Genomic DNA, 230,686 nt, shown 5'->3' with positions numbered 1-230,686 from the left:
CCTTTAGCGTGATACTCCGTCAATACCGGTACAAATGCTTGAGAAAAAGCACCTTCTGCAAATAATCGACGCAAAAAATTGGGGATTTTGTTTGCAAAGAAAAAAACATCAGCGCTGGCTCCTGCGCCCATCAAATTAGCGACAACAACATCTCGAACTAACCCTAATACTCGTGAAATCAACGTCATTGCGCTGACAATCATGCCTGATTTTAGAAGACGTTTACTCAAATTAACCTCAATCACCACGGCTAATGCGTCACTATATTCAAGAACAAACATAGAATGCCTGTGTAAGAGAAGATAAGTATTAGCAATGGTATAAAAATACTGTTAGAATCCCCGCCATCTTAACCGCGATAACCTTTTCATACCAAACTTGTTTGGCTTAGATTGGTTTTTGCACAAATCATTTGACAATTAAGCGCAAATAGAGGATATTCCTCGCCCTTAAATTGTCACCGAACTATGTTTTTGGGAGTTAGACCTTGGCAAACAGTAAATCTGCTAAGAAGCGCGCTATCCAAGCTGAGAAACGTCGTCAGCATAACGCTAGCCGTCGCTCTATGATGCGCACTTACATGAAAAAAACGATTGCAGCTATTGAAGCTGGCAATAAAGAAGCTGCAACTGCTGCTCTAGTAGAAGTTACACCACTTCTAGACCGTATGGCGACTAAAGGCCTTATTCATAAGAATAAAGCTGCTCGTCATAAGGCTCGTTTCACAGCTGCAATCAAAGCTCTTTAATTAGAACTTTGATAACTGTGAGAAAAAAACCGGCTTCTGCCGGTTTTTTTATGTCTAAATTATCTCAATTTCAACTTAACTGGTTTCTGGTTCACAATACAAACTATAAAGCAGCTTGATCATCGCCTTCACTTCATCACTACTCAATGAGTAGAAAACCGTTTGTGCCTCTTTACGTGTATTGACTAAACCATCACGGCGCAGCCAAGCTAGATGCTGAGATAGCGCAGATTGACTTAACTCCAACTGAGAACCTAACTCCCCTACCGATAGCTCATTGGTATGTAATAGGCACAAAATCTGTAGACGCTTTGCATTAGCCATGGCCTTGAGCAAAACAACCGCTTTCGCCGAATTTCGGTCCATATCTTCTAAGTTCATTAGGATTTCTCACTCTATAAACAGCTGTGATAGTCAATTCATCACTGGGTATCGAATAGTATAACGATATGACGCAATCAACAACTGACAAACTTATGTTTAAACGGTGCATAACCACAAGTTAATACCATAAATAACAAAGGGTTACTTAATTAGCTCACCAAAATCCTCATCACAAATACTTTTAACCGCTGGGTGTTGAATCATTCTTTCTGCAAAAATAATGTAATACTCTTCTTTTAGATCCTCAATAGAACCAATTTTTTTAAGGTGCGTTTTCTCATCCACTTCGTTCCGGTATGTGGTTGGGGCAAGCATGACCGCATCTTGATGCTGGCGAAAGAAGGCTTTCATTAACGCCAAATCATCAAACTCACCTAAAATATTGGGATTGACCCCCTGTCTGTCAAACCATTGCAAAACTTTACGTCCCATTGCGGTTCGACTACCTGGGATCAATAGCTTTATCTCTTCGAGATCCCTTGAAAGCACAATGTTCTGGTCGCCATGGCTATAAAAACTCATGCCTGATTCCCCAAGCTTTTTACTGTATAAGCCAGGGCTTTTACCTGAATCGACCGGACAGTCAGAGAGAATCATGTCCAGTTTATGTTGAGAGAGTTGCTCAAGCAGTAATTCATGTGTTGATTCAAAACAACGCAGGTGGATACTGTTATCATTCGGGACAGCACTCAATAAGATCCGACTGACGATGTCCTTTGACAAAGCATCAGCAACCCCCACATCAAATAAGATATTAGATCGTTGACTGTAATTAACAATATCAAGCAACTCATAACTCAAACCAAACATACGATCGGCATATTTAAAGACGAGTTGTCCTAGCTCGGTTGGCTCTACACTCCGACCATTTCTCTTAGTCAGTTTGCCATCCATCCGCTCTTCAAGGGCTTTTATTTGTCCGGTCACCGTTTGCGGGGTCAAAAAAAGCGCGTCTGCCGCTTTCGTCACTGATCCTTGTTTGCACACCATCCAAAAGTAATAAAGGTGGTTATAGTTTAAATGGTACATTGCATCACCTAGCATAAGAGTTATATCCCTCTATTCTAATCATAATCGCATCGATGATGCATCTACATTTCGGAAAAACCATTGATGAATGGACTTTTTCAACAATATTACCGAATGTGTATTTTGTTATATTGCAAAATTGAGCGATTTTTTCCACCTATTAATAAAAAAGTCAAAAAAAAACCATCCAGTCACAGAGTTTTAACATTAACTAAACCACTTTAAAATCAACACGTTAAAATCACTTTGGCGCCACAAAAAAAATCAAACCTCGGCTTCATCTCAAAAAGTCTCGCACGCCCTCAAACTGTCATATTAGTGAAATATTTGCCGTCTAGTATCACTCTCAGATTCAACTACAGACCAAAAACACTAAAACGGTCAACGGAGAAAACTATGATGAACCAAGCTACTTCTACAGCGATGCCAAAAGCGGGAACAACCCATTGGCTACGCTGGGCTAACTTGGCATTCATGCTATACCTACTTCTTTTAGCGGTATCAATGGTAGGAAGCGGATTCAAATTGTCGACAGGAGACCATGCAAAGGTATTATTTGAATTTGCATCTCACCCTATCGCTGGTTTAATGATTGGTCTTATCGCCACAGCGCTCATTCAATCATCCAGTACCGTTACTTCAATTATTGTCGGTTTAGTTGCGGGTGGATTACCTGTAGAAACCGCTATCCCTATGGTTATGGGGGCGAATATCGGTACAACAGTCACCAATACTATCGTTAGCCTAGGCCATGTACGTTGTAAGGTTGAGTTTAAACGAGCCTTTGCAAGTGCCACGATTCATGATTTCTTTAACTTGCTTGCTGTTGCCATCTTCCTGCCGTTAGAAATGATGTTCGGTATTCTCGACAAAATTTCACATTGGTTAGTGTCACCTTTCCTAGCGACGGGTGATCTAAGCATTAAAAGTCTGAACTTTATTAGCCCTATCACTAAGCCGGTGGTCGGTGCGATCAAAGAGCCATTGTCTGCATTTGGTGATGTCACTGCTGGTGTTACATTAATTTTGCTCGGTATTGCAACAATTGTGGTTGCGATTACCGTGATGGGTAAATTAATGAAAAGCCTGATGGTTGGCCGTGCTCGTGAAATTCTTAAGAATGCGATTGGTCGTGGTCCACTGCATGGTATCGCGTCGGGTTCTATCGTGACTATCTTGGTTCAATCTTCATCAACAACCACAAGTCTTATGGTTCCTCTTGTGGGCTCTGGGGTACTGAAAGTTCGTGACATATACCCATTTACACTAGGTTCAAACATTGGTACGTGTATTACCGCTCTATTAGCTGCTACGGCGGTGTCTGGTGAGTTCGCCGTGTTTGCCCTACAGATTGCATTGGTTCACCTAGTGTTCAATGTACTCGCTACCGCTCTTATCTATGGTATTCCATTCTTACGAGAGCTTCCTGTTAAAGGTTCTGAGTACATCGCTGAAATGGCAGTGAAGAACAAATGGGTTGTAGCGGGTTACTTGGCAAGCATCTTTGTTGTCATGCCAGGTGCCGTTCTTGCTTTAACAGCTTAAGATTTAACGGCTTAAGATAGAAGACAGTTCTCTCCTTAAGAACTCACCGCGAAATCAAGAAAAGAAAATACAGTCCAACAAAAAGGCCCCTAAACTCATACCGTTTAGGGGCCTTTTAGTCTCTATCTTTCTAAAGCGAGTAAAGTAAGTAAGCTAATAAAGTAAATAGCCAATAAAGTAAGTCAACTACACCGAGAACGGGTATTTAATCGCTTCATGGCATTCATAGCCTTCTACCCAGAAGTCATCCAAGGTCACCCAAGTTTCTAAATCTTCTAATGAAGTGATTTTAGGATTAATGTGGAACGTCGCTGGTTTTAAAGGCTCACGCTTTAATTGAATATCACGCATGGGGGCCAATTGATCTTCATAGATATGTGCGTTGACTATTTTATGATACGCCACGCCCGGCTTCTTACCCGTTATTTGAGCCATCAAAGCAAGAAATACATACACTTGAACCATATTAAAATTCAAGCCAAGTGGAACATCACAAGAGCGCTGAGTACTGTTTAGATACAGCGTGTCACCCAATAAAGAGAAGTGATGGCTGTACATGCATGGACGCAAGCACCCCATATGAAACTCTCCCGGATTATAGAAATTTAAAATCTCTCCGCGATCATCAACACCACGCGTTAGGTCATCGATAATCTTACGCAGCTGATCGACACTGCCACCATCTGGCTTTGCCCAAGATCGTCCTTGTACACCATATACACGCCCCATATCGTCTTCACCTTTACGATATGAATTATTGAGCCATGCTTGATTCAAATTAGCATTAGCGTCCCAGGTTTTCGTACCTAGTTTCCTGAAGTCTTCAGCATTATCATAACCACGAATATACCCAAGTAATTCCGCTACCGCAGACTTCCAAAAGCTCTTTCGTGTTGTCACCAGAGGGAATTGATTATTTTGAACGTCATACTCTAGGTCAGCATTAATCACCGTCAAACAACGCTTGCCTGTCCTTTCGTTTTCAATCCAAGTTCCTTCATTGACGATGCGATGACAAAGTTCTAAATATTGTTTCACGTTCAATCCTTACTTTACTGCAGCGTTATCATTGAACTGACCACGCTTGTAAGCCCATACCATCATTAAACCACCAACAATGATCATTGGTAGTGATAAAATCTGCCCCATTGAAATGAAATCGCCAAACAAGCCAATATGCGCATCGGGTTCACGAACGTATTCAACGAGGAATCGGAAACTACCATAACCGATCAAAAAGAGGCCAGATACTGATCCAAGCGGTCTTGGTCTCTTAATAAACCAGTTCAAGATAAAGAACAGCACAATGCCTTCTAGTGCCATTTCATACAGCTGTGAAGGGTGACGTGGCAAAGGGCCACCATTCGGGAAAACAATGCCCCAAGGCGCATCGGTAACGCGACCCCACAATTCGCTGTTCATAAAGTTACCCAGACGCCCCATCCCTAGACCAAACGGAACCAGCGGTGCAATAAAATCGGCGACACCAAAAAAGGTACGGCCATTCTTTTTCGCATACCAGAACATCGCGCCGATAACACCGAGCAATCCGCCATGGAATGACATTCCACCAGTCCACACCTTAAATAGGTATAAGGGATCTTGAAGAAATATATCAAAGTTATAAAACAGGACGTAACCAACACGGCCACCAACCACAACCCCTAAAAAACCTGCAAATAATAAGTCGGAAACTTGCTCACGTGTCCAACCGCTATTCGGTTTATCTGCACGGCGGTTCGCGAGCCACATAGCAAAAGCAAAACCCACTAAATACATGAGCCCATACCAGCGGATAGAAATGGGACCTAATGAAAAAAGGACAGGATCGATATTAGGAAACTGGATTAACCCCTGAGACATAAAAGAGTACTCTTATTTTTATTGATTGATTATAAACTGAGACGAGATTACAGCAGCATAGTTCCCGCGACAAATATTAAAAAGACCGCGAAGACCTTTTTTAGCATCACAGTGGGTAAGGTACTCGCCAGTTTAGCCCCTATCTTTGTTGTAAACATAGAGGTAGAGGCAATCGCAACAAGAGCCGGTAAATAGACATACCCAATACTATAATCAGGCAAACCTTCTAAATTGTATCCATGCAAAATAAAGCCGATCATGCCAGAAATCGCAATCATACAACCACAGACGGATGAAGAACCGACCGCTTTACGCATCTCAATACCATGACGACTCAAAAATGGGACGGATAATGAACCACCGCCGATCCCTGCCAGGCTTGAAATCACCCCGATACCAGAACCGCACAGTAATGTTACCCCGCTGTTAGGCATTTTTTTTGTCTTAGTGGACTTTACCGAAATCAGCATTTGAATGGCTAATAGAGTCACAATGCCAGCAAAAATCTTAGGGAGGTACTCTGTGGGTACCCACTCGGCAATATAGGTACCGAAAAAGCCACCAAAGATCACCCCTGGCATCAGCCATTTAATGATGAACATATCAACATTGCCGAGCTTTAAATGGTTTAAAGCCGAAGAGCCTGACGTTAAAATAATCGTCGCCAGAGACGTTGCTAACGCAACCAACATAACGCTTTCCGCGCCAATACCAATGGAAGGCAAAATATAAAGAAGAGCAGGAACGACGATCAACCCTCCGCCGATCCCTAATAAACCCGCCATTACACCAACAAAAGCACCCAGTAAAACCAGTAAAAACAACAATTCTATATGCACAACAACCTCTATTTTTTGCCTGCTCGGATGAACCCAGCAAAACCTTTATCTTCAAAATGCGATGACATCATAGTATAGATATCTTTCCCATACGCTTTCATTAAGGCTTTATTAGCAAATTGTTTTAATTCCGTGGTCTCAGAATGGCGCAATAAATACTTAACCTTTGCCACGTTAGAGGTATTCATACTCAGTGAGGTATACCCTAAGCCAACAAGCAAAAGACAACCAATAGGATCCCCTGCTAACTCACCACAAACACAAACCGGCAGCTTTAAGCGGTCACAAGTATCATAAATATGTTTAAGCGCCATGATCACAGATGGATGGAATGACTCATACACATCAGCAACTCTTGAATTATTACGATCCACGGCAAGAAGGTATTGCGTTAAGTCATTGGTACCAACCGATACAAAATCAATTTTCTTCGCTATAAGAGGAAGTAAATAAAGCATCGAAGGCACTTCGATCATGATCCCGACTTTAGGCATCCGGATACTTTCATCGACCTTGGACACTTCTTTATACGCTTGTCTTATTAATAACAACGCATCATCCAACTCCTGAGCACTCGCTATCATCGGCAATAAAATACTGAGGTTATGATGTTCTGTGCTTGCTCGTAACATCGCTCGAATCTGAATCAGGAAAATATCCGGATGATCTAAGGTAAACCGAATGCCTCGCCAACCTAAGAAAGGATTGTCCTCTTCTATAGGCAAGTAAGGTAACGCTTTGTCCCCTCCTACATCCAAGGTTCTCATCACGACACGCTTATTAGGGTACGTACTTAAAACACTACGATACTGCTGAATCTGCTCATCTTCTGATGGAAAGCGATGCTGAAGTAAAAAAGAAATCTCGGTTCGGTATAGGCCAACGCCATCAACGCCCTGATTGATCGCAATATTAGTATCGGCACTGAGCCCCGCATTTAAGAGCATTTCAATGCGATGCCCATCGGCTGTCATCGCGGGTTTATCCGAGCCTTTGCTGACCATGGATGTCAGTTCACGCTCTTCGTTAGCTAATGCGCGGTATTCTTTTAGCAGCTGTTTGCTCGGTGAAACTAAAACCTTTCCGCTGTATCCATCAACGATACCGCGTTTACCATTTATCTCTGTAAGATTCAGGCTTAATCCCATCACCGCAGGAATGCCAAGGGCGCGTGACAAAATCGCCGCATGAGAATTCGCAGCACCATCTAACGCGACAACCGCCAATAACTTATCTTTGGGGATAGATGCTAAGATGGAAGCCGTCAGTTCCCTAACAACCAAAATGACGGGTTTTTCAAGATGCTGCTGCTCTTTCTGAGTGTTGTACAAAAAAAACAGTAAGCGCTGACCTAACTCACGAATATCCTGGGCTCGTTCTTTTAAATAAACATCAGACATTCGCGCAAAACGGTTGGAATAAGACTCGACGACCTGCCTAAGGGCCCAATCGGCTTTATCCCCTTTTTGAATATGACTTTTTAAGTCTTTCCGCAGCATTGGATCGTTGAGCAAGTGAGTAAACAGATCAAAAATCGCCAACGTTTCTTTGTTTATTTCACCATGCAGTTTTTTTCTCATCCGGCTAAAATCGTTAAGAGCATCTTCAATGGCTACCATCAACCATTCTTGCTCTTGACTCACGTTAATGTTGGAGGCCGGATGAACATCAGACAACTGAGGTTGAGCGTCATCCCACCAAAACTCACCAATAGCGACACCGGAAGAGGCTGGGTTACCAATATTAACGTGCTGTTTTTTTTCAAGACTCCAATGCCCTTGCGTTTGTGCATGAGCAATAATCACAGCAAGCTGGGCAGCCAGTGTGACTAAAAAGGATTCTTCAATTTCGTTAAATAAACGGGAGGACTTTTGTTGAACAACGAGAACACCAAGGACTTGCTTGCGATAAATAATCGGTGTTCCAAGAAAACTGTGGTAAATCTGCTCTCCTAACTCAGGAAAGAGTTTGAAATTAGCATGCTGGGAAGCATTCGCAATATTGATAGGTTCGGCGCTACGCTTAACTAATCCAACAAGGCCTTCATCATATTTAATATGGATTTTGTCGCCTGAAAACTCAAGTCCTTGAGTCGCCATCAGCTCTAAGCGAGCTCGCTCTTCATTGGCAAGATAGATAGTGCAGCACTCTGTTTCCATAGCGCTGCATGTTTGCTTAACTAAAATATCAAACGCTTGATAGACATCATCAACTTTTGATACCTGTTCAACTATTTCCCTTAGTTGAGAAAGCATAACGGTTCTACCCTCTTTTAAACTTCCGCTTACCTTTTAGTTTTCGCTCTTTGAATGGCATCGCCATTGACGCGAATTCTTTCATCGCTCGACGATACACATCCCGCTTAAACGAAACGACTTGTCTTACTGGGTACCAATAACTTACCCAACGCCAACCATCAAATTCAGGGGTACTACCACGCTGCATATCTATCTGCGATTCATCACAGTCTAAGCGCAATAAAAACCATTTCTGTTTTTGTCCGATACAGACAGGCTTTGAATCCCAACGAACTAAGCGCTTTGGCAATTTATATCTGAGCCAATGACGACTTGTTGCTACGATTTTCACGTCTTTTTTTGTTAGACCAACCTCTTCATAGAGTTCTCTGAACATCGCCTGTTCAGCCGTTTCTCCGTCATCAATCCCCCCTTGAGGAAATTGCCATGAATGTTGTCCGTATCGTTTAGCCCAGAAGACCTGACCATGGTTGTTACAGATTACAATTCCCACATTTAAGCGGTAACCATCGCCATCTATCACTGGCCAACCTCGAATAATATCTTTAATTACAGTGATTTTTCCACATATCCCCAACAGGAGCAAACTTACTAGTGTGATTAGCACGTGATTTATTGGCAACAACCCCTAATATGGATAACTTCTAAGCCCAGAAGCACTTATCAACACCATAATGAGACCCAAGCCACATTTATTCACCTTTTCTGTGAATAACCGTGTGAAGAAACCAGTTAATACAGATCATTTCGTATTGAAAAATTTTATTTCAACATATACCCAACCATAAAAATAAATAAATAATCGCATTTAAATCAACACTTTAAATAATAAATATTATATAAAAATAAACTATCAACGTTTATTACCTTACCCTAAAAACAACATGGTCAAAGATCATCCAACTAGAGTCTTATCCACAAAAAAATCATTTGAGAATGGTAAGATGGCGAATAACAAGTCTCAATCGATCTTAGAATCACTGATCATTTGTACATAACCATGAATTAACACTTAAAAAAAACCAACCCTGTGGATAAGTTAATAAGTGATGATCTTTTCTACTGAGTGAATACTTATTCCCCATTACGAATCAAAAACACATTTGTTATGATAACGATCTTTACATACCCATTAGCGACCTTATGAAGCCTGAACCTATCTCTGAAAACGAACTACTCACTCGAGCCAATGCGATTGCGGGTCTTTGTTTAAAAGATCTCGCTGATGAAGCTAATATCCTTGTACCTGAAGACCTGAAGAGAGACAAAGGCTGGGTAGGGCAATTGTTAGAGTGGCACTTAGGGGCAACAGCAGGAAGCAAACCTCAGCAAGATTTTGAAACTCTAGGTATAGAGCTGAAAAGTATCCCTATTGGCTATAACGGTAAACCACTTGAAACAACGTTTGTCTGTGTGGCTCCTCTTATTGGTGTTCATGGTTTACGTTGGGAGCATAGCCACGTCAGAAATAAGCTATCAAGAGTTCTTTGGATCCCCGTGGAAGGAGAAAGAGAGATCCCATTAGGTGAACGACGAGTAGGATCGCCTCTAATCTGGTCTCCATCTGAAAAGGAAGAGCAGCAACTTAAAGCCGATTGGGAAGAATTAATGGAACTGATCGTTCTAGGCCAAGTAGAACAAATCACCGCGAAACACGGCGAAGCGTTGCAACTCAGACCAAAAGCCGCCCATGGCCGTGTGTTAACCGATGCGTTCGGCTCTAGTGGTAAACGAATAAAAACTCGCCCGCGAGGGTTTTATCTTCGGACTCAATTTACATCGGCTATTCTCGATAAATACTTTATTTAACAGCGTGTTTATTAAACCGAGTCTTTATCTAAAGAAGTAACAGCACAATCAATGCATCGCCAACGATAGCTCAATATCACAGTATGAAATGCCCCCTTCACGACCAAACTCGTCATAGGCATTATGTAATCTTAAGTACGCTTTATCGATACCCAATCGGACCAACTCTTCTTTGACTAGCTCTAGAGAGTCAAAGTGCATCGGATCGTCATCTTGTTTTAGTGGCTCCAATTTGTGCTTATATTCGACCGCTATCTGATACTGAGATAAATCAGAGCATCCTATTACAAACACCTTAGGGGCCTGGTATGAATCCTTGTGATATCCATGAATCCATTTATCTAATTGTCTTTTCTGCATACGCACCTCCAATTATCATTCTAGACAAAGCTGGCATTTTTGCGAATTCTTGCTCTAATCCATTTGATCCATAGAGGCATTCACATATATTGGTAACACAACGATACGATGAACAAGGAAGTACGATGCAGTACACAAAGTTGCCACACTCAAGTTTAGAGATCAGTAAAATCTGTCTCGGTACGATGACATTTGGAGAGCAAAATACTCAAGAGGATGCGTGTAATCAACTGGATTATGCATTGGAAAGAGGGGTCAACTTTATTGATACGGCTGAGATGTATCCCGTTCCACCAAAAGCATCAACGCAAGGTCTTACCGAAAGTTATATTGGTCACTGGCTTAAGCGATCTTCTAAACGAGAGAAAGTGGTTCTGGCCACCAAAGTTGCAGGCCCACGGAACGTTCCATACATCCGCGATAATATGAAACTCGATCGTCGCAATATTCATCTAGCGATAGACGATAGTTTAAAACGGCTGCAAACAGATTACATCGATCTCTATCAGTTGCACTGGCCTCAACGCAACACCAATTGTTTTGGACAACTCAACTACCCTGACAGCCCTGAGCAAGAAGAAGTCACACTGATCGAAACTCTAGAAGCGATGTCTGAATTAGTAAAAGCCGGAAAGATTCGTTATATCGGAGTCTCAAATGAAACACCGTGGGGTGTCATGAGCTTGCTAAAATTAGCCGAAAAACATGACCTACCCAGAATTGTATCGATACAAAACCCTTATAACTTACTCAATCGCAGCTTTGAAATCGGTCTGTCAGAAATCAGTCACTATGAGGGTGTAAAGCTATTGGCGTATTCCCCTCTCGCTTTTGGTTGCCTTAGTGGGAAGTATCTTAACAACCAAAAACCGACAGATGCTCGATGCACTTTGTTTGAACGCTTTGTCCGTTACTTTACTCCACAAGGAATCGCGGCAACCCAAGCGTATGTAGACCTTGCTCATCAACATTCGCTTGATCCAGCTCAAATGGCTCTTGCTTATGTAAACCAACGTCCATTTGTTGCTTCTAATATCATTGGTGCGACAAATATCAATCAGTTGAAAATGAATATAGACAGTTTAGATGTCGTACTTACTGATGAATTACTTCAAAAGATACAAGAGGTTGGTACGACTTACTCCAACCCTTGTCCTTAATGTTACATGGGGGTAGGTGAAGTGCCTACCCCATTGTCTACGTTGGTATTCGCGTACTTAATACACGACGAAGGTGACGAACTCGACGCTCAGCTTTGACGGCTTCAGGCTCTGAAAATCCAATCGGTCTTCCATCGGTTTCTAATCCTATATCTCGTAATAGGTGGGTATTTTCCCAAGGAATATCGTAGCTGCTACGACGAATTTTTCTCTTCCACTCACGTTCTTCACGCTTAAGATCCGCTTTAACGAGTAATGTGGCGAGTTTTAAATAAACAGAATGGCGCATAATAGTTCTCCAGTTAAGAATAGTAGCTGGGGAAAGGGCGCAAAGAGAATTGGTTGGTGACTCTTATTAAGCTGCCATTTCCGCAGCCTAACAAGGTTACGGATTAATTATTAGTAGATGTCGTACGATCGGCTGCCATGGCCATGATGTTATGGCAGGCGTACAAAGCCTTGAGCTCAATACGATCGATATCGGTACAAACACATTGAATGATGGATAAATGTTTCATCTGTACCTCCTAACTAAATAATAAATCCGAAGAAAATTGTGTAGCAGAGTCTCTGCTCACGATTAAATTCTATGCAATTGAGATAATAATTCAACCGCTATAAATTGATTAATAAAAAAACAATGCATTCCTCCATTTAGGCAGCTATACCACTAAAAAACCAACACATTCACACAGTGAATAACAAATAATCAACATAATGAAGTATAAAAAAAGCCACAATGGCTACGTTGTGGCTTTAATACATTCTAATTCAGCTTGTTATGCTTAAGACATCGCATCTTCTGTTATCAAATTATGTTTGTTCAATAACCGGTACATCGTTGCACGCGATACTCCCAGCTCTTTTGCAGCAATCGATACTTGCCCCGAGTGAGACTCTAACACCAATAAGAGTGCGTCTCTTTCACTGCGCTCTCGAATGCTCTTTAAGCTACGTCGACCATCATGTCGTTTTGGCAGATCTAATTGAGATTCGTCGATCATAACGTTGTCAGACATCAAAACAATGCGTTTGATTTGATTCATTAGCTCTCGTACATTTCCAGGCCAGTGATAACGTGTTAAGTCTCTAATCGCATCTTCAGAAAAACTTCGAGCTTGAGCATTGAACTCTTTTGAATACTCTTGCAGGAAATGACGAGCAAGCAGAGCGACATCGCCCGCTCTTTCTTTTATGCTAGGGACATTAATCCGCAGCACATTAATGTAGTGATAGAGTTCTTCATTAAAATCACCATCAATCAGTGCTTTTTCAATATCAGAAGAATTAGCCGCTAAAATTCTCACATCCACTTCTTTACGGCCATCAGGTGTATCCACGACCCCTTCTTGTAAAAAGCGCAGTAAATTCAATTGCTGAGACTTAGGTAAAGTTAAAATATCGTTCAGCAGAATCGTGCCACCGTCCGCCTTTTCGAGCATGGATACTTGAGTACCATCTTCTTGGTTGATGCCAAAAAAATCACACTCAATACGTCTTTCTGACATGGCACGACAATTCACAGAAATAAACTCTTTTTGAGATCGTGCTGATGTCTTGTGGACCGCCTTTGCAACGGTCTCCTTACCCGTACCACTTTCCCCGTAGATCAAAATGGATACATCCGTTGGGCCAACACGTTTGATCTGATCCCGTAGGCGTTTCATTGGAATCGAATCACCAATAAGACCCATATCACTCATTGAGCCATAATTGGGCCATACTTTTTTCTCAAGTTTTAACATACCAAGTTGGTGTCCTATGGTATTTAAAAGCTGAGCGTCAGGGATAGGAGATGTGAAAAAATCAATACAGAAGTTAACAATAAACTGGCAAATGGTATCAGAACTCAGTTGTGATTCACGTATAAATGCAAGCCAACGAACTTGCTTGTGCTTGCTGACTAAGTTAGCGATGCCATTGAGACTAAACTCGTCATGACTCAAGTCCACAATGCCGATGCATGGGCCAGTCTCACTAAAAAGCGAATCAGCTTTACGTAAATCTGCACATGAAGTACAACGCCAACCAACTTGCTCCAGTACCGAAAGCCAGGGTTCATGTGTCCCACCAACAACGACAAGTGAACCTGGGACAGAATCCATACGGAATTGACTACCCATTATTATGTTCCTTATATTGATTTTTTAATTTATATCTAAGCCGTGAATACCTAACGGTAGTAGCCGTTACATTATCGAGACTCGCCGAGATAATCTGTCTCAATACTTAGACTAGGCCCCGAATAATCATTCATACAACTATTTTGGTCACATACATTCAAGTTAACTATAAAATCACGCGCATAAAACCATAATCTTCGCTAATTTCGACGCTTGTCAGTAAAAAAAAAGCCACCCGAAGGTGGCTTTTTTTAGTTATTGATAAATAAGGAGTTAATAACGGGCAATCTCTGGATGAGATCGCGACTTACAAACGCCTTAAGACTGTGGACGCATTGCCGGGAACAAGATCACATCACGGATTGTGTGTGTGTTTGTAAATAGCATTGCTAGACGGTCGATACCGATACCTTGGCCCGCTGTTGGCGGTAGGCCATGCTCTAGTGCAGTAATGTAGTCTGCATCGTAGTACATCGCTTCATCATCACCCGCGTCTTTCGCATTAACTTGCGCTTTGAAACGTTCGTCTTGATCTTGTGCATCGTTAAGCTCAGAGAAACCATTCGCTACTTCACGGCCACCAATGAAGAACTCAAAGCGGTCTGTGAAGAACGGGTTGTCATCGCTACGACGTGCTAGAGGAGAGATGTCCGCTGGGTAACCCGTAATGAACGTTGGTTGAATGAGCTGAGGCTCAGCCGTTTCACCAAAGATCTCTTCAAGAAGCTGACCACATGTCCAGAATTTCTCAACGTACAGACCCACTTCTTCTGCAATTTTAACCATCAATTCTCTGTTCTGAAGATCATCTTCAGTCAGAGCTTGAATGTTTGCATTTTCAGGCGTGTAGTGTTTGATTGCATCGAACATGCTCATGCGAGCGTAAGTGCCACCGAACTCAACCGTTTCGTCACCGTAAGGCATAGAAGTAGAACCAAGAACATCCATCGCTGCTATGCTTAGCATCTCTTCAGTTAGATCCATTAGATCTTTGTAGTCAGAGTACGCTTGGTAGAATTCCATCATTGTGAATTCTGGGTTGTGACGTGGAGAGAGACCTTCGTTACGGAAGTTACGGTTGATCTCGAATACACGGTCAAAACCACCCACCACTAGACGCTTAAGGTAAAGCTCAGGTGCAACACGTAGGTACATGTCGATGTCTAATGCGTTGTGATGAGTGATGAATGGACGTGCTGTAGCACCGCCCGGGATCACGTGCATCATTGGCGTTTCAACTTCTAGGTAGCCTTTTGAGCTCATGAAGTTACGGATTGAAGACACAAGCTTAGAACGCACGATGAATGTGTTACGAGAGTCTTCGTTCACGATTAGATCAACGTAACGCTGACGGTAACGCATCTCTTGGTCAGTTAGACCGTGGAACTTCTCTGGTAGAGGACGAAGTGCTTTAGTTAGCAGTTCAAACTCTTCCATGTTCACGTAAAGGTCACCTTTACCAGATTTGTGAAGCGCACCTTTAACACCGATGATGTCACCGATATCTAGGCCTTGGTACTTCTCTTTCAGTACTTTTTGTACGTCTTTCGCTGCGTATGCTTGGATACGACCAGAAGTTTCTTGAATCGCAAGGAATGGACCACGCTTCGCCATAACACGACCAGCGATCGCAACGATATGGTTAAGCTCTTCTAGCTCTTCCTTAGTCTTCTCACCGAATTCCGCTTGAAGATCGCCAGCTAGGTGCTCACGACGGAAATCATTTGGGTGACCGTTCGCTTTGCAGTTTAAGCGGATGTGATCCAGCTTGCTACGGCGCTCAGCGATCAGTTTGTTCTCTTCAGGTGAAGAAGCTTCTTGTGCGTTTTCGTTTTGAACAGCATCAGTCATTAGAGATGTACCTTGCTTTTATAATTTGAACAGCTATATTTTTGAAAATATAGGCATTTTTACCAATATTATTGGTAAAGCTTAATAGTTGATAAAGCTTACAGACCTGATTTCAGGCTAGCTTCAATAAACTTGTCTAAGTCACCGTCAAGAACCGCTTGAGTATTACGGTTTTCGATGCCGGTGCGTAAATCTTTGATACGTGAATCATCCAGCACGTAAGAGCGGATCTGACTGCCCCAACCGATGTCTGATTTCGTTTCTTCGCTCGCCTGTTTTTCAGCATTTTGTTTTTGAATCTCAAGTTCAAAAAGCTTAGCACGTAGCTGCTTCATCGCTTGATCTTTGTTCTTATGCTGCGAACGGTCATTCTGACACTGAACCACGGTGTTAGTCGGAACGTGCGTAATACGTACCGCTGATTCCGTGGTGTTTACGTGCTGGCCACCAGCGCCAGAGGCACGGTATACATCAATACGTAGGTCAGAAGGATTAATGTCGATCGTAATGTTGTCATCAATCTCTGGGTAGATAAACGCAGAAGCAAATGAAGTATGGCGACGACCACTAGAATCAAACGGAGACTTACGAACCAAACGGTGAACGCCCGTTTCTGTGCGCAGCCAACCATAAGCGTACTCACCAGAGATTTTAATTGTCGCGCCTTTAAGACCAGCGACATCACCATCAGAGACTTCAATCACTTCCGTCTTAAAGCCTTTCGCTTCAGCCCAACGCAAATACATGCGTAGCATCATTGACGTCCAGTCTTGTGCTTCTGTACCACCCGAGCCTGACTGTAAATCGATGTAGCAATCTGAAGCGTCGTGATCACCTGAAAACATACGACGGAATTCCAGTTTACCTAACTTAGCTTCTAGCTCAGCCAGTTCTGGTTCAATTTCGTCAAACGTTTCTTGATCTTCTTCTTCAACCGCAAGCTCTAATAGGCCATCAACATCCTCAACACCTTGGTCAAGTTGGTCGATCGTTTCTACTACCGCTTCCAATGCAGAACGTTCTTTACCTAGCGCTTGAGCACGCTCAGGTTCGTTCCATACATCCGGTTGTTCTAATTCGGCGTTTACTTCTTCTAGACGCTCTTGCTTAGCGTCATAGTCAAAGATACCCCCTCAGGATATTTGTGCGCTCAGACACATCCTGCAGACGGTTTTTTATAGGATTGATTTCAAACATTTTAGCTCATCATTTGTGAGTAGAATTTAACCGAGAAAGTTTACTGAAAAATGTGATGAAGATACAGAAAAAACCGAGGTGAAATGGAAATAAAAAAGGCCGATGTTTCCATCGGCCTTTTCCAATTCAATATGTACAGAAAGCCTATCAAGCAGTCTCTTCGACCAGTTCTTGATCAACGGCTTTACCAATAAAGAACATGCATATAATCGAAGCGAAAGTAGGAAGCACCCATCCCATTCCGACGTCAAACAGCGGTAGCATACTTAATGCTGAAACATCGATACCGGCCACTTTTGCCGCATCAATAAGGGCAAAGATTAATGCGACAAGAACCACAACACGATAAGCCACAACCGGATTTGGTAGCTTTTCACGCACAAACGCTAGCGCAACCAGTGCAATAGCGACGGGGTAAAGAGCAAAAAGAACAGGCACTGAGAGGGAAATCAACTGAGATAGACCCACATTCGCGACCAGCGCGCAAATTCCACCAATAATCAGAACCCACTTCTTATATGACAATGACGTTAACGAGCTGAAGTAATCAGAACAAGCAGAAATCAAACCAATTGCCGTGGTTAGACACGCCAATAATACAATCACTGACAAGACCAGTTGCCCATAAGGACCAAACAGCGCTTGAACGTACAAGCTTAATACCACGCCACCGTTATCCGCCCCTGAAGCTACAACTGCACTGGTTGCTCCCAAGTAGAACAGAGAAATATAGACAAAAGCTAACCCCGCAGCTGCAATGCACGCGGCACTGATCAAGTATTTTGCCGTCGCGCTGCGTTCAGTAATCCCTTTGCTACGCAGAGCATCAACAATCAACATCCCAAACATCAGCGAGCCAAACGTGTCCATCGTGTTATACCCTTCCAGGAAACCTTTGGTTAACGGTTGTGTCGCATACTCTCCTTGAGCGGCAATCATTCCACCTTGTGGGTCAACGAACACCGCCACCGCTAGAATGATCAAGCCAATGAATAGAACAGGCGTAAGTACCTTACCGATCACATCGATAAGACGGCCTTGTGACCAAGCAAAAAACATTGCGATAGAGAAAAAGACAATGGAAAATAGGGCTAAGTCGAATTGACCAGCATCGGTTAAAAAGGGGCGAATAGCCATCTCGTAGGCAACTAATCCAGTACGAGGCGCAGCAAAAGCAGGACCGATGATGATAAAAATAAGCACCGCGATGAGCGTTGCAACGCGTACTGGTAGATCTTTCGTCAGATGCTCCCAAGTTCCTCCGACTTTCGCCACAGCAATGATGGTGATAAGTGGTAACCCGACCGCAGTCACAAGAAAACCAAACATAGCTGGCATTAGGTTTTCACCGGCTAGTTGCCCCGCCAGTGGTGGAAATATAATGTTGCCTGCTCCTAAGAAAAAAGCAAACAGCATAAAGCCTACGGCTATAATGTCTGTCAATTTTAAAGTCTGCTTCACAGCTAACCCTTACTATAATGTTGAACGGTGTTATGTTTGCGTATTGTTGCTTTATCAGCACAATACCCTTTTATTTGGTCGCGAATAATGACGAAACCCTTATCAATTGGCAACCTCTGAGAGGTAAACACCATATTAATCTGCATTTTTATCTACAATGCAGTCAATAACACCATGCTTAGACAAATTAGCAGAACATAACAAAGAACAATCCGGCTACTTGCATGAAATCAAATAGCATAAAGAACCAAACATTAAATTAACAACAGACACTTTTACCAACAAAGAGTGATTTAACGGAATTATCATGAAATGTAGCACGTTAAAAACTAAGGACTTCAAATTTAAACAGTTTTCTATTCAAGGTGGCCGTTCCGGCATGCCAGTGAGTACCGATGGGATTTTATTAGGCGCTTGGTCAAACCTCGATCTTATGAACACATGCCTGGATATCGGAACCGGGACCGGACTGTTATCTTTAATGGCCGCGCAAAGGCATAACACATTAGCCATCACTGCCATTGACATTGATCGTCACGCCATTGAAAGTGCACTGCATAATTTTAAACAATCACCATGGAATGACCGTTTACAACTGATTGAGGGGGACATTCTCAAGGCTCCCATGACCTCGCTTTTTGATGGCATCATTTGCAATCCGCCATACTTCAATTCAGGAGAGCAATCACACCATCCTCAACGAGCCATTGCGAGACATACCGATACTCTTGATCATCATTCATTACTTGAGCGTTCTTATACACTAACCACCCCCTTAGGAACCGCCAACTTCATTTTGCCCATTGGTGAAGGTCATCAACTTATTGCCAAAGCGAAGCCACTCAATTGGCACGTTACTCGCCTCTGTCATGTAAAGACGACAGAGCAGAAAATAGCATCTAGGCTATTGATAGAATTAAGTAAAATAAAAACAGAGTTAGAAGAAACACATCTGATCATTCACCAAGATGGGCAATACAGTAAAGAATTTCACTCATTGACTGAGAACTTTTATCTCAAGATGTAAAAATATCATGTGATCATAATCACTAATACATCTATAATATCCGACCTAATTTTTGCCATAACACGCCAACTGGCTTGTGGAGATACTACAGTGATCAGAACTTTTGCTGACCTTGATCTAGATGAAACCCTTATTACAGCTATTGAAGAGCTGGGGTTTGAGCGCCCAACGCAAATTCAAGAAGATGCGATCCCACAAGCTCTAGATGGCAAAGATATTCTTGCCTCTGCACCGACAGGAACAGGTAAAACCGCTGCTTTTTCACTTCCAGCGTTACAATACTTGCTTGATTTCCCTAGAAAAAGACCAGGACCTGCCCGTGTCTTGATCTTAACACCAACACGAGAGCTTGCGATGCAGGTGGCCGATGAAGCTCGTGCATTGGCTAAAAACACACGCTTGAATGTCTTCACCATCACAGGCGGTGTTCAGTATCAGGAACATGCCGATATTCTTGCTCAAACGCAAGATATCGTAGTGGCCACACCGGGTCGCTTGATGGAATACATTGAGTCAGAGCGCTTTGACTGCCGGGCGATTGAATGGCTTATTCTTGATGAAGCTGACCGCATGCTAGACATGGGATTTGCGCCTGTTGTCGATAGACTGGCGGCTGAATGTCGCTGGCGTAAACAGACGCTACTCTTCTCTGCAACACTTGAAGGCCGAGGTGTGGAAGGCTTTACTGCTGATCTTTTAAAGAACCCAGCAGAAGTGACAGCCGACCCTTCTCGTCGTGAACGCAAGAAGATCACGCAATGGTATCACCGCGCTGATAGCATGGAGCACAAGCTCGCATTACTTAAAAAAATACTGACCGATCAAGCGGATCGCTCTATCGTATTTTTGAAAACTCGTGAACGTTTAGCAGAGCTACGTATTGAGCTTGAAAAAGCACAAATCCCATGCGCATGGATCCAGGGTGAAATGCCACAGGATCGTCGTAACAATGCCATCACTCGTTTCCGAGAAGGGACGGTTAACGTTCTTCTTGCTACGGATGTTGCTGCTCGTGGTATCGATCTTCCCGATGTAAGCCACGTAATCAACTACGACATGCCACGCTCAGCGGATACTTACTTACACCGCATTGGTCGTACTGCCCGCGCCGGTAAAAAAGGCAACGCTTTGTCTCTGGTAGAAGCACATGATCAGGCTATGCTTGAGCGCGTCGCGCGTTATATCGATGAAGAAATTAAAGAACGCTTCATTAAAGATATGCGCCCACAACATAAAAAAGCATCGACCAAGAAAAAGAAAAAAGACGTAACAAAAAAAGACGCAAAGAAAAAGACCACCAAGAAAAAAGCGGTTAAGAAAAAGAACACAAAGAAGAAGTAAGTCACGTCTACGTTGAGTAACAAAATAAAAAAAGAGTAAAGAAATAAAAAAGCCGATACTCATTGCTATGATTATCGGCTTTTTTGTATCGGCGTATCGCTAAAAATATCGATTTATCACTGAAAAGAGAGCAGCGCATTAACCCTGCTCAAATTCAAATAGGGACCCGATTAATGCTCACGAGTCGCGCGGAAATCAACGTCAGGGAATCGCTCTTTCGCTAAATTCAAATTCACCATCGTTGGCGCAATGTACGACAGGTTATCGCCACCATCTAACGCGATATTCGATTGGTTTTTACGTTTAAACTCTTCAAGTTTCTTGTCGTCACTGCACTCAACCCAACGAGCCGTTGCCACGTTGACACTTTCATAAATCGCTTCAACATTGTATTCAGACTTCAATCGAGCCACAACCACATCAAACTGAAGCACACCCACTGCGCCAACGATTAGATCATTGTTTTGCACCGGACGAAAAACCTGTACCGCACCTTCTTCAGAAAGCTGAACGAGACCTTTCAATAGCTGCTTCTGTTTCAGCGGATCACGCAAACGAATACGACGGAATAACTCCGGCGCAAAGTTTGGAATACCGGAGAACTTCAAACTTTCCCCTTGAGTAAAGGTATCGCCTATTTGAATCGTACCGTGGTTATGCAAACCAATAATATCACCCGCGTACGCTTTTTCAGCACGAGAACGATCACCGGCCATAAACGTAACCGCATCTGAAATGCTAACACTTTTACCGGTACGGACATGATTCATCTTCATGCCTTGATTATACGTACCCGATACAATACGCATAAAAGCGATACGATCTCGGTGTTTAGGGTCCATATTGGCTTGAATCTTAAAGACAAAGCCAGAGAATTTTTCCTCGGTAGCAACAACGTCACGCTCATTCGCTTGACGTGCTTGAGGAGCTGGAGCCCATTTTGTTAAGCCATCAAGCATATGGTCAACACCAAAGTTGCCCAGTGCCGTACCAAAGTAAACCGGTGTCAACTCACCCGCTAAGAACAGCTCCAAATCAAAGTCAGGGCAAGCACCGACAACAAGCTCTATCTCTTCTCGCACGCTTTCCGCAAGGTCTGCGCCAACAGCCTCATCAAGTTCAGGGTTATCCAAACCTTTAACAATGCGAACGTCTTGAATCTCATGGCCATGGCCTGATTCGTATAAGATCGTTTCATCGCGATGAATGTGGTACACACCTTTAAACTCTTTACCACAACCAATTGGCCATGAGATAGGAGCACAAGCCATACCTAACTCACTTTCCACTTCGTCCAAGACTTCCATTGGATCACGCACATCACGATCCAATTTGTTCATAAAGGTAACGATAGGCGTATCACGTAAACGCGTTACCTCCATCAGCTTGCGAGTTCGATCCTCGACACCTTTTGCCGCATCGATAACCATCAAACACGAATCCACCGCAGTGAGCGTTCGGTAGGTATCTTCCGAAAAATCTTCGTGTCCTGGAGTATCAAGAAGGTTCACTAAACAGTCATTGTATGGAAACTGCATCACGGACGTTGTTACCGAGATACCACGCTCTTTTTCCATCTCCATCCAGTCTGATTTGGCATGCTGGTTAGAGCCACGACCTTTAACGGTTCCCGCTTTTTGAATAGCGTTTCCGAATAACAGTACTTTTTCTGTAATGGTTGTTTTACCCGCATCCGGGTGAGAAATGATAGCAAAGGTCCTTCGCTTATTGATTTCATTGAGAAAATCTTGGTTTGCCATGTATAAATTCTTTTAGTTTGTACACGGATTTGTACACACTTTTGGAAGTACTCTCTTTTCAGTTCTTCGCTTGTCAAATCCGTCGTGTTAATCGTAATTGGCCGCTATTTTCGCTGATCTTGACTTTATAAACAATCAATGGTTATCTAATCGGTTACCATTTACTCTCAGCGTGCGCCAATGCTCAGTTGTAGCTGTTTGCAATCGTTGCTTCTTCAGCTCATGAACAACTGTGGCTAAACCACAAAATCCTTCGCTACCAGAAATCGATGATAGCTTGTCGTACTACACCGATGATGGTGCAGTTGCCGTTGATCGGTATTGCAGGGTATTGCGGGTTCAAAGGTTTTAGATACTTCTGTTCACCATCAATAACCAACTGCTTAAAGGTTGCTTCTTTCGAATCATCCAAACGCGCAACAACCAATGAACCTGAAGAGTAAGGTAACTCAGGATCAACAACGATCACTGCCCCCTCAGGTATGGATTTTTTTCCGCTTGGATTTTCCATACTGTCGCCTTTTACGCGAAGTGCGAAACAACCCTCATGTGCTTTCCCAGTGACGTCACGCCACTCCTCAGCATCTTCATGGGCAAATCCCTCCGCTATTTCAGTCCAATCACCGGCCTGAACCCAGTTAATGAGAGGAATTCTTCCCTTAATATCAGGCCCGACTTCTACATTACCGACCCCCAAGCCAATCTCGCCATCACCTGTGGCGAGCCAATGAGCATTCACGCGAAGCGCCTCCGCGATCTGCATGGTGTAACGAGACCTAGCCGATTTACCAGAGCAAATCTGGCTGATCGACTGCTGTTTGATACCAATGCGACGAGCCAACTCAGACTGAGTTACCCCAGTAAGCTGCAAGGCATGGTTTAGTCGTTCGGATAAAGTTTTCATAAGCCCGCATTCTACAAATAAAACTGTAGTCTTTCAACAATTTTAACTGTTGACTTATCTACAGTTTAAACTGTAACATTCAATCTTGTAACAGTTATTATTGTAACAGGAGACGGTATGGAAGTGTTCAAAACGACACAAAAACATCTCCGCCGTGCCATTGACTTGGTCGGCGGGCAATCAGCATTAGCAAGAGCCATCAACTCAAAACAGCAAAACGTCTGGTTTTGGTTGAATAAATCAGGGCGTGTTCCCGCTGAATTCGTTTTACCCATCGAACAAGCTACGCAAGGACAGGTAACCCGATCTCAGTTAAGACCGGACATCTATCCCGAATGCCCAAGCGAGCTGAAAGCCAGTAACCAGTAGGATTAAGGGCAAATAATGGTCAGCATTTTACGTAAACACAAAAGCGAGTTCCTCCATGCGTGATTATGGCAAGGTCTATACCCGCTTTTGGCTAAAGCAAAATGTTTTGTCCTGGAGTGACTCAGCGAAGTTGCTAGGACTGTATTTGCTTACATGCCCACATTGTAATTTGCTTGGCTGCTTTCGACTGCCGATTGGTTACGTTGCTTCTGACTTGAACTGGGATGAGCAACAGGTTGCCAAGACGTTAAGTGAGTTAGAACAAGATCAGTTCCTGATTCGTTGCGAGGCATCTGGTTGGACTTTGATTCGAAGCTTTCTGAAGCACAACCCAATCGAAAACCCAAACCAAGGTAAGGCAGCCTTTCGGTTGCTTAAAGATGTACCTGCCGACTTCATTGGTATGGCATCGCTTTTGAAATCTCTTGCCGCTTTTCAAGCTCGGCTACCAGAAGAATTTTCATCATTGTTTATGCCTGATGGCAACCCGGTAAGGGACTCTCAACGGTCGGATGACTCTGAGAGAAGCAATAAACCAACAGTTAAAACTGTTGACCACATACAGTTTGAAGACTTCTGGGATGTACAAATACGCAAAGAAAAAAAAGCGAAAGCCAAAGAAGAATGGCTACGCATGGGCCTCAATGAAGACCATGAACTCGCCTTGGAAGTGCTAACACGCTGGAAAGAGCAACGAGACAACCGATTACAGTATCAAGATCGGACTAAGACCCCTATGCCACATAACTGGCTTTTAAACCGGCAATGGGAAGACGAGTACGTTCGCATTGATGAAGTACAGCAATCATCGACGAGCCTAAAGGGCAGCAATCACCAATTGAATATTGAAGAAAGCAATCGTCGCATCGCTGAAAGCTGGGCCGGACCAGGTATTCGGGAGGTTCGTTCAAGTGCAGGAGGTTGATAAACGCGAGTTTGCTGAAGTTTGGGGAGCAGCTTGGGCCATGTATGGCAAAAGCGTATCACCGCAATTGCTATCCATCGCATTTGAAGCCCTTCGTGCTTATAGCATTGAAGAAGTGCGAATCGGTCTGACTCGGCATATTCAATCACCGGATACTGGGCAATTTTTTCCAAAGCCCGCTGACGTCATCAAGCATATCGATGGCAACTCGGGTTCAAGAGCCATGGTTGCTTGGAACAAAGTTGACAAGGCTGTTCGTCAGGTTGGTGCTTGGACATCCGTGATGTTTGACGATGCACTTATCCACCGCGTGATTTCAGACATGGGGGGATGGGTTGAACTCTGCAAAGTTGATGACAGGGAATACCCCTTTAAGCAAAAAGAGTTTTTAACACGCTACCAGGCTTACTTGCTGCGGGACGAAGTGGGTGAATACCCAAGGCTATTACAGGGTATTGCAGACCATCAGAACCAGCAAAAAGGATTTGATATGCAAGCGCCTGTTGCCGTGGGTGACTGGTCAAAAGCGGCACAAGTTTACACGAGAGGCATCGCCAATTTTAGCGCAGTGCCTTTGAAAAGAATAAGCCCGAAAGCCATTCAGGCGCTTCTCGAAAATCAATTAGAGGACAAAAATGAAAACGATTAAAGCAAAAACCGTTGCCCTAGTGATAGCCATGTCCGCAAGCACTTCAGTCTATGCGTTTCCGGGCTATCAGTGGGAAAAAGCAGCACAAAGTGTTGGTATTGATCCAGTCATGCTCTACGCCGTTGCCTTGGCTGAGTCAGCCTCACATCGAGGTCTTAACATGACCAGTCCATGGCCATACGCAATTCGCAATGGTTCAAACGCAACCTACGCCAAATCTAAGACAGAAGCGGAGCAACTGTTAAACCAGGCACTGCAAGAGAGTGAAAAATACCAGCTCGATATTGGCCTTATGCAAATCAATTTGCATTGGCATGGGCATCGAGTGAGCTCAGCAGCTGAACTGCTAGACCCCATCACCAACCTTACTGTCGGCTCCAGTATTTTGGCCGAAGCAATCAAGTCTTCACCAAACGATTTAGAGCTTGGCATAGGCCGCTATCACAGTTGGAACGAAGAGCGTGCACGCTGGTATGGGCAAAGAGTGCTTTCTATCTATCGCAATATTTTACATGAACTGGAGGTCCGTCAATGACAACCAATCAACAAGACTTCTATCAATTAAATTTGGCGTACCTACACGCAGCACGAGAATTATCGCGAATTGATCCGCAAGAGGCGGTCTTGCGCTTTGGACTTACACGCGACGTGGTGGATGCACTGATTAATGCCGGTGTTGACGACCTGCAACGAGTGGCGACCTCATCATTCATGCTGTTTCAACCAAGGGGTAACCAAAGCCAACTGATTGAGATGGTGAAGAGCAAAGGCACAGGTATCCCAAGAATCGCTTATTTATTATCAACCCTAAACAACAAGGGGGATGCATGATTGATAACCTGTCCAAAAGTGAGCTGTTTACCCGAGCCTCGCTGCTTATTAAGTACGGATTTCGAACGACCATTATCGCGCTCGATACAGGTTTGCCAATCCACATTATCAGAAGGCTGCACAAAGAAGTGACTGGCAAGTCACCTTGTCCTGGTCAATTGCCAGAATCTGATGCCATCGTTAAAAGCAGAAGAGCCCTAGTTGAAGGCTCCCTGCTGATGGCGCTTTATGTCAATATTGGTGGTGATAATGTCTACAAGCAATTAAATATCGATGCTTTGATGAAGGCTTACGATGCGTACTTGGTTGCAAGAGAAGAGGCAGACCTTCCAGCTGAGATCCCCTGGAAAAAACTGACCATCAATGAAGGTTGGGTTCTAGCTCGTGATTTAAGATCACAGCTTGCATCCTTACACCGGTGTCGATGCGGTAGTCTGTATTTGACGGTATCTCAACAGCGCATTCAGCTTAAATGTCCTGTGTGCGAGATTATGGCTGAGCAAACCACTAGAGCACTTTTTGAGAACTAACATGCTGATACATGATTTGATTGTGCACCTCCCGTGCACTTTGAGAGTACTAAGAAGATGACAAACTTACTTAAATCTTTACCAGCACGCTGCTGGTTTATATCACTGGGGCTTTTTCTGGCGACTTTGGCTGCGGCTCATTTTTTTCCATCAGAAATATTAACGGCATTTGCCAAGTTAGCGGCTTTGCCATTTCTGATTTGCACCATCGTTTTTTTCAGCTACTTGGGATTCAAAGCAACGGCTAGTCCTATCGGACTTATAACCATCACCACTATGTTTTTAGCAATCGCATATTGGCAAGCGAGTTGGGAAATTTTATGTGTCGGTTTAGCTTTCTTAGGCTTAAGCGGACTAATCCATTTATTTCAAAGACAACTGAAAGATACCGGTCGAGAACTAAGCCTGAGCGAAAAAAAATATTGGTACTGGGTAAACGAATTTGCAGACGGTCGCTCATCTATCCTCCCCAAAAGGCCAAAAAAATAGCCAGCCCATCACAAGCTGGCTACCTTCTATTTTCAGTTCCTTCCTGATGCCTGGTTATAGGCCCTAATATCGATCAAGTTGTTCTGAGCATAATCTCCCGCAAGCGATGCATTTGAGATCACAGCTATCTGCTTATCCACAAATGCTTTATCTTCTTCGGACACACTGTCGGGGATGTAAGCGCCACTCTCATCCTTTTGACGATACTCATTTAGCATTTGTTCCCTTAGGCCAAGCATTTCAGGCGACCAACTCGATGAGTCTTCAGAGTTGAAAACGCGCCCCGCCAAACCTTCATTGAAAGCTTGAGCGAACACTTGACTTTGAATCGGGGTCAATCCCATTCTCTGCCCTTCGCTGTATGCCTCCTGTTTAAAATCATCGGCGTACTGTTCTAAGAACTCACCATATCGATTGTTAACTGCCGCACCGAATGCCCCAGCCAACATGGCTTCAGACTTAGTGCCCCAGTTAACTTCGGAGGCATACTGCGAACTCGATCCACTGTATGCATCATTAAACGCCGTCAAAGGATTTTCTAAAGAGGTTCCTGCATCAACGGCTGCTTTTAACCCATCCCATGTTGATTTGCTGGCCACCGTTGCATTGTGCAAGAAACCTCGTGAGCCAGGATCTTCAAGCGCTTGTTCTTTGTAACTCTCATAGTCTTCGCCAAAGTGATTCAAGGTATGCAGTGCTGCATCAGTATGCTTGCCACTGAAATCACCAATAGCACTGGCGCTGTTGAAGAACATTTCAGCACCAGAAACTCCACTATCATCAGCCATAATGCGAGATCGCCACTGAGAGCCAGCTTCACTGTTTAGTCCAGATTGATAGGTGCTTGTGTCAGAAGCTACGGCCTGCTTGGCTTGTTGCTGATGCGCATTCAGCTGTCCATCTACACCAGACAGATTGGTTTGGTAAGCAGATTGAGCCGAATTGAACTGCGTTTGAACAGTAGCAGCATCCTCGTAGCCGCCCAATACCCCCGATTCCACTTGGCTTTGAGTGCCACCAAAAGTAGGTGCAGCTGATGACAAGCCTTCATTTGAGCGCGGTTGAATTGATCGTAAATCGGCTCCAGTAGCCATGGCCATAACAGTCATTGCTGCTTGATAATCATTGTCTCGTTCAGCGGGCGTTGAGGAGTTGCTATAGGTTAAAGACTCCATAGCTGCGGCCACATACGCCTGATTATCATCAGGTAGCAAGCGCTGATAAATTGGAAGGTTTTCACGTAATCGGTTACCGGCTTCAACATGCTGGTTCATATAGCGACCTAAATAATCCATGACTTCAGGATTATCCGCCGCTAATCGGGTTAACGTCGCACCATCAGTATTTCTTTGTCCTGATAGACTGTAGCTGGCCTGATCAAGCTCACTAAAGCGGTTTGATGCCGTGACAACGTCTTGTGCTGAACTCTGAAGTGACTGATAGTCTTGGTTAGACAACGACATCTCAACGCCAGAACGTCTTGAATCTGAAAGGTCCTTAACCATTGCATCGCGATACTCAGCACGTCGTGAATCACTTGATGCCAAGCTTTGCATCTCCCCAGTGAGCGTATTTGCGGTCGTTGACCGAGAACTGCCCTCTGACGACTCAACTTGGCCACTAAAGTTACCACCTAAATCCAAGCCTGCTCGTAACCGTGATATTTTTGGCACTCTTGATGATTCAGGCTTATCCACTCCTGGTAGGTTACCTTGTGGAGAGTCATTCCCCCCTGTACCAAGTAATCTTCCCAAGAACCCTTTATCTGCTACTTCTTTATCACCGGTATTTGTAATGGTTCCATCTCCACCGACCCTAAGGCCTCCCGATAACACGCCCGATACCAAGCCACGTACAGCGTCTTTTTTATCGTCTCCGAAACCATACCGTGTTTGCAGGTCATCAGTGACCTGATTAACAACGGCGCTAGATGCGGAATTAGAAGAACCAATCTGACGTCCAACCGAAGAAAGGTTGTCGTAACTTAGCTTTTCACCAAAAGTTCGGCTCATGGTATTGCCAACTTGACGGCTAAAGGCTTGAGTTGCCTGAGTCATGGATTCTTTTGCAGAGCCGACCATTGAACCCACCGCATTTCCGACAGAGAAACTGCTAAGTAGGTTTGACGCGCCGGTCATAGCAGAACCAGTGAGGGCTGAATTTTGGAACATTGACTGTGATTGCATCACCGGGGCATTTTTCGCGACATCTGGACTTGCCATCTTTTCATCAATGGCATCACCGTTTTGAAGACGTCCAGCCAAGTGGGTAGCGGTTATTGCTGAGCCATACACGAGCATGAGCGAAATCGCCGGAACACTCGACGCCAACATGCCGCCAGTAGCTATCCAGGTTTGCAGCACTGAATCCATCTGCATCATCCCAGCAAAAGATGGCACTTCTGTACCTGCAAAGGCATCAAGAGCCGACATTTTCCCAGCAACAGTTAAATGGATATATAGGTTAATGATGGCCATGACAGGCATCCAAAGTTGAATCCAAAGCAGGATTAACAAGTACTTCCCGGCCATTCGCATCCCGATTTGGCCAAGGGCAATCACAAAGGCCATCAATGGGGTGATGGCGTAAATGAACCCCTCAAAAAACGTCATCATCGGACGAACGATACTTTGGAACAGGGTCTGCTCCGCCGCCCATTGCGTATTGCGCTGCTCAATCGCTTGGTTAACCATGACGGCTGCGGTGAAAGCTTGATCATCCATATACTTGCCTGTCACGCTTTGCTCATAAATAGGCAAAAGCACCGACGCGGTCATGTACTCTTGAGTGTTAACTGAAGCCAAACCAAGGTTATTCAGTGCATTTCGGATCACGTCATCAGTATCCGTTGCTGACGAAGTCCCCAATGAGGCTGACAAAACCTGTTTAAGCCTTGGAATGAAGGTTGATTCTGTCATGAGTTTCAGTTGGCTATAGGCATCGGTGCAGTCCAGATCGCTACTGCTACCACTGAGCATGATGCGTGTGCCATATATGCGCGAATCAAACCTAATCGCAGTCATCGGGTTAGGATCACTCAGCACCTGATCTAGGTTCTTTTGGCCGATGTCGATGCCAATCAAGGTGCATTCTTTGATATAGTTAAACCACGATTGCTCGATATCTGAGCCACCGACACGATTTGCATCACCCAACCCAGAGCGATCCATCACCTGTTTTCTCACTTTAATCAGTGACTGTAAACTGGATGCAAAGCCGTATTCCGTCATGGCGGGAGTTGAGAACGCAGTTTCAAACAATCGCGTGATTTGAAAGCCAACAGTCGAAATCGTACTGCCTGCGGCAGCAACACCGATGGGCACATTATCAACCACTCGAACTTGTCCCGTGTACGCATCCTCAATGCTCACTCGGGTACTGGGTCCAAACATGGTTGCAAAGACTAGCCATGAGACTAAAACGTGTTGAAAGTTAATCCCACGACCGCCTTGCATTAAGGCCTGAACAGAGACCATCAATACCCCAATGAGCAAGCCAATCCGAACCATTGAAGTAAAATCGCCTGTACCAGTGATCATCGCGACAGCGTTCAGGACCTGCTCTAAAAAAGCCGAATCCCCGATGGAATAGATTTCCCACATGACCTATTCCCCCAGCGCCGTAGATTTAACGGTGTAATAACGCTGTTTGCGAATGGTCTGAATCACCTGGTTAAAATGCGCCAGCAATTCTTGCTCTGAGCCGTATCTTCGCTGCAACGCAGCGTACTCCTCATTGATTTGGCGACGTGCACGTTCAAGGTCTTCGGTTAACAACTTCGCATAGGCATGATCTTCCACACCAGATGTGCTTCTAGCTGCGTTGAGCATGTCTTCAACCAATGCCCGGGCCATCTCAACAGCAATAAATGGTGCTGCTCGTGAAGCAAAAGACCTAGCGGCCCCTTCATTTAATGCAGAAAGTGTTCGAATCATGCCGCCAATGCTCGCGGGAGCCGAGGTCATAAAAGCCTTTTCGGTGGTGCTAGCAGCCCCTGTATTTCGAGCAAATTTAAAAATAATGCCGTTACTAGAACCTGTACCAAGAAGTAAATTTTCTACCTGAGTTGATAACCCGGTAAGGGTCACGTTAGTGATTGTCGGGTTCAAACAACCGTCTTGCGTCACTGTGTCACATCGGTACATAGCGACGTTACCGCCATGAATTAAATGCTCAATAGTCACTTTATTGCCATTCAGTCTGGTCAGTTTTGGGGCTTTACCTTGGCCATCAGCGGCATTCGCTAAATCACCAACGATAATCGAACCAGTCACCGACATAACCGCTTCAAGAAAACGGTCATCCCCCGATGCAAACCAGCTTGATGCCGAATGACGTTTCAGTGCTCGCCAAACCAAATTACCTTTAATCGTTCTGTTTACATCTGATGCCGCGACACTCGAAGCGTTCTCATATGGGTTCTTACCATTGGACTCACTCCAACTGGTAAAAACGTCTCCAGCCCCTTTAAGTGAGCTCAACATGCTGGCTTCTGTTTGCCCCTTTTTACCAAAAGCAGCCAGGGTATCGTTCACGACTCCCTGAGCCATTTGACAGGAATTGCCGAAATACTCGTTCAACTGCTGGATTTTCTTTTGCAGTGTCTCCATGTGCTGAGAGCATTTCTCACACATAGCACTGAGCGCCAATTGGAATGCGTACCCTTTGGCATTTGCCGCTACAGAGCGAAGCAATTGAACGAACTGATCAGCATTAACAAATGACAAACTTCCTGCGAACATATCAATGCCGCCACAACCAGCTTGGAATGACGGAGGCACCATAGAGACGAGGTTTTCGTTCATGATTCTGTTACGGACAACAACACTTCCGCCAGATATAACGCCACGCCGCTGACTCTCGAATACACCAGGCGCAGTGCTGTTGGTCATTGAACCAAATAACTGGTTCATCTCCTGTTGCAAGCTTGCTTGGCTCATAGACGAAAAACCAATCGCACAGGCGATTAGCGATACTCGGAATACTTTTTTCATTGTTATAACCCTCCTTGTGCACGCAGATAGCGAACAAGGAACTCAGGGTCCTGTAATATCTTTTCGTTAAGCTCTTGGGCTGACATCGCGAGTGACACGCCGGGTTGAACAGGTCTGGTGGCATAGTAAGTTTGATCGTCAATCCAACCGGCTTGATGGGCTGCAAGAATGATTCGATTATTGAGCTCATCAAGGCTCATTGCGCCTTGGCCAATCGGAGTGATGACATTAGGCGGATCAACTAAGAACACGGCAGGGACAGTCGTAACGGACAAGGATTGAGCTTGTCCTGAATCGACTTTGTAATTATGAAACTCTCCACCCGGTAAAGGCAAGCCATCGACTGCAATAGCAAACACCTCGAAACCATAGTTCAAAGCCATTGATTCGATGATAGGCGCTTGAGCATGGCAGTAAGGGCAATCAGAACGATAGAAGAAGAATAAGCCAGCCCGTTTTGCTACTTCACCTAAAGCAATATCTCGTTGAGCGCCAGCTTCTCGATCCATCCGATTGGCAGCATAGGTAGCCAAGGGTCTGCGACTGATTTCATCCAAAACTGGATCGCCCATGACTACCTGCTGACTAACATCAGCAAACTGTGAGCCCTTATCCATCATGACGCGCTGGAGATATAGATAGGCTCTGACGTTCTCATTCGTCGGCTCATCAATTGCCTTGTCCATGAACGACTGCATGTGCTCACGAAACCAGGCAGCACTGAAAGGCTTTAGCCCGCTCTGACTCGACTCTGCCGCACCAGATTCCGGCTTAATAAGCTCTTCAGCCTCCGCTGGCTCAGGAATGACCTGATACCAAAACCAGCCTTCCTGACCACGCTGATAGAATGGCTCGTCACTGGCATAGGCGGGTAAGATGAATAGAAAGAAAATAATGATTGGGATGGTCACCCATAGGATAAACCAAGGTAACAAAGGCGTTCTCATTGTCAGCTCCAGAAAATTTCATAGAGCTAACATGCTAATGATCCCGGTAAGAGCGATTGGCCAGATAGATGAAGGAATTGTGTGTGTTTCTGACTAGCTGTTGTGACTAGTAACAACAGCTAACGTTAATGAACAAAAGATATGATTTTACGCTTTGAGCGAAAGGCTAAGCCTCAGCATAGCCATCACTTTTATCTCAAAGATTAAGAGATAAGCTTTTGAGCAACAGTTTTTAGTTTAAGTTTTAAGTCGTCAGAAATAATTGGAAGCGCTACACCGTCATCGCCAACAGCTACTGCTGGCCCATAATCATCATAATCTTCACCAGTGTCAGCATTGATTGCCCTGTAACAATCTTTGGTTACGTCGATATCATCCTGTAGACCAACGTAATACCAAAACCACTTTTCAGTTTCACTAATCGTAGCTTCGATTATTTCAATCAACCCTTCGCGTGACGGAGCAACAATCATTTCAGCTTTTAGCCAATCAAGATAAAAACTAATTGGGATTACTGGCTCATCTTCGTCATGACAATGCAAAGCATATCCAATAGCCTCAATCACAACATAAGGATCATCATAAAAATAGCCACTCCAGCAGTGGCTATGGCCGTCACCACATTGATCATAGATTGGTTTCAACGATGAAGGAATTGGAAATACCGCATCATTACTGTTTTCAAATTTCTTTAATACCAGCGTTAAAAGCTCTCGATAAGGGACGATTTTCTGGTATTGCTCAGCAACGTCAGACTGAATTACATTAAGCGAATGACCAGCTAGTTTTTTGTTATACCAGAACTCGCCACTTCTGTTATCCGGATTGCCTTCATATTCAGCCAATAATGTCGCAGCTACAACAAGACCAACCAATATCGCTTCTGAGTCATTTGCATCTATGAATGAGGTTAAAACACCTAGCATTCGTGTTTCACCTAATGCTTCTTCAAAAGAAGCCTCAGCATAAAATGCATAAACATCATCTAAAGAGATAATGTTAAATTGCTCCCAAGCTTGCTGGATTCGCTGGCATACTTGAAGCGTAACACCTGCATCAAAATCCAAAGCTTGCAAGCGCTCAAAGCACTGTCTATTTGCGATCTCAAGGTTTTCAACTCTATATTCAGAGGCAACTTGAAATGCCGCGTAGCTTTTAAAGCCGCAAAATGCTGCGAACGCTTCGTATAAATGGCTTTTCTTTATTGATGGAATTGCTGTTTTTAACTCAGAATGAGCCGTAAAAATGATGGGTTTTAAACTTTTCATATACATATCCATATGCTTGAGACAGTTATTAACCGTTATCAATCATTGCTACACACGATTACAACATGATCTCTCAAGCCATGTATGTATAATTAAAATTTAAGTAAATATTGGGTTCTCTATACGCCTTTTCAGGTCAATTTGCTGTTTTTCACTCGTGTGCAAGTGTGGCTAGCGCCACTAAAAAATATATAGGATTTTTGAAATTCAGGCAACCATCACAAAGAAAAACTGAAAACGTATGGATCGTGCAGTTCAAAAAAGGAAAAGATGAATCGACCAGATCAGTGCTCAAGGTAGACCTCTAACGTCTACTTCTGGCACATAAAGCAATATTCAGAAACTTCGAATACTACGTTAGCTCACTTTACTGCAATAACCGTAACCAAAATTTTAATTGAGCAACTTGGAACCATGACAAAGTACATTTTGCTCCCCACATGCTGCCAGAACTCGGCCTCTTGGGCATATTTTTTTGCTTTTTGGATAGCGACGTTTTCTGGCAACTGAGTTTTAGTTAGCCCCGAACATAGCAGCTTTGAGCACAAAGCCTTCCAAGGATGCTTAGGTACGCCGTCTGAAAGCCGTTCCACAAACCGATCCAGTGCATGATGAGTCACCACGACAGGTCCAATGTTCGGAACATTTATTACCTCATCGATGTCTCTCACCGTAACATTATCCACACTGTATTCCTCGAAGAGATATGAGAGCCAATCGTCACTCTTTTCTACCGAGATCTGTGCTTCCTGGTAACGGGTGAGCAAAAACCTAGTCAGGCTGTAAAGTGAATGCTGAGTTGAGCGTTGTTTCTGTAACTTTTTGATGGCACCTTTACTGACTCGGATTTGAAGCCCATTGCCGCTTCGGTTACTCCCCATCACCTCTTTCACTGACAGTAGGTGATGAATCGCATAGAGCTCAGCTGCAATTGGCTTTTGCTGCTCAGGTAGCTTGTCGTATTGCTCACCTAAATTGACCTTTAGCTCACCACCTCTTCGAAGGCCGGTCTTCCAGTACACCGTATACTTGCCATCAGTCTGCTTTGTTAAAAGGGTTAATACCATCATGTTTTTTTCTCCTATTGGTTATCTATTTTTCATTCTCCATGTTTTTTCAAATATGCAAGGCGCAAAAAAAGGGGCCGAAGCCCCTTGGATCAGGTATGAACTTTAGGAAAGCCCATGGCACCGTAAACATTCAGCACATCATTCCAATCCCAACTTTTCACGCCAAGTGACGTTGGTATCGGAGGGATCAGGACTTGTGTCAGAATGCCTTTCTGCCAGGCTTTTTTCTTGAGTTCATTCGCTGCATTCAGGCCGGTCTCAGAGAGATCGTGATCTGCCCAGATGTACAGCATTTTCACATTACTTGGTGGTTCAAACCTAGCCAGTAGCGTTGCATTCACAACCGACCAACATGTTTGTCCCGTAGCTCTGGTAACCGCTAGAGCTGTTTCGATGCCTTCAGAAACACCTAATACCTCACCAGGCTCACCTATCGGAATAGCACCACCAGTGATTGTTCTGTCACTTGGTATGGGCATCATCTTTTTAGGCTTTTCAACCCCCGCTTTGAATCCATCTTCACTTAGGTAGATCCGATGAAACGTGGCCGAACGCCCTTGCTGAGTAACGATTTTACCTAGCAGCGCTGGGTAGCTATCGATAAACAGACCATCTTCATCATGGTAAGGCAAGTTAGGATGAAACCTCAGCACCGAATCCCATTCAGGACGAAGCCGCGTCACAATGCCACGACGATGCAAGTAGTTCCAAACCGGTTGCGCACGAGTATCTGCAAGAGATAACGTTTCTCCCCAGGTTTGATTCAAGCGATGGATAATCGCTTTGTCCTCGTCCTGCTTTCTAGCCTTCCAATCAACAGCGTTACTCGGTATTGGCCGAGTAGACGCTTGTATTTGTCCGGGTTGAATACATAGAACTTGGCCGATTGCTTCAATAGACTGAGCAAAGTTCCATCCATTAATCCAAGACAACAGTTCAAAACCATCATGAAAGATCCCGCAGGTGTTACAAACGCCACCTCCGGTATATTCAGCATCTTTGAACAGCCTAAAGCCATCACGACCGCCATGAACAGGACAAGCCACATGACGGCCTTTTCGAGCAATAGCGGCATCAAGTTCTGGCACCAACGCCGCCAGTATTTGAAGCCATTGGCCATTAAGATATGGCCTCACTGTTTCAATCTGTAAAGGTAACGCCATATAACCTCCTTAAGTAAAAAGCCGACTCCTACCACAGGTGGTAAAAGTCAGCTTGGGTCCTGCATTGAGCCGTTTGGTTAATGCAGGAACGTTAGTCAAGCTGGATACCATGTCGTCTTAATAGCCACATGATGGAATCACGAAGCACATCAGGATCGACAACCGCAGCCATCGCGCAAACACGAAAGCAAAATGGCGTTAATTCGTCATTTTGAATCCACGACAACACATCCTTTCGCAATCGAGTACTGACACGACCGTCCAGCAATACACGGATCGCATCCAATAGAATGCCTTCGCGTAACTGCCAGATTTCCGTGTCAGACCAAGTGACTAGGGCATCATCAAACTCAAATAGAAATTCGAGCTGTGATGACGTGTGTTGATAGGACTGCTTTTGTGATGAAGGAGAATGGGCAATGCGCCCATTCATTAAAGATAACCGCGTTCGGCAAGCGAAACGCAGCCCTCGGATGCGACCACGACATGGTCAAGCGTTCGAATATCAACAAGTGACAAGGCGTCACGGAGTCGATGAGTGATGCGTTTATCAGCTTCACTGGGTTCAGGATCACCCGATGGATGGTTGTGAACCAGTATCACTGCTGCCGCATTAAGTTCTAGCGCTCGTTTTGTTACTTCCCTTGGATACACGCTCGCCGCATCTAAAGTGCCTTTGAACAGCTCTTCAAATCGAATAACGCGATGCTTTGTATCAAGAAACAGTACGCCAAAGACTTCGTGCTCATACTCGTGCATCAGTGTTTGCAGGTATGAGAACGCCGATGATGGCTGTTCAATTTTGCGACCTTTACTCAATCGACCACGGGCAAGCTTAAGCGCCATATCTAAAATATCTGCTTCAGTCACTTGCTCAGGAACGATGTAAGTACCGGCTTCTTCGCCAGCTAAGAACTTTTTGTTTTTCATAGGAGTCTCCAAAAAAAAAGCGGAGACGAACCCATGCCCTGACGGGGACGGAATCGTCCCCGCAGGGTGGTAAAGTTGAAGTGGTTACTGAACTAACAGTTGTTGTGTTACTTCGAATAACTCACGCTTCAGATCTTTGACGTCGTTAATCACGATGCTTTGAGGAAAGAATTTCTCAACACTGCGTGTTTGAATCCCTATTCCCAGCAGCTCAAAGCCACTTCGTCTGCACCGGTCAACAATGTCATGCGTAGCAGCCCAATCATCTGGGTCACCATCGGTTAGCACTATCATTAGCTTTCGCTTCTGTTTTTGTGCCAACAAACTGTTTGCCGCAAACCACATCGCTTGTGCCATAGGTGTACAACCTCGTGGTTTTTGGTCAAAACAGGCGGCCCGATGTCGAACCGATTGCTTGGGTAATAACGCGATAGAAACTTCCTGATGAATACCAGGAAAATAACTGACCGCAGGTACAACACCCGGTATGCCTTCCAGTGCCATGGCCAAAGCCAAAGCGGCTTCATTGGCAACATGAAAGTACTTGCGATTACCTTCGCCAATGGGCTTACCCATTGAACCCGATATATCAACAAGCAAGTGCACAGCAGCATTGGGCGCGATGCGAGGCTGCCTTTGAATAAACAATCTCGACTCTCCTGCTTGTGAAGCGGCAAGACGATGGGTTGCAACTCGAAGACCGTGCCGTTTGGCATGATTCCGATTGTCCTGACTGGACTGAACCATGCCCCTAAGTCGGGCTCGAATTTGAGCAGACTCCGACGCCGATAAGGTCAAGATAGCCTCATCACCCAACATGGCCTGCTCTGCTTGGGGCAAACTGAGTGGAGTGACGCCCTGATGTCCTTCAGCTTGTTCCGACAACACTTCTGCCACTTGTGTAAAGGTATCGGGTTCAAACTGAGCGGCACTGGCCTCTAGGGCTTGTCGCAAATTGTCAGCTTGATCAGAGTTATCTGAATCCCCCGTTTCAGCAGCATCCCCCATTGCAGACGAGTCTGTTTCAGGGATTTGACTGTCACTACTGTTATTGCTGTCATTACTCGCAGCTTGTCCAATGTCATTACCGCTATCAGCATCCGACTCATCCTGTGGTGGACAAGATTCTTCTTCCAACATGGCAACGATGGCATCGACAAGTTTCAGCACTTCACCTGTAGACCCTAAGCTAGGCACTGCTGTCAGCATGGCGCTTAACCGGCTCATCGCTGCGGCAGGAAAGAGTTGTCTCACTCTTTCATCAACAGCTTGATACAAAGGCGTCAGCGCTTTCTGGCCCAGAAAATGGCATCTCAAGCGGAACAACAACCATGCTTGCAAGTTAGATGCAGGCTCAAGCTGTTCAGGTACACACATTTGTTGTGTGTCCACCATGTACTCAATCACTTGCGAAATACTGCGCCGGGTTCCGGGGTAATCCTTTGCCAATTCGTTTTCAATACGAACATCCTCAATGATATTGAGAAGTGCCTTACGGATCGGCTTGGACGACGCCTTCTGCACCATATCAAAATTAGTATGCCGAATATGCGCCGCTTCATGAGCCAGATAACCCCAAGCTATCTGTTGATAGTGTGGGTCGTCTGGGTTTGCTGTTGGGATCACAATCCGCTCACCATCGGTAAACGCATCTTGTCCTTGAATAAGCACCTTCACACCAAACTTTTCGCCATAAGCGGCGGCAACGATTGGCAGTGCGTTTTTTAATGGATGATTCATGGGAGTCTCCTAATCATTAGGGGGAATACTCCCTCAGCGGGAGCGTTTCCCCGCTGGGAATGTAAGTGTTAAACCTGTGCTTTTAGCTTATCCAGGTCGTATTTTTGACCTAACCAAGCCACCAATTGAGCTGGACTCTCGTGCTGCTCAAATGACGTTTTAAGCTGGTCGAAACTCAGGATGTCATCCAATGTCAGACCGTACTGGTCTTGTAACTGAGTTGACACCTCGTGTTGATATTGCAGCCAGGCCCGCTCAAAAGCGGTTTGCTGCAATGCCATGTTTGGAACAAATACCATGGCCGTTACCCAAGCTCCTTGTGCGTCCGCATCTGCGATCAAAACAGGGTTCTTGGGGATCACGACACTATGTGTTGAGTACGACCGTTGTACTAACGTTCGACAACACGCCACTTCTGGTATCGATTCACTTTCAACCGCATCAGTCACACCACGAAAATGTGCTTCAAACTGGTTCAGTTGGCTGGGGTTATGGATGGTTGATTGCATAATTTCCTCTTACATAGTTCAGAGGACATGCGCCCTTAAGGGCAACATGCCCTCAAGGACGTTAGAAATAAAATGAGTTTGGTACAGTCGAACCATGGTTTGGTCTGACGGTTGGTTGTGGTATTGCACGTAAGTTATCTGCCTGAGCAGATACTGGCTGTGCGGGTTTAGGTTCAGGTTTGGGCATCAGTTGTCTGATATCCAATTGACCTTCACCGTGCATTCTCATCTTGTCTGGATCAGACAAAATTAAAATGGTCGCCATCAGTTCGTGATAGAGATTGTCTGTCACAGGGCCGGTCTTCGGCAGACGAACAAATAAATTGTCCATCGCTTCGACCATCGGCTGAACTCGATGATCCAGGAATGACAAACCATCCAACTTGTCTCTTAACCGTTTGAGAGGGTTAAGGGCTCGCTGACTGATTTGATTCTTACCTGCAACAGAACGCTCAAACAGTTCATTGGCATCACGAGCCACCTCCCTAAAGAGGGTGTGTCCCATACCATTGACCTTGTCATCTAAGCCACCAGCTTGGTCAGCCGGTTGCATTCGATAGATGGCGTAATCGAACTGAAGCCGTTGTTCCACGTCTTCGATGGGTGATAATGCACGTCGGATTGCATCTGCAAATTCCGGGTGTTTTGCAACCCAGTCAAACGTCACCTGATCATAGTTGTCCAGGAACAACTGCTTGCACTGCGCAAACTCCTGACCGATTCGGTCAAGCTCTGGAACAATCTGATCAATTCGCTCTTCAGGGACAGCATAGCCACCTAAGAACCGCACACCGACTTGCTCACACAAGCGCTGCGCTTCTTTCTTAAGCCTTTCAAAGTTCGCCAATGCCTCTGGGTCGCAAATTTTTTTACTCCCTAAGCTGGCAACATCCTTCGGTGGAAGTTGGCTGCCATTGGCTAATCTGAAATCTTCAGGCCTTAGTTTTTTTCTACCGCTCCAGATGGAACAGTCGATGTGACAAATCAAAAGTTTGTCGAGGGTTTGAATACTCATAGTGCATCCTCATGCGAGATGGGGACGCACCACTCCCAACAGGAGCAATGGCCCCATTTGGGTGGTAGTAGTTGACGCGCTAATGGCAAAATCACTATCAGAAATAGTAATTTTGCGAATCAGGCGACGATTGGTTGAGATCGATTTTCGCAGGCATTAAGTCCAGTGCTTCAGCAATCGGGCGAACCCGCTCTAAATCACTGCCTAGCAACCGCAATACATCTTTTTCCAACTTCAGTTGGTCGGATACTTCTATCCCCTCAGGACTCGCTACTGTGAGCGAACACAGAGGTGGTAATTGACGCTTAAAGGCCAGTAACAGCAACAATGGCCACGGGCCATCATCAGTGTTAACAATGCCAGCGCCTTCACCTGACACAATGCTGATTTGATTGGTACTAGGTAATCCGCTTTTGCAAAACCCTAATGACCATTCTCCAATCCTGACCTGGTTATCATCAATAACAGCCAAGCCATAGGCTTCAAGCAGCTTTGCCATATCGAACAACGCTTTTTGAGCCAGCGAGATTTGGCCATTGACGTCCTTGCGAGTACGAAACTCCCAACTGACGTTATTGGCGCACGCGACGCTATCTAGCGCATTTGAGAGTTCAAATGGCCGCCCTTGATGATCAATGCCGACTTGTCCAACAAATCGATAACCCTTGTTGATTTTCTCATTGATTCTTCGGTCTGCTTCAGCGTTAGGATCAGTCGAGTCAATCAATCGCTGCTGCGACAATTGACCAGCTTTTCCAAACCGAACTTCAATCTCCTGGGTGTCTGATCCAACGTAAATGGCCCATTCTTTGGCTGTCCCATCAGAATGACTGTAACGGTAAAGAGCAAAGCACTTTTCCATCATCAATCCTCCCAGTGGTCACCGAAGACATCAGCGGCAATACGGTGAATGGCTTCACGTTGCTCCAACTCAGCACGAGCCGTCAAAGACCGAACCAGTGCATACTCCACTGCGTTAGGAGCGCCTTTAAAAGCAAGTGTTAGCTTTGCCCAGCGCACCAAGGTCCGAGTGGACATGGTGATACTAAGCTCAGCACCGCCATCCGCGCCCCCAATAAAAAGACGGCGAATGTCACCAGCCACTTTCACCATTTTTTGGCGAAAGACTTCTGGCAAGCCCGGCGCAACGCTCTCCAGAATGGCTTCCTCTACAGAAGGCTCTGCATAGGTCGCTTCGATGATTCTAAAGCGATCAAGAAAAGCCAAATTCTGTTGAAGCACACCTTGATACAAGCCCGTCTGGTCACCGCTGCCCGCACTGTTGCCGGTTGCGATAAAACGAAACTTGTTATGTGGCATGATGATCTCACCGCCATTTTGTGCGATGACCAACGGGGCACCTTCCAAAATGTCATTGAGCCCAGCCAGTTCAGCAGGCTCAGCAAGATCCATTTCATTAATGATCAGCAAATGGCCATGCTTTACAGCCAGTGCCAGCGGTCCATACACAAAGGTCATGTTGCCATTAACCAGCGTGTGGTGACCGATAAGATCGGACAACTCCAATCGACCGTGCGCAGTAATTTGCTGAACAGGCCAATTCAATCGAGAAGCAACTTGGCAAATTAGCGAGGTCTTACCGCATCCAGTGGGGCCAGTAATATACAAACCGTCACCGTCTGGGTTAGACAAGAACGCCAATACGTCACGTAAGTCTTCTTTTCTAAAAACATACTCGTCCTTGCGAACGGGAATGTTTGGATGGGTAGTGTCGGCACCAAATCCTTCCAGAACGAAAGCATCAGGAGCCGGGACATTAAACGCTTGATTCACTTGAACCAAAAATGGGGATTGTTCAGTCATGGTAAACCTCATCTGTTTTGACGAGGCCCCATGCCCCAACAGGGAATGAAGTCCCCGTCGGGTGGTGTGTTGATTGTGGTATGGCTGTGTATATAAGAGTTCAGCTCGCTCTATCATTCGTACCCAGCATTGGCTACGAGTGAAACTGCTTTCTGATGCACTCGATGTAAGTGCATGAGAAAGGAGCCGAAATCGGCTCCAAGTGAACGTTAAAAATAAAATGAGCTCGGCGAGTCACCTGGCAGAACCAAGTTCTCTTGCTCAAGGCTGATTTTGATTGGTGTTTCAACGGGCTGATCTGGCTTATTGGTGCTGATGCGCAACCGCTCTTGTGGCGCTTTTCGGTAAGCAGCTAAAACCTTTTCGTCCAGTTCGCCTAATTTATCGGTGGCCAATTGCTTATAGTCCACCGTGCCCGCCATCATGTAGCGGCTGAGTTTGACCCCAGCATAGTCGGCATGAGCGTAGTTACCCATCATAGCGACCAATTTTGACTGAGCTTCTCGCATTTCCTCTTTCAAAGATTTAATGTGATTTTCCAGTCGAACCACTTCGGCATGTGCTGAGCAATACTGGCGGGACAGCGATGTCCAGCGGTATTGGGCTTCACCCTTGGGAACAAAACAATCTTGCTCTGGGCATTTTGACGGTTCTTTTTTGGTCTGTACTAACTCCCAAAACTGAAGCTCTGTTTCTTGCAATTCAGTTAAGAACAATGCGTCTCGTTGTATTTCAAACTCAATCAGTTGATCCTCAAAATAGAAAACCAACCAACCTCGCGTGCTATTAGCGACCAGTATTTGATGCTGTACTTGCACCCAATACAACTGGTACGCCTCGCTTTGTTCTCGGTTAGCTTGCACATCCTCAAAAACTGACTGGCAAGGACATTTCAGTTCAACGGGCTCGCCCGCATCGTTGATGCCATCAAAGCTGGCTCGAAAGATTGCGTTATGATCGGCTTCTGCACATAACGGCAGAAGAAAGTCATTATGCGCATTCTCAAATGCTCGCCTTGCTTGAGGCTCCAACCGAATACCGCGAAGCACATTAGGATTATTCGACAGGTCTTCCGGTAATACGAATCCAGTTTTTTCTGCCCATAATCGCCAAGGTGTTTTGTAGGGTGAACGCCCCATAATAATTGGGGCTTCAGATGCCGTAACCCCTGCAATGCGCCACTGGTGCCATGCAGGAGTACGTTGTGATAGGTCGATAACCTTCATATTGTCTCCTTTGAGGGGAGACTCCCCCGAAGGAGAGAACTCCCCTTCAGGGTTAAGTGGTTACTTTGCAGCTTGTGCTAACGCTGTTTGGTGCTGAACAACACTTGCTTGAACCGAATCAATTGCCGCTATACCGGCTTGAATCGAACCTACGACAAGGGCAACAACCAATACCAAGCGAAAAAGTGAGGCTGATTTAGTCATGGAAGATCTCCAAATAAAAGACGAGACCTTCCCCCCTGACGGGAGAATAATCCCGCCAGGGTTAGTAAAATGAATGCGTGGCGCTAAGAAGCTAAAGGCTGTGTGAGCGCTTTGGCTGCTTGTTGTTGTGCATTAAATATTTCTTGTTTCGCAAACGTCAGTTCAACACCCTGAAAATGTTCATTGGCATATTCCAATGCACTATTCCAAGCGTTTGAAGCTTCTGCCCGCTCGATAAGCTTGTAAACAAGCCCTCGGGTTCGATCATCAACTTGCTCGGGTGGAATCACTGATGGCTCAACAACGTGTGTTGCTTGGCCTTCGATAATTCGCTCCGCTTCGTCTTGATCGAAAATTCCCACAAAGCCAAACGCAATGCGGGAACACTGGATCATGGATTTATGTCTTAGCATTCGCTTAGTGTGCGTCTGCCATGGACCATCTACACGGTAAGGGCCATTTTTGCCGTTACCTTCAAAAGGCGGTCGATAGACTTCATCCAGATACTCAGTGATTTTGACTGGGTGCGAACGGTCGCGCCGATAGATGATGCATTCCATCCATTCAGGGCATTCTTTCGCGCCATCCAGTGAGACTTTGTTTTCTGAAGTCTTAAACTCCATGCCATCAAACTGGTCGTGTTGATTGATGATGCGAGACCATCCATCGACACCTACCACTGGGATAATCCCAGCTTGTTTATCAGGGAACGCAAAAATCTCTTTGGTGAAAGGGTTCAAGCCGTACTGATCTGCAACCACCAAGAGCGCCATCATCTGCTCATTGGTCGGTGCACTACCGTCACGTTGCTTGAATGCTGTTGCTTTTAGGGTATCGAACAACTTGTTTGGATCGACACTAAAGCGCTCAGCAAAGCGTTGGATTAGCTTTGGTTTTTCCATTGTGGACTCCGACAATCAAAGTGGGAGTCTGCCCCTGACGGGAAAGTACTCCCGACTGGGTTAAAGCGTTTTTGCTCGGTTAAAAATCTGGTTCAGGATATGTTTGTGCCCAATTAGCTTGGGAGCCCGCATCATCCGCCGGTGATGGCTCAGATGCTTTGTTCACATTATCAAGAAGCAGAAACTCGTCCGCGTCCACTTCGGTCAATCGATGCTTAATGCCATCTTTCTCCCATGAGCGCGTGCGCTGAGGCCCTTGAACAAAAAGCTTCGCTCCTTTTTGGATCAAATCTTTTGCTCTTAGCCCTAACTTAAATCCACCACGATCTCGAAAAACGACCCGATGCCATTCCGTATGCTCTTTGAGCTCATTGGATTGACGGTCGCGCCATTTCTCAGAAGTGGCCAGCGAAATGCTGGTCACTAAATCACCTGATGGATAGGCTCGCGTCTCTGGCTCAGAGCCAACGTAGCCTATGAGTGTTACTTGGTTTTTCATGATGTTCTCCTTGTCTTAGTTGAACTCTGTGCAAACAGTCGTTTCTGCCCGGCTGGGCAAAGAAGACTGACGACGCAGATAGGTTGGTATTTCGAGTAAAGCCATGTCGTACTGATGTGGCTCTTTGTAAAACGCAGATGTCAAACGGGGCATACCAGGAGCTTTAGGCACTGCCATTGGACGACGTTTTGGTTTTGGTGTGAGCAATCGCTTGATTTGAGTAAGTACAAATCGAAACGGGCGCACACTTTGACGAGCAAGCAATCGCAAAAGCGACCAGCTCAGTTTTGCAAGCAACATAATGCCTGCGATTTGGATAATAAATCCGAAGATATATTCCATTGGTGACTCCTTATATTGGTTTTGAAGGAGTCACCCCCAACTGGGGAAAACTCCCCCAGTTGGGTGGTGAAAAGGCGAACCGTAAGGAACGCATGGTTGAGCATGTAAAAACATGCAGGCTATTTGTTTAAGGAGGCTAGCTACCTCTTAGTACCACTGAGAATACTCAGCGGCGGGCTTCCTTTGAGCTCATGCTCTCAGGCGCAGATATCACTGAAACAGATCAGCAATATTTGATAGTCAGTGTAACCGTCTTATCCAGACAGGATAGTTAGAAAGATGCTCAATTCTTCCACCTAGCTGAAAGGCCATTACCTCACAGAGGATTAGTCTAGGGACTGATTATTGTCATATCAGGAGCAAACTTATGGCCCAAGCAAAACCCAATTACTCAAAACCCATCTTTGAACAATCATTCACAATTAACAGCTTACAGGCGCAACGTGTCGTTGACCGTGTTTTTAGGCGCACGGTCAGTGCGCTTTACGGAATCGATGTCATCCTACGCATCATTGGCGATGAGAACGAAATCGATGAAGTGGAACAGATCATTAGCCAGTTGATCGAGGATTGCGCTAAGGCGGTAGACAAAGAACAAGCTCGTTTGGACAAACTGATGGAGTCCAACGGCATCGATGAAGTACCTGACTACACCGACCCGATTACCTTCAACGCCAAAATCAGCTCGCCTCAGGTTGGCCAGTTTGCCGGCTTAGTTCGCAAACTCGATGCGTTGATGATCTCAATGGACACACTCTGGTTGTCTAGCGTGCTTAGCAACAAGCAACGTGTTGATGGCAACTACGCATGGCAACAGCGCATCATCAAACTGGCTCGACGCATAATTGATATCGAAATTCGAGCACGAAAATCAGCCCAAGCCAAGGGTAAAGAAGCAGAAGTTGAGCAAGCGGTGCCTTCAACCGATGACGATATCACTGAAGAGGAAACAGATAACCCCGCCAACTAGGCTCCCATCAACCAGCCCCTCTCGAAGGGGCTCTTCATCTTGCTGTATTTTCTATCAAAATCATTAAAATGAATTTAACTGTCATTTTTGGCCAATTTACATGAATAGAACTAATTTTCTCGTTACCTTCTTAATAGCGTTGTTCGCAATCCCTGCATTTGCAGAACACCCAACATCGTTCAGCCAGGCAAAACGATTTGCCCGAGAAATTTACCAAGACAACCAGAGTACGTTTTACTGTGGATGTAGCTATAACAATGATGGTGCGATTGATGCTGCATCTTGCGGATATGAACCAAGGAAGCAACCGAAACGAGGAGAACGCTTAGAGTGGGAGCACGTTGTCTCAGCATGGGAAATTGGCCATCAACGCCAATGCTGGCAAAACGGTGGACGTCGGAACTGCGAAAAGAATGATCCTGGGTTTTCTAAAATGGTGTCGGATCTCCATAACCTCGTACCATCAGTAGGAGAGCTCAACGGGGATAGATCAAATTTTCGATTTGGCATGATTCCGTATGAACCAAGATCCTATGGTCTATGTGATTTCGAAGTTGATTTCAAAGACCGCCGAGCAGAACCACCAGCTAATCGTCAGGGTGATATTGCTAGAATTTATTTCTACATGCGAGATCAATACGGCCTAAGACTAAGCAGGCAACAAACTCAGCTATTTGAAGCTTGGTCAAAAATGGACCCTTTGGACGAATGGGAAAAAGTACGTGATTTGAAGATTAAAGGCATTCAAGGTAATTCTAATTGCCATGTATCAGATAGCTGTTAATTGAAAACTAGCTAAAACAAATTAGTTGAATAAGGTTCGATTAACAGTTCTCAATCTAATCTGACCGTTGGCAACATCCCAAAGCGGGCGTTCGATTCTAACTCGCTTTTAGCCCAAAACTGCTTAACGTAAATACTATAAGGGTAGTTATGAGCGAATAGCGGCGGTTTAAATAATAGTCTCCTGAATAACTGCTTCAAGCTCAACAGCGACTTTAAAAGTTCGCTGTAAGTTTATTATACCCTCTGGTCAGCCAAGAATAACGAAACCGATACGTGCAGAGTAAGCTTCTTAAGCCCGTCATACAGGTATTAATTATACTGGTATTTGTAAGCATTCAATAAGCTTGACGTTTCATAAGGGTTACCGTTTTGAGTTCTTCGTCCGTCTTCTGCAAACAAATATAAATTTTCTTTAGCTCTAGACGCGATTACATACAGCAGCTTTGATTCTGAATCTCTTCCGACAGATACTGGTCGATTAATTATGTCGTTCCAATGGGGGATGAATCCTCTTAAAAGTCCAAATGCTATAACAGTCTTGTATTCTTCACCTTTTACACCGTGACAGGTATTAATTACTACCCCTGTTGATTCCTTAAAAAAGCTTTTTAATGCTGTAACGGTGTCTTCATATTGACCTTCACTACGCTCAATGTTCGCTAATGCTTTTTCAAAGAATAATTCAAAATTTTCTAGAAGAACTTTGTCTGTCACTAGTTCTATTTTTAGTTCCCTAACCATAAACTCAAAACACGCTTTGAGGTATTCAGTCCCAACTTGGGTGTCACTTTGAAAAGAATTAATTAACTTTAAAAGTTTTTTAGGCGTTAGTTCGCTAATATGGTGATATGTTTCGGTAAGCTGACGTATTACCTCTCCAGCCCATTTTATTCGTGTAGTTAATAACCTTCCGGATGGGTCTGTTAAAGCCAGTTTCGCGACAGTTAACCAAAAACTATCTTGTTGACCATGAAATGGTGATAAAGCGGGAGCATCAAATTTTACATCGGGAAGTAATGTAATTAACTTTTTGGTCATAACCCTTATAGGATCCCACTTTGGAGCAATTACACAAATGTCGTTTTCGCTACATCCATTATCCAATTCTTGTTGAATTAAGTGAGCAATATTGTCAGCTAGATAGTCCTTATCAACACTCTGATTGAAGAAGCGAATAGTACCTGAGGCATTTTTATTTTTAGCCTTTGATATACCGCCATTAACATTGCGAAATGGAGAAAAGTAGTCCACAAGCCTTTGTGTAGAACGATAGTTATCACTAAATGTAAAGGGTGTAATATTGCCACCCAAGAATTCTTCATTTATTTCATCTAGTGATAGAGATTTTCCGCCAATACTTCCGTAAATCGCCTGATTTTCATCGCCAACAATAAACAACTGTGGCTTATCTGATGCATGAATAAATATCTTGGATAGAATTGCGTATTGAAGATCTTGTGTGTCTTGAGCCTCATCTATACATATTAAGCTAAATATGCCTCCTAAAGTGTTAGCAATTTCGGGTTTTGCTTCCAATAGTTGATAAGCAAAATATAGGGATTGGTCAAAATCTATTTTCTTTCTTTCGGCAAGCTCTTTTCGATACTCTTGTTCAACTCTAGTAGCTCGATGGTCCGAATTTATCACTTCGCCTTGCCTATTAAACGAAGTATTAATGTCTTCGAATATACCTACGCCATTTTCTTTTTTTAGTCTATTAATAATACTTCTTGTTTCATATTCATCAGCTATTGAATAACCATCATTTAGATAAGAAAGGTAAGGTGCGTAAGGTTTTATTATCCAATCCAAGGCAAAGGAGTGAATGGTTCCAGCCCACACCTTGCCACTCTCTATTGTATAATTTTCGTCGAGTCTATCGGTAATTTCAGCTGCGGCACGATTTGTAAAAGTAACAGCGAGAACTTTATTGTTTCGGTGCTTCAAAGCATCTACACCTTTGGCGATTCTTGCTGTGAGTGCTCTTGTCTTGCCACTGCCAGGGCACGCGGTTACATAAGCATTTCCGTTACAATTTACGGCGGCTTGTTGCTCGGTACTTAATTCCATAATCTACCTAGCCAGCAAGTTGATTAGGTACGTTAAATCGTCATCAGCACATTCTTTAACAAACTCACTAATGCAGGCATTTATGTCATTGCTATTGTCTTTGAAGAATTCAACAGGTTTATCTTCATCTTTAAAAACAGGCATTGGATTGTTCATCCTGTAGCAGCACATTTTATGTAGAACTTGAGGTGCTAGTTTGTAACCACATGAAAAAGCTATCGCATTCAGAATATATTTAGGGATATATGTTTCCGATGTAATCGTTTCTGATACAAGCAAAGCAAACCAACCTTTTCCTTCTTTATTAGCTAACCTAAGCACTTCTTTTCCGTATATGCTTACATCGGAATGTTCGAGCAACGCTGTTGACTTATCAATATGCGCTTGAGATGTGTATATTGATTTTAGCGACTCAACTAACTCTATTGAGTTTTCTGCGCTTAAAAAGTCAACTTCAAAAGTGTGGTTGGCGTAGAATGCTTCTACGTAATCGTTTCCATTAATGTGCTCATCAAGCTTTTGTTTTCGTATTTTTCCTGATTCTTGAGAGTTAAAACAAGATCGTAGGTAATCATCGAAATCAGCTTCGTTAGCTGGTAGCTTTGCTATGGATTTATCCAAATCAGTAATTATCGCACAGTTTTTTCTAATTCTATCCAGGTGAAACAAGTTTGATATATGTTCAAAAAAAGCACTATCCATACTAATTAAACTTATACCAAGTTCATCTAATGAAATGCCTAATACTTTTTTCACAAGCGTTGGTATAAGTATTAATTCAGCCTCACCTTCAACTAAAATAACACCTTTCGCGAAAAGGAGTGTAGAACGTGTTGCATTTAAGTATCTTTCGATTCGACTACACTCTTTGGTGTTCAAGTTTGTTGCAGGTTGAAAAACATCAACCCTATTCTCATCTAGCCCCAAAATGTTCATTTCGGCAATTTTGGCAACTGATGATATATGTGTTGAGTGGGTAGATAGGAATACCTGAGTTTTATCTACAACGTGATTTTCAAACAGAGTCTTTTGGATGTGAGTATGGATATGCGCTTCCGGCTCCTCTATCACCAAAAATTGAGCTGCTTTGTCTATATTCTGCTTGCGCTCGTATTCTAATAACTTAAGGGCAACATAAATCAAATTTGCCCCACCAAGGCTAAGTTCATTTAAATCACCACTGTAGCCATCAACATAGTTATCACCCACGGTTAGAGACAGCTTTTGTAATAACTTATCAAGCTCGCTCGGTAGCGAAGATTCAATATCAATAATCGGTGAAAATGCGTAACCAACCGTTTGATGTAATGTACTTTGAATCCCATTTGAAACTTGCTTTATTTCGTCTAATTCTGAGATGGCGGCATTAATGTCGGATACTAGTTCAGTAATATTTTTTGAGTCTTCATCGGAGATATCAGACTCCAGCCCCTTCAATAGAGCTAGCAAAGGACTGTTTCTGTAATTCTTTAAATCAGAAACTACGTCTCTTAATGCTTTCACGAAAGTAAACGATACTTCTTCATGAAGAGGAGACAGCTTTACACCATAAGATTTAAAATCTATATTATTAGGGTCTGGGAAAATATAATTAGCAAAATCACCGACTAACTCTCTGTAGGTTTCATCACATAAAAAATCAGCATTGGCTCTTCCTGAAAATACTGGTTCATAGTCATCAATTGTAATTTCATTTAAGATTTGTTTAGATAGGGTTTGATCACCGTTTGCCTCAAAAAGTGCCTGCCTGACCTTTAGGCAGGGGCGATAATAATATGTAAGTGTGCCTCTTGAGCTGTCATCCATATGCCCAGCATCATGCTTTAACATCTGGCAGCCCTCATGCGGTGAAAGTTCATCGAAATCTATGGAAATGACTATCCAATGGCCTTTCCAATCAAGCAAATTTCTACAGAAGTCGCTGTCTTTTAATCGGGTAACGTTTCTAGGTAATGATTCATCGAGCAACAATCTAAGAGTAAAAAGCGCATTAGTCTTACCTGAGCCGTTTTCCCCTAATATAGTATTCACCCCTTTTTTAAAGGTGAAGCGTGAACTTAAGAAATTTCTGAAATTCCTTATCTTTAGAGAACTTATGTACATTCCATTACCTTATTTTTGTTTTGCTTAAATATATGGGGTATGTAGACCACAGATACAAGACAGACTACAAATGTGTTTTAGCTGCTGACCGTCGTCATACGGCTTTACCGTAAGTTCAAAGTTTGAACTTACGGTAGTTGTTAATGAAACTAGACGAAAATCTATCAAAATTCCGATCAAAAAAAGGGAGTTTTTACAACAGCTAAAAGCTTCACCCAACAGCAAAACCTAATCTCAATTGCATTCTGCCCGATGAAGTTCAACCCAATTCATCGAAACTGCAAGATCAGATATGAGCTACTACAAACACTACTACAAACACCAGGGCGGGATCTAACTAAATTGTGATTTAGAATTGACCTTTGCTTGCTGCAATTTTACGAGTGGCAAATGAACTTTTTTCAGGGGCTGGGATCACATCAATAACTTAAACTTGAATAAACTTATTGTATGGACTTATTCACCTATCTAGAAGATATACCTGATCATCGTCAAGCAACAAACATGAAGCATAACCTTATTGATGTTGTTTTCCTTGTTTTTTCAGCTGTTTTAAGTGGTGCTAACGGGTGGAAAGAGATACAAAATTTTGGTGACGCCCAAATTGAATGGTTAAAAAAATATCGTTCTTTCGAGAATGGGATCCCCCGCCGTCACTGCATCGCGATGATAGTGAAAGCACTTGATACAGAAGCTCTGATGCAGGCTTTATTGAGCTGGATAAATGTACGTCGAGAAAGCTCCGGAAAGGCTCGTATTGCAATTGATGGCAAAACATTACGTGGAGCATGGAAAGGCGATATTTACAACGCGATCCATGTGGTCAGTGCTTATGATGTTGAAAATGGGATCACGCTGGCCCAATCTTCTAGTGATGGCAAGGGTGATGAAGCCGAACTAGCTCGCCAGCTTATTGATATGTTGGGAACTAAGGGCACGATATTCACCTTAGATGGCCTTCATGCTCAAGTTAAGTCAATGGAAGTGCTAAAAAAGAAGGAATCTGATTTTGTTATTCAAATCAAGAGAAACCAACCCTCGCTTTATGAAGCTGTCACCGCCAGCTTTGCCGCAGCGTACGATAACCCTGAATTGTTTGAAGAATTCTCGCAAGAAAACAAAGGGCACGGACGATTAGAGCGACGTGAAGTCTTGCAAATGCAGGCCTGTTTGCCTGAAGAGCTTGCGAAAAAATGGACCACAATAAAAAGCGTGATAGAAGTAGTGAGTGAAAGATGCGAGGGAGGCGTTAGAACAAGGGAGTCTAGATGGTATATCAGCTCTTTACCAGTTAATGCAGAACAAGCAGCACAGTATATAAGAGATCACTGGCTAGTTGAAAATGAACTGCATTGGGTGCTTGATGTTGCGTTCAGAGAAGATGCTATGAAGGTAGCAGATCCAACAGGGGCGGCACATCTAGCGCTGTTTAACCGCGTATCCTTGAGTGTGATCAAGCAGCACCAAGGGAAAAAAGACAGCATCAAAGGCAAAAGGCAGCAAGCAGGATGGAGCCCAGATTTTAGGGCGGAGCTAATATTTGGGTGATATCAACTAAAAGTTAACTCCCGCCCTGCTACAAACACTACTACAAACACATCTGTTACAAAATAGTCGCAGTTAATTCAATGCATATTTATTATTTTTTATATGCTCCATTAGCCCTGCAAAACTGGGCTAATGGAGCAATTTCTTTTAATTGTTTCCCGAAATTTCTTCCGTCGCCTCCTGGCGTAATTTCTGAGCATCCATTCCGTTTAGCCTTTCAATGGCTCTATCTGCGGCACTTTGACGGTTTCCATCAACGTTTAGCGTACTTCCTGAGCCTGTGAGTCGTTCCAGATCCAGTGACGGTACTTCGGGTAGGTTGCCTGTTATCGATAAGATACCTATCCATTCATCCAGATTGACTTGGCTCCAATCTACCTGGTTTAACTGACTCGCGGTCAAACCTTCACAGTTTGGTGACTTGGCACTGCCCCAACCAAGGCCCAATTGAGGACGTACTTGTTCTTGAATGATCCGTGAAAGTGGCGAAGTAAAGCAGCAATATGACTGCCGTTTTTCAACACAGGCACCTAAGAACTTAGACTTGCAGTAAGAACCTACATAGTGGCAACTCTTCAATACCCGCTTGGCGTTCATCTCAAATTCACTCTGCTCACATTTCCAGATAAGCTGAATGAGGATCATGGTGACTGAATAAATCATGTAGGCCGTCATAACCGTACTCAGAACCGCGCCAGCAGCGCCCCCCAGGGCAAAGTTACCGCCCGAAACGACACCATCGGCTCCAACCGCGCCACCAACGTTGCTAAACAGTGCCGATTGCGCCCCCGAACCAAAGGTCGTACCTACCCATTCAGCCGTTTTGTTGGTCAACACCTGCATGAAGCCAGTCGCAGCTTGCTCCGCTCCCGCGCCAGCAGCCGTTGATGGCCCTGCCCCCATGAGAGAGTCCCATGCAGACACAAAAGGCTCTTTAACCGCACTCCAAGTGCTCGTTATTGGCTCCCTGAGCGTATTCCAGGAACCATAGATTGCCGAAGACGGATTCATGGCCATGACTGCCGTATCAAGCTTGTTGACCGCCACTATCATCGTGATGTAATCCGATAACGACACGCCACTTGGCTTTTCACAGCAATCCACTATGCCGCCAACGGCTTTTTTGCACTGGCCAGCATTACCTTTAAAGACCGTACACTCGACGTTATCTTGGCCATCAGCGCCCGTGCATGACATATCATTGGTCATAAACTGAGCCGCATTAAGCATCGCAGCGGCTTCTGCAAAGTTAGCCTGCTTGATTGACTCTGGCTCCAAACAATCTGTGCCCATACAGCGAACTGGCCCCTCACAGTTGTATTGAGCTTCCATTCGAGCGTTTTGCACTTCAACGCTTTGTCCGCAGTCATACACCAAACTTTGGATATAACAGAAGCCTTCATGACCAGCCCCGCCTTCAGTGCATTCGGTTCTGACATACTGGCAGGCCGGGTTTTTCTCTAGCGCGGCACACGTATTGGTGGTCGTGTTTTGTCCGTTATTGACGATGGTTTGTGTATTACCATTGGCATCTACCCAGCTATCTGAGCTGCCCATGTTGAACTCTGGATGAGCAGTAGAAGCATTGTAGGTCGCTCTTGCCCTCCAACATGAGAGCCCCAGTCCATCAGAACTGCCGCGACTGGTTAAATGAGCAGGAGACGAAACAACCGCCGGATAAAGGCTTCCAAGATTGGTCAACTCGCCACTACCAACCGTTAACCCGTCGATTCGTTTTGTGCCCGTATCCAAACACTGCCACTGCACCGCAGTGAACTGATCCGTTTGCATCAAGCATTGGTCTATGCCCGGATCACTTGATTGATGAACAACGTCCTGCTCTAAGTACTTGCCGGAGAAGGTCAAGGAAGCACTTAGTTTCGCAGGAGCCAAGCACTTCTGAACTTCTCGGCTGCAAGTATCGAAATCGACTTTGTTCCAGCCGGACTCACATTTGGAACGAGTGACTTCCTGAGGTTCATGCCACGAAATAATCGACCCATTGACGACTTTACACAATGAACCAACCAAGGTTCCTTTTGGACAGGTCATTTCAGGGTATTTAATGGATGACTTCGTCTCAGTCACCGTCTCCTTATTGCCCGTCAGTGAGAGTGTCGTTTTCCAACCATTTGCCTTAGATGGCGACTCGGTGATTTTTATCTCAGTATTTTGATTATCAAAAACTCTCAGCGTCGCGTTTCCAGTTTGCATTGTACTGCTGTGCTGTGGAACAAAGCTGAGCGTTTCAGAGCTGAAGCAACCACGCTCAATGGACCAGTTTTGTTGATGGGTTTCAGCAGATACACGTCGCTCTAACTGACACTGAGTAAGTGTGCTGATCTTCTCGCACACCTGGTAGTCCGGTACATGCTTGGTTTCAGTAAATGGCGTAATCGTCTGAGTAGGCTCACAAGCTTCAAAACTACTTGGCATAAGGTTGGATACCACACACTTTGGATCGCTGGTTTGCAATCCACAGTCATAGGTATCGGTAAAACGAATGCATTCACCTTTATCATTGGTCTCGGCACATTCTGACGACATGAATCCACAGGAAGGATTCGCTTCAAGCACTTGGCAGGCCTGATTTTCAATCCCCTTATAGCTTTCATCATCCACACTCACTTGAACACGCCGACACAAAGGCGATATGCCAGCCACTGGGCTTGGGGCAAAGTAGGATTCACAAACTGAAACACCATTGACCACCGTACATCCGTTGGTTGAAGACGGCTGATCCGTGCATTGAATACTGTAGTCTGAAAACTTCGCCGGGATATCCGCTGCTTGTTCGATACAGGATTGTGGCGACCAACTATCATTCATCACCACCTTGGTTGGATCAAAGCGCACCTTGATGCGTGCATAACCCTCACCACTACCCGTTACCGATACGCGAATTTTTACTGGCACTTCTAAACCGGGCTCTACCGCTTTTAGCTTGGCGGTGAGGTCAGTATTAGGATTGCGTTCCCAACTGGTACTAAGCTCGCAGCGACCTGCCGTTTCTGGTGGAAAGTTATTGTTCGGCCCAGACCAGACTTTCTGATCGCCAAGCCACACTTGCATGTAGTCATCCCATTTGGCGTACTCAAGAACGGCTGAGGTAATCGCATCGGGATTCACGACTTTGAGTGTGATGGCCTGTTCAAACACCTTACAACGGCCACTCCAGTAGTTGTCGCCAATTCGTCCTATCCAAACTTCAAGACACCCCTCACCACAAGAGCGAAGGTTCATCGGCCCTGAAACATGCTCAATGATGCCTGCCGTGTAATCGTGAGTAATAGTGCAGCTGTTCACCGCTGTATTGAGCCTGTCACATTGCTGGTTATTTGGGCTTCCTTCACCTTGAGACTCACAGCCGGGGAAGCTTTGGGTTAATAGATTGGGGTCAGTTTGAACCGCATCAGTTAATGTCCAAAGCGGATCATTGACCATATCTGGCCGAGACCTGTCTTTGATTTGCTGGAGCGAGCGAAACGCCTCACCCGAAGCGCCACTTTCGGATGCCATGCTGTCTTGGCGCTGTGTCCCCAATTGATTCATGCTGGCATCAGAGCCATAAACGCCCGTTAAGACATCCAATGAGCCCTGATCCATACCAGGGAAAAGCTCTTGCAAGTTAATCGTCTCATTACCACTGCCAGTCGGCACCGACAATGTATTGCCATTGAGTGCGGGCATCGTCCAGTTTTGCAGCAATTGCTTACCTTCTTGTTGTCCGCTTAAGCCGGATTGGCGCTGCACATCAGCGGCGACACCATGTAGGGGCAAGCACGCCATAGTGATAGATAAAATACCCGCTAAAACTCGGGTAAAAAGTGTTGGTTTCATAGTTAACCTCCCGAGTTACAGCAGTCTTGCCAGCGCCACAAAATATAGAGCGCATCTTCACCGGCACCTGGGATTGTTCGCCACTCTCCCCATTTCATTGTGCTTTCACCGATGACATGCGCATTTTCAGTTTCTGGTACAGGGAAGAACATACTCATCTTGTATTGGGATTTCGGCAGCATGGGGTCGATAACAGGTCGGCATAGCGCACTGTTCCCCATTGTTCGCCTAGCAAGACCACGCCTGTGTTGAGCCGCGATTGCACGCGCTGCTAAATGGCTGGTGTTTTCTGCTAATGAGCCAAAGGCTAAGGTGTGGCCAGATAACGGGTAGAGATGGCCCCAACTGCCAGCACACCAAAACAACTGGTCGATGGGTTTACCAAGCGTTGATGAAGCAGCGTCAGCGGTACAAGCCGAAATAGCCAATGGATTGGCAACGGCAGCAGCTTCAGGCTGAGTAAAAAAGGCCAGTTCATCGTTCAGCCATGTTGGGTCCAATTCCGACAAATACATCAAGTCAAAGTCCATGTAACCATCGGCATTGCAATTGCCATCCATGAACAAATCGAGCATGACCAAAAGCGGAAAGGCATAATAATGGTAATGGTAGAAAGCGAGATCACCGGTATCGTATTCACCCTCGCCATGACCACCTTGCAATCGCCTATCACCTAACGGTAAACGAATCCCTCCCAGGGAAGGCGAGCAACCCGGCGTTCTGACCAGTTCAATCAGACGCGCTGGCTCCCACATGCTGGTAACAATACCTGGCCTTGGCACGCCTAAGTTGTCTTCACATAAGCAAAATGACTTGTTTGATGCGCCGCTTGGGACATTGCCAGAGCCAAGAGGAAGACCGGCAACCCTGATAGGAAAAATGCATGACCAGCAAACATCCGTCAGCAACTTGCCGGACAATAACCCCGCGTCTGGGCAGGTCAATTCGGCTTTTGCAGGAATAGATGCGCCCAGGACAAACATGACAACGAGAGTCCGCAACAGACGATACGTATTATTGAGCTTTTTCATTAACAAGCTCCTTTGCTGGAATTTCTTCTATTTCAAACGCGAGCCCCTTTGCTTGAACAAACGATGGGGTGACTTGCAAATCAAAGCGCTGCTTTAGAGAGGCATTGAGAAGGTAAACCGGACTATCCAATGTCTTTTCGAGCGCATTGAGGCTATTCCAACCTTGAGTACGGTCGAGCTGCGTGGTGATAAGCGTAATGCGGCGCAGTGTCCTATCTTGGCCCTCAAGCCAATGCGCAACTGCGTCCACTTCTTCAGCGTTCGACGCATTAAACACCACAAGCTGCTGAGTAAACGGCAAGGCTTTGAGCGGGTTAATACGCGTTCCTGCTGGGATCAATGTTCGGCCATTGGCATCCAATAGTGGCCGCTGCATGACGATGGTTGGATCAACCATTCTTATCCGATACTGCGTGGCTTTGGGTAACTCAGTAAATGTTTGGCGAGACCAGAAACGCTCAATGGCTTTTTTCTTTAATGCGCCCAGGTCAATCGACTGTAAACGCTGCATCGCCACTTGCATCAAATCCGGTTCTAAAATCGAATGAATAGGACCGCGTTGACCCAATGAACCGGTATTGCCTGTTTCAATTTGACGCTGCAACCAGTCCTTGCTGTAAACCCCTAGTGCACTTGCAGTCACCTTGTCATCTTCTATGCGGAAAATGGCAGGCACGCTAGTCACCCGCCAGTGCACAAAGGCTTTCGGATCGATTCGAACCTGAGGAACAGGATCAAGCCCCGTCATCAGCGTATGCCAATCACGGATAGCCGCCCCCAAGGTCTTTCCTTCAGGAATTCCCCGAAACAACACAATAGCGCCGGTAGCACTGGCCTCTTTAAATAGCTGCTTCAGTGAGGAATCCCCCAGTGAAGACGACGCAAATATCAACCATTCATCGTTGTGTTTGAGCGACGCAGGTTGTTCAATCGGTGAAAAAGGCTCGATAAATTCAGATGAACCATCCACAGCACTGTGTAAAATGCTGCGGCTCATTTCAACGATCTTTTTGTCCTCGGCAGACAACGGATAAGGCTCTTGTGCCCAGGACACTTGAACCCAAGCCAATGGAGCAACCAACAAAAATAAGAGGCATAGTTTTCTCATCATCCACCTCCTACCAAAGCGGCCAAGCGCGACCAACAATCTGCTCGCGCTTAACGGCATTCCAATAGCGGGAGTCAAAACTCGTTGCAGCCTCACCGGAAAACCAATATTCGTTTTCTTGCAGCGTCAATGAGCGGCTAAATTCTATTTCAGCCACACCAAGACGCTGGGCTAATGCCATGCCGGTAGAGACTTCAGCACCGTTCACCAGCACATGCTCAGGCGTCACCTTGACTTCATCCCCTGGCATCCCTGTTAGGCGTTTCAGCATCCGAGTACCGTCGTTATATAACGGAGAGAGTCCTTTTGAGTGGAAGGCATACAGACCATCCTTAACGGGCTCTTTATTCCATAGGTCAATCAGATATATCGTGGTATCAGGCAGGCAGCGCTCTTGCTGGGTATCAATACCTATTCGGTAGCGCATCATGGCGTAGGTGCCTACCAAGGCCATGATTAACGCAAGAACAGTCAACCGGATGAGATATGGCCGCCAAGGCATTCTTTTACGGAGTATCTGCATGAGACACCTCCTTTGAGCCTACTGGCACGAATACAGAATCATCTGCACCCACCACCGCTTGGGCATCCAGCACGATAAAACCGGCTGCTTTTAACTTTTCAATTTGCTGATTGGTCTGAAGCAACCTGGATTCGATGTCTTGTTCGCTGGCATTGGGGCCCAGTGACAACACCGCCTCCCCAAAATCCACGACTGCAATGGGCGTACTTAACGCCAACTGGCTGTGGATGGGTTCGAGTGTTTTCATTAAGAGCCAACTGGTCATTAAACCGCTACCAGCAATAGACAAAGTAATAGAGGCCATAAATGGCCAAAGCGTGGACTTATTCATAGCCTCGCTCCTTTAACAACTGGGAGATGGCATCAGCAACAGAAAGGCCTTTGCGCGTTAACTGCTTAATCGCGTTTACATCTTCTGCACGGGACGAGTACAACAGCTTGTGAAACGGATCGACGATGAGGCGGCCAATCCCGGTGCCCATTTCGGTAATAAAGAAAATTTCGGAATAGACACCCGTGACGGTATGAACCGTTTTCAAGTACTCATAACCGCCTTCACCTAGTGGCAAGCGACCTTCTTTTTTGAGCGCGTTGATGGTTTCAGCTTTTTGGCCAAGCAGGTACATATTGGCCGAGTTTTCAGCGATGGCTTTACCTGTAGGGCTGTCGTATAAATCGTTGACCGACTGCGTTACCGTTACAGCACTGCCTCCATATTTTCGAAATCGACGGTAACCCGTCTCGATGAACTTACCGACATCACCTTGAGTCAGCAGATCCCAAGCTTCGTCAATGAACACAATCTTGCGACGATCCCGCTCACCTAAGTACATCTCTTGTTGGATTTGGTAGATAAGCTGAAGCAACACCACTTGTTGTAGGTGCTTGCGCCCCTTGAGCTCTTCTAACTCCAAAACAGTGAAACGGTTTTTGAAGCGAATATTGTTGTGGCCATTAAAGAAGCGGCCATATTCGCCCTGTGTCGTAAACGGATAGAGCTGCTCACCCACGTCTTGCACACGTCGGTCTTCGTGATTTTTCAAGGCCTCTGCCACATCATCAACTAACATGGCACGACCTTTTTTCTCCCACAGTTCACGGGTCTGACGCTTTAGGTTGGCCATCTGAAAATCGGTTAATGACTGCGTGGGTGCGGCCATTGCGGCCAATAACCCAACCAACACATCCGCTTCTTCGTCATAGTCCTCAACGATTTCAAACGGATTTAAGCAAATGCCACTGTCCCGCCCGAACTGTAAGAACTCACCGTCATAGACTTCACACAGCTTTTCATAAGAGCGGCCAACATCAATCACCCAGCATTGGCCGCCTTCTGATAAGTAGGAGGAGATGATTTCGTTCACCAGGAATGACTTGCCCGACCCCGATTGCGCCGCGATGCAACAGTTGTAATTACTGCCCGAGTCATAAAGGGACACACTCATGATCTGGCCATTACGGGAAACAAAGTTAATCACTGGCGTGCCTGTACCTTTCCAATCCGCAAACAAAGGCAACAGAGGGATCACATGTCGTGTCGCCATGGTCTTGAATCGAAACAAGTCGTTCATCGCCTGGCGATCAGCACCAAATGGCAAAGCATTCAGGAAAATGGGCAAACAGAAGTACTTGTCTTCCATCAGCTCAAATCCAAGTTCTTTGAAATAGGTTCGAGCATTTGAAACAGAGCTGATGGACGCCTCTTCCGTTGGGGAAAACAGCGTTAGGGTCATATTTGCCCGAATAGGACGATCACCTTCTTGCAAGGCTTCAAAAAGAACATCAAATCCCTTTTTCTTGGCTGCAAGCACCGGCACAAACTTGAGCATTGGGCCATAGGCCTGATTGACCGCCCATTGACGCTTCGTCTCTAAACGAGATCGCATGGCCTCGGCTGAAGGAAAGTGAATGGTGACATTCAGCAAAAAGCTGCCGCGTAAACCGCGACTACCCGTCATCATATCGCCCGCAAAACTTGCGGCATGACCAAACCAGATCCGCTCAGGCAAGCGCTTAAACGATAAGGTTTTAACTCGGTAATCACCCAACATCAGACCTTGGCTATCCACCTTGATAGCTCGGTCATAATCCAACACTTGCTCTCGAAGTGGTTTATCTGCCTCACTGCGGATTGGTGATGGATTGCGCCAGGAAGCATCTTTTCCCCAGTTAAGCTGCGCACTTAATGCCGCGAGCCAATTTCGGTCAGTCATCTCAGTGACGCGAAAACCAACCGTTGCCAGCGCTTGCGAGAAAGAAGCCCGAAGCGCGGATGCTCGACTCAACTCACGCTCCGTCGGAATAGGACTTTCCAAAGGCAATTTGCAGGTGACGATCAGTTGAAAGTTGCGCACCTGAGTTTGGGTCGATTCTTCTATCGGTTGAACCGTGCCCCCATCGAGGAAATCCGCACGTTTGCGTATCGACGCCCTAAGCAATGGATCGGATTGACGATGCCGCAAGCCCATCATGCGCTGAAGGTCGGTTTGAATATCAGGGGATGCGTACAGGCCAAATTGCAGCAAAGTGTCTTTTGGCCAGTCGTTGTTGAGTAGAACGTTAACCCTGTCTGCAACAGACTCATCACCACCCGGCAATGGGTCACATAGAAAACCAAAGCCAACACTCTGGTCTTCCATGAAAAACAGTTGCTCATCGTCGGAATAGGCCAATACTGGCAAGAGCTCTGAAGCGCGTTGCCCTGAATACAGAGAGGCTTTCATTAACGCCCCTCCAACCAAGCAGAAAGATCATAAGGACGGCCTCGGCTGATGCGACCATCATTGGCAACGATGAAAGGCACACCTTGAATGCCCAGGATTTGAGCCGTCACCAAGGTACGCTGCATTGGTTCTAAGTTGCAGGCATCATCCTGTTCTAGGTTACCAATCCGGCCATTGAGCAATGCATCGGTGGCCGCTTTCTTGTCACGCGCACAGCCAAGCTGGCGAACCTGACGTTCTGAATCAGGACCGAGCACTGGCACAGGGAGAATTTGGAAGGTGTATTCTTTGGTTAACGGTAGGGCTTGTTTCAAAAGCTCATGGCAATGCGGGCACCGGGGGTCAACAAAGACCACCACTTTCTTTTTGCCTTCGCCTAAAGTCAGTGGGTTCAAATCATCCATTTTTAAGCCAAGACGACTTAAGTCCAGCGTGTTACCAGCTTCACGAATTTCTTCGAGGCTAGTAAGCGGCTTTTTCGACCAGGCATCATAGAGCGTGCCATCAATGACGAACCGGCCACTGTCTGACATGAAAACAATACGGCCATTGCTTTCGACCGCTTTCATACCAGTGACAGGTAAAGAAACCATGCCGTCAATTTTGCCAACGGGCGACACTTCAGACACAGGTTCAGCTTGAACCAATGGAGACAGCGCAAGCGCCAGAATAATTGGAGATAGTTTTCGCATGAGGAGTCCTCGTTAATGTAAATCGAGGCTCCAGTCTATGCAGTTGTCCTATGTGGACTCGGTTAGATAGATTGAAGAATTGGATGCCTTGCTAGGGTGCCACTTGTTGTTACGCACTATTTGTAAGGGTATAGCTTTCATTCTGCCAGCCTTACAGACTTCCCCTCAAGTCATCTGGTTTAGCTGATTCCTTTTTTTCATACCTTAGGTGTTAATTTTTGCAATGTTTTAAACCAGAAAGAGTGACATCCCCTCGAAATCAAACTGACCTACTCTCAAAGTTTCATGCCCAACAATTCGTATATCCATTGACTACACGGAAAAGTCATTTAAACTGTGTATTAAATAGATATACAGAGGATGGTGTCATGGCTACAAAGACAGCCCCAATCAACATGCGAGTACTGCCATCGGTAAGAGACATCATCGATGCCGCAGCAAGTTTAAAAAAAGTTGATAGAACCGTGTTCATTCAGCAAGCAGCGCTCAATGAAGCGCATAGTATACTGGCAGAACAGCGGGATTTTGTTCTAGAAGCAAAGGCTTTTGAAGCGTTTGATAACGAACTTCGTGCAGAGCCACAGACTCTTGAAGGTATGAAAGATCTGTTTAAGAGGAAAGCGCCTTGGGAATAAGTGCACCAACCCTCCTCACTGATGAGCACCAGCTTAATGCCTTTCAATGTGGCATTGAAGAGCTCGATACTTGGTTAAGAAAACAGGCGTTAAAGAGTCAAAAGCGGGGAACCGCGAGGGTGTATGTGGTCAATGACACTGACGCCCATCAAGTGGTCGGGTACTATGCCATTGCCATGGGATCAGTTTCCAGAGAGCAAGCTTTCAGTTCATTAAGAAGAAATAGTCCAGATCCCATTCCCATGGTGATTCTAGCCAGGCTTGGAGTAGATAACGCCTATCAAGGTCAAGGCATTGCGGCAGGTCTTTTAAAAGATTGTATCATTCGCTCAGTACAAGCAATGAACGCTGTCGGTGGAGCAGGAATCTTAGTCCATGCTATTGATGGTAGTGCGCAAACGTTCTACAAGAAATTTGGCTTCAAAGAATCGACGTTTGATCCTTTAGTACTCATGGCAAGGATCTGCGATATCGAAAAATCATTGTCGATAGACTGAGATGACGGCTCCCCTTTCACAAGAGAAGCCGTCAATATTATCAGGTGCCCAGTAAAACGGCGCTGATCGCTGGAACTGCTGTGCCAATGACTTCTTGAGTGCTGGCAACAACAGGTAAAGTTGCAGACATGACACTTTCAACGACTGTTGGCGTATTGTAGAGACCCATACCGCCACCAATGCCCAAGGCAAAAGCCATCAAGCTTTGGCGAGCGATACCGCCCACAATACCCACCAGTACCATGGCTCCCGCTACGATCCGTCCCAAAGTACCTTGGGTCCAATCTTTTAGGGTATCCCACACATCAGTGAAAGCATCACCACCGGTGCCCGCAAATGAGGGCTCCGAAATCATTAACGCCATTAAACCAAGCGCACCAATAGTCATTAGGCGCTGAGTTTGAATGGTGCGAACTGCATTTGTCATTCGTTAGTTTCTCCGTAGATACTCAAGTTATCGCGCTTACCATCAGCTCCCGCTGAGGCAGAATCGCTTTGAGTCTGAAGTGGACGTAGCACTGGCGAAACCGTTCGAGGTGCTGACACCCCAATATCCCACCGGCGCGGTTCAATTTCGGTAAACACGTAGCTGGATAAATTCAGATCTCCACGGTCATCCTCCCAAGGCGCAATCCAAATCCGCATTACCCTTGAAGGAATGCGAATAGGTGCAGATTGCTGCGTCTCGGGTAATGCTGGATGGCTCAGCAGTCCTGTCTCTAAATCAGATTGTGAATACCCAGAGGGAGAACCAATTCGAGTCGCCACAGCATCAATCGTCTTGGGTGCAGCGCCATTGCTGGTAAGCTCATAGACTTCACGAGCGGATAAACAGCGCACACCGTCAGGCATACCTGGACATCCATATTCACTACTCCCAAGACCCAATGAACTACAGCCAGACAATAAGGTTGAGCCGACAGCCAATAAAAGTAATCCAGCTTTAGACCACTGTTTTGACTGGTGCTTTGGGTTGTTCTGCATTGATGTCGTCATGGTTAACTCTCCTCTGGATACACATCTTATTGTCTGAAACGGACTTCGATCGGTTAGCAACATGCAGGATTTTTTCATCTTCTTGCACCTCCCCCTTGCGAAGTGGCCAACGACAACGAGGCACCACGAGTGACTATGACTTCAATTTTCCTTGCAGCGTCTACCTCTATAACTGGGAACATATTTTCAGCCATGTCCAAATAGAACTTGGCCACTCGATCCAATGCTTTACCTGTGCCTTTAATCGCAGCGCCTTGTAATGCTTCTTGGCTCATGACTTGCTGGTACAGCTGAGTATCACCGGCATTACCCGTCTGAATCGTTGGTACAGGATTCACATCAAATGCGCCTGCCAAGCCCTGTAGGAATCCGGCCATCATCGATTTAGCCACCAGTTGGCCTTGTTTCGACACTAATCGGCCACGAATACCGGCTTTGCCGTCTTCACCCACGGCATAAGAATCCAGTCGTGTTTCAATGACGCCACCATCTTCTCTCACACATGAAATGGTCTCGCCTCGCAAATAGGCACGCTCTGAGCTCAAATCACCGTAACCTGCGGCGATCAAGAAACACTCTTTGATATCCGCTCTAAATCGGTTGGGTAAAATGGCTTCCTTTTGAATCCTCAGCAATGCAGGAAAAGGCTCGCGTCTTGCGGACTCGTGAGTAGGGGCATCCAAACCCGTGATCAAAGTACCTGAGATGATGCTGCCCGCCGGTAGATACAAAGGCGGCGCTTCTTGCACAACAACGTCTGGTTCGGCAACCACTTCAGGCTCAATCATACGAATCGTGATTGGCGGCAATGGAACATCCCGAGCTCGTGTGCCTTGGCCATTGGCTGGCTGCTGATAGAGCGGATCAGGCAGCGGCGCATTGGCAAAATAGTCGTCTGGGTTAGACGGCAATGGCTTTTCTTCTTTAGGCAATTCCATGGCAGATAAAGGCACTTCAAAGCGGCTATTTGTGCCTTCAACTGCTGCATCACCTCCAGCGCGAACATCATCAAGTTCCGCTCTAAGGCGGGCCAGCTCCGCATTGACTTCACTTGGTATAGAAGGCGAACCAGGGCTTAGCCGTCCTGAATCGACGTCACGACGCAAGCGCTCAACTTCACGACGTAACTGTTCATTGCGCTCACTGAGTAGTTTTACGTTCGCAGCCAAACTATCGACCCCAACATCACGAGTATTGGTATCCGTAAGAATGTGCCGGATCGTTTCCTGCCGGTTCCGACTGCTTGAGCCATCGTCAGGATTAGGTGAAAACACCATCACCATAAGGATGAGACCACCAGCAATACCAGCAACCGATAGACCCCGCTTCATGTTCGGGCTCATTTGTTCCCATTGTGCTTTCATCGTTATTCACCTCCCACAAGAAGCGAAGGTCGCAGACTTTCCACCGCTTCTTCACGATGATTGCGAACAACCACATACAACTCAGTCTTTTCACCCGGCAACAAGATATTGCGAGGCCAGTAGGCGCTTGCCACTATATCCGGTGCATGACAGGCTATTTCTCTGGCTTCTATCGGCTCATCGGCAAAGCTTTCAACCAGTCCTACATAGACGGTGAAGTAATGTCCCGTCACAATTTGCCCCTGCTTAAAACCAAACTTTAAGCCCGGCTGAAAACATTTCGGGCTTGTGTCAGTTTGGCCAGCGAAACGGATGTCATAGCCTTGTGGTAACTCATTTAGTGCAAGGCGTCTGAGTAAATCACGTAAGCTATCGACGTATGGCTGAGCCGTTTCCCAAGTGGCGGCTTTTCGGTTCACGACGCCCTTAATAGGCCACTGCTGACCATCAATCGCTAAGGTGATTTCACGCGGTGGAATACGACGAGGTACTAAGGTGACAGATAATGCGGTAGCTTCCTGACCAGGCGGAGTGATGTAAAGTGAAACCGGTGATTCTTTGTCCGTGGCCACATATACAACATTCCCCTTGATTTGCGTCTGAGCATCACTGGTTGTTCTCACCTGAGGCGATTCAAACGGCGTCACAATCCGGTTCAGATGGCCAAGTGCTACAGGGATCAGTTCATTAATCCCCGGTGTCATCAGTAGCGTTGTTGGCACATCCGTTGAAACCGTATTGGTTTGAACCGGTGGATTTGCAGTAGCAGACTGCTTCATCACACTGGCTGGCACAATCGGCAATTCCACGTCTGCATACGACGCTTGAGATAGCAGGACGCCACTCAAGCTCATTGCGATTAAGCTTGGTGTCATCCATCGACTAATTTTGGTTCGCATCATTCACCCTCCGGTTTTGCTCTTGGGTCAACTTTTCACGAACGCGCTTCGTTCTAGCTTGCCCCTCATACGTATCCATCCAGCTAAGTTTTGGACGGTATTGCTCAATATCGATGTCAAACTCATAGGTGCGAGTTTGGCGCTGTTCATCTCCAGATGGCCCAGAGACCAAGGAATAGCCGGTCACAAAGACATGCCCGGTTTCATACTCATACTCCACTTGTCTGGGTTGGAATTTGAGCGTGACCCGGTCTTCGCGGATTTGTCTTGCCTGAATCTCCAGTGCATCGACCACTTGCTGGTACACCGCTGGAGAAAGTAGCGGCTCAATGGCAACCCGGATGAAAGACACATTACCCGGCGTCACGTTGCCCATAAGCTCAGCCAGGTAGAGTCCCCAGGATTCAAGGTAAGGTTGAGTGGCTTGGTTTCGTGACACTTCAGCCGTTTCAGACAAGGTTGGTGGTTGAATAGCTACCACGGTATTGCGAGAAAATGCCGCTACCGCAAGCAGCAAATTAGATAGCACCAGCACTGCAATCAGAAACCGTTGCCATCGGTTCTCTAATTGCGTGCCTTGCCATGATTTTAAAAACACGTCGAACTTCACGGCAGATAGCTCCTGATAAATGGGTTAGGGATCGTCTTGGCTTTGGTTGGCAACAGTCCGGCCCAGTAGATGGCGTGAAGAATAAAACCATCTGGGCGACCATCACGAAAACGCCGATAGAGCTTGGTTGTCACCAACCCCAACAGGCATAAAACCAAGGCATTACCGGTAAAAATGCCGATCACTAGCCCCAACAGAATGGGAGCCATCTCATCGGCACTCCAAAGCAGGAAGTGCGGCGGATCATCGATATAGGACGGAATACTCACAGGTTCCATAGTCACTCCTCGTTGTTTGAATTGAGAAGTGAAGAATGCCTTGGGATTGGCAGGTTCGGTGGTCAGCTAGATGCCGAATTTTTGAAGGTTTTGAGGGTTCTACTCAGACAATACTAACAATTGATCTTTTTGATGCGGTTGATATGATGAGGATATTGGTCGTGTCGAGACCAGCTGCCCACTTTAGCAAACCCGGACGGGACGACATGCATATCAAATTTATTTTTTGCTTAGGTTTTTTCTGCGACCTCGGCAGTGGGCACCGTATTCGCTAATAGGAGAAACTCAATGCAAATTACTAAAATCATTTCCTCTGCCACGGTTGAACGTTTAAAGCAAAAAGCACGAAAGCTTAAACGTGAAAAATCTATTCCACACACTCAAGCACTCGATGAAATTGCAATCTCTGTTGGTTTTAATCATTGGCATCAAGTTGTACAAGCTAATGACTTACTGAAGCCATCAGAAGTGGCGTTATCTTCAGGATGTGTCATGGCTTTTGATGTCAAAGATGGTATGGATGTCGATACCAGTGATGGAATTTTAATTGAAGACCACTTCTTGGAGATGCTCACTGAAAAGCAGCTATTCGAAATTTATGCCAATTCCCCTGATGAGGAAGACGAACAAAACAGGCCGCTAAAAGAAACGCTATCGGATTCAGAGCTTCATGAGTATTTTCGAGATTATTGCTCATTCATGTACTTTCGTCTTGCCGAGCCTCATACAAACAAATCGCTGAAAGAAGTATTGGCTCTTATACGACAGTACTCGTTTTGGATGCCGCAATATATTTGGCTTCAAGGTCACCTTATTGATACTTATCATTTGCCAGCTGAAGACGAGAATGGCAATGCCGTAGGCGTAAGGTTTTAGCTCTACAAGATGAGGCCCAACTGGCCTCATATCTTCTTCTGCAAGTGACTTAACGCCAACCCTGCCATCAATGCCAAACCGATGATCAGCGACGGTAACATCACAGGTGGAATGGCCAGCGGGGCGAACAATCCCATAAACAGCAAGATGACGCCTGAGCCCAAGATGATCATGCTGTAGCGGTGAATGATAGGGCTCGAAAAATCAAAGGTTGTCTTCTTAATCTTCCAGGTCATTAAGCCATCCCACAACGCCGGTAACATGAGAATAAGCGCAAAGGGCAACCAGACCATCAGCAAAGCAAATCGAGTGAACACTTGGCACAGCACATCAAAAAATGCCTGAATACGGTCTTCTACCCACACAAACCAAAAGCCACCCATGTTCTCCATCCCTTTAGAGCGCAGTCGCTGCTCTTCAGTGGGGATTAGAAAATCTCGCACAGATTGCTCCATCTGCGTATCCACAACCCATGACTGATACCAGCGATGGCTAGTTTGACCAATCCAATAGCTTGTTTGTGCGCCCAATTGGTTCTGGATCATCTGCTTCTCTTTACTGATGACCCGGCCAGTCCAATCACCGGGCACTAAAACGCCAATGGCAATAATCTCCAGCATCAGTGCCAGACACAGCAGCCAAACCGACTTATGCTTGCTCATGCCAAACATCCTCTTCTACTCGGGCCAGCATGGCTGCAACGGTTGGCGTCATAATCCGGGCTTTAATCACTTGTTGAAGCCGCTTTGTCGTCGTATGACCGCTGACATATCGCACTTCGATGCGTCCTTCAGCCAGATACGCCATCCGATTTGGACGATTACGAATCCAGGTGTGGAAATACACACCATCCACGGCGGCCCACTCGAAATGGTCAGGATCACGCAGCCGAATCCCCGTTAAAGCACTGGCGGCAGTCCAGGTCAGTGCCTCAATGAAATGCCACAGGCGTACACTGTCATCATCACAACTGACTTCTTCATAACTGCCCAAGCCATTACACAGACACAAATCAAAGATGGAATGGCCATCTAACGTGAACGCATCCGTTAAGTAATCCGCCAAGCAATACACCGAGGCCAAAGCATGAGGCCAGTCGGTTTCAAGTAGTCTTAAGGTTTCCTTGAACTGGGGATTATATTGCTGCCACTGAGCGAGCATTTCTTTACTGGTAAGTGTTGTCATTTTCAGACAGACAGAATGATGCATACAGACTCCTTATGCTGCCTGTGTAGAGCTGGTTAAAATAGGAATGCGGCCTTTGATCACGCGGCCACCTGAAAGCTTGGCGATGTATTCCAGGTTGGGGAGCTGGCCCAATAACTGCGGTGGAAACATATCGCCTTCTTCCTCCATCAAGCGTTCGCCATGATTGCCGGTAAACAACGCGGGGCTGTCCGAGTTGGACGACATACCCTGAGTTTGCATGATGTACTGCAACCGAGTCTTTGGCAGATTGTCAGTAATGTACTGCTGCGTTTCGGCATCCATCACCCGAAGGGCTATCAAGTTGTTAATGTTACCTAACACCTGGCGTGCCTTAGCTTCGCTGCCTGTACGAGCTGCAAAGTCAGCAAAGGTCTGAGTAGCAATCACACAACGCATTTTTGCGCCACGGCCTTTGTTGAGCAGTTGAATGAAGGGATCGTTGACGACTTCAGCCGCCTCATCGATGAAGATATTTACGGGACGATTTTCAACACCATAGTTATAGCGGTCACCGGCCACGGCGGTGAGATCGGATAAAAGCAACGAACCAATGGCGCTGCCAACCATGGCGTCGGTCAATGAATCCAACCCGATATAGGCCACTTGGGCATTGTTGATAATACGGCCAGAATCCGTAATTAACCGGCTGTCATCCACGTCGTTTGCAATCGGTGATAGCAATGGGCCTAGTTCACTTGAGGTGAGCATATTGAGCACCGGCATCAGTGAAGCCACCATCTTGGAATAGTGGGTTCTGTCATGTTCAAACATGCTCAAAAGGCCCTCTAAATCAGTATTGGCGGCAACGGGCTGAATGCGTTCGTAGTAAAATAGCAGCATCGCCATAGCTTGTTTAGCCAAGGTATTGGCCTTTTCGGTAAAGCGCTTAATCTCCACATTAAAGTTCGGATACACCTGCTCCCCCCAGGCCGTAACGGCTTTTACTACCAAGCCTTCTGGGCCACCTTCCAAGAATCGTCTCAGTGTTTTCAGATCAGGACGTTGTGACGTAAGCAACAGACCTTGCACTATGTTATTCAGTGCCATTTGACCAAAGGCTTTAAATGGATCAGCACCGGTTTCGGATGGGATTAAGGCCGCAATTCGGCTAGCAATTTCAGTACCCCGGTTAAAGTTCCTCAGAGGATTAAGTCGTACTGAATGCTCTGGAAACCCCGGATGAAAATACACAAAGCGCTCAGGACTACCGGCGGCAATACAGGCTCGCTGTGCATTATCCTTAAGTTCTTTGTCTCCCTTGGGGTCAATAATAATCACGGCTTCATTGCGCAAAATAGCCTGGGTGATCATCGCATCAAAGCATCTGGTTTTTCCCGCACCGGTCGTACCGACAATTAAGGTATGCCCCTCAGTGTGACCAACTGGCTGGTACACATCTTCTTCTTTGGGCTCGACACCATGAATCCAGGTCGAACCCATTTGTTTGCCGTGACCTTGGTTAAGCAAGGTTTGCTTATCCCTTTTTAGAATTTCATAAGCGCGTTGGGCATGACGTTGATCCCACTCAAAGCCATACCCTAACCACAATTCATCAGGATGTTTTGCCATCACCTTTTGCAAATGCGACAGCGCCATAAATGCCAATGGTTTGCCTTTTAGCCCCTTCTGCAACTTATAAAGACGGTAAGCCTCAGGCAGGCGATACAACGCCATACCCGAGGAAATCCCTGTCATCCACCAAAATGGTTCAGCTGGTAACTCAGTCAGCATTTCTGCGGCAATTGCCCCAGTTGCCCCAACCAGCCAACCTGCTGCTGCCATGGCTTCATAGTTCGTGCGCCAGGGCATCTCATATGCGTTTTCTTTCATTCATGCTCCGCAAAATAACCGTTTGCAATCGCTTAATTTCAAAAGGATTAACGTTTAGCGTGAGCGGTAAACAAAACCGTTTCCCCCTCATCAAACTGGCATTGGTCACTGGCCGAGATCCCCCGAAGCAACTGCCCGGCTGGAATGCCATGCTCCTTGGCGACTTGGCGTAAGATTTGTATCGTGACGCGAATACCATCGGCACTATGATCCACGTCTGGGTAATCGCCATCGGTCAGTAAGATGGGCAAATCTTTCACAAAATTAACCATCTTTTGCCGCTGTTCGTGTTTGGGGTCTGTAATTGAGTTCGCATTGGGCGCAATCGGCTTTTGCTTACGCTCCGCTCTTTTGGCGGGCTCTTTTGCTTGGGCATTGGTTGTCTCAGTTCGACTCGGTCGCGGTGAAGCCTCTTCGTTCTGAATTGCTGACGCTGATTCTGCGTCTTGTTTGGGAAGGTCAATCAGTGAAGTAAGCCCTTTAGAAATCGATACTTTCAGCAGCAACCCTTGCTCCTGAACGCCACCTTTCGTAGTCACAGTTCTGGCCTTTCGTGTCGGGTTTGCGGGATCTAATTCAAGCCAATCTAATCGACTGAGTTCAGCAAGCAGTTTTCGGGGAGCACACCAATGTCTTACGGCATCGGGATAGCGGATCAGGACTTGCTCACCAACCATAACCAACGCACTGCTGGCCTCTGGGAGCCACGCCAAAGATTCAGGGAGATTCAATGCTTCTGCATCGTGCTGGTTTACGTTATTTGAGATAGCGCCATCATATGAATTGTTAGGCTTTTCGCATTCATCACCTGGAGCATTTTCAGTTGCCTGAAGGTGATTAACATCACTGGCAAGACGAAGTTCATCATCTTGTTCGGACGAGTTTGTCGATGGCGACTCAGACGAATTGCCGTGTTCGATTGATGATGACGCTTCAGGCAAGTCTGAATGCTCACCGGAGCGACTCTGTGACTCTGCTTGTGTTTGCTGTGTTGCTTCCCACTCAGATTTGCTAAACAGTCTCACGCTACTTGGTACATTCGAGCTGAACAATAAATCGGCCTCAGATATATGCAGCATGGGTAGCCAGATTGGCTTGTCGTCTTTGATCAGCACTTCAGGGGCAAGGCTTTCGTATCGCTCATTTGAGGCGAATTTAGTGGCCAATCCTCGCTCAATGAGGATGTCCGCAAGGGTATCGGGATCTCTTGGAATGCCAGGTATCTTGTCTTTGGCCAACAGCTCAATGATGTCCTTAGCTGCACTTTTCCAGACCAGGTAAAGATTGGTTGATTGATTCAATTTTCGTACCCAAACTCTGGCGTCTCGCTGATTGACTAACCATTGGGAACTGGCAAGTAATCGCCTCATGGCATCAAGTAGATAGCGTTCGACTGGGACACCAAGGGCATTGTCGTCAACGGAAATTCGTTGAGCTTTAAGGTCTCGCTGGACGCTGGTTTGGTCGGCTTCAATGACCAGTTTAGACAGGACATGCTCTGGATCGGTATTGCCAATTGCTTCCAGCATGGCTTGCAAAATTTCAGGGCCCGGTTGGGTTAACCAGACGAGCAACTCAGGTGTCATCACCCGGTTTAAAACCAGAATTGAAAATTGCTCGTGCCGCTTGCACCGTCCGTCGCGCCAGCGAATGAAATAGCGTTCAATGCTGTTATTTGTGGTCCACTGGGATAAGGTTTCTAAAAAAGGGTTCCACTGATAGCGTCCATCTTCGTCTGTGATGGACAGATCTGAAACTGGCTTACCAATATCATGAAACAAACCGCCTAATGCCGCCGCAACACGCCACCTTGGTTCCAGCTCTTTTTTCTCAACCGGGGTGCCACTGGCAACAAAGATGATCCCCTCAGCAGCTTGTGCCGCCCAGAAAGCAACTTCCAAGGAGTGACGTAATAAACCACCAGCACCACTGTGATGATGATGCTCAGAAGCTGGCAACAAATGAACATAAGCAGCAAGATGGTCAATGCAGGGCTGAATCAGGCGTTGAAAATCACGCTGGTTAAAGCCAAGTACCTGGCGCAGTTTGGCAATTAGCTCGTCTTGTGTGGACTGCAAATCTTCAGGTGACGCAGCTGGCAACCCCTTCAGAAATGGCGGATAGCGTGGAATGTCCGCATCCAGTTGCGATGAAAGCTCTGGTAGTGCTTTGGCTTGAAAAAATAGGTTTTTGAACATAGTGAACCTCCGACACGATAGTGTGAAGGTTCAACCCTGTACTAGATGACTAGATAGATTGATAAATCATGAAGAAGATCAATAAGTCTAATTGTCCTGTATCCAGCTTTACAGCATCTTCATCATCAAATTCTTATTAGCTTTTAAAGCTTACACTTAGTCTCAATAGGCAACCTTGGGCGCAAATCAAGAAGGTGTACATGTATGAACGCTTCACCCCCTAAAGCCATTTGCACTCTTTCAGCCTCTACGGTCAAAAGAGACAACAACTCATCCGCTTTGATCATACGTTTTTCATCTGGATGTTGCCATTGACGGTCTTTTGCGAGAGTCACTAGCAAAGCTCCTGCTTTACTAAATTCTGCTGCCATATATTTCCTAACAAGCTGATTTTCTATTGTATCTCGCAAGTCTGTCGCTGTCCGGCTGTCACCAAGTTTTAGTTCAATCACCGCTTCATGCTTCGAAAGAACAGATCGCAACCGTATATCAGTTTCCTTTTCGTCAGCTGTAACAGCCTCCTGGTCCACAGTATAAATCGAGTTTGCCGCATGTTTCAGCTCGCGAGAAATCTCTCGACGCATAACCCTCTCGTCTGATATCCCTGCCCAAGCTTCTCTTGGTGAGGTGTCACGGAGAAGAAGATCGTTTAGGTCAGACAACCTATCCTTCAAAATGGCGAACATGGCTTCATTCGTTGAGGCAGGTGCTTCTCCACTTCGATCTAGCTTTTCTACTTGAGCCTGATCAAATACCTCAGCATCAACCTCTTGCGCCCAACTCTCTTCTGCCACAGCCAAAATTCGGTCCTTAAAATGGGCGCACAAAGGATCTGCGGCCATCTCAAGCTTGGCAGCCAAGCCCTCCTCGCCTTTCGCGTTGAATAATGCCGTTACAATGCTATTGCGTGCCTGTTCCGCATGATCCCGAGTGTCCGGTGAATAGGACCCTTCGTGGTAAGCATCGTCTTGTATTCGAACGTGGCGATAGGCCAAACGAAGAAGTTTCAACAGTAGTTGCGGCGTGAATCGTTCGTCGTTCAAATCGACTCCGTCTTGGCGATCACCAAAGAGGCAGGCCAGCCATGTCACAGCTTCTGATAGCTTTGATGGTTCAACTACATCAATCTGATCCGCCAGCTTTTCGACACCCGTCTGAGGATCAATTCGCATTAAGGCCGACAACCAAACAAGGCGAAGCGAAAACGGTAATTGTTGTTCCAATCTTTGTAGAGCTCGTTCTTGAAGTCTCTTAATTTCAGTCGCATCGCCGCTCTTCAAAATAACCCGAGTCACTTGTCCAACCCTTTCTGTTATTCCGGTCGTGCTATCAGCGCCATTAATCCGGTCCCCACTTTCATCTAACCAGGATTCGAGTCGTGGTAAAAATAAACGGGTAACCCTCTCAGGTGCATACTCAATTCCTTGAAGTAAGCTAGAATGTCCACGTTCACCTGAAGGCAAGTTTAGCTCCCACGACAATTCATTTCCGAGCGTCTGATCTACGGCGTTTGGATGAGTGTCTACGAGTGCTTCTATCCACTTAGGCAAACCATTCAGTTCAATCAGAGCGTATCGCGCAGCTAGTTCGGCTTCGACATCGTCGAGTTTAGCTGACCAGTCGGGAGACTCCGCTTCGGCGTAGATCGCGGCCAGACCAAACTGCCAACGTACAAGATATGTATTTCGTTCGCCTTCTGACCTTTCGCTGGGAAACGTTGGGCGATCATCACGCCAGATCTTCATCATCACTCTGCGAAGCTTGTCGGCCGTGTCTTGATTGAATTGCTCTTCAATAAACCGCCGGTTCCAACCTGACGATCGACTGTCTTCACCATCATGACTCATGGCGCGCCACAAGTTCCAAGCAGTGTTCCAGCTTTGCTCCTTCGAAAATGCGTTTTCAGGCTGATTAGCAACCTCTCGCCAGAACAGAACCCAGCTCGCTCGGTTCTTAGCCTTTCGTCTCTCTTCCTGCAACTTTCGTTCAGCTTCTTGTTTTTCCCAACGACGAAGCTCTTTGTCGTGTTTCGATGGCTTAAGACAGTCGTCAAGTCTTTGCACAAATAAGGGTTCATCAACTATGAGAGACCTAAGTCCTTCAATGTGTTTTTTCCATGACTCATTTTCTGGTGAAAGACGGATAGCTGCCTCCAAGAGCATTGCGCGTTCCTTCATATCCCGAGTCGCGTCACCAAGAGCTTCTTTCACCCAAGACAGATCCCTGTCCGGTGTTAGTTGAATCGTTCTATCATGAATAGTAATCTCTGCGAGCCGTGGCCAGGGATCGTTGATTTCATGGAGAGACTGCAACAAAGCGTCCTGAATCCAGAAAAGACGCTCATTGTCTGCTGCTTTCAGATTAATCAGCCGTTGGCGAAGTGATTTGATCGGTTCATCGTCACAATGGTCTCGGTGGTGTAATCGCAATGCAATTACACCTCCATACAGCCACTGTTCGTCCAGGCCTACACCGAGGCCACGCTCACATGTTGCTGCAAGTGCTCCACTAAGGTGAGGACGTTCACTGACAATATGTGGCCACTCTTTTCGCCATTTTAGCCCCTCTGATACTAGCGTGATGAGACCATCACGAAGCTCCTCAAGGACAGGGGATTCAAGGGAGGCTCCAGCTATCAGGCGTGGTAATTGCCAACTAAGATCGCCTACATTTCGCTTCTCTCGCTTTATCCAGCGAAGGGTTCGACAAAGTTGCTCAACCGACATGAATTTTGGGAAAAGGGTTAGTATGGCACTGCGTGCTACTCTGTCAGACCAGAGATCATTAGCATCAGCTATCGTGGCAGAAATTATTCCTAATCTCTCGTCAGCAAGGGCTACTAAAGCGTCGATAGCCATTACGCGCTCGACTTCAGGTGCAGCAATGTCCTGTGTAATATGAAATACGATATCTGCACAAGCTTTTATGCGACCCGCCTCTATAAGACTGATGAGGACTTGTCGTACATCTGGATTTTCTACTCCACTGCGCCAAATCCTGTCGATTTCTTCTGCCAACTCGTTCGACGCAAATCGGTGGACTTGAATGTGAGGCACCTGGAGGCCTCTCCAACCACCAGGTCCATAACGCGTAGCATAGGCGCGAAGAGCTTGATTTCGCTGTTTCTGCGTTAGCGACTCTGGATCGCCTTCATCCAGAAGAACAGCAGGCTCATTGTCCCGCAAAAGTTCAAATATCCCGTCTTCTTGCAAGGCTAGCCAACCTGCCACTGGTCGCTTGGACGGGCGAACGATTGTGTTACCTTTTGTCTCCGCGAATAGAAGACGTTTGAGGGCTCGAAACGGCATGCCTTGCCTTCTAAGAGCTAATAGCCGTTCCGCAGCAAGATACTCGGTAACAGAGCGATGATGGAACCTCACACGTCCGTAAGAAGCGAAGCCAAATAACGGACGCTCAAGCAGTGCTTTTCGTTCATTAGGCTGCCAATCTGATAGGATAATCACAGGATCGAGAGCAGCCTCTTTGTCGATGACGTCGGACGCTGCACTATGACGAATCGTTATACGGCGTGTCATCTGAACAGCAAGTGCGAGTCGACTAGCACCTTCAATCGCCTTGTCAACAGATAACTCTGCCGGCTCAGCTCTGTCTTCGCGAGGAAGCAACTTTACACGAACATTAGTAGCAACCTGCTCACGATGTGTTCGGATGCGTTTATGCTCACGCCAGTCAGCACATAACTCAATAAGGTCCTGAGGTCTACGAGCAAACTCTAGGGCATTGCGACGACGTAAGTCTTCAAAAAGAAGAGCAGGATCGCTCACTCCCTGATGTCGACAAAATTGGACGATCTGTTCGTCTGAAAAGGGCATTAAAGCTACAGTCTTCCAATCGGGCGATTGATTTTTATTTCTGTTGTCATTTTTATCACGATGCTCACGCATTGCGATTTTAGCAAATACTTCTTCATCGGATTCTGAAGAGGACGCTGTTGGAACAGGTAGTAAATTTCGAACCAACTGTTCGTCGAAGGGGACTGGCCTTGTCGTGATCACAAAACGCGCCCGATGAAGCTGATCTCCGATACATTTTTTCAGTCGTTTGAGCGCCCGCTCAAATGAACCCATAGTCAATTTTAGTTCGTCAATCGAGTCCAGAAAAAATGTAGCCTCTTCAGACTGTGAAACAAGCCACCTATCCAAACGGTCTTCTTCATCTGCATCTAGGAGACTACGAAGGTCTTCTGTTGCCAATGCGGCCAATTCTATAAAGAATGCTGGCTCTCCCTTAGCCCACAGACGCTCGGATTGTTTACGGCATTCGTAAGTTTTTCCTGCACCTGCCTCGGAAATTATTAGAACACGTTTTGAACTTAGTAAATCATTCCATCTATCTCCGCGTGACCAGCCTAGACTTACCAAGAAAGATTGTTGGTCGGCATCATTAACTTTCCCATCTGGAATATCGTTGAAGGTCCTGTCTATCATGATATCAATGCCACCTATCAAACTGGCAATACACTTTTGAATATTGCATGTAGATCAGTTATGACAAAAAAATGCTGAAAAACATTAAATGATGTAAGGGTAAACATACCTGTAATTACTCCATAAAATGGCGCGTCAAACGACACCTAATCAATTAACCCCAAGCGCCTTAAACACAGCATCGACGGGATCTGCATAAAAGCTGATCTGGAATTTTGAAAACAACTCAGCAGGAACCGTTGGAATATCTGAGGCTGAGGCCATTGGGAGCAAAATACGCTTTGCGCCACTGTCCATAGCTAACTGAAGACTGCCTGCAAGATCTTGAACAGGATTTACAACACCACCTAAAGTCATCTCACCCAAAACAACCATCTGCTCTTGAATCGGTCGGTTCATCAGAATTGAACAGAACGCAATTAATGCAGCGAGCGATGACTTTGTACTTGGCCCCGTATTGTGGAGCTCAACAACATGGAGGTGATACTCATGATCAGAAAACTTCGCCGACGCACTGATTCTATTCAGGTTACCTTTGAAATAATCAAAGCCAACACGCACAGCTTCTTTCGCTGCGGTATTCGAACCAAGGCCAGACACTGAGTGTTTACCAGAACCAGCCATCATCTGGGTTTCATAGCGATATAACCCAAGCTGCCCAGTACTTCCCTGAGTAACCAAGTGCACAACACCAGCGCGAGGTAAGCCCTCAGGAATTAGCTTGCTGCCACCTTGTTCCGGAACATTAACGAAGAATTCTTCTAATGAATCGTTATCGATGTAGCTAAAGTGCACATCAAAAAATTCCATTCCGCCAAGCTTTTTCAATTGCTCTTTGACCCTACGTCTAGTTTCCAGCGCATAGGTCAGACAGGCTCTTACATCATCTTTTGTGTACTGTGCGTCGGGGTGTAGTAGCTTTAACAAGCCCGAAACAGTTCTGCGTACAGCAATTACATCACGCTGATTAAGGTTATTACCGAGTTTGAAGAACTTATCGATCGCATCCGCAAAACTTCTTTTGCGCATTTCACGCATGTATTCAGCAAGATAGTCTGTGATTAATCCGTAACTATTGGTGAAAAACTCAGGACGCATCTTCGGTATTTCCCATCCAGGAATATAGGAATGGAAACGGTCAAAAAAAGCAGTGTCAATCATGGCATCAGGAAAAGGTGCCAACAGATGACTGGTCTTCACCAGTGTCTCAACGCTTTGATTGATGTTACCGACGAATACCATGGAAGCCTTCGCTTCGATTGAATCACGGCCACGGGCAAAAGACCCCGACGCCATATAATCTTTCATTATTTGAACGCCGTCTTTGTCTTTGAAGTTAATACCGGCCACTTCATCAAATGCGACAACATCCCACATACCAACCAACCCAACTTGGCGCGAGCTCATGTTATAGAACAAGTTCGCCACAGTTGTTTGTCCGCCCGAGACAAGCAATGAGTTTGGTGAGCACTCTTTGTAGACATGGCTTTTACCTGTCCCTCTTGGTCCGAGCTCACAAACGTTGTAGTTGTTTTCAACGAATGGGATCATGCGAGTAATAAGATGCCACTTCACCCGATGCTCTAAGTTGGTTGGCTCCATACCCACGGAACGAAGCAACACATCCATCCACTGATCGGAACTAAAATGTCTTCTGGTTGAAAACACCTCATCCATGTTCATGGACGGCATTTGTATCGGTTTTAAACTCATAATGGAGAAAGGTGATGTCTTCTGACCTTCCTCAAAGAAATACTGCACGGTAATAATGCACCAGATGCCGCCAGTTAATAATTTTTCGTTGTCTTGTACTATTTTGGTCGGTACAAGGGCATCCTTGATCCCCAAGTTAGACAACGCAGCTTCATAGACGTCTTTTTTCTGATTGAGCTTAACGCTTACTTTGTCGATGATTTTAAACGTGCCGCGTTCACGGATCAGTGACTTCACTTTCTCCGCTTCATCAGGTCGGACATAGTTCTCAGCCAAGATTTTTTTCACATTATCAAGGCCTTGCATTACGACTTCGTCGTCATCGGACGCACAATACATGCCTAGTAAATACTCAAGCACATAGACAGGGACGTTAGCGCCTTCTTTCAATTGCTTTGTCAGATCTTTTCGAACGACACGGCCTTTAAAATATTGATTGAGCAATGCGTCTAAGTCGGCGCTTTGCATCTGATTTTTTTCGTCTTTATGATCTTGTGAAAAATCAGTTGTCATGTTTCACCCCAGCGCCTTAGAAAAAATCATCTTGGAATGCCAAATCAATGGTTACCGCGTATTGGCTATAACGGGTTCTCATTTCCGCATTCTCAAGAACTAATGTGTATTGAGCGTTCCTGTCGAACTGAGAGCCAATAAGCTTTAACCTAGCTTCGCGAGTACGCTCATCCATCACTTTACTCACGCTATCAAAGTTAATCGTTTCACGACTGGATACTTCATTACCTTGTGCATCGACGATATAGACATCCAACAACCGTGCGACAAAACGCTCGCCTACAGGGTCTGTCTGAATAAATCTGACCTTGTCGATATTGTTTACTAATTTGATGGGCTGAGTGGCTGCTACAACACCTACCGGTTGTTTCTCATGTTTTGCTGCTTGTTCTTTTTGCAGCTCGCGCACATGCAGTACCGGTACGCAGACTTCCTGTAGCATCGCTCCGCCGTGCACAAACTTGGCACCACCAACGAAGTGGAAGCGTTGAGCCGCTTTTGGAAGCAGAAACTCGGTATCACTAGAGCCATGAGCGGTATCGTTAATTGAGCCTTTCCAACAGGCTTCATCTGAAGGCAAGTTATTACCAACGATATAACGTTTCTTGGCTTCTATCGCGCCAGCAGGTTTGGTTTTCAACGAGGTTTTGTCAGCCGCTACAAGTGCTTTTTGTTGGAAGAGGAAGCCATGGTCAGCGGTGATCACAACTCGGCTGCCGTTTAGACGGTTGATGACCCGCCCAACGAGGTCTTTTAGCTCTTCAATGGCACTACGACAGGCTTCAAACGTTTTCTCTTCAGTTGCAGCCTTATCACCAATCGCATCAATGGTATCGTGATAGATATAAACTACTTCTACGTCTCGAACCTTGTCACGCCCCTCCTGGTTACTCCAGCTCATCAGTTCCTTAGAACTCACTGCCATACCACCTACTTTTTGTAGGATGGCGTTGCGGTTGTCTAGACCCTGTGAAGAAATACCATCCACATAAACAGCCGTTCCTTGCTCTGGCTGGTAACTGAGCGCCTTATGAGGCAATAATGCCGCCATCCCAAGTTGGGTATAACTCGGCAAAACGCCCAACTGCGTAGACACCTCAGCCTTAAATCGCTTCTCGTTGTTAATGATAGCGCCAAGCTCATTCGCAATTTCAAAACGCAGGGCATCAGAGATGATCACAAACACTCGTTTTGTCTGTTTCAGACTCAGTCGCGTGCGAACTTCTTTTTCATAGAAGTCATACTGGTGCGGTACGCCAGAAATCTGCCACTTTTCAAGTAATTTCTCATTGGCCAAGTGACGATCCCAGGCAAGGCCAAGCTCATATAAGTACCAGTTGGTATAGATGCTTTCGACTTCGTCGTCGAGCTGACGCAGTATGTCTGCACCTTTACTCAATACAGAGTGCACATGTTCATTGAACAAACGGTAAGCCTGGTCAAAACGATAAATGTCTGTGGTATAGGCGTCGTACATTGCTTTCGCGTTATCAAAGTGGAACCCGTCCACATAGCGATTTCGCAAGTGCATTAACTCTTCAGCGTTGCGGATAGCTTCATAAATTGCGAAGTATTCTTTGCGTGATAATGTCCAGTGGCTAGCAAGACGTCTTGATAAGACCGTATCAAACTGAACCCGATCTAGCGCTTTACTGCTATCGAGCAAATCACGAACTAAACCACGGATTATGGCCTGTTCCACAGCTTCGAACGTTTCGCATTCGATAAGCTCAACCGGATGGTACTGGCCTGCACGAGTCGAAATTTCCAACTGTTGGCTAAGCACCTTAGAGATGCTTTCGTAGTATGCGGCGAAAGAGCGGCTGTCGCGCCAGCTCACCATAAACGCCAAGGCTGTCGCCCGGCCTGATGCGCTTTTTAGAACATTGTTAAGCAACCAATCGCGTTCAACACCTTCAATTTGGCTCCAGAATTCAGTACAGAACAATTTCAACACGAAGTCTGAGAAGGTTGGCTCTTCGACTGTATAGCCAAAACCCTCACTCAGATATGCCCAGAGTGAGGTCTCAAGATCAAACTTTCCTAGCTGGCTCCATAAAGGTTGACCAAGGCTTTCATCTTCGATATAAGCCGCATATTCGCGTAGTAACCCAAGCAAAATGTCCGACAAAGACGCAGAATCAGCTTTTACAACCACTGCCATCATCTTCCTGTCTAACGACAGTTCGTCTTCGTTCTCAGTCACCCACTTCTTTAAACCGGCTATGCGCTGTTTATTAGCAAAAAAGCTTTGGCGCTTACGAATGTGCGTGCGAAGCGCCATTTTCGGGATACCTAATTCATTAAGCAGCATTGAGCTGTGATCAGCAAAAAACTGCTCGCTATACAAACGCACGTCTAGCAACCAATCACGATCAGGCTCTGGCTCAGCGCTTGGAAAATAGATAAGGAATTTAGCTTCACGCTCATCTACTTCAATGCGTTTTTTCACTGCCAGTACAGACTCATTGCCCATATTGAGGATGGTCAAATCATTTGGCAGTACCCTAGCAGTTATATCTGCCGCTTTATCACCTGATTCTTTTGTAAGCGATAAAGAATTAGCTAAATGCTCAAGCTCTTCAGTAAAGCTTTGCTCTGGGTCGTACCAAAACACAATGCGGCTTTGTTCGAGCTTGACAGCGACACCTTGTGCCAGTTCGCTAATCTGCATTAGTTAACCTCCGGGGCCGAACCGGTAATGGCCTTAACATCAGCCAACAGATCACCAAACTTGCCGTAATTCACTTTCACGCCATCATCCAGATCCAGTGAAATACGCATATCGGCGTAGTGTTTTAGCTTGTCATCAAACTCGCGTAGTTCGACCTGTTTCTTGATTAAGGCATCCAACTCTTTCTTGAAGCGGTTCGCTTCACTGGTCGAGTCTGCCGTTTCAATCTGCTTCTCAAGTTGCTCTGCATAAGCATCGTATTTGCCGAGTAACGGGGTGACATACTCGGTACGCATACGCGAAAGCGTGCCCTCGTTGTACCTATGTAAGTAAACCAAACACTCGAAAGCCTTCTGCTTACCAGAACTAAACAGCCAATAAATAGGGCGTTTTTTGTAAGTCTTCAGGTGATCTTTATAGAACTGAGTCGATAAATAACGGCGAATCGTCTCCAGCGCTGATTCAGATTTCTTCGGTTTAATGGCATTTAGGCATAGTGATTCGGCAACGAAATCCAAGTTTTCTTGCAGATGATCATCACCCCAAACGACTTGAACAAACTCACGGAAACGATTGGTTGCGTCGTCCTTGAACCAGTCTTGGTCTGTAATTGGGACAATTCCATCTTCATCAACAGCTATTGCACCGTAGTCCTCAGGTGATATTTTGACATATGGAACAGAAGAGGCTGATATTATTCCTTTTTTGACCAATGAATAGCGCCCCATAACGCATCCAATGTAATAACTAACCAAGTCTGCAAATGTATTTGAACGAAATTTCTCAGCATTCAAAATCGAATCTGAACTAAATAGCGTAATATCTTGAAAATCTCGGGTTCTATTTGTGACTTTTCCTTCAACAATATTTTCATAGAGTCGGTCGTTTTCCTTCTCTAACGAAAGCATACTTTCCGTTGTTTGTTTACTCTTCTCGAACCACTTGCGATAGTTAGCTTCCAATAGCTCATCCCGATAGGTTATCAATGGACTTGCTTCAAAATCCCATGAAACCTCTAAACTGTCCCAATCAGCTTTGGCTATATTTATTGCTTGTTGAGTAATTGAAGCAGCCTCCGGCATAAGAATTGCCGGAAGCGATTTAATTACACCAGTAGTAAGGTTTATAGTGTCCCCTTGCAACTCTAAAAGATACTCAAACAAACTACTTTGGAGCATAGATTGTGCACTTAGTAAATCTTGGGTATTGCCAAATAAAGATGGAGCAGCATCATTAAATGCATACTCTTCATCACGAAATCGGAATGAGGGTGTAGCTGTTCCTACTTTATTCCACGATACAGCTTCTTTAAAAAAGAACTGTGTATTTTGTGGTCGAGACTTTAAACTACCATCAGCGTTTCTGTAGTTTTTAATTTCGTATCCGTCATTCTCCCAGTTCATAACGAAGTCAGCATTCCCATACCATCTACGAGATGTCCCCGCCTTATCTGTTTTAACCCACTTACCCTTATTTTCTCGTCTGCTGATCTTATCGTAATCGACTTCCCAAAAGCGTCTTAAGAATCTATCATCGTTTCGAGTCCCCAAGCCTTCTCTTACTTCAAAGACATCAGAAATTGATTTATCTTTAAATAGATTCAATATGTTCTTTGGAACCCAATATGTAACAGGACTGCCTTTAATTATGCTAAAATCCGACTGACTCAAGTGTGAATAATGGCACTCCCTATTAATAAGTTTTTCTTTTTTGACTTCTTCAGAACCAAAATTCAATCTAAAATAATCGCCCTTATATACTGGAATCGAGTAGTTACCGATAACCCATGCACACGTTTGTACTACTTCACCTGAGATCTGTGAAAAAGCTCTAGCACCAAGATGACAAAGATCAAATATAGTTTTCGAGTCAAACATTGTCTCCCGCATCGTCTCGAAGCTTGATAGAAACATCCAAGATTGCATGTTTATTTGTGCGTTTAGTCCGTACTTTGATAGAAGGTTAAAAGCACGCTCCATAAATATCGCAAACAAATCAGATTTACTATTTGGATAGTATTTCCTTGCAAAATCTTTAAGATCTGCATTCATGCCTTTACCGCCCATATAGGGAGGATTCGCAATAACAGCATCGTAACGAATTGATAAAACCAAAGCCTGATGAACAATTTCAATCAATTGCTTCGCCGCAGGCTTTTGCATTGAGTCACCTGACTCTTGAAGCTCTACAAGAGTGTTCAGTAGCTCTTTTAATTGCTCATGCTCATCGCTTGGAACATCAATCAAAGAACCAAAGGTTTTGGCCTGAGTGAATCTTGCCAACGTTCGCTTCAGCAGTTGGTAGCGGTTGTCTGCATTGAACGAGCTTAAATCTTGATCATCATCTGAGAACAAGCCTTGTGATGTGCCGCTTTGCCAACTTCCCGATAGATTGAGTGCTTTCCATAAGGTCGGCAGGTCAAGATGGTTACTTTCCTGCAATGACAGTACATTAAGTCGCACGTTACGGGTAAAAATACGCTTATCGTCATCTCTAGCCATCATCATCAGCGCAAAGCCAGATAGCTGCGCTGCACGATCATCTATGTCCAAGCCGTAGAGGTTGTTCTCCAGAATCATCTTTGGAATGTCACGAGAGCGGAAACCACGCTCTTCGTAGATGGCTTTTAACACGTTATAGGCTTCAATCAATATGTGGCCCGAACCACAAGCAGGGTCAAGTACTTTGATGGTTTCAGGTTCAATAGATTCTGGCGTAATAGCCTTTAGCTGTTGGTTAACTTCGTCAGATTGTTCAGCAGGCTCAATGTAGTATTCCATCTGCGTTTTAATGGCAGAGTCTGGGTAGGTTTGCAGCCATTGACGACCGACTGAGTTTTGTACCAGGTACTTCACAATCCAGTTGGGTGTAAATAGCTGGGTGGCGGCAGGGATGTCTTCACTCTTGACCACCTTACCCATTACCTGATCTTTCTTTTCAGAGATGTAGAATTGGTAAAGCCAACCAATAACTTCTACCTGTTGCCAGTCCTCTTCAGGGATGCCGTCTACCAATCCACGCAGAATTGAGTCGGTACGCGTTAGGTTGTCTGGTAGAAGAAGCTCAGTTTCATCGTCCAATGCGTCAAATAAGAAAGGCATCGCCTCATGAAGCTTATGGCACTGGCCTAACAGCAGTTCACGATACAGCTCTTCGTCTTTGTTGCCCGCAAGCTTGAGTTCAACAATGCGAGCTCTATCTAATCCGAGTTCATCCGCAGCGTCTTGGGCATGGTCGATAATTTCAAAGCCTTTAGGGTTGTCTGGGTGCGACAAAACACGAAAACCGTGGCCTAGATAGTCATGGATTTCCATATAGCGAATAGCACACAGACGGTTGAACCAGGTATAAGCTACTTGTTCAATAAGTTGTGCATACCCAAGTTTCTGGCTTCTGGCTACTATGCGTTTTCTGGGCTCGGCCAGTTTACCGTCAAAACTGTTACCGGCGATTTGAAGCACAGAACCTTGTAGATTCGCTTCTGCAATTTGTAGCTCGCCCTTTTTATTCGCGGTGATACCAAAGGTATTTAATCGTTTAGCTACCGCATCCATAAATTCGCGGCGCGCTTTTGGTGCGTATTTTTTAATGTTGTTCGTATTCATATGATCTTGCGCCTCTTATTCTGTCTCTACGCTGCTTGCGGGTTGTAATGCAGTTCTAATGCGGGCAAGCAGTGTTTCCTGACGCTCGCGGTAAAAGTCCATAAACTGGTTTAGTTGTTCAGGTAATGATGTTATGGCTTGCGATTGCAGATGTGCTTGTCTTGCATTCACATCAGGCCACTGCTGCGCATACCATTCATGGGGCATTTTTTGCCGCTTCTGGTTGTTGATTGTCCCTTCCAACAGTTGAAGGTTTGGCAGCTTGTTAGATGCCTCGATGAGTTCATCTAGCTGTTCAGCTGGGACACCAACTTTTGCAAGCTTGTTACGCGTAAACAAACCTTTGGGGTAAATGTGGTCCACATGAAAGTGTCGTGAAAAATCGAATCCTGGGAACAACAAAGTCAACAAGGCAAAGGTACGCGGATTACCATAATCCAACTGCGCTAGTTCACTAATTTCCTCTGGGTCAAAGCGCAACGATTTACCACGCTGTTGCATGGTCGCTTCAATTTTCGCTAGCGGGAAACCCGTATCACCCGATTGTTTAATGTCTGAGCGAAGCATAGTAAGCAGGGTATCCAAACCACTTCCCCAGATGCCTGACGCTTTCAACAACGACCTAATGAGCCAGTTTCTGATGCATTCTCTATCGACCGCATATTCAACCCTAGAAAGGTAGCTTGCCGTTAACTTTCGGTGGTGCAGGTAATAGGCCAACGGGAGGATGGCACTTGTTGCTCTGAGGTTTTGTGCATTAAAACCAAAACTTGCCAGCAACTGCATTGAGAGCAATAACGCATCACGAATTGGCGTCCAGTTCTTTTCGAGAATCGCCATGTTTTCCTTGTTAAAGTTCTCAACCTTAAAGCCCACGCTACCGATGTCAGAGAGCATTAAGCCTGCTTTTAAAACGAGATCTTTTGATACGTTGAATCCATCACCAACACGGTTCATCTCATCCACTAATGCATGAATTTCTTCACGGGCATCTAACGAGCTCCACTGCGCTACTGCTATTGAAAGTAGTAAGTCTGAGTAGGACAAAGTAGTGCCGCCGCTATTCATGCGGATAAAGATATTCAGAACACGTTCAAGGCTCTGATCACTTTCTTCATAAAACGAAATCTTGTCTTTGTCATGGATGGTTCGATACAAGTGACGAAGAGTTGAGCGAGCCTCTTTGCGTTGCTCCGAGCTCAACCTAGCATCATCAGCAACTTCATCGATAAGTGCATCTTCTTCCTCTTCCATGATCCGGCCTACACGGAACCAGTATTGTTCAGATGCATCCAAAGAGGCTTTATCGTCGGTTAGGAACTCAAAGTCATACATCGACCCAGTTTCTAAGTCGGGCTGGCTTAACAGATTTAAATGAAGCCTGCGCACAGGGAAGGCGTCATCATTGCTCCACCATTTACCTGTCAGCTTCCACGCAAATGAGCCGCGTAGGCCGATATTCAAAGCAGTAATCCGCTGCTGTCCATCTAGGACGGCAATGAACTCACGTTCCGGTAACTGAGTGACATTTTCACAATGGTAGTTATCTCGCTCATGGTAATGCTGCATGAACTGATAAAACTGATAGCTATCCCGGTTCTCTGGTTTTATCTTCCAGAATAGAAAGGTCCCAAACGGGTAACCTTGCAACAGGCTATCAAATAGACGACAGATCTGTTCTGGTCGCCATACAAACTCTCGCTGGATGGCCGGTAACAGGTATTCCTGCTCAGCAACCTTGTCGAGTAATGATCTTATTGTTCCACCCGCTTGATACATAGCTATCCGTTGCCTCTTACTTAATTCTTACTCGGTCGCCAGCTTTGACAGCAGCAATCAGCTGTTCTCTTAAAGCGGCAAGATAGGCATCAACTTCGGCTTCACTTTCAATGAATCCAGTTGTTACTGACTTTGCCATGGCATCGGTTGGGTTAATCGTTACGGTACGTTTTGCAACCGGCTGTGGCTGCACTGGTTCGGGAGCTGGCTCAGGTGCTGGAGCTGCCTTACCGGCTTTCGCTGCTTCTTCTTCGCGTTTCTTCTGTTCGAGTTCACGACGTCTTTGCTCAGCTTCAGCTTTTTTTCGTTGATCTTCGATAAAGCCATTCAGCAACTCATAGGCTTCGTCCTCGTAACCTTCCGCTTCAGTTTGCTCACTGATAATTTGTGGTATTGAAGAGGTTGCTTCAATGCGCTGTCTGCACATTTGTAACGGGCGCAGTGCTTGGTTCTGTAGTTCAGACGGTGCATGTGCTTCAGCTAGCGCATCCTTTACACGTCCGATGCGCAGATCAACACGCTCTAAGGCATGAGTGCGTTTTTCTTCAACCAATGTTGAGTTAACTTTTGCCACCTGCTCGATAAGCGGATTAATGTGGCGCAGCTGCTCATACGGTGAGGACATATTGTAAATGCGTTCTAATTCAGTGAGCGCTTTTAATGCTTCACTGTCTTTTTCTAACGCAGGTCTATTGGCCTTAAACTTCTCGTTCAATGCGCCAGCAAGGGCTTGCCAAGTTTGAAATTGACTATTGTAGAAGTCATCAAGATCCTCAAAGTCCTCAGCAAACTCTTCAAGGGCATCAGCGTCTTCTAAGAATCGGGCGATAAGGGCGAAGCTTGAAGTTTGCTCAAGAATACCCGCGACCAATGCAAGACCATCGTCAATTTGAGATTTACCTGGGAAATGGCCTGTCTGTGACTTGGTTCTGAATGATTTAAGCTCTTCATTCCAAGCCAGTAATTCATCGCGCACTAATTCGTAGAGCTCCTTTTCACCAGAGCCGGTAAAGGTTTTTGAAAAGATCTCTTTAACAAGACCAGCAGCCTTTTTAATTTGGCGCTCGTCATGTTGCCTGATCTTATGTACACGGATCTCGCCGCGTTTACGCACACTGGTAAACGGCTCGTAAGCTTTTTTCAACGCCAGATCTGTGCCTTGGGTACTAAAAGATACCTTTCCAGCCAAGCCCAGCCTTGCAGTGAGCAATAAGATTTCATTGTCTGGCCAGCCATATGGGCGCTTGCCGAAGCGGGCAACGATGTCACGTAAGTAAACAGGCTCATTACGCTCGACTTTTAGCGTTACGTACTGCTCAACCTCACGCGTAGCTTCTGGGTTACATTCATCCGCTTGAAGATCCAGTCCAATCTGAGCAATATCATCAGCAACAAGAACGGCCTGTAGCTCACGCAAAACTTCACCAGGCGTTGCCTTGAGCATATTCAATTTAGCGAAGGTGTTTTCGATAACGTATTTGTATGCTTCTTCGACGATGGCACTTGGCGTTGCTGATTTCTTCGGTAGTTTTGTGCCGATAGCGTAAACGTCAGCCTCTGCAAACAAAGCTTCAAAATCCGTTCTTAAGCGTTTTTCACGCTCAATATTTTCCATCTGCTTTTCGCGGAGAAGGTGTTCTTGCTCTGGTCGCTGTCCTGAATTTTGTTTTAAGAATCGGTCAGTTTTTATAAAGGTTGTCAGGTCATCCCAAAGACGCTTATGTTCGCCCAGCTTGACGAGCACGCACCCATCAGCCTCAAGCGTATGATTGATGCACGCTTGATCGTGGGAGTAATTTTCAAAGTGCGAATCCAAAGGTGAAATGACTTTAATGACTAGGTCTTCCAGCGTGGTGCCATCTTTTGGATGACCATTGCAAAAACGGCTCACCGCAAAGTCTTGCTTATTAATCGGGTATCGATAGGCACGATTACCTTTCAAAATACCGTCAAATACGATTGCTGAAAGCTTGTTAGAGACCTCTGACATTTCAACGTCAGTATGGCGGATCTCGTTTTCGATCTCTTTTTCTTCGTTGGTCAGGAAGATAAACTCATCACCATTACGCGCAATCAGCAATTGGCGTTCAAGACGATTCAAGCTCTCTTCAATTTGTTTACGCAGCGCAATTTTATCTGCATCGATTCGATCAATTGACAGCGTCACAAGGTTGTCTAGTGTGCTTTTGACAACGTCCACATAACGGATCAAGAAAAGAGTTTTTAGAATCTTGCCATCGAATTCTGTTAAGGAATCCAACTCACAGGCTTGGTCAATCGTTCGCTTAACCGCTGGCTCCAAAAAGCTTTCAATCGGTGCGTAGAAACTGTAAAACGGGATTAACACATCAAGGCCAGAGTCCTTCATCTGTTTTGCAGCTGATTGGAAAGCATCAAGTAATGAACGCTCACCCATGGCTAAGTGCTTACCCGTCGCGCCTTTTGTTCGAATTGACTCAAACACTTTTTGAACCAGCGTGTAGTGGTAAGGCACAAACGGATAGTTGTCCACGAAAGACGGAGCGTCGGTGTAGCCCTTTAGAGACGCGGTTGTCGTTTTATCAAATGTCAGCTGGTTACGAAGAATATCGCCCTTTTCTGCAAAGACATCGATGAGGTGTGTACGAGCTTCTTCCGTTTTGGACAACAAACGCTTTTGAATAACTTCCGAGGTATTCGAGCTCGACAGCTGTAAGCGGGTACTAAAACGCCCTTGAATTTTAGAGAAGTCCTCGCCATCGCGCTTATCCATACCACCAATGGCAGCATCAATGTCTGCCTGAGAGGTAACAACGACCCAAGCTCTGCCACCACAATATGTGCCAAGATCTTCAGTAATGGTCTGAAGCTTCAACATCATTTGCGTGTTCTTACCGATAAACTGACCGACTTCATCGACTAAGAAAAGAAGGTTACGATCCCCAGTTCGATCTAAGTATTCATTAACCCACTTACAGAAGTTTCGGATATCTAGCGGGAAATTGTTTTCAACCTGCTCGACCCACGCTTTGGCAGACTCTAATGATTGCTCACTGGCATGAGCGAGAGCTTCTGAAAGTTCGTCTCGATAGAAGTCATAGGCGTCACGCTCCTTTTCCCAAGTTGATTGGGTCAACTCAGCAAATTTATCCTTGAAAGACATGTATTGATTACGTTTATCAAGTTCGCGTTCTAGGTGGGCAATATGAGGAAAGTCAGCGCAGTATCCTACACGTTCATTAAATACTTTGAGGAAAACCTTAAGAATGGCATTTTCTCGGTCGTCCGTATTGGCTCGCGAATCGATGTTAAAAAGAATAACGTCTGTATCTTTGGTAACAGCGTTTTGGATATCGGCCAACAGCATGGCATCGTTGATTTTGTCTTTAAAAAACTCAAATGCTTGACGGCCTTGGCCATCCTTTTCGACAGACTTATTTTCGAGGAGGTAAGACAAAATTTTCAGGAAGTGAGACTTACCCGAACCAAAGAAGCCAGAGATCCACACACCAATTTTACCTGACATTGATGCGCCGCTTTGCGTCACAGATGGAACGTAAGCCTCAAAAAATGCACGAAAATGTCGATCTAACTCTCGGGTAACAACATACTCATCAAGTTCGACATACACACTGTCATTGTCTTTCTGTTCCGCTTTAACAACGCCATTAATGTCACGCGTCAACTTCTTGGAAAAAATCTGTTCAATTTTCATTCGGGAGGCTCCCTGCTCTTAATTTTTTTTACCGTCTTCAGGCACAAGCTTGAAGGCGCGATAGTAGTTTTTAGATTCGATCATGCCGAAAGGATGCAAATCCCTTCCGCTATATTCACCCGGATAGAAAAGCACTAATGGCGTGCTACCCATAACGTCTTGCAGAGCACTAAGTAACTCATGTCCTCGGACAAGAGGCCACGCACTGCCTAAGCCTGACAGCAACACAAACTCAAGTTCTGATGGCTTATATTTGTCCGCGATATACCTTGCCACTTTCTCTTGGCTCAGAGGCCCGGCTAGTGTTTTTCGAAGGCCATCAACACCGACTTGCAATTCACGCTGGCAAGCTCGGTCGAAAAGGCCTCGCTCCTCAAGCATATCTATCAAGACTTCAAAAATATTGAGATGGACAAAGCGGTAACCACGCTTGTTGAGTTTTTCGTCAACGTGCTTAAGGTGCTCTCGTACAATCAGTTCATACTTGGCTGGATAGTCAAATACCCAAAATCCAATTTCATTGCCCAAGCCATCGTTTTTCAAAAACTTAGGGCTTTCAATTCGTTCCAGTATCAGATCAAGCCTGGTCTGAAGAGCCTTCATATTGTGCACTCCATTACCTCAATCAAATCTTCCCGGCCCAGACGAACTAACCAGTCTTTAACTTCTGGCATTAAGTAAACAGGTTGTATTTTCTTTGTCCTGCTATCACTCAGGTAGCCACTATCAACCAGTGCCTTAATTGCGTTGTTACCCATTTTTTTGACAGTTGAGTCAGAAAAACCGCCAAGCTCGGCATATGCCCGCACTCTCGTGTCATAAAACTCAGACCATGCATCAGCGGTTAAAGAGGGTTTATAGGTGCGACGAGCTTCGGCTAAGGTAAGTCGCATAAAATCAGCGACAACCGGAGAATGAATGAGTAATGACATCATCAGCATTTGGACATAGGCACGTTCACTCGCGGCTAAAAGATCAGTCATAAACTCATCACCCAGGCCTTCAACACGCCAACGGATTGTTCTGGCATAACGAATAGCCGTCTGACCGGATTTTTTCTGAAGAACATTTTGCTCAACGATCAGCGACTTCCACTCATCTTCTGGGAGTTTTTTCAGTAGCGATTCTGCGATTATTCTAGATTCAGTTATCAATAAACTGCCTCCGATAAGATCGCCTAAATATTCTTTTATATTCATAAATTCATCTCACGATTCGCTATATCCAGGAGCGAGTGCAGCATTGTCAACGCCGTATAGTGCTTCTGGATTTTTAAGTGCTAAATGGAACTCTCGCCCATTGCTCTTACAATTCTTTGAACAATCGATATTCCATAAACGCAGTAAATATCCAGCGAACGCAGCTCTTATCTCTACACGCAACCTATTGTTTTCCATTGCGTAGTCCATCGATACAGCTTCTGGATGTGCTAGTTTTGGATGAGGTATCAGCTCTAGCTCAACGATTCGGTTCCATTGCTTATCCCACTGAAGAGTCTCAACTTCGTCGTTAACCTCATCCTCTAACAACTCAACTTCACTTATTCTGGTTAAAACAAAATCCCTAAATTCTCTATGCTTTCTATCGAATGCTCGGACATGCCATCTCAAGCCATTGTCAATCAAGGTATGAGGAACTATTTGCCTGCTCCCATGACCACTCGACAATGAGGTGTACTCAATATTAATCACAGCGCGCTTATGCATGGCTTCACTAATAGCCGCTACAACTTCCAATTTCGGCTTATTGAGATGGAATGGTGCTTCACAAGCCATAGGTGGCCTGACCTTGCCAAGAAAGCCATCACCGAACCCTTGGCTTATCGTCGCAAGAGTTCGAACAACGTCATAATCAAACAACGGCTGGAATGCGCTCGTCTTCAAGTGCACTCTGCGCTTTTCGTCATACATAACGTTGTTAGGAGCCAACTCTTTGTACCGCGCAAAATCTTGTGTTGCCACAGACGGCGCTACGCTAAATCGCTCGGTTAAATAACTACGCCCAGCTTCACCTTTAAATAACAAAGTGAAATCAATATGAGCGAGTCGCTCTCTCTGTGCTTGGCTAAGCTCTTCAAGTCCAGTGTTGTCTTGCACTGTCAGCCTCTCAATCCATCTGGGACAAGCCCTAATCATTTAAAACTAGGAAGCCATCGATTGAATGCCATCAAGCAACCTACTTTTTTTCATTAGGTCTCATAGTATCAACAAGTCGTCTTGTTGGCTATAAAAATTGGCTTGACATTGTTCGAATGTTTCTTTTCTGGCCTTGATAGAAGCTCACGCTGGAATGCCAACTGACGCAATTCATTCTCTCGAACACGCCTAGCAACTTCTGCCTGGGCTGGTAGCAATGGCAGCATCCCTTCAGCAATCGCGTCTGGGGCAGACTCTTGGCCACAGGACATCAAATGCTTCCATGGATCTTTAAGAAAGCGCTCGAACGTGATGCCAAATTCAATGATGCGGGCAGAGACGAAGATTTCGCCCCAGTATTCAATGTAGGTGTCTTGGTACATGGAAAGATTCCTCTTGTTGGTTAAACCATGAGTTCACTTTCCATTTTCCAGAGGTTTTCAAATATGCAAGGGGCTATGACAAAGCTTTAAATCGATTGCGGGCATCTTTGTAGTCATAGTGGGCATGTTCTGAGCCACGATGATACAAATCATCCAGGTAAGTTTGTTCCTGCGGCAACTCGTCTTCGCTGATTTCGCGCCACCAATGTTTGTTGGCACCTTTAACACCGTCATGCCAGCGGTAACCACGCTCTTTTAAATAGTCCTTTACGTCAAACGGCGCACCAAACGCACGAACTAACACAGTTCGCCTGTCTGCTTCAGACAACAAGTTTGCAACGGACTCGGGCAACAAATGAAACAGCCAGGCCATCGCCAAACAATCGGTTGCAGCTCGGTGTCCTTCATAAAACCAACCTAAGCGAAGCAGCAGGTACTCAAGTTTTCGACTTTCAAAACCCAGCGCCTTCCAATCTATGCCACTGGCTGAACAGGCCCAAGATAGATGGCCTAATGCGGCAAACCGCTTTTCAAAGAAAGGACGATCAAACTGTGCATTGTGCGCAACCACCAGCGGATCATCGGATAACCAACTCGCAACCATTGCATCATCAATGCGCTGGCCTTGCACCATCTCATCGGTGATACCGGTTAACTCGGTAATCAGTTCGGGGATTGGCTTGCCGGGATCATCATACAGGCTGATCACATCAACAATAGACACAATCCGCTTAGCCGACGGGCTGTAAAGCACCTTAACCAAACCAAGCTCAATAATGGACTCGTCATCGGCAGACAGTCCGGTTGTCTCAGTATCGAGCAGCACCATTGGCTGTTCATCACCGACCATGGGAGATAGTTCAAGTGGCCAGGACTGCGGCTCACGCGTTAATGGAATACGCTCCAGCAATCTAAAATCTTCTGGCCTTTCTGGGATATCCGCCAGGCGCTCTAGCGGAAATGGCGCAGGGGCTCTTGTCATTGATGGTTCCTCTTCAATTCTATTATTCGCTTTGGGTTATTTCACTGTGCCACAGGTTTTTCTAAATGCACCTTGGATACCTCAGCGTTTTTTTAATCTTTCTACTGGGTGAACCTATGTATGAAGGCTTTAGCTAAGCCTTTCAGAAAGCCTTAGCTAAACCGTTTAGGTAACCCTTACCGATACCCTTTACATATGGCTTAGCCAACCCCTTTTCAAACGGTTGAAAAAGGCTTGAACTGAGTTCGACTGAGCATTTTAAAGATGCTCCTGACTTCCCTTTAAGCCAGTAAATTCAATACGAAGCAGAATTTTACTAACTGTTTTTAAACCCTTTGCAAAGGGTTCAACAAGCCTTGTCTGACGGTTACCTAACCCATGCGTTAACCAGTAGCAGTAACAGGATCAGTAACAGAAACAAGAGCAGTAGGCAGAAGCAGTATTGTCCAAGCCTTGCAGGCTTTGACGAGGGCGAGCGATCCCCCACATCAAGCTTTTCAACACAAAAAAGAAATCACCCACGACACAACGTCTTACTCGAACAACTACAGTTTTACCTACAATTTTACTTGTAGAAATCAGCATAGCATTAGATACTGTATAAACAAACAGTATTAAGTATGATTTTTCGAGGTTCGTCATGAGTGTCTCGCTGATAGGCCTTAGCGGCGCACTTGCCTTCATCAAAGCAAAGCGCCTTCGTATTCCATTGTTCATGGAACGTGTTTCTGCTGGTTTTCCCTCACCAGCGCAGGATTATGTTGAGCAAACGCTCGACCTCAACGAGCTGTGCATCAAGCGACCGGCTGCAACGTTCTTTGTGCGTGTTGAAGGTGATTCAATGATTGATGCCGGGATTCACCCGGATGATATTTTGGTGGTTGATCGCTCTGTCCAAGCAGAACACGGTGACATTGTCATCGCTGGCATCCATGGTGAACTCACGGTAAAGGAGCTTCAACTAAGGCCGTGCGTCAAGCTGATCCCAAGAAACCAGGCGTATGAACCCATTCATATTCCTGAAGGGACAGAGTTAGAGATATTTGGTGTGGTCACCAATGTGGTGCGAAACATGCGCCGTAAGTCGTGACGATCCCATGCCTGTATTTGCCTTGGTGGACTGCAACAACTTTTACGCCAGTTGTGAGAAGCTGTTTCGTCCTGATTTAAAGGATACGCCGGTTGTGGTGCTGTCCAACAATGACGGCTGCGTGGTTGCACGGTCGCGTGAAGCTAAGTTACTCGGTATAAAAATGGGCGTACCCGTCTTTCAGATCAAATCTGAAATGCAGCGCCATGGCATTTTGGCATTTTCGTCCAACTACGCTCTGTATGCAGATTTGAGCAGTCGAGTGATGCGCACTTTGGAGGAGATGGCACCACGAGTAGAGGTTTACTCTATTGACGAAGCGTTTTTGGATTTAACCGGTATTGAGTCTGCCATATCTCTTGTCGAGTTCGGACAACAAGTGCGAGAGCGCATAGGCCACTGGATTGGGATCACCGTTTGTGTAGGCATTGCACCGACTAAAACACTCGCCAAACTGGCTAACCATGCAGCCAAGAAGTATCCAGCCACTCAAGGGGTTGTAGACCTGACCAATCCAGATCGGCAACGTCGATTGCTCTCATTAGTCCCAGTTGATGATGTTTGGGGCGTTGGTAGACGGCTTTCTAAGCGTTTAAATGCGTTGGGTATCACCACAGCCTTAGACCTCGCCAATGCCTCTCCTAGAGCTATCAGAGACCAGTTTTCGGTGGTTTTAGAGAGAACCGTCAGAGAGCTCAATGGTGAGTCGTGCATTGAACTTGAAGAGATCCCGCCAACTAAGAAGCAAATCGTCTGTAGCCGTTCATTTGGCGCAAAAGTAACGCAATTTGAATTGTTACGTGAGGCCGTATGTGAATACGCAACCCGCGCCACTGAGAAGCTACGCAAAGAACAGCAGCAAGCCAAAGTGATGACCGTGTTTATACGAACCAGCCCCTTTAAGGACAACGAGCCGCAGTACAGCAATTCCGCATCCGGTGAGTTACTGATCCCCAGTTGCGATACGCGGGATTTTATCGAGCTGGCCAATCACTTACTCAAGCGAATTTGGAAGGATGGTTTTCGTTATGCCAAAGCTGGCGTCATGCTGTCTGACTTTTACGATCCAGGCATGTTTCAACCAGGACTATTCGATGACGTATCGACCCGCTCTAATAGCCAACAGTTAATGTCTGTATTGGACACCATTAACCAAAGTGGTGCCGGAAAGGTTTTCTTTGCTGGACAAGGTACGAAGAAAGATTGGTCGATGAAGCGAGAGCATTTGTCTCCCGCCTACACAACACGCTGGGACCAGTTGCCGCGAGTGAAGTAGCGCAGTTAACTCAATAGGCATTCACTCTGCGACGCAGCATGTTGAGCTTATCAACTTGGCGTCGAATATCACTGAAGAATTCTTCTTTCTCCATGGCCAGCGCTAACTCCCATTCTTTGGCCAAACCTTGGCAGTCCAAAAATGAGTATCTCAGCTTCGTCTTTGAGATACGAAGCCCCTTGCTAAATACCACGCGCTTGCCTCGTTGACCGTGAAAACTGTTGATGTACCACTCTATGCCAAAGCCATACTTAAAGTCTCTGATACGGACACCAAGCAGCCCCCAATCTTTAAAGGGCGCATTTTCGCGAACCTTGTAATGGGTAACCCAAAAGTCATCAACTTCAGCTCGTGCCAGCGCTTTTAGCCTGTCTGTTTCTTGCTGAAGTAAATCTGATACCTCTGCTTTCCATTGTTCATTGACGATTTCTACCAAACCAATTTCCCCATCCAATTAACCCCAAAAGCCAAAACCACTATCCGTTTGGCTTTTGGATCGAAACGCCAAACGTAAAACTGCCGTAACAATCGCTGTTTGGCGTCTCGATATAAATCAACTCGCGCAATCCCATACCTGACAAGGGATACAGGTCGATTTCACTTAAAAACGCCTAAAAAGACGTATTGCCATGAAAATACAAACCGTTTGGCAAGTTCAGGCCAGAATGCAAACGACGTTTGGCGTCTCGATTTTTTTGGCTAGGTTATCCGCCGCCAAACAGAGCCTATTCTCATACTTTTGCGAAAATGCAATAGGCAGATAGATGAAAGGATTTGTCACCTTTCTGCCCACCGCCAGTGCACCGAATCCTGATAATGACATTTGAGTGAACCGCCAGAGCACTTGGAAATGCCCAAGCATGGCCAGTGCGGTTGATTGAAAACCGTTAGAGCACTTTGAGTGCACAGGAGATAAGTATGTTTGTACTAGGCGTAGATATCGGTTACTCAAACCTGAAGCTGGCAATTGGCCAATCAGGCAGTGAACCGAAAACCATTATTCTGCCTGCGGGTGCCGGTCCTGCGGATCGTATGCCAGAGCGTATCGGTGGAGGCGATGATGAAACTTGTTTGTATGTGTCAGTCGATAATGAGCGTTGGGCCGCTGGTGTTCCTGCTGGACGCCTTCAAGGCTGGGAACGAGAGCTTCACCCGGAATATCCCACCACAAAAACCTATAAGGCACTTTTTCATGCCGCCTTGTTAATGGCTGAAACTGAGTCCATCGATTTGGTTGTCACTGGATTACCGGTTTCCCAGTTTCATGAACCACAACGCAAATCTGACCTTGTGAAGCGTTTAAAAGGTGTCCATCAAGTGACGCCTAAGCGCAGCATCACAGTTCATGACGTCAAAGTGCTGCCGCAGCCTGCCGGTGCCTATATGGATCTGGTTCAAACAGGTGGTGATTTGGGCTTGATTGAAGAAGGTCGCGTCGTCGTCATAGATCCCGGCTTCTTTTCTGTTGACTGGGTTGCCCTTGAGGCCGGAGAAATTCGCTACAGCTCATCAGGAACCAGTCTTCAGGCAATGTCCGTTCTACTGGAAACTATTGATAAGCTGATTTCAGAAGATCACGGTGCCAAAGTAGGAATGGATCGACTTGAAAAAGCCATGAGAACAGGAGACTTGCAGGTCCTGCTATTTGGAGAAAAAGTCGATATTTCACCTTATCTGAATGCTGCCATGAAAAAGGTAGCGCCTGTTGCTCTTACAGCCATGCGCCAATCTATGCGTGACGAAAGCATCAATGCAGACTTGGTATTGATCGCCGGAGGTGGAGCCTTGGCTTATAAGGAAGCGGCCAAGGAGATTTTTTCACGAAGCAAGATCATCGTCCCGGAACAGTCTGTTTTGGCGAACGTCCGAGGCTTCTGGTTTTATGGGGCCTGACCATGAGAGTTGTCGTCAACATTCCCCCAGGGAGCCACCCTGAACTGCTTAAAGAATTGGAAAAGACGCCACCACGGGAACGCGCTGAGCGTCTGCGGATGCTGGCCACCTTTGGGTTAATTCACATGAGCCAACCCAAACTATCCACGACATCTGTAACGGTTGATGACCATGCACCAGATGGTGACGTTACTTCCATGAGTACAGCGCCAGAACCCAAAGCAGAATCACGTAAACAATCATTAAAATCCAAACTAGGGCTGGGCTTATAACATGGCGTTATCAGTTAGCTGGCTCGATGCCAGGTTAAATAAAGAAGCAAAAGAAACCGTAGTAAAAGCTGACCGAGACGGGCTAAGTGCTCGGGTATCGCCCAAGGGCAAAATTGTTTTTCAGTTTCGTTATCGTTTCGATGGCAAGCAACAGCGGGTAGACATAGGTACTTACCCACTTATGAAGCTTGCTGAAGCCAGGAATGAGCTGGATAGGTTAAGGGCGGTACTCGACCAGGGCAGAAACCCCAAGCTCTACCTACAGCAGGAACGGGCCAAGTATTCTGCCAATCAAAGCTTCGAATCGATTTTTCGAGACTGGATAGATTCTGCCGGTAAGCAAGGGCTAAAGGAGAAAACGTGGCACTACCAAAAACGCAGCAGTGAAATATATTTGCTGCCCCGACTTGGCAAGTACCCATTAACTGACATCAATGAATTGTCCTTGCGAAACTGTCTTCGTGAGGTTTCGGAGTCGTCCCCTTCAAACACAGAACGTCTGGTGTCTGTGCTGCACAAGTTTTATGACTGGCTGATTGATGAACAAATTTTGGAAATTAACGCTGCCGCTGGGATCACTGCAAAAAAGGTCGGCGGTAAGAAAGGCAAACGAACTCGGGTGCTAAACGACAACGAAATCAGGATACTTTGGCGCTATTTGCATGAGTCAAAAATCACTGAGAAGAATCGCATTTACATAAAACTGCTTCTGCTATTGGGCGGTCGCAAGGGCGAACTCATTCAAGCTGAAAAGCATCACTTTGACTTGCAATCTGCAATGTGGACAGTGCCCATAGAGATCCGCAAACAAGGTGAGAAAATTGGAGCGCCGATCATGCGGCCATTGATTAGGCCTGCTATCGAGCTGATTGAACTGGCGATGCAGATGAGCAAATCAACTTACTTGTTTCCCGCGAACGGACAAGAAGAGCTTGCCACAAATGGCTTTGATACCACTATTCCTAACAATGTGAAAATCTGGGCTCGCAGATCGCTCGGTATTGAGATGGAACACTGGTCTATGCATGATCTTCGCAGAACGATGCGAACGCGAATGTCTGCCATCACGACGCAAGAAGTTGCCGAGTTGATGATTGGCCACAGCAAAAAAGGGTTGGATGCTATCTACAACCAATATCAGTACCTGGATGAAATGCGTCATGCTTACGACGTTTGGTATCAACAGCTAGAGACCATCATCGAGCCGACAGGCTTTCCATTCAACTGGCGTTTCGGACAATAAAATAAAAGAAAGAGGCTCAGTCCTCTTTCTTCTCATACTCTTCTAGGTCTTCAATGTGCCACAGCTTGTTTCGTGTATTTCGGTTGATACGAGGTTGCGGCAAGCTGCCATCTTTTATTCTTCGCCAAAGCGTCGTATAGCTAATGTGGTAACGAGCCATCACTTCGTAAGACGTTAGAAAAGGGGTTACTTGGTGAGCTACTGCTGTCATCTGCATTCTCCTGAAAATCAATGTAAAGCTATCATCGCCTGATTCATCACTTGTTGATGGTCAGAAAGATGCATGATTTGTTCAGAAGATCAGCCTTATCAAAACACAAATGTTGCTATTAGGTACTTTTCAGCTCAAACCTATGAATAACAAGGGCTACAAGGCGGTTTGTGTCATGAATAGCAATCAACACGCCTAACGAGAAAAATTTGTACACACTGTTTGTACACTCGCAACGATGACACACCAAAAACCACAATGACGAACCCTTTAAATTCATAAGCTTATAAACAAAAAACTAGAGATGATCGCATTTATTCCGCTTTTGTAATGTCGAAACCAAAGTGCCAAAAGCAGGAGGTACTTTCTTCATCAAAACCAGTAACAGCAAGGCCTACAGCCAGATTTGTGTCATGGAAATTTCGCCAAAGGCCTCTAAAACGGAATTTGTACTCAAGTTTGTACACACTTTCCGAGGTTACGCTTGAACATCATTGAAAAGCAAAGAAACGAGAAAAAGACAAAAAGCCTTTAAATTCAGTACGTAGAGATGTGATTGTGGTGTGCAATGAAAGGTGGTTTTAAGCGTTGAAAGGCTGGGCGGCATCAGGGTGAGAAATGATGGCGAACGTTCTACGCTTAGAAACTTCACCAATAAATGGACTATTTGACATGAAAAGGTCTTCTTTTGGGCCAGCGGAGTATAGGTGACAAAGTAATATTGCCGAGCTAGCAGTTCGATTCAATTTTGCGCGATATTCTCGCTCATATTTGCGATTGGAGCAACTAAAGCCCGATGGGGAGGCCGATTAATTCCATTACTCTCACTTTGCTATTAATTTATCGACAATTTTGAGCTATAACTAAATGAGTAGGTGGGACCAATAATAACTATGTATAAATCCAAACAGATAAATTCTCTCGCATTTCGTCAAGCAAAAACCGTGTTCCTAGTATCTGTGATATTAGGGCTGTGTTTCAGCGTCTATCTTATATTGCTCGATCTGCATCAAGAGCAAACTCGCATTGAAGAGCATTATCAATTTAAACTGCTGCAAAATTATTCCAATGCCAGCCAAGCAGCTTACCACCTAAATCATTTACTTGCTGAACAAGTTGCCTCGAGCCTTATGATGGATGACGCTATTTATCGAGTTGAAATCATCGATGACTTCGGTGACACCTTGACAAAAAATGAGCGTAAAATCACTGAACAAAGTTCTTTTATTCAAGCACTTTCTAATTACTTAACCCCCACGGCTCCGGTTTATAAAACCCCCCTTCACCAACCTAACTCACTCCTTGTGGTAGGGGAACTCAGTTTTTCTGTTAACGGCAACAATATCGCAGTTAATTTCTTAACTAAAATGACGCACGCTATTTTGTTTGATTTGATGAGAAATATCCTGCTCACCACAATCTTACTGGCTTTTTTCTATTACAAACTATCCAAGCCCATTATCACACTGATCACCTGGGTTAATTCACTGCAGCACAAACAAGCATCCATTCCTATTCCCGTGCAAAAGCACCATGACGAACTAGGAGAACTTGCGATTTCGTTTCATAACCTCTGGAAACAAAGAGAAAAAGCAGAAGCTCAATTAAATCAACTGGCCTATTACGACACACTAACAGGGCTTGCAAACCGGGCTCTACTGCTTCAAACGCTTCAAAACCACATTGACAGTGCAAATCAGTCTCACTCTACCGGCATACTGTTTTACTTAGACTTAGACCGTTTTAAAACAATCAATGACTCGCTGGGCCACACTATTGGAGATAATTTGCTTAAGGCCATCTCAAAGCGTTTGGAAGCATGGATCAAAAAAGGCATGATCGCAGCACGAATTGGAGGCGATGAGTTCGTTGTTCTCGCACCAGAGCTGACTCTCGATAAGGCTGGAGACGTTGCGCAGCAAATTTTGGCTCTGATGTCTAACCCTTATGCAATTGATGGCCACCAACTGTATTGCACTGTCACAATTGGTATTTCAGTGTACCCATCTGTTGGGAGCACCAATATTGATGTCCTCCGTCAGGCAGACACCGCCTTATACCGAGCTAAAAGCTCAGGACGTAATAACTACATGTTTTACGAGCCTGAAATGCGAGCTCAAGTCGAATCTTTTTTAGAGATAGAAAAAGGTCTTCATGAAGCACTCAATAAAGATCAGCTCGAACTGTATTACCAACCTCAGGTAAATGAAAAGCATCAAATCGTGGGGGTTGAGGCGCTGATACGATGGAATCATCCTGAAAAAGGGGTGCTGCCTCCCGGGGTATTTATGCCGATTGCTGAAGAAACCGGGCAAATACTGCCTATTGGGGATTGGATTATCGAACAGGCATGTTATCAATATTCAATATGGAAACGTATGGGAATATTGCCACCCACTTTTCGCCGCTTAGCCATTAACATCAGTCCTTTACAGTTTTCAAAAGACTCATTTGTTGATCATATTACCCAAGCTCTCTCCCAATCAGGAATTACTGGAGAGCACATTGAGTTAGAAATAACAGAAAGTCTACTACTGGAAAATGTTGAAAGTGCGATTCAAAAAATGGCGTTACTCAAAGAGCATCAGCTTAAAATTTCTATCGATGACTTTGGTACAGGGTATTCTTCATTGCGTTATTTGAAATTACTCTCAGTGGATGTACTTAAAATTGATCGATCGTTTGTCACCAAACTGCATCTAGACGAAAGTGATCAAGCCATCGTTGACACGATTGTGATGACAGCAAGAAGATTGAACCTGGAAGTGATCGCAGAAGGCGTGGAAGATCAATACGAGCTGCATGCCCTTAAAGAGTTAGGGTGTGATCAATTCCAAGGCTACTTATTTGATAAGCCACTTAAAACAGAGGAAGTGATCAGTCGCTTTGAACACAACCTCTACACCGTTCCTCAGCGGGAATTCGATAATCCAGCAGTGAAAGTGACGCCTAAATAATCATAGACGCAGTAAAGTCATACTTTTGTTTTTTATTCTTAAAGACAATGCCAACAATCGAGAGGGCAGAATTCACAGGGAAAGCAAACTTTGCTTCTTTCTTCTTTCTTCTTTCTTCTTTCTTCTTCAAGAAAGTCCACCAGTAATAGAACACATCGTTAGAAAAATAAGTAGCTCATAATGATGGCGTCTTCTTTGCCTTTCTCTGTTGGGTAATAGTTAACCCGTCGATCAAGTTCATTAAATCCAACCGATTCATATAATTGATAGGCTTTTTTATTGCTTTCTCTCACTTCCAACCACGCACTTTCTGCCTTGGCTTTCTCACACATGTCTAAAAAGAATTCAGTTAATCGCTTACCGTACCCTTTTCCTTGATGTTGCGGGGAAACAGCAATGTTAAGTAGTGTCACTTCTCCCACAATATTTTGTGCATAAAAGTAACCAACCACACTGTCACCGACCAACATTGCATGATGACAGCCACCTCGACTATTAACATCTCGAATCATAGACTCAGACCAAGGATGAGTATGAGCAGATTGCTCAATAGCATAAACCGACGTGAGGTGTGATTCACTCAACGGAAGAATTTCAAAAGTCATTATTCATTACTCGTAAGAACAAATTTGCTGCCAAAGTGCTCTTCGGTGCTCATTGTGACCATTAATAGAAGAAAGAAGCGGTGTCACCAACTTTTTCGCTTTGTGGGAATCATCAATGCTGGCCTCACCAGCATACCAAATCCAACTGAGTTGGTGGTCGCCTAACCCAGCCAATTGTTCTGGATAGATATGCTGAGCCTGATCTAATGTGAGTTTAATACTTTTTAGTACCCGCTCAAACATCACCGCATTCTCTCCAATCGGAAGCTCTGTTGATACTAGCAGCAACTGACACTCGTCAGGTAAGTTCAACGTTGGAGGTTGAAAACCGAGCAATCGTTCAGGGTAGCTCAATTGCCACGTATCGATTCCCATTTCTTTCAAATAGTGTATTTCAGTTTGGGGCATTAACCTTAACCTACAAAGCGTAAACACGCCGATCCTAACAAATATATTGGATAAAGGAAGGAGGGAATCTTAGTATCCTACGATGCGATAAAGACTCTCAATCCATTCACCTTGCTTTCCCATTGGGATTAAGTGAATGCTTAACCGACCTCATCAAATTCAGGGCAATACTCTATCAAGCCAGAAAGAGACGCTAACTGATTCTCGGCTAATTCGGCTATTTGAAATGCGCCATCAGGCACTTCCCATTTGCACTTAAAGCCCTTTTCCTTAGCGCTAACAAAACCAAAACGAGAGTAGTAATTCGGATCACCCAAAACCACGCATACCGGGTAACCAAACTCTAACAATGAAGAAAGGCCTTCTTTCACTAAAGATTCAGCAATACCTTGATTTCTAAATCCCTCTTTAACACACACAGGAGCTAATCCTTGCCAGTGACAATCTTCACCTTCAACGAATACAGGGCTAAACATGGCATGACCTACAACTTCTCCCTCATCATTGCAAGCAACCAATGACAAAGTCAGGTGGCTATTCTCTCGAAGCTTCATCACTAGATTAGCTTCGGCTTCGGTTTCAAATGCAGATTTTACAAGTCGATCAATGGGTAATATATCGGCTGGAGCTTCAGTTCGAATAAGCATGGGTAACCTCATTGCTCGTGGATGTTTCTACGCCTTTTTGCACGAAGTCTGCTAGTTGCGCCAACATCGTTTGCAACGGCTTAGGCAGTAATTCTAAATCAACACTATCCATTAAATTTTTCACTTCCAAACCCAATTCGGTATCACCTTCAATAGAGAGACGACGTTGAAAAAAGAGGGTATCAGGATCTTCCTTTCGACCAGCAATCAGAACTAAGTCATTCAACTCACCAGAAAAGCTGACGTCTTCAGCAACGGGGGAGTCAGCGATCACTAGCTTATCCTGTTGATAGCTAATATACCAACACAGTGCCATATCGCGAATTTCAACTTTTAGCCACTTGTCTTCCAGGAATTCAAAATCCCCCTCTTCTATAGCCTCTTTGAAGACCGTCTTCATGACTTCAAGCAAGGCTTTTTTTTGTACAAATTGTGGCAAAAAGTGGACTGGGGATCGCAAAATTGATGCTGCATTTTGAACTAGTTGAGTGCGAATCTTGTTTATCACGCGCGTTATCCGTTACTTTGTAAATATAATATTTCATCATAATAGATGTAATAGTGCTAATTCCTGTTATGTATCAAAGAAGTCGAGAATGTTCTTGACGCTTTTACATATCAAAATTCAGGGGTATAGTTAATGTATCGTCTCATGTTTCACACGCCCTGTGAAACTCTAACCGCAACGGAGAGTTGGTAGTTATTGATGCCTTCGCAACAATTACAACACTGGTTTGAAAAAATCACACACCATAGTCCATTCTTTTTTGCCGTTATCGATGAACAGCATAACTACAGCATGGTCAATGAGAGATATTGTGATATTGCAGGGCTAACTTCCAAAGAACTGTTCGGTATGAATGACTCTCAAGTTCTAGGCAGTCACTTTTATGAGCACATAAAACCATACTACGACAGAGCATTTCGAGGAGAGACTCTCGAAGCTGAAATCACACTACATGATATCGACATCGATACAAGCCTGCATTTCAGTTTGTCTCCAATCCTGAATGGGCAAAAAGTCGAATCCATTATATTTCATGCTGTTGATACCTCAGAAAAACAGATATTGATTCGGTCTCTAGAAGAGTCCGAAAGCAAATATTCAACGCTCACTTCACTTCTTCCTGACGGCCTGCTTCTTGTCGAAGATGATTGCATTATCTCTGCCAATCCTTCGGCGATTCGTTTGCTGGGAATGACGTCATCTTCGGATCTACTGGGTGAAGACTTAACTCGACTTTTTGTCGATGAAAAAAGCAAAACTGTCTTTAGTATCCCTTTAAGCCAGCTCATTACCGATGCACCTATGATTTGCCTCACAGGGCCTCGCTGTGGCATTGAGAGGAAAGTACAGCTGCATGCCGACTCAACCATTGTACTGGGTAACCAATCGCAACTCGTGTTGATTCAGGATGCGGAAGATGCACCGAAACAGTTATCTAGCGCGTCACAAGAAGATCCACACCTAGATTCATTAACAGGGGCATTTAACCGTTTTGGTTTTACCAAGCGCCTGGAGCAATTCATTAACAATGAAACACCACTTCTGATGATGTATCTAGATATCGATAATTTTAAGAACATTAATGACTCTTTAGGCCACCATATTGGTGATAAAGTCATTAAAGAGGTCGCGGCTCGACTCAAGCGGTTATTGCCTCAGCAAGCGGTGTTAGGACACTTAGGTGGCGATGAGTTTGGCCTGATCTTACCAAAACCTGAAAACAATCGTATGGCAGAAATTCTTGCCGAACGAATCATTGGCCTAATTAACCAACCGTTCGATCTTCATCACTTCAGTAAAAGACTTTCTTGCTCTATTGGTAGTGTGGCATACCCAGGTGATGGCAACGATGCGCGTATTTTATTGCAAAATGCTGATACAGCGATGTATGAAGCCAAAGATCGTGGGCGAAATCGTCTGATTAAATTCAATGACCAGATGAATAAAGAAGCGCGAATGCGACTCTGGCTTGAGATTGAACTGCAAAAAGCACTACAACAAAACGGCCTTGAAGTTTGGTATCAGCCGAAAGTTAATGCGCGCGACTTTAGCATTAATGGTGCAGAGGCCCTGATTCGCTGGAAACACCCAGTTGAAGGCTACATTAGCCCTTCTGCTTTTATTCCGGTCGCTGAAAAAGCTGGGCTTATTGAACATTTAGGCCGAGTCGTGATGCGTGAAGTGTTTGCGACGGTGAAACGTTGGAAATTGCAAGGGATTTTACCCGGCCGCGTGGCTATTAATTTATCCCCAGAGCAGTTTGGCAACCCAAAACTGATTGATTATATGGAAAAATTGTTGCGTTCTACGGCTCTTGATCCCAACTGCATTACTTTTGAGCTGACTGAAAGTGCAGTGATGAGTGACAGTGAACATACCATTCAAATGTTGAATGCCATTAAAAAACTCGGTTTTACCTTGTCTATTGACGATTTTGGTACCGGCTATTCCTCCCTTTCATATTTGGCTCGTTTCCCTATTGATGAGCTAAAAATTGATCGCGCTTTCATTAGTGATATGGATACCCTGCCGAAACAAGTCACTGTCATTGAGAACATTATCAACCTAGGCAAGTCTCTCAACTTAACTGTGGTTGCCGAGGGGGTAGAAACTCAGCAACAGGCCACTTTGTTGTCTAACCTCAACTGTCATTCCATCCAGGGCTTTCACTTTTATCGGCCTCAACCAAAACAAGAAGTCGAAGATCTCTTCATTCAAAACCGTCGCCACAAGAGCTAGTCTGAACCATCCCCCTACCGATTGACGTCATTTGCGACTATTTACTCATCGATATCTAATTTATTCACCCAAACCTGCCTTACATCAAACTCGCTATTCACATATCTTCATAAAATGCCGTCACTTTTGTAGAAATTGGTACATTGCAATGGAACTCCTATGCCCAGCTGGAAATCTACCAGCACTCAAAACGGCCATCGATTGTGGTGCAGATGCGGTTTATATCGGCTTTAAGGATGACACCAACGCGCGTCATTTTGCTGGTCTTAACTTTACCGGGAAAAAACTTGATAAAGCCGTTCAATACGTACACGACAAGGGCAAGAAAATTCATGTGGCGCTCAATACATTCGCTCATCCCAATGGTTTCGAGCGCTGGACGAAAGCCGTGGATCAAGCCGCGGACCTCGGAGTCGATGCTCTGATCATCGCGGATATCGCAGTATTAGAGTACGCAGCAAATAAATACCCACATATGGAATTGCACCTGTCAGTCCAAGCTTCAGCCACCAACGTCGCAGCCATCGACTTTTACCACAAAAACTTCAATGTAAAACGCGTGGTACTTCCTCGTGTGCTCTCCATCCATCAAGTGAAACAGCTGTCGCGTAATATCACCTCAGATGTCGATTTAGAAGTCTTCGCCTTCGGTAGCCTGTGCATTATGGCTGAAGGTCGCTGTTACCTTTCTTCATACATGACCGGTGAGTCGCCAAATACGGTCGGTGCATGCTCTCCGGCCAAATACGTTCGTTGGCAAGAAACGGATGGCGGGCTTGAGTCACGCCTCAATGAGATCCTCATTGATAAGTATGCGACAGGGGAAAACGCGGGATACCCTACGCTTTGTAAAGGTCGCTTTGAAGCAGAAATAGAAGGCGAACGTAAGCGCTACCATGCATTAGAAGAGCCGACTAGCCTAAATACTCTGTCTATGCTTCCTGAGTTATTTGCTGCCAATGTTACTTCTGTTAAAATTGAAGGTCGTCAGCGTAGCCCTGCCTACGTAGAACAGGTGACTCGTACTTGGCGAGCAGCCATAGATCACTACCTTGCAAACCCAGATTCCTATCAGGTGGAAGCGTCCTGGAATGCCGCCCTGGCTAACGTCTCTGAAGGGACACAAACCACGCTTGGTGCTTACCATCGCAAATGGCAATAAGGAAAAGTAATGGATAACTCAATGAAATACGCATTAGGCCCACTGCTTTATTTTTGGCCAAAGCAAGATGTTGAAAGCTTTTATCAACAAGCAAAAGATAGCGCTGCTGATATTATTTACCTGGGTGAAGCCGTCTGTTCAAAACGACGCGAAATGAAAGTAAAACACTGGCTGGATATCGCGAAAGAACTGTCGGCATCGGGTAAACAAGTCGTCTTGTCCACAATGGCGTTGCTTGAGGCACCGAGTGAAGTCAGCATCATGAAAAAGTACATCGATAACGGTGACTTTGCCATTGAAGCGAATGACGTATCTGCGATTCAACTTGCCAATGAGAGTAACGTGCCGTTTGTGGTCGGCCCTGCGGTGAACACTTACAATGCACACACTTTAAACGTGTTCCTGAAACAAGGTATGACACGTTGGTGTATGCCGGTTGAGCTTTCGCGAGAATGGTTATCTAACGTGATGATCCAATGTGACGATCTCAATATCCGTCATAAATTTGAAGTCGAAGTATTCAGTCATGGTTACCTTCCGCTCGCTTATTCCGCTCGTTGCTTCACCGCGCGTGCCGAGAATAAAGCCAAAGATGACTGTGACACCTGCTGTATAAAGTACCCAACAGGTCTACAAGTTGACAGCCAAGAAGGTCAATCCGTATTTAACCTCAACGGCATTCAAACGCAATCCGGTTATTGCTACAACTTAATCAATGATTTACCCAATATGAAAGATTTGGTCGATGTGGTGCGTTTAAGCCCGTTAGGTATCGACACGTTCTCTGAACTGAACAATTTCAAAGCCAACGAAAATGGTGACCAACCAATGACAATTGGCGACCGTCAATGTAACGGTTACTGGCATCAACTGGCTGGGTTAGAAGTAAAAAACATCTAATTTAGATTAAGGTATTAGGGCGTGTTGATCTTTCGCGGTTAAATTTTGTTCGAGATAAAATCGTTTTAGGCGCGGCGAGAAGTATGATGCCTAGTTATTCTAAGCAAAGACTTCTCAACAAAGCATAAAACGAGTTTAGCCGAACCCTTCGGGCAGCACTTGTTGGGTATTGATACTGCGTTAGAGGCTTCTCAAGTAAAATAACTACATCTCTAAGCCTCTGCCTTGTCTAAATACCCATCAAGTTGCTGCAAAAATCAGCTCGAAAGATCAACACGCCCTAATCAAAAGGTCTAGATCACTAGACCTTTTTCGTATCGAAATCCTCACATCAACACTAAGCGGTTGCTGGGCTCAACGGTGTTGAATCTAGCTTCTTAATGTCTTTCATCAAAATCGCAATAACCACAACACTCAACGCAATATTTGAAAGAGGATAAGCCATCCAAATTCCTGGGACACCAAACAACTTAGGCATGATATACAAGAAAGGTAGTTGAATCAGCAAATTGCCCAACATAACAAACATCGCTTTACTTCCCTTGTTCACCGATTGGTAATAAGCCCCAGTGACGACTAAAAAGCCATCCAATGCTAACGCAAACAGATGCAATCGAATACCTAACACCGTGTACTCGACAAGCTGAGAGTCCTGAGAGCTAAATACTGAAACAAACTCTCTAGGAAAAACATTCAATAGAATGGCGAATACCATTCCAACCGACACTGAACTCACCATTGCGATCTTCAGAAGTTGACGAATGTTGCCTTGATGTTTAGCACCGTAGTTATAGCTCACTAGCGGCTGCATACCATTGGCAATACCTTCGGCTGTAAGATAATAAACCGTAACGATGTAGCCCAGAATGGCATAAGCGCCAATCATCAACTGATTCCCATATTGCGCAAACAGTGCGTTATGCATTGCAACCATCATTGAGCCATAGGCATACATAAAGAAGCTTGACGTACCAATCGCAAAAATCTTTGGAACCACCGAGAAGTTAAGTCTAAGCTCTCCCCAACGTAAGCGTAACTTTGCTTTGCGTGAGAAGAAATAAGCCAAACCTAAGCTGGTAACAACACATTGGGCGATAGCCGTTGCTACAGCGGCTCCCTTCAACTCCCAGCCTAGCCAAGCGATGAATAGGTAATCGAGAGCAATGTTAATCACAGCACCCACGACCATCAAAATCGTCGCCATATTAGGGCTATCATCATTGCGCAGCAGAAATGGCATCGCAATAGATCCAAGGGTAAAGACACTGCCACCTATCAATATATGTAAATACTGTAACCCAAGATCGTAAACCCGCCCTTCCGCGCCTTGCCAAAGCAAGAAATGATCAGCAAAAAGAAACAATATTCCAGCGACGAAAGGCGAAAGCACCAACAATAACGTTAACCCAGTTGTTAGAATATGTTTTGCGCCTTGGTTATCTTTTTCACCTTGGCGAATAGAAACAAGTGCGCCAGTACCAACGCCAACGAGCATTCCCAACCCAAGAATAGTACCAATAACAGGCCAAGCGACATTGATACCCGCTAACCCATCAGCCCCAACATAGCGACCAATAAAAATACCATCAACCACTTGATACAAGCCATTAACGAGCATCGCGGCCACGGTTGGAATCGTATAACGCCAAAATTGACGGTATATGTTGTTACTCATTGTGACTTCCCTTAAATATACTGACTGCATTAATCATTTAGTTATCAAGGCTAACTAAATGATTAAAACTCTACTTGAGTGCGATTTGTAACAATTGATTTAACTGATCTAATTGATTATCTGTGAGTTTTTTTTCTAACTCTCTCGCCATCACACCATAAACCCGACTTTCCTCTTTTAGAGCAACGGTTGCTTTTTCAGTCAACTCAACTCGCTTAGATCGCGCGTCTTCAGCGCAAGATTTCCTTTCTACGAGTCCTTTTCTTTCCAAACGCTTAACCATATTCGTCGCCGATGGTTTGCTCACTTGCATTTCATTGGCAAGATCCGTTAAACGAATCGCATCCTGCGAGACCTGAATCACTTTGAGGTAATCATATTCATTGAAGCTTAACTGATCTAAAGAGTCATTTTTAGATTGAACGCGCCACACCTTTGATGCAAACCGTTCGATTTTTTCAAGATTATCCCAAAGCATAACAGCACAACTCAATTCAATTTAATTTAATTAGCCAGGCTAACTATTTTAATGCATCTTGGGTGTAAAGCAATAGGTCTCTGGCAATATACATAAGGCAATAAAAAACCGCCTGTTATTGACGACCATTAAAATGATCGTCAATAACAGGCGGTCTTGTCAGTCTCAGAGGTGTCTTTACTGCTCTTGCGGCTCAGTCAATGCTTGTTTCTTTGCTTGAGCAAGTTGATCAGCTTTGACTTGATTGTAAATACGGCTTAACTCTAAAAAGGAATACCGATGCTCCACATACTCAAACACATTGCCTGCTAAAGCCAGTTTGTACAGAGAAATAGCACTGGCAAAATCCCCTTCCTGTTGGTAACGCTTCGCCATGTAGAAGTAAACTTCCGTTAAGCGTTGGGCAAGTAACGTATTATCTCTTGTGCCAACTAAAATGGCTTTAAATGCATTCTCTTCCGAGATGTCATTTAACGTCAGACCGACGAGAACCCAACCCCATTCTTCTGTACGCGCTTCGTACCGAGTCATCAATGCGGATTTTGCGGCTTCAAGATCCATCTCCGATTGAATGATATAGAGCCAAAGCGCCCCAAATGGATCGCTAGGATCACGTTCAAAATGTGTCGACATCTCTTCGTAAGCAAGATCGATGCGTCCACCGTAATAAAGAGCAATCGCACGATTACGTTCTGCGTAAGCGTTATCTGGATCAAGCTCTAACGTTGAGTCAAAAGCTTCATAGGCAGCATCAAACTCACCAACTTGAGTAAAATAGACACCCAACAAATTAAAAATATCAGGTTGAGCTGGGTTTAATGATAGTGATTGATTGAAATCCAATCGGGCTAAATCACGCAGACCAACACTGTCATAGTAATTACCGCGTTCATAATGCATTTTTGCTCTAACTTCATCTTGCAAGTCAGCTCGTTGAAGTAATTGAGTTAAACGAGCAATTTGAACTTCTTGCTGAACACTGGCCTGTAATGGCACGGCCATTGGTGGGTAGACCCACTGATCTTGATCGGGTGTTGATGTGGAAGCACACCCCGCTGTGACCAACAAAAATGCACTTAATGTGGCGCTACGAAACCATTTCACAAATAGATACTCCTGTCGCCCAACATACATTTGCTGGAAAATAAGATGAAAAAAAGGGAGCGATAAGGCTCCCTTTATAACATGCTTTATACTCAATAGGTCAAATTACCTATTTAAGTGTAACGAATTACTCTGCGTCTGCCGCTGGAGCTTCTTCTGCAGGCTTATCTGTCGCTTCTTTCATGCTTAGACGAACACGGCCTTGACGGTCAATTTCAAGAACTTTAACTTTAACTTCTTGACCTTCAGTTAGGTAATCCGACACTTTCTCGATACGCTTATCAGCGATTTGAGAAATGTGTACCAGACCATCTTTACCTGGAAGAATGTTAACGAACGCACCAAAATCTGCAAGACGAGCCACTTTACCCGTGTAGATTGTGCCCACTTCAACTTCAGCAGTTAGTGCTTTAATGCGGTTGATCGCATCTTCAGCTTGCTCACCAGATGTTGCAGCAATCTTAACTGTACCGTCATCTTCGATTTCAATCGTTGTACCCGTCTCTTCACATAGAGAACGAATAACAGCGCCACCTTTACCGATAACATCACGGATCTTATCAGTGTTGATTTTCATTGTGTGGATACGTGGAGCGAACTCAGAAATATCGTCACGAGCACCAGAGATAGCTTCATCCATTACAGAAAGGATGTGCTTACGTGCACCTTGCGCTTGGTTAAGAGCAATTTGCATGATCTCTTTAGTGATACCTTCGATCTTGATGTCCATTTGAAGCGCTGTAATACCTGCGTTAGTACCCGCTACTTTAAAGTCCATGTCACCTAGGTGATCTTCATCGCCAAGGATGTCAGAAAGAACAACGAAATCGTCGCCTTCTTTAACCAGACCCATTGCGATACCCGCAACAGAAGCTTTGATTGGAACACCCGCATCCATAAGTGCTAGAGATGTGCCACATACAGAAGCCATTGAAGAAGAACCGTTCGATTCTGTGATTTCCGATACAACACGCACTGTGTATGGGAATTCTTCAATTGAAGGCATAACCGCTTGGATACCGCGCTTAGCCAGTTTACCGTGGCCGATTTCACGACGCTTTGGAGAACCAACAAAACCCGTTTCACCTACACAGTATGGAGGGAAGTTGTAATGTAGAAGGAAGTGATCTTTCTTCTCGCCCATTAGGCTATCGATGATTTGAGCATCACGTTGTGTACCAAGCGTTGCAGTAACAAGTGCTTGAGTTTCACCACGAGTAAATAGTGAAGAACCGTGTGTACGTGGAAGAACACCAGTACGCACATCTAGTGCACGAACCATGTCTTTTTCACGGCCGTCGATACGTGGGTGACCAGCAATAATGCGGCTACGTACTACGTTTTTCTCTAGAGAACCAAGCATACCGCGGATTTCGCGCTCATCTAGGTTTTCGTCTTGCGCTAGAAGTGCTGCAACTGCTTCATTCTTAATGACGCCGACTTTCTCGTAACGCGCCATTTTTTCAGTAATTTGGTACGCTTCAGATAGACGTGCTTCAGCAAGTTCAGCAACTTGAGCTTTAAGCTCTGCGTTTACTTCTGGAGCAGTCCAATCCCACGCTGGAGTCGCAACTTCAGCAGCAAATTCATTGATCGCTTTAATGACAACTTGTTGTTGGTCGTGACCGTAAACAACAGCAGCAAGCATTTCTTCTTCAGATAGGTTATCGGCTTCAGATTCAACCATAAGTACCGCACCTTCAGTACCAGACACAACGAGGTCTAGTTTAGAACTTTCAAGCTCTGTGTTTGAAGGGTTAAGAACAAGTTGACCGTCAATGTGACCAACACGTGCAGCACCGATAGGACCATTAAATGGTGCACCAGAGATAGCAAGAGCTGCAGACGTTGCGATCATAGTGATCATGTCTGGGTTTACGTCAGGGTTGATAGAAACAACCGTCGCGATAACCTGTACTTCGTTTTTAAACGCACTTGGGAAAAGTGGACGAATCGGACGGTCGATTAGACGAGCCGTTAGTGTTTCAGCTTCTGAAGGACGACCTTCACGCTTGAAGAAACCACCAGGGATTTTACCTGCAGCGTAAGTACGCTCTTGGTAGTTTACTGTTAGTGGAAAGAAATCTTGACCTGCAACCGCTTCTTTTTTAGCAACAACAGAAACGAATACTGACGTATCGTCCATCGTGGCCATTACAGCAGCAGTAGCTTGGCGTGCAATAACGCCAGTTTCTAGAGTAACGGTGTGGTTGCCGTATTGAAACGACTTTACAACTGGTTTTTCAAACATTATATATCCTTGATCTAAAGAGTAACTTTAGAATAAGTAAGTGACCGTTCAAGAGATTACCAATCGCGACTAGTGAAAAGAGACTAAGGATAACCAAACTATTAACCTAATCGCTTTTGAATAGTCGCGACCAATAGGCCGACATCTGTGACTGTAATTCTTGAACAAATTTATGTGCCTAGTGCAAGAGCATGATAGGCGAGGCGTAGTATAAACTATATGAGCGGTGTTTTGCTATGATCGGTTACTTTGTCCTAAAAAAAAGCATGGTTTCACTGAATTTTAGGCAACAAAAAAGGGGCATATAGCCCCTTTCTAAACAAACTTTCTATGCAGCTACTAATTAGCGACGTAGACCTTGACGTTTGATTAGATCTTGGTAACGAGCTAGGTCTTTGCCTTTCAAGTAATCAAGAAGTTTACGACGGCTAGATACCATGCGTAGAAGACCACGACGGCTGTGGTGATCGCCTTTGTGAGCTTTAAAGTGACCTTGAAGGTGGTTGATAGAAGCAGTAAGTAGTGCTACTTGAACTTCTGGTGAACCAGTGTCGCCTTCAGATTGTGCGTATTCTGCAACGATTGCTGCTTTAGTTTCTGCATTCAGAGACATAATGCTCTCCTAATAAGAGTAGGTTTATAGTTGTAGCAGCCAATCTCTGATTCAGCCACTACGCGAAGCGCGGATTATAGGGGAATCTAGATACTATGGCAACTGAATATAACAACGGAATACCTTCCCTTGCCTACTCTAGCGATTAAAGAGTATTTGTGCTCAATTTTTTCATGTTAAACTTAGGCTTAACACCTTTAAATAAATCATTAGGATCACACATGAAAATCGGCATCATTGGCGCTATGGAACAAGAAGTTACCATCCTTAAGCAGGCAATATCTAATTGTAAAGAAGTCAACAAAGCGGGCTGCAACTTCTTCTCAGGTGAACTTAACGGTGTTGATGTCGTGCTCTTACAGTCGGGCATTGGTAAAGTCGCTGCCGCTATTGGTACCACCATTTTACTTGATGAATATCAGCCAGACGTTGTCATCAATACCGGCTCTGCGGGTGGTTTTGACTCTACTCTCAATTTAGGCGATGTCGTCATCTCCACTGAAGTTCGTCATCACGATGCTGATGTGACCGCTTTTGGCTACGAAATTGGCCAAATGGCGGGACAGCCTGCTGCCTTTCTTGCCGACTCAAATCTAATGGACATTGCAGAAAAAGCACTGGCACAAATGGAAGACAAACACGCGGTTCGAGGCCTAATTTGTACCGGTGATGCCTTTGTTTGTAGCGCAGAACGTCAAACGTTTATTCGCACACATTTCCCGACTGTTATTGCGGTCGAAATGGAAGCCTCTGCGATTGCTCAGACTTGTCATCAGTTTAATGTTCCTTTTGTTGTGGTACGTGCTATTTCCGATGTTGCCGATAAAGAGTCTCCAATGAGTTTTGAAGAGTTCCTGCCTCTTGCTGCACAAAGCTCTTCAGAGATGGTGATAAAAATGGTTCAACTGCTTAAATAGTTAACGACGGATATCATGGAAGAGATTTTTAGTCAGTTCTATTCAAATGGAGTGCTCCTCGTCATGTGGGGAGCCTTGTTGTTTCATCTGCTTATCCCAATCCCTCGAAGCGCTCACCCTACGACACTATGGCATAAGTTTGCAGAGCAACTCGCTGAAAAAGTGAACGTCAATAATCACTACTCACAGAGCTTGATTTCCGGCACGCTTGCTTGGTTACTAATGGTCATCCCAACGATTCTCGTGCTATGGGCGCTAAAACCATTAGTGTGGCAACCTCAGTTATTCGAACTGGCTTTACTGCTACTTGCCCTAGATTGGCGCAGCAATGAAGTCCTTGCAAATGGACTGACCAAGGCACTCGCTCATGACGATAAATCGACCGCTAGATCCTTGCTTTCCCCAGTACTCAATCGAGATACAAGCCGCTTGTCAGCTTTAGGGCTTGGCAAAGCTGGCGCTGAAACCATCATCATGGGTTATGGGCGAAATGTGGTGTGTGTGCTTTTTTGGTACGCAATCGGCGGTGGAAGCGGCGCTTTAATCTATCGACTATCAGCGGAACTGGCGAGAGCGTGGTCTCCTTCTCGTTCCCAATTTTCCCCTTTTGGCCTAGCGGTAACCCGAACCGTCGCCCTCTTGGACTTTATCCCTTTACGACTGTTTGCGCTGTTTGTTGTGTGTGGAAATAAAGCCGTTTACACCTTTAAAGCGATGCTGGCTCAAAGCACATCTTGGCCGTTACCAGGTCCGGCTTGGTTGCTTGCTGCCGTCGGTAACAAACTGGAGCTTTCTTTAGGTGGCCCCGCTATTTATGAAAACCGCAAAAGTGTACGAGCCAAAATAGGTGGCCGTATTGCTCCCTCTGCGATTCATTTATCACAAATACAAACGCTCGTTGCGTGGCGTGTTTTCGCATGGACGCTCATTCAAAGCGTGATTCTTTTCCTTTTATATCAAGGCGTTTAAATGTTTCGTTTTATCTCGATACTACCACTGCTTATAACGACTTCTGTTGTCTCCGCTCCCGTAGAAAGAGTCATAGCGCTAGCGCCTCATGCGACAGAAATTGCCTTTGCAGCAGGGCTTGGCGATAAGCTCATTGCGGTGAGTGCCATGAGCGACTACCCAGAAGAAGCCCAATCCCTTGAAAAAGTCGCCAACTATCAAGGCATGAAACTCGAGCGTATTATTGCCCTTCAACCGGATCTCATTATTGCTTGGCCGTCAGGCAACCCCAAGAAAGAACTCGAGATGCTTCGTCAATTTGGTTTCACTATCTATGATTCACACACCAAGACGCTCAGTGACATTGCAGACAATATCGACGATCTCAGTGAGTTTAGCGATAACCCGAAACTGGGTCGAGCCCAAGCGCAAGCATTTAGAGATCAACTTGCAGATCTTTCAAAACGTTACGATGTAGAAGACCCTGTGAGTTATTTTTATCAACTCAATGAAAAGCCAATTATTACCGTCGCTCAAGGGCATTGGCCAAGTGAAGTTTTCTCTTTTTGTGGTGGCGTGAATGTCTTTGAACGCAGTGCCACTCCATACCCACAGGTGGGTATTGAACAAGTCGTGGTTGCACAGCCAGAAGCGCTGTTTTTATCTGAACATGCCCTTAGCGATGGAAGCATGTGGCACCCTTGGAAAAAACAGCTCTCTGCGATAGAAAATAACGCTATGTGGACACTCAACTCAGACTTTATAAATCGACCAACCCCAAGAACCCTCGGCGCAGTAAAGCAAGTGTGTGAACACTTACAATCCATCCGCGAAAAACGCTAACGCTTTAGTAGAGAATTTCGTACAATTTCCGCCTAAATGTTCCTACTAATAAATGAGTAATCTGTCTCATGGATTCCATGCTGCTCTATCTATTTGATCTTTTTGGCACGGCCATTTTTGCTATATCCGGTGTTCTTCTCGCTGGCCGACTAAAAATGGACCCGTTTGGTGTCGTCGTATTGGGAAGTGTCACCGCGATTGGCGGAGGGACAATTCGTGACATGGCGCTCGGTGCCACGCCTGTTTTTTGGATTACTGACACCACTTATCTGTGGGTCATTTTTATTACCTGCCTTATCACTATGCTTATTGTCCGTCGGCCAAAGCGAGTCGCCTGGTGGATACTCCCAGTATGTGATGCGATTGGTCTGGGCGTTTTTGTCGGCATTGGTGTGGAAAAATCGTTGATATATCAAGACTCGGCTATGGTTGCCGTCATAATGGGGGTCATTACCGGCTGTGGCGGAGGCATCATTCGAGATATGCTCGCACGTGAAGTTCCAATGGTCTTGCGTAGCGAAGTCTATGCTACTGCGTGTATTGTGGGTGGGATTTTTCATACCGTTGGGCTGTCTATGGGCTATGACTCTACAACGGCCTTTCTCGCAGGCTTAACCTCTACCCTAGCCATTCGTTTAGGCGCAATTCGTTGGCACTTATCTTTGCCTACTTTCGCATTGGGTAAGTAAAACACATCTAGATAAATATCTTTCACCGTATAAAAAGACGGTATTAATACAAAATGACTGTCGTCTTAATTGAATGCACTAAATAACAAGAGTGCTAATAAAAAAGCCCGCTCAATAGAGCGGGCTTGAATGATATAACCTAAGTGAGATTACGCTTCGTTTGCTTTTACTTGTGCGTGTAGCTCTTGCACTGAAGTAACCGAAGTTTTTGCATCTGCTGTATGAGCCATACAGGTTGCAAATGCCGCATTTAACGTTGTTGTGTAGTTCACTTTCTCAGCCAATGCACCACGACGAAGGACTTTCGAATCTTCAATCGCTTGACGACCAGCTGCTGTGTTCACAATGTAGGTGTATTCATTGTTCTTGATACGGTCAAGAATATGAGGACGACCTTCGTGTACTTTATTCACTAGGCGTGGGTTAATACCCGCTTCACCAAGAATAACCGCCGTACCGTGAGTCGCATCTAACTGGTAACCCAACTTAGTCAGCTTAGACGCCAGGTCGACAACACGCTCTTTATCGCCTTCACGAACAGAAAGAAGTGCACGTCCACCTTCAGGGTAAATGTTGCCACAACCCAATTCAGCTTTAGAGTATGCTTCTGCGAATGTCGCACCCACACCCATAACTTCACCAGTAGAGCGCATTTCTGGACCTAATAGTGGGTCAACGCCAGGGAATTTGTTGAATGGCAATACCACTTCTTTCACTGAGTAGTAAGGTGGGATGATCTCTTTTGTAAAGCCTTGAGACTCTAGAGATTGACCCGCCATAACACGCGCTGCAATCTTAGCAATTGGTGCGCCTGTTGCTTTAGATACGAATGGAACGGTACGTGCTGCACGAGGGTTAACTTCGATTAAGTACACTTCATTGTTCTTCACAGCGAACTGAGTATTCATTAGACCACGAACACCGAGCTCAAATGCCAGCTTTTCAACTTGCTCGCGCATGACGTCTTGGATTTCTTCGCTAAGCGTGTATGCAGGCAGAGAACATGCTGAGTCTCCAGAGTGAACACCCGCTTGTTCGATGTGCTCCATGATACCGCCGATGACAACGCGCTCACCGTCACAAATCGCATCTACGTCCACTTCGACAGCGTCATCTAGGAAGCTATCAAGCAATACTGGAGATTCGTTTGAAACGCTTACTGCTTCGTTAAAGTAACGACGCAGGTCTTGCTCGTCGTATACGATCTCCATCGCACGGCCACCAAGTACATAAGAAGGACGCACAACGAGAGGGAATCCGATTTCGCGAGATTTCTCGACCGCTTGCTCCATTGTCGTTACGGTTGCGTTTTGTGGTTGAAGTAGGCCTAGACGGTCTACCGCAACTTGGAAACGCTCACGATCTTCTGCTCGGTCGATAGCGTCTGGGCTAGTACCGATAATTGGAACGCCTGCTGCTTCAAGTTCACGAGCCAGTTTAAGTGGCGTTTGACCACCATACTGAACAATAACGCCTTTAGGCTTTTCAACACGTACGATGGCAAGTACATCTTCCAGAGTGACGGGTTCAAAGTACAAACGGTCAGAAGTATCGTAGTCCGTAGAAACTGTTTCAGGGTTACAGTTAACCATGATCGTTTCGTAACCATCTTCACGTAGTGCTAAAGAGGCATGTACACAACAGTAATCGAATTCAATACCTTGGCCGATACGGTTTGGACCGCCGCCTAAGATCATGATTTTTTCTTTGTCTGTTGGGTTTGCTTCACATTCTTCATCGTAAGATGAGTACATGTAAGCTGTATCAGAAGAGAACTCAGCCGCACACGTATCTACACGCTTGTACACTGGGTGGATATCATATTGGTCACGCAAACGACGGATTTCGCTTTCCGCTACACCTAGAATCTTAGATAGGCGCGCATCTGCAAAGCCTTTACGCTTTAGCTTGTTCAGTACATCTTTGTTTAAACCAGCAAAACCGTTCGCTTTAACTTGCTGTTCGAGTAGAACAATCTCTTCAATTTGAACCAGGAACCAACGGTCGATTTGCGTTAGGTTAAATACACCATCTACCGACATACCAGCACGGAATGCGTCAGCGATGTACCAAATACGATCTGAACCCGCTTCTTTCAGCTCATGACGAATCGTTGTTAGCGCATCAGGTGCATCTAGGTCAACCATTTCGTCGAAACCTGTCGCACCAACTTCTAGGCCGCGAAGTGCTTTCTGCAGAGATTCTTGTTGGTTACGGCCGATAGCCATCACTTCACCAACCGACTTCATTTGTGTCGTTAGACGGTCGTTAGCACCCGCAAATTTCTCGAAGTTAAAACGAGGAATCTTAGTTACTACGTAGTCGATTGTTGGCTCGAATGATGCTGGCGTTGCGCCGCCAGTGATGTCATTCATTAACTCGTCTAGTGTGAAGCCAACAGCGAGTTTCGCTGCAATCTTAGCAATAGGGAAACCCGTTGCTTTAGACGCGAGTGCTGAAGAGCGAGATACACGTGGGTTCATCTCGATGATAACCATACGGCCATCTTTCGGGTTGATACCAAACTGTACGTTTGAACCACCTGTTTCAACACCAATCTCACGCAGTACCGCTAAAGAAGCGTTACGCATGAGTTGGTATTCTTTGTCTGTCAGCGTTTGAGCTGGAGCCACGGTGATTGAGTCACCCGTGTGAATACCCATTGGGTCGAAGTTTTCAATCGCACATACGATGATACAGTTGTCGTTTTTATCGCGAACCACTTCCATCTCGTACTCTTTCCAACCGATAAGAGACTCATCGATTAGAAGCTCGTTGGTTGGAGATAAGTCCAGACCACGACGACAGATGTCTTCAAATTCTTCTTTGTTGTAAGCGATACCGCCACCAGTACCACCCATGGTAAATGACGGACGAATGATACAAGGGAAGCCAACCATTTCTTGAACTTTGTACGCTTCTTCCATGGTTTTCGCAGTATCGGCCACTGGGCATTCAAGGCCAATGGCTTTCATTGCTTTATCAAAGCGAGAACGGTCTTCTGCTTTGTCGATAGCGTCAGCCGTCGCACCAATCATTTCTACGCCGAATTCTTTAAGAACGCCGTATTTTTCAAGGTCAAGCGCACAGTTCAATGCAGTTTGACCACCCATAGTCGGTAGAACTGCATCAGGCTTTTCTTTTGCGATGATATTACGAACAACTTCCCATTGAATGGGTTCAATGTATGTTGCGTCCGCCATATCTGGGTCAGTCATGATGGTTGCTGGGTTCGAGTTTACAAGGATAACTCGGTAGCCTTCTTCACGAAGTGCTTTACAAGCTTGAGCACCAGAGTAATCAAACTCACAGGCTTGACCGATAACAATCGGACCAGCACCTAGAATTAGAATACTTTTAATGTCAGTACGTTTTGGCATTGTCTACTACTCCGAATTAAGCTTTGTGCTGTTTAATTAGTTCGATAAAGTGGTCGAATAACGGCGCTGCGTCTTCTGGACCTGGGCTTGCTTCAGGGTGACCCTGGAAGCTAAATGCTGGCTTATCTGTACGATGGATACCTTGTAGTGAACCATCAAATAGAGACTTATGTGTTGCACGCAGTGTGCTTGGTAGAGTCTCTTCATCAGCAGCAAAGCCGTGATTTTGTGAAGTAATCATCACAACATCACGATCTAAATCTTTAACTGGGTGGTTCGCACCGTGGTGACCAAACTTCATTTTGACAGTCTGTGCGCCTGACGCTAGTGCAAGGATTTGGTGACCTAAACAGATACCAAAAATTGGCAATTCTTTTTCTAGGAATACTTTTGTCGCTTCAATTGCGTAATCACATGGCGCAGGGTCACCTGGGCCATTTGAGAGGAATACGCCATCAGGGTTCAACGCCAGTACTTCTTCAGCAGAGGTTTGAGCAGGGACAACCGTTAAGCGGCAACCTCGGTCGACAAGCATGCGCAGGATGTTTCGTTTTGCTCCAAAGTCGTAGGCAACAACGTGGTATGGCAACTCGCTGTCGTCTTTCGCTTCAGGAAGACCACCCGTAAGCGTCCACGAACCTTGTTTCCATTGATACGCTTCTTTTGTTGTAACCTCTTTCGCAAGATCCATACCCTTAAGACCAGGAAACTCTTTTGCTTTAGCCAGTGCTAACGCTTCATCAATATTGCTACCAGCAACAATACATCCGTTCTGAGCGCCTTTTTCACGCAAAATACGCGTTAGTTTGCGAGTATCAATCTCAGCAATGCCAACAATATTTTGTGATTTAAGGTAATCAGAGAGAGAACGTTCGTTGCGGAAATTAGAAGCTAAAAGAGGGAGGTCGCGAATGACGAGGCCTTGAGCATGAATCGCTGAGGATTCTTCGTCTTCGGAATTGGTTCCGGTATTACCAATATGAGGATAAGTTAGAGTGACAATTTGTTGAGAATAGGAAGGATCAGTGAGGATTTCTTGGTACCCCGTCATCGAGGTGTTAAAAACGACTTCACCAACAGCGGAACCATCTGCGCCGATTGATTCACCGTGGAATACTGTCCCATCTTCTAGGACTAGCAGTGCTGACTTAATCAAGGCAACCTCCAGAATAAAAATGCATTAAAAACGAATTAATTTGCAATTCTACCTTCCTTTTAGCTGAAAATCAGCGTTTTTATGGAAATTAGACAAATTGGCGGTATTCTAATTATGGTTGTGATACGTGTCAAGTTTTACTATAAACAAATTACTACTTTACAGGGGTAGTACCACTTTTTATGTCAAAGCGGTTAAAAAAACAAGTTTAGAAGCAAGTCACCTCAATAAACCACCCAAAATATAGAAATACTCATCACAAAAGTAGCAGAGCACTCAGGTGGGCGTAGTTTTGAAAAAGCAAACGTTGAACAACAAGAGATAACCTGACTTTTTAGGCCACTCAGAAGAAAAACCAAGCAAAGCACCCAAAATCAATAGGCAAAACAGATAAAATAAGAAGGATTTAAGTGATATGTCGAATGATTTATTGGTTGGACGGGTTATGCGTTGAAACTCTTCAACGCATAACTATTTACTTTACAGTTCGTTTAAACCCAGCACATCCACCATGGTATAAAAACCCGCTGGTTTACTGTTTAACCAAACTGCGGCTTTAATTGCACCATTTGCAAACGTCATGCGATCAGTCGCTTTATGGGTAATCTCTACACGCTCACCGATATCTGCAAACATAGCGGTATGCTCACCAATAATGTCACCCGCTCGAATGGTCGCAAAGCCGATTTCATCTTTCGTTCTCTCGCCCGTAATACCTTCGCGAGCATAAACGGCGACGTCACTGAGTTCATTGCCCATCGCTCCAGCAATGGCTTCACCCATTCCGATAGCAGTACCAGAAGGAGCATCCACCTTATGGCGATGATGCGCTTCAACAATTTCTACATCGCAATAGTCACCCATAACTTTAGCGGCTTTTTCTAACAATTTAAAAACAAGGTTAACCCCAACGCTATAGTTAGGCGCCATGACAATAGCAATCTCTTTTGCTGCCTCATCAATCTGTTTCTTTTCTTCTTCAGAGAAACCCGTCGTGCCGATGATGATTTTTTTACCGTATTTTTTACATAGCTCAATGTTAGCTAGAGTATTTACTGGAGCGGTAAAATCGACAATCACATCATACTCATCAACCGATTTTTCAAGACTGTCTACAATGGAAATATCAAATTTCCCTTTACCGCAGAGTTCACCAATATCGATACCGACAAGCGAAGATTCTGGACGTTCAGATCCAGAGGCAACCTTTGCATCTTGATTATTATACGTTGCTTTGACTAGGTTTCTTCCCATGCGGCCAGCGGCACCGGCGATTGCTACTCTTACCATTAAATATTTCTCCCTCTGTTATCAGGCATCTAACCTATGATCCATTGTATTTGATCGAACTCACACTAAACTATCAACAAACACCAAATTTGACTAGCACTTAGGCAAACTCTTTTATGACCTTTTCTAGTGTGGGTAAGTTTGCTTCTGGAAAGCGATAGGCGTTCAGTTCTGAGATCCCCACCCACTTTCCTAACTGGCCTTCTTTTCCATAAGGCTCACCATTAAAGTCAGTGATCGTAATAAAGTCGAACTTGAGCGATTTTTCAGGGTAATCGTATTCAACATAATGAAACGGTGCCAGCTCAGTTACTGAAATACCTATCTCTTCATGTAACTCTCGTATCATCGCCTGATCGATTGACTCATCTTGTTCAACCTTCCCTCCAGGAAACTCCCAAAACCCGCCTTTATGCAGATGTTCAGGTCGTTGGGTAATGTATATTTTTGACTTATCACTGTTAAAGATGATAGCCGCAACAATATGAATTCTTTTCATTTAAAACTCGTTATGTTCTGCGTATTTCTTGGTATTTAGGTAAAAGCACAGTATTTAGTTAAAAAAAGAGCCGCTAATGCGACTCGATTTAATTAGGTATTGATTTAAGCTATTTTGCCGTGGCACTGCTTATATTTCTTACCGCTACCACACGGGCAAGGTTCGTTACGCCCTACCTTTCTCTCGTCACGAACAACAGGTTGGTGACCTTCTTCGTGTTCTGAGCTTTCATCCGCTAGCTGATTTTCTGCACTGGCGTGTTGAGCTTGGGCTCTGCGTACCGCTTCTTCCGCCTGTGCACGACGTTGAGCTTCCATTCTTTCAACTTCTTCTTGCTGCTGAACTCGAACTTTTGACAAAATAGTAATCACGTCAAATTTTAGTGACTCGAGCATACCTTCAAATAGCTCGAACGATTCGCGCTTATACTCTTGTTTCGGGTTCTTTTGAGCGTAACCGCGAAGGTGAATACCTTGTCTAAGGTGATCCATTGCCGCTAGGTGTTCTTTCCAAAGCGTGTCGAGAGTTTGTAGCATGACTGATTTTTCGAAGTTGCGCAGTACGCTTGCACCGACCACTTCTTCTTTCGACTTGTACACTTCAATAGCGTAAGCCAGCAGTTTGTCACGCAAGGCTTCTTCGTACAGTTTGTCGTCTTCATCAAGCCATGCTTGAATCGAAGCGTCTAGATCAAAATCATTTTTTAAGCGTTCTTCAAGGCCAGATACATCCCACATATCTTCTAAAGACTGAGGTGGGATATACTCATCAATAATAGCGGTTAAGACGTCGTTGCGGTTTTGTTCGAGCATTTCGCTGATATCATCTGCGCTCATTAACTCATCACGAAGTTCGTAAACCACTTTTCGCTGATCATTGGCAACATCATCGTACTCAAGCAATTGTTTACGAATATCAAAGTTGCGACCTTCTACCTTACGCTGTGCTTTTTCTATAGAACGAGAAAGCATGCGACTTTCAATCGCTTCACCTTCGTCCATACCACTTTGAATTAGGCCAGCCATACGATCGGAGGTAAAGATGCGTAGTAACGAATCTTCCATCGATAGATAAAAACGAGATGAACCCGCATCACCTTGACGACCAGAACGTCCACGAAGTTGATTATCGATACGACGAGACTCATGACGTTCAGTACCTATAATATGTAGGCCACCCGAAGCTAGAACTTCATCATGCACCACTTTCCATGCACTCTTGATTTCTTGGATTTGTGCGTCAGTCGGGTTAGACAGTTGCTCAACTTTAGCCTGCCAACTTCCACCAAGCACAATGTCCGTACCACGACCTGCCATGTTGGTTGCAATAGTTACCGCACTTGGCATACCAGCACTTGCGACAATTTCAGCTTCTTTTTCATGAAACTTCGCGTTCAGGACATTATGTTTAATTTTGGCTTTTTTAAGCGCATTAGAAAGTAATTCTGATTTTTCAATCGAGACAGTACCAACCAGTGAAGGCTGGCCGTTAGCCACTCTTTCTTTAATATCTTCAATGATTGCATTGAATTTATCTTCTTCAGTACGGTAAACAACATCAGGCATATCATTACGAATCATTGGTTTATTGGTTGGAACAACCACTGTCTCTAAACCATAGATAGACTGAAATTCAAATGCTTCAGTGTCTGCCGTTCCTGTCATTCCAGACAGCTTTTCATACAAACGGAAAAAATTCTGGAATGTAATTGAGGCTAATGTTTGGTTTTCATTTTGAATTTTCACACCTTCTTTTGCTTCAACAGCTTGGTGTAAACCTTCAGACCAACGACGTCCTGGCATAGTCCGGCCAGTATGCTCATCAACAATAACGACCTCGCCGTCTTCATTCACGATGTAATCGACATTTTTTTCAAACAACACGTGAGCACGAAGTGCGGCATTCACATGATGCAATAAACTGATGTTCGTCGGTGAATAGAGTGTATCCCCTTCTTCCATCAGCCCATTTTTCAGCATTAGCTCCTCAACGAACTCTTGCCCAGTTTCAGTCAGATATACCTGCTTTGACTTTTCATCTAGGGTGTAATGCCCATCACCACGGTACTCTTCCGAATCTTCTTTTTCTTGGCGCTGAAGTTCAGGAATCAAAGTATTAATCTTGGCGTAAAGCTCAGAGCTATCTTCCGCAGGGCCAGAAATGATAAGAGGCGTACGCGCTTCATCAATTAAAATCGAATCAACTTCATCGACAACTGCAAAGAATCTTGCTCGTTGCACTCGGTCTTCATCACGGAAGGCCATATTATCGCGCAAATAGTCAAAGCCGAACTCATTATTGGTTCCGTACAAAATGTCCGCCAAATAAGACTCTTTTTTCTCTTGAGGAGGCATATTCGGAACATTAATACCAACCGTCATGCCTAGGAATTCAAACAGTGGACGGTTCGTTTCTGCATCACGTCGAGCCAGATAATCATTCACTGTTACGACATGAACGCCCTTACCAGGTAAGGCGTTGAGATAAGCAGGTAGAGTCGCGGTGAGTGTTTTACCTTCACCTGTACGCATCTCGGCGATTTTTCCTTCATTTAGGACCATGCCACCAAGAAGCTGTACGTCGAAGTGACGCATGCCATAAACACGCTTCGATGCTTCACGAACCGTTGCAAATGCTTCAGGAAGTAAGTTGTCTAGTGACTCACCTTTTTCTAGGCGTTGACGAAATTCAACCGTCTTTGCTTTCAATTCTTCATCGGTAAGAGCTTCAAAAGTCGGCTCATAATTATTTATTTCTTTTACGATCTTTTTTAGACGACGCAAGGTTCGGTCATTGCGACTGCCAAAAACCTTCGTCATTAGATTAGTTATCATTTGCTATGAATCTCTCTAAATTTAGATCGAATGCGATCTACTCTAAATGCCTTCAGTCTTAACCAGTTTTAAACTAAGAATACTGAGATAAATCATGTATCACTGATATTGTGATGAGGCGTTAACATTTCAAGGCGATAGTTATAATTTGTGCCGATAGTGTAAGGAATTTTATCACTAACAACCAATAGGTGCGTCATTTGTTTGAAGCGCACTTAATTTTTTTTGAAAATTGGTTATCTATTGTGCCCATTTAGCGCTATTACCTAGCTTCTAGATGCACTAAAATGAAATCAATACAACGCTTGGAACTGCTATGAGAGATCACCGCCCAACCTTAACTCAAGAGCTACTGTCTGAATCAAAGCTCAACCAGATCCAGCAACACGCTAAAGAAATTTTGACTATTAATAGCGAACTTCAAAAATTTCTACCTGCCAATGTGGTTAAACATTGCCGTGCAGCTAATGTTCGAGGAAGCCATTTGCTCATTGAAGTCGCAAGCGCTTCGATCAAAATGAAGCTTGATTATGACCGCCTAACCATTTTGAATCACTTACGCGCCGTAGGCTTTGCTCGTTTAATTTCGTTGGAAGTAAAAATCAATCCCAGCCTCTATAGGAAGAGCGATTTGGCTAATGAAAAAGACATCAGTATAAAACGCCCGCCTATTTCCAAAAGTGCAGCACAGGCATTAATGGTCGTTGCTGAAATGGCACCACAGAAAATACGAGATCGTTTGGAGCGTATCGCTCAACTGGCGGATAAAGAGAAGTAGTTAAAAAAACAGAAGAGATATGAATAGAAACTAAGTCTATTCAAGCAGTAGCAATGCCCTGCTCAACGTTTTAATCATCAAATAATGTGTTAAAAACATTGAAAGCTAAAGCATGTTGAAAGTAAAAAAAACCAGACTTACAAGTCTGGTTTTTTTATAATCTAAGCAATAACGAAACTAGGGTCCGCAAAAGCTACTGGAGAGCCAGCCGCTTCTTCAAACGTTGCCCATTCCCAGGCTTCTTGATCAGCAAGAACCGCTCTTAAAAGTTGGTTATTCAAACCATGGCCTGATTTATAAGCTCGGAACTCACCAATAATAGCGTGTCCACACATGTATAAATCACCAATTGCGTCGAGAACTTTATGGGTCACAAACTCGTTAGCAAAACGAAGACCTTCTTCATTAAGAATACGGTATTCATCTAGTACGATAGCGCAATCAAAACTACCACCTAAACACAAATTCTGCGATTGAAGATATTCAATATCTCGCATAAAACCGAATGTACGAGCGCGAGAGATATCTTTGATAAACCCTTGAGAAGAGAAATCAAACTGCAGTCGTTGTTCGTCGATCTCTATTGCAGGGTGATCGAATTCAATCTCGAAATCCATACGGAAGCCGTTAAACGGTACAAACTCGGCCCACTTATCTCCATCTTCAAAACGTACTGGTTTTTTAATACGAATAAAGCGTTTTGGTGAGTTTAGAGTTTCAATACCGGCTTGCTGCAATAAGAATACAAACGGGCTCGCACTGCCATCCATAATCGGAATTTCAGGTGCATCAACTTCAACGATTACGTTATCAATCCCCATACCTGCAAGCGCCGCATTAAGGTGCTCTACCGTCGATATTCTGACACCGTCTTCATTAACTAAAGCAGTACAAAGCATGGTATCTCTTACTGACTCAGGATCAGCAGGAAAATCGACAGGAGGATTGACATCGGTACGACGATAAACAATACCGGTGTTTGCAGCAGCAGGGCGAAGAGTAAGTGTGACTTTACGACCAGAGTGGAGTCCCACACCAGTTGTTTTCACTATCTCTTTCAATGTACGTTGTCTAATCATCTACTACCCTTTAATAAACTTGCTACATATATCGGTCTGCTGTGACACAGACCGGGCATGCTAACATAATTTTGAACACTGTCAAATTACGTACAGTTATTAATCAGCTTGACGACGTAAAAATGCTGGAATATCTAGATACGCATTTTCTTTATCAGGCTTCGGCGCTGTTGCGGCTTGTCCTGAGTTTGACGTTGTCTGCGTCGTTGCTGTTTGAGCGGCAACTTGAGGTTTTTCTTGCAAAGGCTGTGCCGCCTTTTCCTCAGTTTTCGCTATTGTCTGTACCGGTGTTTGCTGTTGTGCAACCGGTGCAACTTTTGTTTTTCCGCCAGCAACCAATGTAATATCTGGTTTCTTCTCTGTGCCGATACCAGTAGCAACAACAGTTACTCGGATTTCATCGGTCATGTCTGGATCAAGAGAGGTACCAATTACAACCGTTGCATTATCAGAGGCGAATGCTTTAACAGTGTTACCCACTGTTTCAAACTCATCTAAGCGCATGTCGAGACCCGCTGTAATGTTAACAAGAACACCACGCGCACCCGCTAAATCAATGTCTTCCAATAATGGGCTTGAAATGGCGGTTTCAGCTGCTTCTTCAGCACGATCTTCACCTTTTGAAACACCACTGCCCATCATTGCGTGACCCATTTCTGACATCACGGTTCGCACATCGGCAAAATCGACGTTAATCATACCTGGGCGAGTAATCAACTCAGCAATACCTTGAACCGCATTTTTCAATACATCATTGGCACTGCCAAACGCTTCTAGTAATGTCACGCCGCGCCCAAGAACTTTTAGCAACTTCTCATTAGGGATCGTAATTAATGAGTCAACATGCTTAGAGAGCTCTTCAATACCTTGCTCGGCAAAGGCTAAGCGCTTTTTACCTTCAAAGCTAAATGGTTTTGTGACAACCGCAACGGTCAATACACCCAACTCTTTTGCCACTTCAGCGATAACTGGCGCAGCACCTGTTCCAGTACCACCGCCCATTCCAGCGGCTATAAATACCATATCGGCACCGCTCAGAACTTCTTTAATTCTTTCTCGATCTTCTAATGCTGCATCTCGGCCAACCTGAGGGTTAGCGCCTGCACCAAGACCTTTAGTGATATCACCACCAATCTGAATAACGCTGTTAACACTCGTTTTACGAAGTGCTTGTGCATCCGTGTTGACACTGATGAATTCTACGCCTTCAATAGACTCACGCACCATGTGTTCAACGGCATTACCACCACCGCCACCAACTCCAACGACTTTGATTACTGCATCGTCAGACATTTCCATCATCGGTTCAAACATTTGTTATCTCCGTTTTTCCTGCTATTCAGGTTAAAACTCTTTTTGTATCCAATTACGTAAACGACCCATTAAACTCGACATTGATTGGCGTTTAGGTTCGCTGTATTCAATGTCATCGCTTATTTGACTGTCTTTCGCGTAATGAAGTAAACCAACAGCCGTAGAATGATACGGCTCTTTTACATAATCTGTTAAGCCACTCACTTCCAGTGGCTTACCAACACGAACTTGATTGCGGAATACTCGTTCCGCACATTCTACCAATCCTTCAATCTGTGCTGCACCTCCGGTGAGGACAACACCAGCGGCAAGGTGATGCTTGATGCCATCTTCTCGCAGCTTTGATTGAACAGTATCAATAGTTTGATTCACTAGGCCCATGAGTTCGGTATAGCGCGGCTCTATTACTTCAGACAATGTTTGCCTTTGTAAGCTTCGAGATGGACGCCCACCAACACTTGGAACATTAACTGTATCATCTTTACTGACTAGCTCACTCAGTGCGCAGCCGTATTTTACTTTTATTTCTTCTGCGTCACTCACTGGTGTCCCAAAAGCAAAAGCAATATCACTGGTGACGGCATTACCTGCGTATGAGAACACTTCTGTATGACGTAACGCGCCACCAGTCCAAATAGAGACATCCATAGTACCAGCGCCGATATCCACGACACAAACACCGAGTTCACGTTCGTCTTCAGTGATAACAGCATTACTCGACGCTAAGCCTGAATAAACAAGCTGCTCCACAACTAGCCCACAACGCTCGACCGCTTTAACAAGGTTTTTAGCCATATCATTGTGGCTAGAGATCAAATGGACACTCACTTCCATTCGTACACCGGAAAGCCCAAGTGGATTTTTGATTCCCTCTTGGTAATCAATGGTAAACTCTTGCGGTATTACGTGAAGAATCCTAAGCTCATCACCTATTTTAATCGATTTTGCCGTATGAATAGCCCGGTCCATATCTTCTTGAGTCACTTCCTCTTCAGATATTGTTCCCATGCCCTTTTCGATACGGCTAGCAATGTGACGTCCAGATAACGATAAAAACACATTCTTAATTTGGCACTCTGCCATAAGTTCAGCTTGATCGATTGCTCGTTGTACTGACTTAACCACAGACTCTAAATCGTTAACGCCACCTTTATCCATACCACGAGAGGGGCTTGTGCCTGCCCCTATGATATTAATCTGACCGTCTGGCAGCACCTCACCAACTAATGCCGATATGGTCGCTGTACCTATATCTAGACCAACAATTAAATTGTCATCAACAACCTTAGTCATCCGTACTCTCTTGTGCTAAATCCGGTTCAGGGAACCAACCAACGGCAGCTCCGGTATCATATCTAAGGTCGATGTAGCTGACTCGCTCAGCGTCATTTCCTAAATTCTTATACAGAGAAATAAAACGAGCAATACGCTCGTTCATTGATTCTTTACCTAATTCTAAACGCATACCGTTATCTAGAATTATTTGCCAAGCTCTTCGGTCATTCAAAACTAATGATTGAATATTTAGACCTAGCGCTTGAAACAGTGGTGCAATGTCGCGCCAAGTTGTTAAAACATATTCATTACTGTCAGCCGGACCATAAAGTTTGACCCGGTCTCCGACTAACTGGCCAATGTCGCCATTGAATACTCGGCCTTTAGTATTGAGTAAGGTGCTTCCATTCCATATCGCTTCAGCCTGATGTTCGGTCAAAAAAACCTTTATCGTATCAGGCCACTGCTTACGAATGGAGACCTGAGAAACCCAAGGGATAGACTGCACTGTCTCTTGCAAAGACTCGATATCTTGAGACATAAACGTACCGATATGTTCAAGTCTAGCAAAAGAGTGTTGTACATCGCGAGGGGTCACGTACTCTAATTCCCCTTGTACCACTATCTTTGACAGTGGAAGCCTTTGATCATCCCACATCCAAGACAATGTTGAATAAAGCAATGCACTAATGAGCAATACAACAACCAACAAAAACAGACTACCAGCAGCGTGCCTTTGAGCTAGTGGCAGATACGTAACACCACGGCCTTCACTTAAATGAGTCTTAATCAAAGTCCGTAGTCCTTAGTCTGGCCAGCAAACTGTCCCTATCCTACCCAATAATAGAGGTAAAGCATTCACTTTAACCTTGGGATTATACTGAGCTAACCAAAAGTATCAAATACGAAATGTGAGTTTTCTGAACCTGATTTCAGTTAACTTCTCAAAACTCTCAAATTTGACATACTCACCTTTCGTTTAGCGCATCTTATTAATATTTAGCTCAAGAGTGGCAAGCTGCTTTGCTACTTTGCCCACATCACCTGCACCTTGAGTTAAAACGAGGTCACCATCTTGTAAAACATTCGCTAAAACAGCTGGCAATGATTCTGTATCAGCGACGAAAATAGGGTCGATTCTGCCTCGGCTACGAATCGTTCGACATAAGGCACGGCCATCAGCCCCTGCGATAGGCTGCTCTCCAGCGGGATAGACATCAAGCATCAGCAACACGTCAACTTGATCAAGAACATTCGCAAAGTCATCATATAAATCACGAGTTCGCGAATATCGATGCGGTTGGAATATCATCACCAGGCGTTTTTCTTCCCAGCCACTTCTTGCCGCTTTTATCGTAACATCAACTTCTGTTGGGTGATGTCCGTAATCATCAACAAGCATGGCCTGACCACGGCCAGTATCAAATTCCCCTAAATGCTCAAATCGGCGACCTGTACCTTCAGTGCCAATCATGGCAGAAAGAATCGCTTCATCACTGATATCGTCTTCCGTGGCAACGGCTATCGCGGCAGACGCATTTAATGCATTGTGTCGACCAGGTATGTTTAAGGTAATATCAAGGTTTGCTTTACCCTTTCGTACCACCGTGAATTTACCCTGCTGACCATTTTGTTGATAGTTTTCAAGGCGAACATCAGCATCTTCCGAAAAGCCGTAAGTAATGACTTGGCGACTAATACGTGGGATCAACTCTCTCACCACAGGATCATCAATACAAACAATCGCTTGACCATAAAATGGAAGATTATGTAAGAAATCGATAAAGGTCTGTTTTAATACCTCAAAGTCGCCACCGTAGGTATCCATATGATCCGCTTCGATATTTGTCACAATACTGACCATAGGCTGTAGATGTAAAAACGAGGCATCACTTTCATCGGCTTCAGCGATCAAAATCCGGCTAGAACCTAAGCGTGCATTGGTGCCAACACTTTTAACCAGGCCACCATTAACAAACGTAGGATCTAAGCCTGCTTCTGAATAGATCTGCGTGACGAGCGCTGTAGTGGTGGTTTTACCATGAGTACCTGCCACAGCAATACCATGGCGAAAACGCATGAGTTCTGCCAGCATTTCAGCGCGTCGTACAATCGGAATTCTCAATTCACGAGCCGCAACAATCTCTGGATTCTCTTCGTTGATGGCTGTTGAAACAACAACAACACTGGCCTCTTCAACATTACTTGCTTGATGACCTATATAAACCGTTGCGCCTTTTGAGGATAACCTTGCAGTCACAGGGTTTTGAGCAAGATCAGACCCTGTGATTTGGTAACCTTCGTTGAGCAGCACTTCTGCGATACCGCTCATGCCAGCACCACCGATACCAATGAAATGAATGCTTTTTACGCGACGCATCTCTGGGACTATTGCTCTGATTTGGGCTAGATCTTGTGTATGTTTAATGGTCATAGATTTATCTCGTTAGTTACTCAGGGCAATAATGGCATCGGCGACGATTTGATCCGCTTCAAGCATCGCAGCACCTCTCGCGTTGCTTGCCATATTTAACAATGTTGGGCGGTCTAATTCTTTAATCATGTTAGCCAGTTTTTCTACCGTGAGTTCTGGCTGTTCTATCATTTTCGCAGCGCCACATTCTACCAGATGATCGGCATTGAGTGCCTGCTGGCGATCTTTGTGCATGAATGGGATAAAAATCGCCCCGACTCCAGCGGCTGAAAGCTCAGAAACCGTTAAGGCTCCGGATCGGCAAACCACCAAGTCTGCCCATTGATACGCCGCTGCAACATCATCAATAAACTCAACCGCTTCAAAATTAGCAACATTATGCTGTTGATAACGCTCGCTGACATCCGTTTGATTGCTTCGTCCGGCTTGATGAAGGATCTGATACTGATCACCGAGTTGCCCCATCACTTCCGGTAAGGTGTGATTTAGAATTCGTGCTCCCTGACTTCCGCCCATTACCAGTATACGAATTGGGGTGCTACGCGCTGCCAAGCGGCTTTCAGGCTCCGTAATAGCCGCCACATCTTCTCGTACTGGGTTACCGACAACTTGTGCATCAGGAAAAGCACCAGGAAATGCCTGAAATACTTTTTTGGCAATCTTGGACAACCATTGATTGGTTAGCCCCGCAACGGCATTTTGTTCATGAAGTACAACAGGGACACCACTCAACCAGGCAGCAATGCCACCAGGCCCACTTACATACCCGCCCATACCGAGAACAACGTCAGGTTGCCAAGCTTTAATGTAGTTTCGAGCCTGTAATATCGCCGCCAAAATTTGAAAGGGTGCTTGAAGAAGGCCAACCATTCTTTGGCCTCGAATCCCTTTCACTTTAATAAAATCAATCTCGATACCATGCTTTGGAACGAGATCGGCTTCCATACGGTCAGCCGTGCCTAACCAACGAATATCCCAGCCTTGTTGCTGAAGTTTCTTGGCCACGGCTAACCCCGGAAAAACATGTCCTCCAGTCCCTCCAGCCATTACCAGTAATCGTTTATTCTTTTTCATTATCATCTTTTTCTAAATTTAATTTGGGGACAGACTGCAGCCGACATTCGTGATCAATTCTCAATAAAATAGAGACAGCAACAGTCATAACAATGAGGCTTGAACCACCGTAACTGATCAGTGGTAGCGTTAATCCTTTGGTCGGAACGATACCCGAAGCCGCCCCGACATTGACGAGAGTTTGAAACGCAAACCAAATGCCAATACCAAACGCCAAATAACCACCAAACAGTTGGTTGTTTTCAAATGCTTTTTTACCAATAAACAGGGCTTTAAGAACCAGACTAAAAATGAGTAGTAGTACCAGAACGACACCGATGAAGCCTAGTTCCTCAGCCAATACCGCAAATACAAAATCGGTATGTGCTTCTGGCAAGTACTCCAGTTTTTGAATGGAATTCCCTAATCCCTGCCCGAACCATTCACCTCGACCGAATGCCATCAGTGATTGAGTTAACTGATAACCGCTCCCGAAAGGATCTTCCCAAGGGTCCAAAAATGACGTAACACGCCTCATTCGATAGGGCTCTGCAATAATCAAAGCAATGACGGCCATGATTCCCGCAACCATTAAAGCGATAAACTGAGATAACTTAGCCCCAGCAATAAACAACATGCCAAATAGAGTCACTAACATCACGATGACAGTACCAAGATCTGGCTGGCCTAGTAGCAAAACCGCCAGCGCAGCAAACACCATGATGGGCTTCATAAAGCCACCAAAAAATGTCTCCCTCACTTCAGCTTGCTTTCTAACAAGGTAACCTGCCATAAAAATAAACAACGACAGTTTGGCCACTTCCGCAGGTTGAAGGTTAAATAACCCAAGAGGGATCCAACGTGATGCGCCATTGACAGACTTACCGATCAGTAGCACAACAATAAGTAAGAAAAAGGAGACACCAAGTAAGAGCGAACTGTATTGCAGCCATTTTTTAAGCGGGACCTGAAGCACAATCGCTGAGGTAAACAAAGCGAGCAATAAAAAGACGCCATGACGAAACATGAAGTGAAAGGGCTGATCGGTTAAGCGAGAACTAATAGGAAAAGAGGCCGATGTGACAATCACTAGACCAGTCAACATAAGACCAAGAGAAATCCAGACCAATTGGCGATCAAATAACGGCTCAGGCGCTGTTTGCGAAAACCATTCATGTACGCCCGATAAAATACGCCTAACTTGCATGCTTTTCCTTTGTCTTAATTACGCGTATTGCGATGCCAACTCAATGAAAGCATCCCCTCTCGCCATAAAGTTCGAGTACTGATCGAAACTGGCACAAGCCGGGGAAAGCATCACCATATCACCTTGTTCCAGTTTTGGAGATATCTCAGCAATGATGTCATTCATAGTTTGATACTTTCTAGCGGATGGATGCTGGGATAACAGCCTGTCAGCATCGGCACCATAACAGCAAAGTTGGACATTCATTGGGCCTAGTATATCGGCTAATTCTGAAAAATCGGCCCCTTTGCCGTCTCCACCAACAAGCAAATAAAGTGTGCCCTTGCAATCTAAACCCGACAACGCAGCAGCGGTGCTCGCAACATTAGTCGCCTTAGAGTCATTGACCCACTTAACGCCTCTATTATCAGCGACGAGCTGACACCGATGAGTCAGGCCACTGTAAGACTTCAGCGCAGAGAGCCCTTTATTAATATCGACACCCACTTGTTCAAGCAATGCCAAAACCACTAAAACATTAGCCACGTTATGACGCCCAACAAGTGTTAACTCTGCTGTCGAAATCACGGGGTTGCCATTGGCCATCAAGTACTCTTGACCTTCAAATTGGCCTAAACAGTAGTTGCTCGAACCGTCTAATCCAAACGTGATTAAAGGCGTGTTTGAGTCGACAGGGTACGTGGCTTTATCTTGATGATTAACAATACACTGTTCTGCATGTTGAAAAATACGCAGTTTGGCCTCACGGTAGTCCTGCATTCCTTCATAGCGATCCATATGATCTTCTGAAAGATTCAAAAATGCAGCCGCAGCTAAATGAAGACTAGAAGTGGTTTCCAACTGAAAACTGGACAGCTCTAGGATATAGAGATCCGCGTCTTGCTGAAGCAGATCAAGCGCTGGAACACCAATATTACCACCAACGCCTACAGTTAACCCTGATGCTTTAGCAACCACCCCGGAAAGATCGGTAACGGTACTTTTTCCATTTGAACCTGTGATCGCAATCACCGGTTTATCCACTTGCCAAGCAAAGAGTTCAATATCTCCAACCAGCTTAATGCCTGCAAGAGAGGCTTGCTGCAGCTCAGGGGTTGCAAGTGCAATCCCCGGATTAACGACAATAAGATCCGCATTTTGGAGCCAAGACGTATTCCAACCGCCCTTGTGAAGAGAAACATTGTGCGGCAGTTCAGCGGCGCCCGGAGGCTCTAAGCGAGTATCAATCACCTGTATCGAAAGTGGTTTTGATACTTGCAAAGATACTTGCAAAAGGTGCTTAACCACAGAGAGCCCAGTAATACCAAGCCCTACTACAACAACATTTTCAACCTTATCCCACGGATTCATTTTTTGTCCATAATAGTCAGTACATCTGCTACAAAATGATTAACGCACTTTAAGTGTGGCTAAACCGATCAAAACAAGCACAATTGAAATAATCCAAAATCGAACGATAACACGCGGCTCTGGCCAACCTTTTAATTCATAATGGTGGTGTATTGGTGCCATGCGGAAGATTCGCTGCCCACGAAGCTTGTATGAACCCACTTGTAGAATGACAGACAACGTCTCAATCACGAAAACACCACCCATAATGACCAGTACGAATTCTTGACGAACCAATACCGCGATAGTACCTAATGCACCGCCAAGCGCTAAAGAACCCACATCTCCCATGAAGACTTGAGCAGGATAGGTATTGAACCATAAAAAGCCTAACCCAGCGCCAACAATGGCTGTACATACAATCACCAACTCAGACGCCAGTGGGATGTGTGGGATATGCAAATAGTTGGCAAAGTTAACATTACCTGTTGCCCAGGCAATAGCAGCAAAACCAGCAGCGACTAAGACTGTCGGCATAATGGCTAAACCGTCAAGGCCATCAGTTAGGTTCACCGCATTACTGGTCCCCACAATCACAAAGTAGGTTAATACGATGTAGAACAAGCCCAGCTGTGGCATGACTTCTTTAAAAAATGGCACGACGAGCTGGGTGGCAGCGGTATCTTTACCATGCCAGTACAATGCAAATGCAACCACCAGCGCAATCGCTGATTGCCAGAAATACTTCCAGCGTGCAATCAATCCATCACTGTTTTTTCTAACGACTTTACGATAATCATCCACAAACCCAACGACACCATAACCCGATAATACTCCGACGACAGCCCAAACATAAGGGTTGGTTAAGTCAGCCCAAAGCAAGACGGTAATAATAATGGCAGCAAGGATCATGATGCCGCCCATGGTTGGCGTACCACGTTTGCTAAAATGAGATTCTGGTCCGTCGTTGCGAACGACTTGGCCTATTTGTAACATCTGCAAGCGTTTAATAAGTCGAGGTCCCATCCAAAGAGACAGACCTAACGCGGTTAAAATACTAACAATCGCTCTAAATGAAAGGTATTCAAATAAACGGAAAAAAGACACATAAGGCTGAAATAACTCTGCAAGCCAAATAATCATGAATGGTTCTCCTTCAAAGCAGCCACAATGTTACTCATCCCCGCACTATTTGCGCCTTTGACCAATAGTGTGTGGTGTCGTTTATTATGCTGTTCTAGTTGCTGCTCAATGTATGCGTTCATACGTTCATGTGTTTCGAAGTGATGACCATTACAGAGATCACTGATCACTTTGGCATCTTCGCCATACGTTAAAACGTACTCAAAATTAAATCGGGCTGCATGTTCACCGACTTGGCGATGAAGTGCAAGGCTTTCGCTGCCTAACTCTGCCATATTACCTAAAATTAACCAACGCGGGCTTTTAAAACTGGCCAACAAATCAACAGCGGCATGCATGGCTGGGACACTAGCGTTATAACTGTCATCAATTAAATGGATCGATTCCGATACTTCAATCGCTTCCACTCGGCCTTTTACGTTAGGCAAATGAAGCAACCCAAATTGAATGGTTTCTAAGTCAATACCCAACTCAATCGCCAATGCACAAGCCGCCAGTGCATTCGCAATATTGTGTTGCCCAATAATCCCTAACTGAACAGTTATACTGCCAAGCGGCGTTTGCATCAAAAATTGCGCCGCCCCCATGTCATTTATTGAGATCTCAGAAGCGAAAAAATCAGCTTTGCTGTCGATGACCGAGAAAGTGACCAACCTTTTATCAGAAAGGACGTCATCCCAATAGGCACCACCATTGCTATCTAAGTTGATGACAGCCACCCCGTTTTTAGGGAGACCCTGGTAGATTTCACCTTTCGCTATTTTCACCCCATCCATAGAGCCAAAACCTTCAAGATGCGCGGCAGCCACATTGTTAACCAGTGCAATATCAGGCTTCACTAGCTCAGTTGTGTACGCAATTTCACCAATATGATTAGCGCCCAATTCAATCACCGCGTAATCGTAACTGGCTTTAGATCGAAGCAGCGTCAGTGGTGCACCGATATCATTGTTAAAATTCCCTTCGGTATAAAGGACTTGCCCCCGATTCGACAAGATGCCCGCCAACATTTCTTTCACGGTTGTTTTTCCACAACTGCCCGTAATAGCGACCGTCGGCGTTTGGCATTGTTGGTGAACCCACGATGAGACGAGTCCTAATGCCTTCTTCGTATCTTCCACTAGCAGCTGCGGTACATCCACATCGCATGGTCGACTGACGATCAATGCCGAAGCGCCATTTTCAATCGCTTGCCCAACAAAGTTGTGCGCATCAAAACGCTCTCCAACAAGCGCAATAAATAAAGTACCGGATTCAATATTCCTTGTATCCGTTGAAACTTGATCAATCACACCGTCCGGGCCAATTAGCTGTGCATTCAGTACGGTCGCTAATGTCGATAAGGAAACTGAGATCATGATGTTATTCCTAATAATTGCAATGCAGATTCTCGGTCAGAGTAGTGAACGATTTCATTGGCCATCACTTGATAATCTTCATGCCCTTTTCCAGCCAATAATACGATATCGTTCTCATCAGCTTGTGATAACGCGTATTGCAATGCGAGATAACGGTTGTGCTCAACATAAGCATCATCAGGGTAATCAAGACCTGCAAGCATATCTGAAACGATCAATTGAGGCGATTCACTGCGTGGATTGTCATCCGTAAAAATAATGTGATCAGCTTGAGTTTCAGCGATTTTTGCCATCATTGGTCGCTTACCTGTATCACGGTCACCGCCACAACCTACAATCGCCCATAGCTTTCCTGAGCAATGAACTTTTAGCGCCAGCAGTGCCTTTTCAAGGGCGTCGGGCGTGTGAGCATAATCCACCACCACTTTGGCTTTTTGTGCCGCACTGAACAGTTCCATACGGCCTAAAACAGGCGTAATGTGCTCAGCCGTTTCTATCAAAGATTGCTTATCAAAACCCAAGCTCAATAAGGTGGTTAGCGCCAATAAAAGATTACTTGCATTGAATTCACCAATCAGTGGGGCGGTAAAGCTGCCCTCACCAAACTTACCAGAGAAAGTTAAAGTAATCCCAGACTCTTGGTATTTAACGTCCGTGGCAAAAACCGTGGTTTTCACATCGGAACAAGGCGATAAAGAGACACCAACAGTGTTAGCAAGTTCATCACACCACGCCAAACCAACAGGGTCGTCAATGTTAATGACCGCTGTACTACATTGGTGCTGGGTAAAGAGTGTTTTTTTCGCTTCACCATACTCATGCATCGTCCCGTGATAATCTAAATGATCACGACTTAAGTTGGTAAAAACGCCGACAGAAAACGGCAAGGCACTGACTCGACCTTGAACTAACCCGTGAGATGAAATCTCTAACGCGGCATAGTCTGCCCCTTTCTGTGCAAATTGATGAAGTGTATGCTGAATTTCAATCGCGTTCCCCGTGGTATTAATCGCGGGTTGTAAATCGTTTAAAAATCCATTGCCGGTTGTGCCCATCACCACTGCTGATTGGTCGATAAGCCCAAGCCATTGAGCGATCAGCTGAGTAATGGTCGTCTTACCGTTGGTCCCTGTCACTCCGATAAGCGAACTTGGCTTTTCAGAATACAAACGCCCCGCTAACGGAGAAAGAAAAGTATCAAGATCGTTGATATAGATAACTGAGATACCTGAAATATCCTCAATCAAACCATGAGACTTTAGTTCGCAAGCTTGAGCAATAACGCATGAAGCGCCTTGTTGGACGGCAGCATTAATGTAACGTCGTCCATCCACTTGATGACCTTTCACCGCCAAGAAAACATCGCCAGAAGAAACGTTACGACTATCCAACTCTAAGTGAGTGACTGGTAGGTGATGAAGGGTTGAGTCAGACAACTCAATCCAAGGTTGTAGTAACTCACCAAGTGTAATTTCAGAACTCATGCTATTTATCTCTTAGCTAATGACTTTTAAATTGATTTTCATCGGGTGCAACGTTCAATATCTGTAGCGCACCTTTCATGATCTCAGAGAAAACGGGGCCTGCAACCGAACCGCCATAATAATTATCACCTTGTGGCTCGTTAACCACCACAACTAGGGCTAGTCTTGGGTTACTCGCTGGAGCGATACCTGCTGTGTACGCAAAGTATTCATCGCCATATCCACCCGCCACCGCTTTACGTGAGGTCCCTGTCTTAGCTGCAATTCTATAACCAGGAACGGCCGCTCTTGTCGCTGTTCCGCCAGGTTGGGTCACCGTTTCTAGCATTTCCAACACCAAGCGAGCGTTATCACTATCAATGACTTGTCTAGAAAGGTCTTGCTGATTGTTTTCGATGATATGAATAGGTTGATATTCGCCGTAGTTTCCCAAGGTCGCATAAGCATGAGCCAGCTGAAGAGGGGTAATGGTTAACCCATAACCAAAGGAGAGCGTGGCGATTTCATGTTTTGACCAGCGTCGTCTGTTGGGAAAAATACCCGACGTTTCACCGACAAGGTTAAGACCCGAGGTTTCACCAAAACCGACCGAACTGTACATACCTAATAGCGCTTCAAGCGGCATATCCAAAGCCAATGTTGCAACCCCTATGTTACTCGACTTTTGCAATATCGTCGTTAAGTTCGCTTTTCCTACCTTTGAGGTATCCACCACTCGGCTACCACCGATACGCATGATGCCGTTGCCCGTATCGATCACCGTATCTTTTGTCGCTGAACCATTTTCAAGTGCCGCTAAAACCACAAAAGGTTTAACGGTAGATCCGGGTTCAAACGCATCGGTGATCACTCGATTTCTCATTTTAAATGATTGCAAATCTGAGCGGTTATTCGGGTTGTAAGATGGCGCATTAACCATCGATAAAACTGCGCCGCTTTTTACATCTAACAAAATAGCCGATCCTGAGGTTGCTCTGGTATCGGCAACCGCCTGTTTAATGGCTCGGTAAGAAATCGCCTGTAAGCGCTGATCGATGGTGAGCTCTAAAGGTTTCCCTTCTTCATGCTCTTCTAGCGATATATTTTCAACCACGCGTCCATAGCGATCTTTACGGATAATTCGTTTGCCAGCCTCACCAGTCAACCATTTGTCATAACTTCGTTCCACTCCTTCTAAACCGTGACCGTCGATGCCAGTTACACCAACTAAGTGAGCACTAACTTCACCTGCTGGGTAGTATCTTCTTGATTCCGACTTTAGCCCAACACCGGGTAGCTTGAGCTCACGAATATAATTGGCCATTGCAGGGCTGACTTGTCGCTGAAGATAGATAAATCGACGCTTGTCATTGCTCTTGATTTTCTTAACCAAGCTTTGACGATCGAGTCCGAGGACATCTGCCAATGCGTGCCACCTATCAAGGTCTTCGAGCCCTTTGCCCTTAAAGATAGCCACAGGATCAGCCCAGACGGCCTCTACTGGTACACTGACAGCAAGAGGCTCATTATTACGGTCGGAAATAATTCCACGCGCTGAATGAATCGTCTTAGCTCTCACGGTGCGCAGATCACCTTGTCGGATCAAGTTATCAGGTTCAATCACTTGAATGTAGCCAATACGAGCCACCAAAATAGAAAAGCAGGCAAAAACGCACACCAGCAATAGATAAAAGCGCCAACGGATCAACAAGGGAGCGTCCGTTTTGGACTTAGATTTGGCAAGCTTTGGGGAGACGGAACTCTTTTTCGTTTTCATTGTAGATTAATGATCACTTCTTTATCCGCGTCAGGGCGACGCATCTCTAGTTCTTGCTTTGCCATTGTTTGCACTCGGCTATGTTCCGCTAATGCCGTTTCTTCCAAAATAAGGTTTCGCCACTCATTGGCTAACTGTTCTCTATAGATCAACATGGTGTTTTTATCAGATATGGATTGTCGGGAGTGATGTGTAATGAACACCACCCCCATCGCACTGATAAAAATTAAGATAAGCATCAACAAAGGCAACCGACCAACACCCAATAAATCGGTGACGATCAGCTTAGCTAAATTAGGCGTGCGACTGCTCATTATTGTTACAGTTTTTCTGCGATACGTAATACTGAACTGCGTGAGCGCGGGTTTTGTTCTACCTCACTTTCACTCGGCTTATTGGCTTTGCCAATCGGCTTCAAATCTGCGGAGCCTAGAGCACTGATTTGCGCTTCAGTTAAAGGAATGCCATGAGGAACTTGAGGGCCTTTACTCTCTTTACGTATAAAACGTTTCACCATACGATCTTCTAAGGAGTGAAAACTGATCACAGATAAACGGCCTTGTGGTGCAAGAATACTTGCAGCACCTTTCAGTGCGGTATCGATCTCTTCTAACTCACTGTTGATATAAATTCGAAAAGCTTGGAATGCGCGAGTTGCAGGGTGTTTTTTCTCTTTAAAGCTCTTCGGTGCAGCTTCAGAGATCAATTTCGCCAACTGACCGGTTCGAGTGAGCGGTTCTTTCTCTTCGTCATCACGATGTGCGACGATCGCTTTAGCGATACGACGAGCATGTTTGTCTTCCCCAAACTCTCTAATAACCCAAGTAATGTCGTCTAAATCCGCATTGAGGATCCATTCAGCAACAGAAATGCCGGTAGTAGGATCCATGCGCATATCAAGGGGGCCATCTTTCATAAAACTAAAGCCACGTTCAGCATCGTCCAGTTGAGGCGATGACACGCCTAAATCAAGTAAAACGCCATCCACCTTTCCTACTAAATCATAACGTTCGGCATATTCTGCCATTCCTGAAAATGGGCCATGAATAATAGTAAAACGAGGATCATCAATTTTCTTTGCTTCAGCAATTGCTTGTGGATCTCTATCAATACTGAATAAACGACCATGTTCTCCCAACTTAGATAGAATGGTTCGGCTATGGCCGCCACGACCAAATGTACCATCTATGTAGGTACCATCAGGTTTGATGGCGAGTCCATCAATCGACTCATTAAGTAAAACAGAAATATGTTGGAATGGTTCAGTCATGTTGGTCTCATCAAGCTTGGGCTAAAAGCGATTAACACAAAATACAGATACACATCAGTGTACTGATTTCACAGGCTATCGCTACTGTTTGCGCAAAACATCTCGTGATATTGCGCCAAGTTTAGTGTTAACAAAATAATTTTCGTCAATATAAAGCAAAAAACCCATCATAACTCTACGTTATGATGGGTTTCGAATTGGTGGAGTTGACACATACGCCGGGTTCTGTCTCCGCTTTCGCGGCGGTAACCATTCGTCTAGGCCTGCAATCGCTCACAGGCTCAAGCAATCTACCCGCCCCCATACGCGAGCAACGCAATGTGAGGGCCTATTTGATCTTGCTCCGGGTGGAGTTTACCTTGCTACGAACTGTTACCAGACGCACGGTGCGCTCTTACCGCACCCTTTCAGCCTTACCTGTGCCTCTTCCGAAGAAATGAGGCCATCGGCGGTCTTCTCTCTGCTGCACTTGTCGTGAGCTCACGCTCCCCAGGCGTTACCTGGCACCCTGCTCTATGGAGCCCGGACGTTCCTCCCCTCCATCAGTCTCCCGAAGGACATCAATGAAGCAGCGATTACCCAGTCAACTCCGAAGCGGATTGTATAGATAAGCGCAAAGCGTGTCTAGGAAGAAGTCATCAAATGAACATTTTGTAAGCTTTCTAACAAAAACACGCTAGAACTTGCTTGCTTTCCCACCATCTCGCTTACTTTTTCACCACAAAGAAGGTTAACTTAAATACTCTAAACCCCATTTATAGAGCGCATTTTTCTTTAAGTTATAAATCTCGGCCGTCATTGCCGCCGCTTTTTTAAGGGGTAATTCTTTCGTCAAAATAGTCAGCGTTCTGGTGACTTCGTCTGACATGGTTTCTTCGGCATTGTCTCGAAAGCCATGAATAAGCAACACCATTTCACCACGGCGCTGATTTTCATCGCTGTTTACCCATTCAATTAATTCACCTAAAGGCAGCTTTTTAATGGTTTCAAAGGTTTTTGTGATCTCGCGAGCCAACACCACTTCTCGGTTTGGCCCCAAAATATCAAGCATATCGCTAAGAGAATCTAAGATTCGGTGAGGAGATTCGTAAAAGATACAGGTGCGCTCTGCTTTCGCGATTTCCAAAAACTTATCTTTGCGACCTTTGCTTTTTGGCGGTAAGAAGCCTTCAAAGCTAAAGCGATCCGATGGAAGCCCTGACGCGCTGAGTGCGGTAATAACAGCACAAGCCCCCGGTAAAGGCACAACTCTTACACCTGCTTGACGACATTGATTCACAAGGTGGTATCCTGGATCACTAATTAAAGGCGTACCCGCATCAGACACTAATGCGATAGACTGCCCTTCACATAATCTATCAACTAATACTTGAGCTTTTTGCTGTTCATTGTGATCATGCAACGGGAAGGTCTTAGTTTTAATGTTGAAATGAGCGAGTAATCGACCCGTATGGCGAGTATCTTCAGCGGCAATAACATCGACGGTTGATAAAACATCGATGGCACGCTGGGTAATATCACCCAAATTGCCTATTGGAGTCGGAACAATATAGAGAGTTGGGATCTCTGCTGGCAATGTTTTGTTGTCTGTCATTTGTTTACCATCACTTCAACGATTAATATAGAGATAATTTTACACTTACAAGTATAAGAATGCATGGCTATGAAGAACCATAAGAGAATCAGTGTACCACGCTTGCTCACACCTGTTGCACTCGCAATCGTGTTGAGTGCGTGTTCGTCTACACCTTCAGCACCGACCTATGTTGATATTTTGCAAGATCCTGCGCAATCGGCTCAAAGCTATTTAATGCAGGCAGACAGTGCACAAGGTTCGATTCAGAGAGACTGGTTAATCATGGCGTTTAAAGCCGCGATTGAAAGTAACGATATCGATCTGGCTAACCGTCTATCAAAAAGAATGGTTAAACTGCCACTCGACGAACTTCAACAGTCGGAATGGCAGTTGTCTCGGGCTGAGCTGTTAAAAAGCATTGGCGAATATCAACAAGCATTGTCACAACTCAACTTTCAAAAGCAATGGTCGTTACCAGACCAGCAATGGGTTGACTACTACCAACTCAGAGCAGACTTATACACCAATCAAGCAAGATTTTTTGAAGCCAGTAAAGAGCTGGTCTACCTCAGTGCCTACCAAGATGAGGTTGAACAGCAGCAAACAGCCAACGTAATCTGGACCAACCTTGAACGTTATCAATCGGATCAGATGGCACTTTTAAGCGCTTCAGAAAGTGAAGAGGTCATTGACGGTTGGGTTCAGCTGAGCGTTTATATGAAGACTCTCGCGAACAGCATCCCAATGCTTAAAAACAGTCTTGAGAAATGGTTTGAAGAGAACCCAACACACCCAGCCGTGATGTATACTCCACAAGCGATTCAAGACGTATTGGATTTAGAAATAACCAAGCCAAAAAATACAGCCATCTTACTTCCTCTTTCGGGTAAGTTTTCTAAACAAGCTCAGTTAATCCGTGACGGCTTTATCATGGCGATGATGAATGACGAAAATCGTGATGGACAAGCGACTCTCACTATCGTCGACACCAATAAAACCGAACGAACTGAACTGGAATCCATATTAGTTGAGAAGCGTATCGATTTTATTGTTGGGCCTTTAACAAAGGATAATGTAGAGCAACTTGAAGAAATTCAGACTAATCTGAGCCAGCACATTCCAACCTTAGCGCTCAATATTCCCGATAATTTGGAAATAGGAACAGGCACCTGCTACATCGCTCTTTCTCCGGAGCAAGAAGTCGCTCAAGCAGCAAAATACTTACACCAACAAGGTTATCAATACCCATTAGTTTTAGCGCCACAAGGCAAGCTTGGTCAACGAGTGAGCGAAGCGTTTACCGCGGAATGGGAAAAGCTTAATGATAACAAGGTGGCTGTTAACCTGTTTGGTGACAAGCGCCAACTTCAACGTAACATTAACTCGGTGTTTGGATTGCAAGATAGCCAACAGCATATTGCTCAGATTGAGGGGCTACTGGGGATACCTTTAGAAAGCCAACCTCGCAGCCGTCGCGATATCGATGCGGTCTATATTGTCGCTAGCGGGCCTGAATTGACATTGATTAAGCCATTTATTGAAGTTGCGATTAATCCAGATACAAAGCCACCAAAATTGTTTTCCAACTCTCGTAGTAACAGTGGCAATAAACAGTATGAAGATCTGACGGGTATCACCTACAGTGATATACCGCTGTTGCTTCAAAAAGACACGCCTTTAATGGCCCAAATGGAACAGCTATGGGAAAAAGATTCAAACTCTGAACGCCGCCTTCAAGCGCTTGGCATTGATGCTTATCATATGATGGATCAATTACCGCAAATGAAGATCATGCCAGATCATAGCTACCAAGGCCAAACAGGCCTTCTGCGTATCGATGAAAATTGCATTGTGCAAAGAGAAATTAGCTGGGCTGAGCATGGGGCTCTTTAGCCGCAGAGACAAAGGTCAACACTATGAGACTGTCGCTAAAAATCATCTAGAAGGTTGCGGTCTCATGGTTATTGAGAGAAACTTCACCGCTCGCTGCGGGGAAATCGATCTCATTATGAAAGACGGTACTACCATCGTTTTTGTTGAAGTTCGCTACCGTGAAAATAAACGCTACGGTCACGCAGCTGAAACCGTTTCTCCGAGCAAAGTCGCCAAATTACTCAAAACAGCCCATTATTGGCTTTTAAAAACAAATCGCTCTGTTGAGCAAACCGATCTCCGTTTTGATGTTATTGCTATTCACCAGCAAGGTAAGCAGATCGAATGGATTAAAAACGCAATCACCCAAGGATAACCGATGCTCGATAGCATTAAAGATAGCTTCACTGAAAGCATTCAAATTCAAATTGCCGCAGCCGAAGCTCTTCCGGATGCAATTACTCATGCCGCACAAGCAATGGTTGCTAGCCTACTCAACGGCAACAAGATTCTTTGCTGTGGTAATGGTGGTTCCTCATCAAATGCTCAGCAATTCGTCTCTTGCCTTTTAAATCGCTTTGAAACTGAGCGTCCAAGCTTACCAGCCATGGCTCTAACGGCGGACAATACAACGCTCACCGCCGTTGCTAACGACTATCACTACCAAGAAATTTTTTCTAAGCAGGTCAGAGCATTTGGTCAAGCTGGTGATATTTTGTTGGCTATTTCCACAAGTGGTAATAGCAAGAATATCATTAAAGCGATGGAAGCTGCGGTAACTCGTGACATGACCATTATTGCTTTCACCGGTAAAGACGGCGGGGAAATGGCGGGATTGCTCGGAGAGCATGACGTTGAAATTCGTATTCCGTCTCACAGAACACCTCGAATTCACGAAGTTCATATGGTCACACTTCACTGTTTATGCGATCTTATCGATCAGGTATTGTTTCCAGCTCACGAAGAGTAATTATGACTATATTTCGCTATTTGGCTGTTGTTTTGACCTTAATCTCACTGTCTGGCTGTGCTGGAGTTTTCGTCGCAGGCGCAGCAACAACCGCAACCATTATTACAGACACAAGAAGTACCAAAGAAATTTGGAACGACAACAATATTGAATTTGAGGTGGCTGGCCTTGGCAATAAAGCGCCATTTCGTGGGCAACTGCGTGTCACGGCAAGCTCTCACAACGGGACTGTCGTATTAATGGGGCAAGCCAAAACCCAATCCGATCTCGATGCCTTCATAGCAGAAGCAAAGCAGTTAAAAGGAGTCACAACCCTACATAACCAAGTTCGCATTAATGAGCCGTTATCAGTCACAGCAATAAGCAATGACAGCTGGATCACGACTAAAGTTAAATCGGCACTGTTAACGAACACAGAGTTAAATGGCATCAAAGTAAAGGTCATTACAGAAGACAAAGAAGTCTTTTTACTTGGTTATGTGTCTCCACATCATGCGGACATAGCAACAGAGGTTGCACGTAATATCTCCGGGGTAAAGCAAGTCATTAGAGCGTTCCAAAATGTGGACTAATTTAGACTGCCAATAGCAAGTAGCTGGCTGAATACAAGACAATAAAAAAGCAGCGAATAAGCTGCTTTTTCTATTTTATTTAATCACTCTCAAACTAGGGCGACCTTTAGGTTTAGGCGGTTCATCTGACGGGCCAACCTCTTCTTCGAGATCAACAGATGCTTCTGTCGGAACAGAGGACAAACCACTGACACCCATAGAGGTGGTATTTTCTATCTCATCGGTAGCCATTGTTTCAGCAGCCTTGGTTTCAGAATCAAGATACGCCTCTTCTGGATCAAACATCGTTCCAGCGCCATTCTCTCGTGCGTATATAGCTTGTACAGAATACAAAGGCGCTATCACAGAGTGAGGACGGCCACTAAAGCGAGCACTGAAGGTAATCGCTTCATTACCAAGTTCCAAGTTACCAACCGCTCTAGGAGCAATATTCAAGATGATTTGACCATCTTGAATAAATTCTTCAGGCACTCGAACGCCCGGCATGGTTGCATCAACCACTAGGTGAGGTGTTAGGTCATTATCCACTAACCATTCATAAAATGCGCGTAGCATATATGGTCGGCGTGGTGTCATTTTTTCAATATCCATCACTAACTATCGGCTTAAACGCATCTCACGCTCAGCTTCAGTCAAAGAAGCCAAGAAAGAATCACGTTCAAATACTCGACTCATATAGATTTTAAGCTCTTTTGAACCAGGGCCGATCAAATCAATACCCAGTTGAGGTAAACGCCATAATAATGGTGCTAGGTAACAATCGATCAGGCTAAATTCTTCGCTCATGAAGTACTCATACTCTGCAAATACAGGAGCCAGCGTTAGTAGATCATTGCGTAGTTTGTTACGAGCATTTTCAGCTTCTTCAGCGTTACCCTTAACCACTTTCTCAGCTAGGCTGTACCAGTTGCGCTCTATGCGATAAATCATCAGACGACTATTACCACGAGCAACAGGGTAAACAGGCATCAATGGTGGATGAGGAAAACGCTCATCAAGGTATTCCATAATGATTTTCGAATCGTACAACGCAAGCTCACGGTCAACCAATGTTGGTACCGACTTATAAGGATTTAGCTCAATAAGCTCGTTAGGCAAATTTGCTTCGTCAACAAGCTCAACTTCAACACTTACGCCTTTCTCAGCAAGGACGATACGAACCTGATGGCTATACATATCAGATGCACTTGAAAACAGAGTCATCACAGAACGTTTATTCGCAGCTACAGCCATGGAGCCCTCCAGCATACTTACAGATACAAAAAAATAATGGAGGCTTAGCCTCCATTAAACAAAATTAAAAATCAGCGTGGCATTATAGCACAATTAGTGCACATCACGCCAATACTCTTTCTTAAGCAACACGACGACAATAGTGAAGATCACTAAGAAAGCCATCACCCACCAACCTAGAGCATGACGCTCTAACTTAACCGGATCACCAGAGTATTCTAAGAAGTTCACAAGGTCGCGAACCGCTGAGTCGTATTCCTCAGTGTTTAACTCGCCAGAGCCATCCGTCTTAACACCAACAACCGTCTTGTGCTCTACACCATCAACGATTTTAGTTTCGTAAACAGGTTCCGGAATGCCTTGCAGTTCTTCTAAAACATGAGGCATGCCAACACTAGGGAACACGATGTTGTTTACGCCAAATGGGCGACTTGGATCCGTGTAAAACGAGCGCAGGTAGGTGTATAACCAATCAGTACCACGAACACGAGCAACCAATGTCAAGTCAGGTGGCGGGCCACCAAACCATTTCGCTGCAGAATCTTGAGGAATGGCGCTCACCATCAAGTCACCAATTTTCGCCTCAGGATCGAACATTAGGTTTTCCTTCATGAGATCCAAAGGAATGCCGATGTCTTTCGCAACACGTTCATAGCGCTGATACTGAGTCCCATGACAAGCAAAACAGTAGTTCATGAATAACTTAGCGCCATTTTGCAATGAAGCTTGATCAGATAAATCATTGTTCGCTTTATCTAAATGAACATTCCCGCCAGCCGCTAATGCTAGAGATGGCAACAATGCAAATAAAATTACAATCCACTTCTTCATTTGAATTTCACCCTAGTTGGTAACGGTTTCGTCGCCTCATTTTTGCTGTAGAAGAATAGCAAAACAAAGAACATGAAATAACCTAAGCTAAAGATTTGCGCCATTAGTGTGTATAACGGAGTCGCAGGGAGCGCACCCAATATACCTAATGCAATGAAGCAGATAGTGAACTGAATAATATTCAGTAGATGAAGCTTACTACGGTAACGGTAAGAGCGTACTTTACAACGGTCGAACCATGGTAGAAGGAACAACACAACAATCGATGCGCCCATCGCGACTACGCCAAGAAGTTTATCTGGGACTGCACGTAAAATCGCATAGAATGGTGTGAAGTACCATACTGGAGCAATATGCTCTGGCGTTTTCAAAGGGTTAGCAGCTTCAAAGTTAGGTGGCTCAAGGAAGTAACCGCCCATCTCAGGATTAAAGAACAACACGTAACAGAACAGGAACAAGAAGCCTGCGACACCGACTAGATCTTTAACCGTTCCATATGGATGGAAAGGAATAGAATCGATGACATCGTATTTTTTAGTGTAGTTCTCGTGGAACTTAAACTGCGTCTTGTAGTCATCGCCCATTGAGCCTTTTGGTAATTTAGTTTCGATACCATCAGGGTTGTTCGAGCCGACTTCATGCAAAGCAAGGACGTGCAATACGATCAAAAGAAGTAGAACGATAGGCAGTGCAATAACATGGAGAGCAAAGAAACGGTTAAGTGTCGCACCAGAAATAACGTAATCACCACGAATCCAAAGCGTCAAATCATCGCCAATAACCGGTATCGCACCGAAGAGGGAGATGATTACCTGTGCACCCCAATAAGACATTTGACCCCATGGCAGCAAGTAGCCCATAAAGGCTTCAGCCATGAGCACTAGGAAGATCAACATACCAAATAGCCACAATAACTCACGAGGTTTTTGGTAAGACCCATAAATCAAGCCACGGAACATATGCAGATAGATAACAACAAAGAACGCTGACGCCCCTGTTGAGTGCATGTAACGTAATAGCCAGCCGTATTCCACATCGCGCATGATGTACTCAACGGAAGCAAACGCACCTTCACCAGAAGGAACGTAGTTCATTGTTAACCAGATACCGGTTAGAATTTGGTTAACAAGCACTAACATCGCTAGTGAGCCAAATAAGTACCAAAAGTTGAACGATTTTGGCATCGGATATTCTGATAGATGCTTTTTATAAGAATCCATCACTGGTAGACGTTTTTCTACCCAATCTAGTAGCGCTTGCATTATGCCTCCCCTGTGTCGTCAACACCGATCATAATTTTGGTTTCACTCAAATACATATGCTGCGGTACAACTAGATTGAGTGGTGCAGGTACACCTTGGAATACTCGTCCTGCCATATCAAACTTAGAGCCGTGACAAGGACAGAAGAAACCAGATTTAACCCCTTGAACCTGTTCACTGAAGCTATCAGGTAGGTAAGTAGGCGAACACCCTAAGTGCGTACAAATACCGACGGCAACAAAATATTCAGGCTTAATTGAACGGTAAGCATTTTGTGCATAGGCGGGTTGCTGCTCTTCTCCAGACACCGGATCACGCAATTGATCGTCCAGAGCTTTTAAGCCATCGACAACCGACTGAGCTCTGCGGACTACCCATACAGGTTTTCCACGCCACTCAACACGAACCATTTGCCCTTCTTCGAGTTTACCGATATCAACTTCGACAGGGGCACCAGCAGCTTTCGCTTTTTCACTTGGGTTCCAAGATTTAATAAAAGGAACGGCGACTGCAGCTGCCCCTAAACCACCTACAACCGCAGTTGTGGCAGTCAAGAAACGTCTACGACCGTTATTTAAAGGCGCATTGCTCATCCAAACATTCTCCCATTTGCTCCCTTTGGATAGTTGTTATTCCGCTTACAGAGCATGGCTAACAAATTAAAGTTTTAATTATATTTATTTGATGGCAAATGATAATTAAAACCCTACTTTTTGACAAGATAAAGCTACCTTTTTGTAACATTCAAAGGGCAAAGCCTATGCTGGGTCACAAAAGAAGCTGAATTAAAAAGAAAAGATCTTAGGAGATAATAATAAAGGGGATTTATAGATGTAAAAAAACAAAAAGCCCGGCATATAGCCAGGCTTTGAACCACAATTCCAGTCGTAAAACTGGAGCGTGAACTTTTCTGTAAAAGAAAAATTAACGCTTAGAGAATTGAGGTTTACGACGTGCTTTACGTAGACCAACTTTCTTACGTTCAACGCAACGAGCGTCACGAGTAACGTAACCAGCTGCACGTAGCGCAGGACGTAGAGACTCATCGTATTCCATTAGTGCGCGAGTGATACCGTGACGGATAGCACCTGCTTGACCAGAAATACCACCACCTTTAACAGTGATGTATAGGTCTAGTTTCTCAGTTAGTTCAACGAGCTCAAGAGGTTGCTTAACAACCATACGAGAAGTTGGACGACCGAAGTAAACATCAAGGCTACGCTTGTTGATTACGATCTCACCAGAACCTGGTTTGATGAAAACACGAGCTGCTGAGCTTTTGCGACGACCAGTGCCGTAGTATTGATTCTCTGCCATTTTCATAATCCCCTTAGATGTCTAGTACTGTTGGTTGTTGAGCAACATGGTTGTGCTCAGCACCAGCATAAACTTTTAGCTTACGGTACATCGCGCGGCCTAGAGGACCACGTGGTAACATACCTTTAACTGCTAGTTCAAGAACCATTTCTGGTTTCTTAGCAATTAGCTTTTCAAAAGTGATAGTTTTAAGACCACCTGGGAACTCTGAGTGACGGTAGTAAACCTTACCCTTAGCTTTGTTACCAGTTACAGCCACTTTCTCAGCGTTAACAACGATGATGTAATCACCCGTGTCTACGTGAGGAGTATATTCTGCTTTATGCTTGCCGCGTAGGCGAGAAGCGATTTCACTTGCTAGACGGCCAAGAGTTTTGCCTTCAGCGTCTACAACATACCAGTCGCGTTTTACAGTTTCTGGTTTAGCAACGAAAGTTTTCATGCTAATAATTACCTATTAAAAAAAATTACACTTAAGGAACAATAAGTTCCCACTGTCTAAGAGCACCATACATCACCCCTTCGAGTGTTGGAAACTCTCGGCATAGCCATAAAAATTTCTACAACTAGAGGCCAGCAGTAACGGTAGGTCGCAGGATTATAGAGAAGAGCGAAGAAAAAATCACCTCTTTTTGAACAAAATCACAATTTTTTTTAACCTACTGCCATAGACCGAATTTCAGATTAACTGAGATGCTCTTTGGCCAGATAATCATGACTTTGCATTTCAATTAGTCTTGACTGACAACGCTTGAATTCAAACGCCAGAAATTGCCCTTCATACAAGTTTTCTAAAGCAACTTCTGCTGAAATGATGAGTTTTACATTTCGCTCATAAAATTCATCGACTAATGCAATAAACCGCCGAGCAGCATCATCCAAATTTGCGCCCATCTGTTCAACATCCGCTAAAAGCACAGAGTGATAGATTTTAGACAGTTCAATATAATCATTTTGGCTACGAGCACTTTTACATAATTGGCCAAATGTCGCATGCAGTACACCATCACTTGCTTCTATCACATCCATCGCTCGGTTATTGATCTCTATCGACGTTTGAATAGGCTTATCTTCCCCTACCAATTGCTTGTAATAGCAATAGAGGTTTTCGTTAGCTGTTTTATCAAGTGGGTAATGATATATCTCGGCTTGCTTTAGTGTTCTTAATCGGTAGTCGACACCGCTATCAACATTCATAATGACACAATGCTTTTCTATCAGATGAATCGCAGGCATGAAACGTGCTCGTTGCAGTCCGTTCTTATACAGATCATGCGGCGGTATGTTCGACGTCGCGACTAGGATCACTCCTCGCTTAAACAAGGCTTGAAATAAAGTACCTAGAATCATGGCGTCGGTAATGTCTGAAACAAAGAACTCATCGAAACAGATAATATCGGTTTCTTGTTTAAATTTATCGGCCACAAGGTCTAACGGATCACTCACTTCCCCTAGCCCTTTAAGCTCGTCATGCACACGATACATGAAGCGGTGAAAGTGGACTCTCATTTTCCTTTCGCTGGGTAGTGAATCAAAAAATGAATCCATCAGGTAGGTCTTACCTCGACCCACGCCCCCCCAGAAATACAAGCCATCAGGAACAACAGGAGAGTCTATTTTTTTTCCCATCAGTTTTTGCCAACGGGTCAGTGAAACCTTAGGTGCATTGAGATATTCAATAATTTGGTGATGCAATTTATCCAATGCGTCAACCGCTAGAAACTGGGCTTCATCTCTTTGAAAACCATGCTCTTTTATATCTTTCTCATACTTTTGTCTTGGTGTCATAACAAGAACACTTCCTTCAAACACAGCCATTAAAATTATCGTATTTTTCTTTATTGGACCTTCCGCTCATAGTAACATGCCCCCTAGACATGTGTAACCAACTGGTAACAGACATGTTAATTCCTCAGTTAATAAGGAGCTATTATGCCTTGGATTTACGCTATTGTAGGTTTAGTCATTGGTATTGTAATAGGGGTGCTTTTCGGGCGCTTCACAACACCTGAATATAAAAAACAAAAAACAGTACAAAAAGACCTAGACGCAACAAAGTTCGCTCTCGAACAACAAAAGCAAGAACTTACCGACTATTTTGCTCAAAGTGCCGAAATGCTGGACACATTAGGCAAAGATTATACAAAGCTTTACCAACATATGGCGAAAACATCGGCGGAGCTTTTGCCAAATCAGCCAGAGCAGGATAACCCATTTGTTAAACAGATAACGCTTCAAACCGAAGATAATACGACGTCAGGTGAAACAGAAACAGACCAACCACCTAAAGATTATGCCAAGGGCGCCACTGGTCTATTTACCGATGCAGAAAAGGAGATCATTCACTCTAAAGAAGTGCTGACAGCGAAAGCCTCTTAACTTTGAGTCCCTATTCAATGGGAACTAAATTGATGTTTTTTAGTCATATCTCTGACTGGTACCTACTTTTCAAGTTTTCTTCAACATAGTGAAAAGTAGGTCTTAATCTAATTGGAGTCATCAGATGAAAAAGCCTTTGCTTACCTTAACCGCCTTATCCCTCAGCTTAAGTTCAATCATCATTCCCTTACCGGCAACAGCCGCCTTACCGCTATCCATTAACGAGCAACCACTTCCCAGCCTTGCTCCTATGCTAGAAGCTGTGACCCCTGCAGTCGTGAGCATTGCTGTAGAAGGGACTCAAGTTTCACGCCAGCAGTTACCTGAACAGTTTCGATTCTTTTTTGGCCCAGACTTCCCTACCGACCAAATACAAGAACGCCCATTTCGAGGTTTAGGTTCCGGTGTGGTGATCGATGCGAAACAAGGGCACATAGTGACTAATTACCATGTCATTAATGGAGCAGAAACCATTCGCGTCAAACTTAAAGATGGCCGAGAATACGATGCTGAACTTGTCGGTGGCGACCAAATGTCAGACATTGCTTTGCTTAAACTTGAAGAAGCAAAGAATCTGACTCAAATTCAACTTGCTGACTCAGACAAACTGCGAGTTGGCGATTTCGCGGTGGCGATCGGCAACCCGTTTGGTCTAGGACAAACCGTTACGTCCGGTATTGTGTCGGCGCTAGGTCGAAGTGGCCTGAACCTGGAAAACTTCGAAAATTTCATTCAGACCGATGCTGCGATCAATAGCGGTAACTCGGGTGGTGCACTGGTTAATCTCAACGGTGAGTTAATTGGAATTAATACCGCTATTTTGGGTCCCAATGGCGGCAATGTAGGTATCGGCTTTGCCATTCCGGCCAACATGATGAAAAACCTCACTGAGCAAATCCTTGATTTTGGTGAAGTCAAACGCGGCATGCTGGGTGTTCAAGGTGGAGAAGTCACTTCAGAACTTGCAGAAGCATTAGGCTACGAATCAAGCAAAGGAGCTTTTGTTAATCAAGTCATACCCGATAGTGCGGCAGACGATGCAGGACTCAAAGCGGGTGACATTATCACCACGATTAATGGTAAGAAAATCGATACCTTTAGTGAGTTACGTGCAAAAGTCGCGACATTGGGTGCAGGTAAGCAGTTAACATTAGGTGTTGTTCGTGATGGTAAAACGCTCTCGTTTGAGGTCACTCTAGGAGAGCAAACCACCAGTAAAACACCCGCAGAAAAGCTCCACCCGGGGCTAACTGGTGCTGAATTTACGAACACAACAGACAACGACACCATTCAAGGCATCAAGGTAACAAGTATTGAAGAGAGTTCCTCTGCGGAAGCTTACCAACTTCAGGTCGATGACATTATTATTGGTGTTAATAGAAAGCGAGTTAAAAACATTGCAGAGTTTCGTGCAGTTATTGATGAAAAACCGGGTATTCTCGCACTCAATATCCAACGAGGGGATCGAACCATCTATCTTGTGATTCGATAAACTCAGCGATTAAACCGTGAGATGACCTTAATAAAAGGCGATACCATTTGAGTATCGCCTTTTTGTTATTTAGCATTCTGATGCTATGCTTCGACAGCAAGCATTAAAAATACCCATTATCACAAAGACTTCCATCCACTTTGAGGACAGTATGCTGAATTTCATGTTACGTTCGGTTGTGTTAGGTTTGGCAACGGCACTCATTTTATTACTGGCAATACCTTCTTTACGTACTAATTTTCTGCCACAAGTGCTTCCCTCGACAACGGATAATTTTTCAACACTTCAGCTTTCGTTCAATGATGCGGTGAGAAAAGCGGCACCAGCCGTCGTCAATATTTACAGTAGAAAGTACACCGAAGACAATCGCACTAAGCTTTCGACTCAAGGGCTAGGATCAGGTGTCATTGTCAGTGAAAAAGGCTATATCATAACGAACTATCACGTTATTGCTCAGGCCGATCAAATTATAGTGGCTCTTCAAGATGGACGAGTCGCTGCCGCTCAACTGGTCGGTAAAGATCGCCGCACAGATATTGCCATTTTACAAATAGAAGGAACTAACCTTCCAATCATCCCTCAAAACACAAATTATGCAGCTAAAGTAGGTGATGTGGTTCTTGCTATAGGCAACCCATACAACCTTGGGCAAACCACCACATTTGGTATCATCTCAGCCACGGGCCGCTCATCAATTAGTGCAGATGGTCGCCAAGCTTTTATCCAAACCGATGCCGCAATCAATCAGGGCAATTCTGGAGGGGCTCTTGTTAACAGCCAAGGTGAACTCGTTGGAATCAATACCGCCTCCTTCCAGCAAGCAACTGATCTTGAAACCTATGGGATCTCTTTTGCAATACCTTACCCATTAGCCCATAAGATTATGGATAAAATCATTGCTGATGGGCGTGTCATCCGTGGTTACATTGGTATCGATGGGCAAGACATCAACTCGGTAACATCGCGGTTACTGGGGAGTGAGCACCTAGGAGGTATTGTTGTACTTGGATTGGATCCTGATGGACCAGGGGCAATAGCTGGCTTCGAAGCCCAAGATATTATATTGAAAATCGATGGTCATAAAATCAACGGCAGACAAAGCGTTATGGATATCGTGACAGATTTACGACCAGGTACAACCATTGACATTATGCTACTACGCAAAGGTGAAGAGATAACGTTACCCGTGACCGTGGCTGAAGATAATCGCGAGTAATCTAAGTTCATAAGCGAAGTTCATAAGCGAAGTTAATAAGCGAAGTTCATAAGCGAAGTTAAGCCAGATAAGGCGTTCTAACGACATCTAACCTTATCAGTAAAATTTTCGTTAGAAGACATCGTTATAGTGGGTAGAAAAACATAATGGATAGAAATTCTAATAGATAGAAAAAGCCCCTATATTAATACAGGGGCTTTTTTGTTCTTACAGAATACCGATTGATTAAGCTTCTGGCTCAGTATCGGCTTCCAGCTCTATTCGTGTCACTCTCTGCAGGCCTCTTGGCAATAGACTGCCTCTACGACCACGCTCTCCTCTAAAGTTATCGAGGTCAGCCGACTTAAGACCCAGCTTTCTCTTTCCTGCATAAATGGTTAAAGAAGCGCCCTGAGGTAATGCCATAAGGTGCGAAACAAACTCTTCACGCTCTTTGGCTTTTGCAGCAGGAATATTAATGATCTTATTCCCTTTCCCTTTACCCAGTTGAGGAAGATCTTTGATCGGGAAAAGCAGCATACGGCCTTGGTTCGTTATCGAAAGAATCTCATCAGAGTCTAGGTTTCCAACGGTATGCGGTGGCAACACTTCCGAGTTTTGAGGAAGATTGACCAAGGCTTTACCACTCTTGTTTTTTGACAATAAATCACTGCCTTTACAAACAAAGCCATAACCGGCATCGGATCCCACTAACCACAGCTGATCATCCTCACCCATAATCACTTGGCGCATCGAGCTACCCACACTGATATTCAAGCGCCCAGTAATCGGTTCCCCTTGACTGCGAGCCGAAGGTAGAGAGTGCGACTCTAGTGAATAGCTTCTACCGTCACTCGCAAAGAACACCGCTTGCTGATTACTCTTTCCTCGGGCGTGAGCTAAGTAATTATCACCTGATTTATAGTTGAGTGTTTCAGCGTCCACCTCATGCCCTTTCGCATGACGAATCCAACCTTTTTCTGAAAGCACAACCGTAATCGGCTCACTTGGAACAAGGTCTCGCTCAGTAAGCGCTTTAGCTTCCGCACGCTCAATCAGTGGAGAGCGACGATCATCGCCAAACTTATCCGCATCAGCCTGAATTTCTTTTTTAATCAATGTACTAAGACGACGCTCAGAACCCAGTAGCTTTTCTAATTTGTCGCGCTCTTTAGCAAGCTCATCTTGCTCACCACGGATCTTAAACTCTTCTAATTTAGCTAAATTACGCAGTTTAATATCTAAAATAGCATCCGCTTGCGTTTCTGTAATGTTGAAGCGGCTCATGAGTACAGGGCGAGGTTCATCCTCTGTACGAATGATTTCAATCACTTCATCAATATTAAGATATGCGACCAACAAACCTTCTAAGATGTGCAATCGAGCAAGGACTTTGTCTAAGCGATATTGCAAACGTCTGCGCACCGTTGTGCGACGGAATTCGATCCACTCATTCAAGATCTGAACCAATCCTTTGACTTGAGGACGCTCATCCAGGCCAATCATATTGAGGTTAACACGGAAGTTTTTCTCAAGATCCGTAGAGGCAAATAGGTGGTTCATTAACTGATCGCAGTCGATCCGGTTAGAGCGAGGAACGATCACAATGCGAGTCGGGTTTTCATGATCCGATTCATCACGGAGATCATCGACCATAGGGAGCTTTTTCGCACGCATTTGCGCCGCAATCTGCTCTAGAAGCTTCGCTCCTGAAACTTGGTGAGGTAACGCACTGATGACAATATCATTGCCTTCTTTGTGCCATACCGCACGCATTTTAATGCTACCTCGACCGGTACGATAAATTTTTTCTATATCGCTTCGCGGTGAAATAATTTCAGCTTCTGTCGGGTAGTCAGGGCCTTGAATAAAGCCCATCACATCATTGAGTTCGGCTTTTGGGCTATCCAGTAAGTGGATCGCAGCACTCGCCACTTCACGCACATTGTGAGGCGGAATATCGGTCGCCATACCCACCGCAATACCGGTAATACCATTAAGTAAAATATGCGGCAGACGAGCAGGCAGCATTTGTGGCTCTTTCATCGTGCCATCAAAGTTTGGTTGCCACTCCACCGTGCCTTGCCCTAATTCACCCAGCAATACCTCAGCAAACTTAGACAGTTTGGCTTCGGTATAACGCATGGCTGCGAACGATTTAGGATCATCGGGCGCACCCCAGTTACCTTGGCCATCAACCAGTGGATAGCGGTACGAGAATGGCTGAGCCATTAATACCATAGCTTCATAACACGCTGAGTCGCCATGAGGGTGGTACTTACCAAGTACATCACCAACCGTACGCGCCGATTTTTTATATTTTGATGACGCCGATAAGCCAAGCTCTGACATCGCGTAAATAATACGTCGCTGAACCGGCTTCAAACCGTCACCAATATAAGGCAAGGCACGGTCCATAATGACGTACATTGAATAGTTCAGGTAAGCGTCTTCGGTGAACTTGCGCATTGGCAATTGTTCTACGCCATCATAAGTAATTTCTGTGGACATTGATTAAACCTCTGCCATATCGCCGTTAGCTTGTAACCATGAGCGGCGATCGTCAGCGCGCTTCTTACCTAGCAACATATCCATCATTTCCATGGTCGCTTCATTATCATCAATAGTGAGCTGAACCAAACGTCGAGTGTTTGGATCCATGGTTGTTTCACGCAGCTGAAGTGGGTTCATTTCACCCAGTCCTTTGAATCGCTGTACGTTAATTTTGGCTTTTTTCTTACTTAAACGTTCCAGCACCCCTTCTTTTTCATCTTCATCCAAGGCGTAAAACACTTCTTTTCCGCAATCAATCCGGAAGAGTGGCGGCATCGCGACATAAATGTGCCCCGCTTCAACCAAGGCTCGGAAGTGACGAGTAAAGAGCGCACATAAAAGCGTGGCGATATGCAAACCATCCGAGTCCGCATCGGCAAGAATACACACTTTTCCGTAACGTAGGCTTTGAAGATCGTCGCTGTCTGGGTCGATACCCAAAGCGACTGAGATGTCGTGTACTTCTTGCGAAGCCAACACCTGATCGGCTGAAACTTCCCATGTGTTCAGGATCTTACCGCGCAGTGGCATGACCGCTTGGAATTCACGATCTCGCGCTTGTTTAGCTGAGCCTCCCGCAGAGTCTCCTTCCACGAAGAAGATTTCCGTACGACTTAAATCCTGCGCTGAACAATCGGTCAGTTTTCCTGGTAAGGCAGGACCTGAAGCGACTTTTTTACGCACGACTTTCTTGCTGGCACGCATACGGCGATGCGCGTTTGCAATACAAACTTCAGCAAGCTGCTCTGCTAGTTGCGGCTTTTCATTGAGCCACAGACTAAAGGCGTCTTTTACAACCCCAGAGACAAACGCCGCGGTTTGACGAGAAGACAGACGCTCTTTGGTTTGACCTGCAAATTGCGGATCTTGGATTTTAACGGACAAAACATACGAGCAACGTTCAAAAACATCGTCACCGGTTAACTTCACGCCACGAGGCAGTAAATTCCGGAACTCACAGAACTCACGCATTGCGTCCAGCAAGCCCTGACGCAGACCATTAACGTGCGTACCGCCTTGCGCAGTCGGAATCAAGTTGACGTAGCTTTCGGTGATCATATCACCGCCTTCTGGTTGCCAAATAATGGCCCAGTTAGCCGCTTCCGTTTCCGCTGAGAACTCACCAGTAAAAGGGACTTCAGGAATAACGGTGTATCCCTTCACGCCTTCAGCCAGGTAGTCTTTTAAGCCATCTTCATAGAACCACTTGTGCTCATTACCATTGACTTTGTCACTGAAGGTGATCTCTAGGCCAGGGCAAAGAACGGCTTTTGCTCGCAGGTTATTGATAAGGCGAGTAACAGAGAAGTTGCCTGAGTCAAAATAGCTGGTATCTGGCCAAAAATGGACACTGGTGCCTTTGTTACGACGACCACAAGTCCCCGTGACGGTCAGCTCTTCCACTTTATTGCCGTGCTCAAACGCCATTTCATAGACTTGACCGTCACGGCGTACAGTAACTTGAACGCGTTTTGATAGAGCGTTAACAACCGAAATACCCACACCGTGTAAACCACCAGAGAACTGATAGTTTTTGTTGGAGAATTTACCACCGGCGTGGAGCTTACAGAAGATAAGTTCAACCCCCGAGATTTTTTCTTCTGGGTGAATATCGACAGGCATGCCTCGACCATCATCAATGACTTCCAAAGATTGATCAGCATGAAGAATTACTTGTACCTTTGAGGCATGTCCGGCTAGCGCTTCATCGACACTGTTGTCGATAACTTCTTGACCCAAATGGTTGGGTCTCGCTGTATCCGTATACATCCCTGGTCGGCGACGTACTGGCTCTAAGCCATTGAGAACTTCAATGGCTCCAGCATTATATTGTTCAGTCATAATACGGAATATACTTAGTAGATAATTAAGTTATTACATTGCTATTGGTGTAAAGAGACCTTTAACACGGCTCGCGAGTTCAAATGCCATCAGAAGCACATATGAGCGTTTTGCGTAAAAAGTGACAAAATCGCTGAAACAATCAGCGTTCACAACAACAAAAGTATAGGTAGAACATAGTCTGGAAGTGGCCCTCTTATGTCAAGAGAGATAGGTAAGTAACAGGTAAAATTATGACTCCTCCCTCAGTGGAAGAAAGAAAACGTAAATTAATGGCTTTCTAAATCACAACTCATCTCTTCTGCTCAAAAAAGAGGCGAAAAAGATTGTTGAGCATTCTATAAAGCGAGAAATTCAATAATTTGAGCTGGGTATCGTTCAAAATCAACAAAGCTATGATCACCACCTTGCTCAACCGTTTGTTTCGAGAAAGCAAACCGATCAACAGCCTGACGATAATCGAGAACTTCATCCCCAGTTTGTTGCAGCAGCCAAAAATCCTTAGGATTCGCGATAGAAGCCACATCTAACGTTTTTAGCTGCTGTATATGAATCGGCTCCAAAACATACTGCACATGAGTATAAGGGTTAGTCTGCTCACCTAAGTAATCCACCAGCAGTTCGTAAGGCTTAACCGCGGGGTTAATTAATACTGCTTTAAAACCAAATTTGTCATTCAACCAAGTGGATAAATAGCCTCCAAGAGAACTCCCCACTAGCCCAATGTCATAATCGGCCTGGTACTTTTCAATTAAAGTTAATAAGCAATTGGCGGCTTCATCGGGAAAGCAAGGAAGCTGCGGAGTAACAAGCGTAATATCCGGCCGGTTAGCCGCGCAATATTCCTTCATCACCCTGGCTTTATGCGACTGAGGTGAACTGTTGAAACCGTGGATATACAGTAACAATGGTCTTTTAGATGAAGGCATCATTAATAACCGCCAGCAGTGAAATCGGGAAAGAATCGATCATTAGGCAAACGCTTCACTTGGGTCACTAATTGCCCATCATCGTACAGGTCAAGCTCCCTCCACCCGGGGGCTCGCTTATCTAGAGCAAATTCATCGGAGTTAGGTTTAAACTGAATGCACGTTGATGGTGTCGCCATAACGCGTACGCCGTTGAACTCTCGATCCATATCCTGATGAACATGACCACACAAAATGGCTTTAACATTACTGTGCTTATCAAGTACCTGCCAGAGCAATTCACTGTCTTTCAACGTATGTTGATCTAGCCAAGCACTGCCCACTAGAATCGGATGATGATGCAACAATACTAAAGTGTGTCGATTAGGGTTAGCACTCAGTTTTTCATCCAATAAATCCAGTTGTCGATCACTCAAGCGCCCATGAGGCATTCCAACGACTTGAGAATCAAGCATGATCACTTGCCAATGATCACCTACGTATAAGTGTTCTATGTGTTGAATTTGAGAAGAAGGAAATACAGCGCCCATATTCGGCTGATAATCATGATTACCAGGCAACCAATAACAAGGCTGTTTGAGTGGCGCAATCCCCTCGGCAAAACGCTGGTAAGACTCGACACTATGATCCTGAGAAATATCACCCGTCGCCAAAATAGAATCAAATTCAACACCAGAATCTTGAATCATAGAGACCACAGCCTGAAAACTGTCTAAGGTATTTACGCTCAGAAGGTCACCGTCCGCAGGCGCAAACAAATGGGTATCGGTAATTTGTAGCAGCTTAATCGGTGAAACTTCTGCTGGACTTGGGGACAATTTCAAAATCAAAACCTGAAAATTTACATGACTAATGATTAATATTAATGGGATCTTGGCTAATGCCTTGTTTCAAGCAAAATGTCAGCCAATCTCCTAAAAAACGATTGATTTGTGCTTTCTCATCTTTCTGCATCATTCTAGTGTTTGGATAATCATAACGTGGCTTTACTCGCCCAAAATGCTCACTAGAAAAGACTTCTGCTACTCGGGCATCGTGATATAGCCTGACAGACATTTTAGGTAATGGAAATATTGGAACGTCATCACTCTGACAAACATCCACTAAAGTTGTGTACTTTGTGACCTCACACACTTGCAATTGATACGTCATTGCTGCGGCTTTATAACAACGAATATCACCAACCTTTGCGTTAATTGGCAACAACGCATTGAGTTTCGCATAGTTAGTCTCATACACACGCATCAACTCTGCGAGATCCACATGATACGTTTTATTGATCATTTCGATCGCCACTTGGAGACAATATCTCGGTGATTAAGCTCCAGCCATTGAAGAGCAATAATAGATGCACCATTTTCAAACATTCCAGACTGTACGCCTTGATACGCTTTTTCTCGAGACATCACATGCACGCGAATATCTTCACCTTCATGTTCAAGGCCATGCGTACCAAACGCTTTTGATGCATCGACTTCGCCAACAAAAACGTCTAATTTTTCAGAGCAACCACCCGAGGATGGATAAAATGCGGTAATTTTTTCTAATTGCCCCACTGCAACACCCGCTTCTTCAAGCATCTCTCGGCGAGCAACATCTTCGGCCGTTTCACCCTCATCAATAATCCCCGCGACTATTTCTAATTGCCAAGGAGAACGATGCTCAAGCGCACCGACACGAATTTGCTCGACGATGACAACTTGATCGGTCGTGGGATCATAAGGTAACACAGCGACGGCGTGCCCACGCTCAAACATCTCTCGTTCGATGGGTTCACTCCACCCACCATCGAAAAGTCGATGACTAAACTGGTATTTAATCATTTTGAAAAAACCACTAAAAACCGTTTTTTTTGATAACAGCTTTACATCATTAGGAGTAAAGCGAGTCAATGACCTGTTTGAGTCTTGCATCTAAGCACCTCTATATTGTCGTCGTCATCATTTTACCCAGAGTTGTCTCTAAGCACCAAGGATAGTTATCAAATATTCGTATGATATTTATAAATTTATTTTAGCTAAGATTATCAATATTGAGCCACCTGTCAGCAATCTGTAAAAATATGCAAAAATTCGAGTAAATTACCATCACTTTAAGGTAGACTTTGCTTTAGATACCCTCTTTATATTCTAGGCAGGAATGAACACAATGAAAAAACTGCTACCTGTATTCATCAGTGCGGCACTTGGCGCCATGAGTACCTCTGCATTCGCTGATACCTTTGCTGACATTTACAATCACGCAAAAGAAAATGACCCTCAACTTTTAGGCGCCGCTGCACAACGTGATGCCGCTTTTGAAGCGGTGACATCTAGCCGCAGTAGTTTGCTTCCTCAAATCAACTTAACGGCTGGTTATAACATTAACCGTAGTAATCAAGATGGTAGAGAAAGTGACAAACTGAGCGCGGGTGTGAATTTTTCTCAATCACTTTACAATCGTTCAAGCTGGGTGACTCTAGATACCGCCGAAAAGACAGCCCGCCGTGCAGATTCTGCATACGCAGCCGAGCAGCAAGGTCTGATTCTTCGTGTTTCTAGCGCTTATTTCGAAGTACTGCGTGCTCAAGACAATCTTGAATTTGTTCGTGCTGAAAAAGCCGCCGTTGGTCGTCAATTAGAGCAGACTAAGCAGCGTTTTGAAGTGGGCCTATCAGCCATTACCGATGTGCATGATGCTCAAGCTCAATACGATGGCGTTCTTGCTGACGAAGTTCTAGCAGAAAATGAGCTCATTAATAGCTATGAAAACCTACGAGAGATCACAGGTAGAGAGCACTCAAATCTTAACGTTCTTGATACTGAGCGTTTTTCAGCAAGCAAAACCGAAACACCGGTGAAAGCGTTGGTTGAAGAAGCCGAGCAGAAGAACCTAAGCTTATTGACCGCGCGCATCTCACAAGACGTAGCAAGAGATAATATTTCTCTAGCCAGTTCTGGCCACTTGCCTTCAATTACTTTAGATGGTGGCTACAATTACGCTAACGACTCTAGCGATGATTACGCTCCGCCTTATAGCAGTAATAATGACTTCAACCTTGGTGTAAACCTTTCGGTACCCTTGTACACGGGTGGTAATGTTACCTCTCAAACTAAGCAAGCAGAATTTGCTTATGTCGCAGCAAGTCAAGATTTAGAAGCGACGTACCGTAGCGTTGTCAAAAATGTTCGCGCATTTAACAACAACATCAGTGCTTCAATCGGTGCCCTTCGAGCGTATGAGCAAACGGTAGTATCGGCAAGCTCAGCACTAGAAGCAACAGAAGCGGGTTTTGATGTGGGTACACGTACAATTGTAGATGTTCTCGACTCAACACGTCGTCTCTACGATGCGAACAGAAACTTATCAAACGCTCGTTACAACTACATCATCAGCGTTCTTCAACTGCGCCAAGCGGTTGGTACGCTAAGTGAACAAGATGTCATGGACGTCAATGCAGGGCTAAAACCTTCAACCTAGTTTTTTCTTAGTTCAAGGTTTCTTATAAGATCAAAAAAACCGCTGTTTATCAGCGGTTTTTTATTGGATGAAAAAGCTTAACCATCAAAAGTACAGCAGATTCGATTAGCCACGCCCACCTTTAATCGCATCAATGATCTCGGTGGTTGAGCAGCCATCTTCGAAATTCAGCACTTTGACCTCTCCACCCGCCGCAATGACTTCTGCACCACCAGCAATATCTTCCGGTTTATAATCACCACCCTTTACCAATAAACTTGGCAAGACTTCCGAGATTAACCGCTGAGGCGTATCTTCGCTGAATGGAACAACCCAATCAACCGCACCTAGTCCAGCTAGCACCGCCATACGGCGATCAGTTGGATTCACTGGTCGGCTAGGGCCTTTTAGGCGTTTAACAGATTCATCCGTATTGACCGCAACAATCAAACGATCACCTAATTCCGCAGCGTGGTTCATGTAAGAAACATGCCCCGCATGCAAGATATCGAAACAGCCGTTAGTCATGACCACTTTTTCACCTTTCGCTCTCGCACGTTTTACCGCTTCTATCAGCGCAGCCTCAGTGATCACCCCATAATCCGTATCTTGACTACCATGAATGGCTTCCGCCAACTCAATAATAGAAAGTGTCGATGTCCCTAATTTCCCAACGACGACACCAGCGGCAGCATTAGCCAACGCACAAGCTTCATCTAAAGGCTTACCTGCTGCAACTGAAGCCGCTAGGACAGAGATAACCGTATCGCCTGCGCCAGTAACGTCATACACTTCTTTGGCTAGCGTTGGCAAATGAAATGGGTCTTGACCTTTGCGCAGCAGCGTCATTCCATGCTCACTTCGAGTAACGAGTAACGCCTCAAAATCAAACTCTTCGATCAGCGCAAGGCCTTTTTCGACAAGCTCTTCTTCCGACTTCACACGACCGGCAACCAGCTCAAATTCAGCCATGTTAGGCGTCAGCAGTGTTGCACCACGGTAACGTTCAAAATCCGCCCCTTTCGGGTCAATAAAAACTGGAACATTGGCAGCGCGCGCTTTTTGAATAAAGGCCTGAACGTGTTCCAACGCACCTTTAGCGTAATCTGACAGGATCACAGAGCGTACATTGGGTAACGCTTGCTCCATGCGTTTCAACACTAAGTCGGGATCTGTGTTTTCAAATTTATCTTCGAAATCTAGGCGAATTAATTGCTGACCACGGCTCATTACCCGTAATTTAGTAATGGTTGGGTACTCTTCAAGCTCCACAAAATCACATTTTACTTTCAGTGAGCGTAAAGTGTTTTTTAATACTTGAGCGGGTTCATCTTTACCGGTTAAGCCAATAATGTGAGCATGACCGCCCAATGAAGCAATATTCATTGCTACGTTAGCCGCGCCACCAGGACGCTCTTCATTGTTCTCGACTTTCACCACAGGAACAGGCGCTTCTGGTGAAATGCGCCCGGTTGGACCATACCAGTAACGATCAAGCATCACATCGCCGATGATAAGAACGCCTGAATCGTTGTAATCAGGTAGGATTGGTTTCATTGTGGATCTCCAAAATTCGTAACTGAGCCGAGTTTAACACAAGGTTTTTTATCACTAAACTCTCGGCTCATATTTGTACCGACTCTCAATGCCATACCCATTTTTATTCGAGCCACTGTTTCCAGGCTTGAATGACCACTTCACGCTCTTGAGTAAACTTATCTTCAGCCACATCCGCCTCCAAGTTCAGTAGATTACGGTGATGAATTTGATCGCGCATTTCGGTATATGCATTGATTAACCCCATCGCTTGTGACTCGTCCATTACACCTTGAGCGATCATGGATTCAAACAAACGAATATTGTCCGACCAACGAGAAAGCTTGGGTTTTTCATGGCTGTAATTAAGAACCAGGTATTGTGCTAAAAATTCAACATCCGTGATTCCACCAGGATCTTGCTTAAGCATAAATCGCCCCGTTTTTTTACCTCCAAGATGATCGCGCATTTTCACACGCATGTCCGCGACCTCTCTCTTCAGAGTCTCTTTCTCACGAGGTAAACACAAAATATCTTGTCGGGTTTTTGCAAACGCTTGATGAAGAGGCGCATCCCCATAGATCATCCTTGCACGCACAAGAGCTTGATGCTCCCAGGTCCAGGCGTCGTTGTGCTGATATTCGTCAAATGCTTCTGTTGGACTAACCAAAAGGCCAGAAACCCCAGATGGGCGCAGTCGAGTATCCGCTTCATATAAAATGCCAGATGCCGTTCTGGTAGAAAAAATGTGGATGATTCGTTGAGCCAGGCGAAGATAGAACTGCCTTCCATCGATTTCCTTCTTGCCGTCGGTATACACGTTTACTGGGCAGTCATGCATGAAAACAATATCAAGATCCGAATTGTAGCCAAGCTCCCATCCCCCCACTTTTCCATAACCTATGACCGCAAAACCTTTTCCGTCACGGTCTTGGACGTGAGTTGGAGCGCCAAATTTCTCCACCATTTGCTGCCATGCTTGATTGATCACAGCCGCCACGATAGCTTCAGCCAAATACGTTAAATGGTCACTGACTTCAGTGACGGGTAAGACGCCGGCGATATCCCCCGCTGCGATACGCAAAATACAAATTTGTTTAAATTGGCGCAACGCTTCCATTTGCTGCTCCATATCATCTTCTGGGATACGGGCTAAGTAATCTCTTAATTCGGTTTTGTATGAATCTAATTCCACAGGGTTGTACAACTGCTGTGGATCTATCAACTCATCAAGTAAGATTGGGTAGCGCCCAAGTTGCTCTGAAATCATAGGGCTTGCTGTACACAAGCGAACCAGTTGCGTCAGAGCCGCAGGGTGCTCATCGAGTAATTCTAAATACGTTGTTCGAGTAACAATTTTGTGCAACAAATGCAGCACTCTAGAAAGGCCAAATCGGGCATCTTTATGAGAAAAAACACTAGCAAACACTTTCGGCATTAATCGATTTAATACCTCCCTGCCTCTTGGTCCGAGCGTTTTCTTCGCCAAGTCTTTTTTGTACTGATAAATCGTTTTGGCGAGGGTTTCGGCCTCTTGTTGGGCTAAATCACTTTGCAAAATGCTTTCCACTACATCTTGTTCAGCGGCCATATCCCAAAGTTCATGAAAATGCCCAGCTATCACATCGCATTGCTCTTCGTCTTGGCCAATGAGATTTTCAAAGACCTCATGCACATTCGCCATGTGCAACGAAATCTCTTTCGTTAACAACGGGTAACTAGCAAAGCCCATTGCCGTCGCTAGCTTTAACTGTTCAATATCCGAATCGGGCAAAGTTTGAGTTTGCTTATCTCCCATCGCTTGAAGCAAGTTCTCTGTTCGACGCAAGAATGAGTAAGCGTCCGATAGTCCATTCACCTCTTTTTCTTCAAGCAGCGCGAGTTCTTTAATGGCTTGCAGTGTTTCTAACAAACCTCGACCGCGTAAACTAGGCTCTCGTCCACCACGAATAAGCTGGAAGACTTGAGCGATAAACTCGACCTCCCTGATACCACCCGCGCCAAGCTTAATGTTGTTTGTCAGTCCACGGCGCCTCACTTCGCTGCTGATCATCGATTTCATTCTGCGCAATGACTGAATCGCACTGAAATCGATGTAACGACGAAACACGAATGGACGTAACATCTGTCTTAATTCTTGGTATTCGGGGTACATTTCACTGCCCATGACCCTGGCTTTGATCATTGCATAACGTTCCCAATCTCGCCCTTGCTCTTGATAATAATCTTCAAGTGCCGCGTAACTCATGACCAATGGACCACTTTCTCCAAAAGGACGGAGCCGCATATCAACCCGGTAGCAAAAACCATCGAAGGTGTGTTGATCAAGCGCTTTGATAATTCTTTGCCCCAAACGAGTAAAGAATTGAGCATTAGCAATGCTACGCCTAGCCCCTTGGGTTTCTCCGTTTTCTGGATAGGTGAATATCAAATCAATATCGGAGGAAAAGTTAAGCTCTCCACCGCCAAGTTTCCCCATACCGATGATCAGCATTGGTTGTGCAACCCCTTCGCTATTGCAAGGTGTTCCCCATTCATTGCAACAAACCTGATATTGCCATTGATAAGTTTCAAAGATCATCGCTTCCGCTAGCTCAGACAGATGCTGTAGGCTCTCTTCAAGTGGCCAAGAAGCCAAAAAATCCCGCCAAGCAATGTACGTCATTTCACGGTTTCTAAATTGCCTAAGTACTCGATGCCCAGCCGCCTCATCGCTGCACTGCGATAATCGTTGCCTCAGGTTTTCACGATAATTAGCGTATCGCGAAGTCTCTTCGAGCATGTGTGGCAGGGCTTGAATTAACCCTTCATCTCTTGGCAGAGCATCGGCAATAAACTGGCTCAATCCCGCCATTATTCTCAGTTCATCAAGTCGATCTTTGGGCCATAGCTCAAAGCCTTTATTGGTCATTAGTGTTTCAAATACAGAATCTGAAATTGAAATAAGTGAAGGGGGCAACGACATGATTCTTCCTTGTACTGGTCTTGGGTGCATTCTACAAAAACTCATTATACCAACACCTTTATAGCAAACTTATGCCATAAAAAAACGCCCACTAGACTTAGTGAGCGTTTTTATCATCAGAACGTGAGTTTAGACTTTGAATGATGCTATTTTATGGTCTAACTCTTCAGCATTATTTTGCATGATTTCAGACGTTTCCAGTAACTCACCGATAACAAGTACCGAGGCTTCAACTAGCTCTCTAACATTGGTTAGGTTTTGATCCATTTCGCCTGCCACACTGCTCTGCTGACCTGCTGCGGTCGCGATTTGGAAATTCATATCATTAATCTGCGTTACTTGGTTAACAATACCGTCAAGCTCAGTGCCTGCATTGGTAACCAACTCGACACCTTCCGCCGCTTCCACCACGCTTTTTTCCATTAACTCAACTGCCGAGGTAGCGCTGCTTTGCAATTGACTGATCATTTCTTGAATTTCAACCGTTGCTTGTTGGGTACGTTGGGCCAAGTTTCGAACCTCATCCGCAACAACCGCAAAACCGCGGCCGGCTTCGCCAGCACGTGCAGCTTCTATCGCCGCATTCAACGCTAACAGATTGGTTTGTTCTGAAATACCTTGAATCGTGCCAACCACGCTACCAATCGCGTCAACACTCTCTTCGACCTGGTTAACGGCTCCCGCAGAGGCGCTGATGTCTTTTGCCAATGCACTCATTTTTGTCACACTGTCTTGTACAAAGCGCTGACCCGTTTGAGCTTGTCCGGATGCACTTTCGGTTAACGCTGACGCATTTTGTGCATGATCGGCGACCGTCTCAACCGTTGATCGCATTTCGCTCATTGCCGTCGCGAGCTGGTCGATCTCACTGAACTCTTCTTGCGTTGACTCTTTCGTTTCAGACATGCTTAATGTCATCACTTCCGTCAGTGCTGATAGCTCTTGTGAAGACTCAACTTGTGCCTTAATCATGTCTTGCAATTGGCGACGGGTGATTTCCAGTTCACGTGCGACATCGCCATATTCATCTTTGCAATCCATCTCGATTTCTACCGAGAGATCTTTATTGGCCATCTGCTTGATCGAATCATTCAGATACTGCGTTTGGCGCAGCATAATTCGAGCGGCTGCCAGCAATATGACAATGAAGAAGGCAATCATAATAACCGTTTGCCACACAACCTGAACCAGATAAGCTTCATAATGTTGTTGAGCAACGTCTGCGCTTGATGTTGCGACTAAAAGAGCATTATGAAACGTACTTGCATCCCACAACTGTTTGCAAACGATCAACACTGTGCTGATCACCATGAGTAAAATCATCTTTGGAACTAAACGAGTATTGGTAATTACCCGCTCCCATGGTTTGAATACCATACTAGCCATTGTCCGTTCTCCACGATTATTATTGATATTTTGCATAAGGTCGCACTCAATATATGATAAAAATCTTCAATAGACTCATGTATATTAAGTGCACTGCTTTCAACTAACGCATCAGCCCTAGTTGCTAATTTATTTCGAGCCTCGTATGAATAAAGATGATATCAAAAACGATACAAGACCCATGAGCTTATTATCACTGATACTGTCTTTTATGGCGCTATTTGTGATCTCAGGCTTATTGTTTATGCCGATCAATCCTGAAACTCGTCAGGTACTTATCGGCTTAGACACGCTGATCTGTAGTATTTTCATTCTGCAACTTTCGATGGATTTGATCCGGTCCACAAACAGAATGCAATTCATGAAAAGGCACTGGATTGATTTCCTGGCGAGCCTGCCAATGATTGAACCGCTTCGGTACGCTCGTCTGTTCTCGATACTTCGTATCATCTTGGTTATTCGCTCTGGAAGGTCTGTCTTTAGTCAGTTGTTTTCCAGCCGAAAAGAAACAACCTTAGCCTCAATTTTATTATTGTTGGTGTTTCTACTGACGATAGGTTCGAGTGTGATGCTGTTTATTGAAGGCAAAGAGCCGACGGCTAATATTCAATCAGGCGGTGATGCTTTGTGGTGGGCGCTCGTGACCATTTCCACCGTGGGCTATGGTGATCACTTCCCAGTGACCGAAGCAGGAAAAGTCGTGGCTGCGGTATTGATCATCTGTGGTGTGGGGTTATTTGGTATGATTTCAGGCTTAATCACCTCAATGATCACCTCTCCCTCGAAAGAACAAACCCAACAAAAAGAAAACAAACACCGACTATTAGAAGAGATCGTTTCACAGCAACAAATCATTATCCAACGGCTAGATCAACTGGAGCGTTCTGTGGCACTCGATAAAGCCAAAGACAAAAACAAAGACTCGGATAACACCAGCCAATAGCATGAAATTATTCATCATGATCAAGCAACGATTCACCACCGATCCATAAGCTCTTAACCAGCCAGAACCGTCGCTCTGTTTAAGCAAAAAAATAGAGCACATCAGCGCTCTAGTTTATGTTTCAGCCATCTACACAGCTCTACCTAATGCTGCCAGTATGGTTCAGCCTCGACACTGATTAAACGAGTTTGCTCCATGGCGTGCAAAATGGACGTTTCTTGGCGATCCAGCCAACGTTGAAGTTGCTCTTTTTCATCGCCTTCAAGTTTATCAACCAATCGTTCTATTGGTTTTAGCATCAGAAGATCATCAATGCCTTGCATCAAATCAGCCCAAGGGAGGCGAAAACTGTTGCGTTCATCGGCGTCATAAAGGCTGGCAAAACCCACCCCCGTATATAGATTACGCATCAATCGATACTGCTGTTCAATATATTCTAAGCTGGTTAATGCTCGTTCAGGAGGAAAGGCTTCAATCAACTCAGCCCAGGTTCTGTCTAATTGTTTGATCGAGAATGGAGAGATAGGGTGTGACATTTGGTCACGCGCTTTATCATCCAGAAACGGCTGCCAACCTCGGGTTAAGATCCACCGACTTAAATCAAGTAAGATCCCCGTGTAACGGGCTGAAGAGAGTAATGTCATCACATCATTTCGAGTTGGCAATGAATCTTGAACTTCTTTCAACTCAGACACCAAAAACTTACGCGCTTCTAATTTTCTGAGTACGTGGCCTTTGTCTTCTAATAAATCCTCGAGGTAGTCATATTGCTTTAACCAATCTAACTCTTGCTCTAACCACTTCAATTCTTGTCGTAAAATGGCACTGGCGCGCCTAGGAACAATGCCACCATAAATAGTCAGTGTCTGGCGTATAAAGCTGAGTGAATGGCGAATTTCATGCAACGCTTGGATAGATTCTCGTTCTGAGTATATTTGCTCGTGGTAATGCCAGTGGGATAAGGCATGCTCTAGCGAATTTACAAAGCAAGACTCGACAGTGTCGTTGCGATTCGTTTCAACTAAAGAAAGCGGCTTCACTTCATCGGCTATATAACCCAATGCGAGTCGGTAACCCCGAGCGGCTTTGCTCAAATTCCCCAAGCGCATCCCCCCATGCTCACTAAATTGACGAGCTAAGGTAAAAAGAGCATCGGTTTGCCCTGATTTCAATTCAAACTCAACTTCGCAAATAGGGTCGTGCTTGTCACCAGAGACAACGTCACCCAGATCAAATGCAACTTCCACCTGGCTGCCATCCGCCATGCCAATTAGCCATTGCTCTCGGTTAAAGTTGGTTGAAAAAAGAGGGATGAGCTGTTCCTGTAATGTGTCTACATCTCGCTGTGGGGGCCAAATATCTTGAGGGTGCAATGAAAGCAGTGGGGAGTTACAAGTATGCTCAGCGTTAAATTCCGGTCGCTGGTGCAACCCTGCAACAACACGACCCGCTGTTTTTACCGTTTGAATAAAAACATCATCAAAACGTCGAATACGTAAGCCGGTATCATGTTGACGTAACCAATGATCTGGCGTGTCAAAATAGGTATTTCCTAACTCTCGGCTACTGTGCTGAAGCACTTTCATGTCAGCGATCTTTTCTCTTAAGATTTCTGAAAATTCGGGTGAAACAAAAAACTTCAGTTCTATCTCGGTTTCCATAACTGTACCTTTCAAAGCAGATATCAACAGGATATTGCCAATATCGTTACTGGGCAAGCAAGAAATATCACCTTAATGATGATCTAAAACAGTTTTAATGAGTGATTTTATGGGGTAACATGCGCGCCTTTATAGCCATCGTTCAACATTTCGCCATGAAATGGTGTATGTTCTTTTTAGGTTATATTTAACAGGTTGAATGGCCATGCCAGTAAATACAATAATGGGGTTATTTGCAAAGTCCCCTATTAAGCCTTTGCAGCGCCACGTAGTGTGCGTTAATGAGTGTTGCTCTCATCTGGTTAACTTTTTTGAAGTGTCTTCAAAAGGTGACTGGGAAAAAGCAGCAGAAATTCGTGCTCAAATTTCTCATTTAGAGAAAGAAGCCGATGTGCTAAAGCGTGAAATTCGCCTCAAACTTCCTCGCGGTTTGTTTATGCCTGTCGATCGTACCGACATGCTTGAGCTTTTGACTCAACAAGACAAGCTTGCCAATTTAGCCAAAGACATTTCTGGCCGAGTTTACGGTCGTCGTTTGGTGATTCCTGAAACTCTTCAAGAGAATTTCATCGTTTATGTTAAGCGTTGTCTCGATGCAGCTAATCAAGCTCAAAAAGTGATTAATGAGCTGGACGAGCTTCTTGAAACTGGCTTTAAAGGCCGTGAAGTAACGCTTGTTGCAGAAATGATTCATCAACTTGATCTAATTGAAGACGATACTGATACCATTCAGGTTCAGCTTCGTCAGCAGTTAATGGCCGTTGAGTCCGAATATAACCCGATTGACGTTATGTTCTTATACAAAATTCTAGAGTGGGTTGGTGGCATAGCCGATCAAGCACAGCGTGTAGGCGCTCGTCTTGAAGTTATGCTTTCTCGCTCTTAAATCACAGATAATTCAATAACGAAGAGCACGATATAAACGCACAGATTAGGCGATGAGTATTTTCATCGCTGATGGGTTTGTCGCGTCTAAATTTTGTTCCGATTTTTATTACACAATTAGGTATAACGATGGATATCATTGCTAACCACGGCACGCTACTGATTATTATTGCTGCCGCTTTTGGTCTTTTAATGGCTATTGGTATAGGTGCAAATGACGTTGCGAACGCAATGGGCACCTCAGTAGGTTCCAAAGCACTTACAGTAAAACAAGCGATCATCATCGCGATGATCTTTGAGTTTGCAGGGGCATACCTTGCTGGTGGCGAAGTAACGGATACGATTCGCAAAGGCGTTATCGATACTGCGCTGTTTGCCCATCAGCCCGATGTTTTAGTGTTTGGTATGCTGTCTGCGTTATTAGCGGCAGGTACTTGGCTATTACTCGCATCTTACATGGGATGGCCGGTTTCTACGACTCACTCTATCATCGGTGCCATCATCGGTTTTGCTTGTGTCTCTGTTGGTACAGAAGCCGTAGACTGGAGCTCTGTGCAAGGTATTGTGGGCAGCTGGCTTGTTACGCCTCTAATCTCTGGCTTTTTCGCCTACATGATTTTTGTCAGTGCCCAACGCCTAATTTTTGATACAGAGAACCCTCTGTTTAATGCTAAACGATTCGTCCCTGTGTACATGTTCATCACAACGATGGTCATTGCACTCGTGACAATCAAAAAAGGCTTAAAGCACGTAGGCTTGCACCTTAGTAATGGTGACGCTTGGATGTGGGCAGCCGCCTTCTCTACTGTCATCATGGTTGGCGGCTACCTGTATATCCATAAGAAATTTGCGAACCGCGAAGAAGATCATGGGTTTGCTGGTGTTGAAGGCATCTTCACTGTTCTGATGGTTATCACCGCTTGTGCGATGGCATTTGCTCACGGCTCAAACGACGTTGCTAATGCAATCGGTCCATTGTCAGCCATTGTTTCAACCGTAGAACATATGGGTGAAATCACGGGCAAAACTCAGATTGCATGGTGGATTCTTCCTCTAGGCGGTTTTGGTATTGTTATTGGTCTTGCAACCCTTGGTCGCCGAGTCATGGCTACTGTGGGTACAGGTATTACTGAACTAACACCAAGCCGCGGATTTGCCGCTCAGTTGGCGACAGCGTGTACTGTGGTTCTAGCATCGGGTACTGGCTTACCAATCTCGACAACACAAACGTTAGTGGGTGCGGTATTAGGGGTAGGTTTTGCTCGTGGTATTGGCGCTCTAAACCTAGGTGTTGTACGAAACATCGTAGCATCTTGGATAGTGACACTGCCTGCTGGTGCACTTCTAGCCGTTGTATTCTTCTATGCAATTCAAGGCATGTTTGTTTAATTTCTGAATTTTTGGTTTGTAAGCGTAACGTCATTATTGACTCAAACGCACAGAAAGGGAGGCTTTGCCTCCCTTCTTTGTTGCATGGCCCCACGAAAATTCATACTATCTGTCCAATAGAAATATTAATATCATCAAGATTGTTAAAGGATTTACTGTGAAAAAACTGATTTGCATGGTTTTGGTCTCTCTTATGGCCATCCCCGCAGCTTTTGCTCAAGACCGCTACATCGCTGATAAACTGTTTACTTACATGCACTCAGGACCCAATAATCAGTTTCGTATTATTGGCAGTATAGATGCTGGTGATAAAGTCAAACTGCTCTCATCCAATAAAGATACGGGATACAGCGAAATTCTTGATTCGAAAGGCCGCAAAGGTTGGGTTGAAACTCGATTTGTCACACGCCAAGAAAGTATGGCGATGCGCTTACCTAAACTTGAAAAAGAACTGACCACGGTTAAAGCTCAACTTTCCAACGCTCGAGATAATGCTGATAGCGAAAAAGCAGGACTGATTGACTCTCTTGAAGTGCGTAATCAACAAATTTCTGAACTTGAGCAAAATTACAGTGATATCAGCAAACAACTGACGGCTTCTCAAACCGAAGTTCGTGAACTGCGCGCTCGTATCGACACACAAAAAGAAGACTTACTGCTTAAATACTTTATGTATGGTGGTGGTGTCGCAGGCGGCGGTTTGCTATTTGGTTTGCTACTTCCGCACATTATCCCTCGTCGTAAGAAATCACCAAACGGCTGGGCTTAATTGAGTTGAACTAAGTTCATAGTGAAACCATGCAACATTGATTAAAAAGGTCACATCAGTGACCTTTTTTAATCGCATTATTTTTCAATCGCCGTGCTCTCTATACAATCGTTAATCTGCGGATTGATCCTACTGATTGAAAATGGCTGCCTACCACTTCAAAAGTTATCACCCCTATTTTTCTAGCCTTTCCAGTCGTACAAGGCAGGAATTTCAATCAACTGGCCTTCATAGTTGATCATGCAGTAACGCTGCTTTATCTCAACCAGAGTCACTAAGTCGTTTATCTTATCGCCCTCAACAAATTCACTGCCATTGATCTTAACCCAGCGTTTGTCGACTTGACTTGAGTAAACATGAGTTTGAAAGTTCATCGCAGGTAGTAACCCTTGAAAGTCAGCGCCACTTTGTACCAATTTGACGGAACTGATACTCAGGCCCTGACTTGAAGTGTCTTGGGTATTGGCACTGAAAGCCTCAGTGGACGGAGAGCCTCCCTTTTCATTCGACAACACAGACTGCACTCTAAATGCGATCTCGGGTGAAAACTGACTTAGGTCGAGCTCAGACAGGTGCTCAAGAGCTAAAACATCGGCCTCTTCCGCTTTCTCTTTCTGCGTGGCATGCCCCACGATTCTTGTATTACTTGTTTCTGCATGCGCATCTTCTTCCTCTATAGGAAAGGTCTGTATCGTGTCTACAATGGAGATTTGTTCCTCTGAGCGGTAGGTGGTTTTTAAGGTTGTAATCGGTAAGTGAGGCAATACCGTAAAGCCACTTTCAACTTCAATAATGTCAGGAATAACCTGAATCTCTGAGGAACTCTTCGCGTTTTTATGGGGATTAGCGCTATAACCAAGCCAAGTCACCGTTAGCGCCACTGGCAGAATAAAACTCATCACAACCATCAATCTTGATGCTCTTGGTCGTGAAGCCGAGGAAGCACTCACCTTGTTGCTGGGCAAAGCTTCATATCGTTGATGATGTTGTTCTGAAATTTTCAGTGCTTTTAATATCTCAGACATCAGTGACTCTCTCTTAGTACTAATCGACTTGGTATGACGGCTTCAGACTTGGCTTTCGCTAAATGAAGCATCGAATCACGACCCACCGAAGTGTCAATAATCGCAGTCCGAATCATCGAACGCTCTAAAGCAACCGAGCTCTGCTTTTTCGCCGTTGACGCTTGCAAGGAAGGGGCGTTTTCTTGAGTCTGTAACTCCAGTACTTTTAGAGTTTGTTTCCCTGCAATACCATCCACTTCTATACCCTGCCAGCGTTGAAATACTTTTACTTTTGTTTCTAACCCTTCATCGAAGGTTGATGAGTTACTCGCGCTCTCACCTAGCAATGCAGACAGTTTGCGATCCAACTGAGAAATAGGTTCACCCGACATGCCTTTTTTTAACATTTGTTGAAATTCAGATCGCCAAACATAATGATACCTTCCAGTCCAAATTGATTTAAGCCACCGCAGATCGAAACGTACTCTTTGATCGTTGAATAACAGCTCAATGGTGTCATCATTATGTGCCCGATAAAGAACCGCATAACTCCCGTTCAATCCGATATCTAAATGAAGCACCACAGGCAAATTCAAAGCGAGTAAGTCCTCCCAAACACCGTCGTCATATTCGCAGTTAAAAAGTCGAAACGCCGATTCAGAGGGCATGCACAATTGATCAAGCACACTCGCTTGGTATCCCCACACCTGATACAAGTCTACGATACTTTGCTCTAGGCTTGATGACTGCATAAGCTGCTGTTCTAAGTGAGGTGAGAAAACTTCCCGAGTTATCTGGGGAGGCGTAATAGCAACTGATTCCGTTGCAAACCCATTATCTATCAGCTTATCTAAACCATGAGGCGCCCACCAATAAATACCCAAAGAGGCGATGATACCAAGGGTTAAACTGATCATAACAGGACGATAACGACTCACGGAGGGTATTGGGTCAGTGAGGGCAAAAGAAGGCTGGAATAGCATGACGTCATTACAAGCCTGCTGAATAAGAGGCAGGTTGAGCTGCTTGATTCCCGACTGATACGCGGACTTCAACGCCGCATCACACACTAGGTTGATCAGTCTTGGGATCCCTTGCGTTTGAACTGAAATGTACTTCATTCCGTTATTCGGAAACAGTGAGCTATCGCCTCCAGCCGTTTCAAGACGAAACTGTATATACTTAACGCCTTCTTTGACCGTTAAAGGCAGCAAGTGATAACGACCTGTAATTCTTTGTGCCAGTTGACGCAGTTGAGGGACTTTCAGTTTTTCCTGAAGTTCTGGTTGGCCAATCAGCAATACTTTGAGCAATTTATGGCTGTCGGTTTCAAGGTTAGTCAATAAGCGCAGTTGCTCTAATACATCGGCGGCCAAATGCTGAGCTTCATCAATCACCAGCAAGGTTTGAATACCTTGCGCATGGTTTGCCAGTAAGAACTGGTAAATGGCTTGGCTCAATTGCTTCAAAGAGGCCGCGTTAGGGTATGGGACCGAAAATTCATCACAAATCGCTTCGAGCAGTTCAACATCAGAGAATGTGGGATTCAGAATAAGCCCCGCTTTTGTCTCAATGCCGAGGTTGGCGAGCATCACTTTTGCAACCGTGGTTTTACCTGTACCTACCTCTCCGGTGAGCATAGCAAAGCCCCCACCTTCGCCCAGCCCTGCCTCTAAATGCTGAATAGCTTCTTTATGGCGTTGACTTAAAAATAGATAACGAGAATTGGGAACAATGGAGAATGGAGGCTGGCTAAAAGAAAAAAAGTCGTGATACATCATTCTCATCTCTATAATTTAGTGGGTTAAGAAAGTACCATTACTCACAGTAAACGCCAATGGCAAACAAAACATTCAAGGGTTTAACGTGCAAGTATACTTAGTCGGTGGCGCTGTCCGCGATCAATTACTCAATATCGATGTCTATGACAAAGACTGGGTTGTTGTTGGTAGTAGCCCTCATGAAATGCTCGCTCAAGGGTTTAGCGCCGTTGGAAAAGATTTCCCCGTGTTTCTCCACCCTAAAACAAAACAAGAGCACGCTCTTGCTCGTACAGAGCGAAAAACAGGTACTGGTTACAAAGGCTTCGAGTGTTATTTCTCTGCTGACGTCACTTTAGAAGAGGATCTTCTTCGGCGAGACCTAACCATCAACGCCATTGCGCAAGATAAGCAAGGCAACTACATCGACCCTTATGGCGGGCAAAAAGATTTAGACCAGCGGATCTTACGTCACGTTTCTGATGCCTTTACTGAAGATCCTCTCAGAGTGCTTCGAGTGGCTCGTTTTGCCGCAAAACTAAAACACCTTGATTTCTCCATTGCCCCTGAAACCATGGCACTGATGAAAACCATCAGTGCCTCAGGTGAACTGGAACAGTTAACCGCAGAACGCGTTTGGCAAGAGTGGCATAAATCACTATCGACCAATAATCCTCAAGAGTTTCTTTCCGTTTTACAAGAATGTGGCGCTTTGAACGTTGTCATTCCTGAAATTTCTCGCCTATTTGGTGTGCCACAACCAGAAAAGTGGCACCCGGAAATAGACACCGGCATACATACTTTGATGGTGGCCCAACAAGCGGCGTTGCTCTCTCCTTCATTACCGGTGCGCTTTGCTTCGCAAGTCCATGATTTAGGCAAAGGAATAACGCCAGAAAAAGAGTGGCCTAGCCATAAAATGCACTGCCATACCGGAATCAAGCTGATCAAGACTCTCTGTAACCGAGTTCGTGTACCCAATGAGTTTAAAGAGTTGGCTGTACTTGTCTGTGAACAGCATTCCAACATTCATCGAGCAGATGAATTAAAAGCCAGTACCAAGTTAAAAATACTCAATAAATTTGATGTATGGCGCAAGCCCGAAAGGCTCAATGACATTTTACTGTGCTGCATGGCTGATAGCCGAGGAAGAACAGGGTTTGAAGATATTGATTACCCTCAAAAGGCTATTTTTGAATCGGCTTATAAAGCGGCGTTAAGTGTCAATGTTCAAGATATTATTTCAGATGGTTTTAGTGGCAAAGACATCCGAGCTGAAATGGATAAGAGACGTATCGAAGCGATTGAACTCACCTAGAAAGAGTCTATTTCTAAAGCCATGTTTCTGATTCAATGACGACCCATAGCACTCTGATGGCACTGTATTGATTCATGTTTCACCCTTCGTACATGGCAATGTGCACTGTTTGAAGAATGTGTCACACGCAAAAAAAAACGCCTCACCGAAGTGAAGCGTTTAAAGCCTTAAGCGAATAATTCGTTAGGTTAAAAACCGAGTAGAATTATTGACCTTTAACTTCTTTAAGACCGTTGTAAGGAGCTTTAGAACCTAGAGCTTCTTCGATACGGATTAGTTGGTTGTACTTAGCAACACGGTCAGAACGGCTCATAGAACCAGTTTTGATTTGACCTGCAGCAGTACCTACCGCTAGATCAGCGATAGTTGCATCTTCAGTTTCGCCAGAACGGTGAGAGATTACTGCAGTGTAGCCAGCGTCTTTAGCCATCTTGATAGCAGCTAGAGTCTCAGTTAGAGAACCGATTTGGTTGAACTTGATAAGGATAGAGTTAGCTACGCCTTTCTCGATACCTTCAGCAAGAATCTTAGTGTTTGTAACGAACAGATCGTCACCAACGATTTGAAGCTTGTTGCCTAGAAGTTCAGTTTGGTGCTTGAAGCCATCCCAATCTGACTCGTCAAGACCGTCTTCGATAGAAACGATTGGGAAGTTGTTCGCTAGCTCAGCTAGGTAGTGGTTGAACTCTTCAGAAGTGAAAGTTTTACCTTCGCCCTTCATGTTGTAGATGCCAGCTTCTTTGTCGAAGAACTCAGATGCTGCACAGTCCATAGCAAGAGTAACGTCTTTACCTAGTTCGTAACCAGCAGCTGCAACAGCTTCTGCGATAACTTCTAGCGCTTCAGCGTTAGATTTAAGGTTAGGAGCGAAACCACCTTCATCACCAACTGCAGTGCTGTAGCCTTTAGACTTAAGAACTTTAGCTAGGTTGTGGAATACTTCAGCGCCGATGCGTAGACCTTCTTTAAGAGTCTTAGCGCCAACTGGTTGGATCATGAACTCTTGGATGTCAACGTTGTTATCAGCGTGCTCACCACCGTTGATGATGTTCATCATTGGTAGAGGCATAGAGAACTGACCAGCAGTACCGTTTAGCTCAGCGATGTGCTCAAATAAAGGCATGCCTTTAGCAGAAGCAGCCGCTTTAGCGTTCGCTAGAGAAACAGCTAGGATAGCGTTAGCACCGAACTTAGATTTGTTCTCAGTTCCGTCAAGGTCGATCATCACTTGGTCAACGTCAGCTTGAGCTTTTGCGTCTTTACCAACTAGAGCTTCAGCGATTGGGCCGTTTACAGCTTCAATAGCTTTAAGAACACCTTTACCTAGGAAACGTGATTTGTCACCGTCACGTAGCTCAAGAGCTTCGCGAGAACCAGTAGATGCGCCAGATGGAGCAGCAGCCATACCTACGAAACCGCCTTCTAGGTGTACTTCAGCTTCTACAGTTGGGTTACCACGTGAATCAATAATTTCACGACCTAGAACTTTAACGATCTTAGACATTGAATGTTTCCTTCTCGTTGAATATATAAATGTCAAATTAAAAGCAGCAACATAATTCTTATATCGCCGCCTGTATTCCTTACTTCAAAATCTTATTTTTCAAATTCACCGCGTTGATAATCACCAGCAGCTTTTACAAAGCCTTCAAACAGTGGGTGACCATCACGTGGGGTTGAAGTGAACTCTGGGTGGAACTGAGCGGCCACAAACCACGGGTGCTCTGGGTTCTCGATAACCTCAACTAACTTCTTGTCCGCCGACAAACCAGACACTTTTAGGCCTGCTTTTTCAATTTGTGGACGAAGGTTATTGTTCACTTCGTAACGGTGACGGTGACGTTCATGGATCGTCGCGCTACCGTAAAGTTCATAAGCTTTCGTGCCTTTCGCAAGGTGACAAAGCTGTGAACCAAGACGCATAGTACCACCTAGATCTGAAGTTTCAGTACGTTCTTCAACTTTACCTTCACCATCAACCCATTCAGTGATCAATCCTACTACAGGGTACTTCGTCTCTTTGTTAAATTCTGTTGAATGCGCACCTTCAAGACCTGCAACATTACGTGCATACTCGATAAGGGCCACTTGCATACCAAGACAGATACCAAGATAAGGTACTTTGTTTTCACGAGCGTATTGAGCCGCTAAAATCTTGCCTTCAATACCACGGTCACCAAAGCCACCAGGAACTAAAATAGCATCAAGACCTTCTAGAGTTTCAAAACCTTTCGACTCTACATCTTGTGAGTCTACATATTTAATGGTCACACTTAATCGGTTTTTCAAGCCTGCATGTTTTAATGCTTCGTTCACTGACTTGTAGGCATCAGGAAGCTCGATGTATTTACCCACCATGCCGATAGTCACTTCGGCTGTTGGATTGGCTTCCTCATAAATAACTTGTTCCCATTCAGAAAGATCCGCTTCAGGCGCATCAATACCAAAGCGTTGACACACTAGGTCATCAGTACCTTGAGCTTTAATTAACTGTGGGATTTTGTAGATTGAATCTACGTCTTTCATTGAGATAACCGCTTTTTCTTGTACGTTACAGAAAAGAGCAATTTTCTTACGTTCGTTTGCAGGGATAACACGGTCGCTACGACAAACCAAAATATCAGGTTGGATACCGATAGACAGAAGTTCTTTCACTGAGTGCTGTGTTGGTTTGGTTTTCACTTCACCTGCGGCAGCTAGGTAAGGAACTAACGTTAGGTGCATAAACATTGCACGCTCACGACCAAGTTCAACCGCTAGCTGACGGATAGCTTCCATGAATGGTAGAGATTCGATATCACCGACTGTTCCACCCACTTCAACGATAGCTATATCGTGGCCTTCAGAGCCGGCAATGACGCGGTCTTTGATGGCATTAGTGATGTGTGGGATAACCTGAATCGTTGCACCTAGGTAGTCACCGCGGCGTTCTTTGCGTAGAACGTCTGCGTAAACACGACCGGCTGTGAAGTTGTTGCGCTTAGTCATCTTGGTACGAATGAAACGCTCGTAGTGACCAAGGTCAAGGTCAGTTTCAGCGCCATCTTCGGTAACGAACACTTCACCATGCTGAGTTGGGCTCATCGTGCCCGGATCAACGTTGATGTAAGGGTCAAGCTTCATCATGGTCACTTTAAGGCCACGAGCTTCTAAAATAGCAGCCAAAGATGCTGCTGCAATACCTTTACCTAGAGAGGATACAACCCCGCCAGTAACAAAAATGTAATTTGTCGTCATGTTTAACCTGAAATTGGTTGAATGAGGGAAATGGACTACTTCTGGACGGGGTATAAATATACCAGAAGCCCCTTATCGCCACAACGTGAAATCTATCACACTGTGGTTTTTTATTTTTTGCTCCAAATCAAATTGTTTAACCACTTTTAAGTTAGTCAATATTCAAAATGAGTCAACTTTTAACCACTAGTAAACAGAAAATACGGTTTACTTTTGATTCTTCTTCAACTTTTCCAAGCGCTTAACTTCATCCCACATCGCATCGAGTTGCTTCAAATTGAAATCCGTTAACGTCTTGCTTTTTTGATTGACCAGCCCTTCAATCTGCTGAAAACGGCGGGTGAATTTAAGGTTTGCTTTGCTTAATGCCGACTCAGGGTTTTGCCCCAAATGACGAGAAAGATTCACAACCGCAAAGAGCAAATCACCCAGTTCACTTTCTACTCGTTCTGCATCGACTTCGACTTGCAGCGCTTCTTCCATGACCTCTTCAATCTCTTCATGGACCTTTTCGACAACAGGCCCTAACGTGTCCCAGTCAAAACCAAATTGAGCACATTTTTTCTGTATTTTAATCGCACGAGGAAGAGCTGGTAGCGAGTTAGGGATAGCGTCCAAAATGCTGTCCCATTGCGGGTGATCATCACCGTCGAGGTTCTTCGCTCTATCTAGATTCTTGGCCGCTTTCTCTTTCGCTTTCTCTTTCGCTTTTTCAATCTCCCAATTGGCGTTGATCGCTTCTTCGCTGTCAAATTGAACGTCTGAAAATACATGTGGGTGACGACGAGTGAGCTTTTCATTCACCGTTTCCACCACATCTGAAAAATCAAACAGCGCTTGTTCTTTTGCTATTTGACTATAGAAAATCACTTGAAACAGAAGATCACCCAATTCTTCTTTTAAATTTGGCCAGTCTCGATTATGAATCGCATCCACCACTTCATAGGTCTCTTCTATGGTGTGAGGAATAATGGTGTCGAAGGTTTGCTTTTGATCCCAAGGGCAACCATTGTCAGGATCACGTAGCGTCGCCATTATTTGTTCTAACTGTTCAATTGGATGACTCATTTCTCTTATTCCTCTAAACAAAAAGGTGAGCAGCCAAAACCACTCACCTTTATTCCATTATTGTCTCTGATATTTTTTACTCGATCGCTAGCGCAGTTAAGGTGCTAAATACAGCGTAAAAATTAGCCTAGACGTTTCACGCTCATCACATCTTTCAATTGCTCTACGCGCTGTGTGACTCTGCCCAAAATCTCGATATTACTCAGCTCTAAGTCAAAATCCATGATTGAAAGCTGTCGCTTGTAATCACTGCGACTCTTCATGCTGGTGACTTTGATTTTTTCGTTCGCGAGTAACGAGGTAATATCTTTCAATAATCCGCTTCGCTCCATCGCTTCAATGCGTACCGTTAAGATGTAAGATCCGACAAAGCCACTTCCCCACACTGTATCGATAATACGCTCTGGTGCGTGGTGGTTCAGCTCCGCCAGCTGCTCACAGTCAGCTCGGTGAACAGAAATACCTCGGCCTTGAGTGATATACCCTTTAATGTCATCCCCAGGAATAGGCTGACAACAACGCGCTAAATGCGTCATTAAGTTATCAACGCCCTCAACAACGACCGCATCTTTCTTTGGACGACTGTGCACAACCGGTTTATTTTCTGCCTCTTGCAATCGTTCCAGAGCTTGTTGATCTTCTTCTTCTGCCGTGGGCTTATTTACTAATGCGTTAATGTGATTAACCACCTGATTAATCCGCAAATCGCCACTGCCAACACCCGCGTAAAGCTCATCGGTTGTATTGACGTTAAACCGTTTTAAGGCATATTCCTGTGCATGTTTTAGAGTCGCACCAACCTTTGCTAATTCAGCCTCTAGAATCTCTTTACCTGCTTCTAGGTTTTTCTCTCGGCTTTGTTTTCTAAACCACGCATTGATCTTAGCGCGCGCCCGCCCCGAATGAACAAAACCTAAGGTTGGGTTTAGCCAGTCACGAGAAGGGTTAGGTTCTTTCTGGGTAATGATTTCTACTTGATCACCCATGGTGAGTTTATGGGTAAATGGAACAATACGACCCGCGACTTTGGCACCAATGCAACGGTGACCAACCATTGAGTGAATGTGGTAGGCAAAATCCAGTGGCGTTGCCCCCATGGGTAAATCAACCACATCTCCGCGAGGCGTAAAGGCATAAACGCGATCATCAAAAACTTGGCTTCGAACTTCATCCAGCATTTCACCTGAATCTGACATCTCTTCTTGCCAGTCGATCAGTTTACGCAGCCAGGTGATCTTTTCGTCGTAACCGCTTCGAGCTGTCGACGCGCCCTCTTTGTATTTCCAGTGCGCCGCCACACCTAGCTCAGAATCTTCATGCATCTGTTTGGTTCTGATCTGAATCTCTATGGTTTTACCTTCAGGTCCCAAAACGACGGTATGGATAGACTGATAACCATTGGGTTTGGGGTTGGCGACATAGTCATCAAACTCACTAGGAAGGTGTTTGTATTTCGTATGGACAACACCCAATGCGGCGTAACAATCTTGCAATTGATCGGCAATGATTCGCACGGCGCGAACATCAAAAAGCTCATCGAACTCTAAGCTCTTTTTCTGCATTTTCCGCCAAATGCTGTAAATATGTTTAGGTCGGCCACTGACTTCAGCATTGATGCTAGACACCGTCATTTCAGACGTTAAGTCATCAACAAAATCAGTGATGTACTGCTCACGGACAATGCGACGTTCCGACAGTTGTTTGGCAATTTGTTTGTACGTTTCGGGCTGCTGGTAACGGAAAGCATAATCTTCAATTTCCCACTTTAGCTGGCCGATCCCCAGCCGGTTCGCCAATGGCGCGTAAATGTTGGCACACTCTTTTGCTGCCGCTCTACGCACGTCATCCGGGGCTTTTTTGACTTCAATAAGATTACAAATTCGCTCTGCCAGTTTGATAACGACACAACGAAAATCGTCGACCATCGCCAGTAACATCCGCCGAACATTATCAACCTGGTTGGAAGCGGCACTGCCTTCAAGTGTCACGTTCAACTGACCAAGAGCGGCCATTTCTTCAACGCCATCAATCAGCTTAATCGTCTCTTTACCGTAACTCTCTTCAAAGAGTTCACGTTCAAAGGCACCAGCCGACACTAACGGGAAAAGCTGGGCAGCGACTAACGTGGCCTTGTCCATCGACAAAGTCACTAAAATTTCGTTCATTTCACGCCCGCGCCATAATAGCAACTGCGCATCTTCACGACCTTCCACCACGGTTTCACAATGGCGGTAAACTTCTTTAAGTCGCTTGGTAATATTCTTGTCTTGTCCTAGGCTAGCCACCCAGTTATCTAAATCAAACTGCTCGTTTGGGTTTAAATGCGCGCTTCTTACCGCAACCATCTTTTCATCCTAGAAAATATTATTATGTTTTCGACTGATCTTTTGGTGATTAGTTCTTGTTGATTGGTTCTATTTTTCAAACAGAGCCATAGACTCTAAATGACTGGTATGAGGAAACATGTCCAACACACCTAATTTGGTCAGTTGATAGCCCTGTTCAAGTAAGCTCTGACTATCCCTAGCAAGGGTAGCAGGATTGCAAGAAACATAAACAACGCATTGGGCGCCAAATTGTGAAATTTGATCAACGATCCCACTCGCTCCTGCTCTGGCCGGGTCAAGAAGGACTTTATCAAATTTTTCTTCGGCCCAAGGTTGTGTGATCAGATCCTGCTCTAAGTTTGCTTGATAAAAACGGGCATTATCCAGCCCATTGTCCATGGCGTTTTTACTCGCTTGAGCCACCATCTCTTCAACCCCTTCAACCCCAACCACAGCATCCACTTTCTGAGCAATGGGTAAGCTAAAGTTCCCCAAGCCACAAAATAGGTCGAGCACTCTGTCTTGGCTGGAAAGATCAAGCCAATCCATCGCTTGCTCAACCATTTGGGCATTCACGTCTTGGTTTACCTGAATAAAGTGATTAGGCATAAAAGACATCTTAACCCCTGCATCCTGGTAATAAGCCGGCTCACCTGAGACTAAATCCAACTGATCATTACTTGGCATTAAGTACAGAGTCGCGTGATGTCGCTTCGCGAGTTCAGTCAAAGCATGGCTATCCTTTTCTGCTAACGGTTGGAGATGGCGCAATACCAATACGATGCCATTATCCGCCTTGACCAATTCGACATGCCCTAATGTTTCTGGCTTTTTAAACTGAGAAAGGAGTAATTTCAGCTCTGGCAGCAATGCACTTAACGAAGGTTCAAGCACTCCACAGTGGTCGATATTCACGATCTGTTTACTCTGTTTTTTTCTAAAACCAAACTGAAGTTTTCGCGTTTTTTTGTCCACAAATACGCTGATTCGTGCACGGCGTCGATACCCTTTGTCATCAGCAGAAAGCATTGGAGATAAAGCCAGTTTTTGTCCTGCAAATTTACTCATGAGTTGGCTAAGTGACTGCTGCTTATAGTCACGCTGCGCTGAATGTTCTAAGTGCTGTAAGTTACAACCGCCGCACTCTTTATAGTAAGAACAAAATGGATCCACACGCTGAGCGCTAGGCTCAAGGACTTTTATCAATTGGGCTCGAGCAAATTTACTTTTACTTTCCGTCAGCTGAACCACGACTTTTTCACCTGGCAACGCTTGATCGATAAAAACAGGCTTTTTATTGAAGTGAGCGATTCCCGAGCCGAGGTTATCGAGCTTTTCAACCAATACTGACTGATGTTTTGTTTCTATTTGAGTTTTCTTTTTTGGTTGGAAAAAACGTGCCATGCTCTAAGTGCCCAAAGTCGTTATTGCTGATTAATTTACCCCCAGCATCACTATTTCTCACTGGGCATATTGTCGAATGGTGTCGACTTGATTAAGCTAGCAAATTAGCTTAATAATTCGCTTTGCGGGTTATTTTCCCATATCCAACCCGCGATGTTTAGATAATAATGACTAGATATGGTTTACGAGCGCGAGTTATTACTCTTACTCTCGCGCCAACCCTAATAATTGGCTTGTTACTCAGCAGTTTCTTTTCTTTCAATCGTTACCACGATCTCGAGACGCAAGTCATTCAATCTGGGTTAAATATAATCGAACCTTTGGCGATCGCCAGTGAAGATGGCATGCGCAATCAAAGCCATGAGGCCGTGCGACGTCTCATTAGTTATTCTCATCGAAAAAATTCCAAGTTTGTTCGCAGTATTGCTGTTTTTGACGCAAAACATGAGCTGTTTGTGACGTCAAATTTCCACCCTAATTTTGAGTCACTGACTTTCCCTAAAGATAAGATCATTCCTCTTCATAGCTCTTCACTACTGAGTGATAACTCTCTCATTTTGCGAACCCCTATTTTGCCTGAATCACGATTGGCCATCGCGACAGAATTGGAAGGGGAAGGGGAAAGCCAGGCATTCGGTTACATCGCTATCGAGCTGGATCTTTCTTCTTTGCGCCTTCAGCAATATCAAGAGATCCTGCTTTCGGTCTTAATTCTACTGCTTGGGCTAGGGCTTTCTGCCATTTTTGCAATGCGCTTGATGCACGATGTGACACGCCCTATTGAGCACATGAAAAATATGATTCAGCGTATTCGACGCGGACACATTGATGTGCGTATCGAAGGTAAGATGCACGGTGAATTGGACTCATTGAAAAATGGCATCAATGCCATGGCGGAATCCCTGTCGGCCTACCACAGTGAAATGCAGCACAGCATTGACCAGGCTACGTCTGATCTTCGAGAAACACTTGAACAGTTAGAAATTCAGAACGTAGAGTTAGATATTGCGAAGAAACGGGCTCAAGAAGCGGCGCGAGTAAAATCTGAGTTTCTTGCCAATATGTCCCACGAACTGAGAACACCGCTGAATGGTGTTATTGGTTTCACTAGACAGATGCTCAAAACTCAGTTAACCAACAGCCAAACAGATTACCTACAGACTATTGAAAAATCGGCCAATAACCTGTTGAGCATTATCAATGATATTTTGGATTTTTCTAAACTGGAAGCGGGAAAACTGGCACTCGAAAATATCCCATTTGAATTCCAAGACAGCCTTGAAGAAGTCGTCAACTTGCAGGCGACATCGGCTCACGAAAAAGGCTTAGAACTGACGCTCAAAATCGATCCTAAAATACCCGTTGGTCTGGTGGGCGATCCCCTGCGAATTCAGCAAGTACTGACCAATCTGGTTGGCAACTCCATTAAATTTACAGAACGAGGCAATATCGATATCAGTGTTGAGCTTCGTTCACAAAAAGACGACTTGGTTGAGTTGCAGTTTATGGTCAAAGATACGGGTATCGGTATCTCTGAACGACAACAGGCGCAATTATTCCAAGCCTTTAGCCAAGCTGATGCGAGTATTTCCCGTCGCTATGGCGGTACAGGGCTTGGTTTGGTTATTACCCAGAAACTGGTGAGTCAGATGGGAGGAGAAATCAGCCTAACCAGCCGCCTGCACCAAGGATCAACCTTCTGGTTTACTTTGAGACTTCATGCTACCGATATGCCATTGAGCGCCCTCATCGATGCCAAGGTCTTAGAACAGCAGCATTTATTACTCATTGAGCCGAACATGCAAGCAGCCTCGGTGATCCAGCAAACGCTGATTCAAGAAGGCTTAATTGTCACTTATCGCTCGTCGATGCCTGAAGAAAATGAACGCTATGATTACGTCATTCTCAATCTGGCACCGAATAAAAATGCCGCTGTGGACACCATTGCAGAATGGGTAGAAAAAGCCAAGACCGTGTCACCTAACGTGATAGTGGGTACGCCTAGTACCGAATTGGCCCTGGCCGATCATCTTATTCAAACTCATGATGTTCAATGTATTACTAAGCCTTTGTCTCGTAAAAAGCTCCTTCAAACGATGATAGCGAATCAACCACCCACGCTGTTACCGGCCATAGAGCAGACTTACCATGAGACGCTCCCCTTAAAAGTCATGGCTGTTGATGATAATCCCGCGAACTTGAAGCTGATTACTGCGCTACTGCAAGAGCGAGTGGAAAGTATTATCGCTTGTACCAACGGTAAAGATGCTGTGCAGCAAGCAGAGAATCATGCCTTTGATATCGTGCTTATGGATATTCAAATGCCTCATATGGATGGCGTCACGGCATGCCATAAAATCAAACAAACTGAGCTCAACGCCAACACACCTGTTGTTGCCGTCACGGCCCACGCAATGGCCGGAGAAAGAGAACGTCTACTTAATGCCGGTATGGATGATTACTTAACCAAACCGATTGAAGAACACGTGTTGCAACAAGTTTTGGTTCACTGGAATCCAAACACCTCAGAGAGTGACGTAGAGAAACTCGATATTTCCCTGTCGGATAACAACATTAACCCGCCGCTTGCGACCGATACGAAGCGTTCGGATGATACAACGAGTAACCAAACCATTATCATTGATTGGCAAGCTGCGTTAAAACAAGCCGCAAATAAAGAAGATTTAGCAAAAGAGATGCTCACCATGCTAGTGAGTTATATTCCTGAAGTGTATGAGTATATTAATGCGGCGTTAGAAGAGGACCAAGAAGAGACTCACGATCTTATTCATCATATTCATAAGTTGCACGGAAGTTGCTCTTATTGTGGTGTCCCTAAACTTAAACATGTTTGTGCCGCTCTTGAAACCGCACTTCGTTCAGGAAAGAGTATCGAAGACGTCGAACCTGAACTGTTTGAACTTCAAGATGAAATGGATAAAGTACTAGCCTCGGCGAAATTGCACTTAGAGGGTTAAGATTCTAGTAGAACCGTTGCTACTGCATACCGACGTTCATCTGAAATCGTCAGGTGAATGTGGGTCACCCCCATTTTGTCTGCCAGTTCGAGGGCTTTATTAGAAAGCGATAACATCGGTTTGCCGAGTTGATCGTTACTGATATTGAAATCTTGAAAAGATACGCCTTGAGCAATGCCCGTACCCAGCGCTTTTGATGCGGCTTCTTTAGCGGCAAAACGCTTAGCTAAAAAGCGCCCTTTCTGTTTTAAACCCCGATACGATTCCATCTCAGAATTCGTCAGTATTCTTTGTGCAAAAGCCTCTCCTGATCGGGAGAGGGCTTTTTCAATGCGTTCAATCTCGGCAATATCGGTTCCTAAACCAAGAATGGACATGGCTGTTAACCTCGAGCGGCTTGCATGATGGCTTTCATGTCTGCAACCGATTTAGATAAACCATCAAACACCGCTCTGCCCATAATGGAGTGACCGATATTCAGTTCATAAATCTCAGGCAGCGCCGCAATAGGAGCAACATTGTGATACGTCAAACCATGCCCAGCATTAACAACAATGCCTAAGTCATCGGCGTAGCTCGCAGCGGCGGCAATCTTCTTCAATTCATCTTGTTGGTCAGCTTCGGTTTTTGCTTCGGCATAATGACCGGTGTGCAATTCGATATAAGGGGCCCCCGTCGCTTTTGCTGCGTCGATTTGTTCTCTATCGGCATCAATGAACAAAGAAACCTTAATACCCGCGTTGGTCAATTTCTCTGTTGCTGCTTTAATTTTCTCAAGTTGACCGGCGACATCTAATCCACCTTCCGTTGTCAACTCTTCACGTTTTTCAGGCACAAGACAAACAAACTCTGGTTTTGTTTCTAATGCAATGCCCACCATTTCATCAGTCACGGCCATTTCTAGGTTCATTCGTGTTTGCAACGTTTCGCGCAAAAGGCGAACATCACGATCGACAATATGACGACGATCTTCACGAAGATGAATGGTAATGCCATCTGCTCCTGCGCGCTCAGCAATTTCAGCGGCATGGACGGGATCTGGGTACTTAGTGCCACGTGCGTTGCGTAAAGTAGCGATATGATCGATGTTTACCCCAAGATAAATTGAGCTCATTTTCCAATACTCCTTGCTTTGGGAATGCCTATTCGAGGTAAGAACAATTCCCGGCTTTTTAATGGTTTGCCGCCAAGATAAGGCTTTAAGGCTATTCGTGTAAAGCGTTTTGCTGCTTTCAGCTGCTCTTTGGTGGTAAATCGACGTTCACTGATCGCAATTAACTCGTCACCTAAAAATGAAAAGTGGTCTTTTCTCACCGAGGCAATAAACCCTTGTTGTTCACGATACCGATAAGTCATAGTAGGTTCAACAAGCTCTCCTGTTCCTGCACAATGCATAAAGTCGACCCCGTAACCGAGTGCTGAGAGCAAGGCAAGTTCAAAACGCCTTAAGGCGGGCTCTGGATTATCGCTTTGTGCTAACTCAGTCAGTGCGTGCAGGTAGTCATGGAACAAAGACGGCATGGCAACTTCGGCAACAAGAACCCGTCCAACAAGCTCGTTAACGTACATCGCAGAATACAGGTTAATACCGGACAATGGCAGGCCAAGGCTGATCGGTTCCGCTTGACGAAGGGTCTTCATTGAACTGTTGCCCGACCACTTCAACAACAGAGGTGTAAAAGGTTGAAGAGCACCTTTTAGATTAGAACGCTTGCTACGAGCCCCTTTCGACATCAAAGTGACTCGGCCGTATTCTTCGCTAAACACATCCAGTATTAAGCTTGATTCACTGTAAGGGCGACGATGCAATACAAAACATCGCTGTAGTCCTTCACTCATACCGCCACCCTATTAAAGATACAAAAAGAGAGAGTTAATACTCTCTCTTTTATCTAGCAAAAACAAATCGTGTTATCGATTATTGCTGTATTATAAATCGTCAATATAGCCTAATGAACGTAAAGCTCGCTCATCATCTGCCCAACCGGATTTCACTTTGACCCAAGTTTCTAGGTAAACCTTACGGCCAAATAACTCTTCCATATCAAGACGCGCTTCACGACCGATAGTTTTGAGTTTTTCACCCGCTTTACCAATCACCATTTTTTTCTGACCGGTACGTTCAACCCAAATTAGAGCATTGATATGAAAACCATCGTTGTCCGGATTGTAGTCAAAACGTTCAATTTCAACGGTGACTGAATATGGCAATTCATCGCCAGTAAAACGCATCAACTTTTCGCGGATAATTTCAGACGCCATAAAGCGTTGAGATCGATCGGTGACGTACTCTTCAGGGAAGTGATGCTTAGCTTTTGGTAAATGATTTTTTACGTGTTTACGTAACACATCCACATTTTTACCCAGCTTAGCCGAAATAGGCACCACATCGAGGAAATCCATCTTTGAAGAGACTTTCATCATGTGCTGCATAACATCGTTGCGATCTTGAACGTTATCAACTTTGTTAATACACAGCACAACGGGATAATCGGCTTTTCTTAGCTTGTTCAACACCATTTCATCGTCTTCAGTCCAATGGGTACCGTCGACAAGGAAGAAGACTAAGTTGACATCACTTAAAGAGCTGTTCGCAGCGCGGTTCATCAAGCGGTTGATCGCGCGTTTTTCTTCGATGTGAAGCCCTGGGGTATCGACAAAAATCGCTTGATAGTCACCTTCAGTTTCAACGCCCATAATACGGTGGCGTGTTGTCTGTGGCTTACGAGAAGTAATCGAAATTTTCTGGCCTAAAATGTGGTTCAACAGTGTTGATTTTCCAACATTTGGGCGACCAACAATGGCAACAAAGCCACAATGTTGATTTTCAGGAGTGCTTGGTGTGTTGCTTGACGCGAAATACGCATCAATATCAAATTCGTTATCAGCCATTGGTCAATTGCTCTAATGCTGTTCCAGCTGCCGCTTGTTCTGCTTTGCGACGACTGGTACCTTTTCCAATAACAGGCTGTCCGAGGCCTGCCACTTCACACGACACGGTAAATTCTTGGTTGTGTGCTTCACCTTTAATATTAGTCACTATGTACTCAGGGAGTGGCTTTCTTCGACCTTGAAGGAACTCTTGAAGGCGTGTTTTAGGATCTTTTTGCGATACACCGGGTTCAATGGCATCTAAGCGTGTTTTGTACCAGCTTAAAATAACCTGACGAACCTGCTCTGTATCGCTGTCTAGATACACGGCGCCGATAATAGCTTCTACTGCATCAGCGAGAATAGAATCGCGGCGAAAGCCACCACTCTTTAACTCACCTGGACCTAATTTTAAGTAATCTCCGAGTTCAAATTCACGGCCTAGCTCAGCCAATGTATGACCTCGAACTAAGGTAGCACGCATGCGACTCATGTCGCCTTCATTCACCTTAGGAAAACGATGATACAAATCATCGGCTATCACAAAACTTAAAATTGAATCGCCCAGAAACTCAAGACGTTCATTGTGCTTACCATGAGCACTTCTATGCGTTAGTGCTAATTCTAGATGATCGGTATCGTTGAATTGATAACCGATCTTTCTTTGTAGCTTCTCAATAGGAGAATTCATACTCTCTCGACTTGTTTGGGTCCAGCTTATGCTGGACTAGTTAATACCACCGATGCGATTAAATCGTACACCGGTTGGGATCCATGAAGGCAATGCACTGTCGTCACTGCGTTCAAATTCAAAGCTAATCCAAATACCCACAGCTTTACCGACTAAATTGGCTTCAGGAACAAAACCCCAGTAACGGCTATCAGCACTATTGTCACGGTTATCACCCATGACAAAATACTGACCTTGTGGAACAACCCATTCACTCACACCACTGCGAGGTTGATACGCTTCGCGGCGGTCTTGTCTCAATGGATTCACTAAAATCTGATGTTTGACTGCGCCTAGTTTTTCATCCAGTCGGATCAGCTTAATACCATTTTGAGAGAATTCACTCTCTTCGACATTCGATAAATGCACAGGCTTACAATCACGCTCACCGACCGCCTGAATACAAAGTTCTTTCTTACCGTTATAACGCACGGTATCACCCGGCATACCGACAACACGCTTGATATAATCGATGCTTGGTTGTGGTGGGTACTTGAATACCGCGACATCACCACGCTCTGGCTTACCGGTTTCCACCAACTGGCTGCGCCATACTGGATCTTTGATTCCGTAAGCGAACTTTTCCACCAAAATGAAGTCACCCACCAATAGAGTCGGCATCATGGATCCAGATGGAATTTGAAACGGTTCATAGATAAAGGAGCGCAATACTAAAACAAACGCGATCACAGGGAAGATAGAGACGCTATTTTCAATCCACCAAGGTTGAGTTCGCATCTTTTCAACCGTCGCTGAGTCTAATCCATTGGTTTCAGCCTCAGCATTGTCTATTTTTTGTTGGCGCTGCTTAGCCCAAACCCACTTTTCCAGTGCCCACACTATGCCGGTAACCAGTGTTACGATGACTAGAATCAGTGAAAATGTATTTGCCATTAGCTTCCCTTATCTAAAAATACGAAAGTGAAAGAGCCGAAACCCTTTCACTTAATAATGTCACTTCAAAGTACACGTACTTTAAGTGTTAATCTTTGCCTACATGAAGAATGGCTAAAAATGCTTCTTGCGGCAGTTCAACGTTACCGATCTGCTTCATGCGCTTCTTACCTTCTTTTTGCTTCTTCAGTAGTTTTTTCTTACGACTGATGTCGCCACCATAACATTTTGCAATAACGTTTTTACGTAACTGCTTAACGGTAGAACGAGCAATAATATGCGCGCCAATCGCAGCTTGAATAGCAATATCGAACATTTGTCGAGGGATGAACTCTTTCATCTTCTCGACCAATAAACGACCACGGCTTTGCGCATTATCGTGGTGAGTAATGATAGCAAGCGCATCGACCCTGTCGCCATTAATCAGTACATCCACACGGACCATGTTTGACGCTTCATAGCGATGGAAATTGTAATCCAGAGACGCATAACCACGCGAAGTCGATTTCAAACGGTCAAAGAAGTCTAAAACAACTTCAGACATTGGAATATCGTAAGTCAAGGCAACTTGGTTACCGTGGTACACCATATCCACTTGAACGCCACGCTTTTCGATACATAAGCTAATAACGTTACCTAAATAGTCTGAAGGCACTAAGATATTGCAACGGGCAATCGGCTCACGGATCTCTTCAAGATCATTAATTGCGGGTAACTTTGATGGGCTGTCTACATACAAAAGCTCACCTTTGTTTAGCACCACTTCGTAAACTACCGTTGGGGCTGTAGTGATCAGGTCTAAGTCGTATTCACGCTCGAGACGCTCTTGAATGATTTCCATATGCAGCATGCCAAGGAAACCACAACGGAAACCAAAACCTAGTGCTGCTGAGCTTTCAGGCTCATAAAACAGCGACGCATCGTTTAGACTAAGTTTGCCTAGTGCATCACGGAAGTTTTCATAATCATCGGAAGAGACAGGGAACAAGCCTGCGTATACCTGCGGTTTCACTTTTTGGAAACCCGGTAAGCGCTCTGAACAGCCGCCTTTTGCCAAAGTAAGCGTATCACCCACGGGGGCACCTAGGATGTCTTTAATACCACAAACTACCCAGCCAACTTCACCGGTTCGAAGAACATCAGTATCGACTTGCTTCGGAGTAAAGATACCAATACGGTCAATGCCCCAAACCTGGTCTGTACTCATGACTTTGATTTTGTCATTTTTCTTCAGTGAACCATTTTTGATTCGAACTAATGAAACAACACCAAGGTAGTTATCAAACCACGAATCAATGATCAGTGCTTGCGTTGGACCTTCAGGATCACCCTCTGGTGGTGGAATCTGCTTAACGATAGTTTCTAGAACGTCGTCAACGCCAAGGCCTGTTTTGGCTGAACAACGCGTGGCTTCCATCGCGTCGATACCAACAATCTCTTCAATCTCTTCCGCTACGCGCTCAGGATCAGCGGCTGGCAAGTCAATCTTATTCAAGATTGGCACCACTTCCAGATCCATTTCAATCGCGGTGTAACAGTTCGCTAGGGTCTGGGCTTCTACACCCTGGCCAGCATCAACCACCAACAATGCACCTTCACACGCTGCTAGAGAGCGAGATACTTCGTAAGAGAAGTCTACGTGTCCTGGGGTATCGATGAAGTTAAGTTGATAGGTTTCACCATCTTTCGCTTTATAATCGAGTGTCACACTCTGCGCTTTAATGGTGATGCCACGTTCACGCTCTAAATCCATTGAATCTAAAACTTGAGCGTCCATTTCACGTTCACTTAATCCACCACAAACTTGGATTAGACGGTCTGAAAGGGTCGACTTACCGTGGTCGATATGGGCGATAATCGAAAAATTACGAATGTGCTTCATAGGCTTGGGGTGACTAAACTCGTTGAAAATGGGAATAATATGAAAGCGGCCTGAGGCTGCATTTCAATCAAGTTGGCAGATTCTACCCAATTTCTAATCAATTCGCACTCTTATTTGCGGTTTGAATAATGGCCCCGCCAAGGGTTCGAAGTAAAATCACCTGCTGCTCAGAGGCTTGCTCCAATTTCAGGGCCTTGTGCTTTGCTAGCTTAAACCCAGCAAAGGCAAATAAAAACGCACTGGCAATCACACCTGGCTCCCCCACTTGAAAGTAAGGAACAAGTAGCAACTGCCCTAAAATGGCACCGAGTATTAACGAGAACAGAGGAATTAAATAAATGGTTGCCGCTGATTGCAGCAGTGTTTTTTCAGGAAAACCAATTTCAACAACATCCCCTTTATTCGCCGGTTTAAGGCTAGCGACCCTCCAAGAAAGCGCCTTAGCCCCCACGGCTTTACTCACAATCCCCGTTCCACAACTTTGTTTTGAGGCGCAGCTAGAACAACTGGTTTGTTGATCGCAGCTCAGCTCAAGAATGTATTCTTGGTCATTATTATGCACCGCAGCAACGGTGGCCAAAGCTGTCATCATTGGGTTGCCGCCTTAATCTCATTAAATGAAATGGACTGAGCAATACGCTTGGCGGTACTCGGGGGAATATCACCGACCACAGATATTTCAGAGCGGCCTTTAACAAAGCTATGAAGCGTTCTTCGCCCTTGACGAACGAGTTGCCCTTTCAAAGAGTGATCATCGCTGTCTGAGACGTAGACTGAAAAGCTAAATAGGCCATCTGAATACATTTGGCTTTCAACCATTCGATCAGTCACAGCCATTCGGTAACGATTAAGCTCTTTAGATTCAAAGCCACTCGGTATCCAGCCAACACTCCAGAATGTTTGTTTCACATTGCCTTTTGGCAAGGAGATAACCTCTGGTAATTGAGCATCTTTCAAACCACTAAGAATACCTTCAATTTGATCGTTAATTGAGTAGGAAATCGTACGATATTGCTCTAATACTTCGCCATCTCGATCAACCAAATCAGCTCTAAGTGGGAGACTATTTTTCTCATCGACCCATAAGACATAGGAATACCTTAAACCGTCTTTTGGTACGATACGTAAAACCTGACAAGCCGTTCCTGCTTCTCTCGCCCGACCAACGGTAATGAAGTCATAATGTTCACTCAAATGATCGATACTTGTGTTGAGCAGTGGAATCGTCGGTGCGACCATCTTCCCTGACTCAATAGTAAATGGCTCTACGCCAGGTTCAATGTAACTGACCTCATCACCACGACGTATCACCTCACGAACAGGGCCACTGAGATAAACGAGATGGGCAAGCTGCTGGGATTCACTTCGAGCGTGACGATACAGCAAAGGTTCAATGCTATTCTTTTTGATCAGAACATAAGAGAGTTCGTAATTTAACTGCTGACTTGCTTCATTCATTTGATGCAACAAAGCCTCTGCAGAAGAAGATTCTGCAAAGGCGTTATTGACATTCAAACTGAGCAGCGTCAGAGCACTGATCAGGATTTTTTTCATTCAATTACCGGTTCAATGATGTCGCCATCTGAATATTCACTGTTCAGCCTTAGCTGTAACTCGTAATCGAGAAGCATTGCGTTAACACGACGGCGCTGCTCTTGAACATTCACATTTTGATTCTGTTTTCCTACGGATTCGCGACTCAAACTCACAGGCTCAACACTGCCTGATAAAGGAATCGTTTGTAATACAGGAAACTGTTCCGCCGATGAGGACTCTGCACCAGAGTACTGTTGCACACCAAATATGACGGCCAATGAGACACAGGCTGCGACAGCCACTTGCCCAAATTGAGGCATCCAGTCAGGCAAATAGCGTTTTGCTTGGCTCGGCGTTGGTTGAGTTTCTCTGTGTGTAGCTAACTCTGAAACGTTGCTATTTAATAAGCTATGCGTCAACGAGGTATGCGTTGGCTCATCTTCGAGAGCTAATGCGACACTTCCAGCAATGTTCCACTCCGCAACCTTCGGCGTGTCACCACGCATTACATCACCAATCAAATGGTAATTTTTCCAGGTATCTAGACATTCTTGATCGAGTTGAATCTCTGAAATCAGAGCTTTATCGACCACTTCTCCATCCATGAGTGCTGAAAGTTTTTCTTGGTCAGCCATTATTTTCACCATTTTATTACTAGTACTAACGCTGCAAAAGAGGCTTTATTTTCTTTTCCACCGCTTCACGAGCACGGAAGATACGTGAGCGTATCGTTCCTACGGGGCAATCCATTACTTCTGCGATTTCTTCATAACTTAAGCCATCTAGCTCTCGTAGCGTCATCGCGGTTTTTAAATCTTCTGGCAGTGCTTCTATCGCGCTAAAAACCACTTGTTTCAATTCATTGGACAACGTTAAGTTCTCAGGGTTCGATATTTCTTTTAGCGCACTGCCCGTTTCATAGTATTCAGCATCTTCAGCATCAACATCAGTCGCAGGAGGTCTTCGTCCTTGGGCAACAATGTGATTTTTAGCAGTGTTAACAGCAATACGGTATAGCCAGGTATAGAACGCACTTTCACCACGAAAGGTGGGAATGGCTCGATACGCTTTGATGAAAGCCTCTTGGGCCACATCGGCTACATCGCCAGAATTGCTCACATACCGAGAAATAAGATTGCATACTTTGTTTTGGTATCTCAAAACCAGTAAATTGAATGCTTGCTTATCTCCACTCTGAACTCGCTCAATCAAGACCTGATCGGTAAGCTGCTCGTTCATTCGAGCGTGTACTCCTATTGTTATTCACTCTTATCCTCACAGATATGAGTATTCATAATGCACATTGTAGTATTGACACCACTGCCTACATGAGCACTATTGTGACTCAGTAGTAAAAGGAAAGTTCAAAACTTTCTTAAAATAATGACAAATAATAATTTACAGTGTGATGTGCTCGTCACTTATTCAGTGAGAGAATTTTGAAGCTGATATTGATTAAAAGCAATCGGATTTACAAAGTATTGCGCTTAATGTAGTGATAAGATACATCGAATATGACGCATTGTTGCGTATTTAAATAGAGAGTTGGATGACTCTATACAGTTCGGGATTTTAAAAGACTTATGAACGCAAACCGTGAACATCAGTGTGATGTATTAGTGGTAGGAGGTGGCGCAGCTGGCTTGTCTTTAGCTCTTCGCGTCGCTGAGCATGGAAAAGTCATTGTATTGAGCAAAGGCCCTCTCAGTGAAGGGGCCACCTATTATGCTCAAGGTGGGATAGCCGCTGTCTTCGATGAATCAGACAGTATTGAATCGCACGTGCAAGATACAAAAGTGGCTGGCGCAGGGCTTTGTGAAGAAGGCACCGTCCGATTTATCGCAGAGAATGCAAAAGAGTGCGTTCAATGGCTGATAGATGGTGGTGTGCCCTTTGATCGCGTAGAAGATGATACCGACGATAAACCGCGTTACCATCTCACCCGAGAAGGCGGCCATAGCCATCGTCGAATCCTTCATGCTGCCGATGCAACCGGCATGGCAATGCAAACCTCTTTGCAAGCAAACGTCCTTCGTCATCCTAATATTGAAATCCTAGAGCGCCATAACACTTTAGATCTCATTACTGAAGACAAAATTGGTGGTGACGCCAATAAAGTCGTTGGTGCTTATATCTGGAATAGAAACGAAGAGCATGTGGAGACGGTAAGAAGTAAGTTCGTCGTACTTGCGACCGGTGGTGCGTCTAAGGTTTATCAATATACATCCAATCCTGATGTTTCTTCTGGTGACGGTATCGCGATGGCTTGGCGAGCCGGTTGTCGAGTCGCGAACCTGGAGTTTAATCAGTTTCATCCAACCTGTTTGTTTCACCCAGAAGCTCGAAACTTCCTACTGACGGAAGCTCTTCGTGGAGAAGGGGCTTATCTGCTGCGCCCAGATGGTACTCGCTTCATGAAAGATTTTGATGAGCGCGGTGAACTGGCCCCTCGAGACGTGGTTGCCCGAGCAATCGATTTTGAAATGAAACGCCTCGGCGCCGATTGTATGTATCTCGATATCAGCCACAAACCGGCCGACTTTATCGAAAAACATTTCCCGACCATTCACATGCGCTTGCAAGACCTTGGTATTGATATGACTAAGGAAGCCATTCCGATTGTCCCAGCCGCACACTATACCTGCGGAGGGGTTATTGTCGATCAATCGGGCAAAACGGATCTCTCTCAATTGTATGCGATTGGTGAAGTCAGCTATACAGGCCTTCATGGGGCAAACCGTATGGCATCGAATTCATTGCTTGAATGTGTCGTGTACGCTTGGGCTGCTGCCAAAAATATCGTCGCTCAAATAGACCAAGCGAGCATGCCACCTAGCTTACCGGCATGGGATGAAAGCCAGGTGAGTAATTCAGATGAAGAGGTCGTTATACAACATAACTGGCATGAGTTGCGTCTCTTTATGTGGGATTACATGGGCATTGTACGTACCGACAAGCGCTTAGAGCGAGCACTGCGCCGCATTCAATTATTGCAGCAAGAAACGCATGAGTATTACAGCTACTTTAGAGTGTCAAACAATCTATTGGAACTGAGAAACTTACTCCAAGTAGCGGAATTGATGGTTCGTTGTGCGATGCAACGTAAAGAGAGTCGAGGCCTGCACTACACATTGGATTACCCCGAGCTGGCGAAAGAGAGCGGTCCAACCATTTTGGATCCCAAAACCAAGAATGCATCTTAGGGTTTCAGTCGTCTGAACTCCCCCTTTTCCAATGTCAAAAGCGCATCCCGAGACTAATCGTGGTGCGCTTTTCTTATTTCCATGAGCAGTTTGCGATATTCATCATCAGAAACACTGTCTCTCCATAATAGAAAGCGCCGGTTGTCTGCGAAGTGGAGAACCACCCCCACAAACGCAACATTTAAAACAGCGTATCTGATTGGGTATTTTTCCTGTTGATACTCCAATACACCATGTTCGCTCAGGCGGAACTCTCCACGAATAGAACGCGGCATAAAACCTGAATGCCAAAAGAGGAAAATCAGAGACAACAATAGAACAAAAGTAAGAACGAAAGGGATGGAAGAAATAATCACTAGCCACGCCATCAATAACAAGAAAATGGTATTAATAGCGAAGGCATAAAAAGAAGGTTTCGCTGTCGCGTTAACGAACTTTTGAGAGGTTATGGGCAACAATTTTATCCACGATAGATGCGTGGCCTAGGTTCTCACTGCGGCCATGACCCATAACCCATGTGAAGAGATCTGGATCATCACATTCAAGCAGAGAAACAAAATCTTGCTGCTCATTAAAGTTTAACGATTCAAAGCACTCTTCAAAAAAAGGCATAATAACGACATCAAGTTCTAGCATTCCTCGACGGCATGCCCACTTAACGCGTGCTTTTTGTTCTGTGGTGTACATGGATGATTCCCTACTGTGTATTCACTGGCAATGAGTGTACCAATCCCTGCGGCAGACAACTATTATCCCAGTCACAGTCCTTTCTCTCGAACAAAAAAGATTATCGACATTGTATCGCCACGTCTCTCATTCTTGAATGGACCTAACCATGAACTGAGATTACCATAGAGGAAGAAACCTCTCACATTTGTATCTAGGACGATAACATGGACTGGCAGCAACAATTCAATACACTTTCAATCTCACCTGAAACCTCGCTACCATCATTAATGCTAACCCACCTAAGTTCGTGGGGAGCGATTACCATGATAGGCGATGACAAAAAATCGTACTTACAAGGTCAAGTCACCTGTGACGTCGTAGGTTTAGAGAAAGATCAATCGACCTTTGGTGCCCATTGTGATGCAAAGGGAAAAGTATGGAGTATTTTTCGCTTGTTTCATCACAACAACGGCTACGCAATGTTTCAACCCAGCAGTGCTATCAAAACCGAACTTTCGGAGATCAAAAAGTACGCCATTTTTGCGAAAGTTGAGATTAACCAATCTCAAGATATTCCGTTGGGCATTATGGGGCCAAATGCCCAAGAATGGATAGACAGATTAAGCGAAGAAACGGGTGACGTTAGGCCTATTAACGGTGGAACAGCCATTAAAATAGATCAGCAACGCTGGTTACTGCTGATCACACCAGAAGCCGCTGTAGACCTAGTGAATAATAGTGATGCCGAAAAAGTCACCGAAGAGTTATGGACACGTTTTGATATTGAAGCTGCTTTGCCCTATGTTGATGAAGCCATTCAAAACGCCCACATACCTCAAGCGCTTAACCTTCATGCTCTGGGTGGTATTAGCTTCTCCAAAGGCTGTTATACCGGGCAAGAAACGGTTGCAAGAGCCAAATATAGAGGCATCAATAAACGTGCAATGTATATCGTAACGGGTACGACAGAAGAGCCGCTTTCTCGTTTCGACTCAATCAGCCTTGAACGTGCTGTTGGAGAAAACTGGCGTTCTGCGGGTGAACTGCTCAGCCATTATCAATTTGAAAATGGACAAGCCATGGGGCTTATCATCGCATCCAAGGATCTAGAGTTAGACACCCCATTTAGGCTCAAAGAACAGCCCGAACATTCATGGTCATTACAAACGCTTCCTTATTCACTTGATGATGAATAACCCCATATCGACCCCTGTCACTCGTTACCTTGATCAGCAGCAAGTGGATTACCGCTTGCTGCCTCAACAGCACGCCACAATTACGATTGAAGATACGGCAAAACAGCGTGGTGTACGTCCTGAACAAATGGTGAAGAGTATTGTATTAAGAGATATGGGTGATCAATACACTTTAGCCTGCGTCCCTGGTAATCAAAGTGTCGACCCTAAAAAAGTACGAAGCCTATTCAATTGCCGACGAATGACCTGCGTCGATTCAAACAATGTGGCTCTTATTACTGGTTATCAGCCTGGTACTGTCTCTCCTTTATTACTTAGGACTCCAATACCCGTCGTATTTGATGTGCAATTAACGCATCAAACGGTCATTACCATTAGCAGCGGTCATGCCATGCTGGGTATTTCATTACGCAGTGATGACCTGATCACGCTGTGCCAACCAACCATTGCGCCAATTTGTCGCAATAATTAAAGCACAGCAATGTAACGTTACATTTTATTGCGATGCTAATCTAAAGTACAAACACCAAACTTAGAATTTTTATTCACAAATAAAACATAAATAGTCACAGGGTGTTTTTTACCGTAGAGTATCCCTGTTGGTTAAATGTTGAAGTGAACATTCATTCGCTTAACGCCTTCTCCAACAAAAAAGTGTATCCACTGATTGTTTCAGGACATCCACTTTTTGTGTAATGCATCTGTGACTATTCGCCCGTTCATTCTGTAGCGGGCATTTTTTTAATTTTTATTTACAAAAAATTAACACTCTTTTATGAAATGCACGCTATTCTTAAAAATGTCACAATTTTCCGGCTAAATAGGTCGCAGAGTTAGGTGGCTTGGTTCATCGCTTTGATTAACTTTGGGGAGCCCATCACGCTAACTCGGGTATTTGTCTTAATATCTGCCTAAGGCAGCACAAATATCCAAACATATCAGTTGAATATGCATAATCCTCTCGCCTTATCACAATAATATGAGAGGGAAGTTTATATAATCCGCACTGCTAGAAGAATAATAAGGATATCATTTTATGAGACTGTTTAAGCGCTATACGCCAAGTATGATTGCTAAACACATTAGTCGGCTTTTCAAGGGGAAAATCTACATCTACGGTGTAGGGAAGTTTGAATTTGATAACGGAAAGCTCATCTTACCGGAGCGTGCCGATAATCGTCATTTTCAAGCGGTTAAAGAAGTGAACGGGGAAATCAAAAAACTACGTTGTGCTTACGCGTAAGGCTTAAAAAATTAGTAAGGGTTGGCCATGTGCCAACCCTTTTTCATTTCAAAGTAATCTTCATAAAGCGACAAAACCGCTACGACACGATCTTGCTTGAGCCTTTGGCTAACTCTGGCAAATGCCCTTTTAAACCTAATGCTCGCTTCATTATTTCATCTTTTGCTCCAGGAAGATGGCTGGTTAACTTCATCCCAATACCGCGGATCAGTTTTTTCGCTGGGTTATCCCCCTCAAAGAGATCTTTGAAACCCTGCATTGAAGCGATCATTTTTGCCGCTTCTGACTTTCTCCAACGCTCATAACTGCGTAAGTTGCGCTTGCTTCCAATATCTTCTCCTTGCGACCAAAGAGCTTTGATTTCTTGTACTAAGCTTGCTGCATCCAGTAATCCAAGGTTTACACCTTGCCCTGCCAAAGGGTGAATAGTGTGTGCTGCATCCCCGACTAGAGCGACTCTATCTAAAGCAAAATCTCTCGCGTAACGCATTCGTAATGGAAATGCCGAGCGTTCGCCTACCACTTCACAAAGCCCAAGCCGATGGTCAAACTCTGCAGTCAATGACTTGTTAAATTCTTCATCAGACATGTTTACTAATTGTTCAGCACGGCTTGGATCCGTTGACCAAACAATCGAACTCATGTGTTGATCAGACATGGGTAAAAAAGCCAATGGCCCCAGTGGTGTAAACACCTGACGAGCAATAGACGTGTGCGGCTCTGCGGTTTTCACATTCGCCACAATGGCACTGTGCCCGTAATCCCAATGTGTGAGTGGAATATCAAGTTGATTTCTTACCCACGAGTTCGCTCCGTCTGCGCCAACCACCAATTTAGCCGTTAACGATTGGCCATTATCTAACGATAACCAAGCTTCACTTTCACCAACGGCAATACTCAAACACGTATTCGGCATAAACAATGACACGTTGCTTTGCTGTTTTACTTTTTCCAACAGTGCTAGCTGAATCACCCGATTTTCTACAATATGGCCTAAATTAGGTTGTGAATGCTGCTGAGCTTCAAATTCTATTCGAGCGAAACTGTCTTGCTCCCACACTTCCATGCCCACATAAGGCGATAAACGGCGTTGTTGTATTCCTTCCCACGCTCCTACATTTTTCAATATTGTTTCACTGGAACGGCTTAAAGCAGAGACTCTTACATCAGGCAGTTCTTGCAGCGAGAGGTCTGGAGTGTGCCCTTCAATCACCGCCACTCTTAGCGCGGTATCTTTAAACGCAGCAGCAAGAGTTAATCCAACCATGCCTCCACCAACGATGGCGATATCGACGCTTTGCATCATATTTCAATTACCTTATATTTGTTATCGCTTAACGATACCTAATGTTCTTCGTAATAATGGAGCTTTCAGCATGGAGAGATTATCCATCGCCATTAAAGCAAGATTTCGACCGATGCGCATTGGCAGTAAGTCATTTGAAAATGTATGCACAAGTCCCGACGTCATGGATATGGTGGTATCACGGTCAATCTGTCGACGCTTCATATAGGCGTTCAGCACTCCATAACAGCCTGGGTCAGATGGGGATAACATGATTTCTTCAACCAAGCTGGCGACATCGCGAATACCCAGATTAAAACCTTGCCCAGCAATGGGGTGTAACGTTTGAGCTGCATTCCCAACCGCGGCAATACGGTGAGTTACATTTCGCTGTCTATGACGAAGAACCAGAGGGTAACTCGCTCGCTCTCCGACTTTGGTAAACGGACCTAGCCTCCACCCAAACTCGTTTTGTAACTGTTCAAGAAACGACTCATCATTCAGTGACAGTACTTCCTCTGCACGCTCAGGAGACAAGCACCATACCAACGACAGCCGATGATTACTCATTGGCAGCAAAGCAAGTGGGCCGTGCTGAGTAAAGCGTTCAAATGCACGTCCTGAATGATCCTCTCGGCTGACAACGTTGGCAATGACAGCAGATTGCTGATAATCATGTTCATCGAGATCTAGCCCAACTTGCTGGCAACATGTCGACATGGCACCATCGGCGGCAACCAACAACTTTGCCTTAATCTCGGAACCACTAGAGAGCGTTAATTTAACGTAGTCAGCTTCTTGCTTAACCTGAGACACAGAGTCCGGACAAAGAAAATCGATATCTGAGCGGGTTAACATTTTGGACTGGTAAATTTGTCCAATATCGGCAAGCTCGACCACATACCCCAACGCCTCAACACCCACATCAGCTTGGTGAATGTCGGTCATGCCTAAGTGAGTACGATCAGACACATGAATGTGACGAATGGCGGTTGCTACTGGTTTTATCCCATCCCAAAGGTTATAGCTCTTTAGAATGTCCACCGTCCCCGAAGAAAGAGCAATAGAACGAGAGTCAAAACCAGGATGAGCATGATGATCAGTTTGATACGACTCAACAACTGCAATCGACAGGGTTTGTTTACTCAGCTCAGATAACGCTAACGCTAAGGTTGCGCCCGCCATCGCTCCACCAGCGATAACCACATCGTACATTTTCATTGGCCCTGCTTTTTTATCAACATCTTTATCACCATCGTATCTATGACTTATTGTTCATGACGAACCGCGTGCTTATTTAGCATGGACAATAAAACCATGTCTTCTTTTACCTATTAGAGCTTGAATTGGCTGACAGTTCTAATGCAGTGTTGGTTTTTTTGAACTTTCTTTCTCTTTAACACCATATTCGGCATTAATAGTGAGAACGCACACTTTCACATGCTCTATTACCTGCTCTAATAACAGAGCTTGCTCTTCAATATCATCATCTTCATCGATACCAAGCTTGGCCATTTCTTCCAAATCCGCAAGGACTTCTTTCACATCCAAAGGGGCTTTGTTTAATTTCGTTCCAACCAACCCAAGCCCCGAGATAAAGTGATTGATCCAATCGGATACGCCATCGGCAAGATCAAACACAGTGGCACTGACTTCTTGATCAGGCAGTAACAAGGTTAACTCAAAATCAGAACCGGCTAATTCTTTCGACGTCGCATCAAAAATTTGCTGCGCGATTTGTAGCGCTTTATCAGGCCAACCCATGCCATCATTTGTGTAATCGAAGATCAGAGGTTGCCAGCTTTTATCGGTTACCGCTAAGCCTCCACATAACATTCCGGTCAATAAACCGTGGAGTTCTGAAGGGTTAACGGCCAATGTGGCAGACTGCAACTCCGTTGCACTTGAAAGGTAGGCTGGTAATGTCATTTCGCTCATGATTCGACCTGTTTTTCTAATAGTATTTCTCATTCTAACATTTCGTCGTTACAGGCGAAAATAGAGATAACGGCATTATGGTTAGCTTTCACCCGATTTGCCCAATAACTGTGTTCTTAGCACTTGTTTTACACACCTGTTACGGGAAAAGCTTGAATGTTATGAGCGGTTTTTCTATAGTTTCCGACTCGGTGATTGCATTGATTGCCATCATCCTTAATTACGCACCATCCAAAGTTGCAAGTATGACGTTGCAAGAGTAGAGTTGAAGCATAATGAGTAATCAAGCGGTAGACGTTAAAATTTTAGGCAAATTGACTCGAGTGAACTGTCCGCCAGGGCAAGAAGAGTCTTTGCAACACGCTGCTATCGACCTTGATAATCGCCTGAGTGAGCTTGCAGAGCGCACAAAAGTCACCAATGAAGTTCAGCTACTGACCTTTGCAGCCCTTAATATTTGCTATGAGCTGCACAGTAAAAATAAAGACGACCAATCACAGCAAAGTAAACTTACCGAGAGAATGGAACTTCTCTCAGCATCATTAGATGAGGCGTTAAGCAAAGTCACTCAAGAACAGCAATAACCTTGCTGTTACACTTTGCCATACAGATAAACGTTATCGTTTAATCTGTGACCATATTTACCCTGGAGTGTTTGTCAGCAGGATTTAAGTCCCTGAGCCGATAAGCAATACCCTAGGGTTAGTATTCGATGACTATTGAGCAAGCTCGGCTCGTACCGAGAAGCCTACGGCCACCTTTGCTGACCCGCCTTGAACCAAATGGTTCAAGGGCCACAATCCTCAACGGCACTCTGGGGTATCCTATTCGATACCCGCTACACAATAGGCGGAAGCATGACCTTATCTCGACAAGCGATACGATCACAAATCCGAACAGCACGAAACCAACTTCACTCTGACACTCAGCATCGAGCTGGAATCGACCTTATTCATCAATTCTCGACCCTGCCAGAGTGCTCAACAAGTTCTCATGTTGCGCTTTACCTTTCAACGGATGGTGAAATTAATACCACACCACTGATTGAATGGTTATGGGCACAAGGAAAATCCACTTACTTGCCAGTATTGCACCCCTTTTCAAAAGGGCATCTGCTCTTTTTGCATTACACCCCTGCAACGCCTTTAACCCTGAATAAATACCAAATTGTGGAACCTAAACTGAATCAAACCTTAGTCAAACCTGTGGCAGAACTTGACCTTATCTGCACACCTCTGGTTGCCTTTGACTCTACAGGACAACGGCTTGGGATGGGTGGAGGCTATTACGACCGAACACTAGAAACTTGGTTTAAGCACAAACAAGGACCTATGCCTATTGGGCTTGCACACGATTGTCAGCATATAGAGACGCTACCGAGTGAAGTATGGGATGTGCCACTACCAAAAATAGTGACACCAAGCAAAGTATGGCAATGGGAATCTTAGGCTAATACCGTTATAATCGCGCCGCAAAAATCGGTTAATTATTGACATTAACGTTCGCATTAACCAGTCGCATTAACCATTCGTATCCAATACTCATATTAACGACTCGCAGGGGATGAGCATGACTCAAGATGAAATGAAGAAAGCAGCCGGTTGGGCTGCGCTAAAGTTTGTAGAAAAAGGCAGTATTGTCGGCGTAGGTACAGGCTCTACAGTTAATCACTTCATCGATGCTCTTGGTTCGATTAAAGATGACATTAAAGGTGCAGTATCAAGCTCAGAAGCTTCAACAGCGAAGCTTATCGAACTTGGTATTGAAGTCTTTGATTGTAACGATGTAGAAAAACTGGATGTCTACGTGGATGGTGCTGACGAAATCAACGCAAGCCGCGATATGATCAAAGGCGGCGGTGCAGCGTTAACCCGTGAAAAGATTGTTGCCGCCATTTCTGAAAAATTCGTCTGTATTGTCGATGGAACAAAAGCGGTAGATGTACTGGGTACATTCCCACTCCCTGTTGAAGTCATTCCAATGGCACGTGCCCACGTAGCACGCGAACTCACCAAGCTCGGCGGCAACCCTATTTACCGCGAAGGTGTACTCACAGACAATGGCTGTGACATTCTTGATGTACACGGTCTAAGCATTACTGACGCAAAAGCGTTAGAAGAAACCATTAATGCGATCGTGGGTGTTGTGACAAATGGCCTATTTGCTCGTCGTGGTGCTGATGTGGTTATTACCGGTACGCCTGACGGCGCAAAAATTGAAGAATAATCGATAAAAAGAAAGGCACTTTCTGTTATTTGATTACAAACGGTACCCTTGGGTGCCGTTTTTTGTGGTTTCTCGCAATATTATTATGGCTTATTCCGTAATTTTCTTACCCAAAAGCAAAATTATTTGTTACTTTATTGAACAGAAGACGCACAAGGAAACGTTTGTCTTCCAACAAAATCGATGATTTCCCCCTTTTCATTGCTTTTGACCAATGTGCGCCGCGTTTGCCCAACTTTCCATTTTAAGGACGAGAATAATGGCCAAAGTTTCACTGGAAAAAAACAAGATTAAAATTCTACTATTGGAAGGGCTGCATCCTTCTTCAGTAGAGGTTCTTCAAGCCGCTGGCTACAGCAACATCGAATATCATAAAGGCTCTTTGTCGGAAGAGGCTCTACTTGATGCGGTAAAAGATGCACATTTTATCGGTATACGTTCTCGCACGAATTTATCCCAAGAAGTGATTGATGCGGCTGAAAAGCTGGTTGCGATCGGTTGTTTCTGCATTGGTACTAACCAGGTTAATCTAGCGGCAGCGACAAAACGCGGTATTCCAGTCTTTAACGCTCCGTTTTCAAACACTCGAAGTGTGGCTGAATTGGTTCTCGGCCAAATTCTTTTGCTTCTTCGTGGAATTCCAGAAAAGAATGCCCTGGCCCACCGTGGTATTTGGAAAAAGAGCGCAGACAGTTCATACGAAGCTCGTGGCAAGCGTTTAGGTATTATTGGTTATGGCCATATCGGTACTCAGCTCGGTATTATTGCTGAAAACCTGGGTATGCGTGTCTACTTCTATGATATTGAGAATAAGCTTTCACTGGGTAATGCAACTCAAATCAGCACAATGAGCGAGCTACTCAACAAATGTGATGTTATTTCCCTGCACGTGCCTGAAACGGCAGGCACCAAGAACATGATGGGAGCTGAAGAATTTGCACGTATGAAGCCTGGTTCTATCTTTATTAACGCTGCACGTGGCACTGTGGTTGATATTCCTGCGCTGTGTGGGGCTCTAGAATCTGGTCACCTTTCAGGTGGTGCTGTGGATGTGTTCCCGACTGAACCGGCAACAAACGCAGACCCATTTGAATCGCCACTCATGCAGTTTGACAATGTCATCTTAACGCCACACGTAGGTGGTTCGACTCAAGAAGCACAAGAAAACATTGGTGTTGAGGTTGCTGGAAAACTGGCTAAATATTCAGATAACGGCTCAACACTATCGAGTGTTAACTTCCCAGAAGTATCATTGCCTGAGCACGGTGACTGCTCTCGTCTTCTGCATATTCACCAGAACCGCCCAGGTATTCTAACGCAAATAAATACGATCTTTGCAGAAGAAGGCATCAACATCGCCGGTCAGTACCTGCAAACGTCTTCTGATATTGGTTACGTTGTGATCGATGTAGAAACCGCTCGCTCAGAAGAAGCATTAATAAAACTGAAAAGTATTGAAGGCACACTTCGTGCTCGTATTCTTCACTAAGCTCTTCTATCTCGTTCAAAAAACGAGATAGAATTCAAAAAACAGAAAGGCCACTCAATGTGGCCTTTTCCTTTTATTGGGTTTATCAAACAAATACACGTTCGGCTAAACTCTCAAAGCACGCTCACCTCGAGCAATACCCACCACGCCACTTCGAGCCACTTCAATGACATCGGTCACTTCAGAAAGCGCCTTGATGAAGGCATCCAGCTTTTCACTGGTTCCTGTTAACTGGACCGTATATTGAGAAGCGGTAACATCAACGATCTGACCACGGAAAATATCCGCGGTGCGTTTCACTTCAGCGCGAGCAAAACCACTGGCTTTGACCTTTACCATCATCAATTCACGCTCAATATGCTCAAGCTCCGTGACTTCCTGTACCTTTAAGACATCAATCAGCTTATGCAGTTGCTTTTGAATCTGCTCTAATTGCATCTCGGTCGATTCAGTTGTGATGTTAAGACGCGACAGAGTTTCATCATTAGTGGGTGAAACCGTTAACGATTCAATGTTATAGCCACGTTGAGAAAACAAACCAACGACACGAGACAAAGCTCCCGCTTGGTTTTCCATTAATATTGAAAGAATATGTCTCATATTATGTTCTCTCCGTTCTGCTTAGCCACATATTGTCCATACCCTCGCCACGAATTTGCATTGGGTAAACATGCTCTGTTTCATCCACTGTAATATCAACAAACACTAGGCGATCTTTCATATCCAGTGCTTTTTTCATTCCCGACTCTAGCTCATCTGGTGAAGTGATACGTATACCAACATGACCATACGCTTCTGCAATCGCAGCAAAATCAGGCACAGAATCCATGTATGAATTTGAATGGCGACCTTGGTAAACAATATCTTGCCACTGTTTAACCATGCCTAAGAAACGGTTGTTTAGGTTAATGATCTTCACGGGAATATCGTATTGAAGGGCAGTGGAAAGCTCTTGAATATTCATTTGAATGCTGCCATCACCGGTAACAATCACCACTTCTTCGTCTGGTTTCGCAAATTTCACCCCCATGCCAGCCGGTAAACCAAAGCCCATCGTGCCTAAACCGCCAGAGTTAATCCAACGACGCGGCTTGTTAAACGGGTAATAGAGAGCCGCAAACATTTGGTGTTGGCCTACATCAGAAGCAACATACGCATCGCCATTGGTCAATTTATGCAGGGTTTCAATCACTTGTTGAGGCTTAATACGATCGGGCTGTTTCTCATAGGACAGACACTGACGATCTCGCCATACCTGAATCTCACTCCACCAGCGATCGATCGCTTCCGAGTCATTCGTGCCACTCTGCTCTTCTAAGATGGCTAGCATGCTCTCAAGCACTTTTTCAGCAGAGCCAACGATCGGCAGATCCACTTTTACATTCTTAGATATTGATGATGGATCAATATCAATATGCATGATCTTGGCGTTTGGACAGTATTTATCGAGGTTATTGGTGGTTCGATCATCAAAACGAACCCCAATACCAAAAATCAGGTCAGCATTATGCATCGCCATATTCGCTTCATAGAGGCCATGCATACCTAGCATACCTAGAGCGTTCTTGTGAGTCCCCGGGAAAGCACCCAACCCCATCAAAGTGCTGACCACTGGAAGGTTCAACGCTTCTGATAGCTTGAGTAATTGTTGATCAGCTTCTGAAATGATCGCACCGCCGCCCACATACATAACCGGCTTTTTAGCCGCTAATAGTGCTTTAAGTGCTTTTTTAATCTGGCCTTTATGACCCGTTATTGTTGGGTTATAAGAACGTAAGTTGATTGATTTAGGGTACTCATAAGGCAGTTTATTCAGAGGGCTCATCACATCTTTGGGAAGATCGATAACCACAGGGCCAGGTCGTCCTGTTGTCGAAATATAGAAGGCCTTCTTCATTACCTCTGGGATTTCTTCGGTATTTTTCACCAAGAAACTGTGCTTCACAATTGGGCGAGAAACACCAACAATGTCACACTCTTGAAAGGCATCGTTACCAATCAAGTTACGTGGGACGTTACCTGAGATAACAATCATTGGAATGGAATCCATATAGGCAGTAGCAATACCCGTAACCGTATTTGTGGCTCCTGGGCCTGAGCACACCAATACGACACCAGGCTTACCTGTCGCGCGCGTATAGCCATCAGCCATGTGGGTTGCCGCCTGCTCATGGCGTACCAAAACATGTCTAATCTCATCGGATTTTGCATGCAAGGCATCATAAATGTCTAACACCGATCCGCCGGGGTAACCAAAAATCTGCTCGACACCTTCTTCGATCAGAGATTGAACCACCATCTCAGCACCAGATAAATTTTCCATACTCTTTCTCCTTTCCCATCGCTACCTTGATTTGGTCTATCAATTAGCTGGGTTTTGCATAGTCTAGGGCTTATTTGTAGCCTAATTCCAGTTGTCATACATTTTGGCTATGTCTTGACTTGTAATACTCAAGCACAAGAATCTCAACAACTGTAACGTTTTATTAGCAAAGGATCTAATGCGATAAAGATCGAGATAAACGAAATCGTCTATAGAAAACGAAAATTTAGGTTTTAAACACCACGATTAAAAATCAAGTTAGCTTAAAAAACCGAATAGATTAAAATAAAAGCGTATAATTCTTTATTTGTGGTAATAAAAATAGAATAAAAGAAAGAGGAAAGTATAAAAAAACCCCCACCAACAATTTTCACTGCCGCATGGAGGTTTTTTAGACAAGTCAAAAATTATCTCATTAAGAAATTACTTATCTTTCTTAACTTCTGTGTACATTTCTTCAATTTCATCTTGGTACTTATCGCTAATCACTTTTCTACGCAGTTTCTGAGTTGGGGTTAACTCTCCGCTGTTCATAGAAAACGCTTTTGGCAACAACTTGAACTTTTTGACTTGCTCAAATTTCGCTAACTCATCTTGCAGACCACTGACTCGGCTCTCAAACATCTCGACAATTTTATGATGCTTAACCAACTCAATACGATCGTGGTATTTGATGTTCAGCTCTTTGGCATACTCTTCCAGTGTATCAAAACAAGGCACAATTAAAGCAGACACAAATTTACGCGTGTCGGCAATCACTGCAATCTGTTCGATATAATGATCTTTACCTATCGTGCCTTCGATCATTTGCGGTGCAATGTATTTCCCATTAGAGGTTTTCATTAGCTCTTTAATGCGATCAGTAATAAAGACGTTGCCATGCTCATCAATATGGCCCGCATCACCGGTTTTTAAGAAGCCCTGTTCATCGAATGTTTTCTCGGTCTCTTCTGGCATTTTATAGTAGCCACGCATAACCATTGGACCGCGAACTAAAATTTCGTTGTTCTCACCAATTTTAACTTGAGCGCCCGGCATCGACATACCAATGGAGTCTGGGTTGAAACACTGATCATCCCAGCATGAAACCGTCGCTGTGGTTTCTGTCATGCCGTAACCAAGCTTAACGTTGATGCCAATAGCGTGAAAAAATCGTCCTATGGTTTCATCAAGTTTTGCTCCGCCGCACGGCATAAAGCTTATTCGACCACCCAGCAATAAACGCAGTTTTGAAAGCACCAGTTTGTCTGCTAACTGATGGGATTTACTCAACATCAACGAGGGCTCACGGCCTTCCTGATGGCAAAGTGACATCTTAGCACCCATATTTACCGCCCAGGTGAATAACACCTTACGGATAAAGGGCGCTTTGGATACTTTCTCATGGATGGCCGAGAATATCTTCTCGTAGAAACGTGGGACCGCACACATGACGGTTGGCTGAATATCACCTAACGCATCTTTTACTTGCATGGTGTCTTTCAAGTAACAGTTAGTCGCGCCCTTGTATAATACATAGAATGTCCAAGCGCGCTCAAACACGTGTGACAAGGGTAAGAAAGCCAGTGACACATCTTCTTGAGTTAAGCTTAATCGTTCATCATGCCCTTCTAGTTGAGCCGCGATGTTCGCGTAATCGAGCATCACACCTTTAGGCTGACCCGTGGTACCAGAGGTATAAATGAGGGTAAGTAAATCATCTAAGCTGATATCACTGACACGTTGATTGAGTTCAGCTTGGTGAGAATCACGGCCTTTTGCTAGGAAATCATTCCAGCTTACCGCGAAATCAAGTTCACCAACGTTAATATCATCGGACATAGCGACGATGAGTTCTAGCTGTTCGCAGTCATCGAATAAACCAATTGCTGCATCAAACTGTTCTTGTTCACCCACAAACAAAATACGCACATCGGCGTCTTGAATAATATATGAAGCTTGAGCGGCTGTATTGGTCGGGTAGATGGGCACCGATACAGAGCGAATTTGCAGTGCGGCAAAATCCGCTATCGTCCATTGAGGCATGTTGTTGGCAAAGATGCCAACCTTATCTTGAATTCTCAGTCCGTGAGCCAATAAAGCAAGGGATAATGAATCCATTTGCTGACCAAATTGCTTCCAGCTAATTCCGTTCCAGTTGGTATTAACTTTATGTTTAAGCGCGATACGATCGCCGCCTTTTGCAATTTGCTCTCTAATACATTTAATGATGTGAAAATCTAAATTGGCCATGTCTTTTACCTTTGGCTTACACATGTAAGCTATTTGAGCGGACAAGTGTACATTCCAGTTAAAAAAAGGCAACTGACTCACTTCAAAGTTATCAATTATTCGATAATAAAAAACCTTGAACTGACTCAATCAGCTCAAGGTTTTGTTATCAATTTGTATAGAGTTATTTCAATGCAACAACTTCACCACAAATCATCATAAGTTGGTCACGGAACCAAATGTGACCTTTGTCTTTTTCACTTGATTCGTGCCAGCTAAGGAAGCCGCTAATATTGGCGTTCTCAAACGGGAAGTCGATGATTTGAAGCTGCTCTCGGTTCGCCGAATTTTCAACCATCCAACGAGGGGCAATGGTCACTAACTCTGACTGGCCGACAACGTAAAGAACGTTACTTAAGCTCGTACCTTCATAATAAGGTTGGCAATCGAGATCTCGGTACGCTTGCTCAGAGAAACTACGTTGGCCGTGAATTTTCGACAATTTGGCGTGCTTTTCAATCGTTAATTCGTCAGCAGAAACTGTACCTTGAATACGTGCATGAGCTGTCGAGGCAACAACAACCAATTCATCTTGGAATATTTCAGTACTAGAGAAACCCTGCTCGTCGAATCGAGCGTAATCGATAACAAAATCAATCTCTTGGTAACGCATGCGCTCAGCAAGCTTGCGGTCAAACTCGGCATCTAAATGAAGCTTAACGTTCGGTGCTTGCTCATGAACGGTTGACATAATCTTTGGAGCAAAGCGCATATCGCAAGGGCTACAAATCGCGAGTTTAAATAGGCGCGTTGATGTTTCTGGTGAAAACACAGAGCTAGGCAGCTCATTGCGAATAAGTTGAAGCGCTTGACGAATTGGACCAAAAAGTTGACGAGCACGTTGTGTTGGCTGGATGCCTCGGCCTTGGCGCATAAACAACTCATCATTAAACATCACCTTTAAACGCGCGACGGCATTGCTCACCGCGGGTTGAGACATCCCTAAGTTATGTGCCGCTCTGGTAATGTTTTGTTCTTGCATGACGGCATCAAACACAGTGAGGAGATTCAAATCTACCCCGCGTAAAGTACTTTCCATTCGGTAGCTTGCAATTGCACTCATCGCGTCTTTTTTATCTAACATCGGGCACGCCTCTTTGTCTCGTTATCGTCAACATTTATAATTAGTATGAAAAGAAAGATAAGCCTCATCGCTATTATTCATTTCTTAGATACTTCCTAGCTGACAATTACTATCTGCGAATTAATCAATGATTAGCAACTCGATTGACAATTAATCAGTTAATTTTATCTTATATAAATAAAAAACATTGTAAAACATGATGTTAGCTAATACATAAAAAACCATAAAACGGGGGTTTTATGGTTTTTACAGTTGACATTGACCAAGCCTATCAATGAGCACATTAACATACTGTTACATTTGCACGGCGTATCATTGGTCAGATGGAACAATACGCCAGGATTATAATTAGTTATAAATTTGAAACATAACTGGGAAAATCCACTTTCTCCCATAAAGACTGGCACAATAAATCTTGCGTATCCCAGTGTCCTTTATGCACCCATTCCGCTATTGCTTGTGCGACATCGGGATAATTGACTTTTTCGCCGGGCTTTTCATCAAGCCAAACCCGTACCTTAGACGCATCTAAAAACTCCATGCTCGTCGCCAACCCTAAACTATCGAGGGTGGCAACATTGCTTTGCTGCTCGAATTGTCCCGATAATGGCTTTAAGAGCAGCTTTTTACCCAAAGTTAACGCTTCTGAGGGAAGCTCAAAGCCTCCATTCGCGATGACGCCATTACAACCATGCAGATACGATTGAAAACTTTCATGGGACAAAGGCCGCAACTCCACATTCTCAATTGTTTCAACCTTGTTAACCCCAGGGTGAAAACAAACAAACTGATAACTCGAGAAACGAAACAATAAATTACAAATTTCATCGCTATTTTCGAATGGCAAATAGACCAATATGAAGTTCCCTTGTTCACTGGGGCAATGGATTGAATGCACTATAGGGGGAAGAATCGGCTGCTCAAAGTGATACCAATGCAGTCCAATGGCATAATCTGAAGGCGCAAAATGGTGAATCAGTTGTTTATCAAACCAACTCGCTCCTTTAAGTGGCACGCTATAGCGAAAAGCATTTTGGTGGCTAATGCTGATGCAAGTTTTATTCTGCCATTTTGCCGCCCAGGCTGTGATGGGTTCAAAATCATTCAAAATCAAATCATACTTTGACAGGTCTAGTCGTTTGATTTCATCAATAAGCGCCAACACATTATTGTTTTTAACCGTCTTTAAATAACTCACTTGCCCATTTTCAGTCGAAAACGTTAACCCTTTTCGAGTTTGATAAGATCCAAATGCTTCCATCGAAAAGTATGTATTCTTGTCTCTACCTGAAAATAAGTAATCAACATCAAGGCCCCGAGCTTTGAGTGCCGCGCTCATGGCTCTGGCTCTCGCAATATGACCGTTTCCCGTCCCTTGTACGCCGTATAGAATTTTCATCAACTACGCTCCCGCCACAGTAAGAATGAGTTGTGCGCTGCCTACTCCCAGCAATGCACCAACGACAATATCCGTTAAAAAGTGGACGCCAAGTAACACTCGCGACGCGCCAATTAAACATGCCCACGCCAGTGCAAAAGGAACGAGGTCCGGATAATAATGCCCGATGAGTGTGGCGATCAAAAAACCAGCGGCGGTGTGCCCAGAAGGCAAGCTATAGCGATCAGAAGGTGTAATGAAAGCAGCAATGTATGGCACGAGCTCATCTGGCCGCTTTCGTTTGACGCTATTTTTCATTATCCAGTACAACGGCAGTTCAATTGCAAACGCGAAAATGATACTCCAAAAAAACATTTCCCCATTGGCGCCCCCATAGCAATAGGCAATGAGACCGAATATGACGTAGAGATGGCCGTCTCCGCTGTGTGATATTGCTTTGCCGATCCTCGCCACTTGATATGAAAAACGATGATCGAGACAGAAAGCAGAAAAAGCCAAATCAAATTTAGTAACCGATTCAAAACTACGCATCATGATTCCCTTTGTTAATAACTTTTGTTGGTAACCTTTGCGGATAACACTGTGTGTTAAACCAAGCTAAGCAAGTTAAATGACAACTGGGTGACGTTTTATTTTAGATAGGATGAAGATTGCTGTGATTGGCGCACTGTCTGGAGCAGACAGGTTTTGAGAGCCAGATAGGATTCTATTCGTGATAATGTAACAGGCAAAAAACAGGGCATTGAATGAATGCCCTGTCAATACGGTTTTACTCGCTTATCTCTTTATCTCTTTATCTCTTTATCTCTTTATCTCTTTATCTCTTTTAAGCGTCTAATGATTCATGCTTATGCACCAAACCAAAATCCGCTAGCACAGCATAAGACGCCGGAATCATGAATAGCACTAAGAGCGTTGAAGCAAAAATACCAAACACAATCGAAACGACCAAAGGTTGAATAACCTGAGCTTGTAAGCTGGTTTCCGTCAACAAGGGTAATAACCCGGCCGCGGTTGTCATTGATGTTAAAAACACCGCACGAAAGCGCTCTTGACTCGCTTTAACAACAGACTGATGAACAGAGTCTCCTTCATCGACGTGATGGCGAATATACTGCACCAATAAAATAGAGTCATTCACGACTATGCCAGCCAGCGAAACAAACCCCATGAGACTGGGCATACTGAGCGAATATCCTAAGATTAAATGCCCCCAGACAACGCCGATAAAGGCCAAAGGAATCGCTAGCATCACAACGAAAGGCTCTAAATAGCTACGGAATTGGTAACTTAAGATGGCAAAAACGCCAAATAGCCCAAGTAGGAACCCTTTCCCCATCGAAGCCCCTGTCTTCGCTGCATCTTTGGCTTCACCTTCAAAATCAAAGCGCAATCCTTGGTATTTTTCTAATAATTTTGGGGCCATCTCTTGTCTAAATTGAGCCACAATGGCCGATGAACTGGTTTTGTTATTATCAATATCACCAAAGATACTGACCGTTCGTAAGCCATCGATTCGCTGAATCCGAACGTAGTTACGCTGAAAATCGAGGGTTGCGATAGTCGCCAGTGGCACTTGGTTTCCGTCAGCTAAGAAAATGGGAAAATTGGCTAGCTGTTGTAGGTCACCCGCTTCGATTTTATTAAGGCGAACCTCAATGCTGATGTTTTCAACCCCGACTTGAATTTCATCGGCCGTTTGACCAAAGAAGGCCGCACGCAACTGACTCGCTATCATTTGGCCATTCACACCATAAGTCTCAGCACCGGGTCTCAGTTTCACGAGAATCTCTTCTTTACCCATACGCATGTCATCTAACACACCGGATACGCCAGAAAATTGATTCAGATATTGCTGAATATCAATCGACGCCGCTTTAAGTTCGTCAAGATCATCGTGCTTGATTCGAATATCAATGGCTCGTCCACCAGGGCCCATTGTCGGTTGTTTAAAGACCAGAGAGACAGGATCGGCGAGCTCTCCGACATCTTCTCTCCAGGCTGAAATAAAATCGTCAATGAGCGTATTTCGAATCTCAGCACTGAGAAGATCAAGTCGAACGGTGGCTAAGTGGGGGCCAGATTCATTCGCATCCGCATTGACGTTGAATTGAGTCGTGATATTGAGAACCAGCGGCTCACCATTTTCGGCATCCTCGCTCAATTGAGCATTAAGGCGCTCAGCTGAAGCGACAATAGTATCCACCACTCGCTCGGTTTGAGACAACGATGCGCCCGGCGGAAGGATGACTCGAGCCTCTGCGATATCGCCATCTAAATCTGGGAAAGGTTGAAACTTGAGCGCGCCTCCAGCAATGGTTGCGACAGAGATCAGCATCAATGCGACAACGCTTCCCAAAAACGCGTAGCGATATTCGACCACTTTGGTGACGGCACTAACAAGCTGTTTATTACGAAATTGCTCAAATTTTTCTAACAGGGCTTTTTTAAACTTCGCAGGCTCTCGCTCATTCTTCTGATTATGAAGCGAATGAGACAGGTGGTTAGGAAGAATTAGGAAGGCTTCCACCAAACTTAATACCAACACTAAGATCAGTACTTGTGGCACCGCTTTTAACACCGCGCCCATCTCTCCTTCAATAAACAGTAAGCTACCAAAAATACAAATGGTGGTTAAAAAAGAGGAAAGTACCCCAGGAAACACCTTTTTAACACCATTGATAACGGCTTCATCAACGCTTTGACCTTTGTCGAGATGCGATGCCACCGATTCTGCAATCACGATAGCGTCATCCATCATGATCCCGATGGCCATGAGCAGCCCGACTAAAGACATAATATTGATGGATAAACCGAGGTTGGCCATTAAAAACAGCCCGCCTAAAAACGCAACGGGTAGCCCGGCTGCAACCCAAAAGGAGTAGCGAAAGCTGAAAAATAGCCACATGGTCGCAAACACCAAGACGATCCCTTGCCAGCCATTACTGGTCATCATCGTCAGGCGATCCCATAACAGTGATGACAGATCGTTAGTCAACTCGAGTGTCACTCCATCGGGAGCAATCAATTGCTGATGCGCAACAAATTCAGACACTCTATCTTTGATTCTAAGGGCGTCATCTTCCTTGTTCTTACTCACCTTTAACATCGCAGAAGGATGACCATTAAAATAGACTTTTTGCTCATCTAACTCGAACTGATCGGTGATCGTGGCGATATCTTTTAAACGAATTAATGACCCATTAGGCCCAGAACCAACGACGATACTTTCCAGTTCGAGCGGGCTAATGCGTCTTTCATCGAATCGAATCAGAAAGTTCTTATCGGTGGTTTCTACATTACCGCTTGGCAATTTCACATTCTGACGTTTTATTTGATCGGCAATATCCCCTACGCTGATCCCCAACTGCCTAACGGCTTGCAAATCTAGTTCAACACGAAACTGATGATCAGAAAAGCCACTCACCTCAACCAGAGAAACATCGTAATCAAGCTTCAAGGTTCGCTTTAACTTTTCGGCATAGTCTTTTAGTTCCGGCCAAGTGGTATTAGCAGAAATAGCGATATCAACCACAGGCTCGTTCCAATCGAGCTCTTGAACCATTGGTGATTCAATTTCTTCAGGAAAGTCATTGATGGCATTGATCTGAGTTTGCACATCCACCAGCATACGGCCGATGTCGGCTTTACTGCCCAACTTGAGTATTAACCGAGCGGATCCTTCTATCGCTTCACATCGAGTTTCTTCAATGTTAGCGAGTCCATCCACAGCATCCTCCATTCGGACACAAATACTCTCTTCCACTTCTTGGGGGGAAGCACCAGGGTAAACAACTGCGGCCATAATATAAGGGGGCGAAAATTCAGGGAACGTTTCGCGTTTAATGGTCGAGAGACTTGAAATACCCAATATAAGTAATGCCATCATCAATAGATTAGCGGCAGTAGGGTGGCGCGAGAAAAAGCGAATCATCATTCAGATTCCTCGCTCTTTGGGGCTGATTTTTGTTTCAGCTCTTTGAGTTGCATCC

At 44.8% G+C, this 230,686-nt stretch carries 203 protein-coding genes and 2 other RNA genes (2 of these 205 running past the window's edge); 56 read left to right on the top strand and 149 right to left on the bottom strand.

Annotated elements, in window-relative coordinates:
• Positions 1-230 carry the beginning of a murein biosynthesis integral membrane protein MurJ gene (gene murJ / locus QF117_RS08950; protein ID WP_348984837.1) on the bottom strand. Its footprint begins 1,333 nt before the window's first position, so 230 of the gene's 1,563 nt are visible here — the first part of the coding sequence; it begins with the start codon at positions 228-230; the stop codon falls past the left edge of the window.
• Between the two features lie 257 nt (positions 231-487).
• On the opposite strand from murJ, the gene rpsT reads away from it, so the two are divergent.
• Positions 488-748, top strand: a complete 261-nt coding sequence (gene rpsT, locus QF117_RS08945) for a 30S ribosomal protein S20 (protein WP_017035465.1) — start codon at positions 488-490, stop codon at positions 746-748.
• A gap of 75 nt (positions 749-823) precedes the next feature.
• On the opposite strand, the gene QF117_RS08940 is transcribed toward rpsT, so the two are convergent.
• Positions 824-1,129: a metalloregulator ArsR/SmtB family transcription factor gene (locus QF117_RS08940; protein ID WP_017035466.1), complete on the bottom strand. Its 306-nt coding sequence runs from the start codon at positions 1,127-1,129 to the stop codon at positions 824-826.
• A gap of 144 nt (positions 1,130-1,273) precedes the next feature.
• Positions 1,274-2,161, bottom strand: a complete 888-nt coding sequence (gene nhaR, locus QF117_RS08935) for a transcriptional activator NhaR (protein WP_026026452.1) — start codon at positions 2,159-2,161, stop codon at positions 1,274-1,276.
• Between the two features lie 396 nt (positions 2,162-2,557).
• On the opposite strand from nhaR, the gene QF117_RS08930 reads away from it, so the two are divergent.
• The gene (locus QF117_RS08930) at positions 2,558-3,706 is read left to right on the top strand and encodes a Na/Pi symporter (RefSeq protein ID WP_282388620.1); all 1,149 of its coding nucleotides are present in this window, start codon (positions 2,558-2,560) and stop codon (positions 3,704-3,706) included.
• Between the two features lie 186 nt (positions 3,707-3,892).
• On the opposite strand, the gene QF117_RS08925 is transcribed toward QF117_RS08930, so the two are convergent.
• The 5 genes from QF117_RS08925 to rppH are packed head-to-tail and all read right to left on the bottom strand — an operon-like array spanning position 3,893 to position 9,189.
• On the bottom strand, positions 3,893-4,744 hold the full coding sequence (locus tag QF117_RS08925; protein WP_282388619.1) for a thymidylate synthase: 852 nt from the start codon (positions 4,742-4,744) through the stop codon (positions 3,893-3,895).
• A gap of 9 nt (positions 4,745-4,753) precedes the next feature.
• Entirely contained in the window at positions 4,754-5,569 is an 816-nt protein-coding gene (gene lgt / locus QF117_RS08920) for a prolipoprotein diacylglyceryl transferase (RefSeq protein ID WP_282388618.1), read from the bottom strand.
• 47 nt (positions 5,570-5,616) lie between these two features.
• On the bottom strand, positions 5,617-6,408 hold the full coding sequence (locus QF117_RS08915) for a sulfite exporter TauE/SafE family protein (protein WP_017035471.1): 792 nt from the start codon (positions 6,406-6,408) through the stop codon (positions 5,617-5,619).
• An 8-nt stretch (positions 6,409-6,416) separates the two neighbouring features.
• Entirely contained in the window at positions 6,417-8,663 is a 2,247-nt protein-coding gene (gene ptsP, locus QF117_RS08910; RefSeq protein WP_282388617.1) for a phosphoenolpyruvate--protein phosphotransferase, read from the bottom strand.
• Positions 8,664-8,670: 7 nt separating this feature from the next.
• Complete coding sequence (rppH, locus tag QF117_RS08905) at positions 8,671-9,189, bottom strand: RNA pyrophosphohydrolase (RefSeq protein WP_026026578.1); 519 nt, start codon at positions 9,187-9,189, stop codon at positions 8,671-8,673.
• A gap of 620 nt (positions 9,190-9,809) precedes the next feature.
• Here rppH and mutH point away from each other — a divergent pair.
• Positions 9,810-10,475, top strand: coding sequence for a DNA mismatch repair endonuclease MutH (gene mutH / locus QF117_RS08900; RefSeq protein WP_282388616.1), 666 nt, complete (start codon positions 9,810-9,812; stop codon positions 10,473-10,475).
• A gap of 48 nt (positions 10,476-10,523) precedes the next feature.
• Here mutH and QF117_RS08895 read toward each other — a convergent pair whose 3' ends face one another.
• Positions 10,524-10,835 (bottom strand): DUF6482 family protein, encoded by a 312-nt coding sequence (locus QF117_RS08895; protein ID WP_017035475.1) that lies wholly within the window; start codon positions 10,833-10,835, stop codon positions 10,524-10,526.
• Positions 10,836-10,960: 125 nt separating this feature from the next.
• Between QF117_RS08895 and QF117_RS08890 the strand changes: the two genes are divergently transcribed.
• Positions 10,961-11,995 (top strand): NADP(H)-dependent aldo-keto reductase, encoded by a 1,035-nt coding sequence (locus QF117_RS08890; RefSeq protein ID WP_282388615.1) that lies wholly within the window; start codon positions 10,961-10,963, stop codon positions 11,993-11,995.
• 37 nt (positions 11,996-12,032) lie between these two features.
• Here QF117_RS08890 and QF117_RS08885 read toward each other — a convergent pair whose 3' ends face one another.
• From QF117_RS08885 to brnQ, 6 genes are all read right to left on the bottom strand, one after another.
• Positions 12,033-12,284: a DUF1127 domain-containing protein gene (locus QF117_RS08885; protein WP_282388613.1), complete on the bottom strand. Its 252-nt coding sequence runs from the start codon at positions 12,282-12,284 to the stop codon at positions 12,033-12,035.
• A 103-nt stretch (positions 12,285-12,387) separates the two neighbouring features.
• Positions 12,388-12,513, bottom strand: a complete 126-nt coding sequence (locus tag QF117_RS08880) for a hypothetical protein (protein ID WP_282388612.1) — start codon at positions 12,511-12,513, stop codon at positions 12,388-12,390.
• Between the two features lie 267 nt (positions 12,514-12,780).
• The gene (vpsR, locus tag QF117_RS08875; RefSeq protein WP_282388611.1) at positions 12,781-14,118 is read right to left on the bottom strand and encodes a cyclic-di-GMP-binding transcriptional regulator VpsR; all 1,338 of its coding nucleotides are present in this window, start codon (positions 14,116-14,118) and stop codon (positions 12,781-12,783) included.
• Positions 14,119-14,436: 318 nt separating this feature from the next.
• A complete protein-coding gene (gene lysS, locus QF117_RS08870) occupies positions 14,437-15,969 on the bottom strand; it encodes a lysine--tRNA ligase (protein ID WP_282388610.1) in 1,533 nt (510 codons plus the stop codon).
• Positions 15,970-16,067: 98 nt separating this feature from the next.
• Positions 16,068-17,166 (bottom strand): peptide chain release factor 2 gene (gene prfB / locus QF117_RS08865; protein WP_282388609.1). Its coding sequence is split into 2 segments (ribosomal slippage): positions 16,068-17,090 and positions 17,092-17,166, totalling 1,098 coding nucleotides; the frame shifts between segments, so codons are not numbered across the junction.
• Between the two features lie 147 nt (positions 17,167-17,313).
• Positions 17,314-18,627 (bottom strand): branched-chain amino acid transport system II carrier protein, encoded by a 1,314-nt coding sequence (gene brnQ, locus QF117_RS08860; protein WP_282388608.1) that lies wholly within the window; start codon positions 18,625-18,627, stop codon positions 17,314-17,316.
• 307 nt (positions 18,628-18,934) lie between these two features.
• On the opposite strand from brnQ, the gene QF117_RS08855 reads away from it, so the two are divergent.
• Both QF117_RS08855 and srmB read left to right on the top strand, forming a co-directional pair.
• Positions 18,935-19,654: a methyltransferase gene (locus tag QF117_RS08855; protein WP_282388607.1), complete on the top strand. Its 720-nt coding sequence runs from the start codon at positions 18,935-18,937 to the stop codon at positions 19,652-19,654.
• 90 nt (positions 19,655-19,744) lie between these two features.
• The gene (gene srmB, locus QF117_RS08850; protein WP_017035484.1) at positions 19,745-20,995 is read left to right on the top strand and encodes an ATP-dependent RNA helicase SrmB; all 1,251 of its coding nucleotides are present in this window, start codon (positions 19,745-19,747) and stop codon (positions 20,993-20,995) included.
• 170 nt (positions 20,996-21,165) lie between these two features.
• On the opposite strand, the gene prfC is transcribed toward srmB, so the two are convergent.
• Both prfC and QF117_RS08840 read right to left on the bottom strand, forming a co-directional pair.
• The gene (gene prfC / locus QF117_RS08845) at positions 21,166-22,755 is read right to left on the bottom strand and encodes a peptide chain release factor 3 (protein ID WP_282388606.1); all 1,590 of its coding nucleotides are present in this window, start codon (positions 22,753-22,755) and stop codon (positions 21,166-21,168) included.
• A gap of 256 nt (positions 22,756-23,011) precedes the next feature.
• On the bottom strand, positions 23,012-23,659 hold the full coding sequence (locus QF117_RS08840; RefSeq protein WP_007105457.1) for a LexA family transcriptional regulator: 648 nt from the start codon (positions 23,657-23,659) through the stop codon (positions 23,012-23,014).
• A 117-nt stretch (positions 23,660-23,776) separates the two neighbouring features.
• On the opposite strand from QF117_RS08840, the gene QF117_RS08835 reads away from it, so the two are divergent.
• The 7 genes from QF117_RS08835 to eexR are packed head-to-tail and all read left to right on the top strand — an operon-like array spanning position 23,777 to position 27,452.
• A complete protein-coding gene (locus tag QF117_RS08835) occupies positions 23,777-24,028 on the top strand; it encodes a helix-turn-helix domain-containing protein (protein ID WP_024015942.1) in 252 nt (83 codons plus the stop codon).
• Between the two features lie 55 nt (positions 24,029-24,083).
• Complete coding sequence (locus tag QF117_RS08830; protein WP_008843243.1) at positions 24,084-24,953, top strand: hypothetical protein; 870 nt, start codon at positions 24,084-24,086, stop codon at positions 24,951-24,953.
• A complete protein-coding gene (locus tag QF117_RS08825) occupies positions 24,940-25,602 on the top strand; it encodes a DUF6475 domain-containing protein (RefSeq protein ID WP_032481453.1) in 663 nt (220 codons plus the stop codon). Before QF117_RS08830 ends, QF117_RS08825 begins: the two co-directional genes overlap by 14 nt.
• Positions 25,589-26,137 carry a lytic transglycosylase domain-containing protein gene (locus tag QF117_RS08820; protein WP_000848909.1) on the top strand — a complete coding sequence of 183 codons (549 nt, stop codon included), beginning with the start codon at positions 25,589-25,591 and terminating at the stop codon, positions 26,135-26,137. The genes QF117_RS08825 and QF117_RS08820 overlap by 14 nt, the downstream gene beginning before the upstream one ends.
• Positions 26,134-26,433 (top strand): flagellar transcriptional regulator FlhD, encoded by a 300-nt coding sequence (locus QF117_RS08815; protein ID WP_115113645.1) that lies wholly within the window; start codon positions 26,134-26,136, stop codon positions 26,431-26,433. The genes QF117_RS08820 and QF117_RS08815 overlap by 4 nt, the downstream gene beginning before the upstream one ends.
• The gene (locus QF117_RS08810) at positions 26,430-26,963 is read left to right on the top strand and encodes a FlhC family transcriptional regulator (protein ID WP_000566753.1); all 534 of its coding nucleotides are present in this window, start codon (positions 26,430-26,432) and stop codon (positions 26,961-26,963) included. The genes QF117_RS08815 and QF117_RS08810 overlap by 4 nt, the downstream gene beginning before the upstream one ends.
• Before the next feature lie 57 nt (positions 26,964-27,020).
• A complete protein-coding gene (gene eexR, locus QF117_RS08805) occupies positions 27,021-27,452 on the top strand; it encodes an entry exclusion protein EexR (protein WP_282388603.1) in 432 nt (143 codons plus the stop codon).
• 32 nt (positions 27,453-27,484) lie between these two features.
• Here the strand turns inward: eexR and QF117_RS08800 are convergent, their stop codons facing one another.
• From QF117_RS08800 to QF117_RS08715, 18 genes are all read right to left on the bottom strand, one after another.
• Positions 27,485-31,054 carry a conjugal transfer protein TraG N-terminal domain-containing protein gene (locus tag QF117_RS08800; protein WP_282388602.1) on the bottom strand — a complete coding sequence of 1,190 codons (3,570 nt, stop codon included), beginning with the start codon at positions 31,052-31,054 and terminating at the stop codon, positions 27,485-27,487.
• A gap of 3 nt (positions 31,055-31,057) precedes the next feature.
• Entirely contained in the window at positions 31,058-32,446 is a 1,389-nt protein-coding gene (locus QF117_RS08795; protein WP_282388601.1) for a conjugal transfer protein TraH, read from the bottom strand.
• Positions 32,447-32,448: 2 nt separating this feature from the next.
• The gene (locus QF117_RS08790) at positions 32,449-33,393 is read right to left on the bottom strand and encodes a thioredoxin family protein (RefSeq protein WP_282388600.1); all 945 of its coding nucleotides are present in this window, start codon (positions 33,391-33,393) and stop codon (positions 32,449-32,451) included.
• A 203-nt stretch (positions 33,394-33,596) separates the two neighbouring features.
• Positions 33,597-34,661, bottom strand: coding sequence for a hypothetical protein (locus tag QF117_RS08785; RefSeq protein WP_102887294.1), 1,065 nt, complete (start codon positions 34,659-34,661; stop codon positions 33,597-33,599).
• 362 nt (positions 34,662-35,023) lie between these two features.
• Positions 35,024-35,731 (bottom strand): hypothetical protein, encoded by a 708-nt coding sequence (locus QF117_RS08780; protein ID WP_282388599.1) that lies wholly within the window; start codon positions 35,729-35,731, stop codon positions 35,024-35,026.
• Positions 35,732-35,820: 89 nt separating this feature from the next.
• Positions 35,821-36,894 carry a primase-helicase zinc-binding domain-containing protein gene (locus tag QF117_RS08775; protein ID WP_282388597.1) on the bottom strand — a complete coding sequence of 358 codons (1,074 nt, stop codon included), beginning with the start codon at positions 36,892-36,894 and terminating at the stop codon, positions 35,821-35,823.
• A 91-nt stretch (positions 36,895-36,985) separates the two neighbouring features.
• Positions 36,986-37,327, bottom strand: coding sequence for a plasmid-related protein (locus QF117_RS08770; RefSeq protein WP_282388596.1), 342 nt, complete (start codon positions 37,325-37,327; stop codon positions 36,986-36,988).
• Positions 37,327-37,824 (bottom strand): DNA repair protein RadC, encoded by a 498-nt coding sequence (radC, locus tag QF117_RS08765; protein WP_000791199.1) that lies wholly within the window; start codon positions 37,822-37,824, stop codon positions 37,327-37,329. Before radC ends, QF117_RS08770 begins: the two co-directional genes overlap by 1 nt.
• 84 nt (positions 37,825-37,908) lie before the next feature.
• Positions 37,909-39,564, bottom strand: coding sequence for a VWA domain-containing protein (locus QF117_RS08760; RefSeq protein WP_282388595.1), 1,656 nt, complete (start codon positions 39,562-39,564; stop codon positions 37,909-37,911).
• Positions 39,565-39,632: 68 nt separating this feature from the next.
• Entirely contained in the window at positions 39,633-40,073 is a 441-nt protein-coding gene (locus tag QF117_RS08755) for a hypothetical protein (RefSeq protein WP_267385823.1), read from the bottom strand.
• Between the two features lie 61 nt (positions 40,074-40,134).
• Positions 40,135-41,088: a DUF3150 domain-containing protein gene (locus tag QF117_RS08750; protein ID WP_143692904.1), complete on the bottom strand. Its 954-nt coding sequence runs from the start codon at positions 41,086-41,088 to the stop codon at positions 40,135-40,137.
• Between the two features lie 97 nt (positions 41,089-41,185).
• Positions 41,186-41,953 (bottom strand): hypothetical protein, encoded by a 768-nt coding sequence (locus QF117_RS08745; RefSeq protein ID WP_148505710.1) that lies wholly within the window; start codon positions 41,951-41,953, stop codon positions 41,186-41,188.
• Positions 41,953-42,912 (bottom strand): AAA family ATPase, encoded by a 960-nt coding sequence (locus QF117_RS08740; RefSeq protein WP_282388594.1) that lies wholly within the window; start codon positions 42,910-42,912, stop codon positions 41,953-41,955. Before QF117_RS08740 ends, QF117_RS08745 begins: the two co-directional genes overlap by 1 nt.
• Before the next feature lie 209 nt (positions 42,913-43,121).
• Entirely contained in the window at positions 43,122-44,138 is a 1,017-nt protein-coding gene (locus QF117_RS08735) for a lambda-exonuclease family protein (RefSeq protein WP_282388593.1), read from the bottom strand.
• 60 nt (positions 44,139-44,198) lie between these two features.
• Positions 44,199-44,342, bottom strand: a complete 144-nt coding sequence (locus QF117_RS08730; RefSeq protein WP_008844794.1) for a hypothetical protein — start codon at positions 44,340-44,342, stop codon at positions 44,199-44,201.
• Positions 44,343-44,425: 83 nt separating this feature from the next.
• Entirely contained in the window at positions 44,426-45,244 is an 819-nt protein-coding gene (bet, locus tag QF117_RS08725; RefSeq protein ID WP_000414662.1) for a phage recombination protein Bet, read from the bottom strand.
• Between the two features lie 79 nt (positions 45,245-45,323).
• On the bottom strand, positions 45,324-45,743 hold the full coding sequence (gene ssb, locus QF117_RS08720; RefSeq protein ID WP_282388592.1) for a single-stranded DNA-binding protein: 420 nt from the start codon (positions 45,741-45,743) through the stop codon (positions 45,324-45,326).
• 15 nt (positions 45,744-45,758) lie between these two features.
• A complete protein-coding gene (locus tag QF117_RS08715) occupies positions 45,759-46,085 on the bottom strand; it encodes a hypothetical protein (RefSeq protein ID WP_055647248.1) in 327 nt (108 codons plus the stop codon).
• Between the two features lie 367 nt (positions 46,086-46,452).
• On the opposite strand from QF117_RS08715, the gene QF117_RS08710 reads away from it, so the two are divergent.
• Both QF117_RS08710 and QF117_RS08705 read left to right on the top strand, forming a co-directional pair.
• Complete coding sequence (locus QF117_RS08710; RefSeq protein ID WP_282388591.1) at positions 46,453-47,055, top strand: hypothetical protein; 603 nt, start codon at positions 46,453-46,455, stop codon at positions 47,053-47,055.
• Between the two features lie 100 nt (positions 47,056-47,155).
• Positions 47,156-47,839, top strand: a complete 684-nt coding sequence (locus tag QF117_RS08705; protein ID WP_282388590.1) for an endonuclease — start codon at positions 47,156-47,158, stop codon at positions 47,837-47,839.
• Between the two features lie 311 nt (positions 47,840-48,150).
• On the opposite strand, the gene QF117_RS08700 is transcribed toward QF117_RS08705, so the two are convergent.
• On the bottom strand, positions 48,151-49,911 hold the full coding sequence (locus QF117_RS08700) for an ATP-dependent helicase (RefSeq protein WP_282388589.1): 1,761 nt from the start codon (positions 49,909-49,911) through the stop codon (positions 48,151-48,153).
• 3 nt (positions 49,912-49,914) lie between these two features.
• The gene (locus QF117_RS08695; protein WP_282388588.1) at positions 49,915-52,014 is read right to left on the bottom strand and encodes an AAA family ATPase; all 2,100 of its coding nucleotides are present in this window, start codon (positions 52,012-52,014) and stop codon (positions 49,915-49,917) included.
• A gap of 450 nt (positions 52,015-52,464) precedes the next feature.
• Here QF117_RS08695 and QF117_RS08690 point away from each other — a divergent pair, with 450 nt between their 5' ends.
• Positions 52,465-53,562, top strand: a complete 1,098-nt coding sequence (locus tag QF117_RS08690) for an ISAs1 family transposase (RefSeq protein ID WP_282388587.1) — start codon at positions 52,465-52,467, stop codon at positions 53,560-53,562.
• Positions 53,563-53,709: 147 nt separating this feature from the next.
• On the opposite strand, the gene traN is transcribed toward QF117_RS08690, so the two are convergent.
• From traN to QF117_RS08655, 7 genes are read right to left on the bottom strand one after another with little or no spacing between them, the layout of a single operon-like run.
• Positions 53,710-57,402, bottom strand: coding sequence for a conjugal transfer protein TraN (traN, locus tag QF117_RS08685; protein WP_282388586.1), 3,693 nt, complete (start codon positions 57,400-57,402; stop codon positions 53,710-53,712).
• 2 nt (positions 57,403-57,404) lie between these two features.
• Complete coding sequence (locus QF117_RS08680; protein WP_282388585.1) at positions 57,405-58,433, bottom strand: TraU family protein; 1,029 nt, start codon at positions 58,431-58,433, stop codon at positions 57,405-57,407.
• Positions 58,417-59,541, bottom strand: coding sequence for a TrbC family F-type conjugative pilus assembly protein (locus QF117_RS08675; RefSeq protein WP_282389447.1), 1,125 nt, complete (start codon positions 59,539-59,541; stop codon positions 58,417-58,419). Before QF117_RS08675 ends, QF117_RS08680 begins: the two co-directional genes overlap by 17 nt.
• A 10-nt stretch (positions 59,542-59,551) precedes the next feature.
• Positions 59,552-60,064: a S26 family signal peptidase gene (locus QF117_RS08670; protein ID WP_172665238.1), complete on the bottom strand. Its 513-nt coding sequence runs from the start codon at positions 60,062-60,064 to the stop codon at positions 59,552-59,554.
• On the bottom strand, positions 60,048-60,395 hold the full coding sequence (locus QF117_RS08665) for a hypothetical protein (protein ID WP_004249366.1): 348 nt from the start codon (positions 60,393-60,395) through the stop codon (positions 60,048-60,050). The genes QF117_RS08670 and QF117_RS08665 overlap by 17 nt, the downstream gene beginning before the upstream one ends.
• Entirely contained in the window at positions 60,388-62,787 is a 2,400-nt protein-coding gene (traC, locus tag QF117_RS08660; protein ID WP_024008831.1) for a type IV secretion system protein TraC, read from the bottom strand. Before traC ends, QF117_RS08665 begins: the two co-directional genes overlap by 8 nt.
• Positions 62,787-63,479, bottom strand: a complete 693-nt coding sequence (locus tag QF117_RS08655; protein ID WP_001228924.1) for a DsbC family protein — start codon at positions 63,477-63,479, stop codon at positions 62,787-62,789. Before QF117_RS08655 ends, traC begins: the two co-directional genes overlap by 1 nt.
• A gap of 368 nt (positions 63,480-63,847) precedes the next feature.
• Between QF117_RS08655 and QF117_RS08650 the strand changes: the two genes are divergently transcribed.
• Complete coding sequence (locus QF117_RS08650) at positions 63,848-64,114, top strand: DUF1778 domain-containing protein (protein ID WP_000212004.1); 267 nt, start codon at positions 63,848-63,850, stop codon at positions 64,112-64,114.
• Positions 64,105-64,611, top strand: coding sequence for a GNAT family N-acetyltransferase (locus QF117_RS08645; RefSeq protein ID WP_023584043.1), 507 nt, complete (start codon positions 64,105-64,107; stop codon positions 64,609-64,611). Before QF117_RS08650 ends, QF117_RS08645 begins: the two co-directional genes overlap by 10 nt.
• A 40-nt stretch (positions 64,612-64,651) precedes the next feature.
• Here QF117_RS08645 and traA read toward each other — a convergent pair whose 3' ends face one another.
• From traA to traL, 6 genes are all read right to left on the bottom strand, one after another.
• A complete protein-coding gene (traA, locus tag QF117_RS08640; protein ID WP_023584042.1) occupies positions 64,652-65,038 on the bottom strand; it encodes a TraA family conjugative transfer protein in 387 nt (128 codons plus the stop codon).
• Positions 65,035-65,607, bottom strand: coding sequence for a type IV conjugative transfer system lipoprotein TraV (traV, locus tag QF117_RS08635; RefSeq protein ID WP_001944091.1), 573 nt, complete (start codon positions 65,605-65,607; stop codon positions 65,035-65,037). Before traV ends, traA begins: the two co-directional genes overlap by 4 nt.
• Before the next feature lie 74 nt (positions 65,608-65,681).
• Positions 65,682-66,971: a TraB/VirB10 family protein gene (locus QF117_RS08630; RefSeq protein ID WP_169650375.1), complete on the bottom strand. Its 1,290-nt coding sequence runs from the start codon at positions 66,969-66,971 to the stop codon at positions 65,682-65,684.
• Positions 66,972-66,973: 2 nt separating this feature from the next.
• Positions 66,974-67,870: a type-F conjugative transfer system secretin TraK gene (locus tag QF117_RS08625; protein ID WP_269123861.1), complete on the bottom strand. Its 897-nt coding sequence runs from the start codon at positions 67,868-67,870 to the stop codon at positions 66,974-66,976.
• Positions 67,854-68,480: a TraE/TraK family type IV conjugative transfer system protein gene (locus tag QF117_RS08620; RefSeq protein ID WP_000667170.1), complete on the bottom strand. Its 627-nt coding sequence runs from the start codon at positions 68,478-68,480 to the stop codon at positions 67,854-67,856. The genes QF117_RS08625 and QF117_RS08620 overlap by 17 nt, the downstream gene beginning before the upstream one ends.
• On the bottom strand, positions 68,477-68,758 hold the full coding sequence (gene traL / locus QF117_RS08615) for a type IV conjugative transfer system protein TraL (protein ID WP_000433891.1): 282 nt from the start codon (positions 68,756-68,758) through the stop codon (positions 68,477-68,479). The genes QF117_RS08620 and traL overlap by 4 nt, the downstream gene beginning before the upstream one ends.
• A 288-nt stretch (positions 68,759-69,046) precedes the next feature.
• Between traL and QF117_RS08610 the strand changes: the two genes are divergently transcribed.
• A complete protein-coding gene (locus tag QF117_RS08610) occupies positions 69,047-69,634 on the top strand; it encodes a plasmid-related protein (protein WP_282388584.1) in 588 nt (195 codons plus the stop codon).
• 26 nt (positions 69,635-69,660) lie between these two features.
• Here the strand turns inward: QF117_RS08610 and QF117_RS08605 are convergent, their stop codons facing one another.
• From QF117_RS08605 to QF117_RS08530, 16 genes are all read right to left on the bottom strand, one after another.
• Positions 69,661-70,296, bottom strand: coding sequence for a DUF4400 domain-containing protein (locus tag QF117_RS08605; protein ID WP_282388583.1), 636 nt, complete (start codon positions 70,294-70,296; stop codon positions 69,661-69,663).
• Positions 70,283-70,843 carry a conjugative transfer protein gene (locus QF117_RS08600; protein WP_282388582.1) on the bottom strand — a complete coding sequence of 187 codons (561 nt, stop codon included), beginning with the start codon at positions 70,841-70,843 and terminating at the stop codon, positions 70,283-70,285. The genes QF117_RS08605 and QF117_RS08600 overlap by 14 nt, the downstream gene beginning before the upstream one ends.
• A 9-nt stretch (positions 70,844-70,852) precedes the next feature.
• Entirely contained in the window at positions 70,853-72,673 is a 1,821-nt protein-coding gene (traD, locus tag QF117_RS08595) for a conjugative transfer system coupling protein TraD (RefSeq protein ID WP_282388581.1), read from the bottom strand.
• A gap of 47 nt (positions 72,674-72,720) precedes the next feature.
• Positions 72,721-74,871: a MobH family relaxase gene (mobH, locus tag QF117_RS08590; RefSeq protein ID WP_282388580.1), complete on the bottom strand. Its 2,151-nt coding sequence runs from the start codon at positions 74,869-74,871 to the stop codon at positions 72,721-72,723.
• A 143-nt stretch (positions 74,872-75,014) separates the two neighbouring features.
• Positions 75,015-79,319, bottom strand: a complete 4,305-nt coding sequence (locus QF117_RS08585; protein ID WP_282388579.1) for a hypothetical protein — start codon at positions 79,317-79,319, stop codon at positions 75,015-75,017.
• A 150-nt stretch (positions 79,320-79,469) separates the two neighbouring features.
• The gene (gene brxL / locus QF117_RS08580; protein ID WP_282389446.1) at positions 79,470-81,500 is read right to left on the bottom strand and encodes a protease Lon-related BREX system protein BrxL; all 2,031 of its coding nucleotides are present in this window, start codon (positions 81,498-81,500) and stop codon (positions 79,470-79,472) included.
• Positions 81,501-81,561: 61 nt separating this feature from the next.
• Positions 81,562-84,219, bottom strand: coding sequence for a BREX-1 system phosphatase PglZ type A (pglZ, locus tag QF117_RS08575; RefSeq protein WP_282388578.1), 2,658 nt, complete (start codon positions 84,217-84,219; stop codon positions 81,562-81,564).
• A complete protein-coding gene (pglX, locus tag QF117_RS08570) occupies positions 84,219-87,824 on the bottom strand; it encodes a BREX-1 system adenine-specific DNA-methyltransferase PglX (protein WP_282388577.1) in 3,606 nt (1,201 codons plus the stop codon). The genes pglZ and pglX overlap by 1 nt, the downstream gene beginning before the upstream one ends.
• A gap of 15 nt (positions 87,825-87,839) precedes the next feature.
• Positions 87,840-89,603 (bottom strand): DUF262 domain-containing protein, encoded by a 1,764-nt coding sequence (locus QF117_RS08565; protein ID WP_010129446.1) that lies wholly within the window; start codon positions 89,601-89,603, stop codon positions 87,840-87,842.
• Positions 89,604-89,619: 16 nt separating this feature from the next.
• Positions 89,620-93,297 carry a BREX system P-loop protein BrxC gene (gene brxC / locus QF117_RS08560; protein ID WP_282388576.1) on the bottom strand — a complete coding sequence of 1,226 codons (3,678 nt, stop codon included), beginning with the start codon at positions 93,295-93,297 and terminating at the stop codon, positions 89,620-89,622.
• A gap of 18 nt (positions 93,298-93,315) precedes the next feature.
• Positions 93,316-93,900, bottom strand: a complete 585-nt coding sequence (locus QF117_RS08555) for a DUF1788 domain-containing protein (RefSeq protein WP_282388575.1) — start codon at positions 93,898-93,900, stop codon at positions 93,316-93,318.
• Entirely contained in the window at positions 93,897-94,496 is a 600-nt protein-coding gene (locus QF117_RS08550; protein WP_001963840.1) for a DUF1819 family protein, read from the bottom strand. The genes QF117_RS08555 and QF117_RS08550 overlap by 4 nt, the downstream gene beginning before the upstream one ends.
• Positions 94,497-94,505: 9 nt before the next feature.
• Positions 94,506-95,432: a WYL domain-containing protein gene (locus QF117_RS08545; RefSeq protein ID WP_282388574.1), complete on the bottom strand. Its 927-nt coding sequence runs from the start codon at positions 95,430-95,432 to the stop codon at positions 94,506-94,508.
• Positions 95,433-95,500: 68 nt separating this feature from the next.
• Positions 95,501-95,815 (bottom strand): hypothetical protein, encoded by a 315-nt coding sequence (locus QF117_RS08540; RefSeq protein WP_000284113.1) that lies wholly within the window; start codon positions 95,813-95,815, stop codon positions 95,501-95,503.
• Positions 95,816-95,888: 73 nt separating this feature from the next.
• Positions 95,889-96,797, bottom strand: coding sequence for a 3'-5' exonuclease (locus QF117_RS08535; protein ID WP_282388573.1), 909 nt, complete (start codon positions 96,795-96,797; stop codon positions 95,889-95,891).
• Between the two features lie 405 nt (positions 96,798-97,202).
• Positions 97,203-97,439, bottom strand: coding sequence for a hypothetical protein (locus tag QF117_RS08530; protein ID WP_282389538.1), 237 nt, complete (start codon positions 97,437-97,439; stop codon positions 97,203-97,205).
• On the opposite strand from QF117_RS08530, the gene umuD reads away from it, so the two are divergent.
• Complete coding sequence (gene umuD, locus QF117_RS08525; RefSeq protein WP_217542579.1) at positions 97,438-97,887, top strand: translesion error-prone DNA polymerase V autoproteolytic subunit; 450 nt, start codon at positions 97,438-97,440, stop codon at positions 97,885-97,887. The genes QF117_RS08530 and umuD overlap by 2 nt on opposite strands.
• On the top strand, positions 97,856-99,163 hold the full coding sequence (gene umuC / locus QF117_RS08520; RefSeq protein ID WP_269321751.1) for a translesion error-prone DNA polymerase V subunit UmuC: 1,308 nt from the start codon (positions 97,856-97,858) through the stop codon (positions 99,161-99,163). The genes umuD and umuC overlap by 32 nt, the downstream gene beginning before the upstream one ends.
• Before the next feature lie 10 nt (positions 99,164-99,173).
• Here the strand turns inward: umuC and mobI are convergent, their stop codons facing one another.
• On the bottom strand, positions 99,174-99,617 hold the full coding sequence (mobI, locus tag QF117_RS08515) for a conjugative transfer protein MobI(A/C) (protein WP_032479290.1): 444 nt from the start codon (positions 99,615-99,617) through the stop codon (positions 99,174-99,176).
• Positions 99,618-100,081: 464 nt separating this feature from the next.
• On the opposite strand from mobI, the gene QF117_RS08510 reads away from it, so the two are divergent.
• Genes QF117_RS08510 through QF117_RS08500 form a run of 3 tightly spaced genes read left to right on the top strand, consistent with a single transcriptional unit; the run spans position 100,082 to position 102,571 of the window.
• Positions 100,082-101,056 (top strand): ParM/StbA family protein, encoded by a 975-nt coding sequence (locus QF117_RS08510; protein WP_008305551.1) that lies wholly within the window; start codon positions 100,082-100,084, stop codon positions 101,054-101,056.
• 2 nt (positions 101,057-101,058) lie between these two features.
• On the top strand, positions 101,059-101,328 hold the full coding sequence (locus QF117_RS08505) for a hypothetical protein (RefSeq protein ID WP_032194327.1): 270 nt from the start codon (positions 101,059-101,061) through the stop codon (positions 101,326-101,328).
• 1 nt (position 101,329) lies between these two features.
• Positions 101,330-102,571: an integrase family protein gene (locus QF117_RS08500; RefSeq protein ID WP_008305558.1), complete on the top strand. Its 1,242-nt coding sequence runs from the start codon at positions 101,330-101,332 to the stop codon at positions 102,569-102,571.
• A 16-nt stretch (positions 102,572-102,587) separates the two neighbouring features.
• Here the strand turns inward: QF117_RS08500 and QF117_RS08495 are convergent, their stop codons facing one another.
• Complete coding sequence (locus QF117_RS08495) at positions 102,588-102,782, bottom strand: DNA-binding protein (protein ID WP_000127614.1); 195 nt, start codon at positions 102,780-102,782, stop codon at positions 102,588-102,590.
• Positions 102,783-103,363: 581 nt separating this feature from the next.
• Positions 103,364-103,456 (bottom strand): peptide chain release factor 3, encoded by a 93-nt coding sequence (locus QF117_RS08490; protein ID WP_282388571.1) that lies wholly within the window; start codon positions 103,454-103,456, stop codon positions 103,364-103,366.
• Between the two features lie 219 nt (positions 103,457-103,675).
• On the opposite strand from QF117_RS08490, the gene QF117_RS08485 reads away from it, so the two are divergent.
• Positions 103,676-105,739, top strand: coding sequence for an EAL domain-containing protein (locus QF117_RS08485; RefSeq protein WP_282388570.1), 2,064 nt, complete (start codon positions 103,676-103,678; stop codon positions 105,737-105,739).
• On the opposite strand, the gene QF117_RS08480 is transcribed toward QF117_RS08485, so the two are convergent.
• From QF117_RS08480 to QF117_RS08460, 5 genes are all read right to left on the bottom strand, one after another.
• Positions 105,732-105,869 (bottom strand): hypothetical protein, encoded by a 138-nt coding sequence (locus QF117_RS08480; protein WP_282388569.1) that lies wholly within the window; start codon positions 105,867-105,869, stop codon positions 105,732-105,734. The two genes, QF117_RS08485 and QF117_RS08480, sit on opposite strands and share 8 nt — an antisense overlap.
• 28 nt (positions 105,870-105,897) lie before the next feature.
• A complete protein-coding gene (gene rimI / locus QF117_RS08475) occupies positions 105,898-106,344 on the bottom strand; it encodes a ribosomal protein S18-alanine N-acetyltransferase (protein ID WP_282388568.1) in 447 nt (148 codons plus the stop codon).
• A 6-nt stretch (positions 106,345-106,350) separates the two neighbouring features.
• A complete protein-coding gene (locus tag QF117_RS08470; RefSeq protein WP_282388566.1) occupies positions 106,351-106,752 on the bottom strand; it encodes a DNA polymerase III subunit psi in 402 nt (133 codons plus the stop codon).
• A 140-nt stretch (positions 106,753-106,892) separates the two neighbouring features.
• The gene (locus QF117_RS08465; RefSeq protein ID WP_282388565.1) at positions 106,893-107,399 is read right to left on the bottom strand and encodes an N-acetyltransferase; all 507 of its coding nucleotides are present in this window, start codon (positions 107,397-107,399) and stop codon (positions 106,893-106,895) included.
• On the bottom strand, positions 107,383-107,907 hold the full coding sequence (locus QF117_RS08460) for an SCP2 domain-containing protein (protein WP_282388564.1): 525 nt from the start codon (positions 107,905-107,907) through the stop codon (positions 107,383-107,385). Before QF117_RS08460 ends, QF117_RS08465 begins: the two co-directional genes overlap by 17 nt.
• A 198-nt stretch (positions 107,908-108,105) precedes the next feature.
• Between QF117_RS08460 and QF117_RS08455 the strand changes: the two genes are divergently transcribed.
• The 3 genes from QF117_RS08455 (at position 108,106) to QF117_RS08445 (ending at position 112,207) form a co-directional block, all read left to right on the top strand.
• Positions 108,106-110,145, top strand: a complete 2,040-nt coding sequence (locus tag QF117_RS08455) for an EAL domain-containing protein (protein WP_282388563.1) — start codon at positions 108,106-108,108, stop codon at positions 110,143-110,145.
• A 148-nt stretch (positions 110,146-110,293) separates the two neighbouring features.
• Complete coding sequence (locus tag QF117_RS08450; RefSeq protein WP_282388562.1) at positions 110,294-111,307, top strand: peptidase U32 family protein; 1,014 nt, start codon at positions 110,294-110,296, stop codon at positions 111,305-111,307.
• Between the two features lie 21 nt (positions 111,308-111,328).
• The gene (locus QF117_RS08445; RefSeq protein WP_282389445.1) at positions 111,329-112,207 is read left to right on the top strand and encodes a U32 family peptidase; all 879 of its coding nucleotides are present in this window, start codon (positions 111,329-111,331) and stop codon (positions 112,205-112,207) included.
• A 337-nt stretch (positions 112,208-112,544) separates the two neighbouring features.
• On the opposite strand, the gene QF117_RS08440 is transcribed toward QF117_RS08445, so the two are convergent.
• The 5 genes from QF117_RS08440 to rpsO form a co-directional block, all read right to left on the bottom strand.
• Entirely contained in the window at positions 112,545-113,882 is a 1,338-nt protein-coding gene (locus tag QF117_RS08440; protein ID WP_282388561.1) for an MATE family efflux transporter, read from the bottom strand.
• 70 nt (positions 113,883-113,952) lie between these two features.
• The gene (locus QF117_RS08435) at positions 113,953-114,360 is read right to left on the bottom strand and encodes a MarR family transcriptional regulator (RefSeq protein ID WP_282388560.1); all 408 of its coding nucleotides are present in this window, start codon (positions 114,358-114,360) and stop codon (positions 113,953-113,955) included.
• A gap of 177 nt (positions 114,361-114,537) precedes the next feature.
• Complete coding sequence (gene nlpI / locus QF117_RS08430) at positions 114,538-115,464, bottom strand: lipoprotein NlpI (protein ID WP_282388559.1); 927 nt, start codon at positions 115,462-115,464, stop codon at positions 114,538-114,540.
• A gap of 127 nt (positions 115,465-115,591) precedes the next feature.
• Positions 115,592-117,715, bottom strand: coding sequence for a polyribonucleotide nucleotidyltransferase (gene pnp / locus QF117_RS08425; RefSeq protein ID WP_282388558.1), 2,124 nt, complete (start codon positions 117,713-117,715; stop codon positions 115,592-115,594).
• 343 nt (positions 117,716-118,058) lie between these two features.
• Positions 118,059-118,328, bottom strand: a complete 270-nt coding sequence (gene rpsO / locus QF117_RS08420; protein WP_017035498.1) for a 30S ribosomal protein S15 — start codon at positions 118,326-118,328, stop codon at positions 118,059-118,061.
• Between the two features lie 221 nt (positions 118,329-118,549).
• On the opposite strand from rpsO, the gene mtnN reads away from it, so the two are divergent.
• From mtnN to QF117_RS08400, 4 genes are all read left to right on the top strand, one after another.
• Complete coding sequence (gene mtnN, locus QF117_RS08415) at positions 118,550-119,245, top strand: 5'-methylthioadenosine/S-adenosylhomocysteine nucleosidase (protein WP_282388557.1); 696 nt, start codon at positions 118,550-118,552, stop codon at positions 119,243-119,245.
• A gap of 15 nt (positions 119,246-119,260) precedes the next feature.
• Positions 119,261-120,214: a cobalamin biosynthesis family protein gene (locus QF117_RS08410; protein WP_282388556.1), complete on the top strand. Its 954-nt coding sequence runs from the start codon at positions 119,261-119,263 to the stop codon at positions 120,212-120,214.
• Complete coding sequence (btuF, locus tag QF117_RS08405; protein ID WP_282388555.1) at positions 120,215-121,036, top strand: vitamin B12 ABC transporter substrate-binding protein BtuF; 822 nt, start codon at positions 120,215-120,217, stop codon at positions 121,034-121,036.
• A 68-nt stretch (positions 121,037-121,104) separates the two neighbouring features.
• Entirely contained in the window at positions 121,105-121,725 is a 621-nt protein-coding gene (locus QF117_RS08400; RefSeq protein WP_282388554.1) for a TRIC cation channel family protein, read from the top strand.
• A 149-nt stretch (positions 121,726-121,874) separates the two neighbouring features.
• Here QF117_RS08400 and carB read toward each other — a convergent pair whose 3' ends face one another.
• From carB to secA, 5 genes are all read right to left on the bottom strand, one after another.
• Positions 121,875-125,105 carry a carbamoyl-phosphate synthase large subunit gene (gene carB / locus QF117_RS08395; protein ID WP_282388553.1) on the bottom strand — a complete coding sequence of 1,077 codons (3,231 nt, stop codon included), beginning with the start codon at positions 125,103-125,105 and terminating at the stop codon, positions 121,875-121,877.
• Positions 125,106-125,121: 16 nt separating this feature from the next.
• Positions 125,122-126,261, bottom strand: a complete 1,140-nt coding sequence (gene carA / locus QF117_RS08390) for a glutamine-hydrolyzing carbamoyl-phosphate synthase small subunit (protein WP_282388552.1) — start codon at positions 126,259-126,261, stop codon at positions 125,122-125,124.
• A 480-nt stretch (positions 126,262-126,741) separates the two neighbouring features.
• Positions 126,742-127,551 carry a 4-hydroxy-tetrahydrodipicolinate reductase gene (gene dapB, locus QF117_RS08385; protein ID WP_282388551.1) on the bottom strand — a complete coding sequence of 270 codons (810 nt, stop codon included), beginning with the start codon at positions 127,549-127,551 and terminating at the stop codon, positions 126,742-126,744.
• Positions 127,552-127,651: 100 nt separating this feature from the next.
• Positions 127,652-128,050: an 8-oxo-dGTP diphosphatase MutT gene (mutT, locus tag QF117_RS08380; RefSeq protein ID WP_282388549.1), complete on the bottom strand. Its 399-nt coding sequence runs from the start codon at positions 128,048-128,050 to the stop codon at positions 127,652-127,654.
• Between the two features lie 104 nt (positions 128,051-128,154).
• Positions 128,155-130,884 (bottom strand): preprotein translocase subunit SecA, encoded by a 2,730-nt coding sequence (secA, locus tag QF117_RS08375; protein WP_282388548.1) that lies wholly within the window; start codon positions 130,882-130,884, stop codon positions 128,155-128,157.
• 316 nt (positions 130,885-131,200) lie between these two features.
• Here secA and QF117_RS08370 point away from each other — a divergent pair, with 316 nt between their 5' ends.
• Positions 131,201-131,662, top strand: coding sequence for a DciA family protein (locus QF117_RS08370; protein WP_282388547.1), 462 nt, complete (start codon positions 131,201-131,203; stop codon positions 131,660-131,662).
• A gap of 161 nt (positions 131,663-131,823) precedes the next feature.
• On the opposite strand, the gene lpxC is transcribed toward QF117_RS08370, so the two are convergent.
• From lpxC to rsmI, 16 genes are all read right to left on the bottom strand, one after another.
• A complete protein-coding gene (gene lpxC, locus QF117_RS08365; protein WP_282388546.1) occupies positions 131,824-132,741 on the bottom strand; it encodes a UDP-3-O-acyl-N-acetylglucosamine deacetylase in 918 nt (305 codons plus the stop codon).
• Positions 132,742-132,840: 99 nt separating this feature from the next.
• A complete protein-coding gene (ftsZ, locus tag QF117_RS08360; RefSeq protein ID WP_282388545.1) occupies positions 132,841-134,055 on the bottom strand; it encodes a cell division protein FtsZ in 1,215 nt (404 codons plus the stop codon).
• Between the two features lie 30 nt (positions 134,056-134,085).
• Positions 134,086-135,348 (bottom strand): cell division protein FtsA, encoded by a 1,263-nt coding sequence (ftsA, locus tag QF117_RS08355; RefSeq protein WP_017035511.1) that lies wholly within the window; start codon positions 135,346-135,348, stop codon positions 134,086-134,088.
• Complete coding sequence (locus QF117_RS08350) at positions 135,341-136,123, bottom strand: cell division protein FtsQ/DivIB (RefSeq protein WP_282388544.1); 783 nt, start codon at positions 136,121-136,123, stop codon at positions 135,341-135,343. Before QF117_RS08350 ends, ftsA begins: the two co-directional genes overlap by 8 nt.
• Positions 136,124-136,309: 186 nt before the next feature.
• On the bottom strand, positions 136,310-137,764 hold the full coding sequence (murC, locus tag QF117_RS08345; protein WP_282388542.1) for a UDP-N-acetylmuramate--L-alanine ligase: 1,455 nt from the start codon (positions 137,762-137,764) through the stop codon (positions 136,310-136,312).
• 12 nt (positions 137,765-137,776) lie between these two features.
• A complete protein-coding gene (murG, locus tag QF117_RS08340; protein WP_282388541.1) occupies positions 137,777-138,838 on the bottom strand; it encodes an undecaprenyldiphospho-muramoylpentapeptide beta-N-acetylglucosaminyltransferase in 1,062 nt (353 codons plus the stop codon).
• Positions 138,825-140,024, bottom strand: a complete 1,200-nt coding sequence (gene ftsW / locus QF117_RS08335; protein ID WP_017035515.1) for a cell division protein FtsW — start codon at positions 140,022-140,024, stop codon at positions 138,825-138,827. The genes murG and ftsW overlap by 14 nt, the downstream gene beginning before the upstream one ends.
• Positions 140,025-140,042: 18 nt before the next feature.
• Positions 140,043-141,374, bottom strand: coding sequence for a UDP-N-acetylmuramoyl-L-alanine--D-glutamate ligase (gene murD / locus QF117_RS08330; protein WP_282388540.1), 1,332 nt, complete (start codon positions 141,372-141,374; stop codon positions 140,043-140,045).
• Between the two features lie 39 nt (positions 141,375-141,413).
• Positions 141,414-142,496, bottom strand: a complete 1,083-nt coding sequence (gene mraY / locus QF117_RS08325) for a phospho-N-acetylmuramoyl-pentapeptide-transferase (protein WP_065576849.1) — start codon at positions 142,494-142,496, stop codon at positions 141,414-141,416.
• A complete protein-coding gene (murF, locus tag QF117_RS08320; RefSeq protein WP_282388539.1) occupies positions 142,493-143,854 on the bottom strand; it encodes a UDP-N-acetylmuramoyl-tripeptide--D-alanyl-D-alanine ligase in 1,362 nt (453 codons plus the stop codon). The genes mraY and murF overlap by 4 nt, the downstream gene beginning before the upstream one ends.
• Entirely contained in the window at positions 143,851-145,338 is a 1,488-nt protein-coding gene (gene murE, locus QF117_RS08315) for a UDP-N-acetylmuramoyl-L-alanyl-D-glutamate--2,6-diaminopimelate ligase (protein ID WP_282388538.1), read from the bottom strand. The genes murF and murE overlap by 4 nt, the downstream gene beginning before the upstream one ends.
• 16 nt (positions 145,339-145,354) lie before the next feature.
• Complete coding sequence (locus QF117_RS08310) at positions 145,355-147,094, bottom strand: penicillin-binding transpeptidase domain-containing protein (RefSeq protein ID WP_282388537.1); 1,740 nt, start codon at positions 147,092-147,094, stop codon at positions 145,355-145,357.
• Positions 147,091-147,408 (bottom strand): cell division protein FtsL, encoded by a 318-nt coding sequence (ftsL, locus tag QF117_RS08305; protein ID WP_282388536.1) that lies wholly within the window; start codon positions 147,406-147,408, stop codon positions 147,091-147,093. Before ftsL ends, QF117_RS08310 begins: the two co-directional genes overlap by 4 nt.
• A gap of 5 nt (positions 147,409-147,413) precedes the next feature.
• The gene (rsmH, locus tag QF117_RS08300; RefSeq protein ID WP_282388535.1) at positions 147,414-148,364 is read right to left on the bottom strand and encodes a 16S rRNA (cytosine(1402)-N(4))-methyltransferase RsmH; all 951 of its coding nucleotides are present in this window, start codon (positions 148,362-148,364) and stop codon (positions 147,414-147,416) included.
• A gap of 198 nt (positions 148,365-148,562) precedes the next feature.
• An RNA gene (rnpB, locus tag QF117_RS08295) (RNase P RNA component class A) lies at positions 148,563-148,955 on the bottom strand.
• Between the two features lie 139 nt (positions 148,956-149,094).
• Positions 149,095-149,958 carry a 16S rRNA (cytidine(1402)-2'-O)-methyltransferase gene (gene rsmI / locus QF117_RS08290; RefSeq protein ID WP_282388534.1) on the bottom strand — a complete coding sequence of 288 codons (864 nt, stop codon included), beginning with the start codon at positions 149,956-149,958 and terminating at the stop codon, positions 149,095-149,097.
• 69 nt (positions 149,959-150,027) lie between these two features.
• Here rsmI and QF117_RS08285 point away from each other — a divergent pair, with 69 nt between their 5' ends.
• The 4 genes from QF117_RS08285 to QF117_RS08270 are packed head-to-tail and all read left to right on the top strand — an operon-like array spanning position 150,028 to position 153,354.
• Entirely contained in the window at positions 150,028-151,833 is a 1,806-nt protein-coding gene (locus tag QF117_RS08285; protein ID WP_282388533.1) for a penicillin-binding protein activator, read from the top strand.
• A complete protein-coding gene (locus QF117_RS08280; protein ID WP_017035525.1) occupies positions 151,820-152,188 on the top strand; it encodes a YraN family protein in 369 nt (122 codons plus the stop codon). The genes QF117_RS08285 and QF117_RS08280 overlap by 14 nt, the downstream gene beginning before the upstream one ends.
• Before the next feature lie 3 nt (positions 152,189-152,191).
• A complete protein-coding gene (locus QF117_RS08275) occupies positions 152,192-152,782 on the top strand; it encodes a phosphoheptose isomerase (RefSeq protein WP_017035526.1) in 591 nt (196 codons plus the stop codon).
• Positions 152,783-152,784: 2 nt separating this feature from the next.
• Positions 152,785-153,354, top strand: a complete 570-nt coding sequence (locus QF117_RS08270) for a BON domain-containing protein (RefSeq protein WP_282388532.1) — start codon at positions 152,785-152,787, stop codon at positions 153,352-153,354.
• 75 nt (positions 153,355-153,429) lie between these two features.
• On the opposite strand, the gene sspB is transcribed toward QF117_RS08270, so the two are convergent.
• The 8 genes from sspB to zapE all read right to left on the bottom strand — a co-directional run bounded on the left by sspB (position 153,430) and on the right by zapE (position 159,785).
• Positions 153,430-153,945, bottom strand: coding sequence for a ClpXP protease specificity-enhancing factor (gene sspB, locus QF117_RS08265; RefSeq protein WP_282388531.1), 516 nt, complete (start codon positions 153,943-153,945; stop codon positions 153,430-153,432).
• A 6-nt stretch (positions 153,946-153,951) separates the two neighbouring features.
• On the bottom strand, positions 153,952-154,587 hold the full coding sequence (sspA, locus tag QF117_RS08260; RefSeq protein ID WP_017035529.1) for a stringent starvation protein SspA: 636 nt from the start codon (positions 154,585-154,587) through the stop codon (positions 153,952-153,954).
• 93 nt (positions 154,588-154,680) lie between these two features.
• On the bottom strand, positions 154,681-155,418 hold the full coding sequence (locus tag QF117_RS08255) for a cytochrome c1 (RefSeq protein WP_017035530.1): 738 nt from the start codon (positions 155,416-155,418) through the stop codon (positions 154,681-154,683).
• Positions 155,415-156,680 (bottom strand): cytochrome bc complex cytochrome b subunit, encoded by a 1,266-nt coding sequence (locus tag QF117_RS08250; protein WP_282388529.1) that lies wholly within the window; start codon positions 156,678-156,680, stop codon positions 155,415-155,417. The genes QF117_RS08255 and QF117_RS08250 overlap by 4 nt, the downstream gene beginning before the upstream one ends.
• Complete coding sequence (gene petA, locus QF117_RS08245) at positions 156,680-157,273, bottom strand: ubiquinol-cytochrome c reductase iron-sulfur subunit (RefSeq protein ID WP_017035532.1); 594 nt, start codon at positions 157,271-157,273, stop codon at positions 156,680-156,682. Before petA ends, QF117_RS08250 begins: the two co-directional genes overlap by 1 nt.
• A 331-nt stretch (positions 157,274-157,604) precedes the next feature.
• Positions 157,605-157,997, bottom strand: coding sequence for a 30S ribosomal protein S9 (gene rpsI / locus QF117_RS08240; protein WP_017035533.1), 393 nt, complete (start codon positions 157,995-157,997; stop codon positions 157,605-157,607).
• 13 nt (positions 157,998-158,010) lie between these two features.
• The gene (rplM, locus tag QF117_RS08235) at positions 158,011-158,439 is read right to left on the bottom strand and encodes a 50S ribosomal protein L13 (RefSeq protein ID WP_017035534.1); all 429 of its coding nucleotides are present in this window, start codon (positions 158,437-158,439) and stop codon (positions 158,011-158,013) included.
• Positions 158,440-158,681: 242 nt separating this feature from the next.
• Positions 158,682-159,785, bottom strand: coding sequence for a cell division protein ZapE (gene zapE, locus QF117_RS08230; protein WP_282389444.1), 1,104 nt, complete (start codon positions 159,783-159,785; stop codon positions 158,682-158,684).
• Between the two features lie 144 nt (positions 159,786-159,929).
• Here zapE and zapG point away from each other — a divergent pair, with 144 nt between their 5' ends.
• From zapG to degS, 3 genes are all read left to right on the top strand, one after another.
• Positions 159,930-160,376: a Z-ring associated protein ZapG gene (zapG, locus tag QF117_RS08225; RefSeq protein ID WP_282388528.1), complete on the top strand. Its 447-nt coding sequence runs from the start codon at positions 159,930-159,932 to the stop codon at positions 160,374-160,376.
• Positions 160,377-160,500: 124 nt separating this feature from the next.
• Positions 160,501-161,868, top strand: a complete 1,368-nt coding sequence (locus QF117_RS08220; RefSeq protein ID WP_282388527.1) for a DegQ family serine endoprotease — start codon at positions 160,501-160,503, stop codon at positions 161,866-161,868.
• A 151-nt stretch (positions 161,869-162,019) separates the two neighbouring features.
• The gene (gene degS / locus QF117_RS08215; protein WP_282388526.1) at positions 162,020-163,084 is read left to right on the top strand and encodes an outer membrane-stress sensor serine endopeptidase DegS; all 1,065 of its coding nucleotides are present in this window, start codon (positions 162,020-162,022) and stop codon (positions 163,082-163,084) included.
• 225 nt (positions 163,085-163,309) lie between these two features.
• On the opposite strand, the gene parC is transcribed toward degS, so the two are convergent.
• The 6 genes from parC to nudF form a co-directional block, all read right to left on the bottom strand.
• Positions 163,310-165,574, bottom strand: coding sequence for a DNA topoisomerase IV subunit A (parC, locus tag QF117_RS08210; protein ID WP_282388525.1), 2,265 nt, complete (start codon positions 165,572-165,574; stop codon positions 163,310-163,312).
• Between the two features lie 3 nt (positions 165,575-165,577).
• On the bottom strand, positions 165,578-167,458 hold the full coding sequence (parE, locus tag QF117_RS08205) for a DNA topoisomerase IV subunit B (RefSeq protein ID WP_282388524.1): 1,881 nt from the start codon (positions 167,456-167,458) through the stop codon (positions 165,578-165,580).
• Positions 167,459-167,796: 338 nt separating this feature from the next.
• Entirely contained in the window at positions 167,797-168,390 is a 594-nt protein-coding gene (gene yqiA / locus QF117_RS08200; protein ID WP_282388523.1) for an esterase YqiA, read from the bottom strand.
• On the bottom strand, positions 168,390-169,211 hold the full coding sequence (cpdA, locus tag QF117_RS08195) for a 3',5'-cyclic-AMP phosphodiesterase (protein WP_282388522.1): 822 nt from the start codon (positions 169,209-169,211) through the stop codon (positions 168,390-168,392). The genes yqiA and cpdA overlap by 1 nt, the downstream gene beginning before the upstream one ends.
• A 25-nt stretch (positions 169,212-169,236) precedes the next feature.
• Positions 169,237-169,671 (bottom strand): DUF1249 family protein, encoded by a 435-nt coding sequence (locus QF117_RS08190; RefSeq protein WP_282388521.1) that lies wholly within the window; start codon positions 169,669-169,671, stop codon positions 169,237-169,239.
• Entirely contained in the window at positions 169,668-170,300 is a 633-nt protein-coding gene (gene nudF / locus QF117_RS08185; protein WP_282388520.1) for an ADP-ribose diphosphatase, read from the bottom strand. Before nudF ends, QF117_RS08190 begins: the two co-directional genes overlap by 4 nt.
• 235 nt (positions 170,301-170,535) lie before the next feature.
• Between nudF and tolC the strand changes: the two genes are divergently transcribed.
• The gene (gene tolC / locus QF117_RS08180; RefSeq protein ID WP_282388519.1) at positions 170,536-171,846 is read left to right on the top strand and encodes an outer membrane channel protein TolC; all 1,311 of its coding nucleotides are present in this window, start codon (positions 170,536-170,538) and stop codon (positions 171,844-171,846) included.
• Positions 171,847-171,951: 105 nt separating this feature from the next.
• Here the strand turns inward: tolC and hldE are convergent, their stop codons facing one another.
• From hldE to QF117_RS08165, 3 genes are all read right to left on the bottom strand, one after another.
• The gene (hldE, locus tag QF117_RS08175; protein ID WP_282388518.1) at positions 171,952-173,382 is read right to left on the bottom strand and encodes a bifunctional D-glycero-beta-D-manno-heptose-7-phosphate kinase/D-glycero-beta-D-manno-heptose 1-phosphate adenylyltransferase HldE; all 1,431 of its coding nucleotides are present in this window, start codon (positions 173,380-173,382) and stop codon (positions 171,952-171,954) included.
• Positions 173,383-173,485: 103 nt separating this feature from the next.
• Positions 173,486-176,326, bottom strand: coding sequence for a bifunctional [glutamate--ammonia ligase]-adenylyl-L-tyrosine phosphorylase/[glutamate--ammonia-ligase] adenylyltransferase (gene glnE / locus QF117_RS08170; protein ID WP_282389443.1), 2,841 nt, complete (start codon positions 176,324-176,326; stop codon positions 173,486-173,488).
• A 129-nt stretch (positions 176,327-176,455) separates the two neighbouring features.
• Positions 176,456-177,712: a methyl-accepting chemotaxis protein gene (locus QF117_RS08165; protein WP_282388517.1), complete on the bottom strand. Its 1,257-nt coding sequence runs from the start codon at positions 177,710-177,712 to the stop codon at positions 176,456-176,458.
• A 145-nt stretch (positions 177,713-177,857) separates the two neighbouring features.
• On the opposite strand from QF117_RS08165, the gene QF117_RS08160 reads away from it, so the two are divergent.
• Positions 177,858-178,655 carry a potassium channel family protein gene (locus tag QF117_RS08160; protein ID WP_282388516.1) on the top strand — a complete coding sequence of 266 codons (798 nt, stop codon included), beginning with the start codon at positions 177,858-177,860 and terminating at the stop codon, positions 178,653-178,655.
• A 143-nt stretch (positions 178,656-178,798) separates the two neighbouring features.
• Here the strand turns inward: QF117_RS08160 and QF117_RS08155 are convergent, their stop codons facing one another.
• Positions 178,799-180,316 carry an inorganic triphosphatase gene (locus QF117_RS08155; protein ID WP_282388515.1) on the bottom strand — a complete coding sequence of 506 codons (1,518 nt, stop codon included), beginning with the start codon at positions 180,314-180,316 and terminating at the stop codon, positions 178,799-178,801.
• Between the two features lie 205 nt (positions 180,317-180,521).
• Between QF117_RS08155 and QF117_RS08150 the strand changes: the two genes are divergently transcribed.
• The 3 genes from QF117_RS08150 to QF117_RS08140 all read left to right on the top strand — a co-directional run bounded on the left by QF117_RS08150 (position 180,522) and on the right by QF117_RS08140 (position 183,359).
• Positions 180,522-181,202 carry a TIGR00153 family protein gene (locus QF117_RS08150; protein ID WP_282388514.1) on the top strand — a complete coding sequence of 227 codons (681 nt, stop codon included), beginning with the start codon at positions 180,522-180,524 and terminating at the stop codon, positions 181,200-181,202.
• Positions 181,203-181,330: 128 nt separating this feature from the next.
• A complete protein-coding gene (locus QF117_RS08145; protein ID WP_282388513.1) occupies positions 181,331-182,590 on the top strand; it encodes an inorganic phosphate transporter in 1,260 nt (419 codons plus the stop codon).
• 157 nt (positions 182,591-182,747) lie between these two features.
• Positions 182,748-183,359: a TIGR04211 family SH3 domain-containing protein gene (locus tag QF117_RS08140; protein WP_282388512.1), complete on the top strand. Its 612-nt coding sequence runs from the start codon at positions 182,748-182,750 to the stop codon at positions 183,357-183,359.
• Positions 183,360-183,541: 182 nt separating this feature from the next.
• Here the strand turns inward: QF117_RS08140 and QF117_RS08135 are convergent, their stop codons facing one another.
• A complete protein-coding gene (locus QF117_RS08135; protein ID WP_282388511.1) occupies positions 183,542-184,384 on the bottom strand; it encodes a general secretion pathway protein GspB in 843 nt (280 codons plus the stop codon).
• Positions 184,384-186,141, bottom strand: coding sequence for an ExeA family protein (locus tag QF117_RS08130; protein ID WP_282389442.1), 1,758 nt, complete (start codon positions 186,139-186,141; stop codon positions 184,384-184,386). Before QF117_RS08130 ends, QF117_RS08135 begins: the two co-directional genes overlap by 1 nt.
• Before the next feature lie 88 nt (positions 186,142-186,229).
• On the opposite strand from QF117_RS08130, the gene QF117_RS08125 reads away from it, so the two are divergent.
• Positions 186,230-187,441 (top strand): multifunctional CCA addition/repair protein, encoded by a 1,212-nt coding sequence (locus QF117_RS08125; protein ID WP_282388510.1) that lies wholly within the window; start codon positions 186,230-186,232, stop codon positions 187,439-187,441.
• A gap of 205 nt (positions 187,442-187,646) precedes the next feature.
• Here QF117_RS08125 and eno read toward each other — a convergent pair whose 3' ends face one another.
• The 5 genes from eno to rlmD form a co-directional block, all read right to left on the bottom strand.
• On the bottom strand, positions 187,647-188,945 hold the full coding sequence (gene eno, locus QF117_RS08120) for a phosphopyruvate hydratase (protein WP_282388509.1): 1,299 nt from the start codon (positions 188,943-188,945) through the stop codon (positions 187,647-187,649).
• Positions 188,946-189,037: 92 nt separating this feature from the next.
• The gene (locus tag QF117_RS08115; protein WP_282388508.1) at positions 189,038-190,678 is read right to left on the bottom strand and encodes a CTP synthase; all 1,641 of its coding nucleotides are present in this window, start codon (positions 190,676-190,678) and stop codon (positions 189,038-189,040) included.
• 207 nt (positions 190,679-190,885) lie between these two features.
• Positions 190,886-191,746, bottom strand: coding sequence for a nucleoside triphosphate pyrophosphohydrolase (gene mazG, locus QF117_RS08110; RefSeq protein ID WP_282388507.1), 861 nt, complete (start codon positions 191,744-191,746; stop codon positions 190,886-190,888).
• A gap of 122 nt (positions 191,747-191,868) precedes the next feature.
• Positions 191,869-194,091 (bottom strand): GTP diphosphokinase, encoded by a 2,223-nt coding sequence (relA, locus tag QF117_RS08105; RefSeq protein ID WP_282388506.1) that lies wholly within the window; start codon positions 194,089-194,091, stop codon positions 191,869-191,871.
• A gap of 69 nt (positions 194,092-194,160) precedes the next feature.
• The gene (gene rlmD / locus QF117_RS08100) at positions 194,161-195,477 is read right to left on the bottom strand and encodes a 23S rRNA (uracil(1939)-C(5))-methyltransferase RlmD (protein ID WP_282388505.1); all 1,317 of its coding nucleotides are present in this window, start codon (positions 195,475-195,477) and stop codon (positions 194,161-194,163) included.
• 167 nt (positions 195,478-195,644) lie between these two features.
• Between rlmD and barA the strand changes: the two genes are divergently transcribed.
• A complete protein-coding gene (gene barA, locus QF117_RS08095) occupies positions 195,645-198,455 on the top strand; it encodes a two-component sensor histidine kinase BarA (protein ID WP_282388504.1) in 2,811 nt (936 codons plus the stop codon).
• On the opposite strand, the gene acpS is transcribed toward barA, so the two are convergent.
• The 11 genes from acpS to rpoE form a co-directional block, all read right to left on the bottom strand.
• Positions 198,452-198,832: a holo-ACP synthase gene (acpS, locus tag QF117_RS08090; RefSeq protein WP_282388503.1), complete on the bottom strand. Its 381-nt coding sequence runs from the start codon at positions 198,830-198,832 to the stop codon at positions 198,452-198,454. The two genes, barA and acpS, sit on opposite strands and share 4 nt — an antisense overlap.
• A gap of 5 nt (positions 198,833-198,837) precedes the next feature.
• On the bottom strand, positions 198,838-199,569 hold the full coding sequence (pdxJ, locus tag QF117_RS08085; RefSeq protein WP_282388502.1) for a pyridoxine 5'-phosphate synthase: 732 nt from the start codon (positions 199,567-199,569) through the stop codon (positions 198,838-198,840).
• Positions 199,566-200,294 (bottom strand): DNA repair protein RecO, encoded by a 729-nt coding sequence (recO, locus tag QF117_RS08080; RefSeq protein WP_282388501.1) that lies wholly within the window; start codon positions 200,292-200,294, stop codon positions 199,566-199,568. Before recO ends, pdxJ begins: the two co-directional genes overlap by 4 nt.
• 90 nt (positions 200,295-200,384) lie before the next feature.
• A complete protein-coding gene (gene era, locus QF117_RS08075; protein WP_017036579.1) occupies positions 200,385-201,347 on the bottom strand; it encodes a GTPase Era in 963 nt (320 codons plus the stop codon).
• Entirely contained in the window at positions 201,340-202,017 is a 678-nt protein-coding gene (gene rnc / locus QF117_RS08070) for a ribonuclease III (RefSeq protein ID WP_282388500.1), read from the bottom strand. Before rnc ends, era begins: the two co-directional genes overlap by 8 nt.
• A 36-nt stretch (positions 202,018-202,053) precedes the next feature.
• Positions 202,054-202,950 (bottom strand): signal peptidase I, encoded by an 897-nt coding sequence (gene lepB, locus QF117_RS08065; protein WP_282388499.1) that lies wholly within the window; start codon positions 202,948-202,950, stop codon positions 202,054-202,056.
• 88 nt (positions 202,951-203,038) lie between these two features.
• Positions 203,039-204,832, bottom strand: coding sequence for a translation elongation factor 4 (lepA, locus tag QF117_RS08060; RefSeq protein ID WP_282388498.1), 1,794 nt, complete (start codon positions 204,830-204,832; stop codon positions 203,039-203,041).
• Positions 204,833-204,929: 97 nt separating this feature from the next.
• Entirely contained in the window at positions 204,930-205,424 is a 495-nt protein-coding gene (locus tag QF117_RS08055) for a SoxR reducing system RseC family protein (protein WP_282388497.1), read from the bottom strand.
• Complete coding sequence (rseB, locus tag QF117_RS08050; RefSeq protein ID WP_282388496.1) at positions 205,421-206,386, bottom strand: sigma-E factor regulatory protein RseB; 966 nt, start codon at positions 206,384-206,386, stop codon at positions 205,421-205,423. The genes QF117_RS08055 and rseB overlap by 4 nt, the downstream gene beginning before the upstream one ends.
• Complete coding sequence (locus QF117_RS08045; protein ID WP_282388495.1) at positions 206,383-207,003, bottom strand: sigma-E factor negative regulatory protein; 621 nt, start codon at positions 207,001-207,003, stop codon at positions 206,383-206,385. The genes rseB and QF117_RS08045 overlap by 4 nt, the downstream gene beginning before the upstream one ends.
• A 25-nt stretch (positions 207,004-207,028) precedes the next feature.
• On the bottom strand, positions 207,029-207,607 hold the full coding sequence (gene rpoE, locus QF117_RS08040; protein ID WP_017036572.1) for an RNA polymerase sigma factor RpoE: 579 nt from the start codon (positions 207,605-207,607) through the stop codon (positions 207,029-207,031).
• Positions 207,608-207,951: 344 nt separating this feature from the next.
• Here rpoE and nadB point away from each other — a divergent pair, with 344 nt between their 5' ends.
• Positions 207,952-209,571: an L-aspartate oxidase gene (nadB, locus tag QF117_RS08035; protein ID WP_282388494.1), complete on the top strand. Its 1,620-nt coding sequence runs from the start codon at positions 207,952-207,954 to the stop codon at positions 209,569-209,571.
• A 53-nt stretch (positions 209,572-209,624) separates the two neighbouring features.
• Here the strand turns inward: nadB and QF117_RS08030 are convergent, their stop codons facing one another.
• The gene (locus tag QF117_RS08030; protein ID WP_348984836.1) at positions 209,625-209,948 is read right to left on the bottom strand and encodes a protein YgfX; all 324 of its coding nucleotides are present in this window, start codon (positions 209,946-209,948) and stop codon (positions 209,625-209,627) included.
• Positions 209,949-209,997: 49 nt separating this feature from the next.
• Complete coding sequence (locus QF117_RS08025; protein ID WP_017036569.1) at positions 209,998-210,258, bottom strand: succinate dehydrogenase assembly factor 2; 261 nt, start codon at positions 210,256-210,258, stop codon at positions 209,998-210,000.
• Between the two features lie 206 nt (positions 210,259-210,464).
• Between QF117_RS08025 and ygfZ the strand changes: the two genes are divergently transcribed.
• From ygfZ to QF117_RS08010, 3 genes are all read left to right on the top strand, one after another.
• Entirely contained in the window at positions 210,465-211,436 is a 972-nt protein-coding gene (gene ygfZ, locus QF117_RS08020) for a tRNA-modifying protein YgfZ (protein WP_282388492.1), read from the top strand.
• Positions 211,429-211,908, top strand: coding sequence for a YbaK/EbsC family protein (locus tag QF117_RS08015; RefSeq protein WP_282389441.1), 480 nt, complete (start codon positions 211,429-211,431; stop codon positions 211,906-211,908). The genes ygfZ and QF117_RS08015 overlap by 8 nt, the downstream gene beginning before the upstream one ends.
• A 564-nt stretch (positions 211,909-212,472) precedes the next feature.
• On the top strand, positions 212,473-212,679 hold the full coding sequence (locus QF117_RS08010) for a DUF1107 domain-containing protein (protein WP_282388490.1): 207 nt from the start codon (positions 212,473-212,475) through the stop codon (positions 212,677-212,679).
• Between the two features lie 79 nt (positions 212,680-212,758).
• On the opposite strand, the gene QF117_RS08005 is transcribed toward QF117_RS08010, so the two are convergent.
• The 3 genes from QF117_RS08005 to QF117_RS07995 form a co-directional block, all read right to left on the bottom strand.
• Positions 212,759-213,985 carry an FAD-dependent 2-octaprenylphenol hydroxylase gene (locus QF117_RS08005; protein WP_282388489.1) on the bottom strand — a complete coding sequence of 409 codons (1,227 nt, stop codon included), beginning with the start codon at positions 213,983-213,985 and terminating at the stop codon, positions 212,759-212,761.
• A gap of 21 nt (positions 213,986-214,006) precedes the next feature.
• Positions 214,007-215,185, bottom strand: coding sequence for a 2-octaprenyl-6-methoxyphenyl hydroxylase (gene ubiH, locus QF117_RS08000; protein WP_282388488.1), 1,179 nt, complete (start codon positions 215,183-215,185; stop codon positions 214,007-214,009).
• 138 nt (positions 215,186-215,323) lie between these two features.
• Positions 215,324-215,902 (bottom strand): YecA family protein, encoded by a 579-nt coding sequence (locus QF117_RS07995; RefSeq protein WP_282389440.1) that lies wholly within the window; start codon positions 215,900-215,902, stop codon positions 215,324-215,326.
• 275 nt (positions 215,903-216,177) lie between these two features.
• On the opposite strand from QF117_RS07995, the gene zapA reads away from it, so the two are divergent.
• From zapA to serA, 5 genes are all read left to right on the top strand, one after another.
• Positions 216,178-216,486: a cell division protein ZapA gene (gene zapA / locus QF117_RS07990; protein ID WP_282388487.1), complete on the top strand. Its 309-nt coding sequence runs from the start codon at positions 216,178-216,180 to the stop codon at positions 216,484-216,486.
• Between the two features lie 56 nt (positions 216,487-216,542).
• Positions 216,543-216,727, top strand: a non-coding RNA gene (gene ssrS, locus QF117_RS07985) — 6S RNA.
• A gap of 32 nt (positions 216,728-216,759) precedes the next feature.
• On the top strand, positions 216,760-217,350 hold the full coding sequence (locus QF117_RS07980) for a 5-formyltetrahydrofolate cyclo-ligase (protein WP_282388486.1): 591 nt from the start codon (positions 216,760-216,762) through the stop codon (positions 217,348-217,350).
• Between the two features lie 121 nt (positions 217,351-217,471).
• Positions 217,472-218,128, top strand: coding sequence for a ribose-5-phosphate isomerase RpiA (gene rpiA / locus QF117_RS07975; RefSeq protein WP_017036559.1), 657 nt, complete (start codon positions 217,472-217,474; stop codon positions 218,126-218,128).
• Positions 218,129-218,387: 259 nt separating this feature from the next.
• Positions 218,388-219,617 carry a phosphoglycerate dehydrogenase gene (serA, locus tag QF117_RS07970; RefSeq protein ID WP_282388485.1) on the top strand — a complete coding sequence of 410 codons (1,230 nt, stop codon included), beginning with the start codon at positions 218,388-218,390 and terminating at the stop codon, positions 219,615-219,617.
• 105 nt (positions 219,618-219,722) lie between these two features.
• Here the strand turns inward: serA and ilvN are convergent, their stop codons facing one another.
• The 8 genes from ilvN to QF117_RS07930 all read right to left on the bottom strand — a co-directional run.
• Positions 219,723-220,217 carry an acetolactate synthase small subunit gene (ilvN, locus tag QF117_RS07965; RefSeq protein WP_026026635.1) on the bottom strand — a complete coding sequence of 165 codons (495 nt, stop codon included), beginning with the start codon at positions 220,215-220,217 and terminating at the stop codon, positions 219,723-219,725.
• 1 nt (position 220,218) lies between these two features.
• Positions 220,219-221,940, bottom strand: a complete 1,722-nt coding sequence (locus QF117_RS07960) for an acetolactate synthase 3 large subunit (RefSeq protein ID WP_017036556.1) — start codon at positions 221,938-221,940, stop codon at positions 220,219-220,221.
• Positions 221,941-222,363: 423 nt separating this feature from the next.
• Positions 222,364-224,172, bottom strand: coding sequence for a long-chain fatty acid--CoA ligase (locus QF117_RS07955; RefSeq protein WP_282388484.1), 1,809 nt, complete (start codon positions 224,170-224,172; stop codon positions 222,364-222,366).
• A 163-nt stretch (positions 224,173-224,335) separates the two neighbouring features.
• Complete coding sequence (gene leuO / locus QF117_RS07950; protein WP_282388483.1) at positions 224,336-225,295, bottom strand: transcriptional regulator LeuO; 960 nt, start codon at positions 225,293-225,295, stop codon at positions 224,336-224,338.
• A gap of 352 nt (positions 225,296-225,647) precedes the next feature.
• The gene (locus tag QF117_RS07945; protein WP_282388482.1) at positions 225,648-226,694 is read right to left on the bottom strand and encodes an MJ1255/VC2487 family glycosyltransferase; all 1,047 of its coding nucleotides are present in this window, start codon (positions 226,692-226,694) and stop codon (positions 225,648-225,650) included.
• 3 nt (positions 226,695-226,697) lie between these two features.
• Entirely contained in the window at positions 226,698-227,225 is a 528-nt protein-coding gene (locus tag QF117_RS07940; protein ID WP_282389439.1) for a phosphatase PAP2 family protein, read from the bottom strand.
• A 295-nt stretch (positions 227,226-227,520) separates the two neighbouring features.
• Complete coding sequence (locus tag QF117_RS07935; protein WP_282389438.1) at positions 227,521-230,628, bottom strand: efflux RND transporter permease subunit; 3,108 nt, start codon at positions 230,626-230,628, stop codon at positions 227,521-227,523.
• On the bottom strand, positions 230,628-230,686 hold the end of the coding sequence (locus QF117_RS07930) for an HlyD family secretion protein (RefSeq protein ID WP_282388481.1). Its footprint extends 1,267 nt past the window's final position; only the last 59 of its 1,326 coding nucleotides appear in the window; its start codon lies off the right edge, out of view — the gene reads right to left on this strand; its stop codon occupies positions 230,628-230,630. Before QF117_RS07930 ends, QF117_RS07935 begins: the two co-directional genes overlap by 1 nt.

It is taken from the genome of Vibrio sp. YMD68 (genome assembly GCF_029958905.1).
Classification (GTDB): Bacteria; Pseudomonadota; Gammaproteobacteria; order Enterobacterales; family Vibrionaceae; genus Vibrio.
The sequence above is the reverse complement of the archived record's forward strand: the minus strand, read 5'-3'. Positions and strand labels throughout refer to the sequence as shown.

What these genes read in the sequence shown, in the direction of transcription:
- btuF (WP_282388555.1), top strand. Translation starts at nt 120,215, where the DNA reads ATGTTTCGTTTTATCTCGATACTACCACTGCTTATAACGACTTCTGTT.
- QF117_RS08025 (WP_017036569.1), bottom strand. Translation starts at nt 210,258, where the DNA reads ATGTACACCACAGAACAAAAAGCACGCGTTAAGTGGGCATGCCGTCGA.
- rsmH (WP_282388535.1), bottom strand. Translation starts at nt 148,364, where the DNA reads ATGACTGAACCATTCCAACATATTTCTGTTTTACTTAATGAGTCGATT.
- QF117_RS08220 (WP_282388527.1), top strand. Translation starts at nt 160,501, where the DNA reads ATGAAAAAGCCTTTGCTTACCTTAACCGCCTTATCCCTCAGCTTAAGT.
- umuC (WP_269321751.1), top strand. Translation starts at nt 97,856, where the DNA reads ATGTGGTGCGAAACATGCGCCGTAAGTCGTGACGATCCCATGCCTGTA.
- QF117_RS08565 (WP_010129446.1), bottom strand. Translation starts at nt 89,603, where the DNA reads ATGTATCAAGCGGGTGGAACAATAAGATCATTACTCGACAAGGTTGCT.
- QF117_RS08555 (WP_282388575.1), bottom strand. Translation starts at nt 93,900, where the DNA reads ATGAAGGCTCTTCAGACCAGGCTTGATCTGATACTGGAACGAATTGAA.
- radC (WP_000791199.1), bottom strand. Translation starts at nt 37,824, where the DNA reads ATGAAAAACAAAAAGTTCTTAGCTGGCGAAGAAGCCGGTACTTACATC.
- relA (WP_282388506.1), bottom strand. Translation starts at nt 194,091, where the DNA reads ATGGTTGCGGTAAGAAGCGCGCATTTAAACCCAAACGAGCAGTTTGAT.
- QF117_RS08270 (WP_282388532.1), top strand. Translation starts at nt 152,785, where the DNA reads ATGACTATATTTCGCTATTTGGCTGTTGTTTTGACCTTAATCTCACTG.
- QF117_RS08810 (WP_000566753.1), top strand. Translation starts at nt 26,430, where the DNA reads ATGATTGATAACCTGTCCAAAAGTGAGCTGTTTACCCGAGCCTCGCTG.
- parE (WP_282388524.1), bottom strand. Translation starts at nt 167,458, where the DNA reads ATGACTGAACAATATAATGCTGGAGCCATTGAAGTTCTCAATGGCTTA.
- QF117_RS08740 (WP_282388594.1), bottom strand. Translation starts at nt 42,912, where the DNA reads ATGACTGAACAATCCCCATTTTTGGTTCAAGTGAATCAAGCGTTTAAT.
- era (WP_017036579.1), bottom strand. Translation starts at nt 201,347, where the DNA reads ATGGCTGATAACGAATTTGATATTGATGCGTATTTCGCGTCAAGCAAC.
- rnc (WP_282388500.1), bottom strand. Translation starts at nt 202,017, where the DNA reads ATGAATTCTCCTATTGAGAAGCTACAAAGAAAGATCGGTTATCAATTC.
- nudF (WP_282388520.1), bottom strand. Translation starts at nt 170,300, where the DNA reads ATGCAAGACTCAAACAGGTCATTGACTCGCTTTACTCCTAATGATGTA.
- QF117_RS08690 (WP_282388587.1), top strand. Translation starts at nt 52,465, where the DNA reads ATGGACTTATTCACCTATCTAGAAGATATACCTGATCATCGTCAAGCA.
- QF117_RS08540 (WP_000284113.1), bottom strand. Translation starts at nt 95,815, where the DNA reads ATGTACCAAGACACCTACATTGAATACTGGGGCGAAATCTTCGTCTCT.
- bet (WP_000414662.1), bottom strand. Translation starts at nt 45,244, where the DNA reads ATGGAAAAACCAAAGCTAATCCAACGCTTTGCTGAGCGCTTTAGTGTC.
- mobH (WP_282388580.1), bottom strand. Translation starts at nt 74,871, where the DNA reads ATGTTCAAAAACCTATTTTTTCAAGCCAAAGCACTACCAGAGCTTTCA.
- QF117_RS08630 (WP_169650375.1), bottom strand. Translation starts at nt 66,971, where the DNA reads ATGAAAGCACAATGGGAACAAATGAGCCCGAACATGAAGCGGGGTCTA.
- nhaR (WP_026026452.1), bottom strand. Translation starts at nt 2,161, where the DNA reads ATGTACCATTTAAACTATAACCACCTTTATTACTTTTGGATGGTGTGC.
- traN (WP_282388586.1), bottom strand. Translation starts at nt 57,402, where the DNA reads ATGAAACCAACACTTTTTACCCGAGTTTTAGCGGGTATTTTATCTATC.
- murC (WP_282388542.1), bottom strand. Translation starts at nt 137,764, where the DNA reads ATGACCATTAAACATACACAAGATCTAGCCCAAATCAGAGCAATAGTC.
- umuD (WP_217542579.1), top strand. Translation starts at nt 97,438, where the DNA reads ATGAGTGTCTCGCTGATAGGCCTTAGCGGCGCACTTGCCTTCATCAAA.
- lgt (WP_282388618.1), bottom strand. Translation starts at nt 5,569, where the DNA reads ATGTCTCAGGGGTTAATCCAGTTTCCTAATATCGATCCTGTCCTTTTT.
- serA (WP_282388485.1), top strand. Translation starts at nt 218,388, where the DNA reads ATGGCCAAAGTTTCACTGGAAAAAAACAAGATTAAAATTCTACTATTG.
- zapG (WP_282388528.1), top strand. Translation starts at nt 159,930, where the DNA reads ATGCCTTGGATTTACGCTATTGTAGGTTTAGTCATTGGTATTGTAATA.
- traD (WP_282388581.1), bottom strand. Translation starts at nt 72,673, where the DNA reads ATGAAAGAAAACGCATATGAGATGCCCTGGCGCACGAACTATGAAGCC.
- QF117_RS08550 (WP_001963840.1), bottom strand. Translation starts at nt 94,496, where the DNA reads ATGAATATAAAAGAATATTTAGGCGATCTTATCGGAGGCAGTTTATTG.
- QF117_RS07940 (WP_282389439.1), bottom strand. Translation starts at nt 227,225, where the DNA reads ATGCGTAGTTTTGAATCGGTTACTAAATTTGATTTGGCTTTTTCTGCT.
- QF117_RS07960 (WP_017036556.1), bottom strand. Translation starts at nt 221,940, where the DNA reads ATGGAAAATTTATCTGGTGCTGAGATGGTGGTTCAATCTCTGATCGAA.
- QF117_RS08840 (WP_007105457.1), bottom strand. Translation starts at nt 23,659, where the DNA reads ATGAAAACTTTATCCGAACGACTAAACCATGCCTTGCAGCTTACTGGG.
- QF117_RS08665 (WP_004249366.1), bottom strand. Translation starts at nt 60,395, where the DNA reads ATGAATAAGTCCACGCTTTGGCCATTTATGGCCTCTATTACTTTGTCT.
- mazG (WP_282388507.1), bottom strand. Translation starts at nt 191,746, where the DNA reads ATGAGTCATCCAATTGAACAGTTAGAACAAATAATGGCGACGCTACGT.
- QF117_RS08680 (WP_282388585.1), bottom strand. Translation starts at nt 58,433, where the DNA reads ATGAAAAAGCTCAATAATACGTATCGTCTGTTGCGGACTCTCGTTGTC.
- QF117_RS08815 (WP_115113645.1), top strand. Translation starts at nt 26,134, where the DNA reads ATGACAACCAATCAACAAGACTTCTATCAATTAAATTTGGCGTACCTA.
- tolC (WP_282388519.1), top strand. Translation starts at nt 170,536, where the DNA reads ATGAAAAAACTGCTACCTGTATTCATCAGTGCGGCACTTGGCGCCATG.
- QF117_RS07935 (WP_282389438.1), bottom strand. Translation starts at nt 230,628, where the DNA reads ATGATTCGCTTTTTCTCGCGCCACCCTACTGCCGCTAATCTATTGATG.
- QF117_RS08795 (WP_282388601.1), bottom strand. Translation starts at nt 32,446, where the DNA reads ATGAAAAAAGTATTCCGAGTATCGCTAATCGCCTGTGCGATTGGTTTT.
- QF117_RS08470 (WP_282388566.1), bottom strand. Translation starts at nt 106,752, where the DNA reads ATGCCCCAAACTGAAATACACTATTTGAAAGAAATGGGAATCGATACG.
- QF117_RS08310 (WP_282388537.1), bottom strand. Translation starts at nt 147,094, where the DNA reads ATGAAAACGAAAAAGAGTTCCGTCTCCCCAAAGCTTGCCAAATCTAAG.
- QF117_RS08655 (WP_001228924.1), bottom strand. Translation starts at nt 63,479, where the DNA reads ATGCGAAAACTATCTCCAATTATTCTGGCGCTTGCGCTGTCTCCATTG.
- parC (WP_282388525.1), bottom strand. Translation starts at nt 165,574, where the DNA reads ATGTCCACAGAAATTACTTATGATGGCGTAGAACAATTGCCAATGCGC.
- ftsA (WP_017035511.1), bottom strand. Translation starts at nt 135,348, where the DNA reads ATGACTAAGGTTGTTGATGACAATTTAATTGTTGGTCTAGATATAGGT.
- pglX (WP_282388577.1), bottom strand. Translation starts at nt 87,824, where the DNA reads ATGAATACGAACAACATTAAAAAATACGCACCAAAAGCGCGCCGCGAA.
- vpsR (WP_282388611.1), bottom strand. Translation starts at nt 14,118, where the DNA reads ATGGGTAGTCAATTCCGTATGGATTCTGTCCCAGGTTCACTTGTCGTT.
- ssb (WP_282388592.1), bottom strand. Translation starts at nt 45,743, where the DNA reads ATGAAAAACCAAGTAACACTCATAGGCTACGTTGGCTCTGAGCCAGAG.
- QF117_RS08890 (WP_282388615.1), top strand. Translation starts at nt 10,961, where the DNA reads ATGCAGTACACAAAGTTGCCACACTCAAGTTTAGAGATCAGTAAAATC.
- QF117_RS07955 (WP_282388484.1), bottom strand. Translation starts at nt 224,172, where the DNA reads ATGGCCAATTTAGATTTTCACATCATTAAATGTATTAGAGAGCAAATT.
- zapE (WP_282389444.1), bottom strand. Translation starts at nt 159,785, where the DNA reads ATGACACCAAGACAAAAGTATGAGAAAGATATAAAAGAGCATGGTTTT.
- QF117_RS08500 (WP_008305558.1), top strand. Translation starts at nt 101,330, where the DNA reads ATGGCGTTATCAGTTAGCTGGCTCGATGCCAGGTTAAATAAAGAAGCA.
- QF117_RS08650 (WP_000212004.1), top strand. Translation starts at nt 63,848, where the DNA reads ATGGCTACAAAGACAGCCCCAATCAACATGCGAGTACTGCCATCGGTA.
- dapB (WP_282388551.1), bottom strand. Translation starts at nt 127,551, where the DNA reads ATGGTAAGAGTAGCAATCGCCGGTGCCGCTGGCCGCATGGGAAGAAAC.
- QF117_RS08855 (WP_282388607.1), top strand. Translation starts at nt 18,935, where the DNA reads ATGAAATGTAGCACGTTAAAAACTAAGGACTTCAAATTTAAACAGTTT.
- glnE (WP_282389443.1), bottom strand. Translation starts at nt 176,326, where the DNA reads ATGTCGTTGCCCCCTTCACTTATTTCAATTTCAGATTCTGTATTTGAA.
- nadB (WP_282388494.1), top strand. Translation starts at nt 207,952, where the DNA reads ATGAACGCAAACCGTGAACATCAGTGTGATGTATTAGTGGTAGGAGGT.
- leuO (WP_282388483.1), bottom strand. Translation starts at nt 225,295, where the DNA reads ATGTTAGATAAAAAAGACGCGATGAGTGCAATTGCAAGCTACCGAATG.
- mutT (WP_282388549.1), bottom strand. Translation starts at nt 128,050, where the DNA reads ATGAAAAGAATTCATATTGTTGCGGCTATCATCTTTAACAGTGATAAG.
- murF (WP_282388539.1), bottom strand. Translation starts at nt 143,854, where the DNA reads ATGATCTCAGTTTCCTTATCGACATTAGCGACCGTACTGAATGCACAG.
- QF117_RS08510 (WP_008305551.1), top strand. Translation starts at nt 100,082, where the DNA reads ATGTTTGTACTAGGCGTAGATATCGGTTACTCAAACCTGAAGCTGGCA.
- QF117_RS08790 (WP_282388600.1), bottom strand. Translation starts at nt 33,393, where the DNA reads ATGAGAACGCCTTTGTTACCTTGGTTTATCCTATGGGTGACCATCCCA.
- zapA (WP_282388487.1), top strand. Translation starts at nt 216,178, where the DNA reads ATGAGTAATCAAGCGGTAGACGTTAAAATTTTAGGCAAATTGACTCGA.
- ygfZ (WP_282388492.1), top strand. Translation starts at nt 210,465, where the DNA reads ATGGACTGGCAGCAACAATTCAATACACTTTCAATCTCACCTGAAACC.
- QF117_RS08445 (WP_282389445.1), top strand. Translation starts at nt 111,329, where the DNA reads ATGAAATACGCATTAGGCCCACTGCTTTATTTTTGGCCAAAGCAAGAT.
- ptsP (WP_282388617.1), bottom strand. Translation starts at nt 8,663, where the DNA reads ATGCTTTCTCAACTAAGGGAAATAGTTGAACAGGTATCAAAAGTTGAT.
- mtnN (WP_282388557.1), top strand. Translation starts at nt 118,550, where the DNA reads ATGAAAATCGGCATCATTGGCGCTATGGAACAAGAAGTTACCATCCTT.
- QF117_RS08705 (WP_282388590.1), top strand. Translation starts at nt 47,156, where the DNA reads ATGAATAGAACTAATTTTCTCGTTACCTTCTTAATAGCGTTGTTCGCA.
- QF117_RS08940 (WP_017035466.1), bottom strand. Translation starts at nt 1,129, where the DNA reads ATGAACTTAGAAGATATGGACCGAAATTCGGCGAAAGCGGTTGTTTTG.
- QF117_RS08755 (WP_267385823.1), bottom strand. Translation starts at nt 40,073, where the DNA reads ATGCAATCAACCATCCATAACCCCAGCCAACTGAACCAGTTTGAAGCA.
- QF117_RS08485 (WP_282388570.1), top strand. Translation starts at nt 103,676, where the DNA reads ATGTATAAATCCAAACAGATAAATTCTCTCGCATTTCGTCAAGCAAAA.
- rpsO (WP_017035498.1), bottom strand. Translation starts at nt 118,328, where the DNA reads ATGTCTCTGAATGCAGAAACTAAAGCAGCAATCGTTGCAGAATACGCA.
- QF117_RS08135 (WP_282388511.1), bottom strand. Translation starts at nt 184,384, where the DNA reads ATGTCTGAGATATTAAAAGCACTGAAAATTTCAGAACAACATCATCAA.
- QF117_RS08770 (WP_282388596.1), bottom strand. Translation starts at nt 37,327, where the DNA reads ATGAATGGGCGCATTGCCCATTCTCCTTCATCACAAAAGCAGTCCTAT.
- murE (WP_282388538.1), bottom strand. Translation starts at nt 145,338, where the DNA reads ATGAGTTCTGAAATTACACTTGGTGAGTTACTACAACCTTGGATTGAG.
- QF117_RS08490 (WP_282388571.1), bottom strand. Translation starts at nt 103,456, where the DNA reads ATGTCAAATAGTCCATTTATTGGTGAAGTTTCTAAGCGTAGAACGTTC.
- QF117_RS08465 (WP_282388565.1), bottom strand. Translation starts at nt 107,399, where the DNA reads ATGCTTATTCGAACTGAAGCTCCAGCCGATATATTACCCATTGATCGA.
- QF117_RS07945 (WP_282388482.1), bottom strand. Translation starts at nt 226,694, where the DNA reads ATGAAAATTCTATACGGCGTACAAGGGACGGGAAACGGTCATATTGCG.
- ftsZ (WP_282388545.1), bottom strand. Translation starts at nt 134,055, where the DNA reads ATGTTTGAACCGATGATGGAAATGTCTGACGATGCAGTAATCAAAGTC.
- petA (WP_017035532.1), bottom strand. Translation starts at nt 157,273, where the DNA reads ATGAGCAATGCGCCTTTAAATAACGGTCGTAGACGTTTCTTGACTGCC.
- traC (WP_024008831.1), bottom strand. Translation starts at nt 62,787, where the DNA reads ATGAAAGCCTCTCTGTATTCAGGGCAACGCGCTTCAGAGCTCTTGCCA.
- lepB (WP_282388499.1), bottom strand. Translation starts at nt 202,950, where the DNA reads ATGGCAAATACATTTTCACTGATTCTAGTCATCGTAACACTGGTTACC.
- QF117_RS08435 (WP_282388560.1), bottom strand. Translation starts at nt 114,360, where the DNA reads ATGCTTTGGGATAATCTTGAAAAAATCGAACGGTTTGCATCAAAGGTG.
- rlmD (WP_282388505.1), bottom strand. Translation starts at nt 195,477, where the DNA reads ATGGCACGTTTTTTCCAACCAAAAAAGAAAACTCAAATAGAAACAAAA.
- carB (WP_282388553.1), bottom strand. Translation starts at nt 125,105, where the DNA reads ATGCCAAAACGTACTGACATTAAAAGTATTCTAATTCTAGGTGCTGGT.
- QF117_RS08780 (WP_282388599.1), bottom strand. Translation starts at nt 35,731, where the DNA reads ATGATGGTATTAACCCTTTTAACAAAGCAGACTGATGGCAAGTATACG.
- traA (WP_023584042.1), bottom strand. Translation starts at nt 65,038, where the DNA reads ATGACAAATGCAGTTCGCACCATTCAAACTCAGCGCCTAATGACTATT.
- QF117_RS08695 (WP_282388588.1), bottom strand. Translation starts at nt 52,014, where the DNA reads ATGTACATAAGTTCTCTAAAGATAAGGAATTTCAGAAATTTCTTAAGT.
- QF117_RS08015 (WP_282389441.1), top strand. Translation starts at nt 211,429, where the DNA reads ATGAATAACCCCATATCGACCCCTGTCACTCGTTACCTTGATCAGCAG.
- QF117_RS08775 (WP_282388597.1), bottom strand. Translation starts at nt 36,894, where the DNA reads ATGGCGTTACCTTTACAGATTGAAACAGTGAGGCCATATCTTAATGGC.
- barA (WP_282388504.1), top strand. Translation starts at nt 195,645, where the DNA reads ATGACTAGATATGGTTTACGAGCGCGAGTTATTACTCTTACTCTCGCG.
- QF117_RS08115 (WP_282388508.1), bottom strand. Translation starts at nt 190,678, where the DNA reads ATGACGACAAATTACATTTTTGTTACTGGCGGGGTTGTATCCTCTCTA.
- ftsL (WP_282388536.1), bottom strand. Translation starts at nt 147,408, where the DNA reads ATGAGCAGTCGCACGCCTAATTTAGCTAAGCTGATCGTCACCGATTTA.
- QF117_RS08885 (WP_282388613.1), bottom strand. Translation starts at nt 12,284, where the DNA reads ATGCGCCATTCTGTTTATTTAAAACTCGCCACATTACTCGTTAAAGCG.
- QF117_RS08820 (WP_000848909.1), top strand. Translation starts at nt 25,589, where the DNA reads ATGAAAACGATTAAAGCAAAAACCGTTGCCCTAGTGATAGCCATGTCC.
- traV (WP_001944091.1), bottom strand. Translation starts at nt 65,607, where the DNA reads ATGACGACATCAATGCAGAACAACCCAAAGCACCAGTCAAAACAGTGG.
- QF117_RS08530 (WP_282389538.1), bottom strand. Translation starts at nt 97,439, where the DNA reads ATGACGAACCTCGAAAAATCATACTTAATACTGTTTGTTTATACAGTA.
- QF117_RS07995 (WP_282389440.1), bottom strand. Translation starts at nt 215,902, where the DNA reads ATGAGCGAAATGACATTACCAGCCTACCTTTCAAGTGCAACGGAGTTG.
- QF117_RS08250 (WP_282388529.1), bottom strand. Translation starts at nt 156,680, where the DNA reads ATGCAAGCGCTACTAGATTGGGTAGAAAAACGTCTACCAGTGATGGAT.
- ubiH (WP_282388488.1), bottom strand. Translation starts at nt 215,185, where the DNA reads ATGAAAATGTACGATGTGGTTATCGCTGGTGGAGCGATGGCGGGCGCA.
- QF117_RS08160 (WP_282388516.1), top strand. Translation starts at nt 177,858, where the DNA reads ATGAATAAAGATGATATCAAAAACGATACAAGACCCATGAGCTTATTA.
- QF117_RS08400 (WP_282388554.1), top strand. Translation starts at nt 121,105, where the DNA reads ATGGATTCCATGCTGCTCTATCTATTTGATCTTTTTGGCACGGCCATT.
- QF117_RS08005 (WP_282388489.1), bottom strand. Translation starts at nt 213,985, where the DNA reads ATGATGCAAAGCGTCGATATCGCCATCGTTGGTGGAGGCATGGTTGGA.
- QF117_RS08830 (WP_008843243.1), top strand. Translation starts at nt 24,084, where the DNA reads ATGCGTGATTATGGCAAGGTCTATACCCGCTTTTGGCTAAAGCAAAAT.
- eexR (WP_282388603.1), top strand. Translation starts at nt 27,021, where the DNA reads ATGACAAACTTACTTAAATCTTTACCAGCACGCTGCTGGTTTATATCA.
- QF117_RS08710 (WP_282388591.1), top strand. Translation starts at nt 46,453, where the DNA reads ATGGCCCAAGCAAAACCCAATTACTCAAAACCCATCTTTGAACAATCA.
- QF117_RS08535 (WP_282388573.1), bottom strand. Translation starts at nt 96,797, where the DNA reads ATGACAAGAGCCCCTGCGCCATTTCCGCTAGAGCGCCTGGCGGATATC.
- QF117_RS08585 (WP_282388579.1), bottom strand. Translation starts at nt 79,319, where the DNA reads ATGATAGACAGGACCTTCAACGATATTCCAGATGGGAAAGTTAATGAT.
- rpiA (WP_017036559.1), top strand. Translation starts at nt 217,472, where the DNA reads ATGACTCAAGATGAAATGAAGAAAGCAGCCGGTTGGGCTGCGCTAAAG.
- QF117_RS07980 (WP_282388486.1), top strand. Translation starts at nt 216,760, where the DNA reads ATGACCTTATCTCGACAAGCGATACGATCACAAATCCGAACAGCACGA.
- QF117_RS08715 (WP_055647248.1), bottom strand. Translation starts at nt 46,085, where the DNA reads ATGGAATATATCTTCGGATTTATTATCCAAATCGCAGGCATTATGTTG.
- recO (WP_282388501.1), bottom strand. Translation starts at nt 200,294, where the DNA reads ATGAGTGAAGGACTACAGCGATGTTTTGTATTGCATCGTCGCCCTTAC.
- QF117_RS08785 (WP_102887294.1), bottom strand. Translation starts at nt 34,661, where the DNA reads ATGAAAAGTTTAAAACCCATCATTTTTACGGCTCATTCTGAGTTAAAA.
- rsmI (WP_282388534.1), bottom strand. Translation starts at nt 149,958, where the DNA reads ATGACAGACAACAAAACATTGCCAGCAGAGATCCCAACTCTCTATATT.
- QF117_RS08045 (WP_282388495.1), bottom strand. Translation starts at nt 207,003, where the DNA reads ATGGCTGACCAAGAAAAACTTTCAGCACTCATGGATGGAGAAGTGGTC.
- QF117_RS08760 (WP_282388595.1), bottom strand. Translation starts at nt 39,564, where the DNA reads ATGAATCATCCATTAAAAAACGCACTGCCAATCGTTGCCGCCGCTTAT.
- sspB (WP_282388531.1), bottom strand. Translation starts at nt 153,945, where the DNA reads ATGGATATTGAAAAAATGACACCACGCCGACCATATATGCTACGCGCA.
- QF117_RS08505 (WP_032194327.1), top strand. Translation starts at nt 101,059, where the DNA reads ATGAGAGTTGTCGTCAACATTCCCCCAGGGAGCCACCCTGAACTGCTT.
- sspA (WP_017035529.1), bottom strand. Translation starts at nt 154,587, where the DNA reads ATGGCTGTAGCTGCGAATAAACGTTCTGTGATGACTCTGTTTTCAAGT.
- QF117_RS08745 (WP_148505710.1), bottom strand. Translation starts at nt 41,953, where the DNA reads ATGATGGAAAAGTGCTTTGCTCTTTACCGTTACAGTCATTCTGATGGG.
- pdxJ (WP_282388502.1), bottom strand. Translation starts at nt 199,569, where the DNA reads ATGAGCTCAATTTATCTTGGGGTAAACATCGATCATATCGCTACTTTA.
- QF117_RS08055 (WP_282388497.1), bottom strand. Translation starts at nt 205,424, where the DNA reads ATGATGACAGCTTTGGCCACCGTTGCTGCGGTGCATAATAATGACCAA.
- QF117_RS08800 (WP_282388602.1), bottom strand. Translation starts at nt 31,054, where the DNA reads ATGTGGGAAATCTATTCCATCGGGGATTCGGCTTTTTTAGAGCAGGTC.
- QF117_RS08190 (WP_282388521.1), bottom strand. Translation starts at nt 169,671, where the DNA reads ATGATCAATAAAACGTATCATGTGGATCTCGCAGAGTTGATGCGTGTG.
- QF117_RS08730 (WP_008844794.1), bottom strand. Translation starts at nt 44,342, where the DNA reads ATGACTAAATCAGCCTCACTTTTTCGCTTGGTATTGGTTGTTGCCCTT.
- QF117_RS08835 (WP_024015942.1), top strand. Translation starts at nt 23,777, where the DNA reads ATGGAAGTGTTCAAAACGACACAAAAACATCTCCGCCGTGCCATTGAC.
- mutH (WP_282388616.1), top strand. Translation starts at nt 9,810, where the DNA reads ATGAAGCCTGAACCTATCTCTGAAAACGAACTACTCACTCGAGCCAAT.
- QF117_RS08545 (WP_282388574.1), bottom strand. Translation starts at nt 95,432, where the DNA reads ATGATTAGGGCTTGTCCCAGATGGATTGAGAGGCTGACAGTGCAAGAC.
- QF117_RS08440 (WP_282388561.1), bottom strand. Translation starts at nt 113,882, where the DNA reads ATGAGTAACAACATATACCGTCAATTTTGGCGTTATACGATTCCAACC.
- pglZ (WP_282388578.1), bottom strand. Translation starts at nt 84,219, where the DNA reads ATGCAGATTAGCGAACTGGCACAAGGTGTCGCTGTCAAGCTCGAACAA.
- QF117_RS08145 (WP_282388513.1), top strand. Translation starts at nt 181,331, where the DNA reads ATGGATATCATTGCTAACCACGGCACGCTACTGATTATTATTGCTGCC.
- QF117_RS08880 (WP_282388612.1), bottom strand. Translation starts at nt 12,513, where the DNA reads ATGAAACATTTATCCATCATTCAATGTGTTTGTACCGATATCGATCGT.
- brxC (WP_282388576.1), bottom strand. Translation starts at nt 93,297, where the DNA reads ATGAAAATTGAACAGATTTTTTCCAAGAAGTTGACGCGTGACATTAAT.
- QF117_RS08255 (WP_017035530.1), bottom strand. Translation starts at nt 155,418, where the DNA reads ATGAAGAAGTGGATTGTAATTTTATTTGCATTGTTGCCATCTCTAGCA.
- murD (WP_282388540.1), bottom strand. Translation starts at nt 141,374, where the DNA reads ATGAATCCGTGGGATAAGGTTGAAAATGTTGTTGTAGTAGGGCTTGGT.
- QF117_RS08150 (WP_282388514.1), top strand. Translation starts at nt 180,522, where the DNA reads ATGCCAGTAAATACAATAATGGGGTTATTTGCAAAGTCCCCTATTAAG.
- traL (WP_000433891.1), bottom strand. Translation starts at nt 68,758, where the DNA reads ATGGAACCTGTGAGTATTCCGTCCTATATCGATGATCCGCCGCACTTC.
- QF117_RS08155 (WP_282388515.1), bottom strand. Translation starts at nt 180,316, where the DNA reads ATGGAAACCGAGATAGAACTGAAGTTTTTTGTTTCACCCGAATTTTCA.
- QF117_RS08895 (WP_017035475.1), bottom strand. Translation starts at nt 10,835, where the DNA reads ATGCAGAAAAGACAATTAGATAAATGGATTCATGGATATCACAAGGAT.
- ilvN (WP_026026635.1), bottom strand. Translation starts at nt 220,217, where the DNA reads ATGAGACATATTCTTTCAATATTAATGGAAAACCAAGCGGGAGCTTTG.
- pnp (WP_282388558.1), bottom strand. Translation starts at nt 117,715, where the DNA reads ATGTTTGAAAAACCAGTTGTAAAGTCGTTTCAATACGGCAACCACACC.
- hldE (WP_282388518.1), bottom strand. Translation starts at nt 173,382, where the DNA reads ATGAAACCAATCCTACCTGATTACAACGATTCAGGCGTTCTTATCATC.
- mraY (WP_065576849.1), bottom strand. Translation starts at nt 142,496, where the DNA reads ATGATTATTTGGCTTGCAGAGTTATTTCAGCCTTATGTGTCTTTTTTC.
- eno (WP_282388509.1), bottom strand. Translation starts at nt 188,945, where the DNA reads ATGTCTAAGATCGTTAAAGTTCTAGGTCGTGAAATTATTGATTCACGT.
- ftsW (WP_017035515.1), bottom strand. Translation starts at nt 140,024, where the DNA reads ATGCAAGTTAGGCGTATTTTATCGGGCGTACATGAATGGTTTTCGCAA.
- murG (WP_282388541.1), bottom strand. Translation starts at nt 138,838, where the DNA reads ATGAAAAAGAATAAACGATTACTGGTAATGGCTGGAGGGACTGGAGGA.
- secA (WP_282388548.1), bottom strand. Translation starts at nt 130,884, where the DNA reads ATGATAACTAATCTAATGACGAAGGTTTTTGGCAGTCGCAATGACCGA.
- lpxC (WP_282388546.1), bottom strand. Translation starts at nt 132,741, where the DNA reads ATGATTAGACAACGTACATTGAAAGAGATAGTGAAAACAACTGGTGTG.
- QF117_RS08600 (WP_282388582.1), bottom strand. Translation starts at nt 70,843, where the DNA reads ATGCATCATTCTGTCTGTCTGAAAATGACAACACTTACCAGTAAAGAA.
- QF117_RS08455 (WP_282388563.1), top strand. Translation starts at nt 108,106, where the DNA reads ATGCCTTCGCAACAATTACAACACTGGTTTGAAAAAATCACACACCAT.
- QF117_RS08675 (WP_282389447.1), bottom strand. Translation starts at nt 59,541, where the DNA reads ATGAGAAAACTATGCCTCTTATTTTTGTTGGTTGCTCCATTGGCTTGG.
- rseB (WP_282388496.1), bottom strand. Translation starts at nt 206,386, where the DNA reads ATGAAAAAAATCCTGATCAGTGCTCTGACGCTGCTCAGTTTGAATGTC.
- QF117_RS08625 (WP_269123861.1), bottom strand. Translation starts at nt 67,870, where the DNA reads ATGCGAACCAAAATTAGTCGATGGATGACACCAAGCTTAATCGCAATG.
- rpsI (WP_017035533.1), bottom strand. Translation starts at nt 157,997, where the DNA reads ATGGCAGAGAATCAATACTACGGCACTGGTCGTCGCAAAAGCTCAGCA.
- lepA (WP_282388498.1), bottom strand. Translation starts at nt 204,832, where the DNA reads ATGAAGCACATTCGTAATTTTTCGATTATCGCCCATATCGACCACGGT.
- acpS (WP_282388503.1), bottom strand. Translation starts at nt 198,832, where the DNA reads ATGTCCATTCTTGGTTTAGGAACCGATATTGCCGAGATTGAACGCATT.
- rpoE (WP_017036572.1), bottom strand. Translation starts at nt 207,607, where the DNA reads ATGAACGAGCAGCTTACCGATCAGGTCTTGATTGAGCGAGTTCAGAGT.
- rplM (WP_017035534.1), bottom strand. Translation starts at nt 158,439, where the DNA reads ATGAAAACTTTCGTTGCTAAACCAGAAACTGTAAAACGCGACTGGTAT.
- rimI (WP_282388568.1), bottom strand. Translation starts at nt 106,344, where the DNA reads ATGACTTTTGAAATTCTTCCGTTGAGTGAATCACACCTCACGTCGGTT.
- degS (WP_282388526.1), top strand. Translation starts at nt 162,020, where the DNA reads ATGCTGAATTTCATGTTACGTTCGGTTGTGTTAGGTTTGGCAACGGCA.
- QF117_RS08930 (WP_282388620.1), top strand. Translation starts at nt 2,558, where the DNA reads ATGATGAACCAAGCTACTTCTACAGCGATGCCAAAAGCGGGAACAACC.
- yqiA (WP_282388523.1), bottom strand. Translation starts at nt 168,390, where the DNA reads ATGATGCCTTCATCTAAAAGACCATTGTTACTGTATATCCACGGTTTC.
- QF117_RS08370 (WP_282388547.1), top strand. Translation starts at nt 131,201, where the DNA reads ATGAGAGATCACCGCCCAACCTTAACTCAAGAGCTACTGTCTGAATCA.
- QF117_RS08280 (WP_017035525.1), top strand. Translation starts at nt 151,820, where the DNA reads ATGGGGCTCTTTAGCCGCAGAGACAAAGGTCAACACTATGAGACTGTC.
- QF117_RS08610 (WP_282388584.1), top strand. Translation starts at nt 69,047, where the DNA reads ATGCAAATTACTAAAATCATTTCCTCTGCCACGGTTGAACGTTTAAAG.
- QF117_RS08130 (WP_282389442.1), bottom strand. Translation starts at nt 186,141, where the DNA reads ATGTATCACGACTTTTTTTCTTTTAGCCAGCCTCCATTCTCCATTGTT.
- QF117_RS08450 (WP_282388562.1), top strand. Translation starts at nt 110,294, where the DNA reads ATGGAACTCCTATGCCCAGCTGGAAATCTACCAGCACTCAAAACGGCC.
- QF117_RS08670 (WP_172665238.1), bottom strand. Translation starts at nt 60,064, where the DNA reads ATGCAGATACTCCGTAAAAGAATGCCTTGGCGGCCATATCTCATCCGG.
- QF117_RS08165 (WP_282388517.1), bottom strand. Translation starts at nt 177,712, where the DNA reads ATGGCTAGTATGGTATTCAAACCATGGGAGCGGGTAATTACCAATACT.
- QF117_RS08735 (WP_282388593.1), bottom strand. Translation starts at nt 44,138, where the DNA reads ATGAAGGTTATCGACCTATCACAACGTACTCCTGCATGGCACCAGTGG.
- brxL (WP_282389446.1), bottom strand. Translation starts at nt 81,500, where the DNA reads ATGCAAAGCGCCGACTTAGACGCATTGCTCAATCAATATTTTAAAGGC.
- QF117_RS08010 (WP_282388490.1), top strand. Translation starts at nt 212,473, where the DNA reads ATGAGACTGTTTAAGCGCTATACGCCAAGTATGATTGCTAAACACATT.
- QF117_RS08285 (WP_282388533.1), top strand. Translation starts at nt 150,028, where the DNA reads ATGAAGAACCATAAGAGAATCAGTGTACCACGCTTGCTCACACCTGTT.
- QF117_RS08605 (WP_282388583.1), bottom strand. Translation starts at nt 70,296, where the DNA reads ATGAGCAAGCATAAGTCGGTTTGGCTGCTGTGTCTGGCACTGATGCTG.
- QF117_RS08410 (WP_282388556.1), top strand. Translation starts at nt 119,261, where the DNA reads ATGGAAGAGATTTTTAGTCAGTTCTATTCAAATGGAGTGCTCCTCGTC.
- prfC (WP_282388606.1), bottom strand. Translation starts at nt 22,755, where the DNA reads ATGGCAAACCAAGATTTTCTCAATGAAATCAATAAGCGAAGGACCTTT.
- QF117_RS08495 (WP_000127614.1), bottom strand. Translation starts at nt 102,782, where the DNA reads ATGACAGCAGTAGCTCACCAAGTAACCCCTTTTCTAACGTCTTACGAA.
- lysS (WP_282388610.1), bottom strand. Translation starts at nt 15,969, where the DNA reads ATGACTGATGCTGTTCAAAACGAAAACGCACAAGAAGCTTCTTCACCT.
- QF117_RS08700 (WP_282388589.1), bottom strand. Translation starts at nt 49,911, where the DNA reads ATGGAATTAAGTACCGAGCAACAAGCCGCCGTAAATTGTAACGGAAAT.
- QF117_RS08275 (WP_017035526.1), top strand. Translation starts at nt 152,192, where the DNA reads ATGCTCGATAGCATTAAAGATAGCTTCACTGAAAGCATTCAAATTCAA.
- QF117_RS08750 (WP_143692904.1), bottom strand. Translation starts at nt 41,088, where the DNA reads ATGAGTATTCAAACCCTCGACAAACTTTTGATTTGTCACATCGACTGT.